This window comes from Priestia sp. Y58, assembly GCF_029522095.1.
In the GTDB taxonomy this organism is placed as follows: Bacteria; Bacillota; Bacilli; order Bacillales; family Bacillaceae_H; genus Priestia; species Priestia megaterium_E.
The window spans coordinates 169,463-400,148 of the sequence record NZ_JAKWFL010000001.1 but is presented as its reverse complement, the minus strand read 5'-3'; the positions used below and the strand labels follow the sequence as shown (position 1 = coordinate 400,148).

The 230,686-nt window shown below is 38.8% G+C and carries 229 protein-coding genes, 1 pseudogene and 3 riboswitches (2 of these 233 cut by a window edge); of the genes and pseudogenes, 190 read left to right on the top strand and 40 right to left on the bottom strand.

All coding sequences use genetic code 11. The annotated features are described in order from the left end of the window. The 72 genes and pseudogenes from flhA to spoVK form a co-directional block, all read left to right on the top strand. On the top strand, nt 1–1,724 hold the 3' portion of the coding sequence (gene flhA, locus MMB68_RS02115) for a flagellar biosynthesis protein FlhA (RefSeq protein WP_221784449.1). Its footprint begins 313 nt before the window's first position; the window shows 1,724 of its 2,037 coding nt (coding positions 314–2,037); its start codon lies beyond the left edge, outside the window; its stop codon occupies nt 1,722–1,724. Beyond that, nucleotides 1,724–2,821 carry a flagellar biosynthesis GTPase FlhF gene (flhF, locus tag MMB68_RS02110; protein ID WP_221784448.1) on the top strand — a complete coding sequence of 366 codons (1,098 nt, stop codon included), beginning with the start codon at nt 1,724–1,726 and terminating at the stop codon, nt 2,819–2,821. The genes flhA and flhF overlap by 1 nt, the downstream gene beginning before the upstream one ends. After that, the gene (locus MMB68_RS02105; RefSeq protein ID WP_221784447.1) at nt 2,814–3,683 is read left to right on the top strand and encodes a MinD/ParA family protein; all 870 of its coding nucleotides are present in this window, start codon (nt 2,814–2,816) and stop codon (nt 3,681–3,683) included. The genes flhF and MMB68_RS02105 overlap by 8 nt, the downstream gene beginning before the upstream one ends. 9 nt (nt 3,684–3,692) lie before the next feature. After that, nucleotides 3,693–4,736, top strand: coding sequence for a protein-glutamate methylesterase/protein-glutamine glutaminase (locus MMB68_RS02100; RefSeq protein ID WP_221784446.1), 1,044 nt, complete (start codon nt 3,693–3,695; stop codon nt 4,734–4,736). Between the two features lie 14 nt (nt 4,737–4,750). Next, a complete protein-coding gene (locus tag MMB68_RS02095; protein ID WP_221784445.1) occupies nt 4,751–6,730 on the top strand; it encodes a chemotaxis protein CheA in 1,980 nt (659 codons plus the stop codon). A gap of 30 nt (nt 6,731–6,760) precedes the next feature. Next, nucleotides 6,761–7,189, top strand: coding sequence for a chemotaxis protein CheW (locus tag MMB68_RS02090; protein ID WP_014458457.1), 429 nt, complete (start codon nt 6,761–6,763; stop codon nt 7,187–7,189). Between the two features lie 50 nt (nt 7,190–7,239). Beyond that, on the top strand, nt 7,240–7,734 hold the full coding sequence (locus MMB68_RS02085) for a chemotaxis protein CheD (protein WP_277447177.1): 495 nt from the start codon (nt 7,240–7,242) through the stop codon (nt 7,732–7,734). 55 nt (nt 7,735–7,789) lie between these two features. Next, complete coding sequence (locus tag MMB68_RS02080) at nt 7,790–8,551, top strand: FliA/WhiG family RNA polymerase sigma factor (RefSeq protein WP_221784444.1); 762 nt, start codon at nt 7,790–7,792, stop codon at nt 8,549–8,551. A 15-nt stretch (nt 8,552–8,566) separates the two neighbouring features. Continuing rightward, entirely contained in the window at nt 8,567–9,094 is a 528-nt protein-coding gene (locus MMB68_RS02075) for a hypothetical protein (RefSeq protein ID WP_140451697.1), read from the top strand. 158 nt (nt 9,095–9,252) lie between these two features. After that, entirely contained in the window at nt 9,253–9,972 is a 720-nt protein-coding gene (gene rpsB / locus MMB68_RS02070) for a 30S ribosomal protein S2 (protein WP_013058850.1), read from the top strand. Between the two features lie 107 nt (nt 9,973–10,079). Further along, complete coding sequence (gene tsf / locus MMB68_RS02065; protein WP_013058849.1) at nt 10,080–10,961, top strand: translation elongation factor Ts; 882 nt, start codon at nt 10,080–10,082, stop codon at nt 10,959–10,961. 76 nt (nt 10,962–11,037) lie between these two features. Then, on the top strand, nt 11,038–11,760 hold the full coding sequence (pyrH, locus tag MMB68_RS02060) for a UMP kinase (protein ID WP_013058848.1): 723 nt from the start codon (nt 11,038–11,040) through the stop codon (nt 11,758–11,760). A 2-nt stretch (nt 11,761–11,762) separates the two neighbouring features. Further along, nucleotides 11,763–12,320, top strand: a complete 558-nt coding sequence (gene frr / locus MMB68_RS02055; RefSeq protein ID WP_013058847.1) for a ribosome recycling factor — start codon at nt 11,763–11,765, stop codon at nt 12,318–12,320. 134 nt (nt 12,321–12,454) lie between these two features. After that, nucleotides 12,455–13,237, top strand: coding sequence for an isoprenyl transferase (locus MMB68_RS02050; RefSeq protein ID WP_025750295.1), 783 nt, complete (start codon nt 12,455–12,457; stop codon nt 13,235–13,237). An 18-nt stretch (nt 13,238–13,255) separates the two neighbouring features. Then, entirely contained in the window at nt 13,256–14,047 is a 792-nt protein-coding gene (locus MMB68_RS02045; RefSeq protein WP_277548117.1) for a phosphatidate cytidylyltransferase, read from the top strand. Nucleotides 14,048–14,082: 35 nt separating this feature from the next. After that, nucleotides 14,083–15,231 carry a 1-deoxy-D-xylulose-5-phosphate reductoisomerase gene (gene dxr, locus MMB68_RS02040; RefSeq protein WP_013058844.1) on the top strand — a complete coding sequence of 383 codons (1,149 nt, stop codon included), beginning with the start codon at nt 14,083–14,085 and terminating at the stop codon, nt 15,229–15,231. A 78-nt stretch (nt 15,232–15,309) separates the two neighbouring features. Beyond that, nucleotides 15,310–16,569 (top strand): RIP metalloprotease RseP, encoded by a 1,260-nt coding sequence (rseP, locus tag MMB68_RS02035; protein WP_277548114.1) that lies wholly within the window; start codon nt 15,310–15,312, stop codon nt 16,567–16,569. A 105-nt stretch (nt 16,570–16,674) separates the two neighbouring features. Beyond that, nucleotides 16,675–18,372, top strand: coding sequence for a proline--tRNA ligase (locus MMB68_RS02030; protein WP_050689625.1), 1,698 nt, complete (start codon nt 16,675–16,677; stop codon nt 18,370–18,372). Between the two features lie 118 nt (nt 18,373–18,490). Further along, nucleotides 18,491–22,801 carry a PolC-type DNA polymerase III gene (locus tag MMB68_RS02025; RefSeq protein ID WP_277548112.1) on the top strand — a complete coding sequence of 1,437 codons (4,311 nt, stop codon included), beginning with the start codon at nt 18,491–18,493 and terminating at the stop codon, nt 22,799–22,801. Nucleotides 22,802–23,165: 364 nt separating this feature from the next. Further along, entirely contained in the window at nt 23,166–23,636 is a 471-nt protein-coding gene (gene rimP / locus MMB68_RS02020) for a ribosome maturation factor RimP (protein ID WP_013084764.1), read from the top strand. Nucleotides 23,637–23,673: 37 nt separating this feature from the next. Next, a complete protein-coding gene (nusA, locus tag MMB68_RS02015; RefSeq protein WP_013058839.1) occupies nt 23,674–24,786 on the top strand; it encodes a transcription termination factor NusA in 1,113 nt (370 codons plus the stop codon). A 13-nt stretch (nt 24,787–24,799) separates the two neighbouring features. Further along, the gene (rnpM, locus tag MMB68_RS02010; RefSeq protein ID WP_013058838.1) at nt 24,800–25,081 is read left to right on the top strand and encodes an RNase P modulator RnpM; all 282 of its coding nucleotides are present in this window, start codon (nt 24,800–24,802) and stop codon (nt 25,079–25,081) included. Then, nucleotides 25,081–25,380, top strand: coding sequence for a YlxQ family RNA-binding protein (locus MMB68_RS02005; RefSeq protein WP_013058837.1), 300 nt, complete (start codon nt 25,081–25,083; stop codon nt 25,378–25,380). Before rnpM ends, MMB68_RS02005 begins: the two co-directional genes overlap by 1 nt. A 22-nt stretch (nt 25,381–25,402) precedes the next feature. Then, nucleotides 25,403–27,271: pseudogene (gene infB / locus MMB68_RS02000) on the top strand (translation initiation factor IF-2); the annotation flags it as partial. Further along, complete coding sequence (locus MMB68_RS01995; RefSeq protein ID WP_013058835.1) at nt 27,268–27,546, top strand: DUF503 domain-containing protein; 279 nt, start codon at nt 27,268–27,270, stop codon at nt 27,544–27,546. The pseudogene infB and the gene MMB68_RS01995, both read left to right, overlap by 4 nt. Before the next feature lie 14 nt (nt 27,547–27,560). After that, complete coding sequence (gene rbfA / locus MMB68_RS01990) at nt 27,561–27,926, top strand: 30S ribosome-binding factor RbfA (protein ID WP_013058834.1); 366 nt, start codon at nt 27,561–27,563, stop codon at nt 27,924–27,926. A gap of 92 nt (nt 27,927–28,018) precedes the next feature. After that, nucleotides 28,019–28,936, top strand: coding sequence for a tRNA pseudouridine(55) synthase TruB (gene truB / locus MMB68_RS01985; RefSeq protein WP_221784438.1), 918 nt, complete (start codon nt 28,019–28,021; stop codon nt 28,934–28,936). 28 nt (nt 28,937–28,964) lie between these two features. Next, the gene (gene ribF / locus MMB68_RS01980; protein ID WP_221784437.1) at nt 28,965–29,921 is read left to right on the top strand and encodes a bifunctional riboflavin kinase/FAD synthetase; all 957 of its coding nucleotides are present in this window, start codon (nt 28,965–28,967) and stop codon (nt 29,919–29,921) included. A 149-nt stretch (nt 29,922–30,070) separates the two neighbouring features. Next, a complete protein-coding gene (gene rpsO / locus MMB68_RS01975; protein ID WP_013058831.1) occupies nt 30,071–30,340 on the top strand; it encodes a 30S ribosomal protein S15 in 270 nt (89 codons plus the stop codon). 168 nt (nt 30,341–30,508) lie between these two features. After that, nucleotides 30,509–32,635 carry a polyribonucleotide nucleotidyltransferase gene (gene pnp / locus MMB68_RS01970; RefSeq protein ID WP_264408520.1) on the top strand — a complete coding sequence of 709 codons (2,127 nt, stop codon included), beginning with the start codon at nt 30,509–30,511 and terminating at the stop codon, nt 32,633–32,635. A gap of 142 nt (nt 32,636–32,777) precedes the next feature. Beyond that, a complete protein-coding gene (locus tag MMB68_RS01965; RefSeq protein WP_013058829.1) occupies nt 32,778–33,758 on the top strand; it encodes a polysaccharide deacetylase family protein in 981 nt (326 codons plus the stop codon). A gap of 28 nt (nt 33,759–33,786) precedes the next feature. Continuing rightward, nucleotides 33,787–35,031 carry a M16 family metallopeptidase gene (locus MMB68_RS01960; protein ID WP_277548109.1) on the top strand — a complete coding sequence of 415 codons (1,245 nt, stop codon included), beginning with the start codon at nt 33,787–33,789 and terminating at the stop codon, nt 35,029–35,031. A 98-nt stretch (nt 35,032–35,129) separates the two neighbouring features. Then, nucleotides 35,130–35,396 carry a YlmC/YmxH family sporulation protein gene (locus MMB68_RS01955; protein ID WP_016765372.1) on the top strand — a complete coding sequence of 89 codons (267 nt, stop codon included), beginning with the start codon at nt 35,130–35,132 and terminating at the stop codon, nt 35,394–35,396. A 188-nt stretch (nt 35,397–35,584) separates the two neighbouring features. Next, nucleotides 35,585–36,484 carry a dipicolinic acid synthetase subunit A gene (dpaA, locus tag MMB68_RS01950; protein WP_013058826.1) on the top strand — a complete coding sequence of 300 codons (900 nt, stop codon included), beginning with the start codon at nt 35,585–35,587 and terminating at the stop codon, nt 36,482–36,484. Next, nucleotides 36,484–37,089 carry a dipicolinate synthase subunit B gene (locus MMB68_RS01945; RefSeq protein WP_013058825.1) on the top strand — a complete coding sequence of 202 codons (606 nt, stop codon included), beginning with the start codon at nt 36,484–36,486 and terminating at the stop codon, nt 37,087–37,089. The genes dpaA and MMB68_RS01945 overlap by 1 nt, the downstream gene beginning before the upstream one ends. Before the next feature lie 191 nt (nt 37,090–37,280). Beyond that, nucleotides 37,281–38,324 (top strand): aspartate-semialdehyde dehydrogenase, encoded by a 1,044-nt coding sequence (asd, locus tag MMB68_RS01940; protein ID WP_013058824.1) that lies wholly within the window; start codon nt 37,281–37,283, stop codon nt 38,322–38,324. A 39-nt stretch (nt 38,325–38,363) separates the two neighbouring features. Beyond that, nucleotides 38,364–39,596: an aspartate kinase gene (gene dapG / locus MMB68_RS01935; RefSeq protein ID WP_221784434.1), complete on the top strand. Its 1,233-nt coding sequence runs from the start codon at nt 38,364–38,366 to the stop codon at nt 39,594–39,596. A 75-nt stretch (nt 39,597–39,671) separates the two neighbouring features. Then, nucleotides 39,672–40,544 (top strand): 4-hydroxy-tetrahydrodipicolinate synthase, encoded by an 873-nt coding sequence (gene dapA / locus MMB68_RS01930; protein ID WP_277548107.1) that lies wholly within the window; start codon nt 39,672–39,674, stop codon nt 40,542–40,544. Nucleotides 40,545–40,740: 196 nt separating this feature from the next. Beyond that, complete coding sequence (locus MMB68_RS01925; RefSeq protein ID WP_221784432.1) at nt 40,741–42,408, top strand: ribonuclease J; 1,668 nt, start codon at nt 40,741–40,743, stop codon at nt 42,406–42,408. A gap of 105 nt (nt 42,409–42,513) precedes the next feature. Beyond that, nucleotides 42,514–43,266 (top strand): ClpP family protease, encoded by a 753-nt coding sequence (locus MMB68_RS01920; RefSeq protein WP_277447180.1) that lies wholly within the window; start codon nt 42,514–42,516, stop codon nt 43,264–43,266. After that, nucleotides 43,263–43,472, top strand: coding sequence for a YlzJ-like family protein (locus MMB68_RS01915; protein WP_221784431.1), 210 nt, complete (start codon nt 43,263–43,265; stop codon nt 43,470–43,472). The genes MMB68_RS01920 and MMB68_RS01915 overlap by 4 nt, the downstream gene beginning before the upstream one ends. Nucleotides 43,473–43,610: 138 nt before the next feature. After that, nucleotides 43,611–45,968, top strand: a complete 2,358-nt coding sequence (locus tag MMB68_RS01910; RefSeq protein WP_264408518.1) for an FtsK/SpoIIIE family DNA translocase — start codon at nt 43,611–43,613, stop codon at nt 45,966–45,968. Between the two features lie 632 nt (nt 45,969–46,600). Then, nucleotides 46,601–47,326 (top strand): GntR family transcriptional regulator, encoded by a 726-nt coding sequence (locus MMB68_RS01905; RefSeq protein WP_028411389.1) that lies wholly within the window; start codon nt 46,601–46,603, stop codon nt 47,324–47,326. Between the two features lie 133 nt (nt 47,327–47,459). Continuing rightward, entirely contained in the window at nt 47,460–48,548 is a 1,089-nt protein-coding gene (locus MMB68_RS01900) for a BMP family lipoprotein (protein WP_221784429.1), read from the top strand. A gap of 119 nt (nt 48,549–48,667) precedes the next feature. Further along, nucleotides 48,668–50,197 carry an ABC transporter ATP-binding protein gene (locus MMB68_RS01895; RefSeq protein ID WP_277548105.1) on the top strand — a complete coding sequence of 510 codons (1,530 nt, stop codon included), beginning with the start codon at nt 48,668–48,670 and terminating at the stop codon, nt 50,195–50,197. Beyond that, a complete protein-coding gene (locus MMB68_RS01890; RefSeq protein WP_264408516.1) occupies nt 50,194–51,255 on the top strand; it encodes an ABC transporter permease in 1,062 nt (353 codons plus the stop codon). The genes MMB68_RS01895 and MMB68_RS01890 overlap by 4 nt, the downstream gene beginning before the upstream one ends. Next, on the top strand, nt 51,252–52,211 hold the full coding sequence (locus tag MMB68_RS01885) for an ABC transporter permease (RefSeq protein WP_013084750.1): 960 nt from the start codon (nt 51,252–51,254) through the stop codon (nt 52,209–52,211). The genes MMB68_RS01890 and MMB68_RS01885 overlap by 4 nt, the downstream gene beginning before the upstream one ends. Before the next feature lie 258 nt (nt 52,212–52,469). Beyond that, nucleotides 52,470–53,765, top strand: coding sequence for an EF-P 5-aminopentanol modification-associated protein YfmF (gene yfmF, locus MMB68_RS01880; RefSeq protein ID WP_221784427.1), 1,296 nt, complete (start codon nt 52,470–52,472; stop codon nt 53,763–53,765). Next, on the top strand, nt 53,752–55,035 hold the full coding sequence (gene yfmH / locus MMB68_RS01875; RefSeq protein WP_221784426.1) for an EF-P 5-aminopentanol modification-associated protein YfmH: 1,284 nt from the start codon (nt 53,752–53,754) through the stop codon (nt 55,033–55,035). Before yfmF ends, yfmH begins: the two co-directional genes overlap by 14 nt. Nucleotides 55,036–55,098: 63 nt before the next feature. After that, the gene (ymfI, locus tag MMB68_RS01870) at nt 55,099–55,824 is read left to right on the top strand and encodes an elongation factor P 5-aminopentanone reductase (RefSeq protein WP_221784425.1); all 726 of its coding nucleotides are present in this window, start codon (nt 55,099–55,101) and stop codon (nt 55,822–55,824) included. A gap of 65 nt (nt 55,825–55,889) precedes the next feature. After that, nucleotides 55,890–56,150, top strand: a complete 261-nt coding sequence (locus MMB68_RS01865) for a DUF3243 domain-containing protein (protein ID WP_013058809.1) — start codon at nt 55,890–55,892, stop codon at nt 56,148–56,150. Nucleotides 56,151–56,363: 213 nt separating this feature from the next. Continuing rightward, a complete protein-coding gene (locus MMB68_RS01860; protein WP_013058808.1) occupies nt 56,364–57,155 on the top strand; it encodes a DUF3388 domain-containing protein in 792 nt (263 codons plus the stop codon). Between the two features lie 12 nt (nt 57,156–57,167). After that, nucleotides 57,168–58,151, top strand: coding sequence for a helix-turn-helix domain-containing protein (locus tag MMB68_RS01855; RefSeq protein WP_277548101.1), 984 nt, complete (start codon nt 57,168–57,170; stop codon nt 58,149–58,151). Between the two features lie 144 nt (nt 58,152–58,295). After that, the gene (pgsA, locus tag MMB68_RS01850) at nt 58,296–58,880 is read left to right on the top strand and encodes a CDP-diacylglycerol--glycerol-3-phosphate 3-phosphatidyltransferase (RefSeq protein WP_013058806.1); all 585 of its coding nucleotides are present in this window, start codon (nt 58,296–58,298) and stop codon (nt 58,878–58,880) included. Nucleotides 58,881–58,896: 16 nt separating this feature from the next. After that, the gene (locus tag MMB68_RS01845) at nt 58,897–60,138 is read left to right on the top strand and encodes a competence/damage-inducible protein A (RefSeq protein WP_269870342.1); all 1,242 of its coding nucleotides are present in this window, start codon (nt 58,897–58,899) and stop codon (nt 60,136–60,138) included. A 200-nt stretch (nt 60,139–60,338) separates the two neighbouring features. Then, nucleotides 60,339–61,376, top strand: coding sequence for a recombinase RecA (recA, locus tag MMB68_RS01840; RefSeq protein WP_013058804.1), 1,038 nt, complete (start codon nt 60,339–60,341; stop codon nt 61,374–61,376). Nucleotides 61,377–61,656: 280 nt separating this feature from the next. Beyond that, nucleotides 61,657–63,216, top strand: coding sequence for a ribonuclease Y (gene rny, locus MMB68_RS01835; RefSeq protein WP_013058803.1), 1,560 nt, complete (start codon nt 61,657–61,659; stop codon nt 63,214–63,216). A gap of 81 nt (nt 63,217–63,297) precedes the next feature. After that, nucleotides 63,298–64,095 carry a TIGR00282 family metallophosphoesterase gene (locus MMB68_RS01830; protein ID WP_028411380.1) on the top strand — a complete coding sequence of 266 codons (798 nt, stop codon included), beginning with the start codon at nt 63,298–63,300 and terminating at the stop codon, nt 64,093–64,095. A 223-nt stretch (nt 64,096–64,318) separates the two neighbouring features. Beyond that, nucleotides 64,319–64,579, top strand: coding sequence for a stage V sporulation protein SpoVS (gene spoVS, locus MMB68_RS01825; RefSeq protein ID WP_003181955.1), 261 nt, complete (start codon nt 64,319–64,321; stop codon nt 64,577–64,579). A gap of 75 nt (nt 64,580–64,654) precedes the next feature. Continuing rightward, nucleotides 64,655–65,572 (top strand): dipeptidase, encoded by a 918-nt coding sequence (locus MMB68_RS01820; protein WP_269870341.1) that lies wholly within the window; start codon nt 64,655–64,657, stop codon nt 65,570–65,572. Between the two features lie 184 nt (nt 65,573–65,756). Further along, entirely contained in the window at nt 65,757–65,933 is a 177-nt protein-coding gene (locus tag MMB68_RS01815) for a hypothetical protein (protein ID WP_221784422.1), read from the top strand. Nucleotides 65,934–65,950: 17 nt separating this feature from the next. Further along, nucleotides 65,951–67,708, top strand: coding sequence for a 2-oxoacid:acceptor oxidoreductase subunit alpha (locus MMB68_RS01810; RefSeq protein WP_013058800.1), 1,758 nt, complete (start codon nt 65,951–65,953; stop codon nt 67,706–67,708). Next, nucleotides 67,695–68,561, top strand: coding sequence for a 2-oxoacid:ferredoxin oxidoreductase subunit beta (locus MMB68_RS01805; protein WP_013058799.1), 867 nt, complete (start codon nt 67,695–67,697; stop codon nt 68,559–68,561). Before MMB68_RS01810 ends, MMB68_RS01805 begins: the two co-directional genes overlap by 14 nt. A gap of 254 nt (nt 68,562–68,815) precedes the next feature. Then, a complete protein-coding gene (gene miaB / locus MMB68_RS01800) occupies nt 68,816–70,345 on the top strand; it encodes a tRNA (N6-isopentenyl adenosine(37)-C2)-methylthiotransferase MiaB (RefSeq protein WP_277548097.1) in 1,530 nt (509 codons plus the stop codon). 1 nt (nt 70,346) lies between these two features. Then, on the top strand, nt 70,347–70,778 hold the full coding sequence (locus tag MMB68_RS01795; protein ID WP_057273930.1) for a YlbF/YmcA family competence regulator: 432 nt from the start codon (nt 70,347–70,349) through the stop codon (nt 70,776–70,778). Nucleotides 70,779–71,003: 225 nt separating this feature from the next. Continuing rightward, nucleotides 71,004–71,549, top strand: coding sequence for an outer spore coat protein CotE (locus tag MMB68_RS01790; protein ID WP_013058796.1), 546 nt, complete (start codon nt 71,004–71,006; stop codon nt 71,547–71,549). A 175-nt stretch (nt 71,550–71,724) separates the two neighbouring features. Then, a complete protein-coding gene (gene bcaP, locus MMB68_RS01785) occupies nt 71,725–73,122 on the top strand; it encodes a branched-chain amino acid transporter BcaP (RefSeq protein ID WP_013084740.1) in 1,398 nt (465 codons plus the stop codon). Nucleotides 73,123–73,285: 163 nt separating this feature from the next. Beyond that, the gene (gene mutS, locus MMB68_RS01780) at nt 73,286–75,943 is read left to right on the top strand and encodes a DNA mismatch repair protein MutS (protein WP_025601389.1); all 2,658 of its coding nucleotides are present in this window, start codon (nt 73,286–73,288) and stop codon (nt 75,941–75,943) included. Nucleotides 75,944–75,961: 18 nt separating this feature from the next. Next, the gene (gene mutL, locus MMB68_RS01775; RefSeq protein WP_277548093.1) at nt 75,962–77,839 is read left to right on the top strand and encodes a DNA mismatch repair endonuclease MutL; all 1,878 of its coding nucleotides are present in this window, start codon (nt 75,962–75,964) and stop codon (nt 77,837–77,839) included. 100 nt (nt 77,840–77,939) lie between these two features. Then, a complete protein-coding gene (miaA, locus tag MMB68_RS01770; RefSeq protein WP_050689712.1) occupies nt 77,940–78,890 on the top strand; it encodes a tRNA (adenosine(37)-N6)-dimethylallyltransferase MiaA in 951 nt (316 codons plus the stop codon). A gap of 32 nt (nt 78,891–78,922) precedes the next feature. Continuing rightward, nucleotides 78,923–79,147 (top strand): RNA chaperone Hfq, encoded by a 225-nt coding sequence (gene hfq / locus MMB68_RS01765; protein ID WP_013058791.1) that lies wholly within the window; start codon nt 78,923–78,925, stop codon nt 79,145–79,147. Nucleotides 79,148–79,334: 187 nt separating this feature from the next. Then, nucleotides 79,335–80,291, top strand: coding sequence for a stage V sporulation protein K (spoVK, locus tag MMB68_RS01760; RefSeq protein WP_016765353.1), 957 nt, complete (start codon nt 79,335–79,337; stop codon nt 80,289–80,291). A 33-nt stretch (nt 80,292–80,324) separates the two neighbouring features. Here the strand turns inward: spoVK and MMB68_RS01755 are convergent, their stop codons facing one another. After that, a complete protein-coding gene (locus MMB68_RS01755; protein ID WP_013058789.1) occupies nt 80,325–80,936 on the bottom strand; it encodes a trimeric intracellular cation channel family protein in 612 nt (203 codons plus the stop codon). Between the two features lie 289 nt (nt 80,937–81,225). Between MMB68_RS01755 and hflX the strand changes: the two genes are divergently transcribed. From hflX to MMB68_RS01715, 8 genes are all read left to right on the top strand, one after another. Next, on the top strand, nt 81,226–82,476 hold the full coding sequence (gene hflX / locus MMB68_RS01750; protein ID WP_221784738.1) for a GTPase HflX: 1,251 nt from the start codon (nt 81,226–81,228) through the stop codon (nt 82,474–82,476). Nucleotides 82,477–82,490: 14 nt separating this feature from the next. Continuing rightward, nucleotides 82,491–83,753 (top strand): methionine gamma-lyase family protein, encoded by a 1,263-nt coding sequence (locus MMB68_RS01745; RefSeq protein ID WP_221784737.1) that lies wholly within the window; start codon nt 82,491–82,493, stop codon nt 83,751–83,753. A 191-nt stretch (nt 83,754–83,944) separates the two neighbouring features. Next, a complete protein-coding gene (locus MMB68_RS01740) occupies nt 83,945–84,352 on the top strand; it encodes a MerR family transcriptional regulator (protein ID WP_013058786.1) in 408 nt (135 codons plus the stop codon). An 83-nt stretch (nt 84,353–84,435) separates the two neighbouring features. Further along, nucleotides 84,436–85,770, top strand: a complete 1,335-nt coding sequence (gene glnA / locus MMB68_RS01735; RefSeq protein ID WP_013058785.1) for a type I glutamate--ammonia ligase — start codon at nt 84,436–84,438, stop codon at nt 85,768–85,770. A 565-nt stretch (nt 85,771–86,335) separates the two neighbouring features. Then, nucleotides 86,336–86,527: a hypothetical protein gene (locus MMB68_RS01730; protein WP_277548092.1), complete on the top strand. Its 192-nt coding sequence runs from the start codon at nt 86,336–86,338 to the stop codon at nt 86,525–86,527. Nucleotides 86,528–86,646: 119 nt separating this feature from the next. Then, nucleotides 86,647–87,681 (top strand): N-acetylmuramoyl-L-alanine amidase, encoded by a 1,035-nt coding sequence (locus MMB68_RS01725; RefSeq protein ID WP_221784419.1) that lies wholly within the window; start codon nt 86,647–86,649, stop codon nt 87,679–87,681. Nucleotides 87,682–87,872: 191 nt separating this feature from the next. Beyond that, a riboswitch (cyclic di-AMP (ydaO/yuaA leader) is annotated at nt 87,873–88,013 on the top strand. A gap of 162 nt (nt 88,014–88,175) precedes the next feature. Further along, entirely contained in the window at nt 88,176–90,002 is a 1,827-nt protein-coding gene (locus MMB68_RS01720; RefSeq protein ID WP_277548089.1) for an APC family permease, read from the top strand. A gap of 109 nt (nt 90,003–90,111) precedes the next feature. Beyond that, complete coding sequence (locus MMB68_RS01715) at nt 90,112–91,089, top strand: cation diffusion facilitator family transporter (RefSeq protein WP_277548086.1); 978 nt, start codon at nt 90,112–90,114, stop codon at nt 91,087–91,089. Nucleotides 91,090–91,127: 38 nt separating this feature from the next. Here MMB68_RS01715 and MMB68_RS01710 read toward each other — a convergent pair whose 3' ends face one another. The 3 genes from MMB68_RS01710 to MMB68_RS01700 are packed head-to-tail and all read right to left on the bottom strand — an operon-like array spanning nt 91,128 to nt 94,020. Next, nucleotides 91,128–92,105 carry a glycosyltransferase family 2 protein gene (locus MMB68_RS01710; RefSeq protein ID WP_221784416.1) on the bottom strand — a complete coding sequence of 326 codons (978 nt, stop codon included), beginning with the start codon at nt 92,103–92,105 and terminating at the stop codon, nt 91,128–91,130. Continuing rightward, complete coding sequence (locus MMB68_RS01705; RefSeq protein WP_050689602.1) at nt 92,102–92,494, bottom strand: GtrA family protein; 393 nt, start codon at nt 92,492–92,494, stop codon at nt 92,102–92,104. The genes MMB68_RS01710 and MMB68_RS01705 overlap by 4 nt, the downstream gene beginning before the upstream one ends. A 20-nt stretch (nt 92,495–92,514) precedes the next feature. Further along, nucleotides 92,515–94,020, bottom strand: coding sequence for an ArnT family glycosyltransferase (locus tag MMB68_RS01700; RefSeq protein WP_277447228.1), 1,506 nt, complete (start codon nt 94,018–94,020; stop codon nt 92,515–92,517). A 283-nt stretch (nt 94,021–94,303) separates the two neighbouring features. Between MMB68_RS01700 and MMB68_RS01695 the strand changes: the two genes are divergently transcribed. After that, nucleotides 94,304–94,504, top strand: a complete 201-nt coding sequence (locus MMB68_RS01695) for a hypothetical protein (protein ID WP_260506714.1) — start codon at nt 94,304–94,306, stop codon at nt 94,502–94,504. 67 nt (nt 94,505–94,571) lie between these two features. On the opposite strand, the gene MMB68_RS01690 is transcribed toward MMB68_RS01695, so the two are convergent. Both MMB68_RS01690 and lexA read right to left on the bottom strand, forming a co-directional pair. Beyond that, the gene (locus MMB68_RS01690; protein WP_221784414.1) at nt 94,572–96,017 is read right to left on the bottom strand and encodes a magnesium transporter CorA family protein; all 1,446 of its coding nucleotides are present in this window, start codon (nt 96,015–96,017) and stop codon (nt 94,572–94,574) included. A gap of 211 nt (nt 96,018–96,228) precedes the next feature. Then, entirely contained in the window at nt 96,229–96,846 is a 618-nt protein-coding gene (lexA, locus tag MMB68_RS01685; protein WP_013058778.1) for a transcriptional repressor LexA, read from the bottom strand. Between the two features lie 146 nt (nt 96,847–96,992). Here lexA and yneA point away from each other — a divergent pair, with 146 nt between their 5' ends. From yneA to MMB68_RS01645, 8 genes are all read left to right on the top strand, one after another. Beyond that, entirely contained in the window at nt 96,993–97,322 is a 330-nt protein-coding gene (gene yneA, locus MMB68_RS01680) for a cell division suppressor protein YneA (RefSeq protein WP_014458514.1), read from the top strand. Between the two features lie 53 nt (nt 97,323–97,375). Further along, entirely contained in the window at nt 97,376–98,044 is a 669-nt protein-coding gene (locus tag MMB68_RS01675; protein WP_221784413.1) for a YneB family resolvase-like protein, read from the top strand. A 69-nt stretch (nt 98,045–98,113) separates the two neighbouring features. Beyond that, nucleotides 98,114–98,344 carry a DUF896 domain-containing protein gene (locus MMB68_RS01670; RefSeq protein WP_013058775.1) on the top strand — a complete coding sequence of 77 codons (231 nt, stop codon included), beginning with the start codon at nt 98,114–98,116 and terminating at the stop codon, nt 98,342–98,344. Between the two features lie 167 nt (nt 98,345–98,511). Beyond that, a complete protein-coding gene (gene tkt, locus MMB68_RS01665; RefSeq protein WP_013058774.1) occupies nt 98,512–100,518 on the top strand; it encodes a transketolase in 2,007 nt (668 codons plus the stop codon). A gap of 148 nt (nt 100,519–100,666) precedes the next feature. After that, nucleotides 100,667–101,107: a sporulation inhibitor of replication protein SirA gene (gene sirA, locus MMB68_RS01660; protein ID WP_013084721.1), complete on the top strand. Its 441-nt coding sequence runs from the start codon at nt 100,667–100,669 to the stop codon at nt 101,105–101,107. Between the two features lie 90 nt (nt 101,108–101,197). Beyond that, entirely contained in the window at nt 101,198–101,410 is a 213-nt protein-coding gene (locus MMB68_RS01655) for a YneF family protein (RefSeq protein WP_013058772.1), read from the top strand. A gap of 90 nt (nt 101,411–101,500) precedes the next feature. Continuing rightward, on the top strand, nt 101,501–103,264 hold the full coding sequence (locus MMB68_RS01650; protein WP_221784411.1) for an ABC transporter transmembrane domain-containing protein: 1,764 nt from the start codon (nt 101,501–101,503) through the stop codon (nt 103,262–103,264). After that, on the top strand, nt 103,254–105,059 hold the full coding sequence (locus MMB68_RS01645; RefSeq protein WP_136789594.1) for an ABC transporter ATP-binding protein: 1,806 nt from the start codon (nt 103,254–103,256) through the stop codon (nt 105,057–105,059). The genes MMB68_RS01650 and MMB68_RS01645 overlap by 11 nt, the downstream gene beginning before the upstream one ends. 21 nt (nt 105,060–105,080) lie before the next feature. On the opposite strand, the gene MMB68_RS01640 is transcribed toward MMB68_RS01645, so the two are convergent. Continuing rightward, nucleotides 105,081–105,257, bottom strand: coding sequence for an aspartyl-phosphate phosphatase Spo0E family protein (locus MMB68_RS01640; protein WP_014458520.1), 177 nt, complete (start codon nt 105,255–105,257; stop codon nt 105,081–105,083). Nucleotides 105,258–105,396: 139 nt separating this feature from the next. On the opposite strand from MMB68_RS01640, the gene MMB68_RS01635 reads away from it, so the two are divergent. The 3 genes from MMB68_RS01635 (at nt 105,397) to MMB68_RS01625 (ending at nt 107,468) form a co-directional block, all read left to right on the top strand. Beyond that, a complete protein-coding gene (locus tag MMB68_RS01635; protein ID WP_028410875.1) occupies nt 105,397–106,104 on the top strand; it encodes a cytochrome c biogenesis CcdA family protein in 708 nt (235 codons plus the stop codon). Nucleotides 106,105–106,314: 210 nt separating this feature from the next. Beyond that, on the top strand, nt 106,315–106,872 hold the full coding sequence (locus MMB68_RS01630; RefSeq protein ID WP_013058767.1) for a DUF2179 domain-containing protein: 558 nt from the start codon (nt 106,315–106,317) through the stop codon (nt 106,870–106,872). Between the two features lie 104 nt (nt 106,873–106,976). Next, nucleotides 106,977–107,468, top strand: a complete 492-nt coding sequence (locus tag MMB68_RS01625; protein WP_013058766.1) for a CcdC family protein — start codon at nt 106,977–106,979, stop codon at nt 107,466–107,468. 31 nt (nt 107,469–107,499) lie between these two features. Here the strand turns inward: MMB68_RS01625 and MMB68_RS01620 are convergent, their stop codons facing one another. Continuing rightward, nucleotides 107,500–107,925 carry a DUF2621 domain-containing protein gene (locus MMB68_RS01620; RefSeq protein WP_013058765.1) on the bottom strand — a complete coding sequence of 142 codons (426 nt, stop codon included), beginning with the start codon at nt 107,923–107,925 and terminating at the stop codon, nt 107,500–107,502. Between the two features lie 276 nt (nt 107,926–108,201). Between MMB68_RS01620 and gabT the strand changes: the two genes are divergently transcribed. From gabT to MMB68_RS01605, 3 genes are all read left to right on the top strand, one after another. Beyond that, the gene (gene gabT / locus MMB68_RS01615) at nt 108,202–109,557 is read left to right on the top strand and encodes a 4-aminobutyrate--2-oxoglutarate transaminase (protein WP_221812610.1); all 1,356 of its coding nucleotides are present in this window, start codon (nt 108,202–108,204) and stop codon (nt 109,555–109,557) included. A 148-nt stretch (nt 109,558–109,705) separates the two neighbouring features. After that, nucleotides 109,706–111,076: a sigma-54 interaction domain-containing protein gene (locus MMB68_RS01610; RefSeq protein WP_277548084.1), complete on the top strand. Its 1,371-nt coding sequence runs from the start codon at nt 109,706–109,708 to the stop codon at nt 111,074–111,076. Between the two features lie 31 nt (nt 111,077–111,107). Further along, nucleotides 111,108–112,532 carry an NAD-dependent succinate-semialdehyde dehydrogenase gene (locus tag MMB68_RS01605; protein ID WP_047930751.1) on the top strand — a complete coding sequence of 475 codons (1,425 nt, stop codon included), beginning with the start codon at nt 111,108–111,110 and terminating at the stop codon, nt 112,530–112,532. A gap of 36 nt (nt 112,533–112,568) precedes the next feature. Here the strand turns inward: MMB68_RS01605 and MMB68_RS01600 are convergent, their stop codons facing one another. Continuing rightward, complete coding sequence (locus tag MMB68_RS01600) at nt 112,569–112,811, bottom strand: hypothetical protein (protein ID WP_221812608.1); 243 nt, start codon at nt 112,809–112,811, stop codon at nt 112,569–112,571. A gap of 123 nt (nt 112,812–112,934) precedes the next feature. Here MMB68_RS01600 and MMB68_RS01595 point away from each other — a divergent pair, with 123 nt between their 5' ends. The 3 genes from MMB68_RS01595 (at nt 112,935) to MMB68_RS01585 (ending at nt 114,011) form a co-directional block, all read left to right on the top strand. Continuing rightward, nucleotides 112,935–113,102 (top strand): hypothetical protein, encoded by a 168-nt coding sequence (locus MMB68_RS01595; RefSeq protein WP_014458527.1) that lies wholly within the window; start codon nt 112,935–112,937, stop codon nt 113,100–113,102. 116 nt (nt 113,103–113,218) lie between these two features. Then, nucleotides 113,219–113,704: a metal-dependent hydrolase gene (locus MMB68_RS01590; RefSeq protein WP_025750238.1), complete on the top strand. Its 486-nt coding sequence runs from the start codon at nt 113,219–113,221 to the stop codon at nt 113,702–113,704. Between the two features lie 133 nt (nt 113,705–113,837). Then, nucleotides 113,838–114,011, top strand: coding sequence for a hypothetical protein (locus MMB68_RS01585; RefSeq protein WP_221812673.1), 174 nt, complete (start codon nt 113,838–113,840; stop codon nt 114,009–114,011). Between the two features lie 34 nt (nt 114,012–114,045). Here MMB68_RS01585 and MMB68_RS01580 read toward each other — a convergent pair whose 3' ends face one another. After that, on the bottom strand, nt 114,046–115,251 hold the full coding sequence (locus MMB68_RS01580) for an ATP-binding protein (protein ID WP_251620966.1): 1,206 nt from the start codon (nt 115,249–115,251) through the stop codon (nt 114,046–114,048). A gap of 240 nt (nt 115,252–115,491) precedes the next feature. Then, nucleotides 115,492–116,919 carry a cryptochrome/photolyase family protein gene (locus tag MMB68_RS01575; protein ID WP_277548079.1) on the bottom strand — a complete coding sequence of 476 codons (1,428 nt, stop codon included), beginning with the start codon at nt 116,917–116,919 and terminating at the stop codon, nt 115,492–115,494. A gap of 165 nt (nt 116,920–117,084) precedes the next feature. Between MMB68_RS01575 and MMB68_RS01570 the strand changes: the two genes are divergently transcribed. The 12 genes from MMB68_RS01570 to MMB68_RS01515 all read left to right on the top strand — a co-directional run bounded on the left by MMB68_RS01570 (nt 117,085) and on the right by MMB68_RS01515 (nt 131,428). Next, on the top strand, nt 117,085–117,873 hold the full coding sequence (locus tag MMB68_RS01570; protein ID WP_277548077.1) for a polyadenylate binding domain-containing protein: 789 nt from the start codon (nt 117,085–117,087) through the stop codon (nt 117,871–117,873). Nucleotides 117,874–118,124: 251 nt separating this feature from the next. Then, nucleotides 118,125–118,817, top strand: coding sequence for a copper homeostasis protein CutC (locus MMB68_RS01565; RefSeq protein ID WP_014458532.1), 693 nt, complete (start codon nt 118,125–118,127; stop codon nt 118,815–118,817). 261 nt (nt 118,818–119,078) lie between these two features. Continuing rightward, nucleotides 119,079–120,443: an aspartate aminotransferase family protein gene (locus MMB68_RS01560; protein WP_269870327.1), complete on the top strand. Its 1,365-nt coding sequence runs from the start codon at nt 119,079–119,081 to the stop codon at nt 120,441–120,443. 1 nt (nt 120,444) lies between these two features. Continuing rightward, nucleotides 120,445–121,965, top strand: a complete 1,521-nt coding sequence (locus tag MMB68_RS01555; RefSeq protein ID WP_277548074.1) for a pyridoxal phosphate-dependent decarboxylase family protein — start codon at nt 120,445–120,447, stop codon at nt 121,963–121,965. Further along, nucleotides 121,943–123,697: an IucA/IucC family protein gene (locus MMB68_RS01550; RefSeq protein ID WP_277548071.1), complete on the top strand. Its 1,755-nt coding sequence runs from the start codon at nt 121,943–121,945 to the stop codon at nt 123,695–123,697. Before MMB68_RS01555 ends, MMB68_RS01550 begins: the two co-directional genes overlap by 23 nt. Continuing rightward, the gene (locus tag MMB68_RS01545; protein WP_277548069.1) at nt 123,694–124,287 is read left to right on the top strand and encodes a GNAT family N-acetyltransferase; all 594 of its coding nucleotides are present in this window, start codon (nt 123,694–123,696) and stop codon (nt 124,285–124,287) included. Before MMB68_RS01550 ends, MMB68_RS01545 begins: the two co-directional genes overlap by 4 nt. Further along, a complete protein-coding gene (locus MMB68_RS01540) occupies nt 124,266–125,555 on the top strand; it encodes a lysine N(6)-hydroxylase/L-ornithine N(5)-oxygenase family protein (RefSeq protein ID WP_221783444.1) in 1,290 nt (429 codons plus the stop codon). The genes MMB68_RS01545 and MMB68_RS01540 overlap by 22 nt, the downstream gene beginning before the upstream one ends. A gap of 3 nt (nt 125,556–125,558) precedes the next feature. Next, nucleotides 125,559–126,716: an MFS transporter gene (locus MMB68_RS01535; RefSeq protein WP_221783445.1), complete on the top strand. Its 1,158-nt coding sequence runs from the start codon at nt 125,559–125,561 to the stop codon at nt 126,714–126,716. After that, nucleotides 126,713–128,518 (top strand): IucA/IucC family protein, encoded by a 1,806-nt coding sequence (locus MMB68_RS01530; protein WP_221783446.1) that lies wholly within the window; start codon nt 126,713–126,715, stop codon nt 128,516–128,518. The genes MMB68_RS01535 and MMB68_RS01530 overlap by 4 nt, the downstream gene beginning before the upstream one ends. Nucleotides 128,519–128,805: 287 nt before the next feature. Beyond that, nucleotides 128,806–129,708 (top strand): formyltetrahydrofolate deformylase, encoded by a 903-nt coding sequence (gene purU, locus MMB68_RS01525; RefSeq protein WP_221783447.1) that lies wholly within the window; start codon nt 128,806–128,808, stop codon nt 129,706–129,708. A gap of 443 nt (nt 129,709–130,151) precedes the next feature. Next, nucleotides 130,152–130,946, top strand: coding sequence for a thymidylate synthase (locus tag MMB68_RS01520; RefSeq protein ID WP_013058746.1), 795 nt, complete (start codon nt 130,152–130,154; stop codon nt 130,944–130,946). Further along, nucleotides 130,943–131,428 (top strand): dihydrofolate reductase, encoded by a 486-nt coding sequence (locus MMB68_RS01515; RefSeq protein WP_016765324.1) that lies wholly within the window; start codon nt 130,943–130,945, stop codon nt 131,426–131,428. Before MMB68_RS01520 ends, MMB68_RS01515 begins: the two co-directional genes overlap by 4 nt. A 51-nt stretch (nt 131,429–131,479) precedes the next feature. Here the strand turns inward: MMB68_RS01515 and MMB68_RS01510 are convergent, their stop codons facing one another. Beyond that, complete coding sequence (locus tag MMB68_RS01510; protein ID WP_025750217.1) at nt 131,480–131,698, bottom strand: hypothetical protein; 219 nt, start codon at nt 131,696–131,698, stop codon at nt 131,480–131,482. A 231-nt stretch (nt 131,699–131,929) separates the two neighbouring features. Here MMB68_RS01510 and ilvA point away from each other — a divergent pair, with 231 nt between their 5' ends. From ilvA to MMB68_RS01475, 7 genes are all read left to right on the top strand, one after another. Beyond that, nucleotides 131,930–133,201, top strand: a complete 1,272-nt coding sequence (ilvA, locus tag MMB68_RS01505) for a threonine ammonia-lyase IlvA (protein WP_013084697.1) — start codon at nt 131,930–131,932, stop codon at nt 133,199–133,201. Nucleotides 133,202–133,362: 161 nt separating this feature from the next. Beyond that, nucleotides 133,363–133,614 (top strand): DUF2535 family protein, encoded by a 252-nt coding sequence (locus MMB68_RS01500; RefSeq protein WP_221783448.1) that lies wholly within the window; start codon nt 133,363–133,365, stop codon nt 133,612–133,614. 169 nt (nt 133,615–133,783) lie between these two features. Beyond that, nucleotides 133,784–134,626 (top strand): DegV family protein, encoded by an 843-nt coding sequence (locus MMB68_RS01495; RefSeq protein ID WP_153253184.1) that lies wholly within the window; start codon nt 133,784–133,786, stop codon nt 134,624–134,626. 150 nt (nt 134,627–134,776) lie between these two features. Next, nucleotides 134,777–136,393 (top strand): ATP-binding protein, encoded by a 1,617-nt coding sequence (locus MMB68_RS01490; protein ID WP_221783449.1) that lies wholly within the window; start codon nt 134,777–134,779, stop codon nt 136,391–136,393. 24 nt (nt 136,394–136,417) lie between these two features. After that, nucleotides 136,418–136,996 carry an SCO family protein gene (locus tag MMB68_RS01485; protein ID WP_277548065.1) on the top strand — a complete coding sequence of 193 codons (579 nt, stop codon included), beginning with the start codon at nt 136,418–136,420 and terminating at the stop codon, nt 136,994–136,996. A 233-nt stretch (nt 136,997–137,229) separates the two neighbouring features. Beyond that, on the top strand, nt 137,230–138,117 hold the full coding sequence (locus tag MMB68_RS01480) for an SGNH/GDSL hydrolase family protein (protein WP_277548063.1): 888 nt from the start codon (nt 137,230–137,232) through the stop codon (nt 138,115–138,117). A gap of 12 nt (nt 138,118–138,129) precedes the next feature. Beyond that, nucleotides 138,130–138,702, top strand: a complete 573-nt coding sequence (locus MMB68_RS01475) for a YpmS family protein (RefSeq protein ID WP_013058738.1) — start codon at nt 138,130–138,132, stop codon at nt 138,700–138,702. A 31-nt stretch (nt 138,703–138,733) separates the two neighbouring features. Here MMB68_RS01475 and MMB68_RS01470 read toward each other — a convergent pair whose 3' ends face one another. After that, a complete protein-coding gene (locus MMB68_RS01470) occupies nt 138,734–139,489 on the bottom strand; it encodes a DUF4397 domain-containing protein (RefSeq protein WP_014458542.1) in 756 nt (251 codons plus the stop codon). Nucleotides 139,490–139,703: 214 nt separating this feature from the next. Here MMB68_RS01470 and MMB68_RS01465 point away from each other — a divergent pair, with 214 nt between their 5' ends. From MMB68_RS01465 to MMB68_RS01405, 13 genes are all read left to right on the top strand, one after another. Next, nucleotides 139,704–139,865, top strand: coding sequence for a hypothetical protein (locus tag MMB68_RS01465; RefSeq protein WP_164796341.1), 162 nt, complete (start codon nt 139,704–139,706; stop codon nt 139,863–139,865). Beyond that, the gene (locus tag MMB68_RS01460; RefSeq protein ID WP_260506650.1) at nt 139,855–140,280 is read left to right on the top strand and encodes a hypothetical protein; all 426 of its coding nucleotides are present in this window, start codon (nt 139,855–139,857) and stop codon (nt 140,278–140,280) included. The genes MMB68_RS01465 and MMB68_RS01460 overlap by 11 nt, the downstream gene beginning before the upstream one ends. An 87-nt stretch (nt 140,281–140,367) precedes the next feature. After that, nucleotides 140,368–140,553: a YjcZ family sporulation protein gene (locus tag MMB68_RS01455; protein ID WP_075419415.1), complete on the top strand. Its 186-nt coding sequence runs from the start codon at nt 140,368–140,370 to the stop codon at nt 140,551–140,553. 153 nt (nt 140,554–140,706) lie between these two features. Next, on the top strand, nt 140,707–142,107 hold the full coding sequence (locus MMB68_RS01450; RefSeq protein WP_221783450.1) for an ATP-binding protein: 1,401 nt from the start codon (nt 140,707–140,709) through the stop codon (nt 142,105–142,107). A gap of 216 nt (nt 142,108–142,323) precedes the next feature. Next, a complete protein-coding gene (locus MMB68_RS01445) occupies nt 142,324–143,793 on the top strand; it encodes an NAD(P)/FAD-dependent oxidoreductase (protein WP_013084690.1) in 1,470 nt (489 codons plus the stop codon). Between the two features lie 608 nt (nt 143,794–144,401). Beyond that, nucleotides 144,402–144,556, top strand: a riboswitch (cyclic di-AMP (ydaO/yuaA leader). A gap of 179 nt (nt 144,557–144,735) precedes the next feature. Continuing rightward, nucleotides 144,736–145,971, top strand: coding sequence for a dicarboxylate/amino acid:cation symporter (locus MMB68_RS01440; RefSeq protein WP_277447237.1), 1,236 nt, complete (start codon nt 144,736–144,738; stop codon nt 145,969–145,971). 108 nt (nt 145,972–146,079) lie between these two features. Then, entirely contained in the window at nt 146,080–147,429 is a 1,350-nt protein-coding gene (locus MMB68_RS01435; RefSeq protein WP_221783454.1) for an aspartate aminotransferase family protein, read from the top strand. Further along, on the top strand, nt 147,430–148,131 hold the full coding sequence (locus MMB68_RS01430) for a CoA transferase subunit A (protein ID WP_014458548.1): 702 nt from the start codon (nt 147,430–147,432) through the stop codon (nt 148,129–148,131). Continuing rightward, a complete protein-coding gene (locus MMB68_RS01425; RefSeq protein WP_016765314.1) occupies nt 148,116–148,778 on the top strand; it encodes a 3-oxoacid CoA-transferase subunit B in 663 nt (220 codons plus the stop codon). The genes MMB68_RS01430 and MMB68_RS01425 overlap by 16 nt, the downstream gene beginning before the upstream one ends. Nucleotides 148,779–148,791: 13 nt before the next feature. After that, nucleotides 148,792–150,057: a peptidase gene (locus tag MMB68_RS01420; RefSeq protein ID WP_277548058.1), complete on the top strand. Its 1,266-nt coding sequence runs from the start codon at nt 148,792–148,794 to the stop codon at nt 150,055–150,057. A gap of 26 nt (nt 150,058–150,083) precedes the next feature. Beyond that, nucleotides 150,084–150,932: a putative beta-lysine N-acetyltransferase gene (gene ablB / locus MMB68_RS01415; protein ID WP_277548056.1), complete on the top strand. Its 849-nt coding sequence runs from the start codon at nt 150,084–150,086 to the stop codon at nt 150,930–150,932. A gap of 67 nt (nt 150,933–150,999) precedes the next feature. Next, nucleotides 151,000–152,412: a lysine 2,3-aminomutase gene (gene kamA / locus MMB68_RS01410; RefSeq protein WP_195696047.1), complete on the top strand. Its 1,413-nt coding sequence runs from the start codon at nt 151,000–151,002 to the stop codon at nt 152,410–152,412. A gap of 14 nt (nt 152,413–152,426) precedes the next feature. Beyond that, nucleotides 152,427–152,705, top strand: a complete 279-nt coding sequence (locus MMB68_RS01405) for a YokU family protein (protein WP_013058725.1) — start codon at nt 152,427–152,429, stop codon at nt 152,703–152,705. Nucleotides 152,706–152,740: 35 nt separating this feature from the next. Here MMB68_RS01405 and dat read toward each other — a convergent pair whose 3' ends face one another. Both dat and MMB68_RS01395 read right to left on the bottom strand, forming a co-directional pair. Beyond that, nucleotides 152,741–153,586 carry a D-amino-acid transaminase gene (gene dat / locus MMB68_RS01400; RefSeq protein ID WP_098622431.1) on the bottom strand — a complete coding sequence of 282 codons (846 nt, stop codon included), beginning with the start codon at nt 153,584–153,586 and terminating at the stop codon, nt 152,741–152,743. A gap of 121 nt (nt 153,587–153,707) precedes the next feature. Beyond that, on the bottom strand, nt 153,708–154,745 hold the full coding sequence (locus MMB68_RS01395) for an acyltransferase family protein (RefSeq protein WP_013058723.1): 1,038 nt from the start codon (nt 154,743–154,745) through the stop codon (nt 153,708–153,710). A 408-nt stretch (nt 154,746–155,153) separates the two neighbouring features. Between MMB68_RS01395 and MMB68_RS01390 the strand changes: the two genes are divergently transcribed. The 3 genes from MMB68_RS01390 to MMB68_RS01380 all read left to right on the top strand — a co-directional run bounded on the left by MMB68_RS01390 (nt 155,154) and on the right by MMB68_RS01380 (nt 156,694). Beyond that, nucleotides 155,154–155,369: a YozE family protein gene (locus MMB68_RS01390; RefSeq protein WP_013058722.1), complete on the top strand. Its 216-nt coding sequence runs from the start codon at nt 155,154–155,156 to the stop codon at nt 155,367–155,369. Between the two features lie 202 nt (nt 155,370–155,571). Continuing rightward, entirely contained in the window at nt 155,572–156,258 is a 687-nt protein-coding gene (locus MMB68_RS01385; protein ID WP_013058721.1) for a hypothetical protein, read from the top strand. Nucleotides 156,259–156,523: 265 nt separating this feature from the next. Next, nucleotides 156,524–156,694, top strand: a complete 171-nt coding sequence (locus MMB68_RS01380) for a YozD family protein (RefSeq protein WP_013058720.1) — start codon at nt 156,524–156,526, stop codon at nt 156,692–156,694. Between the two features lie 62 nt (nt 156,695–156,756). Here MMB68_RS01380 and MMB68_RS01375 read toward each other — a convergent pair whose 3' ends face one another. Beyond that, nucleotides 156,757–157,818: a DUF2515 family protein gene (locus MMB68_RS01375; RefSeq protein ID WP_221783463.1), complete on the bottom strand. Its 1,062-nt coding sequence runs from the start codon at nt 157,816–157,818 to the stop codon at nt 156,757–156,759. 117 nt (nt 157,819–157,935) lie between these two features. Here MMB68_RS01375 and MMB68_RS01370 point away from each other — a divergent pair, with 117 nt between their 5' ends. The 5 genes from MMB68_RS01370 (at nt 157,936) to MMB68_RS01350 (ending at nt 161,219) form a co-directional block, all read left to right on the top strand. Beyond that, entirely contained in the window at nt 157,936–158,190 is a 255-nt protein-coding gene (locus tag MMB68_RS01370) for a hypothetical protein (protein ID WP_074677094.1), read from the top strand. A gap of 3 nt (nt 158,191–158,193) precedes the next feature. Further along, nucleotides 158,194–159,030 carry a serine/threonine protein kinase gene (locus tag MMB68_RS01365; RefSeq protein WP_277548051.1) on the top strand — a complete coding sequence of 279 codons (837 nt, stop codon included), beginning with the start codon at nt 158,194–158,196 and terminating at the stop codon, nt 159,028–159,030. Next, nucleotides 159,017–159,787 (top strand): sporulation protein, encoded by a 771-nt coding sequence (locus tag MMB68_RS01360; protein WP_028410906.1) that lies wholly within the window; start codon nt 159,017–159,019, stop codon nt 159,785–159,787. The genes MMB68_RS01365 and MMB68_RS01360 overlap by 14 nt, the downstream gene beginning before the upstream one ends. A gap of 235 nt (nt 159,788–160,022) precedes the next feature. Next, a complete protein-coding gene (locus MMB68_RS01355) occupies nt 160,023–160,649 on the top strand; it encodes a phosphatase PAP2 family protein (protein WP_221783466.1) in 627 nt (208 codons plus the stop codon). A 246-nt stretch (nt 160,650–160,895) separates the two neighbouring features. After that, nucleotides 160,896–161,219 carry a hypothetical protein gene (locus tag MMB68_RS01350; protein WP_013058713.1) on the top strand — a complete coding sequence of 108 codons (324 nt, stop codon included), beginning with the start codon at nt 160,896–160,898 and terminating at the stop codon, nt 161,217–161,219. A gap of 51 nt (nt 161,220–161,270) precedes the next feature. On the opposite strand, the gene MMB68_RS01345 is transcribed toward MMB68_RS01350, so the two are convergent. Then, nucleotides 161,271–161,423 (bottom strand): hypothetical protein, encoded by a 153-nt coding sequence (locus MMB68_RS01345; RefSeq protein ID WP_221783468.1) that lies wholly within the window; start codon nt 161,421–161,423, stop codon nt 161,271–161,273. Between the two features lie 194 nt (nt 161,424–161,617). On the opposite strand from MMB68_RS01345, the gene deoD reads away from it, so the two are divergent. Both deoD and MMB68_RS01335 read left to right on the top strand, forming a co-directional pair. Further along, a complete protein-coding gene (deoD, locus tag MMB68_RS01340; protein WP_013058711.1) occupies nt 161,618–162,322 on the top strand; it encodes a purine-nucleoside phosphorylase in 705 nt (234 codons plus the stop codon). A 218-nt stretch (nt 162,323–162,540) separates the two neighbouring features. Next, nucleotides 162,541–163,989: a SulP family inorganic anion transporter gene (locus MMB68_RS01335; protein ID WP_221783471.1), complete on the top strand. Its 1,449-nt coding sequence runs from the start codon at nt 162,541–162,543 to the stop codon at nt 163,987–163,989. Nucleotides 163,990–164,233: 244 nt separating this feature from the next. Here the strand turns inward: MMB68_RS01335 and MMB68_RS01330 are convergent, their stop codons facing one another. Next, on the bottom strand, nt 164,234–165,400 hold the full coding sequence (locus MMB68_RS01330) for an FtsW/RodA/SpoVE family cell cycle protein (RefSeq protein WP_013084672.1): 1,167 nt from the start codon (nt 165,398–165,400) through the stop codon (nt 164,234–164,236). Nucleotides 165,401–166,088: 688 nt separating this feature from the next. Here MMB68_RS01330 and MMB68_RS01325 point away from each other — a divergent pair. The 12 genes from MMB68_RS01325 to MMB68_RS01270 all read left to right on the top strand — a co-directional run bounded on the left by MMB68_RS01325 (nt 166,089) and on the right by MMB68_RS01270 (nt 176,334). Beyond that, the gene (locus MMB68_RS01325) at nt 166,089–166,634 is read left to right on the top strand and encodes a hypothetical protein (protein ID WP_221812563.1); all 546 of its coding nucleotides are present in this window, start codon (nt 166,089–166,091) and stop codon (nt 166,632–166,634) included. Nucleotides 166,635–166,794: 160 nt separating this feature from the next. Beyond that, the gene (locus MMB68_RS01320) at nt 166,795–167,247 is read left to right on the top strand and encodes a transporter (RefSeq protein WP_277548049.1); all 453 of its coding nucleotides are present in this window, start codon (nt 166,795–166,797) and stop codon (nt 167,245–167,247) included. A 140-nt stretch (nt 167,248–167,387) separates the two neighbouring features. After that, on the top strand, nt 167,388–168,014 hold the full coding sequence (locus tag MMB68_RS01315; protein WP_277548046.1) for an FMN-dependent NADH-azoreductase: 627 nt from the start codon (nt 167,388–167,390) through the stop codon (nt 168,012–168,014). A gap of 138 nt (nt 168,015–168,152) precedes the next feature. Beyond that, nucleotides 168,153–168,404: a hypothetical protein gene (locus tag MMB68_RS01310; protein ID WP_221780933.1), complete on the top strand. Its 252-nt coding sequence runs from the start codon at nt 168,153–168,155 to the stop codon at nt 168,402–168,404. A 183-nt stretch (nt 168,405–168,587) separates the two neighbouring features. Then, a complete protein-coding gene (locus MMB68_RS01305) occupies nt 168,588–169,085 on the top strand; it encodes a PTS sugar transporter subunit IIA (RefSeq protein WP_277447243.1) in 498 nt (165 codons plus the stop codon). 37 nt (nt 169,086–169,122) lie between these two features. Further along, the gene (locus MMB68_RS01300) at nt 169,123–169,950 is read left to right on the top strand and encodes a PRD domain-containing protein (protein WP_221783477.1); all 828 of its coding nucleotides are present in this window, start codon (nt 169,123–169,125) and stop codon (nt 169,948–169,950) included. A 178-nt stretch (nt 169,951–170,128) separates the two neighbouring features. Continuing rightward, nucleotides 170,129–171,508 carry a sucrose-specific PTS transporter subunit IIBC gene (locus MMB68_RS01295; protein WP_277548044.1) on the top strand — a complete coding sequence of 460 codons (1,380 nt, stop codon included), beginning with the start codon at nt 170,129–170,131 and terminating at the stop codon, nt 171,506–171,508. Between the two features lie 505 nt (nt 171,509–172,013). Beyond that, nucleotides 172,014–172,832, top strand: a complete 819-nt coding sequence (gene yidC, locus MMB68_RS01290) for a membrane protein insertase YidC (RefSeq protein WP_013058701.1) — start codon at nt 172,014–172,016, stop codon at nt 172,830–172,832. 101 nt (nt 172,833–172,933) lie between these two features. Next, complete coding sequence (locus MMB68_RS01285; protein ID WP_277548043.1) at nt 172,934–174,139, top strand: TolB family protein; 1,206 nt, start codon at nt 172,934–172,936, stop codon at nt 174,137–174,139. Nucleotides 174,140–174,174: 35 nt separating this feature from the next. Further along, nucleotides 174,175–174,684, top strand: a complete 510-nt coding sequence (locus MMB68_RS01280) for a GNAT family N-acetyltransferase (protein ID WP_269870315.1) — start codon at nt 174,175–174,177, stop codon at nt 174,682–174,684. Nucleotides 174,685–174,803: 119 nt separating this feature from the next. Then, entirely contained in the window at nt 174,804–175,646 is an 843-nt protein-coding gene (locus tag MMB68_RS01275; protein ID WP_277447246.1) for an ATP-binding cassette domain-containing protein, read from the top strand. A 1-nt stretch (nt 175,647) separates the two neighbouring features. Then, complete coding sequence (locus MMB68_RS01270) at nt 175,648–176,334, top strand: hypothetical protein (RefSeq protein ID WP_043976646.1); 687 nt, start codon at nt 175,648–175,650, stop codon at nt 176,332–176,334. Nucleotides 176,335–176,361: 27 nt separating this feature from the next. Here the strand turns inward: MMB68_RS01270 and MMB68_RS01265 are convergent, their stop codons facing one another. From MMB68_RS01265 to MMB68_RS01255, 3 genes are all read right to left on the bottom strand, one after another. Beyond that, nucleotides 176,362–177,180, bottom strand: coding sequence for a glycerophosphodiester phosphodiesterase family protein (locus MMB68_RS01265; RefSeq protein ID WP_277548042.1), 819 nt, complete (start codon nt 177,178–177,180; stop codon nt 176,362–176,364). 128 nt (nt 177,181–177,308) lie between these two features. Further along, the gene (locus MMB68_RS01260) at nt 177,309–177,932 is read right to left on the bottom strand and encodes a class F sortase (RefSeq protein WP_153255348.1); all 624 of its coding nucleotides are present in this window, start codon (nt 177,930–177,932) and stop codon (nt 177,309–177,311) included. Next, nucleotides 177,929–178,738: a DUF4397 domain-containing protein gene (locus tag MMB68_RS01255; protein ID WP_014458575.1), complete on the bottom strand. Its 810-nt coding sequence runs from the start codon at nt 178,736–178,738 to the stop codon at nt 177,929–177,931. The genes MMB68_RS01260 and MMB68_RS01255 overlap by 4 nt, the downstream gene beginning before the upstream one ends. A gap of 258 nt (nt 178,739–178,996) precedes the next feature. On the opposite strand from MMB68_RS01255, the gene MMB68_RS01250 reads away from it, so the two are divergent. The 5 genes from MMB68_RS01250 (at nt 178,997) to MMB68_RS01230 (ending at nt 182,902) form a co-directional block, all read left to right on the top strand. Further along, a complete protein-coding gene (locus MMB68_RS01250) occupies nt 178,997–179,887 on the top strand; it encodes a YitT family protein (protein ID WP_013058693.1) in 891 nt (296 codons plus the stop codon). A gap of 224 nt (nt 179,888–180,111) precedes the next feature. Beyond that, nucleotides 180,112–180,867, top strand: coding sequence for an alpha/beta hydrolase (locus tag MMB68_RS01245; RefSeq protein WP_221783492.1), 756 nt, complete (start codon nt 180,112–180,114; stop codon nt 180,865–180,867). Nucleotides 180,868–180,972: 105 nt separating this feature from the next. Further along, entirely contained in the window at nt 180,973–181,341 is a 369-nt protein-coding gene (locus tag MMB68_RS01240) for a GntR family transcriptional regulator (RefSeq protein ID WP_013058691.1), read from the top strand. Beyond that, nucleotides 181,338–182,207, top strand: coding sequence for an ABC transporter ATP-binding protein (locus MMB68_RS01235; RefSeq protein WP_277447252.1), 870 nt, complete (start codon nt 181,338–181,340; stop codon nt 182,205–182,207). The genes MMB68_RS01240 and MMB68_RS01235 overlap by 4 nt, the downstream gene beginning before the upstream one ends. Next, a complete protein-coding gene (locus MMB68_RS01230) occupies nt 182,207–182,902 on the top strand; it encodes a hypothetical protein (protein WP_277548039.1) in 696 nt (231 codons plus the stop codon). The genes MMB68_RS01235 and MMB68_RS01230 overlap by 1 nt, the downstream gene beginning before the upstream one ends. Before the next feature lie 38 nt (nt 182,903–182,940). Here the strand turns inward: MMB68_RS01230 and MMB68_RS01225 are convergent, their stop codons facing one another. Further along, nucleotides 182,941–183,543, bottom strand: coding sequence for a DUF3885 domain-containing protein (locus MMB68_RS01225; protein WP_013058688.1), 603 nt, complete (start codon nt 183,541–183,543; stop codon nt 182,941–182,943). Nucleotides 183,544–183,773: 230 nt separating this feature from the next. Here MMB68_RS01225 and MMB68_RS01220 point away from each other — a divergent pair, with 230 nt between their 5' ends. After that, nucleotides 183,774–184,142: a hypothetical protein gene (locus tag MMB68_RS01220; protein WP_013084654.1), complete on the top strand. Its 369-nt coding sequence runs from the start codon at nt 183,774–183,776 to the stop codon at nt 184,140–184,142. Nucleotides 184,143–184,148: 6 nt separating this feature from the next. Here the strand turns inward: MMB68_RS01220 and MMB68_RS01215 are convergent, their stop codons facing one another. Genes MMB68_RS01215 through MMB68_RS01205 form a run of 3 tightly spaced genes read right to left on the bottom strand, consistent with a single transcriptional unit; the run spans nt 184,149 to nt 187,828 of the window. Then, a complete protein-coding gene (locus MMB68_RS01215; RefSeq protein WP_277548038.1) occupies nt 184,149–185,276 on the bottom strand; it encodes a Ger(x)C family spore germination protein in 1,128 nt (375 codons plus the stop codon). Next, nucleotides 185,273–186,376 (bottom strand): GerAB/ArcD/ProY family transporter, encoded by a 1,104-nt coding sequence (locus MMB68_RS01210; RefSeq protein ID WP_269870310.1) that lies wholly within the window; start codon nt 186,374–186,376, stop codon nt 185,273–185,275. Before MMB68_RS01210 ends, MMB68_RS01215 begins: the two co-directional genes overlap by 4 nt. 21 nt (nt 186,377–186,397) lie before the next feature. Beyond that, nucleotides 186,398–187,828, bottom strand: a complete 1,431-nt coding sequence (locus MMB68_RS01205) for a spore germination protein (protein ID WP_016765285.1) — start codon at nt 187,826–187,828, stop codon at nt 186,398–186,400. Between the two features lie 118 nt (nt 187,829–187,946). Here MMB68_RS01205 and MMB68_RS01200 point away from each other — a divergent pair, with 118 nt between their 5' ends. The 3 genes from MMB68_RS01200 (at nt 187,947) to MMB68_RS01190 (ending at nt 189,287) form a co-directional block, all read left to right on the top strand. After that, nucleotides 187,947–188,351: a secondary thiamine-phosphate synthase enzyme YjbQ gene (locus MMB68_RS01200; RefSeq protein WP_269870309.1), complete on the top strand. Its 405-nt coding sequence runs from the start codon at nt 187,947–187,949 to the stop codon at nt 188,349–188,351. Nucleotides 188,352–188,453: 102 nt separating this feature from the next. Continuing rightward, nucleotides 188,454–188,579, top strand: coding sequence for a hypothetical protein (locus MMB68_RS01195; RefSeq protein ID WP_016765283.1), 126 nt, complete (start codon nt 188,454–188,456; stop codon nt 188,577–188,579). 582 nt (nt 188,580–189,161) lie between these two features. Next, entirely contained in the window at nt 189,162–189,287 is a 126-nt protein-coding gene (locus MMB68_RS01190) for a hypothetical protein (RefSeq protein WP_013058681.1), read from the top strand. 130 nt (nt 189,288–189,417) lie between these two features. Here MMB68_RS01190 and MMB68_RS01185 read toward each other — a convergent pair whose 3' ends face one another. Both MMB68_RS01185 and MMB68_RS01180 read right to left on the bottom strand, forming a co-directional pair. Next, nucleotides 189,418–189,960 (bottom strand): 5' nucleotidase, NT5C type, encoded by a 543-nt coding sequence (locus MMB68_RS01185; protein ID WP_057242965.1) that lies wholly within the window; start codon nt 189,958–189,960, stop codon nt 189,418–189,420. 134 nt (nt 189,961–190,094) lie between these two features. Continuing rightward, nucleotides 190,095–190,772 (bottom strand): C40 family peptidase, encoded by a 678-nt coding sequence (locus MMB68_RS01180; protein ID WP_016765281.1) that lies wholly within the window; start codon nt 190,770–190,772, stop codon nt 190,095–190,097. Nucleotides 190,773–191,117: 345 nt separating this feature from the next. Between MMB68_RS01180 and pfkA the strand changes: the two genes are divergently transcribed. After that, nucleotides 191,118–192,077 (top strand): 6-phosphofructokinase, encoded by a 960-nt coding sequence (gene pfkA, locus MMB68_RS01175; protein ID WP_013058678.1) that lies wholly within the window; start codon nt 191,118–191,120, stop codon nt 192,075–192,077. A 26-nt stretch (nt 192,078–192,103) separates the two neighbouring features. On the opposite strand, the gene MMB68_RS01170 is transcribed toward pfkA, so the two are convergent. Continuing rightward, nucleotides 192,104–192,247 carry a hypothetical protein gene (locus MMB68_RS01170; RefSeq protein WP_277548034.1) on the bottom strand — a complete coding sequence of 48 codons (144 nt, stop codon included), beginning with the start codon at nt 192,245–192,247 and terminating at the stop codon, nt 192,104–192,106. Nucleotides 192,248–192,405: 158 nt separating this feature from the next. Between MMB68_RS01170 and MMB68_RS01165 the strand changes: the two genes are divergently transcribed. The 5 genes from MMB68_RS01165 to safA all read left to right on the top strand — a co-directional run bounded on the left by MMB68_RS01165 (nt 192,406) and on the right by safA (nt 196,619). Next, nucleotides 192,406–192,804 carry a universal stress protein gene (locus MMB68_RS01165; RefSeq protein ID WP_013058676.1) on the top strand — a complete coding sequence of 133 codons (399 nt, stop codon included), beginning with the start codon at nt 192,406–192,408 and terminating at the stop codon, nt 192,802–192,804. A 12-nt stretch (nt 192,805–192,816) separates the two neighbouring features. Next, complete coding sequence (locus MMB68_RS01160; RefSeq protein ID WP_047749958.1) at nt 192,817–193,536, top strand: NAD-dependent protein deacylase; 720 nt, start codon at nt 192,817–192,819, stop codon at nt 193,534–193,536. A gap of 114 nt (nt 193,537–193,650) precedes the next feature. Then, on the top strand, nt 193,651–193,881 hold the full coding sequence (locus MMB68_RS01155) for a YuzI family membrane protein (protein ID WP_140451039.1): 231 nt from the start codon (nt 193,651–193,653) through the stop codon (nt 193,879–193,881). A gap of 612 nt (nt 193,882–194,493) precedes the next feature. Continuing rightward, nucleotides 194,494–195,858: a hemolysin family protein gene (locus tag MMB68_RS01150; RefSeq protein WP_277548031.1), complete on the top strand. Its 1,365-nt coding sequence runs from the start codon at nt 194,494–194,496 to the stop codon at nt 195,856–195,858. 137 nt (nt 195,859–195,995) lie between these two features. Next, on the top strand, nt 195,996–196,619 hold the full coding sequence (gene safA / locus MMB68_RS01145; RefSeq protein ID WP_277548029.1) for a SafA/ExsA family spore coat assembly protein: 624 nt from the start codon (nt 195,996–195,998) through the stop codon (nt 196,617–196,619). Between the two features lie 40 nt (nt 196,620–196,659). On the opposite strand, the gene MMB68_RS01140 is transcribed toward safA, so the two are convergent. Further along, nucleotides 196,660–197,766 (bottom strand): mechanosensitive ion channel family protein, encoded by a 1,107-nt coding sequence (locus MMB68_RS01140; protein WP_025750169.1) that lies wholly within the window; start codon nt 197,764–197,766, stop codon nt 196,660–196,662. A 291-nt stretch (nt 197,767–198,057) separates the two neighbouring features. Here MMB68_RS01140 and MMB68_RS01135 point away from each other — a divergent pair, with 291 nt between their 5' ends. Further along, entirely contained in the window at nt 198,058–199,023 is a 966-nt protein-coding gene (locus MMB68_RS01135; RefSeq protein ID WP_221783831.1) for a bile acid:sodium symporter family protein, read from the top strand. Between the two features lie 157 nt (nt 199,024–199,180). After that, complete coding sequence (locus tag MMB68_RS01130) at nt 199,181–199,633, top strand: CBO0543 family protein (RefSeq protein WP_277548026.1); 453 nt, start codon at nt 199,181–199,183, stop codon at nt 199,631–199,633. A gap of 61 nt (nt 199,634–199,694) precedes the next feature. Here the strand turns inward: MMB68_RS01130 and MMB68_RS01125 are convergent, their stop codons facing one another. Further along, complete coding sequence (locus tag MMB68_RS01125) at nt 199,695–201,128, bottom strand: alanine/glycine:cation symporter family protein (protein WP_221783535.1); 1,434 nt, start codon at nt 201,126–201,128, stop codon at nt 199,695–199,697. A gap of 277 nt (nt 201,129–201,405) precedes the next feature. Continuing rightward, nucleotides 201,406–202,026 (bottom strand): LysE family translocator, encoded by a 621-nt coding sequence (locus tag MMB68_RS01120; protein ID WP_013058667.1) that lies wholly within the window; start codon nt 202,024–202,026, stop codon nt 201,406–201,408. 221 nt (nt 202,027–202,247) lie between these two features. Between MMB68_RS01120 and MMB68_RS01115 the strand changes: the two genes are divergently transcribed. From MMB68_RS01115 to MMB68_RS01100, 4 genes are all read left to right on the top strand, one after another. Continuing rightward, nucleotides 202,248–202,730 carry a GNAT family N-acetyltransferase gene (locus tag MMB68_RS01115; RefSeq protein WP_221783537.1) on the top strand — a complete coding sequence of 161 codons (483 nt, stop codon included), beginning with the start codon at nt 202,248–202,250 and terminating at the stop codon, nt 202,728–202,730. Further along, nucleotides 202,727–203,653, top strand: coding sequence for a DMT family transporter (locus MMB68_RS01110; RefSeq protein ID WP_221783539.1), 927 nt, complete (start codon nt 202,727–202,729; stop codon nt 203,651–203,653). The genes MMB68_RS01115 and MMB68_RS01110 overlap by 4 nt, the downstream gene beginning before the upstream one ends. A 24-nt stretch (nt 203,654–203,677) precedes the next feature. Continuing rightward, nucleotides 203,678–204,616 carry an MBL fold metallo-hydrolase gene (locus MMB68_RS01105; RefSeq protein WP_221783541.1) on the top strand — a complete coding sequence of 313 codons (939 nt, stop codon included), beginning with the start codon at nt 203,678–203,680 and terminating at the stop codon, nt 204,614–204,616. Between the two features lie 203 nt (nt 204,617–204,819). Beyond that, nucleotides 204,820–205,671 carry a VOC family protein gene (locus MMB68_RS01100; protein ID WP_221783543.1) on the top strand — a complete coding sequence of 284 codons (852 nt, stop codon included), beginning with the start codon at nt 204,820–204,822 and terminating at the stop codon, nt 205,669–205,671. Nucleotides 205,672–206,146: 475 nt separating this feature from the next. Here the strand turns inward: MMB68_RS01100 and MMB68_RS01095 are convergent, their stop codons facing one another. Continuing rightward, nucleotides 206,147–207,532 carry a protoporphyrinogen oxidase gene (locus MMB68_RS01095; protein ID WP_221783545.1) on the bottom strand — a complete coding sequence of 462 codons (1,386 nt, stop codon included), beginning with the start codon at nt 207,530–207,532 and terminating at the stop codon, nt 206,147–206,149. A gap of 221 nt (nt 207,533–207,753) precedes the next feature. Between MMB68_RS01095 and MMB68_RS01090 the strand changes: the two genes are divergently transcribed. The 6 genes from MMB68_RS01090 (at nt 207,754) to MMB68_RS01065 (ending at nt 213,460) form a co-directional block, all read left to right on the top strand. Continuing rightward, a complete protein-coding gene (locus MMB68_RS01090) occupies nt 207,754–209,079 on the top strand; it encodes a metallophosphoesterase (RefSeq protein WP_221783546.1) in 1,326 nt (441 codons plus the stop codon). 158 nt (nt 209,080–209,237) lie between these two features. Continuing rightward, nucleotides 209,238–209,660 (top strand): GtrA family protein, encoded by a 423-nt coding sequence (locus MMB68_RS01085; protein WP_277548022.1) that lies wholly within the window; start codon nt 209,238–209,240, stop codon nt 209,658–209,660. A 37-nt stretch (nt 209,661–209,697) separates the two neighbouring features. After that, the gene (locus MMB68_RS01080; RefSeq protein WP_277548021.1) at nt 209,698–211,383 is read left to right on the top strand and encodes a DUF6044 family protein; all 1,686 of its coding nucleotides are present in this window, start codon (nt 209,698–209,700) and stop codon (nt 211,381–211,383) included. A 12-nt stretch (nt 211,384–211,395) separates the two neighbouring features. Next, complete coding sequence (locus MMB68_RS01075; protein ID WP_264408503.1) at nt 211,396–212,385, top strand: glycosyltransferase family 2 protein; 990 nt, start codon at nt 211,396–211,398, stop codon at nt 212,383–212,385. 107 nt (nt 212,386–212,492) lie between these two features. Then, entirely contained in the window at nt 212,493–212,933 is a 441-nt protein-coding gene (locus MMB68_RS01070) for a hypothetical protein (protein WP_221783554.1), read from the top strand. 80 nt (nt 212,934–213,013) lie between these two features. Further along, the gene (locus MMB68_RS01065) at nt 213,014–213,460 is read left to right on the top strand and encodes a GNAT family N-acetyltransferase (protein WP_221783556.1); all 447 of its coding nucleotides are present in this window, start codon (nt 213,014–213,016) and stop codon (nt 213,458–213,460) included. Between the two features lie 12 nt (nt 213,461–213,472). On the opposite strand, the gene MMB68_RS01060 is transcribed toward MMB68_RS01065, so the two are convergent. Further along, entirely contained in the window at nt 213,473–213,769 is a 297-nt protein-coding gene (locus tag MMB68_RS01060) for a hypothetical protein (protein WP_221783558.1), read from the bottom strand. A 121-nt stretch (nt 213,770–213,890) separates the two neighbouring features. After that, a riboswitch (SAM riboswitch) is annotated at nt 213,891–213,992 on the top strand. A 69-nt stretch (nt 213,993–214,061) separates the two neighbouring features. Here MMB68_RS01060 and MMB68_RS01055 point away from each other — a divergent pair. The 3 genes from MMB68_RS01055 (at nt 214,062) to alaP (ending at nt 216,378) form a co-directional block, all read left to right on the top strand. After that, nucleotides 214,062–214,400, top strand: a complete 339-nt coding sequence (locus MMB68_RS01055) for a hypothetical protein (protein WP_277548020.1) — start codon at nt 214,062–214,064, stop codon at nt 214,398–214,400. Nucleotides 214,401–214,500: 100 nt separating this feature from the next. Then, nucleotides 214,501–214,659, top strand: a complete 159-nt coding sequence (locus MMB68_RS01050; RefSeq protein WP_221783561.1) for a DUF1540 domain-containing protein — start codon at nt 214,501–214,503, stop codon at nt 214,657–214,659. Nucleotides 214,660–214,974: 315 nt separating this feature from the next. Then, the gene (alaP, locus tag MMB68_RS01045) at nt 214,975–216,378 is read left to right on the top strand and encodes an alanine permease AlaP (protein ID WP_221783563.1); all 1,404 of its coding nucleotides are present in this window, start codon (nt 214,975–214,977) and stop codon (nt 216,376–216,378) included. Between the two features lie 66 nt (nt 216,379–216,444). Here the strand turns inward: alaP and MMB68_RS01040 are convergent, their stop codons facing one another. Continuing rightward, nucleotides 216,445–218,538 carry a TerD family protein gene (locus tag MMB68_RS01040; protein ID WP_277447264.1) on the bottom strand — a complete coding sequence of 698 codons (2,094 nt, stop codon included), beginning with the start codon at nt 218,536–218,538 and terminating at the stop codon, nt 216,445–216,447. A gap of 233 nt (nt 218,539–218,771) precedes the next feature. Further along, nucleotides 218,772–219,170, bottom strand: coding sequence for a GNAT family N-acetyltransferase (locus MMB68_RS01035; RefSeq protein ID WP_277447265.1), 399 nt, complete (start codon nt 219,168–219,170; stop codon nt 218,772–218,774). A gap of 112 nt (nt 219,171–219,282) precedes the next feature. Between MMB68_RS01035 and pdxR the strand changes: the two genes are divergently transcribed. Next, entirely contained in the window at nt 219,283–220,686 is a 1,404-nt protein-coding gene (gene pdxR, locus MMB68_RS01030; RefSeq protein ID WP_277447266.1) for a MocR-like pyridoxine biosynthesis transcription factor PdxR, read from the top strand. A 145-nt stretch (nt 220,687–220,831) separates the two neighbouring features. On the opposite strand, the gene MMB68_RS01025 is transcribed toward pdxR, so the two are convergent. Both MMB68_RS01025 and MMB68_RS01020 read right to left on the bottom strand, forming a co-directional pair. Next, nucleotides 220,832–221,551, bottom strand: a complete 720-nt coding sequence (locus MMB68_RS01025) for a poly-gamma-glutamate hydrolase family protein (RefSeq protein WP_277447267.1) — start codon at nt 221,549–221,551, stop codon at nt 220,832–220,834. Nucleotides 221,552–221,594: 43 nt separating this feature from the next. Next, nucleotides 221,595–222,404 carry a class I SAM-dependent methyltransferase gene (locus MMB68_RS01020; protein ID WP_277548018.1) on the bottom strand — a complete coding sequence of 270 codons (810 nt, stop codon included), beginning with the start codon at nt 222,402–222,404 and terminating at the stop codon, nt 221,595–221,597. 104 nt (nt 222,405–222,508) lie between these two features. Between MMB68_RS01020 and MMB68_RS01015 the strand changes: the two genes are divergently transcribed. From MMB68_RS01015 to MMB68_RS01005, 3 genes are all read left to right on the top strand, one after another. Continuing rightward, complete coding sequence (locus MMB68_RS01015) at nt 222,509–223,171, top strand: MgtC/SapB family protein (protein WP_277447269.1); 663 nt, start codon at nt 222,509–222,511, stop codon at nt 223,169–223,171. A gap of 378 nt (nt 223,172–223,549) precedes the next feature. Next, the gene (locus MMB68_RS01010; protein ID WP_098792038.1) at nt 223,550–224,191 is read left to right on the top strand and encodes an NAD(P)-dependent oxidoreductase; all 642 of its coding nucleotides are present in this window, start codon (nt 223,550–223,552) and stop codon (nt 224,189–224,191) included. Nucleotides 224,192–224,258: 67 nt separating this feature from the next. After that, nucleotides 224,259–224,753 (top strand): GNAT family N-acetyltransferase, encoded by a 495-nt coding sequence (locus tag MMB68_RS01005; RefSeq protein WP_221783578.1) that lies wholly within the window; start codon nt 224,259–224,261, stop codon nt 224,751–224,753. A 21-nt stretch (nt 224,754–224,774) separates the two neighbouring features. Here MMB68_RS01005 and MMB68_RS01000 read toward each other — a convergent pair whose 3' ends face one another. Further along, nucleotides 224,775–225,524 carry a sulfite exporter TauE/SafE family protein gene (locus tag MMB68_RS01000; RefSeq protein ID WP_013058643.1) on the bottom strand — a complete coding sequence of 250 codons (750 nt, stop codon included), beginning with the start codon at nt 225,522–225,524 and terminating at the stop codon, nt 224,775–224,777. 155 nt (nt 225,525–225,679) lie between these two features. Here MMB68_RS01000 and MMB68_RS00995 point away from each other — a divergent pair, with 155 nt between their 5' ends. From MMB68_RS00995 to MMB68_RS00985, 3 genes are all read left to right on the top strand, one after another. Next, the gene (locus MMB68_RS00995) at nt 225,680–226,579 is read left to right on the top strand and encodes a LysR family transcriptional regulator (RefSeq protein WP_277447270.1); all 900 of its coding nucleotides are present in this window, start codon (nt 225,680–225,682) and stop codon (nt 226,577–226,579) included. After that, nucleotides 226,576–227,214 carry a hypothetical protein gene (locus MMB68_RS00990; protein ID WP_277447271.1) on the top strand — a complete coding sequence of 213 codons (639 nt, stop codon included), beginning with the start codon at nt 226,576–226,578 and terminating at the stop codon, nt 227,212–227,214. Before MMB68_RS00995 ends, MMB68_RS00990 begins: the two co-directional genes overlap by 4 nt. 121 nt (nt 227,215–227,335) lie before the next feature. Beyond that, entirely contained in the window at nt 227,336–227,902 is a 567-nt protein-coding gene (locus MMB68_RS00985) for a TetR/AcrR family transcriptional regulator (protein WP_075419365.1), read from the top strand. 42 nt (nt 227,903–227,944) lie between these two features. Here the strand turns inward: MMB68_RS00985 and MMB68_RS00980 are convergent, their stop codons facing one another. After that, nucleotides 227,945–228,112, bottom strand: coding sequence for a hypothetical protein (locus MMB68_RS00980; protein WP_221783585.1), 168 nt, complete (start codon nt 228,110–228,112; stop codon nt 227,945–227,947). 222 nt (nt 228,113–228,334) lie between these two features. On the opposite strand from MMB68_RS00980, the gene MMB68_RS00975 reads away from it, so the two are divergent. Continuing rightward, the gene (locus tag MMB68_RS00975) at nt 228,335–229,561 is read left to right on the top strand and encodes a DUF819 family protein (RefSeq protein ID WP_264408491.1); all 1,227 of its coding nucleotides are present in this window, start codon (nt 228,335–228,337) and stop codon (nt 229,559–229,561) included. 42 nt (nt 229,562–229,603) lie between these two features. Here MMB68_RS00975 and MMB68_RS00970 read toward each other — a convergent pair whose 3' ends face one another. Beyond that, on the bottom strand, nt 229,604–230,686 hold the 3' portion of the coding sequence (locus tag MMB68_RS00970; protein WP_264408490.1) for an amino acid permease. The gene runs 288 nt beyond the window's last position; 1,083 of the gene's 1,371 nt are visible here — the last part of the coding sequence; the start codon falls outside the window, past its right edge; its stop codon occupies nt 229,604–229,606.

Below are 230,686 nucleotides of genomic sequence, written 5' to 3'. Positions count from 1 at the left end.
GCTTTGTTGTCTTCATTATTTTAATTATCATTCAGTTTCTCGTTATTACAAAAGGAGCGGAGCGTGTTTCTGAAGTAGCTGCCCGCTTTACCTTGGATGCGATGCCGGGTAAACAAATGAGTATTGATGCAGATTTAAATGCAGGTATGATTTCAGAAAAGCAAGCAATTGACCGCCGTGAAAAAATTCAGCGCGAAGCAGATTTTTACGGAGCAATGGATGGAGCTAGTAAATTCGTCAAAGGTGACGCCATTGCAGGGATTGTCATCACCCTTATTAATATCTTGTTTGGGATTGTTATCGGCATGCTGCAAATGGGAATGTCCATCACTGAAGCATCCCAAACCTTTACTTTGTTAACAGTAGGCGATGGGTTAGTGAGTCAAATTCCAGCCCTTATGATTTCAACAGCGACAGGTATTATCGTCACTAGAGCTGCTTCAACAGGCAATTTGAGCGAAGATATTACACAGCAGCTGTTTGCTTTTCCAGTTATGCTTTATGTCACTGGAGGAACGATTGCGGCTCTAGGTTTAATTACGCCAATTAATGATGTTATTACAATGCCTATTGCTATTTTGTTAGGAGTGGGAGGCTATTATTTGTCTCGGGCTAAGCATCAGGCGGTTCGTGAAGAAATGGCACCTACTGAAGAAGAGATGGAAGACAATGAAATGAAAAGTCCGGAGAGTGTTGTCAATTTATTAAGCGTTGATCCGATTGAATTTGAATTTGGTTATGCATTAATTCCGCTTGCTGATACGAATCAAGGAGGCGATTTGCTCGATCGGATTGTTATGATTAGACGTCAGCTGGCACTTGAGCTAGGATTAGTCATTCCAGTTGTTCGCATCAGGGATAACATCCAGCTTCAGCCCAACGAATACTGTCTTAAAATAAAGGGCAATGAAGTGGCAAAAGGGGAGATTCTGCTCGATCATTACTTAGCAATCAGTCCGGGAATGGATGATGATTTGATTGAAGGAATTGATACGTTAGAGCCAGCTTTTAAGATGCCTGCAAAATGGATTAGTGAGTCGGTGAAGGAGCAGGCTGAGATGTTCGGGTATACCGTTGTTGACCCACCGTCGGTTGTGTCTACGCATATAACAGAAGTTATAAAATCGTATGCGCATGAGCTGATTGGAAGGCAGGAGACAAAACAACTAATCGATCACACAAAAGAAACGTATCCTATTTTAATTGAGGAAGTAACGCCTAATCCTCTTTCCGTTGGAGACATTCAAAGGGTACTGGCAAAGCTTTTAAAAGAAAGCGTCTCAATTCGAAATTTACCCATTATTTTTGAGGTGCTGGCCGACTACGGAAAAATGACGTCAGACACCGATTTGTTAACTGAATATGTCCGGCAAGGGCTCGCAAGACAAATTACCAGTCAATATACGGTCCAAGAAGGTCTGCTTCGAGTTCTTACCCTTTCAGGAAAAGTTGAAAAAACGATGGCGGAATCTGTTCAACAAACGGAGCATGGGAATTATTTATCACTAGACCCTAACGTTTCACAAGCTATCGTAGAAAGTATAGCCAAGCAAACAGAAACACTTTCTTTTCAAGAACAGTCTCCAATTGTGTTATGTTCTCCTGCGGTGAGGATGTACGTGCGCCAAATCACTGAGCGGTATTTTCCCCATATGGCGGTTTTATCATATAACGAGCTAGAAGCAAATGTTGAAGTTCAAAGTGTTGGAGTGGTGGATATCTGATGAAAGTAAAAAAATACGTAGTAGCATCTATGCCGCAAGCTATGAAAGCCATTCGTTCAGATTTAGGTGAGGAAGCGGTTATTTTACATTCAAAACAAATTCGAACAGGAGGGTTTCTTGGCTTATTTACTAAGGCAAAAATAGAAGTATTGGCAGCTGTCGATTCCGTAGAAAAGCTGGGCGTAAAGAAGAACTCATTTCCGCCAGAATCCAGTATGGAAGATAATCAATCTTTTATGAAGCAGCAGCTCAGTGAGTTAAATACTCTTGTCTCACAAATGAATCAAATGCCAAAGGTTTCCTCAGGTTCATATCCAAAAGCAGTGGAGGATGTGCTTGCCTATTTGCGGTTGCAAGAAATAGACGAAGCTATTTTAAAAAGCGTAGAGGCTCCTATGCTAGAGTACTACTACTTACATCGCTCTAACTCAAACCAACTGATGGAGTGGACGAAGAGCTGGTTTGTCAATCAGTTTAAAGCAAGTGAATGGAGCGGTCCTTTCAAAAAATATGTAAGTGTAGTAGGACCAACAGGTGTCGGTAAAACAACAACTCTTGCTAAATTGGCCGCAAAGTGTGTCCTGGAACACAATCAAAAAATAGCATTTATTACAACTGACACGTATAGAATTTCAGCGATTGAGCAGCTCAAGACGTACGCTTCGATCTTGAATGCTCCTTTAACGATTTGTTATAACGGAGCAGATTTTAAAAAAGCTTTGCTAGAAACAGAAGCGTACGATGTGATTTTTATTGACACGGCAGGCCGTAACTTTTTAGAACCGCAATATGTACATGATTTAAAGAAAATTATTACGTTTCAAGAAGATTTGCAAACGTTTCTTGTTCTAGCACTAACGTCAAAAGCATCAGATATGAAAGTTATATATGAACGTTTTGCTAGTCTCCCTGTTGATCAACTGATTTTTACGAAGCGAGATGAAACAACTCACAAAGGCTCGCTTTTAAATATGTTGTATCGTTACGGCCAACGAGCTGCTTTTACAACAAACGGGCAGGATGTACCAGAAGATGTTTCGTCATTTAAAATAGAAGAGTTTATCGACGATGTGTTTGGAGATTGGAAAGATGAATGATCAAGCAGCAGTTTTAAGAGAAAAAGTGTTAAAGAAACATCAAAACTCTTTAAGGAATTGTAAAACGATAGCCGTGTTAAGCGGAAAAGGAGGAGTTGGAAAGTCGAATCTATCATTAAACTTATCTCTTGCGCTAACGAAGCAAAAGCAAAGAGTTCTTCTTTTTGACATGGATATAGGGATGGGAAATATTGATATTCTGATTGGTCAAACTGCTTCATATACGATGGTTGATTTGATGGAAAAAAAGCTTTCCATCCAGCAAATTATTAAAAAAGGTCCTCAAAATTTAGCTTATGTGGCTGGTGGAACAGGAATTTCCTCTGTATTTGAATGGTCTCCATCAGACCTTGCTCATTTAATAAAAGAATTGAATTCGTTAACAAATCAATATGATTATATGATTTTTGATATGGGAGCGGGCATGTCAGAGAGTGTGCTTAAGTTTTTAAAAGCTGTAGATGAAATGATCGTGGTCACAACACCAGAACCTACAGCTATAACAGATGCCTACGCTGCTATTAAACTAGCAGCTTCCTACTCTGTATCCGCACCGATTCGTCTTATTATTAACAAAACGCTTTCTGACAAAGAAGGAAATGAGACGTATGAACGATTTAATCGAGCTGTTCAGCAGTTTTTGAACGTATCTATTTCTCTATTAGGTATTGTCCCAGATGATCAAGCTGTCCAAAAGGCAGTTAATCGTCAAATCCCTTTTTTTCTTCAAGACCCAAAATCTAAAGCTAGTACATCACTGGTGGATATGGTAAATATTCTTGTTCCACAAGACGATAGGACAGCCACTAACACACAAGGAATGTTTATTCGGCGCCTCAAACGATTTTTTCTTGAAAGGTAGGAAAGTAGAGTGAATGAAATAAAGGTGCTTATTGTAGATGATTCTGCATTTATGCGAAAGCTGATTGGCGATTTTTTAGCAGGCGACAATCGGTTTCACGTTGTGGGTACAGCACGCAACGGTGAAGAAGGATTAAAAAAAGCAATCGAGCTATCCCCGGACATTGTGACACTTGATATTGAAATGCCCAAAATGAATGGCTTAGATATGTTAAAACAGCTCATGCGCGTGAAGCCTCTTCCTGTTGTCATGTTATCGAGTACAACAATAGAAGGCGCTGAAAATACGCTGACCGCTATGCAGTACGGCGCAGTTGATTTTGTTGCTAAACCTTCGGGAGCTATTTCGCTGGACTTACATAAAGTGAAAGATGAGCTTATCTCTAAACTATTGCTTGCTAGTAAAGCCAACATATCTTCAAGCAGTCATCAGCACGCGCAAAACAGCAGTGTATATAACCTCCCGACACAAGCGAAAGTGAACAAAATGATTTGTATTGGCACTTCTACTGGAGGACCGCGTGCACTGCAAGAAGTATTATCAACTGTTTCAAAAGACATAAACGCACCTATTTTTATTGTGCAGCATATGCCGCCAAATTTTACAAAATCATTAGCAGCTAGATTAAATCAGCTGTCTGATATTGAAGTGAAAGAAGCAAAAGACAATGAAATCGTTCGCTCAGGATGTGCGTATATTGCGCCTGGGGGTTTTCATATGACGGTTGTAGAGAACAAGGGGCAGCTCAGCATTTGTTTAGACACTTCTTCACCTGTAAAAGGACATCGCCCCTCAGTGGATCGTTTGTTTCAGTCGATTAGTAAAATTTCAGGTTATCAAAAACTTGCCATTGTGTTGACGGGAATGGGAGCGGATGGAACGGAAGGCGTTATTGATTTAAAGAAAAATAAAGACGCGCTTATATTAGCTGAATCTGAAGAAACAGCTGTCATTTATGGGATGCCCAAATCAGCCGTTTCTACAAAACTTGTTGATTATATTGAACCGCTGCGAAACGTTGGAAGCTTTATTTCTCGCTACGCACAGAAATAGGAGGGGAAGTTACGATGGATATGAATCAATATCTAGAAGTGTTTATTGAAGAAAGCAAAGAACATCTTCAAAACGTTAATGACCAGCTAATGCGTTTTGAAAAAAATACCGATGATCTTGGCTATGTAAATGAAATTTTTCGGTCTGCTCATACGTTAAAAGGTATGTCTGCAACAATGGGATTTGATGATTTAGCACAATTAACTCACAAAATGGAAAACGTGTTAGATGCTGTTCGAAATCACCAACTCGACGTTCATACGGAAGTTCTTGATGCTTTGTTTGAATCAGTCGATGCGCTAGAAATAATGGTTCAATCCATTTCACAAGGCGGTGATGGTCGGCTTGATGTCAAATTACTTGTTCAAAAGCTGCAGCGTATTGTAGCAGAGGAACCCGTAGAACAGCCTGCGACTTTTTCTATTGAATATGATGAGTTTGAACAAACATTGCTGAGTCAAACCGCAGACCAAGGGTTTAACGCGTTTGAAATAACCGTACAGCTTGAACGCACCTGTCTGTTAAAAGCTGCGCGTGCGTATATGATATTTGATGTGTTAGAGCAAGCAGGAGACGTCATTAAGTCAGCGCCAACTGTTCAAGATATCGAACAAGAAAAATTTGAATCATCTTTTATCGTTGTATTAGTAACAAACGAATCGCAAGAAAAGCTGCAAACAAGCATTATGGAAGTCTCTGAAGTAGAAAGCGTGAACATTGCTGCGGTCCCCGTAAAAAAGGAGACAAAAATGGAGGAGTTTGTTTCACCAGAAGTAGCAGCAGCCATACAGGAAGTTACTGTATCAGCACCTTCTAAATCGCCTGTTGAAGAGAAAAGACAGCCCTCAAATAACAAGACGATTCGAGTTAATATTGACCGTTTGGACAGCCTCATGAACTTGTTTGAAGAACTAGTTATTGATAGAGGCAGGTTAGAACAAATATCAAAAGAATTGAATAATAGCGAATTAGACGAAACGGTAGAGCGGATGTCTCGTATTTCTGGAGATTTGCAAACGATTATTTTAAATATGCGTATGGTGCCTGTAGAAACCGTTTTTAATCGTTTTCCCCGTATGGTGAGACAGCTTTCAAAAGATTTAGGGAAACAAATTGAACTTCAAATTGTCGGAGCTGATACAGAGCTGGACCGGACTGTCATTGATGAAATTGGAGATCCGCTTGTTCACTTATTAAGAAATGCCGTTGACCACGGAATTGAAATGCCTCAAGCACGCTTAGAGAGCGGAAAGAATGAAAAGGGAACGATTCGCCTTAAAGCTTATCATAGCGGAAATCATGTCTTTATTGATTTAGAAGATGACGGGGCGGGCATCAATCGTGAAAAGGTACTGCAAAAAGCGTTAGATCGAGGAATTATTGATGAGAAAACAGCTGAAACGCTGACGGATAAACAAGTGTACGAGCTCATTTTCGCTTCGGGCTTTTCGACGGCTGAACAAATTTCAGATGTTTCCGGACGAGGAGTAGGTCTAGATGTCGTGAAAAACACGATTGAATCGCTAGGGGGTTCTGTAACGATCGATTCTAACGAAGGATACGGTTCGCGTTTTTCTATTCAACTGCCGCTCACTCTGTCTATCATTTCTGCTTTACTCGTGCAAATGAGTGAAGAGCGCTATGCCTTACCGCTTTCTTCGATTATTGAAACAGCTATTGTTCAGCCGAAAGAGGTCATGCATGTACACGGTCAAAAGGTTATTGACTTTCGAGGAGCCATTATTCCTCTTATTGATTTAAAAGAACTATTTACTGTGCCTAACTCGGTACAAAGAGATCATTATTCCGTCGTTATTGTGAAAAAAGGAGAAAAGACCGCCGGGCTAATTGTTGATTCTTTTATCGGTCAGCAGGAAATCGTTTTAAAATCTTTAGGTCATTATCTGCCGGGTGTATTTGCTATTTCAGGAGCCACGATTTTAGGCGATGGACAAGTAGCACTTATCATTGATTGCAACGCTTTGATCAAATAACAAATGCTGTAAAAAGAAAGGGAGAAAGGCATGAAAATTATTGTGTTTCAATTGGGGGACGAGGAGTACGGAATTTCAGTAGAAGAAGTGCAATCGATTGAAAAGATTCAGCACATAACACGCGTTCCTGGAGTAAAAGAATATGTAAAAGGTGTTATTAATCTTCGCGGTGTTATTACACCGATTATTGATTTGCGCACTCGTTTTAACTTGCAAGAACAGCTTAACCATGAGCTGACACGTATTATTATGGTTCGTCTTAATGATGTAGAAGCAGGTTTGATTGTGGATGCGGCAAATGATGTAGTAGACATTGATGAAAAAACGATTGCTTCAGTGCCTGAAACAGTTGAAGGAACAGCTGTAGAATACTTGAACGGAGTTGTTAAAGTAGATAGCCGTTTAATTGTTCTTCTAAATTTACCTAAAGTTCTCTCTTTAGAAGACCACCTCCAGTGAGCCAAGCGAATAATGGATATCACGCTGAAGTTTCTAGGAGTTGAAGAATTGTGAGAGATGATAAACAAGTGATTAAGGTAGGAATTGCCGAGATGAATGTTACACATGCACCCGCAGTGCTTCGAACAGCGGGATTAGGATCATGTGTAGGAGTTGTCGTTTATGACTCTGTTCACTCGGTAGCTGGGCTCGCTCATGTAATGCTTCCGGATTCAAGCGGGTCCAAATGTCCTTTTAATAGAGCTAAATATGCAGATACAGCCATTTTTGATTTGATAAATATGTTGATTAAACAAGGCGCACATAGAAAATTGTTGAAAGCAAAAATAGCAGGAGGCGCGCAGATGTTTCAATTTGAACCAAGAAATGATGTCATGCGAATTGGCCTTCGAAATGTTCAAGCAGTAGAGAAAGAGCTGCATAGAAACAGTGTAGAAATTGCAGCAAAAGCTATAGGAGGACACAACGGACGCACAATTGAATTTGATCCTCAAACGGCTATTTTAAAGGTTCGCACGATTAACGAAGGGATAAAAACGATATAAAGCGTGCCCTGACCGTTACCGTTTAATAGCGCTATAAAAAGGAGTTGAAAGACCCTTGAAAAGTATACAAGAAGTTGAAGAACATAAAATTTGGCAGGAATGGATAGAGACGAGAGACTCACATGCGGGAAACATGCTTGTGAAAAAGTATATGCCGCTTGTTAACTATCATGTTCAGCGGATTAGTGTAGGGCTGCCTAAAAATATTCATAAAGAAGAGCTTCGTAGTTTAGGGTTAGTCGGCCTTTACGATGCGTTGGAAAAGTTTGATTACGGTAGAGACTTGAAGTTTGATACATATGCGTCTTTTCGAATTCGAGGGGCGATAATAGATGGACTTCGTAAAGAAGATTGGCTATCAAGAAGCGCAAGGGAAAAGACGAAAAGAATTGAGCAAGCAACGGAAGCACTTGAACAAAGATACTTGCGTAGAGTTGCACCAAGTGAAGTTGCAAAAGAAGTAGGCATGGCAGAAGCAGATGTCGTTCATACGATGAATGAAGGCTTCTTAGCTAACGTTTTGTCAATGGAAGAACAGCCAAAAGAGTATGAAGATGGAGAACAAAAATATACGATTAAAGATGAAAAAATGCTCTCTCCTGAAGAGGAGCTAATTAACGACGAACGATATCAAGAGCTTGCTGAAGTTATCGAGCAGCTAAATGAGAAAGAACAGCTCGTTGTTTCATTATTCTATAAAGAAGAGCTGACTTTCACAGAGATCGCACAGCTGTTAGGGCTATCTACTTCACGTATTTCTCAAATTCATTCGAAAGCGCTGTTTAAAATGCGTACGAGTTTAAGTAAAATAATTTAGCAAAGAGGTAAAAGAATGGGGTTTTTACTCACAGTTAGTTTTTTAATTCATGGTCTATCACTGTTTTGCATTATTCTTTTATATATGCAAGTGACCAAAGTGAAAAGAATTGAACGCTTGCACCAGCAAAATATCAATAAAATGGAAGCTGCGATGAGCTCCTATCTCGCTGAATTTCAGGAACAAAACGAGCAGTTTTTAAGTCAGCTTCGAGAGCGTTCCACTTCGCTTTCTTCGGAAGTAGAAAAAAGCAGCGTAAAATCACCTTTGGTAGATGAAGAAGACATGCTTGTTCAAAGGGTAGATCTAAAAAGTGAGCCTTCCCAGTCGCTGCATGAACTTCTTTCTATAGAAGAAAATCAGAAACATATACGCACATCTTTTGACGAATTAACTACAGACCAAATTCAAGATTTGTCAGGTGAAGAGATAAAAGAATTTTCCGTTTATTTAAAAAGAAAAGGTTTAACAATTGAAGAAATTGCAAAACATTTACACAGAGGGAAAACTGAAATCGAATTATTATTGAAATTTCATCAATAAACTTAATGAAACGCTTGCTTGTGAAAAAGGAGTGTGCTATATTTGTTTTTGGTGTTATTACACACGCTTGTTGATTCGGTTGATGGTGCTACTTTTTGTAGTTTCGGCTGAAGATGAAATAAGCGGAGGAGACTTAAAACCATTAGGAGGAAAAACACATGTCAGTAATTTCAATGAAACAATTACTAGAAGCTGGTGTACATTTCGGTCACCAAACTCGCCGTTGGAACCCAAAGATGAAGAAATACATCTTCACTGAGCGTAACGGCATCTACATTATCGATCTTCAAAAAACAGTTAAGAAAGTAGAAGAAGCGTACAAATTCGTTAAAGAATTAGCTGCAGACGGCGGTACTGTTTTATTCGTAGGTACGAAAAAACAAGCTCAAGATTCTGTTAAAGAAGAAGCAGCTCGCGCTGGTATGTACTTTGTTAACCAACGTTGGTTAGGTGGTACATTAACTAACTTCTCAACTATCCAAAAACGTATCAAACGTTTAAAAGATATCGAAAAAATGCAAGAAGACGGTACTTTTGAAGTACTACCTAAGAAAGAAGTAGTTCAACTTAAAAAAGAGTTAGAGCGTCTTGAAAAATTCTTAGGCGGCATTAAAGATATGAAACAACTTCCAGATGCATTATTCATCATTGACCCTCGTAAAGAGCGTATTGCAGTAGCGGAAGCTAAAAAATTACACATTCCAATCGTTGGTATCGTAGACACTAACTGTGATCCAGACGAAATTGATTATGTAATCCCTGCAAACGATGATGCAATTCGTGCTGTTAAACTTTTAACTTCTAAAGTTGCTGATGCTATTCTAGAAGCTAAACAAGGTGAAGAAACAGCAGTTGAAACTGAAACAACTACTGCTTAATTCCGTGAAAGGTGATAAGAGGGAATAGCCTTTTATCACCTTTTTTTGAAAAGATTTAACCCATTTATATACATTAATTACATACCCAAACAAGGAGGCTACACATTATGGCAATTACTGCTCAAATGGTAAAAGAATTACGTGAAAAAACTGGCGCTGGTATGATGGATTGTAAAAAAGCGTTAACTGAAACTAACGGTGATATGGAGCAAGCAATCGATTTCTTACGTGAAAAAGGTATTGCAAAAGCTGCTAAAAAATCAGACCGTATTGCTGCTGAAGGTCTAACTTACATCGAAACTCAAGGTAACGAAGCTGTTATCTTAGAAGTTAACTCTGAAACTGATTTCGTTGCGAAAAACGAAGGTTTCCAAAAGTTAACAAAAGAATTAGCTGCTCACATCTTAGCTAACAAACCAGCTGACGCTGCTGAAGCTGCTACTCAAAAAATGGAAAACGGTGCAACTGTTGAAGAACACATCAACTCTGCAATCGCTACAATCGGAGAAAAATTATCTCTACGTCGTTTCGCTGTAGCAACAAAAACTGATGCTGATGCATTCGGTGCTTACCTACATGCTGGCGGACGTATCGGTGTGTTAACAGTATTATCTGGTACAACTGAAGAAGCTGTTGCAAAAGACGTTGCTATGCACATTGCTGCAATCAACCCTAAATACATCTCTCGTGATCAAGTTTCTGCTGAAGAAACTGAGCGCGAGCGCGAAGTATTAACTCAACAAGCATTAAACGAAGGCAAACCAGAAAAAATCGTTGCAAAAATGGTTGAAGGTCGCCTTGGCAAATTCTTCGAAGATATTTGCTTACTAGATCAAACATTTGTTAAAAATCCTGATCAAAAAGTACGTCAGTTCGTTGAGAGCAAAGGCGCTACTGTTGAAAGCTTCGTTCGTTTTGAAGTAGGAGAAGGTATTGAGAAACGTCAAGACAACTTCGCTGAAGAAGTAATGAACCAAGTTAAAAAGTAAGGGTTTGACCGTATAGGGAACACTGTGTGTTCCCTTTTTTACAAAAGAGATCTCACCGTTAACGATGGAGGTAAGCATGAGTCAAGCAAAATATAATCGTATCGTATTAAAGTTAAGTGGAGAAGCATTAGCTGGTGAAGAGGGTTTTGGTATTAACCCATCCATCATCAAATCTGTTGCTGAACAAGTAAAAGCCGTTTATGAATTAGGTGTGGAAATTGCTGTAGTCGTTGGTGGTGGAAACATTTGGCGTGGTAAAATTGGCAGTGAAATGGGTATGGATCGTGCCGCTGCTGATTATATGGGAATGCTAGCAACAGTAATGAACTCTTTGGCTCTTCAAGATAGCTTAGAGAACATTGGTGTGCAAACACGAGTTCAGACTTCTATCGAGATGAGACAAGTAGCAGAGCCTTATATTAGAAGAAAAGCTGTTCGTCATCTTGAGAAAAAACGCGTTGTTATTTTCGCCGCGGGTACAGGAAACCCTTATTTCTCTACAGATACAACAGCAGCTTTGCGTGCAGCTGAAATCGAAGCTGACGTGATCTTAATGGCTAAAAACAACGTAGATGGCGTTTATAATGCAGATCCTAAGCTTGTACCTGATGCTGTAAAATACGAAACATTAACGTATATTGATGTTTTAAAAGATGGACTAGCTGTTATGGATTCTACAGCTTCTTCATTATGTATGGACAACGATATTCCGCTAATTGTTTTTTCAATTACGGAAGAAGGCAATATTAAACGTGCCGTTACAGGCGAAAACATTGGAACAATTGTAAAGGGGAAATAAACATGCCAAAACAAGTGTTGCAAAACGCAAAAGAAAGAATGGAAAAAGCAATTCAATCATTTAGCCGCGAACTAGCATCAATTCGTGCTGGACGTGCAAGCGCGTCACTTCTTGACCGCGTAACGGTAGAATACTACGGTGCACCAACACCAATTAACCAATTGGCGCAAGTAAGCGTGCCTGAAGCTCGTATGCTTGTTATTCAGCCTTATGACAAATCACAAATTGGTGAAGTTGAAAAAGCTATTTTAAAATCTGACTTAGGGTTAACACCTACAAGCGATGGAACGATTATCCGTTTATCGATTCCTGCTTTAACGGAAGAACGTCGTCGTGAGTTAGTGAAAATGGTGAAAAAATATGCTGAAGAAGCAAAAGTTGCGGTTCGTAACGTACGCCGTGATGCAAACGATGATTTCAAAAAGTTAGAGAAAAAAGGTGAAATTACTGAAGACGATTTACGCGGCTACAGTGATGACATTCAAAAACTAACAGATGATCATATCGTAAAAGTGGATAAAGTGGCGAAAGATAAAGAAGAAGAAATTATGGCGGTTTAAGTCATTTCAAGGTAAAATATATTGTAAAAGACCCTCTATTGTTTACAGGGGGTTTTTTTGTTAATAATGTGTAGTAAGAAAAAACTCACATAAGCCACACGTTTATGTGAGAGCGTACAACGGGGGACCTTTGCATGTTAAGAAAATTTCAAGCATGGAAGAAAAGTCAAGATTTAAATACACTGTCTTTGTCAGAACGAAAAGATCAAGTGAAACAGCACCCTGTTCCTGAACATATTGCAATTATTATGGATGGGAACGGTCGTTGGGCGCAAAAACGAGCTCTTCCTCGCATGATGGGCCATCATGAAGGAATGAAGGTAGTGCGTCATGTGACCAGATTGGCCAATGAATTAGGTGTTAAAGTATTAACTTTATATGCATTTTCCACTGAAAATTGGAAGCGCCCCAAAATTGAAGTCGAGTTTTTAATGAAACTGCCAGAGGAATTTTTAACAACCTTTCTGCCTGAGCTAATTGAAAAAAATGTGCAAGTTCGTATTATGGGGGATAAAAGTGAGCTCCCTGCCCATACGATTCGAGCCGTGGATAACGCAATTGAAAAAACAAAGCATAACACAGGGCTGATTTTAAACTTCGCGCTCAATTACGGTAGCCGTCACGAAATCATGGGTGCTATTCAGTCATTGGTGGAAGATGTAGAACAGGGAAAAGTAGCTTCCTCTTCTATTTCAGAAAATTTATTTTCTTCCTATTTAATGAGCAAAAGCCTTCCAGATCCGGATTTGCTTATTCGTACAAGCGGTGAGCTTCGCTTAAGTAATTTTATGCTTTGGCAGCTAGCTTACACAGAGTTTTGGTTTACAGAAGTATTATGGCCAGATTTTAAAGAAAATCATTTAATCGAAGCAGTCGAGGCGTTTCAAAAGCGTGGTCGCCGCTTTGGTGGTGTATAAGAAGGTGTGGAAAACAAGATGAAACAGCGCATTATCACCGCGATTGTAGCACTTGCGGTATTTGTGCCGATTGTTTTAATTGGAGGGTTACCTTTTACCCTTATCATGTATGTAATCGGAACAGTTGGTGTAATTGAGCTTTTAAAAATGAAACATTTGAAAGCAATGTCTTTTCCAAGTATCATTAGTTTATTGCTAACCTGGGTGTTTTTACTACCAAATGGAAGAGATGTTGCATTTCAATTCTTAAGTGAACATAAGATAGAAGTAGCGCTTGCTGCTGTCCTTCTTTTATTAATGTACACGGTTGTAGTTAAAAATAAATTTACCTTCGATGACGTTGGGTTTATTTTATTAACGACAGTATATGTTGGCTTTGGCTTTCATTATTTTATCGAGGTTCGTCAAGAGTTCGGATTAGCTTATTTGTTCTTTGCTTTTCTTATTATTTGGGCGACGGATTCGGGAGCTTATTTTATTGGACGAGCAATGGGGAAACGAAAGCTATGGCCGGAAATCAGTCCCAATAAAACAATTGAAGGTTTTGTTGGTGGCGTCGTATGCGCTATTGTAGTAGCCATTGTATTTAAGCTGTTAGCAAATATTGATCAAACTATGATTGAACTACTTGCAATTGGTATTATCGTATCGTTATTTGGACAGATGGGTGATCTTGTACAATCAGCGTTCAAACGCCACTATGGCGTAAAAGATTCAGGGAAGATTTTACCCGGTCATGGTGGGATTTTAGACCGTTTTGACAGTTTGATGTTCATCATGCCAATTTTAGCTTTTTTATTATCTCTATAAAAAAGATGTCTTTGTTTTAATAGGAGTGAATATACTTGAAGAAAATTTCCTTGTTAGGAGCTACAGGTTCAATCGGTACTCAAACCGTTGATATTGTTCGAGCGCATCCTGAGCATTTTGAGCTCTCAGCAATCTCTGTAGGTCGAAATATTAATGAAGCAAGAAAGATTATTCAGCAGTGTAAGCCAGCCCTTGTTTCTGTGATGAAGAAAGAAGATTGTCTGTCACTGCAAGCAGAATTCCCTTCTATTCGATTTGTTTATGGAGAAGAAGGACTTGTGGAAGTGGCAACTCATCCATCCACAGAAGTTTTAGTAAATGCTGTTCTTGGAAGTGTAGGGTTGACTCCTACGCTAGAAGCAATCAAAATGAGAAAAACGATTGCTATTGCAAATAAGGAGACACTTGTTACTGCTGGTCACCTTGTTATGGAAGCAGCCAAGGAATATGGCGCTGATATTTTACCGGTAGACAGTGAGCACTCAGCTATTTTTCAAAGTTTGCAAGGGCAAGATCAAAAAGCAATAGACCGTTTAATTTTAACGGCTTCTGGAGGAAGCTTTCGAGATAAAACGAGAGCAGAACTACAGGGAGTAACGGTTGAAGATGCATTAAATCATCCAAACTGGTCGATGGGAGCTAAAATTACAATTGATTCGGCAACGATGATGAATAAGGGATTAGAAGTGATTGAAGCACATTGGCTTTTTGATCTTCCCTATGAGAAAATTGATGTATTGTTACATAAGGAAAGCATCATTCATTCTATGGTAGAGTATTCGGATACAAGCGTTATTGCTCAGCTTGGAACGCCTGATATGCGCGTGCCAATCCAATACGCATTAACGTATCCAAAACGCATGTCTTTGCCTAACACCAAGCGTTTAAGTTTGGCGGATATTGGCCAGCTTCACTTCGCTAAAATGGATGAAGAGCGTTTTCGCTGTTTAGCTTTTGCATTTGAGGCTGGCAAAGCGGGTGGAACACTTCCGACTGTTTTAAACGCAGCTAATGAAGAAGCTGTTCAAGCCTTTTTAGATGGTCACATTACATTTTTACAAATTGAAGATGTGATTGAAAAAGCAATGAATGAACATACTGTAATACAGAAACCTTGTTTATCTACTATTAAAGAAGTAGATTTAGAAGCAAGAGAGTTTGTTAGATCCGCCATCTCTCGATAATGTGCGTGCGAGAGAAGCCACTCACTTATTTCAGGTGGGTGGAGATTTGACTCTATTACATGAAGGGGGTAATACCCATTGAACACAGTCATTGCGTTTGTCGTCATTTTTGGAGCTCTTGTATTCTTTCATGAGCTTGGTCATTTAGTTTTTGCAAAGCGTGCAGGCATCTTATGCCGTGAGTTTGCCATTGGGTTTGGTCCCAAAATCTTTTCATTTAAACGAGATGAAACAGTTTATACCATTCGCTTGCTTCCTCTAGGTGGATTTGTTCGAATGGCTGGAGAAGACCCAGAAATGATCGAAGTAAAGCCTGGTCAAATGGTGGGCCTCATGTTTGATAAGGAAGGCAAAGTAAATAAAGTCATTATTAATAACAAGGAACAGCATCCAAATGCAAAAGTTATTGAGGTAGAGCAAGCAGACTTAGAGCATAATCTATTTATTTCAGGTTATGAAGAAGGTGAAGATGAACGTCTGAAAAAATTTGATGTAGCAGAAGAATCTTACTTCGTTATGGACGGAGAAGAAATTCAAATTGCACCTTACAGCCGTCAGTTTGCTTCTAAAACTCTTGGTCAGCGTGCGCTAGCCATCTTCGCTGGTCCGCTAATGAACTTTATATTAGCCTTTGTTATTTTTATCGTTCTTGGGATTTCTCAAGGATATGTTGTTGACAAACCCGTGATGGGCAAATTAACATCAGATGGAGTAGCCGTTGATGCGGGACTCAAACAAGGAGATAAAGTTCAAGCAATTGATGGACAAAGTGTTTCAACGTGGGATGATGTCGTAAAAGTAATTCAAAAACATCCTGAACAGCAAATTACATTCACGGTTCAGCGCGGCGGCAAAACGCTAGATATTCCGATTACACCTGAAAGTCGCAAAGTTGGGGAACAGACAATTGGATTAATTGGCGTATATGCACCGGTTGAAAAGTCATTCATTGGTTCGATCACGCACGGAGCTACTGAGACATATACGTGGATGAAAGAAATCTTAACGGGTCTAGGGAAGCTTGTGACAGGACAGTTCAAACTGGATATGCTTTCTGGTCCTGTAGGTATTTACGCAGCAACCGATCAAGTAGCACAGTCAGGCATTTATTATCTAATGAAATGGGCAGCCGTTTTAAGTATTAACTTAGGGATTGTCAATTTGCTTCCACTTCCTGCTTTAGATGGAGGACGACTATTGTTCTTCGCTGTAGAAGGCATTCGCGGTAAGCCAATTGATCGTCAAAAAGAAGGCATTGTTCATTTTATCGGTTTTGCTTTATTAATGCTGCTGATGCTTGTTGTAACGTGGAACGATATTCAAAAGTTCTTTTTATAAGACATACGCTCAGCGAGGGATATTCCCTCGCTGATTATATGAAAATTGCGGCATGGTCCGCCTTAAAAAAATAAGATAGAGAAGTAAGCAAAGAGGTGCGAGGTTATGAGACAAAGTTCTACATTGATTCCTACATTAAGAGAAGTGCCAGCTGATGCGGATATAAAAAGCCATCAGCTTCTATTGCGCGCAGGTTATATGCGCCAAAATGCAAGCGGCGTGTACAGCTTTTTACCGCTTGGTAAGCGCGTATTGCAAAAAGTTGAACAAATTGTTCGTGAAGAGATGGACCGTGCAGGTTCTGTCGAATTATTAATGCCTGCTTTACAACAAGCTGAATTGTGGCAAGAGTCTGGCCGCTGGTATTCATACGGACCTGAGTTAATGCGTATGAAAGATCGTCACGGCCGCGAATTTGCTTTGGGAGCAACACACGAAGAAGTTATCACAAGCTTGCTTCGTGACGAAGTGAAGTCATACAAACGTTTACCGCTAAATTTATATCAAATTCAAACGAAGTTCCGCGATGAAAAACGTCCACGCTTTGGCTTATTACGCGGTCGTGAATTTATTATGAAAGATGCATATTCGTTTCATGCTTCTCAAGAAAGTTTAGATGAAGTATATGATAAAATGTTTGCTGCCTACAGCCGCATCTTTGAGCGCTGCGGATTAAATTTCCGTGCGGTTATCGCTGATTCAGGTGCAATGGGCGGAAAAGATACGCATGAATTTATGGTTCTTTCTGAAATCGGGGAAGATACAATCGCTTATTCAGATACATCTTCTTATGCAGCAAATGTTGAAATGGCACCGGTTGTAAATACGTATGAAAAATCAGGTGAAGCTGAAAAAGAATTAACAAAAGTGGAAACACCAAATCAGCATAGCATTGAAGACGTAGCTGCTTTCTTAAATGTTGAAGCGACTTCTTGTATCAAGTCTCTTTTATTTAAAGTAGATGATCGTTTTGTGCTTGTACTTGTTCGCGGGGATCACGAAGTAAACGATATTAAAGTGAAAAACTATTTTGAAGCTTCCGTTGTTGAACTGGCAACTCCAGAAGAAACAAAAGAAGTATTAAAATGCGCAGTTGGTTCAGTAGGACCGATTGGTGTAAGTGATTCAGTAGAAGTGGTAGCTGATCATGCGGTAAAAGCAATTGTTAACGGTGTATGCGGAGCAAATGAAGAAGGTTATCACTACACAAATGTAAATGAACGTAACTTTAATGCAACTTACGAAGATTTCCGCTTCATCCAAGAAGGGGATCAGTCACCGGATGGACAAGGCGTTATCAAGTTCGCTAAAGGTATTGAAGTGGGCCACGTCTTTAAACTAGGAACTCGCTACAGTGAAGCGATGGGGGCAACGTATCTAGATGAGAACGGACGCAGCCAGCCAATGATTATGGGCTGCTATGGTATCGGTGTTTCTCGTACAGTAGCTGCGATTGCAGAACAATTTAATGATGAGAACGGTCTTCTATGGCCAGAAGCTGTTACGCCTTATCAAGTGCACGTTATTCCAGTTAACGTGAAAAATGATGAACAGCGTGAACTAGGTGAGAAATTATATAATGAGTTATTAGATAATCGCTTTGAAGTGCTGTTAGATGACCGCCAAGAGCGTGCAGGAGTAAAATTTGCAGATTCAGATTTAATTGGTCTTCCTGTTCGAGTAACAGTTGGTAAACGTGCATCTGAAGGAATTGTAGAAGTAAAAGTACGTAAAACTGGGGAGTCATTAGAAGTGTCAGTTGACAATCTTGTTTCAACAGTGAAAGAACTGCTAGCGAAGTAATGAAGCAGCGGGGATTTGTATCCCTGCTGTTTTTATGTTTATAAACAGAACATATGACAGAATAGAAGTCATTTATGTTAAAATAGATTGCACTCATTTATAAAAGGAGGCAGAAAACTTGGAAGCACAAACGCTAGGAAAAAAAGAGCGTTTTAAGTTGCTGCTGCAGCAGTTAGAGCTGACGAGTGATCAAATTGTTCCTTACTTTGAAAACGCAGCGATTGAAAAGCTCGTCATTCAGAAAGAACAAAAAAAATGGCATTTCCATTTTTCTTTAGAAGGGTTATTACCTTTTGAGATTTATGAGTTATTCCATGCTCGCATGTCTTCAGCTTTTTCTCATATTGCGAGTGTTTCTTTTTCTATTCAAACCGTTAATAAAGAATGTAGGGAAGAGCATGTACAGTCATATTGGAAGCATTGTATTGGAGAAATGCAGGGCATATCTCCCCTTTTACAGTCGCTTTTACAAGATCAAATGCCGAGATTGAACGGTGCCAAATTGATTGTGAACGCACGACATGATGCAGAAGGAACGGCTTTACGTAAAAAGTATAGTCAGTTAATTGCTGATCAGTATGCGTCCTATGGGTTTCCAAACCTTCAGCTAATGACGGAAGTTGTACATTCAGAAGAAGCATTTCAGCAGTTTGTAGAGCAACGAAAACAAGAAGATACAGAAAAAGTATTACAAGCCATCACAGAAATGCAGAATAAAGAAAATGAAAAAAGTGATGGACCAGACCTACCAAAAGGTCCGCTTACAATTGGATATACGATTAAAGACGAGACGGTTCGCCTGGACTCCATTGTGGATGAAGAAAAGCGAATTGCCGTTGAAGGATACGTATTTGATGCAGAAACTAGAGAATTACGAAGCGGACGTACGCTTCTTATTTTTAAAGTGACAGATTATACAAACTCTATTATGGTTAAAATGTTTTCACGTGACAAAGAAGATATTCCTTTACTTCAAGCAATTAAAAAAGGAATGTGGGTAAAGGTTCGCGGAAGTGTACAAAACGATACATTTGTCCGTGATCTAGTTATGATTGGAAATGATGTCAACGAGATTACCGGTCCCGCTAGACAGGATACAGCGCCTGAAGATGAAAAGCGTGTGGAACTTCACTTGCATACGCCAATGAGTCAAATGGATGCCGTTTCATCTGTTGGAGCTTTAGTCGGACAAGCCAAAAAATGGGGACATCCGGCTGTAGCGATAACTGATCACGCGGTTGCACAGTCGTTTCCTGAAGCGTATGGAGCCGGGAAAAAGAACGGTATTAAAATACTGTACGGAGTGGAAGTCAATTTAGTAGACGACGGCGTTCCGATTGCCTATAATCCGCAGCATGTGGATTTGACAGAAGCAACTTACGTAGTATTTGACGTGGAAACAACCGGTTTGTCAGCCGTATACGATACGATTATTGAACTTGCTGCCGTGAAGATGAAAGAAGGCGAAATCATCGATCGATTTGAACGGTTTGCAAATCCTCATCATCCTCTGTCTGCAACAACAATTGAACTGACGGGTATTACAGATGATATGGTCCAAAATGCGCCTGAAATCTCAGAAGTACTTCGGGATTTTCACGAGTGGATGGGCGACAGTATTTTAGTCGCTCATAATGCAAGCTTTGATATGGGATTTTTAAATATGGGACTGCAAAAAATCGGATTAGAAAAAGCAGTCAACGGCGTTATTGATACGCTTGAACTCGGAAGATTTTTGTATCCGCATATGAAAAACCATCGTTTAAATACTCTTGCTAAAAAGTTTGATATTGAACTTGTGCAGCATCACCGCGCGATTTATGATGCGGAAACAACAGGCTATTTGTTAAATAAAATGCTGAAAGATGCATTTGAACGCGAAATTACGATGCACGATCGCTTAAATGATTATATGGGAGAAGGGAATGCATATCAGCGGGCCCGTCCTTATCATGCTACGCTTTTAGCACAAAACGACGTAGGTTTAAAAAATCTATTTAAACTCGTTTCGATTTCTCATTTAAATTACTTTTATCGAGTTCCGCGAATTCCAAGATCTCAGCTCGACAAATATCGAGAAGGCATCTTGATTGGAACCGCATGTGACCGGGGCGAAGTATTCGAAGGCATGATGCAAAAAGGAATCGATGAAGTAGAAGGAGCAGCTGAATTTTATGATTACATCGAAGTGCAGCCTCCTGACAACTACAAGCACTTAATTGAACTAGATTTAGTGCGAGATGAGAAAGCTTTAAAAGATATTATCAGCAATATTGTGAAGCTTGGTGAAAAGCTTGGAAAGCCGGTTGTAGCAACAGGAAATGTTCACTATCTCAATCCGGAAGACAAAATTTATCGAAAAATTTTAATTGGTTCACAAGGCGGGGCTAATCCGTTAAACCGTCATCAGCTGCCGGATGTTCACTTTAGATCAACGGATGAGATGCTGAATTGTTTTTCATTTTTAGATGGGGACAAAGCGAAAGAAATTGTTGTTCATAATACGCAAAAAATAGCGGATATGATTGACGATATTAAACCAATTAAAGATGATTTATATACGCCGAAAATTGAAGGTGCAGACGAAGAAATGCGTGAAATGAGCTATGCGATGGCACGCAGCATTTACGGTGAAGAGCTGCCTGAAGTAGTAGAAGCTCGTCTAGAGAAAGAGTTGAAAAGTATTATTGGCCACGGGTTTGCCGTTATTTACTTGATCTCGCATAAACTCGTTAAAAAATCCTTGAATGATGGTTACTTAGTTGGTTCACGTGGTTCCGTAGGGTCTTCATTCGTTGCGACGATGACGGAAATCACAGAAGTAAACCCACTGCCGCCGCATTATGTTTGTCCAAAATGTAAGAAATCCGAGTTTTTTAATGACGGTTCCGTTGGTTCCGGATTCGACTTGCCGGACAAAAGCTGCGACGATTGTGGCGTACCATTTATTAAAGATGGACACGATATTCCGTTTGAAACGTTCTTAGGATTCAAAGGTGACAAAGTTCCCGATATCGATTTGAATTTCTCCGGAGAGTATCAGCCGCGAGCTCATAACTATACAAAAGTATTGTTTGGAGAAGATAATGTATACCGCGCGGGAACAATCGGTACAGTAGCCGAAAAAACAGCTTATGGCTATGTAAAAGGCTATGCTGGTGACCGTGATTTACATTTACGAAACGCAGAAGTGGATCGTTTAGTAGCAGGATGTACGGGCGTAAAACGTACAACTGGTCAGCATCCAGGGGGGATTATCGTTGTGCCGGACTATATGGATATCTTCGATTTTTCACCGATCCAGTTTCCAGCTGACGACCGTAATTCCGAATGGAGAACAACTCATTTTGACTTCCATTCGATTCATGATAATTTATTAAAACTTGATATACTCGGACACGATGATCCGACCGTGATTCGCATGCTTCAAGATTTAAGTGGAATTGATCCAAAAACGATTCCGACGGATGATCCTGAAGTGATGAAAATTTTTAGCGGAACGGAATCACTTGGCGTAACAGAAGAGCAAATTATGTGTAAAACAGGAACGCTTGGCATACCTGAATTTGGAACGCGCTTTGTGCGTCAAATGTTAGAAGATACGAAACCAACGACGTTTTCAGAGCTTGTTCAAATCTCGGGACTGTCGCACGGGACGGACGTATGGCTTGGTAATGCGCAGGAGCTAATTCGCAATGATATTTGCAACTTAAGTGAAGTAATTGGCTGTCGTGATGACATCATGGTTTATCTAATTTATCAAGGTCTAGAACCTTCACTTGCCTTTAAAATTATGGAATCTGTGCGTAAAGGAAAAGGGCTAACACCTGAATTTGAAGAAGAAATGATCAAAAATGGTGTTCCGGACTGGTATATTGATTCTTGTAAAAAGATTAAGTATATGTTCCCTAAAGCCCATGCGGCTGCTTATGTATTGATGGCCGTGCGTATTGCTTATTTCAAAGTGCACCACGCGCTTCTTTATTACGCAGCATACTTTACGGTTCGTGCAGATGACTTTGATATTGATACGATGATCAAAGGCTCAACTGCCATTCGAGCGAAGATGGAAGAAATCAATGCCAAAGGTTTAGATGCATCTCCTAAAGAGAAAAACTTATTAACGGTGCTTGAGCTTTCTTTAGAAATGTGCGAACGAGGCTATTCATTTAAAAAAGTAGATTTATATGAATCGAGCGCGGACGAATTTTTAATTGACGGAACGTCTTTAGTTCCACCGTTTAATGCTATTCCCGGTCTTGGCACAAATGCAGCGCTGAACATTGTAAAAGCTCGTGAAACGGGAGAGTTTTTATCGAAAGAAGACTTGCAGCAGCGAGGCAAAGTATCGAAGACGATTTTAGAGTATCTAGACAACCATGGATGCCTTGAATCATTACCTGATCAGAACCAGCTTTCTCTTTTCTAACATTTGCATAAAATAAGCGGTTATGATATAGTAATTGTGGAAATGCTAAGGATACGGACGAGAAAGAGTGGGGAAACCCGCTCTTTCTTATTGATATGAACTTACTGACATAGTAAGTAGTATGGAGAACGAATCGGCTTCTAGCATGATTCGTTTTTTCTGTAGATTTTCAATCACCATGATTGATTTATTATGTGACGTTTAAAATCCTGCAACACAAATGACAACATTTCCACTCTAGTAGGTTAGACCTCTTATAGAGTGCAAAATAAAAATAGCAAATAAACCACTCTTTTTTGATATAAGAGACATAAAAAACGCGTAACCTAAACATACCATGCAATGTCTCGAAGGGAGGATTAGAATGAGTAAAAATGTAAAACAAACAGTGGAAGAAATGGTTTCCCCTATCTTGGAGGAAATGAATTTAGAGCTTGTTGAAATTGAATACGTAAAAGAAGGAAAAGATTGGTTTTTACGTGTGTTTATCGACTCTGATACCGGCGTGGATATCGAAGACTGCGGAGCAGTAAGTGAAAAATTGAGTGAGAAAATGGATGCAGTAGATCCAATCCCTCATAACTATTTCTTAGAAGTGTCATCGCCTGGTGCGGAACGCCCATTAAAAAAAGATAAAGATTTTGAACGTGCAATTGGTAAGCATGTATACATAAAAACATATGAACCAATTGAAGGTGCAAAAGAATTTGAAGGCGAATTACAATCATTTGACGGAGAAACTGTCACATTATCTATTCGTATCAAAACACGCACAAAAACGGTGGTTTTACCATATGACAAAGTCGCTTTTGCTCGATTAGCGATTGTATTTTAATGTGTAGGGGCCAATATTAAAGGGGGATTATCCAACGATGAGCAGTGAGTTATTTGATGCCTTAGTCATTCTTGAAAAAGAGAAAGGCATTAGCAAAGATGTAATTATTGAAGCAATTGAAGCAGCGCTAATTTCTGCTTACAAACGCAACTTTAACCAAGCGCAAAACGTACGCGTTGATTTAAATTTAGAAAGAGGTTCAATGCGCGTGTTTGCTCGCAAAGATGTGGTTGATGAAGTATATGATCCACGCCTGGAAATTTCGGTTGAAGAAGCACAAACAATCAACCCTAACTTTCAGCTAGACGATGTTGTAGAAATCGAAGTAACGCCAAAAGACTTTGGACGCATCGCGGCTCAAACAGCAAAACAAGTTGTTACACAGCGTGTTCGTGAGGCGGAACGAGGCGTTATCTATTCAGAGTTCAGCGATCGCGAAGAAGATATTATGACAGGTATTGTTCAGCGTCAAGATTCTCGCTTCATCTATGTGAGCCTTGGCAAAATTGAAGCATTGCTTCCTCAAAGCGAGCAAATGCCAAATGAGCAGTATAAACCTCATGATCGTATTAAAGTGTATATTACGAAAGTAGAAAAAACAACAAAAGGCCCACAAATCTATGTTTCACGTACGCACCCAGGTCTTTTAAAACGTCTTTTCGAAAAAGAAGTACCGGAAATCTATGACGGTACAGTTGAATTAAAATCAGTAGCTCGCGAAGCTGGAGACCGTTCAAAAATCTCTGTTCATTCTGAGTATGCTGAAGTAGATCCGGTCGGTTCTTGTGTTGGGCCAAAAGGTCAGCGCGTACAGGCTGTTGTAAATGAACTAAAAGGTGAAAAAATTGACATCGTTCGCTGGTCAAATGACCCAGTTGAATTTGTTGCCAATGCCCTAAGTCCATCTAAGGTAGTAGATGTGATTGTAGATGAAAATGAAAAAGCAACAACTGTTATCGTTCCTGACTATCAGCTGTCACTTGCAATTGGTAAACGTGGACAAAATGCACGTCTAGCTGCTAAGCTGACAGGCTGGAAAATTGATATTAAAAGTCAATCAGAAGCTGAACAAGAAGGTATGGTTGTAAAAAACAGCGATGATATGCTAGTAAGTCAACATGCATTTGATTCAGATGAAGATATGGAATAAGAGGTGAGCCAAGGTGAACAATCGTAAAAAAGTCCCGATGCGAAAATGTGTGGCCACTGGAGAAATGAAGCCTAAAAAAGAGCTAGTACGCGTTGTACGCTCAAAAGAAGGCGACGTTTCAGTTGATGTAACGGGTAAAAAGTCCGGGCGCGGAGCTTATGTAAGCAAGGATAAAGAAGCAATTTTATTGGCAAAAAAGAAAAATGTGCTTTCGACACATTTAGGCGCGTCAATAGATGAAGCGGTTTATGAAGAGTTGCTAGCGCTTGTAGAAAAGGAGAAACAGTCACGCTAATGAATGAACAATGGATCTCCTTTTTAGGGCTTGCAAACCGTGCACGCAAATTGATTTCTGGAGAAGAACTTGTGGTTAGAGAAGTTCGGAAACAAAAAGCAAAGTTAGTACTTTTAGCAAGCGATGCGTCTGAAAACACAAAGAAAAAAGTAACGGATAAATGTTCTTACTACAATGTTTCGGTTAAAATCGTTCCCGATCGCTACACGCTAGGTCAAGCGATTGGTAAGGATGCTCGAGTTGTGGTGGCCGTTATGGACGAGGGATTTGCTAAAAAGCTAGCAACGATGCTCGGTTAATTTTATGGGGGTGAAAGTATTGAATAAAAATACAAAATCAACAGCTAACAAAGGAAACAATAAAGGTAACAAAAAGCCACAGGCACAAAAGTCACAGGCACCAAAAGGTAGACCAGCTCCAGCAGCTGCAAAAGAGTTACCGGAAAAAGTAACGTTTGTCGGAAGCTTAACGGTTTCTGAGTTAGCAAAAGAATTAGGCAAAGAGCCTTCTGAAATTATTAAAAAACTATTTATGCTTGGTGTAATGGCAACAATTAACCAAGAGTTAGATAAAGATTCTATCGAACTAATTGCCGGAGAATACGGTGTAGAAGTTGAAGAAGAAGTAGTAGTAGATGACACTGCTTTTGAATCATTAGAAATCATTGATGACGAAAAAGACCTTCAAGTGCGTCCTCCAGTTGTTACAATCATGGGTCACGTTGACCACGGTAAAACGACGCTTCTTGATTCTATCCGTAACACAAAAGTAACGGCTGCAGAAGCAGGCGGTATCACGCAGCATATCGGTGCTTATCAAGTTGTGGTTGACGAAAAGAAAATTACATTCCTTGATACACCAGGGCATGCTGCATTTACAACGATGCGTGCTCGCGGTGCGCAAGTAACGGATATTACAATCCTTGTTGTTGCAGCAGACGATGGTGTAATGCCTCAAACAATTGAAGCGATTAACCATGCAAAAGCAGCAGAAGTGCCAATTATTGTTGCGGTTAACAAAATGGATAAAGAAGCAGCAAATCCAGATCGCGTGATGCAAGAACTAATGGAGCACGGCCTTGTAGCTGAAGAGTGGGGCGGAGAAACAATCTTCTGTAAGCTTTCAGCCATTTCAGGTGAAGGGATCGATCAATTGCTTGAAATGATTTTACTTGTAAGTGAAGTAGAAGAGTTAAAAGCAAATCCTAACCGTCGTGCAGCAGGTACAGTTGTAGAAGCACAGTTAGATAAAGGCCGTGGGTCTGTAGCAACGCTTCTTGTTCAAACTGGTACACTACGCGTAGGTGATCCAATCGTAGTCGGAAATACGTTTGGCCGCGTTCGCGCAATGGTAAATGATATCGGCCGCCGTGTGAAGGAAGTAGGACCATCTACTCCGGTTGAGATTACTGGCTTAAACGAAGTTCCGTTAGCTGGAGATCGTTTCTTAGTGTTTGAAGATGAGAAAACAGCTCGTCAAATTGGAGAAGCACGTGCTCAAAAGCAGCTTGAACAACAGCGCGGTGAAAAATCTCGCGTAAGCTTAGATGATTTATTTGAAAAAATTAAACAAGGTGAAATGAAAGACTTAAACCTTATCGTAAAAGCAGACGTACAAGGTTCTGTAGAAGCATTGGCTGCTGCTCTTCAAAAGATTGATGTAGAGGGTGTAAATGTTCGTATTATCCATACGGGTGTAGGTGCGATTACAGAATCTGATATCATTCTTGCAACTGCTTCTAACGCAATCGTTATCGGCTTTAACGTGCGTCCGGATGCTGGAGCAAAACGTACAGCTGACGTAGAAAACGTAGATATTCGTCTTCACCGCATTATTTATAAAGTAATTGAAGAAATTGAATCTGCGATGAAAGGAATGCTTGATCCTGAATTTGCTGAAAAAATCATCGGTCAGGTGGAAGTACGTCAAACATTCAAAGTATCAAAAGTTGGTACAATCGCAGGAAGTTACGTAACAGACGGTAAAATTACGCGTAACAGTGGAATTCGTTTAATCCGTGACGGAATTGTTATCTTTGAAGGTGAAGTAGATGTGCTAAAACGCTTTAAAGACGATGCAAAAGAAGTCGCTCAAGGATATGAGTGTGGTATTACAATTAAAAACTTCAATGATATTAAAGAAGGAGATATTATTGAAGCATATGTAATGGAGCAAATTGATCCTAAATGATTGGACTAGTGGAGTGTGAATGCTTAATTTACGACGCTGCTTCTCTTAAAGAAAAACGTGCCGTGCTTCAGCGCATCTTGATGCGCTTGAAGCAGCGGTTTAACGTATCAGTTTCAGAAACTGATTTTCAAGATGTGTGGCAACGAACAAAAATTAGCATTGTCGCAGTCTCATCTAGCCGTGTCACAACGGAACAAGAACTGCAAAAAGCGCTAAGCTTGATTGATTCTTTTCCAGAGATTGAACGTACCATTACAACTTTTGATTGGTTATAAAAGGGGTGACACAGATGAACATAAGAGCAACTAGAGTCGGAGAACAAATGAAAAAAGAGATGGGCGAGATTTTAAATCGTAAAATCAAGGATCCGCGCATTGGTTTTGTGACTGTAACAGATGTTCAAGTATCAGGGGATTTACAGCAAGCGAAAGTTTATATCTCTGTTTTAGGAGATGCTGAACAGCGTGAGAATACGTTAAAAGGCCTTGCGAAAGCAAAAGGATTTATCCGCTCAGAAATCGGTCAGCGCATTCGTTTACGTAAAACACCTGAAATTACGTTTGAGTTTGATGAATCAATTGATTATGGTAATCGAATTGAATCATTGCTTCATGAAATTAAAAAAGAAAGCGATGACCATCAAGAGAACGAATAAGATCAGTGAATGTAGAAACAAAAAAGGGTGTCTCAAAAGTGGTTTTTGCTTCTGAGACACCCTTTTTTAAATGAAAAGGAGATGAAGAATGAGTGGACGGTGTTTTAGTTTTACATAAACCAGCTGGCCTGACTTCGCACGACTGTGTGTTTAAAGTCCGAAAGCTGCTTCGCACTAAAAAAGTAGGGCATACAGGCACATTAGACCCAGACGTTACAGGGGTATTGCCTATTTGTATTGGTAGAGCTACCAAAATTGTAGAGTATCTAACAGGAGCTACTAAAACCTATGAGGGAGAAGTGACACTCGGATTTTCTACAACAACAGAAGATTCTTCCGGAGAGATTGTAGAAGAAAAGAAAGTAGTGGATTCTTTTTCACGTGCTCAAATCGAAGAAGTGCTGTCTTCGATGACAGGAGAACTTCAGCAAGTGCCTCCAATGTACTCCGCGGTAAAAGTCAAAGGTAAAAAGCTGTATGAATATGCAAGGCAAGGAATTGAAGTAGAGCGCCCTGTTAGAAATATTCATATTTATAGCTTTGAACTGCTGGATGATCGCGCTACATTTGAGGGAGAACAAATTTCCTTCAAATTCCGCGTAACGTGCAGCAAAGGTACATATGTGCGAACGCTTGCTGTGATGATTGGAGAAGCTCTTGGCTATCCGTCTCATATGTCTTATTTGCAGCGAACGGGTTCAGGGCAGTTTTCACTAGAAGATTGTGTGACATTTGAAGATATTGAACGGGCGGTAGAAGAAGAAACGATTAATGAGAAACTGCATTCGATCGAAGAAGCTCTTAATCATTTGCCGAAACTTCAAATTAGTGATACATTAGCAGAGAAAGTGAAAAATGGCGCGGTATTGCCGTGCACAGAAGATGAAGAGTTAAAAAAGGAACCATTCTTTTTAATGATAAATTCTGCAGGCAAGTGCTTAGCAATTTATGCTCAGCACCCAACGAAAAAACATTTAATGAAGCCGGTTAAAGTGTTGGCAATCGACTAGACCGGTTAGGGAAAAGGTGAACTGTGTTTTGGAAACGATTGAAATTCGACATCCACACCACTTTCAACGAGAAGCTGTTCAACAATCAGTGTTAGCGCTTGGTTATTTTGATGGTGTGCATTTAGGGCATCAGCAAGTGATAAATTCAGCAAAACAGTTAGCCGATGAAAAAGGCATAGCTAGTGCTGTGATGACGTTTACTCCTCACCCTTCTGTGGTGCTCGGGCGCAACGTGCAGCACATTGATATGATCACACCACTTCAAGAAAAAAAGAAACTCATTGAGGAAATGGGAATTGACTTTTTATATATCGTTCATTTTGATAAACAGTTTGCAGCACTATTGCCTCAAGAGTTTGTTGATCAGTATATTATTGGCTTGAATGTGCAGCATGTGGTAGCTGGATTTGACTATACGTATGGAAAGTTAGGTAAAGGAACAATGGAAATACTACCATTTCATTCTCGATCAAAATTCACTCAAACAACAATTGATAAGTTAACAAATGGCGAAGAAAAAATTAGTTCAACGCTTATTCGCGAAAATTTAGCAAATGGAGACATGCATCGAGTAAAAGAGCTGCTTGGGCGCTATTATGAAGTGTCAGGCACAGTAACTCATGGAGAAAAGCGAGGCAGGCAAATAGGTTTTCCAACTGCTAATATCGCCTTAGACGATGAGTATTTACTTCCGCGCATCGGCGTGTATGCTGTTGAGCTTCAGCTCCACGGCAAGTGGTATGCAGGAGTATGCAACGTGGGCTATAAGCCGACTTTTCACGATAATTTAGAAAAGCCAACAATCGAAGTCCACTTATTATCATTTGACGAACAAATCTACGATCAGCACGTAACGGTGAAATGGCACCGAATGATTCGGTCAGAAAAAAAGTTCAACGGCATCGAAGAGCTTGTCGGTCAGATCTCAAAGGACAAGGAAGAAGCCCTTGCTTATTTTGAAGGAATTCAAAAGCATAAGAAATAAAAAAATATATATAAATAGCTGCTACGACTTGCTTTTTGCTTCAATAAGTAGTAACATAACACTTGTATGTAAAACAACCATTGCTTGGCATTACGATTCACCAACGTTTTGCTCGGTAACTGGGGTTTAATAATAAGGAGGTGAATAGGATGGCTATCACACAAGAGCGTAAAAATGAAATCATTAGTGAGTACAAAACTCATGCGAACGACACTGGTTCTCCAGAAGTTCAAATCGCTGTCCTAACAGAGCAAATTAACAATCTAAACGGTCACTTACGTACTCATAAAAAGGATCACCATTCACGTCGTGGTCTTTTAAAAATGGTAGGTCGACGTCGTAACTTACTTAACTACCTACGTAACAAAGACGTTACTCGTTATCGTGAGTTAATCAACAAACTTGGTTTACGTCGATAATAAGAAGAAAGCGGGAGCATTCCCGCTTTTTTAGTATGTACATTTAAGAAACATTAAAGATGCTACATAATGTGAAAAAAGCTATTGTTTTTGGATATTTCGTTTATAATAAAACTATCACATTTGATTACATACATATTTTATATGTAGAGAGGGGTACTCGTCGATATGGAACAAGAAAAACGAGTGTTCTCCGTAGATCTAGCTGGACGAAAGCTAGAAGTTGAAGTTGGCCAGTTGGCAAAACAAGCAAATGGCGCAGCATTAATCCGCTATGGAGACACAGTTGTATTAAGTACAGCAACGGCTTCAAAAGAGCCTAAAAATGTAGATTTCTTCCCGTTAACAGTAAACTATGAAGAGCGTTTATATGCAGTCGGTAAAATCCCAGGTGGATTCATTAAGCGTGAAGGCAGACCAAGTGAAAAAGCAATCTTGGCTAGCCGTTTAATCGACCGTCCGATTCGTCCTTTATTCGCAGATGGTTTCCGAAACGAAGTTCAAGTTGTCAGCGTTGTAATGAGCGTAGATCAAAACTGTTCTTCAGAAATCGCGGCAATGTTCGGCTCTTCATTAGCATTATCAGTATCTGATATTCCATTTGAAGGTCCTATTGCAGGCGTAATCGTAGGCCGTGTAGACAACGAATTTGTTGTAAACCCAACGGTAGATGAGCTTGAAAAAAGCGATATTCATCTGACGGTTGCTGGTACAAAAGACGCGATCAACATGGTTGAAGCAGGCGCGGATGAAGTACCGGAAGAAGTAATGCTAGAAGCAATTATGTTTGGACACGAGCAAATTAAAAAATTAATTGCGTTCCAAGAAGAAATTGTAGCAGCAGTAGGCAAAGAAAAAGTAGAAGTTGAGCTTTACACTGTTGATGCTGACCTTGAGCGTCAAGTTCGCGAAATTGCAGAAGGTGACATGAACCGTGCCGTTCAAGTTCAAGAAAAGCATGCGCGCGAAAATGCGATTAAAGAAGTGAAAAGCGCAGTAGCTGCAAAATTTGAAGAGCAAGCTGTAGAAGAAGAAGTACTAAATCAAGTGAATGAAATTTTATCGAAGCTTGTTAAAAGTGAAGTGCGTCGCTTGATCACAGAAGAAAAAGTGCGTCCTGATGGCCGTAGTATTGACGAAATTCGTCCACTTTCTTCTGAAACAAACTTGCTTCCTCGTACACACGGATCTGGATTATTTACGCGTGGACAAACTCAAGCGCTTAGCATCTGTACATTAGGTGCACTTGGCGATGTACAAATTTTAGATGGTTTAAGTGTAGAAGAATCTAAACGCTTCATGCATCACTATAACTTCCCTTCATTTAGTGTTGGTGAAACTAGACCGATGCGCGGACCAGGTCGTCGTGAAATTGGACATGGTGCGCTAGGTGAACGTGCACTTGAGCCGGTTATTCCAAATGAAAAAGATTTCCCTTATACAATTCGTCTTGTATCTGAAGTATTAGAGTCAAACGGTTCTACTTCACAAGCAAGTATTTGTGCAAGTACGCTTGCAATGATGGATGCTGGGGTTCCAATTAAAGCACCTGTAGCAGGGATTGCCATGGGTCTGATCAAATCAGGTGAACACTACTCGATTCTAACGGACATTCAAGGAATGGAAGATCACCTAGGAGATATGGACTTTAAAGTAGCAGGCACAGAAAATGGCGTAACTGCGCTTCAAATGGATATTAAAATTGACGGGTTATCTCGTGAAATTTTAGACGAAGCCCTTCAACAAGCAAAAAAAGGCCGTATGCAGATCTTAAATCATATGATGTCAACGATTGCTACGCCTCGTCAAGAGCTTTCTCAGTATGCGCCTAAGATCCTTACAATGGCGATTAACCCTGATAAAATTCGTGATGTTATTGGACCAAGCGGTAAGCAAATTAATAAAATCATCGAAGAAACAGGCGTTAAAATTGATATCGAACAAGATGGTACAATCTTCATTTCTTCTATTGATCAGCCAATGAATGAAAAAGCGAAGAAAATCATTGAAGATCTTGTACGTGAAGTTGAAGTCGGCCAAATGTACTTAGGAAAAGTAAAACGAATTGAAAAATTCGGTGCATTTGTAGAAATCTTCAGCGGAAAAGATGGGCTTGTTCACATTTCAGAGCTTGCAGAAGAGCGTATTGGAAAAGTAGAAGACGTTGTATCGATTGGCGACGAGATTTTAGTTAAGGTTATGGAAATTGATAAACAAGGCCGCGTTAACTTATCTCGTAAAGCAATTTTAAAAGAACAAAAAGAAAAAGAAGAAAAAGCAAAAGAAACAAAATAATCTTCTTTTACTACTATATAGATATTGTGAAATCGTCCATACATGAAGAAAATCCATGTGTAGGGCGATTTTATCGTTTGTAGATGTTTGTTCTACCTTGTCCTCTTTATACATATTTTAAATGGTAAAGGGGGAAGGATAAGTGAAGAGAACCATTGTGCAATTTACAGCATTTCTATTTTTACTGGCAATTACATATAAATCTATTTATAATCCTTTTGCTGAAGCATATATAGAAGCACTTAAATCCGATGTACAACTTGTATCTGCTCAGCATGATGCGTTATATCAAAAGATTGAAGAAAAAGCAAAAGATTATGAAAAGCCAGCAGCGAATGCACGAATCGATCCCGTTTGGAAACGGGTTCCTGGCTATAACGGCATAAAAGTTGATCTTGCTGCTTCTTATAAAAATATGAAACCTGCGGGTAAATTTGATGAAAAAAAACTAGTGTACAAACAGGTTAGACCAAAGGTTCACTTGAGTGATTTACCACAGGAACCTATCTACCGTGGACACGATGAAAAGCCTATGGTATCGTTTACAGTGAACGTAGCATGGGGGAACGAGTATTTGCCTAAAATGTTAGAAGTGCTAAAAAAGCACCATGCTAAAGCAACCTTCTTTTTAGAAGGAAAATGGGTTAAAAATAATCCAGATATGGCAAAAATGATTGTAGACGCAGGGCATGAAGTAGGAAACCACTCTTATTCTCATCCTGATATGGCCACTTTATCGGCTAGTCAAATCAATCAGCAGCTTAAAAAAACGAATGATATTATTACATCTACTACGGGACAAAAAGTAAAATGGTTTGCTCCGCCGAGCGGCAGTTTTCGCCCCGAAGTAGTAACGCTTGCTTCTCAGTTAAAAATGAGTACCATCATGTGGACAGTTGATACAATCGATTGGCAAAAGCCAAGTTCAGAAGTGTTAATTAATCGAGTAATGAAAAAGATTCACCCAGGGGCTATTGTACTGATGCACCCGACTGAATCAACGGCCGAATCGCTTGACCAATTGTTAACCGATATTGAACGCAAAGGCCTGAAAGTTAGCGATGTGTCAACAATGCTAGATGAAGAACGAATGATGAAAATACCTTCTTCTACTAAGAAGTAAGTGAGATAAGCAAAAGGGAGGCACTAGCTTGATAAAACGATATACGTGCAAAAATGGTGTAAGAATTGTATTGGAAAATATCCCAACTGTTCGATCTGTGGCCATTGGGGTTTGGATCGGAACGGGTTCTCGAAGTGAACACCCTGAAATTAATGGTGTATCACATTTTCTTGAACATATGTTTTTTAAAGGAACAAAAACAAGATCTGCTCGTGAAATTGCAGAAAGCTTCGACCGCATTGGCGGACAAGTAAATGCATTCACTTCTAAAGAATACACGTGCTACTATGCAAAAGTATTAGACGAACACGCAGATCAAGCGCTAGATGTGCTGGCGGATATGTTCTTTAATTCTTCATTTGATGAAGAGGAATTAGCTCGTGAAAAAAATGTGGTATACGAAGAAATTAAAATGTATGAAGATACACCTGATGACATCGTACACGATTTATTAGGAAAAGCCGTATATGGAAACCATCCATTAGGCTATCCAATTTTAGGAACGGAAGAGACGTTAAAAACATTTAACGGTGATTCGCTTCGTCAGTATATGGAGCAAATGTATATTCCCGAAAACATCGTTATTTCAGTAGCTGGAAACATTGATGAAAGTTTTATTCAACAGGTGGAAAACTATTTTGGTACATATACGTCAAGTCATTCCGCTCATCAATATGTTCAGCCAGAGTTCCATACAAATCATATTGCGCGCAAAAAGGAAACAGAACAAGCTCATCTTTGCCTTGGCTTTAAAGGTTTGCCAATCGGCGGAGAAGATGTATACAGCTTAATTGTATTAAATAACGTGCTTGGCGGAAGCATGAGCAGTCGTTTGTTCCAAGAAGTCCGCGAACAGCGCGGCTTGGCTTATTCTGTTTTCTCTTATCATTCTTCTTATCGAGACAGCGGTCTTGTAACGATTTATGGGGGGACGGGAAGCCATCAGCTCGACGTATTATATGATACGGTTCAAGAAACGCTTTATGACCTGAAAGACAAAGGTATTACGGATAAAGAACTTGCTAACAGCAAAGAGCAGCTGAAAGGAAACTTAATGCTGAGTCTTGAAAGTACAAATAGCCGTATGAGCAGAAACGGAAAAAATGAGTTAATGCTAGGCTATCACCGTTCATTAGATGAGATTTTAGACCTTGCTAATGCCGTGACTAAAGATAGTGTAAATGGTCTTGCGCGAGATATTTTCAAAGATGAATTTGCTCTTTCATTAATAAGCCCAAGTGGAGATTTACCTAAAGGTTTTAAAGGAAAGTAAACAGTAACAGTAAGGTTGGCTAAAATAATTGAGCCAGCCTTATTTTTTTGTCATTTTTTGTATGGTTGTTCAATAAATTAGATGAAAGGAGGGATACTATGAGATTAAGCGAACTGAGTGGAAAAGAAATTGTAGATGTTAAGCGAGCAGAACGTTTGGGTATTTTAGGGCAAACAGATCTTGAAATCAATGAACATACGGGACAAATTAATGCGCTTATTATTCCATCTGTGAAGTGGTTTGGGTTTCGAAAGCAAGGAGATGAAGTGCGAGTGCCGTGGGGGAATATCGAAAAAATTGGTACAGATATGGTGATTGTAAATGTCCAGCAGCTAGAAGACATAAACAATCAGTCAACAAAATAAGAAACGAGATGCTTCCTGCATCTCGTTTCTTTTATTTTCCGGGATAAAGATTCACCGATTCCTGTGTGTTTACATAGTATGTTGGAGAAAAGCAATAGGCATTCTAGGGCGTAATGATAGCACTTTACATCTCGATGGTTTAAGCGAAAGATACATCTATTTAATGTTAAAGAAGGTGAAAATGAAACATGTTAACGGATTTGCACATAGCTGTAATTGGCGGTGATGCTAGGCAGCTTGAAGTCATTCGAAAATTAATTCAATTAGATGCAAAAACCTCTCTTATTGGTTTTGATCAGCTAGATCATGGTTTTACAGGTGCGACGAAATATCAGATAGAGGAGCTGGATTTTTCAGATGTTGACGCCATCATCCTTCCAGTGCCTGGAACAAATCACGAAGGGCAAGTAGATACTATTTTTTCAAATGAAAAAGTAGTGCTGACTGAAGAAATACTTAAAAAAACGCCTGAGCACTGCATTATTTATTCGGGTATTAGCAATGGGTATTTAAACGAATTAGTCAAAACGACAAACCGTAAACTCGTTCAGCTATTTGAGCGTGATGATGTAGCAATTTATAACTCTATTCCTACTGTTGAAGGTACCATCATGCTTGTTATTCAACATACGGATTTTACTATTCACGGTTCAAATATTTCTGTCCTAGGTTTAGGGAGAGTAGGAATGAGTGTGGCGAGGTCCTTTGCTGCACTCGGTGCCAATGTAAAAGTAGGAGCTAGAAAATCTGAACATTTAGCACGTATTGCTGAAATGGGTTTGCAACCTTTTTATCTTTCTGAACTCGATAAAGAAATTGCTGATAGTGATATATGTATTAACACCATTCCATACCCCATTTTAACGGCTAAGACATTATCTAATGTCCCGACCCATGCGCTCATTATTGATTTAGCTTCAAAGCCTGGAGGAACCGATTTCCGCTATGCAGAAAAACGGGGAATTAAAGCTATTTTAGCACCTGGTCTTCCAGGAATTGTGGCTCCAAAAACAGCAGGTCAGATTGTCGCTAATGTATTAGTGAATTTATTAAAAGACGCTGCGGATGCGAGAGAGGAGAAAAAATAATGTCATTAAAAGGTAAAAGAATAGGATTCGGCTTGACAGGATCTCACTGTACGTATGATGCGGTTATGCCAGAAATTGAAAAGCTTGTTAATTTGGGAGCAGAAGTGTTACCGGTTGTTTCTTACACTGTACAATCCACAAATACTCGTTTTGGAGATGGAGAAGACTGGGTGAAGAAAATTGAGGAATTAACAGGTCACGCCGTCATCAATACAATTGTAAAAGCAGAGCCTTTAGGACCAAAAATTCCGCTTGATTGTATGGTGGTTGCCCCAATTACTGGGAATACGATGAGTAAGTTTGCAAATGCAATGACTGAATCTCCGGTACTCATGGCAGCTAAAGCAACGCTTCGTAATAATAAGCCGGTGGTACTGGGAATTTCGACTAATGACGCACTAGGGCTAAATGGTGTAAACTTAATGAGGCTAATGGCGACTAAAAATATTTATTTTATTCCATTTGGTCAAGATGACCCGGTGCTTAAGCCGAATTCAATGGTAGCGCGTATGACGATGTTATCAGACACGGTGTACGCAGCGCTTGAAGATAAACAGATTCAGCCTGTTATTGTCGAAAGGTTCCGCGACGGTCAAGAGTCATAGGACATATATGCCTCTTGCTGTTGCATGAATCTATTCAATACTGCGGCTGTAAGAGAACTCTCAATCTCAAAGAAGAGAAGATTTTAAAAATCTTCTCTTCTTTGACGCAATGAAGCATAATAATATGTTAAAATAGTCAGTATATGCAGATAAATGTTGAGTAGTTGAAAATTGTTGGAGGCGGTATTAAAATGACAAGAGAATTACATGTAGCAGTAGTAGGAGCAACAGGTGCAGTAGGACAACAAATGATTAAAACCCTACAGGAGCGTAATTTTCCAGTTGGTAAATTAACGTTATTATCTTCAGCTCGTTCAGCTGGTAAAAAAGTGTTGTTTAACGGAGAAGAAGTTGTTGTGCAAGAAGCAACTCCTGATAGCTTTGAAGGCGTAGACATTGCTTTATTCAGTGCAGGCGGGAGCATTTCAAAAGCACTTGCACCAGAGGCAGTAAAACGCGGAGCAATCGTTGTAGACAACACAAGCGCTTATCGAATGGATGAAAATGTCCCGTTAGTTGTGCCGGAAGTGAATGAAGACGCATTACACGCACATAACGGAATCATTGCTAATCCAAACTGCTCTACAATTCAAATGGTTGCAGCATTACAGCCGTTGCGCGAAACATACGGCTTATCTAAAGTGCTAGTATCAACGTATCAAGCCGTTTCTGGAGCAGGCGCTGCTGCAATTAATGAATTAAAAGAACAAGCCAAAGCTATTTTAGAAGAAAAAGAGTTTACACCGGAAATTTTACCGGTTGGTGGAGATAAAAAACATTATCAAATTGCTTTTAATGCTATTCCGCAAATTGATAAATTTCAAGATAACGGTTTTACATTTGAAGAAATGAAAATGATTAATGAAACGAAGAAAATTATGAGCATGCCTGAATTGCCAGTAGCTGCTACTTGTGTTCGTCTACCGGTTGTAACAGGTCATTCAGAGTCAGTGTACATTGAAATTGAAAAAGACGGTGTAACGGTAGCTGATGTGAAAAATTTATTGGCTGATGCACCTGGTATCGTATTGCAAGATGATCCAGAAAATCAAGTATATCCAATGCCAGCAGATTGTGTAGGTAAACGAGATGTGTTTGTCGGCCGTATTCGTAAAGACTTAGATCGCGATAACGGTTTCCATATGTGGATCGTTTCTGATAACTTGTTAAAAGGTGCAGCTTGGAATTCTGTACAAATTGCAGAATCACTTATTAAGCTTAGCTTAGTAAAATAAGCGCAACCAGAGTGTCTCGGAACATGATGAGGTGTAAGTATGAAAATAATCGTCCAAAAATTTGGAGGAACTTCCGTTCGTAACGAAGAAGGAAGAGCGAGAGCAATCTATCATTTAAATAATGCGTTAAGTGAGGGTTACAAAGTAGTCGTTGTTGTATCGGCAATGGGACGAAAAGGTGAGCCGTATGCAACGGATACATTGCTTTCACTTGTTGATGGAAATAAAGCGTCTCTTAATAAACGTGAGCTTGATATGCTTATGGCATGTGGAGAATTGATTTCATCGGTTGTGTTTACGAATTTATTAAACGAAAATGGTATTAAAGCTACAGCGTTAAACGGCGCACAGGCCGGGTTTGTGACGAATGATGATTTTACCAATGCCAAGATACTAGAGATGAAATGCGACCGTTTGTTAAAAGAATTAGAAGAATATGATGTCGTTGTTGTAACAGGCTTTCAAGGGGCAACTACTGAAGGTGATACAACAACGCTTGGACGCGGAGGCAGCGATACATCTGCTTCAGCTTTAGGTGCAGCCCTTATGGCTGATTATATTGACATTTTCACAGATGTAGAAGGTGTGATGACAGCGGACCCGCGTATTGTAGAAGATGCAAGACCGCTATCCGTTGTCACATATAACGAAATATGCAACATGGCTTATCAAGGTGCAAAAGTGGTTCACCCACGTGCCGTAGAGATCGCCATGCAAGCAAAAGTGCCGATGCGCGTCCGTTCCACGTATGCTGATTCAGCAGGTACGCTCGTTACATCTCAAGGTGAAGCACAGCAGCGTGGAAGCGATGTGCAAGAACGCCTTGTAACAGGCATCGCGCACGTATCCAACGTCACTCAAATTAAAGTTTTTAGTAAAGAAGGCCATTATGATACGCAAGCAGAAGTATTCAAAGCAATGGCACAAGAAAAAATCAGCGTAGATTTTATCAATATATCACCGAAGGGTGTTGTATATACGGTAACAGATGAAGCAACTGACAAAGCGATTGATGTGCTTCATGGGCTGGGGTATGAGCCGGCTGTTATTCGCAACTGTGCCAAAGTGTCAACGGTTGGAGCAGGAATTGCAGGGGTGCCTGGTGTTACATCTAAAATTGTTACAGCCCTTTCTGGCGAAGGTATTCAGATTTTACAATCTGCTGACAGCCATACGACGATTTGGGTGCTTGTAAAAGAAGAGGATTTAAAGAAAGCCGTTAATGCTCTTCATGGTGCCTTTGACTTGTCAAAAGCACCGCAAAAGAGATAAACTACATGTTCCGTTAGCTATAAGCTAACGGTTCATTACATGAATAGGGATAATGCAATTTCAAGGAGTGAAAACATGATTGATTTTGGGAAAGTCGCAACAGCGATGGTAACGCCTTTTGATCATAAAGGAAATATTGATTTTGAAAAAACAACGCAGCTTATTAACTATTTAATCAGCAACGGTTCGGACGCGTTGGTTATTGCAGGAACAACGGGTGAATCTCCTACGCTTTCAACGGAAGAAAAGCTGGCGCTGTTCCGCCACTCAGTAAAGGTAGTAGACGGCCGTGTACCTGTTGTTGCTGGTACGGGAAGCAACAATACGTATGCATCAATTGAATTAACAAAAAAGGCAGAAGAAATCGGCGTAGATGCGATTATGATTGTAGCACCTTATTACAACAAGCCGAATCAGGAAGGCTTATATCAGCACTTTAAAACAATTGCTGAAAGTACAGAGCTGCCTGTCATGTTATACAATATTCCAGGGCGATCTGTGATCAATATGTCTATTGATACAATTGTACGCCTAGCTGAACTGCCAAATGTTGTAGCGTTAAAAGATGCAAGCGGAGACCTTGACGCAATGACAGCTATTATCGCACAAACAAGCGATGATTTTGCTTTATACAGCGGTGATGATGGCTTAACACTACCGGTATTAGCAATTGGAGGAACTGGCATTATTTCTGTTGCCTCTCACGTTATTGGAAATGAAATGCAAGAGATGGTTAAGCTGTATGAGTCAGGAAATCCGAAAGAAGCAGCAAAAATTCATCAGCGTATTTTACCCGTTATGAAATCTCTTTTTGCGGCTCCAAGTCCAACGCCTGTTAAAACGGCTTTACAGCTAAAAGGGTTAGACGTAGGATCGGTACGATTACCTTTAGTTCCGTTAACGGAAGAAGAACGCCAAACGTTAGTCAGCACATTAAATACGATATAAGCTCTATAAGTATGTTTTTTAAACGTCTCTTCATTGACCGTATATACGAGTCGATGAAGAGACGTTTTTTTCTTATAAGATAATAGAAGAGCAGATGACGGAAATAGACGAATGAAATCTCTTGTATTCCAATTCTTACTTCAGTTATAATGTAAGCAAATGAAATTGTACGGGTGAAAGTAAGTAGGAGGAGCTTATGGTACTAGAAAAGACAGAAAATATTAAAATTTCAGCCTTGGGTGGAGTCGGAGAGCTTGGAAAAAACATGTATGTGGTGGAAATCAATGAAAACATATATGTGTTAGATGCAGGGTCAAAGTTTCCGGGAGGAGAAATGTTGGGAATTGATATTGTCATTCCGGACATTACATATTTAGTAGAAAATCAGCAGAACGTAAAAGGCATATTTGTTACTCATGGACACGAAGAGCAAATTGGCGCTATTCCCTTTATACTTCAAAAATTGGATGTGCCTGTATATGGTACAGAATTAACGCTAGCACTCATCAAAGAAAAGTTAAAAGAGTATGGAATTAAAAAATATGAAGCTTTACATCCTATCACTTCGTCAACGGTTTTATCGTTTGAAGGAGTGGATATTTCATTTTTCAGAACGCAGCACAGCATACAAGATTCAGTCGGCATTTGTTTACAAACAAATCAAGGTGCGATTGTATATACAGGTGATTTTAAATTTGATCAAAATTCAGTCAGCATTCAAAGCGCTGATATTGGAAAAATGGCTGCCATTGGGGAAAAAGGCGTGCTGTGTTTGCTTTCAGACAGTACAAATGCGGATAAGCCGGGCTATACAGTTTCCGAAGCGGTTATCGGACAAAATATTACCGACGCTTTTTATAAAAGCAAAGGTCGAATCATTGTTGCTGCATACAGTTCCAATCTCCACCGTATTCAGCAAATCATTCATGCCGCATATCAGCACGGCCGTAACCTGATCGTTATGGAAAAAAGTATGCTGAAAATCATTGATATTGCAGCAAAACTTGGACATTTGCAGCTGCCTGAGGATTTAATTGTTCCTGCGCAAAAGCTAAAAGATCTTCCAGAACATGAAACGGTTATTTTAACAACAGGTCATCACGGAGAGCCGATTTTAGGTCTTACTCGAATGGCTAAACAGTCCCATAAATTTATTCAAATCAAACAAGATGATACGGTCCTGCTGGCTGCTACACCTGTAGCGGGGCACGAAACGACCTTTTCAAAAACAATTGACGTCATCTTTCGTTTAGGAGCAAGCGTAGTGTTTGCTCAGAAGAAAGTGCAGGCTTCCGGACACGGCAGTCAAGAAGAATTAAAATTTATGATTAACTTAACAAAGCCGAAATATGTCATGCCTGTGAATGGAGAGTATCGAAAACAAAAAGCTTATGCAAAGCTGGCCGGTCAATTAGGAATATCAGAAGATCATATTTGTTTGCTTGAAAAAGGTGAGCGAGTTGAGTTTAAAGATGCTTGCATGTACCCTAGCGGTTCTATTCAAGCAGGAAATACGCTCATTGATGGACTAGGCGTCGGTGATATTGGAAATATCGTTCTGAGAGACCGCAGGCTGCTTTCACAGGACGGAATCTTAACGGTAGTAGTTACGATTAATAAACGCCAAAAAACGGTAGTAGCGGGGCCAGAAATCATCTCGCGCGGATTCGTCTATGTAAGAGAATCAGAAAAGCTTTTAGAAGAAGCAACTAAGATTGTTCAGCAAATTTTAGAAAAGTGTATGGAAGACAAAGTGATCGAGTGGTCCTCATTAAAATTAAAAATGAGAGAAAGTTTAAATCAATTTTTATATGAAAAAACCCGTCGTAAACCGATGATTTTACCGATTATCATGGAAATCTAATGTGAAGCCTTCCCGCTGGGAAGGCTTTTTATTTGCAGCTGATGCGGATGTAATAACTATGAGAAGTTCATACTACTACTATCAATAAGTGAAAGGAGCTAGAATATGTTTGAAAATAACGAAAGATTACATTCTGATGAAGCGCCCCAGCAGCCTAATAAAAATGAAGAAAGCAAGGGCGGAATATTAGATAAAATTCAACAATTAGGACAGACCAACGTGGCTCAGCCTCCTCAGGATTCTAATATTCACTGTTTAACGATTGTAGGACAAATCGAAGGGCACATGCAGCTGCCTCCTCAAAACAAAACGACAAAATATGAGCATGTCATCCCGCAAATTGTGGCGATTGAACAAAATCCAAAAATTGAAGGATTGCTTATCATCTTGAATACAGTAGGTGGAGATGTAGAAGCGGGTCTTGCAATTGCTGAAATGATTGCTTCGTTATCCAAGCCTTCTGTGTCCATTGTGTTAGGAGGCGGACATTCAATCGGTGTTCCAATTGCGGTTTCAACTGATTATTCGTATATTGCCGGTACAGCGACCATGACCATTCATCCTATTCGCTTAACAGGTCTTGTTATTGGTGTACCGCAAACATTTGAATACTTGGATAAAATGCAAGAGCGCGTGATTAACTTTGTGAGAGAACATTCTCATATTTCAGAAGAAAAGTTTAAAGAACTTATGTTTTCAAAAGGGAACTTAACGCGTGATATCGGGACAAATGTAGTTGGCGGAGATGCTGTTTCATACGGGTTAATTAACGAAGTAGGCGGAGTTGCTCAAGCGATCAAAAAATTGAATGAACTGATTGAACAAGGACGTCAGAATGAGGAGCAGCTGCTGCAATGATTTTGTATACAATGATGCCGCAAGAACTGATCTTTGAGCAGTCTTATCATCAAGAACAATCTCAGCCAAAGCTTATTAACCATAATGGAATCCCGGTTATTGTTGAAGAAAATGAACAAAAGCAACAGCAAATTGTGAGGATTTTAAGCACGAATCCTCAAGATTATTTGAATGAAAATTATTATCCTGGTCAAATTTTGTCGTAAGGATTTCAGTATAATTATGGTGAATATGGTATAATGAATATGACGAAGAAGGCAGCCGCTGTATTGGCTGCTTTTTTATTCAACTGATAAAAGAAACAAAATCAACATAGAGTGTTGGACGTTGATTGGAGTGGAAAAATGGCAAAGAAAAAACGAAGAGGTCAAATAAAAAAGGATGAATGGAAACGCATATTGCGCTTTGAGCTTATTGGCTTATTTTTATTAGCATTAACGTTAATTGCCATGGCAGGACTTGGTGCTGTAGGACAGGCCCTTGTACTAGTGGTCCGCTTATTTATTGGCGAATGGTATATGCTGTGTTTAATCGGAATGGCTATTCTATCTGTTTATATTATTTGGAAAAGGGAAATGCCTCCTTTAGTGACGCGGCAGCTTATCGGTACATATCTCATTATTTTATCTATTTTACTGTTTAGTCATGTTACGTTATTTGAAAATCTATCAAAAAACGGAACGTTTACAGATCCGTCTGTCATTATGAACACGTGGGATTTGTATATGCTCGAAGCAACGGGCCAATCAAATCACAGCGATTTAGGCGGAGGGATGATGGGAGCTATTATGTTTGCCATGTTCTACTATCTATTTGATAGCTTAGGAACAGAACTTATCGCTGCCTTGCTTATTGTGATTGGTGTACTGCTTATTACCGGACGTTCGCTTCACGAAACGGTATTAAAACTTCTGTCACCTCTAGTGAATTTTTTAACAACGGAGTTAAAAGAAGGCTGGCAAGATATTCAGACGTGGAAACATAAAAAGAAAAAAGCCCCTAAAACAACAAAAAAGAGACGCCAAGAAAAAGCTGTTCAAGAACCTGAAGAAAGTATGGAAATAGAAGTAGAAGCACCTTCGCCTCCAATTATTGAACACTTTGACTACGGAGAGGAAGAGTCTAGTCAACCTCCTGCTGCTCCTATAGCTCCGGTGCCGCCGGTTATGGAATCGAAGCCTGTAGCTGCTGCACCGCAACAGCCAAGGCCGCAAAAGGAACAGGAAGAAGAAAAAGCTCCTATGATTACATTTACTGAAACGGAAAATAAAGAGTATGAGCTTCCTCCTATCAAGCTATTAACGATGCCAAAGAAAAGCAACCAGGCAAAAGAGCATAAAAACATTTATAAAAATGCCGAAAAACTTGAAAAAACGTTTCAAAGTTTCGGCGTAAAAGCAAAAGTGGCAAAAGTTCACCTTGGACCAGCTGTTACAAAATATGAAGTATATCCTGATGTAGGAGTAAAAGTAAGTAAGATTGTCAATTTAAGTGATGATCTAGCACTTGCATTAGCTGCCAAAGATATTCGGATTGAAGCTCCAATTCCCGGGAAATCAGCGGTAGGAATTGAAGTGCCGAACGAAGAAGTAGCGATGGTTTCACTTAGAGAAGTACTTGAAGCAACTGAAAATAACCGACCGGATAAAAAGCTATTAGTTGGTTTAGGAAGAGATATTTCAGGCGAAGCTGTGCTAGCAGAGCTTAATAAAATGCCTCATATGCTTGTAGCAGGGGCAACAGGAAGCGGAAAAAGTGTGTGTATCAATGGTATTATTATTAGTATTTTAATGAGGACAAAGCCTCATGAAGTAAAATTAATGATGATTGACCCTAAAATGGTTGAGCTCAATATGTACAATGGTATTCCACATTTATTGGCTCCTGTTGTAACGGATCCGAAAAAAGCTTCTCAAGCCTTAAAGAAAGTTGTAAATGAAATGGAGCGACGTTATGAGCTGTTTTCACACAGCGGAACGAGAAACATTGAAGGATATAACGATTTAGTAAAACGTATGAATGATGATGGAGACGCCGATGCAAAACAGCCGACTCTTCCTTATATTGTGGTGATTGTCGATGAGTTGGCTGACTTGATGATGGTTGCTTCATCTGACGTCGAAGATTCGATCACGCGTCTTGCTCAAATGGCTCGTGCTGCCGGCATTCATTTGATTATTGCTACGCAGCGACCATCAGTAGATGTTATTACGGGAGTTATTAAAGCAAATATTCCTTCCCGAATTGCTTTTAGTGTGTCTTCACAAACTGACTCTCGTACAATCTTAGATATGGGAGGAGCTGAGAAGCTTCTAGGAAGAGGAGATATGCTGTTCATGCCTGTTGGAGCTTCAAAACCTGTGCGTGTGCAAGGTGCCTTTTTATCAGATGAAGAAGTAGAAGAGATTGTTGATTTTGTAATTGCACAGCAAAAAGCGCAGTATCAAGAAGAAATGATTCCAACCGATGCTCCTGAACAAGTTGATGATTTTGCAGATGAGCTATATGACGAAGCGGTACAGCTTGTAGCAGAAATGCAAACAGCTTCTGTTTCTATGCTGCAGCGACGCTTTCGAATTGGCTATAACCGGGCTGCGCGCTTAATCGATGCGATGGAAGAGCGTGGAGTGGTAGGACCCTATGAAGGAAGTAAGCCGCGTTCCGTGCTGATTTCTCAGCAAAATGAGGATGTTGGATCTTAATAATGTTACTAGAAAAGATGAGGCTGGGACAAAAGTATTTTAGCTCAAGTGAAAAACGAACCATTAATCAACATGTTTGATTAGCGGTTCGTTTTTTTTGTTATGGTGAACATAGGTTTCATCTGTCTCGTTCCTTCTAGCAGTTGATTGAAGGTCAAGGCGAAGATCCTGCAGGAAAAGCGCAAGCGACGAGGAGGCTCATCGCCCGTCGAAACCGGAGGCTTGCACGGAAATTAACTGCGGTGTCACAAGATGTTCAGCTCATGTATTCCATTTGTTCATCTTTAGATTGATTCATTTCGTTATGTCTCAACCTCATTTTTATGGAATAAGAGACGGTAAGAATAGTATCATACAAAAATATGTCATGCTAAATAAATGAAATAAAAACGAATATTAAAAAATTTAATGACTAAAATGTTTGGTTTTTATCTAATATTAGAAGAAAAGCAGGTTGTTAGGTATGCTGACATTAAAAAATAACAAAAATTCATTTTTTTAAAAAAATATTAAAAATTTTAATAAAAAATTAATATAACCTATTTATTTATCTGTCGAAAAATGATATATTATTTTCGATTAAGTAGTCGAACATCAGAGGTCTGATGACTTTTTAATATGGAGGAAGAGTGATGTCTATACGTGCGGATAATCGGCACTTGTATTTACAAGTGATTGATAAAATTAAACAAAATATAGAAAAAGGAATTTTTAAAGAAAAGGAAAGACTCCCTTCAGAGTTTGATTTATCAAAGCAACTAGGGGTTAGCCGCGCAACGCTACGTGAGGCACTTCGCATATTAGAAGAAGAGAATATTATTGTTCGCAGACACGGCGTGGGAACATTTGTCAACACGAAGCCTACTTTTTTGTCAGGAATTGAGCAATTAAATAGTATAACACATATGATTGAACAAGCCGGTATGAAGGCTGGAACAATCTTCTTATCTTCTCAAATACAAGAGTTGTCTGAAAATGATTTAACACGTTTTGCTTGCGGGGAAGATGAACAGATTTTATTTGTTGAACGGGTGAGAACGGCAAACGGAGAGCCGGTGGTATATTGCATGGACAAGGTTCCTCAAAAAATATTGCCTGAAAATTTTGAATATAAACAAGAGTCTTTGCTAGAAATCCTTGAAAAACAAGCAGGAAAGCACATTTCATACGCCGTGGCAAACATTGAGCCTCTAGGCTATCATGAAAAAGTTTCTCCTATTTTACAATGCGAACCAGAAACCGCTTTGCTTGTACTGAAACAAATGCATTATGACCAGTATGATGAACCTATTTTATATTCCATCAATTATTTTAAGGCTGATCAATTCAGTTTCCAAGTACTGCGTAAGCGCGTCTAGTTTTTTTGTGTTTAAATGTCAGAAAATTTACAACTGTTTAACATTGTCCTTTTAAGGAGGTGTCAAATGTAGGTCACAAGGACGAAATAGAAAATTGGCTTTATACTTTTAAAACTATTCAGGGGGTTAAAACATGTTAAAACGTAAAACGGGACTTGCATTATCATTAGTATTAGCGGCAGGAACACTTTTAAGCGCGTGTGGCTCAGACGACGCAGGTAAGAGCGGCGGAGATAAAAAAGCGGCGGATTTTAAAGTGGGAATGGTAACAGATACGGGCGGGGTAGATGATAAATCGTTTAACCAATCTGCTTGGGAAGGTCTGACAAAGTTCGGGAAAGATAACGGACTTGATGAAGGGACTGGATATAAGTATTTGCAGTCTACAAAAGCATCTGAATACGAGAGCAATCTTTCTAAATTTGCTGAGAGTGGCTACAACTTGACGTATGGAATTGGCTTTTTATTAAAAGAAGATATTAAAAAAGCAGCAAAGCAGTATCCTGATGCTAACTTTGCATTAGTAGACGATACGCTAAAGTCAGAGAACTTAGATAACGTGGCAAGCATTCTATTTAAAGAAGAGCAAGGCTCCTTCTTAGTAGGGGTAGTGGCGGCTAAACAAACAAAAACGAACAAAATCGGCTTTATCGGAGGCGTTGAATCTCCATTAATCAAGAAGTTTGAAAACGGATTTAAAGCAGGTGTTAAATCTGTAAACCCAGATGCTGAAGTTATCTCTCAATACGCAGAAAGTTTTAACTCTCCAGAAAAAGGTTCGGCTATTGCTTCTACGATTTACAGCAAAGGCGCTGATATTATTTATCAAGCGGCTGGCGGTACTGGAAACGGCGTATTTACAGAAGCTAAAAACCGTTCAAAAGGCGGGAAAGAAAAAAAGGTTTGGGTAATTGGAGTTGACCGCGATCAGCATGAAGAAGGTATGCCTGAAAACGTAACGTTAACGTCGATGGTTAAACGCGTTGACTTGGCTGTAGAAGATGTTGCCAAAAAAGCAATGGACGACAAATTTCCTGGTGGTAAAGAAGTTGTGTTTGGCTTAAAAGAAGACGGAGTAGGAATTGCTCCATCACAAGATAATGTAAGTAAAGATGCGTTAAAAGCAGTTGATGAGTATAAGCAAAAAATTCTAGACGGTGACATTACAGTGCCTCAAACGGATAAAGAATTTAAAGAGTTTGAAAAAACGCTAAAAAAATAAGCTGACGTCTGTTAAGCAATGATTATATGAGTATAAAAGGCTAGTGAAAACTAGCCTTTTTCATAGCCAAAAAACCGAAGACAGAATCCTGTAGCAGGCAGGAATAGGGAGTGAAAGCAGTGGAATATGTTATTGAAATGCTAGATATTCGCAAAGAATTTCCCGGTATTGTCGCTAATGACAATATTACACTCCAAGTGAAAAAGGGAGAAATTCATGCTTTGTTAGGAGAAAATGGTGCCGGTAAGTCAACGCTGATGAACGTTTTATTTGGACTTTATCAGCCTGAAAAAGGGCAGATTCGTGTAAACGGTCAAGAAGTCAAAATCACGGACCCTAACGTAGCGAACGACTTAGGGATTGGGATGGTTCATCAGCACTTTATGCTTGTTCAAAACTTTACAGTAACAGAAAATATTATTCTTGGAAACGAACCGACGCGAACGGGGAAAATCAACATCAAAAAAGCAGCTCAAGATATTCAAGAGCTTTCAAATCAATATGGATTATCGGTAGATCCATATGCGAAGATTCAAGATATCTCAGTTGGCATGCAGCAGCGAGTGGAAATTTTAAAAACGCTTTACAGAGGAGCCGATATTCTTATTTTTGATGAACCTACTGCCGCCTTAACACCTCAGGAAATTACGGAATTAATTCAAATTATGAAAAAGTTAATTCAAGAAGGAAAGTCAATTATTTTAATTACGCATAAATTAAAAGAAATTATGTCAGTGTGCGACCGCTGTACAATTATTCGAAAAGGTGTGGGAGTTGGCACGGTAAATGTGCAAGAGACGAACCCTGATGAACTTGCTGCTTTAATGGTAGGAAGAGAAGTTCATTTTAAAACTGAAAAGAAAACAGCGACTCCAAAAGAAGCTGTGTTAACAATAAAAGAATTAGTAGTAGAAGACAGCCGAGGAGTAGAGGCTGTAAGTTCACTTAATCTAAGCGTTCGAGCAGGCGAAATTGTAGGCATCGCGGGTGTAGATGGAAATGGTCAAACAGAGCTGATTGAGGCAATTACGGGTCTGAGAAAAATAAAGTCGGGTTCGATCACATTAAAAAATCAAGAACTGTCTACGTTATCGACTCGTAAAATTACGGAGTCAGGAGTAGGACATATTCCGCAGGATCGCCATAAGCACGGACTGGTATTAGATTATACAATTGGTGAAAATATCGGTCTTCAAACGTATTATCAAAAGCCGATGTCTAAATCAGGTATTTTGAATTATAAAGAGCTGTATAAAAAAGCAAAAGAGTTAATTGCAGAATATGATGTGCGAACGCCTAGTGAATTTACACAAGCGCGATCGCTATCGGGCGGAAATCAGCAAAAAGCCATTATTGCCCGTGAAGTAGACCGTAGTCCGGAACTATTAATTGCAGCTCAGCCAACGAGGGGGCTGGACGTAGGAGCCATTGAATTTATTCATAAAAAGCTGATTGAAGAACGAGATAAAGGACGAGCAGTGCTGCTCGTTTCGCTAGAACTAGATGAAGTAATAAATTTAAGCGATCGCATTGCGGTTATTTACGAAGGGAAAATAGTCGACATTGTAGATCCAAAAGAAACGAATGAACAAGAGTTAGGCTTATTAATGGCAGGCGGTACGCGTGAGAAAGCGGGTGGAACAGCATGAATAAACTTGTGAAAAATGAACGTGTAATGACGATTTTGATCCCTGTTGTATCGGCCATATTAGGACTCATTGCCGGAGCGGTTATTATGTTACTAGGCGGCTATGATCCAATGCTTGGCTATCAATCTCTTTTTGACGGGATGTTTGGAACGCCAAAAGCCATTGGAGAAACGATTCGTGCCATGACTCCTCTTGCTCTGGCTGGTATCGCGGTTGCGTTTGCTTATAAAACCGGTCTCTTTAACATTGGAGTAGAAGGACAGCTTTTAGTTGGCTGGTTGGCTTCAGTATGGGTTGGATATGCGTTTGATTTACCAGCAGTCATTCATATTCCTTTAGCTGTATTAGCAGCAGCTGCAGCTGGAGCAGTTTGGGCGTTTATTCCAGGATTTTTAAAAGCAAAATTTCATGTTCATGAAGTAATTGTTTCCATAATGATGAACTATATTGCCCTTTATACAACGAGCAGCTTAATCCGTACGTATTTATATGCGGGTAATGAAAAATCGTATGATATTAAAGAATCGGCATCTTTAGCATCAAGCTTTTTAGCACAGTTAACCAATAACTCTCGCCTTCATTACGGCATTCTTATTACCATCGCTGCAGCCGTTGTAATGTGGTTTATTTTGAATAAAACAGCTAAGGGCTTCGAGCTAAGAGCTGTTGGTTTTAATCAGCATGCTTCACAGTATGCAGGAATGAATGTAGGCCGAAACATTGTGTTATCCATGGCGATTTCAGGCGCTTTTGCCGGGCTTGCCGGGGCAATGGAAGGGCTTGGAACATTTCAGTATATGGGCACATTCACTGCGTTTACAGGTACGGGGTTTGACGGTATCGCCGTAGCCCTTTTAGGAGCTAACAGCGCAATTGGAATTTTATTAGCTTCATTCTTTTTCGGAGGATTGCAAACGGCGGCTCCTCAAATGAACTTTATGACAGGGGTACCGTCTGAATTAATTCAAATTGTCATTGCGCTTATTATCTTTTTTGTTGCATCTAGTTATTTAATTCGCTGGGTGCTTGGCCGTGCAGGCAAGGGGGGAGCAAAATGAACTTCTTAGAGGTGTTAGCCATTATTATTCCAGCGGCGCTTTATTCAGCTGCACCGCTTATCTTTACCGCGCTCGGAGGGATATTTAGTGAACGTTCCGGGGTCGTGAACATCGGATTAGAAGGGCTGATGATGTTTGGCGCGTTCACAGGTATTGTCTCAACCCTTTTACTTCAGGATTCATTAGGTGCTTGGGCCCCGTGGGTAGCGATAGTAATTGCGGCTGTTGTTTGCGCTGTGTTCTCGCTGATTCATGCTGTTGCAAGTATTACATTAAAAGCAGATCAAACGGTAAGTGGTGTAGCGCTGAATTTTCTAGCTGCGGGTCTTTCGATCTTTTTAATCAAAAAGATTTTTGGGAAAGGACAAACAGATTTTATCCAATTCCGTATCGATAAAGTAAGTATTCCAGGTCTATCAGATATTCCAGTAATCGGTAAAATTCTGTTTTCGAATGTTCCTATTACGTCTTATATTGCAATTGCGCTAGCTTTTGCTGTATGGTACATCATTTATAAAACACCATTTGGTCTTCGTCTTCGTTCAGTTGGTGAACACCCAATGGCAGCAGACACGATGGGGATCAAAGTTGTGAGAATGCGTTATGTTGGCGTTATGATTTCCGGCATGTTCGCTGGAATCGGCGGAGCGGTGTATGCTACGTCTATCGCTACAAACTTTGCAGCGGGAACGATTGCTGGACAAGGGTTCCTTGCTATTGCAGCTATGATTTTTGGAAAATGGCATCCTATTGGTGCTTTAGGTGCAGCCATGTTTTTCGGATTAGCACAGTCTTTGAGTATCACGGGAGCTCAGATTCCGGTTATTCAAGATATCCCATCCGTCCTTTTAACTATTGCACCGTACGTATTAACAATCTTAGCACTTACTGGTTTTGTAGGACGTGCTGAGGCTCCTAAAGCGCTGGGCGTTCCTTATGAAAAAGGCCGCCGCTAATAAATCCGCTATATAAGGTCTAACAATGACTAAAGTTGGATAAATATAGAAGGTGGAGACAAAGAAATCATATTCTTTTCTCCGCCTTTTTTTCATTGAGAGAAAGAATATGAAAAGAAATGAGGAAGCGCGCGGCAAGTTACTTGAAAATGTTTCCTTGAATTCGATATAGTGGTTATAAGACTAAAATTAGCGTTAAAGATTCAAAATAGAAGTATTGTCTAGTTAATACATCAAAATTTAAAAGGAGGTTTATATATGAAATTATTGACTGAACAAAAACATGAACTAGAAGGATTGACTGTTCATACCATTCAAACAGCTAAGTACAAAACAAACACGTTCATTTTAAAACTAAATGCCCCTTTAGATAAGAAAACGGTGACAATGCGTGCCCTTTTACCTTATGTGCTTCAAAGCGCTACCGAGTCGCTGCCGTCTACGACAAAGCTTCGTACATATTTAGATGAGCTTTATGGTGCTACTTTACAAGTAGACTTAACAAAAAAAGGTGATAACCACGATATTACGATTCGCATTGATATAGCAAATGAAAAATATTTGAAAGATTCAACTCCGCTTTTGCAAAAAGCGTTAGCGCTTCTTGGCGATATTTTATTAAAGCCAGCAGTTGAAGGGGACTCTTTTTTAAAGGATATTATGACAAAAGAAAAGCGTTCGCTTCGTCAGAGAATTCAAGCCGTATTTGATGATAAAATGCGCTATGCTAATTTAAGACTAGTTGAAGAAATGTGTAAAGAAGAACCTTACTCTTTACATGTAAACGGTCAAATTGACGACGTGGAAGAAATTACAGGTGAAAGTTTGTACGCCTATTATCAGAAGGTGTTAAAAGAAGATGCCATTCACCTTTATGCTATTGGAGATTTGCAAGTCGAAGAGGTTTTACAAACAGTAAAAGAAACATTTACGTTACCAAAGCGCGAGCAAAAAGATATTGAAGATTCTATTACGTCTAAAGATATCTCAAAAGTAAATGAAGTAGTGGAAAAACAAGAAGTAAAACAAGGGAAATTAAATATTGGCTACCGCACAAATGTTGTATATGGAGATAGACAGTATTTTGCTCTGCAAGTATTTAACGGTATATTCGGAGGTTTCTCACATTCTAAGCTATTTATCAATGTGCGTGAAAAAGCAAGCTTAGCCTATTATGCCGCTTCAAGGGTAGAAAGTCATAAGGGATTACTGATGGTTATGTCGGGTATTGATGCTAAAAATTACGACCAAGCCGTTACCATTATTAAAGAACAAATGCAGGAGATGAAGCAAGGGTCGTTTACAGACGGCGAAATCGCTCAAACAAAAGCCGTCATTCACAATCAGCTGCTTGAAACGGTGGATACTCCACGAGGACTAGTAGAGGTTATGTATCATAATGAATTAACAGGTAAAGATATTTCAATTGACGAATACTTAAAGCATATTGATGCGGTATCTAAGCAGGAAATTATTAAAGTGGCTGAGAAAATTGAGATGGATACAATTTATTTCTTAACAGGAACGGGCGGTGAAGAAAATGGAGAAAATTGAATTTTCGCAGCTTCAGGAACAGCTGTATCATGAAAAAATGGATAACGGGCTGCAAGTATATATTTTGCCAAAGCCGGAGTTTAACAAAACGTTTGCTACCTTTACAACGAACTATGGATCGATTGACAATCAATTTGTACCACTAAATGAAAATGAAATGACAAAAGTTCCGGACGGAATCGCACACTTTTTAGAGCATAAATTATTTGAAAAAGAAGACGGGGATGTTTTTCAGCAGTTTAGTAAACAAGGCGCTTCGGCCAATGCGTTTACTTCTTTTACCCGCACAGCTTACTTATTCAGCTGTACGTCAAATTTTGAAGAAAACCTTGAAACATTAGTGGATTTTGTACAAGAGCCGTACTTCTCAGAAAAAACGGTCGAAAAAGAAAAAGGCATTATCGGTCAAGAAATTACAATGTATGACGACAATCCGGACTGGCGCTTGTATTTTGGTACCATTCAAAATATGTACAAAAACCACCCTGTTAAAATTGATATTGCAGGCACGATCGAATCGATTTCACATATCAATAAAGATTTGCTGTATACATGCTATGAAACGTTCTACCATCCAAGCAACATGCTGTTGTTCATTGTAGGTCCTGTTGATGCAGAAAAGGTAATGAAGCAAGTTCGAGAAAATCAGCAGAAAAAAGATTATAAAGAAATATCTGACATACAGCGTCATTTTGACGAAGAGCCTGAAACGGTGGATCAAGAAAAACAAGTACTAAAAATGCCGGTGCAGTCTTCTAAATGTATGGTGGGTCTAAAAGCGAAAAATCCGCAGCGTTCAGGTGGAGAAATGCTTAAATATGAGTTAGCAATGAATATTATCTTAGATTACGCATTTGGCAAAAGCTCTTCGTACTATGAGGAGTTATATGCAGACGGGCTTATTGATGAAACATTTGCTTATGATTATACGGAGGAAAGAGGATTTGGTTTTGCTCTTATTGGAGGAGATACGGACCAACCGGAGCAGCTGTATGATCGAGTTAAACAAATTTTACTTGAAATGAAAACAAAATCACTAACTGAAGAAGAACTTGAGCGTATCCGTAAAAAGAAAATCGGCGGATTTTTACGTTCATTAAACTCACCTGAGTTTATCGCTAATCAGTTTACACGCTATGCATTTAATGATATGAATTTATTTGATATTGTTGAAACGCTGGAAAAATTGAAGGTGAACGAAATAAAAGATGTGCTAAACGAGATTATTGATGAAAAGAACTTTACGGTTTGTGAAGTAGTACCTAAATGAAGATGATTGTTGCCAAAAAAGCTGATGTTCATCAGCTTTTTTGCATGTAAAGGAGAGAAGGTTATGGAGAAATTTGCCCTTGTGACAGGTGCAAGCGGAGGAATTGGCACAGCAATTGCTAAGCAATTGGCTGAGGAAGGATATTCGCTTATTTTGCATTACCACCAACGAAGAGACAGAATAGAGGAGCTTGCACATGAGCTTGCTGAAAAGGTAAAAACCGTGTTTACGGTACAAGCGGATTTATCATGTAAAGAGGGAGTGGAGAAGTTTTTAGAGGAAATTATTGTTCCCGTAGAAGTGATTATTCATAACAGCGGACGAAGTGTTAGCGGGTTAATGACAGATACTCAGGCAAGAGAAACCGAAGAAATGATCTATCTTCACATCACGGCTCCCTTTGTTATTACCAAAGCTTTATTACCTAAAATGATTAGTGCTAAAAGCGGACAAATCATCATGATTTCTTCCATTTGGGGACTTACAGGAGCTTCGTTTGAAGTCCTTTATTCCATGGTAAAAGGTGCACAAAATACGTTTGTAAAAGCTTTGGCAAAAGAGGTTGCACTAAGTGGGATTCGAGTAAATGGAGTTGCGCCTGGAGCGATTGAAACGGATATGATGGCCAGCTATTCAAAAGAAGAGGTCAAGGAGCTGGCTGAAGAGATCCCTTTAGGAAGAATAGGATATCCAAAAGAAGTGGCAGATGCTGTTTCATATTTAATATCTTCACGAGCTTCCTACATAACGGGACAAATATTATCGGTTAATGGTGGTTGGTACATATAAAGTGTGCATAAAATCAAAAACACGGTACAAACTATGATATGAATAAACCTTAAGGAGGGCTACTCATGTCAGTATTAGAAAACTGGGATAGCTGGAAAGATTTTTTAGGCGACCGTTTACATCATGCGCAAAACGAAGGAATGCAAGAAGAAGTTATTCATGATCTTGCTTATCAAATTGGTGGATATTTAGCAAACCAAGTTGATGCAAAAAATGATCAAGAGCGAATTTTAGCAGACCTTTGGAGCGTTGCTTCTAAAGAAGAGCAGCATGCGATTGCGAGCAGCATGGTGAAATTAGTTCAAAATAACGGATCAGTAAAATAATTTATCGTTTCTAAAAAGGAGCTAATTCACCGCGTGTGAAAGCTCCTTTTTTCTTAGAATTAAATAGTACAAATAAATAAGCGCTTACATACATAACAAATGTAGAACTACTTGTCTTTAGGGTTTATAATATAATGGAAATCATTTATAGTTAAACTAGGTGAAAAAAAGGGGGCACCTCTCGAAGGCCAGCCAAGAAATGGGAGGGGTTTGATGGAGAAAATTGAGTGGTATTTAGAATATCAAATACAAAAAAATCGTCCGGGTCTTTTAGGTGATATTTCATCGCTTCTTGGAATGTTGTCAATTAATATTGTCACAATCAATGGAGTGGATGATATTCGCCGTGGATTATTGCTGCGCTGTGATTCACATGAGCAAATAGACAGGCTTGAATCTATTTTGAAAACAATGGATAATATCATTGTGACAAAAATGAGACCGCCTAAATTGCGTGATAAGTTAGCAGTGCGTCACGGTCGCTATATTCAGCGGGACGCAGATGATAAAAAGACGTTCCGTTTCGTAAGAGATGAATTAGGTTTGCTCGTAGATTTTATGGCGGAACTGTTTAAACAAGACGGTCATAAGCTTATCGGCATTCGGGGGATGCCGCGCGTAGGCAAAACCGAATCCATTGTAGCAGCTAGCGTATGTGCGAACAAAAGGTGGCTTTTTGTGTCTTCTACACTCTTAAAACAAACGATTCGCAGTCAGCTTATTGCTGACGAATACAACGCTGATAATATTTTTATTATTGACGGGATTGTATCGACAAAACGAGCGAATGAAAAGCACTGGCAGCTTGTTCGAGAAGTAATGAATGTACCCGCGACAAAAATTGTGGAGCATCCGGATGTATTTGTACAAAATACCGAGTATTCGTTAGATGATTTTGCCTACATTATTGAAATAAGAAACGACCCCAATGAGAAAATTACATATGAAATAATGGAAGGTCCTCAAATGTTTCAAGACGGTGGATTATCGATGTTTGATTTTTAGCATAATTGGTAGGTGTTAGCATTGACAGAGTTAGGACAAAGGTTAAGACAAGAACGAGAAAGCAAAGGATTGTCGTTAGAGGATTTACAAAAACTAACGAAAATTCAAAAACGCTATTTACTTGGCATTGAAGAAGGCAATTATGAGGTTATGCCGGGGAAATTTTACGTACGAGCGTTTATTAAGCAATACTGCGAAGCAATTGGGTTGGACACAGATGCTATTTTTGAAGAATACAAATCAGACATTCCTTCAACTCAAACAGAAGACATGCCGCAGCAGCTTTCGCGCGTTCGCAGCCGCAAAGAAATTCCTCAGCATACAAAAGGAGTTTCAAAAGCATATGACTACCTTCCAACTGTTCTAGTGGTGGCGGGAGTTGTAGTTGTTGGGATTATTATTTGGGTAATCGCTCAAAATATCGTCTCGGATAAAAACAAGGAGCAGGCTAACCAAGAAGCTCCAAACAGCGAAGTTCAGCAGTCTAACACGCAGGAAGAAACGAATGAAACTACTGCAAAAAATGACAATAGCAAGTCAGAAGATGAACAAAGTGCTGCTGATAAGAAAGAACAAGAAAAAGAAAAAGCTGAAAAAGAAAAAGCCGCAAAAGAAAAAGCTGAGAAAGAAAAAGCTGAAAAAGAAAAGAAAGACAGCAGTAAACAAGAATACAAGGAAGTTCAAAAAACAGGCAGAAGTGCTACGTATGCTCTTTCCGGTACAGATGCATTTAATCTAGAAGTAACATCCACTCAAGCAGATACTTGGTTAGATGTGAAAAATGGAAAAGGAAATGCCTTCTTTAGCTCCATTCTAAAAAAAGGTGAAACAAAACAATTTGATTTGACGAAAGAAACTGAAGCTCGTGTCAACATCGGTTATTCACCTGGAGTAGAGTTAAAAGTAAATGGAAAAGCGGTTGACTTGCCGTTTGATTCATCCAAGCAAGTTCGACAAGTTGTAACGATTCAATATCAGCCGGCAGAAGCACAGTAAACACCCTGTTTTAAAAAGTGATCAGGGTGTAAATAAAGATAATATGTGAATTAATCATTCATTCACGCTATAATAAAACCAAAGCCGTGCAAACAACTTCGTTTGCACGCTTTCAGTTTGTAACAGTAATTGGAGGCAGAAGAAGTGAATTTACCAAACAAGATTACCATTTCGCGGATTTTTCTAATTCCCGTATTCCTCATTTTTATGATGGTGCCGCTACCATTTGGCACAGTGGAGGCGGCAGGAAAAGAGATTCCGATCGCTCACCTATTAGGGGCAGCATTATTTATTATTGCATCTACAACAGACTGGATAGACGGATACTATGCTCGAAAGTACGATTTAGTCACGAACTTGGGTAAATTTTTAGATCCACTAGCAGACAAGCTATTGGTTTCAGCTGCGCTTGTAGCTATTGTTGACTTAGATTTAATTGCAGGTGCAGGATGGGCTGCTATCATCATTATTAGCCGTGAATTTGCTATCACTGGTTTAAGACTTGTACTAGCAGGGGAAGGGGAAGTTGTAGCAGCAAATATGTTAGGTAAAATTAAAACATGGACTCAAATTTTAGCTATTTCAGCTATTCTGTTGTATAACTTGCCTTTTGAATGGGTTTCCATTCCATTTGCTAGCGTAATGCTTTGGATCTCAGTGATTTTTACGGTTATTTCAGGCTGGGACTACTTTGCTAAAAACAAACAGGCTTTTGTTAACTCAAAATAAGCAAGATGGAGATGATATGATGAACGCTGAAATTATTGGAGTCGGCTCTGAGCTGCTGCTTGGACAAATTGCCAATACAAACGCTCAGTATTTATCGAAAAAATTAGCCGAACTTGGAATTAATGTTTACTATCATACGGTAGTAGGAGATAATGCACAGCGCTTAAAAGAAGTGATTGCTACAGCTCAAACGCGTGCAGAGTTAATTATTTTCACAGGCGGGCTTGGTCCTACAAAAGATGACTTAACAAAAGAAACAATTGCGAGTGTGCTAGGAGTAGAGCTGACAACAAATGCAGAAGCACTTGAAAGCATTGAAGCCTATTTCAAACAGTCAAATCGTGTCATGACACCTAACAATAAAAAACAGGCAATTGTGCTAGAAGGTTCAGCAGTGCTCCCTAACGATTACGGAATGGCTCCAGGTATGGGGCTTACGGTAGAGGGAAAACACTATATGCTATTTCCAGGGCCACCAAAAGAGCTTTATCCAATGTATGAATCGTATGGTCAAGAATTTCTAGCTCAAAAGCTTGAATTAAAAGAAAGTATTGAATCACGCGTTCTTCGCTTTTTCGGAATAGGAGAATCACAGCTTGAGACGGAAATTGAAGATTTGCTTGATGCGCAAACCAACCCGACGATTGCGCCGCTAGCAGGAGATGGAGAAGTGACGCTTCGCTTAACTGCTAAGCACGCTGATACTGCTGAAGCACAGCGCATGTTAGACGAAGTGGAAAAAACCATTTCAGAGCGCGTAGGCGATTATTTATATGGGTATGAAACAACTTCTTTACATAATGAATTGGTAAAAGAATTAACGGCACAAGGATTAACGATTGCTTCAGCCGAGAGTTTAACCGGCGGTTTATTCAGCGAACGTTTAACAACTGTTTCAGGTGCTGGAGAAGCAGTAAAAGGCAGCCTGGTCGCCTATCATTATGAAATCAAGCAAAATATTCTCGGAGTGAGCGAACACACGCTGAATCAGTACGGAGCCGTTAGCGAGCAGTGCGCGGCTGAAATGGCTCAGCGTATTCAACAGTTATGTAAAACAGATATTGGCATCGGGTTTACAGGTGTAGCTGGACCCTCCAAACAAGAAGGACATCCTGTAGGAACAGTATATATAGGAGTAGCCTATAAAGATCAAGCTCCTCAAGTTTACAGCCTGCAGCTATCTGGAAGCCGCCAGGGGATTCGTTCACGAACGGTTAATTATGGCTGTCATTACGTATTAAAGATGATAAAAAAATAAAGAAAAAAAGGCTGTTTAGTTTTTCCAAAACAGCCTTTTTTTTATAAAATAATAAACGAACATTTATTCGCTTTTTGCTTGTCAAACGACTCAAAAACTAGTATAGTAAGTTATAGAAAGTTGTTAATTCGACATTGCTACTACATCGTAGTAAGTTTGCAGTTTATAGATGATTTTAAAGAGATAGAGGAGGAAATTGAGTGAACGATCGTCAAGCAGCCCTTGATATGGCTTTAAAACAAATTGAAAAGCAATTTGGTAAAGGTTCAATTATGAAATTAGGTGAACAAACGGAAAAAAGAATTTCTACAATTCCAAGTGGTTCATTAGCGTTAGATATAGCTTTAGGTGTAGGTGGATATCCACGTGGACGTGTAGTTGAAGTATATGGTCCCGAAAGCTCAGGTAAAACAACAGTCGCTCTTCATGCGATTGCAGAAGTTCAACAGCAGGGCGGACAGGCTGCATTTATCGATGCGGAGCACGCGTTAGATCCTGTATATGCTCAAAAATTAGGTGTGAATATTGATGAGCTATTATTATCTCAGCCTGATACGGGAGAACAAGCTTTAGAAATCGCTGAAGCTTTAGTTCGAAGCGGTGCAGTAGATATTATCGTTGTTGACTCAGTAGCAGCATTAGTGCCAAAAGCGGAAATTGAAGGGGAAATGGGAGACTCTCACGTGGGTCTACAAGCTCGTTTAATGTCTCAAGCGTTGCGTAAACTATCTGGAGCTATCAACAAGTCTAAAACAATCGCTATCTTTATTAACCAAATTCGTGAAAAAGTCGGCGTTATGTTTGGTAACCCTGAAACAACTCCTGGTGGACGTGCGCTTAAATTCTATTCTTCAGTGCGTCTAGAAGTGCGTCGTGCAGAGCAGTTAAAGCAAGGAAACGATATTGTAGGTAACAAAACAAGAATTAAAGTTGTGAAAAACAAAGTAGCTCCGCCTTTCCGTGCTGCTGAAGTAGATATTATGTACGGAGAAGGTATTTCAAAAGAGGGTGAAATTTTGGATATCGCTTCTGAACTAGATATTGTTCAAAAAAGTGGATCTTGGTATTCATATAATGACGAGCGTCTAGGTCAAGGTCGCGAAAATGCAAAACAATTCTTAAAAGAAAATACTGATATTCGTCAGGAAATTGCGGGACAAGTGCGTGAACATCATGGTTTAGACCAAGATGGAGAGCCAGCTCCTGAGGATGACGATCAAGGCGATTTAAATATTTAATTTGCTGCGAGATAAAAAAAGACTCCTCTATTTCAAAGAAGGGGTCTTTTTTTTGTAAAAATTGTTAATGCTAGAAAAGTAACATACGAAATTTCAATATATACTGTAGAGGCAGGCTTGACAATAAAAATGCACAGATTTACAATTAAGATGTATATTTTCCCTTTTTAAAACATTTTAGCGTTTAAAAGCCTTTGTGTGTATATTGAAAGGTGAATACGATGTACATGCCGACATGAAATTTAAAACTTACAAGTTTATAGCAAGGGGAGGTGAAATGATGGATACTAATACAATCATCTTCGCTTTGCTTGGCCTAATCGTCGGTGCAGTTGTTGGCTTTTTTGTTTGTAAATCGATTGCTGAAGCTAAAATTGCGGGAGCAAAGTCTAGTGCAGAACAAATTATTGATGAAGGAACCCGCGAGGCGGAAGCTTTGAAAAAAGAAGCTTTACTAGAAGCGAAGGATGAAATCCATCAGCTTCGTACAGAGGCAGAACAAGATATTCGTGATCGTCGAGCAGAACTTCAAAAACAAGAAAATCGATTAATGCAAAAAGAGGAAAATCTTGATCGTAAAGACGAATCACTTGATAAACGTGAAGCGTTACTTGAAAAGAAAGATGATTCTCTTACTGTTAAACAACAGCATATTGAAGAGATGGAAAGCAAAGTTGAAGAAGTAGTACGTGCACAGCAAACAGAGCTAGAGCGCATTTCAAGCTTAACAAGAGAAGATGCAAGAGCGATTATTTTAGATCGTGTTGAAAATGAACTTTCCCACGACATTGCAATAATGGTAAAAGAAACAGAAAACCGTGCAAAAGAAGACGCCGATAAAAAGGCGAAAGAAATTCTTTCACTTGCTATTCAGCGTTGCGCAGCAGATCATGTTGCTGAAACGACTGTCTCAGTTGTTAACTTGCCAAATGACGAAATGAAAGGCCGAATTATCGGTCGAGAAGGTCGAAACATCCGTACGCTTGAAACTTTGACAGGAATTGATCTTATTATTGATGATACGCCAGAAGCAGTTATTTTATCAGGGTTTGACCCAATTCGTCGTGAGACAGCAAGAATTGCACTTGATAAACTCGTTCAAGATGGTCGTATCCATCCCGCACGTATTGAAGAAATGGTTGAAAAATCTCGCCGTGAAGTGGACGAATATATTCGTGAAGTTGGTGAACAAACGACGTTTGAAGTCGGTGTTCACGGGTTGCACCCAGACTTGATGAAAATTCTTGGTCGCTTAAAATTCAGAACAAGCTATGGTCAAAATGTGCTGAAACATTCAATGGAAGTAGCTCATTTATCAGGACTTATGGCTGCTGAATTAGGTGAAGATGAAACGTTAGCCAAACGAGCAGGATTGTTACATGATATTGGTAAAGCAATTGATCATGAGGTAGAAGGAAGTCACGTAGAAATCGGTGTGGAATTAGCTACCAAGTATAAAGAACATCCGGTTGTTATTAACGCGATTGCTTCTCACCATGGAGATACAGAACCAACATCAATCATTGCTGTACTAGTCGCAGCAGCGGATGCATTATCTGCTGCAAGACCAGGTGCTCGCAGTGAGACGTTAGAAAACTACATTCGTCGTCTTGAAAAGTTAGAAGAAATTTCAGAGTCTTATGAAGGCGTTGAAAAATCATTTGCAATTCAAGCAGGGCGTGAAGTTCGTATTATGGTGAAACCAGATACGATTGGTGATCTAGAAGCGCATCGACTTGCTCGAGATATCCGAAAACGAATTGAAGATGAGCTGGATTATCCTGGCCACATCAAAGTAACCGTTATTCGTGAAACAAGAGCAGTAGAGTATGCAAAATAAAAATGAAGTGGCGTTTCGCCACTTTATTTTTTTTCGTAGAGATGAAGATGCAGATTAAGAATGAAGTATAGGAGCTTTTACATGAGAATTTTATTTATTGGAGACGTAGTTGGTTCTCCAGGCCGTGAAATGGTTGAAGAATATTTACCAAGATTAAAAAGAAAATACTCTCCGGGACTTACAATTGTGAATGGAGAAAATGCAGCTTCGGGCAAAGGCATTACTGAAAAGATTTATCGTCAGTTCTTACAAGCAGGGGCTAACATTATTACCCTTGGTAACCACGCGTGGGACAAGCGTGAAATTTTTGATTTTATTGACGATGCAAAAAATCTTGTTCGTCCGGCTAATTTTCCTGAAGGTACACCGGGCAAGGGAATTACGTATTTTACGTATAATCAGCTTGAGGTAGCCGTGATTAATTTACAAGGGCGCACGTTTATGGCCCCGCTTGATTGTCCATTTCAAAAAGCAGATGAACTGATTGAAGAAGCACGTCAGCGCACTCCGCTTATTTTTATTGATTTTCATGCTGAAACAACAAGTGAAAAGCAAGCGATTAGCTGGTATGTGGACGGCCGTGTCAGCGCTGTTGTCGGCACTCATACGCACGTTCAAACAGCTGACAATCGTATATTGCCAAAAGGAACAGCTTACATCTCTGACGTAGGAATGACGGGACCGTATGACGGCATTTTAGGGATGGAGCGAGAAGCTGTTATTAAGCGTTTTTTAACGTCTCTTCCTGTTCGATTTGAAGTGCCCAAAGAAGGAAGAACGCAGCTTAGTGGAATCGTTATTGATATTGATCAAAAGACGGGGAAAGCAACAAAAACAGAGCGGATTTTAATTAACGAAGACCATCCGTTTTTTGAATAAAGGGAAAAAGTCAATGTGTCGAAAGACGATACATTGGCTTTTTTATTTTGTCAAAAACGTAAAAAGAAAAAAGAAAGGTGTAGAAATATAAGTTTTTGAATATTTAGGAAAAACAAGCAGGAATACGTTTGACATATCGTGAATATAGTAACATTGAAATCAATTAAGTCATTGGTCTAATGATCTCTCATCATACATTGTAAAGAATAAGGAGGAGCTAGATATGGAAATATTAAAAGTTTCAGCAAAGTCTAATCCAAATTCAGTTGCTGGTGCCTTAGCAGGCGTGCTGCGCGAACGCGGCGCAGCAGAAATTCAAGCCATTGGGGCCGGGGCGCTTAACCAAGCAGTAAAAGCTGTAGCAATCGCAAGAGGGTTCGTTGCACCAAGTGGGGTTGATTTAATCTGCATCCCAGCTTTTACAGATATTCAAATTGATGGAGAAGAGCGAACAGCCATTAAATTAATTGTAGAGCCGCGATAATTATAAAAACCACGGACCTGTAAAGCATAGAAGCCAAACAGGTCCTTTTTGTATAGAGTTAAAGGGGTGTGGGTTGTGATATTTGATGCTCATTGTGATGTATTGATGAAGCTCTGGTTAAATAAACGTTTATCTTTTACATATGATTCAGCGCTGCATGTTACGTTAGAAGGAATAAAGAAAGCAAAAGGGAAAGTTCAGCTATTTGCTATTTATATTCCAGAAGCGGTTCCGGCAGCTCAGCGCTTTGATGTTGCGTTAGAAATGATCCAGCTGTTTCAGAGTCATATTTTATCGCTTCCCGGTGTAAAATGGGTTTGTTCAAAGCGCGATATAGATAGCTTGAAAAAAGGTGAAATAGGAGCAATGCTGACGCTTGAAGGGTGCGATGCCATTGATACAAGTTTAGTACGCTTAAAGACGCTTTTTTCATTGGGTGTACGTTCAGTAGGTTTGACATGGAATTACAGCAATGCTGTGTGTGACGGTATTTTAGAATCTCGAGGCGCGGGGTTATCTTCTTTTGGAAGAGAAGTTGTTGAATTGAATAATGAACATAAAGTGTGGACGGATGTCTCTCATTTATCGGTAAGAGGTTTTTGGGATGTGATTGAGCTAGCGCAATATGTAGTGGCTACTCATTCCAATTCACACGTATTGTGTTCTCATCCCCGGAATTTAAGAGACGATCAAATTCAAGCTTTAATAAAGCGAAACGGCGTGATTGGCATTACGTTTGTCCCTGAATTTTTAACGAGTTCTGCCAAAGCACAAATAGCGGATGTGATTCGTCATCTTGATTACATGTGTGAAAGAGGAGGCGAATACTCCGTTGGTTTTGGCTCTGACTTTGACGGCATTGACAAAACGGTTCATCGTCTCGGAAGATATGAACAGTATACGAATTTAATCGAAGAACTCCTTAAGCATTACACTGAGGAGCAGGTAAAACGTTTTCTGTTTCAAAACTTTGCTGATCGTGTATGCAGCTAATAAAAAAAGAGCTTTTTCTTCTTGGAAAAGCTCTTTTTTATAGAAGTTATTTATATAATAATGCCTCATGTGAAAGCAGAAAAGATCATTAAAAAACTTCATCTTATTCATTAAATATAAATATAATTAAAACGATTGAGAATTCAATGGAAAGGGTTGCATTTTTCTGGCAATCGGAATAAAATTGAAAACGGATTATGGAGCTGCTCAAGCAGAAACGTATCCTGCACAGCGACAAGGTGCTGTGGGGGTTTTGCGAATGATTTTGGTTCGTGAAATGCAGAAGCAAATGAAATCGTTTGCTAATTTACCTTTTTCAGTTTTTATCAATAAAATAGATTTCTATATTAAGAGCAATTAAAGGAGTGGCGTTGATTTATGGTACAGCAACTTTCATGGAAAGTTGGCGGACAGCAGGGTGAGGGAATCGAAAGTACGGGAGAAATCTTTTCAACCGCTTTAAATCGATTAGGTTATTACTTATACGGCTATCGTCATTTTTCTTCTCGCATCAAAGGTGGACATACAAATAATAAGATCCGAGTGAGTACAACTCAGGTTCGATCTGTGTCAGATGATTTGGATATTTTAGTTGCGTTCGATCAGGAAACAATCGATGTAAACGTCCATGAGCTGCGCGTAGGTGGCGTTGTAATTGCAGATGCGAAATTCAACCCAAGTCTGCCCGAAACATGTACAACTGCTACGCTATATGCTGTTCCGTTTACGGAAATTGCAACAGAACTAGGAACGTCTCTAATGAAGAACATGGTTGCTGTTGGCGCTTCAAGTGCTGTGCTTCATATTGACACAGAAGTATTTGAAGAAGTAGTGCTTGAAATCTTCGGTAAAAAGGGCCAAAAAGTTGTACAAAAAAACATGGAAGCTATTAAAAAAGGTGCAGATTACATTCGTGAACAGCTAGGCGAACAATTAGAAACAATGAAACTAGATCCAGCGGATGGTAAAAAACGTATGTTTATGATTGGAAACGATGCGATTGCGCTAGGTGCTTTAGCCGGTGGGGCTCGTTTTATGCCAGCATATCCAATTACCCCTGCTTCAGAAATCATGGAATACTTAATTAAAAAGCTTCCTCAATTTGGTGGAACCGTTATTCAAACAGAAGATGAAATCGCAGCATGTACGATGGCTATCGGAGCTAACTATGCAGGCGTACGTGCGCTGACAGCATCAGCTGGACCTGGTCTATCATTAATGATGGAGTCGATTGGATTAGCGGGAATCACTGAGCAACCTGTTGTGATTATCGATACGCAGCGCGGCGGTCCAAGTACAGGGCTTCCAACTAAGCAAGAACAGTCTGATTTAATGGCCATGATTTACGGTACGCATGGTGAAATTCCGAAGATCGTCATGGCGCCAAGTACGGTTGAAGAAGCATTCTACGATACGATTGAAGCGTTTAACTTAGCAGAAGAATATCAGTGTCCAGTTATTATGCTAACGGATTTACAGCTTTCACTTGGGAAGCAATCAGTAGAACCGCTTGACTATAACCGCGTTGAAATCCGCCGCGGTAAGCTTCAGCAAGGAGAGCTAGAAGAGCTGGAAGAAAAACAGTACTACAAGCGCTACCGCGTAACAGAAGACGGCGTATCACCACGCGTCATTCCTGGAATGAAGCATGGCATTCATCACGTGACGGGAGTAGAACATGATGAGACAGGAAAGCCATCTGAATCTCCGGTGAACCGCGATGATCAAATGAATAAGCGTCTTCGTAAAACAAAAGGAATTCGTTTTAATACGCCAATTCATGTTCACTCTCATGAAAAAGAGTCTGATATTTTATTTGTTGGATTTAATTCGACGCGTGGAGTTATTGAAGAGGCAATGGAACGTTTGGAACAGGACGGTATAAAAGTAAATCACGCTCATATTCGTTTAATTCATCCTTTCCCAGCTGACGAACTGCTTCCTTACGTGCAAGGAGCTAAAAAAGTAGTCGTCGTTGAAAACAATGCTACTGGACAGCTTGCTAATATTTTAAAAATGAATATTGCAAGTCATGATAAAATTCAAAGCGTATTGAAGTATGATGGAAATCCATTTCTTCCGCAAGAAGTATACGCAAAAAGTAAGGAGATGTTTGTGTTAAATGGCAACGTTTAAAGATTTTCGTAACAGTGTAAAACCTAACTGGTGTCCGGGGTGTGGAGATTTCTCCGTACAAGCAGCCATTCAACGCGCATCTGCTAACGTAGGTTTAGAACCTCATGAGCTTGCTGTTATTTCAGGTATTGGATGTTCTGGACGTATCTCTGGTTATATTAATTCATATGGTTTTCACGGTATTCACGGACGTGCGCTTCCAATCGCTCAAGGTGTAAAAATGGCTAATCGTGACTTAACCGTTATCGCATCTGGGGGCGATGGAGATGGGTTTGCTATCGGTATGGGACACACGGTACATGCGATTCGCCGAAACATCGATGTAACGTATATCGTAATGGATAACCAAATCTATGGTTTAACAAAAGGACAAACATCTCCTCGCAGTGAAGTAGGATTCAAGACAAAAAGTACGCCTGAAGGATCAATCGAGTCGTCTTTATCTGTCATGGAGCTGGCGTTAACTTCTGGAGCAACGTTTGTGGCACAAAGCTTTTCAACGAATTTAAAAGAGTTAACAAGCTTAATTGAACAAGGCATTCAGCATAAAGGTTTTTCTTTAATTAACGTATTTAGCCCGTGCGTAACGTATAATAAAGTGAACACGTATGATTGGTTTAAAGAAAATCTAACTAGTCTTAGCACAATTGAAGGTTATGATGCAAACAATCGTATGCAAGCTATGCAGACGTTAATGGAGCATAACGGCTTAGTAACAGGGCTTATTTATCAAAATGCGCATCAGCCGTCGTATCAGCAGCTTGTTCACGGTTATAGTGAAGAGCCGCTGTCAAAAGCAGACTTAGGTATGACTGAGGAAAAGTTTGATGAGCTAGTAGCTGAATTTATGTAAAAGAGGCTGCAATAAAAGCAGTTTAGTAGAGGGAAAATCCGAACGGTGAACTAAGATTCTTAATGGAGAATCCAGCTCGTTCGGATTTTTTCATAGTGATAGGTATAGAAAATAGGTATATGATTGTGTTCGCTACTTGAAAGTTATATACTATGTTAATGTGATGAGTTTTATGCATAAGCATAAAGTTGTCACATTTTTTTGCGATTTACAGGTGCAACGTGACAATTGTCATGGCGAAAGGAGATTTTTTTATGAATGAAAAACAACGTTTAGAAAGCAACCAAGTTAATCCAGCGGACAAAAAATCCGAAAAGGATTACAGCAAATATTTTCAAACAGTATACATGCCACCTTCTTTAAAAGATGCGAAAAAACGAGGAAAAGAAGAAGTTTCCTATCACAATGATTTTGCAATCGATGAACAGTTTCACGGAATGGGACAGGGACGCAAGTTTTATATCCGTACGTACGGCTGTCAAATGAATGAGCACGATACAGAAGTAATGGCTGGTATTTTTCTAGGCCTTGGCTACGAGCCAACTGACTCTGTTGAAGATGCTCATGTTATTTTATTGAATACGTGTGCAATCCGTGAAAATGCGGAAAATAAAGTGTTTGGTGAATTAGGACACTTGAAGGCCTTGAAGCGCGAGCGCCCTGAATTATTAATCGGCGTCTGCGGATGTATGTCTCAAGAAGAGTCAGTTGTAAATAAAATTTTACAAAAACATCAGCACGTGGATATGATTTTTGGTACACATAACATTCACCGTTTGCCTCACATTCTAAATGAAGCATACTTAGCAAAAGAAATGGTAATTGAAGTATGGTCTAAAGAAGGGGATGTTATTGAAAACCTTCCAAGAGCACGTAAAGGCAGCGTCAAAGCATGGGTTAACATCATGTACGGCTGTGACAAGTTCTGTACGTACTGTATCGTTCCGTATACGCGAGGAAAAGAACGAAGCCGCCGTCCAGAAGACATTATCCAAGAAGTACGTCATTTAGCTGCTCAAGGCTATAAAGAAATTACGCTTTTAGGCCAAAACGTTAATGCATACGGAAAAGATTTTGAAGACATGACGTACGGCTTAGGGGATTTAATGGATGAAATCCGTAAAATTGATGTTGCCCGTATTCGTTTTACAACAAGTCACCCTCGCGACTTTGATGACCGTTTAATTGAAGTTCTAGCTAAAGGCGGAAATCTTGTCGACCACATTCACTTACCTGTGCAATCAGGAAGCAGCGACATCTTAAAAATTATGGCACGAAAATATTCTCGTGAACATTATTTAGATCTTGTTCGTAAAATTAAAGAAGCCATTCCAACGGCATCATTAACAACTGATATTATTGTTGGTTTCCCAAATGAAACGGATGAGCAGTTTGAAGAAACAATGTCACTATATCGTGAGGTTGAATTTGATAGTGCGTACACGTTTATTTACTCACCTCGTGAAGGTACTCCGGCTGCTAAGATGCAAGACAATGTACCAATGGAAGTGAAAAAAGAGCGTCTTCAGCGCTTAAATGCTCTTGTAAATGAAATTTCTGCAAAGAAATTGAAGGAATATGAAGGTAAAGTTGTCGAAGTATTAGTAGAAGGTGAAAGTAAAAATAATCCGGAAGTATTAGCAGGCTACACGGAAAAAAGTAAGCTTGTAAACTTCAAAGCACCTAAGTCAGTGATTGGGCAACTTGTAAAAGTAAAAGTTACAAAAGCCAAAACATGGACATTAAACGGGGAAATGGTAGAAGAAACAGCAGAGGTGAAGTAATATGGCGCAGTATAACAAGAGTGACGTAATTAAACGTGCTCAAGAGCTGGCAAAAATGATTGCTGAAACGGAAGAAGTAGATTTCTTCAAGCGTGCCGAAGCTCAGCTTAACGAAAATCAAAAAGTGCGTGAAACCATTGCAAGCATTAAAAGTTTGCAAAAACAAGCTGTTAATTTCCAACATTATGGTAAGACAGAAGCGTTAAAACAAGTGGAGGCAAAAATCGATCGTTTACAGGAAGAGCTGGATGAACTGCCGATTATTCAGCAGTTTCAAGAGTCTCAAATAAACGTGAATGATTTGCTTCAACTTGTTGCTAACACTATTTCAACCACAGTAACTGATGAAATTATTGTGTCAACAGATGGTGATTTACTGCGCGGTGAAACAGGTTCACAGGTGCGAAACAGCCCTGGATCTAGCTGCTCATAAAGAAAAAATGTCTCAGCAATTTGCTGAGGCATTTTTTTGTGCATCTCATGGCATGAAAATTGGGCAGATTTTCTCTCTAATAATTGTCACGTTTTTCTATATCCTTGCATACAATGGAACATAGGTTTTTTATGCCTTAAACCTAGTTTCTTAAAAATAATGTGCAAACAAGTGAATGAGCCTGCATAGGATGAAATGAAGATAGTTTGAGGAGGGTATGCTCACATGTCACAACACTATAGAGAAATTATTACAAAAGCAGTCGTAGGTAAAGGTCGCAAGTTTACACAATCGTCTCATACGCTTGCACCGAAAAATCGACCAACAAGCATCTTAGGGTGCTGGGTGATTAACCATGAGTACAAAGCAAAGAAAAGCGGCAGCAATGTAGAAGTTGACGGCAGATATGATATTAACATCTGGTATTCGTACAATAATAATACAAAAACCGAAGTTTGGACGGAAACCGTATCATACAAAGATAATATTAAGCTGCGCTATAAAGACGAAGATTCGATTGGAGACGATTACGAAGTAATTGTTCGCGTGCTGCAGCAGCCAAATTGCCTAGAGTGCACAATTTCACCAAATGGCAATAAAACGATTGTTCAAGTAGAGAGAGAATTGTTGGCGGAAGTGATTGGCGAAACCAAGGTTTGTGTTGCCGTAAATCCGAAAGGCTGCGATGATGAAGACGAGTTTGATTTAGACGTAGATGACGATGAATTTGAAGATTTGGATCCTGATTTTATATTAGGAGACGATGAGTAACTAGGAAGAAGTTCTTCCTAGTTTTTTTATTTTTATTATTTTAAGAAAATTCTTATAAAATTAAAAAAATATATTGCTTTTTGTCGAATGCGCAGTGTATAGTAAATCTAAAGAAATTAATGCATTAATTTTCAGAAAATTTAGTTATATCAGATAAGTATTTTGGGGGTTTACTATGAGCTTATTTCGTAAAAAATCAATTCAAACGTTAATTAGTGAAACCAACTCTAAAGGTGTTAAATTAAAAAAGGATTTAGGCGCTTTCGATTTAACGATGTTAGGAATTGGTGCCATTATCGGAACCGGAATTTTTGTATTGACGGGCGTAGCCGCCGCTGAACATGCCGGTCCAGCTTTAGTTATATCTTTCATTATGTCAGGACTTGCGTGTGTATTTGCAGCTCTTTGTTATGCAGAATTTGCCTCAACAGTTCCCGTTTCAGGAAGTGCATACACTTACAGTTATGCAACATTTGGTGAATTAATCGCTTGGATTTTAGGATGGGATCTTATCTTGGAATACGGTCTTGCTTCTTCTGCTGTAGCCAGCGGATGGTCGGGATATTTCCAAGGATTGTTAGCAGGGTTTGGCATACATTTTCCAAAAGCTTTAACAAGTGCATATAATCCTGCAAACGGCACATATATTGATATTCCAGCAATTATGATTGTTTTCTTAATCACATTACTTTTAACGCAAGGAGTAAAAAAATCTTCACGTTTTAATGCTATCATGGTTATTATTAAACTGGCTGTTGTACTTCTATTTATCGGGGTAGGAGTTAGCTATGTTAAACCAGAAAACTGGACGCCTTTTATGCCGTTTGGTTTCTCGGGAGTAGCGACAGGAGCAGCAACTGTATTCTTCGCCTACATTGGGTTTGATGCTGTAGCAACAGCGGCCGAGGAAGTACGTAAGCCTCAGCGGGATATGCCAATCGGAATCATCGCATCACTTGCGATTTGTACAGTCCTTTATATCGTCGTATCGCTTATCTTAACAGGAATCGTACCTTATACAGAATTAAATGTTAAAAACCCTGTAGCATTTGCTTTAAGCTACATTAACCAAGACTGGGTAGCAGGTTTTATTTCATTAGGCGCAATTGTTGGTATTACAACGGTATTACTCGTTATGATGTATGGACAAACTCGTTTATTTTATGCGATTAGTCGAGATGGTCTATTGCCGAAGCCTTTTTCAAAAATCAGTGAGAAAAAACAAACGCCAGTAGTAAATACGTGGATTACATGTTTACTAGTATCCATCTTCTCTGGTTTAGTACCATTAGGAAGATTAGCAGAGTTAACAAACATCGGTACTCTTTTTGCTTTCATGACCGTATCAATTGGAATTTTATATTTACGTAAATCAAAACAAACTTCAGAATCGACTGGTTTCCGCGTACCGTTCGTGCCGGTGATTCCAATTTTAGCTTTTGTGTTCTGTTTATACTTAGCACTTCAGCTTCCAAAGTTAACATGGATTAGTTTCGTAATTTGGCTTGTACTAGGGCTAGTGGTTTACTTCTTATACGGACGTAAGCATAGTCATTTGAACAGCAGTAAATAATGAAAAGCTTCGGACAAGCTTCTTCCTTCGTCCGAAGCTTTTTTATTTGTTTTATGAAAAGAAATTGAAGATTGTTCTATTTGAATAAATTAAGTTTAAGAAAGACTTATGTTATAATACGTGTAGCAAAAACGCACAACTAGATGTGGTATGGAGGAATAGTATGGCAGCGTATACGCCAATGATACAGCAATATTTGAGAATTAAGGCAGAGTATCAAGATGCCTTTTTATTTTTTAGATTAGGTGATTTTTATGAAATGTTCTTTGAAGATGCTACGACAGCTTCTCAAGAACTTGAAATAACATTAACAAGTCGAGACGGAGGAGGACAAGAGAGAATTCCGATGTGCGGGGTTCCGTATCACTCTGCTCCTACGTATATCGAGCGTTTAATTGAAAAGGGATTTAAAGTAGCTATTTGTGAGCAAGTAGAAGACCCTAAGCATGCAAAAGGTGTTGTAAAGCGAGAAGTGGTACAGGTGATTTCACCCGGAACACTGATGAACGAACGCGGACTGCATGAAAAGGAAAATAACTATATTTGTTCTGTTACTGGGTTCGAGGATCAAACGTTTGGTCTTGCTCTTTCTGATTTGTCTACAGGAGAAAACAGCGTAACGCTTGTTAGTTCGTTTCATGATATCGTCTCAGAGATTTATGCAAAAGAAGCAAAAGAAGTCGTTGTAAGCTCTGAGTTTCCTGCTGACTTATTACAAACACTAAAAGAGCGCATGACGATTACCATTTCTTATGAGAATAGTACAGAGCAAGTAGAAGGACTAGATTATTTAGTAGAGTCGCTTCAGCAGCAAAAGCTTATTACAACGTTTGCTCGTATTCTTCAGTATTTAACTCGCACGCAGAAGCGTTCGCTTGAACACTTACAGCCCGTGCAGTTTTATCAAATCAATGAATATATGAAAATTGATTTGTTCTCTAAGCGAAACTTAGAGTTAACCGAAACGATTCGTTCAAAAGGAAAGAAAGGCTCGCTTCTATGGTTATTAGACCAGACCGTTACGGCAATGGGCGGCCGTTTATTAAAAAATTGGATTGACCGTCCGCTTTTAAAACAAGCGGATATTGATAATCGTTTGAATATGGTAGATGTCTTAATGAAACAGTTTTTTGAACGAGAAGAACTGCGGGAGTTGCTAAAAGACGTATATGATTTAGAACGCTTAGCTGGTCGAGTAGCTTTTGGTAATGTAAATGCTCGTGATTTAATTCAATTAAAAAAATCATTGCAAAATGTGCCTCATATCCAAGAGGTTGTGAATCGTTTGAATCACCCTTATGCCACAAAGCTTGTTGAAGACATTGATCCTTGTGAGCGATTAGCTAATCTTCTTGAAAGAGGATTAAAAGAGCACCCTCCTTTGTCAATTAAAGAAGGAGACATTATTAATGACGGCTATCATGAACAGCTTGATCAATACCGAGATGCAAGCCGAAACGGAAAAACGTGGATTGCGTCACTTGAACAGCAAGAGCGTGAGAAAACAGGGATTCGCTCACTGAAAATTGGTTATAATCGCGTGTTCGGCTATTATATAGAAGTAACGCGGGCAAATCTCCATCTTTTGCCTGAAGGAATGTATGAACGAAAACAGACGTTAACCAATGCAGAACGTTTTATTACCCCTGAGCTGAAAGAAAAAGAAGCGCTGATTTTAGAAGCGGAAGAGAAAATTGTAGAGCTGGAATATGAATTGTTTTTACAAATTCGTGAAGAAGTAAAAGCATATATTCCAAGGCTGCAAGAACTCGCTAAAAAAGTAAGTGAGCTTGACGTACTGCAGTGCTTTGCAAAAATCAGTGAAGAACGTCATTACACGAAGCCTATTTTTTCAAGTGAAGATATTTCGATTCAAAATGGACGCCATCCAGTGGTAGAAAAAGTAATGAATTCGCAGGAATACGTGCCAAACGACTGTCAAATGACGGATGATAGTTCAATTTTACTGATTACAGGACCGAATATGTCTGGTAAAAGTACGTACATGCGTCAGGTCGCTTTAACGGCGATATTAGCTCAAATTGGCTGTTTTGTGCCAGCAGACGAAGCGGTTCTGCCGATTTTTGATCAAGTGTTTACACGTATCGGAGCAGCCGATGACTTAATTTCAGGTCAAAGTACGTTTATGGTCGAGATGCTAGAAACGAAAAATGCAGTGACAAATGCCACTCAGTCGAGTCTAATTCTGTTAGATGAAATTGGACGCGGCACGTCTACGTATGACGGAATGGCTCTTGCTCAAGCAATTATTGAATACGTTCATGAACATATTGGCTGTAAGACCCTATTTTCTACTCATTATCATGAATTAACCGTACTCGATGAGTCGCTTCCTGCGCTTAAAAATGTTCATGTAAGCGCGGTTGAAAAAAATGGGAAAGTCGTCTTTTTACACAAAATCAAAGATGGTGCCGCAGATAAAAGTTATGGTATTCACGTAGCGGAACTAGCGGAACTTCCAGATCCGCTTCTAGAGCGAGCTCGCGTCATCTTACACGATTTAGAACAATCTTCTGAGCGTGAACCTGTACATCAGGCTCCAAAAAGAGAAGAGATGACACAACAAGTTCCACAAGAAGGTGCTTCTTTGGTTCAAGAAGAACGTGCAGATAATAAAAAAGCAGATGAAGCCAATCAGCTTTCGTTCTTTGAAATAGAAGAGAAAAAAGAAAAGCCTGCGCTTTCGAAACGGGAAAAAGCAATTATAGATCGTTTAAAAGAGCTGGATATTTTAGAAATGACGCCTTTAGACGCAATGAATGCGATGTATGAACTGCAAAAATCATTAAAGAAGAAATAGAGTGAGAGGAGTGAGTCTGTGGGTAAAATTGTGCAGCTTTCAGACGAACTTTCAAATAAAATTGCTGCCGGAGAGGTTGTTGAACGACCTGCTTCGGTGGTGAAAGAACTAGTCGAAAATGCTATTGATGCAAACAGTACAGTTATTGAAATTGAGCTAGAAGAAGCTGGGCTTTCAAAAATTCGTATATTGGATAATGGAGACGGCATTGCTTCTGAAGACTGCTTGACCGCTTTTAAAAGACATGCGACAAGTAAAATCAAAACAGAGCAAGATTTATTTCGAATTCGAACGTTAGGATTTCGCGGTGAAGCTTTGCCAAGTATTGCTTCGGTTTCAATGCTTGAACTCAAAACGAGTACGGGAGAAGAAGCCGGCACTCATCTTAAACTTAGAGGCGGAGAAATCGTTCATCACGAATTAACGTCAAGTCGAAAAGGTACCGAACTTGTTATTGAAAACTTATTTTTTAACACACCTGCACGTTTAAAATATATGAAGACGGTAAATACGGAGCTTGGTAACGTAACGGATGTCGTCAATCGTCTTGCGATGTCTCATCCTGAAGTTTCAATTAGGCTGATGCATCAAGGAAGACAGCTTCTGTATACGAACGGGAGCGGAGATGTGCGCCAAGTGCTTGCCGCTATTTATGGAATGGCAGTAGCCAAAAAAATGATTCCGATTAATGTTCAGTCACTTGATTATGAAGTGAATGGTTACGTCGCTCTTCCTGAAATCACAAGGGCTTCTCGCAACTATATGTCCACCATTATTAACGGTCGGTTTGTTAAAAACTACGGGTTGTTAAAAGCAGTGCAGCAGGGCTATCATACCCTTTTACCTATCGGTCGTTTTCCGATTGTGTTTTTAACCATTACAATGGACCCTTTATTAGTGGACGTGAATGTTCATCCAGCAAAATTAGAAGTACGCTTAAGTAAAGAAGCGGAGCTGTTTGAGCTTATTGAACAAGGAGTGAAAGCTGCTTTTAAAAAGCAGCAGTTAATTCCAGATGCTGTAGTGCCAACTAAGTCAAAAGCAGTTGTGCAGCCAACTGAGCAGCAGACCTTTACATTTGATCATCAGTCTAAATCGTCTGGCTATCAGCCGTCTAATACGGTTCGCGAGCCTAGCTTTAAGGAGGCTCCTGCTCGTGTAGACGAGATCATGCCGCCTGTTAAAACAGAGGTCATACGTCAAGATGAAGAACTTGAACCAACGTTTCGAGAAATAGAACAATATGAAGAATCGGTGGGAGAAAACGCCCCTATTCCAGAGCCAAACCATTCAGCCAAAGAGCAGCCAGAACCGCGTGTTCCTGCGATGTACCCAATTGGCCAAATGCACGGAACGTATATTTTGGCACAAAATGAAAAAGGATTATTTATTATTGATCAGCACGCGGCACAGGAGAGAATTAAGTACGAATATTTTAAGCGAAAGCTTGGAGAAGTAGATTCAGAAGTTCAAGAACTGCTTATGCCGCTTACGCTAGAGTTCTCGGGAAATGAAGCCTTGGTTTTAGAAGAATACAAAGACATGCTTGCTGAAGTAGGAGTCTTTTTAGAACCGTTTGGACAAAACTCCTATATAGTTCGTTCGCATCCGCAGTGGTTTCCAAAAGGAGAGGAACAGGAAACTATTGAAGAAATGATTCAGCAAATCTTTACGATGAAACGTGTCAATATCGAAAAGTTACGAGAAGAAGCGGCTATTATGATGAGCTGTAAAGGATCGATTAAAGCGAATCATCATTTGCGAAACGATGAGATTTTTGCTTTACTTGAAACGTTGAGAAAAACAACGGATCCATTTACGTGTCCGCACGGACGACCAATTATTATTCATCATTCGACGTATGAAATGGAAAAGATGTTTAAGCGAGTGATGTAGGCAATGCGGCTAGCTGCAGCTAGCCGTTTTGTTGAATAAATCATGGCCATTTGGATAAAATGGAATGATGTGAATGCCTATAGATGAAAGTAGTGTTGTTATGACGGGAGAGAAACCAAAACTTATTGTCATTATTGGACCAACTGCGGTTGGTAAAACAAAATTGAGTATTGAACTTGCCAAACAGTTAGATGGAGAGATTATTTCAGGTGATTCCATGCAAATTTATAAAGGGATGGATATCGGAACAGCAAAGGTGTCAGAAGAAGAGATGCAGGGTATTCCCCATTACCTGATCGATATTAAGGAGCCGGATGAATCGTTTTCTGTGGCAGAATTTCAAGAGATTGTAAGAAAACAAATCGATGATATTCACGCTAGAGGAAAAATGCCGATGATTGTTGGAGGGACGGGTCTTTATATTCAATCCGTTATTTATGATTATCAGTTCACAGAAACTCCTAGTGATGAAAAAGTTCGTGAACGAATGGAAGTATTTATTAAAGCTCATGGTATTGATCCCCTGTATGAAAAGCTAAAAGAAATTGACCCAGACAGTGCAGCTGCTATCCATAAAAATAACCATCGCCGTGTAATCAGAGCGCTTGAAGTTTATGAAGTAACCGGCAAAAAATTCAGTGACTATACAAAAGAACAGTCACAAGAGTTATTATATGACGTAAGCATTATTGGACTTACAATGGATAGAGACGTATTATATGAGAGAATTAATCACCGAGTCGATATGATGATGCAGGCTGGACTGCTTGATGAAGTCAAATCATTGTACGAAAGTGGTCTGCATGATGTACAATCAATTCAAGCTATCGGCTATAAAGAGCTGTATGCTTATTTTGAAGGACGCTGCACGCTCGAAGAAGCCGTTGAACAGTTGAAACAAAATTCACGAAGATATGCAAAGCGTCAGTTAACATGGTTTCGAAATAAAATGCCTGTAAAATGGATAGAGATGGAAGTTGACAAATTTCCCGAAAAGTTTGCTGAAATTTTTACATATATTGCAGGAAAGCTGAAAAAAGAAGCGAATTAAGTAAACAGATAGAGAAACGAGGAGGCCGAATAATGAAACAATCAGTTAATATTCAAGACCAATTTTTAAATCAATTACGTAAAGAAAATATCTATGTGACGGTATTTCTTTTAAATGGTTTTCAATTAAGAGGACTAATTAAAGGATTTGATAACTTTACTGTGTTAATTGAATCTGAAGGAAAACAGCAGCTGATTTATAAACATGCTATTTCGACATTTGTACCAAATAAAAATATTACAGTAGAACTTGAATAGAGATTAAAGAGAAGCATCCGCATATTCGGATGCTTTTTTTATGCAAATAAAGGCTTAGAAAAGTTTCTTAACATTGTTTTTACTCATTGAACATAAACCTTATAATAGACGATTATTTCTTCGGTAATAAGAGATCATTGTCTTCGTATCGTTCATCGCATGCAGCTATGCGATACAGAGAAGTGGGATGAAACGAGAGGTGAACATGGTGGAACAGCCGATAACTCTTAAAAATAATGGGCAAATTAATATCATTTTAAATAATGAAACAAAAAAGGAAAAATCGTATACGACATCAATTCCGCGTCCTGCCAAAAAAGCTGTCATAAATCATGAGCCGCTTCGGGAAATTGAACGAGAAATGAGCGGACTGGTTGGAATGGAAGAATTGAAAAAAATGATAAAAGAAATATATGCGTGGTTATATATTAACAAAAAAAGAGAGGAACAGGGCTTAAAAGCGGGAAAGCAGGCGCTGCATATGATGTTTAAAGGAAATCCAGGAACAGGGAAAACGACGGTAGCCCGCCTGCTAGGTAAATTATTTTTGAATATGAACATCTTGTCTAAAGGGCATTTAATTGAAGCAGAGCGGGCAGATTTAGTTGGAGAATACATTGGTCATACAGCTCAGAAAACGAGAGATCTGGTAAAAAAAGCGCTTGGAGGTATTTTATTTATCGATGAGGCTTATTCTCTTGCAAGAGGGGGAGAAAAAGATTTTGGAAAAGAAGCGATTGATACATTGGTTAAACATATGGAAGATTCAAATGATAAGTTTGTATTGATTTTAGCTGGTTATCCAAGAGAAATGGAAAATTTCTTAAGTCTTAATCCAGGGCTGCGCTCTAGGTTCCCGTTTATTTTTGATTTTCCGGATTATGATGTAAATGAACTGATGGACATTGCGGGTCACATGATGAATGACAGGCAGTATCAGTTTAGTACAGAAGCCTATAAAAAGCTAAAAGATCATTTCATGGACGTGAAGTACAATCAGACGCCCAGGGATTTTAGTAACGGTCGATATGTGCGAAACATTATCGAACGTTCCATACGCACTCAATCCATGAGGCTTTTAGAAGAAGAAAGCTTTGAGCGCAACGAGCTTTTAACTTTAACGTCAAGCGATATTCAGCTGTGAAAAAAAGCCTTTCGTTATGAAAGGCTTTTTTTTCTACATATTTGGCTGTCGAATCGTTTTGATTGGCAGGCGCCATTTGTAAATATATGAACACATCCGAAGACCTACAAGTAAGATAAATAACGTATAAAGTTCTACAGGCGTGTTTGTAATATGCAGCCCTACGCTAAATCCTGCGATAATCGCCCATACCGCATAAATTTCATCTTTAAGAACAGTAGGCTTTCGGCGTGCTAATAAATCTCGGATAATCCCGCCGCCGCTTCCTGTTAAGACCGCAGCTACAATAACCGCGCTAAGCGGATGGTTCATATGAGTGGCATAAAGCGCTCCTTGAATCGCGAATGCTGCAAGGCCAATGGCATCCGAAAAGTTTCCCCATCGCTTCCAATGCTTTAAGATATTGTTTGGAAATAAAAAAGTGGCAGTGATAGATAATAAAGCAATCTGAAAAAAGAGTCCTTGTTCCCAAAGGGCAGACACCGGTACACCGATAAGCAGGTTTCGAATGGCTCCTCCGCCAAAAGCCGTTACGATTCCCAGTATGTAAACGCCTAAAATATCATATTCCTCTTCCATGGCAATGAAAGCCCCGCTGATTGCAAAAGCAATCGTTCCAATAATGCTAAGTACGTCCCAAGTCATGATGCTATCCCCTTTATTCTGTTTTCACCAAGTAGCGACTATTATTTTAAAATCAGGCAGCCTGATTCAAATTTCGATAAGTAAACCAACTCAAATTGTATACAGAATTTCGTGATATTTCAATGTTTTTTTAATCATCGTTTTATAGATTTTAAAAAGGGTGTTAAACTAGTAAAAGACAATGTATTCTGTCTCTTTTGCAAAGATGGAGAAATGGACATTTTTTTGATATGATATGAATGATTTGTCAATTTAATAGTAAGGGAAGGAAAAATCTTTGACAGCAGAAATGAATACTGAACTTGAACGCGTAATTTTAGTCGGATGTCAGCTCCATGACGATGACGAACGTTTTGAATATTCAATGGATGAGCTAGCATCTTTAACTGAGACTGCAAAAGGCGAAGTGCTGGTAAGGTTAACGCAAAAGCGCGATCGTATTCATCCAGCTACTTATATTGGAAAAGGGAAAGTAGAAGAACTTGTGGCTCTTGAAGAAGAGTTAGAGCCTGATTTAATTGTATTTAATGATGAATTGTCACCGAGTCAAATCCGCAATTTGTCAGCAGGGTTATCTGCGCGTGTTATTGATCGCACGCAGCTGATTTTGGATATCTTTGCACAGCGTGCTCAAACGCGAGAAGGAAAAATGCAGGTGGAACTTGCTCAATTAAATTATCTGCTACCTAGGTTAGTAGGACAAGGTACCGCTTTGTCGCGTCTTGGAGGCGGAATTGGAACAAGAGGTCCTGGTGAAACGAAACTTGAAAGTGACCGCAGACATATTCGCCGTAAAATTGATGAAATTAAGCGTCAGCTAAAGACAGTGGTAAGTCACCGCGAACGTTATCGAGAAAGACGTAAGCGTAATCATGTCTATCAAATTGCAATTGTAGGCTATACGAACGCTGGTAAATCGACGATCTTTAACCGCTTAACAGAAGCTGGTATTTTTGAAGAAAATCAGCTGTTCGCAACTCTTGATCCAACGACAAGACAGTATACGCTTCCGTCAGGATTAACGGCTCTGTTAACGGATACGGTTGGATTTATTCAAGATCTTCCAACAACGTTAGTAGCCGCGTTCCGTTCAACACTTGAAGAAGTAACCGAAGCTGACCTTGTTCTGCACGTGGTAGATTCATCTAATCCAGATTACAACAACCACGAAAAAACAGTGCATCGCTTACTAGAAGAGCTGAACGTAACGGACATTCCGATGCTGACAGTTTACAATAAAGAAGATATGCAGCATGAACTATTTGTCCCATCCGCTTCGACATCGTTATCAATGAGCGCTTTTAAATCCGCTGATTTAGTGAAGCTTGGAGAAAGAATTCAAGAAGAAATGAAAAAAGAAATGGCGTTCTTTCATGTGCTGCTGCCGGCTTATGAAGGGAAAATGCTCGCTGAACTCAAAACGGTCTCTATTGTTGAGTCGTTAAAATTCAATGAAGAAACTGAGAAGTATCAGTGCAAAGGGTATATTGCAAAAGAGCATCCCCTTTACAAAAAGCTACAAACGCTTGAAGAAAGTTGAGGAACAAAGAAATGATGTTTGATCAGTTAAAAAACGGGGCACGCATTCGGGAACTTGCTACAAAAGTAGAAAAACAAATTAAGCCTGTGCATGAGAAAATTGACGAGCGCATTGAAGCAAATCAATTTCGGGTGCTGCAAAGCTTTCAGCAAAATCGAGTGAGTGATTCACATTTTAATCCGACAACGGGGTATGGATATGACGATCTAGGCCGCGATACTTTGGAGAAAGTATACGCGGATGTTTTTGGAACAGAAGCTTGCCTGGTCCGTCCGCAAATTATTTCAGGTACGCACGCAATTGGCATATCGCTGTTTGGTGTACTGCGTCCTGGAGATGAACTATTATATATAACTGGAAAGCCTTATGACACCCTTGAAGAAATTGTTGGTATACGAGGAAGCGGCGTAGGCTCTTTAAAAGAATATAATATTAGCTATAAATCAGTAGATTTAACAGCGCAAGGTCAAGTGGATTTTGAAGAAGTGAAAGCGTCTATTCATGAGCATACAAAGATGATAGGCATTCAGCGCTCAAAAGGTTATGGCATTCGTCCTTCTTTTACAGTCGCGCAAATAAAAGAAATGATTTCGTTTGTAAAGAGTATCAAGCCTGACGTTATAGTATTTGTCGATAACTGCTACGGTGAATTTGTAGAAACAATCGAGCCAACGCATGTAGGAGCAGATTTGATGGCGGGGTCGCTTATTAAGAACCCTGGTGGAGGTCTTGCTAAAATCGGCGGCTATATTGCAGGACGAAAAGATCTAGTGGAAGCTTGTTCATACCGAATGACAACTCCTGGAATCGGTGCAGAAGCTGGAGCGACGCTGTATAGCTTGCAAGAAATGTATCAAGGGTTTTTCTTGGCGCCGCACGTAGTCGGTCAAGCCTTAAAAGGAGCGGTTTTCTCATCCGCTATGTTCGAAGAGCTAGGGATGCAAAGTGAACCGAAGTGGAACAGTGAACGAACGGATTTAATTCAATCCGTGCAGTTCGATGACCGCGATAAAATGATTTCTTTTTGTCAGGCTATTCAATTCGCTTCACCAATTAATTCACACGTAACGGCCTATCCTGCTTATATGCCAGGGTACGAAGATGATGTAATTATGGCAGCTGGAACGTTTATACAAGGAGCAAGCCTCGAGCTGACGGCAGATGGGCCTATCAGGCCTCCATATGTCGCTTACGTGCAGGGCGGGTTAACGTATGCTCACGTAAAAGTAGCAATATGTATGGCAGTAGATCAAATGCTGACGAAAGAACTTTTATAAAATATAAGATAGAAAGACTATTTTTCTCCCCGCTAAGAAAGAAAAGATAGGCTTACAAAAATAAACGAAGTGCTATTTATTTGTATAGAAGAAATGTTCAGAAAAATTTATGTTAGAATTACTAACATTCGGTTGACAGGTGAACTAACATAGCATACAATGTAAATAGTTAATCCAAAGGAGGAACTGAAATGAGTGACAACATTCGAAGAAATACGCCACTTTTCCCAATTGGAATTGTGATGCAGTTAACTGAGTTGTCGGCTCGCCAAATTCGCTACTATGAAGAACATGAATTGGTTGCACCAGTAAGAACAGAGGGAAATCGACGATTATTCTCATTTAACGATGTTGATAAGCTGCTTGAAATCCGTGATCTTATTGAACAAGGTGTAAACTTAGCAGGTGTAAAACAGCTGTTTCATCTTCAAAAGGAGCAAAAAGGGCATAAGCAAGAAGAAAAAGTTGTGGCAGCAACAGCAAAGCCAGAATTAACGGACGATGAATTGCGAAAAATGCTTCGTGCAGAACTTATGCAAGCAGGCCGTTTTAATCGAGCAACTTTAAATCAAGGAGATATGTCCAGGTTCTTTCATTAATAAAGTTATCAATATTTATGCCGTTCGTATATGAGGGGTATAGATTATAAATATTATATAGAGATTTAGGGGAGGATCACACGATGGCAAAGTACACAAAAGAAGATATTTTCCGCAAAGTTCAAGAAGAGAATGTAAAGTATATTCGTCTTCAGTTCACTGACATTTTAGGAACAATTAAAAACGTTGAAATTCCAGTAAGTCAATTAGAAAAAGCGTTAGACAACAAGATGATGTTTGACGGTTCTTCTATTGAAGGATTTGTACGTATTGAAGAATCAGATATGTACCTATTCCCAGATATTGATACGTTTGTTATTTTCCCTTGGACATCTGAAAAAGGTAAAGTAGCACGTTTTATTTGTGACATCTACAATGCAGATAGAACTCCGTTTGATGGCGATCCACGTAATAACTTAAAACGTGTGTTAAAAGAGATGGAAGAGTTAGGATTTACTGATTTTAACCTTGGACCTGAGCCAGAGTTCTTCTTATTCAAATTAGACGAAAAAGGCGAACCTACATTAGAATTAAATGATAAAGGTGGCTACTTCGACTTAGCACCAACTGACCTTGGTGAAAACTGCCGTCGTGACATCGTATTAGAGCTTGAAGAAATGGGCTTTGAAATTGAAGCATCTCACCATGAGGTAGCTCCTGGACAACACGAGATTGACTTCAAATATGCTGCTGCATTAAAAGCTTGTGATGATATCCAAACGTTCAAACTTGTTGTAAAAACAATTGCACGTAAACATGGCTTACATGCTACATTTATGCCAAAACCATTATTTGGTGTGAATGGTTCAGGTATGCACTGTAACGTTTCATTATTTAAAGATGGTCAAAACGCATTTTATGATGAAAACGGTAATCTAGAGCTAAGTGATACGGCTCGTCAATTTATCGCAGGTATCATCAAGCACGCACACAGCTTTACAGCAGTAACAAATCCTACTGTAAACTCTTATAAGCGTCTAGTGCCTGGATATGAGGCTCCTTGTTATGTTGCTTGGTCTGCTCGCAACCGTAGCCCATTAATCCGTATCCCAGCTTCTCGCGGCGTAGGAACTCGTGTTGAAGTACGTAGCGTAGACCCAGCTGCTAACCCATATTTAGCAATGGCTGTTCTATTAAAAGCTGGTTTAGATGGAATCAAGAACAACCTTGAAGCTCCAAAACCTATCGATCGTAATATCTATGTAATGACAAAAGAAGAGCGTATTGAAGAAGGTATCGTAGATTTACCTGCAACATTAGCTCAAGCTTTAGATAGCTTCCAATCAAACGAAGTTATGGTTTCTGCATTAGGTGAACACTTAGCAGAGCACTTCGTTGAAGCGAAAGAAATCGAATGGGATATGTTCCGTACACAAGTTCATCCTTGGGAACGTGACCAATACATGAGCCAATATTAATTCCTAAAAGTCCGAGAGATCGTTTATACGTTCTCTTGGACTTTTTTGTTTTTCAAAATGAATAACATTCTGCATGCGTATATTAAATATCGAACTAAGCTGTTCATAAAACAAGTATAGCTGCCTGTCGTACAATTTACGGGAGGCTTTTTATTGTTTTGTTAGATACAGGAAAGAATTTGGTTATATAAATTAAAAAGGATAAGCTTTTTGTCTCATTGAATCTATATGTAAAAGTAGTGTATAACAGATAGAGAGATTGTTTATGCGTTCACTCTGCACTTCAGTATAACTTCAGAGAATTTTCAGCCAGGCGTAGTGTTATTAGAAAATACTGTTGGAGAGGAATGGAATGAAAATGCAAGAAGGAAATTTTTTCAAAGGTTTAGTAATAGGCATATTAATAAGCATTCCAATTTGGATTATTCTCATTGTTATAGGCGTTCTGCTTTTTAAATAGGTCCTAACGTTATAAAGATCAAAAGTGTTAGGTCGAAGAAGATCCGCACGATGAATCGTGCGGATTTTTTTATTGGTAACGTGAACGTAGATTTCATCTATTTAGTTGCTTCTACCTGTTGATTGGAGGGCAGGCGAAGACTCCTGCGGGAAAAGCGGAATAGGTGAGACCCCGCAGGAGCGTAAGCGACGAGGAGGCTCACCAGCCGCCCGCGGAAAGCGAAGTCTTGCACGGAAATCAACAGCGGTGTCACAAGCAATCCCTACTAGAGCACTTGTCCCATTTGTTCGTTTTTAGATTGGAGTGGTTTCGTTATGGCACAATCTCCTTTTTTAGTGATTTTTCACTAAGTAGGCTAGTAACTGTAGCACTTTTTTCCCTCATGCATATGTTAGCAATAAGGAGGGACAAGTAATATGAAAAAAATTTATCTCGATGCAGGACATGGTGGGGCAGACGTAGGAGCAGTTGGAGCGAATGGATTGTATGAAAAAAACCTAGTTTTGAAAATTCAACAATATTTAATAAGCTATTTAAATAGCACGTACAGTGATTTTACGATTAAAACCACTCGTACCACAGATGTTTTTTTATCGTTATCTCAGCGCGCTTCTCAAGCTAATTCGTGGGGCGCAGACGCATTTATGTCTATTCACGTAAATGCCGGTGGAGGAACAGGGTACGAAGATTATGTTTATAGAAGCGCTAGCAATGCCAGTAAAACGTTTCAATCGATTGTACACGGCCAAGTACAGCCAGCGCTGCTGTCGTATAATCATCCGAATCGCGGTCGAAAATCAGCCAATTATGCGGTGCTTCGCTTAACAAATATGCCCGCAGTACTCACTGAAATAGCTTTTATTGATAACAGTACAGATGCAGCACTTCTTCAAAATGAAGCTTTTTTAAAAAGCATGGGTGAATCGTATGCAAAAGGAATTGCCGTATATTTAAATTTACCGCGTCGTGCAGTTCCAAATCCATCCCCATCTCCAACACCAAATCCTTCACCTTCTGAACCGGGTACAAAAACGTATACGATCAAGCAAGGAGATACGCTTTACAGTATTGCACAGAAGTACAACATAACAGTACAGGCGCTTCAAGAAGCGAATACAGGGCTTTCTGATCCTTTAACACTACAGGTTGGAAAAACAATTGTTATTCCTTCAGGAACTTCATCAACACCATCTCCAACACCACCTTCTGAACAATATCCACTTCCCAATGGAATTTTAAAACAAGGCGATTCTGGAGAAGCTGTGAAACAGCTTCAAAGAGCATTAAACGCGGTTAATTTTAAAGTAGGGTCAGTAGACGGAATATATGGAGTTCAAACGAAAGATGCAGTCAGACGTTTTCAGCTTATGTATCTTCCTTATGATGTAGATGGCATTTATGGTCCTCAAACGAAAAACAAGCTAGCAGCCGTTTTAAAAGCAAAAAGTTAAAGCAAGAAGGTCTTCTGTAAGCAGGCAGAAGGCCTTTTGTTTTCCCATTAAAAGCGTCTTAAGCACTATTTTATAATTTACGTAAAATAATGCTTTACAAACCATTTGTACGGGAGTATATTATCTAAGAACAAAGGATAGTTATGAAAGAAACATGTTATCAATCATACTCTTTAACCGAAAATTATATTGACCTGTTATCGCTTAATTCGTCAGGAGTGGGGGACCCAAATTTGTGCATTGTCACTTGGGGTGAATCCTTTTTTAAAGGTAGGGCTACTCTCATAGCCCGAATCCGACAGCTAACCCCATAAGCGTTTTGGAGAGGAGGTTTAAGCTGTGTAAAAACGCTGAGAACCCTTAGTGTTTTTTTTGTGCGCTTTTTTAACATAAAAAAGTATTTTTTAGGAATAATATCACTTATTCGTGAACTTGTAACGGAGCTTAGCAATGAACAGTAAATAGTAGCTAGGCAATCATCGGAGGGAAATTACGTGAACTATTCAGTTCTCAAAAGATTATTGATTGGAAAGCCGCTTAAAACAAAAGAGTTAGGCGATCAAAAGCTTAGTAAGCTTAAAGCACTGGCTATTTTATCATCAGATGCCTTATCTTCAGTGGCTTATGGAACAGAACAAATTTTGATTGTACTTGCAACAGTAGGCGTCCTTGCCTATTGGTATTCAATTCCAATTGCGATTGGGGTATTGGTGCTACTGACGGCTTTAATTCTTTCATACCGTCAAATTATTTATGCGTATCCGCAAGGCGGAGGAGCTTATATTGTTTCCAAAACCAATTTAGGAGAAAATCCCGGGCTTATCGCTGGGGGATCACTGTTGGTAGATTATATTTTAACAGTTGCTGTGAGTGTTTCAGCAGGAACCGATGCTTTAACTTCGGCTTTTCCAACGCTGCATCATTACAATGTAGTAATTGCGTGTTTGCTAGTGATTTTTATTACCGTCTTAAATTTACGTGGTGTAACAGAATCCGCTTCTGTATTAGCTTATCCGGTTTATTTATTTGTTATTGCTCTTATTTTGTTAATAGCGGTAGGCTTGTTTAAAATAGCGACAGGTCAAGTTTCACCTGAGCTTCATCCCTCTCTCGGTACAGTAGTGCCAGGTATTAGTTTGTTTTTATTATTAAAAGCTTTTTCATCAGGGTGTTCGGCATTGACAGGTGTAGAAGCCATTTCAAATGCAGTGCCTAACTTTAAAGAGCCAGGTGCAAAAAATGCTGTTCATACATTAATGCTGATGGGCGGTATTTTAGCCGTTTTATTTTCTGGCATCACGTTTTTAGCTTATTGGCTTGGCATTTCTCCAAAAGCAGATGAAACGGTTGTATCACAAATTGCATCAAGTGTGTTTGGACGAAATGGATTTTATTATTTTATTCAAGGCACAACAGCTCTAATTCTAGTGCTAGCGGCGAATACGGGCTTTTCTGCTTTCCCTTTGCTTGCTGTCAACCTATCGTCTGATAAATACATGCCGAGAATGTTTCAAATTCGTGGCGATCGATTAGGCTATTCGAATGGAATTGTGACCCTTGGAATTGCTTCTATTGTCTTAATTGTATCTTTTAAAGGAGCGACTGAACAATTAATTCCTCTTTATGCAGTCGGGGTGTTTATTCCATTTACGCTTTCTCAAACAGGCATGATTGTCAAATGGCTTAGAGAAAAGCCGGCCGGCTGGCAAGGGAAGCTAACTATTAACTTAATTGGGGCCCTCATAACCTTAACGGTGCTAATTATTTTGTTTACAACGAAGTTTTCACAAGTATGGTCCGTGCTCATTTTCTTACCGGTTATCGTTTATATTTTTCATCGCATTCATACGCATTATGAAGCGGTAGGAGAGCAGCTTCGCATTAAGCAAGGAGAAAAGATTGGAAAGCTTGAAGGAAGTGTAGTCATTGTTCCTGTAGCAGGAATGACAAAGGTAGTAGAAAATTCATTAAATTATGCACGAACGATTGGTGATACCGTTATTGCAGTGCATGTGGCCTTTGATCGAGAAAGCGAAAAGAAAATGGAAGAGAAGTGGGAGAAGTGGCAGCCTGATATTCGTATTGTTACGTTTCATTCTCAATACCGCAGCTTAGTGCGGCCGCTGTTTCGATTCATCGATATGGCTGAGGAAAAAGCGCGAGAAAATAACATGGCCATTACGGTCGTTATTCCGCAATTCATTACGAAAAAAAGTTGGCAAAATATTCTTCACAATCAGTCCAGTCTGCTGTTAAAAGCACATTTGCTTTACCGCAAAAATGTAATTGTTACAACTGTACCGTACCGTTTTAAAAAATAATGAAACATGACTAAAAACCTCCAACTTGTATGTTGGAGGTTTTTAATTTTTAAATTCACATACACTAACCGTAATCGAATCTCATCAAAGGTGCAAACGGAGGGATTACATGAGTGAATTAATTAAATTGTTGCGAAAAGGAAATAAATCGGCCATGATGGCCGCTATAGTGAATACCATTATTTCCATTATTAAAGGAATTGCTTTCGCCTTAACAGGGAATGTAGCGATGTTTGCTGAAACGATGCACAGCTTAGGAGATGCAGCTAATCAGTTTTTTGTTTTTATAGGTTCGGCATTAAGTAAAAAAGCCCCGACCAAACGATTTCCAAACGGTTTCGGCCGATTGGTTAATCTTGTTCTATTAGGAGCGGTTCTTGTAGTAGGGATTATGGCGTTTGAAACGATTAAAGAAGGATATCACCACATTCTTCATCCGACGAAGTCTTCAGGCTTTATTTTAAATATTGCAGTACTTGGCATCTCGGTATTGCTTGAGATGTTTGTCTTATTTAAGGCAATGAAAGAAATTTTGCACGATGTCGGAATGAATACCGCACAGGTCAATGTTTTTACCCAAAGCTTTGTTCATTTAAAGAAAGCAAAGCCAGCAACCAAGCTGGTCTTTATGGAAGATCTGGTAGCTACTGGAGGAGGCGTATTGGCATTAATCGCTGTTTTCATTTCACGGTTTACACCTTTTCACCAAGCTGAAGGAATTGCTTCTATTTTAATTGGGCTTATGATGTTTTTTGTAGTAGGACGAGTATTTTTAGACAACGCTGCGGGAGCCCTTGGTGAAGCAGATAAAGAAATGGAAATAAAAATTGGCGCGATTGTCATGCAAGATGTGCAAGTGCGTGATATTCAAACATTAATGGTGATGAAAGAAGGAGAAGAGCTTCACGTTGAATTAAAAGTAGAAATTGATCCTTCTTTAACAGTGGCCGAAGCTGATGATATTAAAGATCGTCTGGAAAATCGTATTTTACAGGAAAAAGGAGTAACGGATGTCATTATTGAATTTGATGAAGATGATGGAATTCCGGACTGGGAGCCAAGTGATTTACAGCTTCAAAAAGAATAAAAACAAGGAAGAAAACAGTTGTTTTCTTCCTTGTTTTTTTAGCTATATACTTTTTCACGGACGTTTGGAGAATCTGTTGAAGCTTTTGAGAAGTTAATGGTTTCACGTACAACGTAAATAGGTCTATTTTTACTTTCGTCGTAAATTCTTGCGATGTATTGTCCGACTAGACCTAATCCAAGTAGCTGAATGCCGCTAAAGAAGGTGATAGCTACCATAATGGAAGTCCAGCCAGGCTGAATGTTTTTACCTATCAGCCAAACAACAATCGAATAACTTAAAACTAAAAGTGATACAAAAACCGATATTAAGCCAATAACCATTACTAAACGCAAAGGCTTCGTTGAAAACCCAATAATTCCATCTGAAGCAAACTTGATCATCTTTTTTAAAGGATATTTTGTTTCACCAGCAAAGCGTTCATCGCGCTCATATTCTACATATGTTTGCCTGAAGCCAATCCAAGACATCATTCCTCGTACAAAACGATTACGTTCAGTCATTTTTTTGAATACATCCGCTACTTTTCGGTCGATAATACGAAAATCTCCCGTGTCTTTAGGGATTTCGATATCGGACATATAATTTAAAAAGCGATAAAAATACTTAGCCGTGGCTAATTTAAAAAAGGTCTCTCCGCTTCGTTTCTTGCGCTTTGCATATACAATTTCATAGCCTTGCTGCCATTTAGCAATTAATTCGGGAATCATTTCAGGCGGATCTTGTAAGTCCGCATCAATAATAACGATAGCATCACCTTGAGCATAATCAATGCCTGCTGTTACGGCAGTTTGGTGCCCAAAATTACGAGCAAAATCAATAACTTTCACATTAGAATCCATAGCCGCTACGTCTTTCAAGATTTCAATTGTTCGGTCGGTGCTGCCGTCATTGACGAAAATGAATTCATAGTTAATGTGGTTTTTATGCATGACGGAAAGCAAGCGATTGTAGCATTCATTGGCTACTTCTTCTTCAAAATACATAGGTACCACAATTGAAATTAGTTCTCTCATGCTTTACCTCCTATCGAGTGATGGTTTGTGTGCTTAAACGTCCATATTTTATTAAGGAAAAAATTGATAAACATTCCTATACAAGTAGACAACAGTTGTCCAATTATTGGATTAGCAGGTGTATAGTGTACAAGAAGGAATAAGCAGCTTGTATTAATTGCTAAAGTAATAAGGTTTACGATGAAAAATTGAGCTAGCATCCATTTATGTACAGTTGCTTGAAACACCCACGATTTGTTCCAATAGTAGCTGTTTATGACGCCAATAAAATAAGATAGTACGTTAGCCAATATATAATTCATATCAAAATGAATGAGTGCTAAGTAACTGATAATAGTGAGCAGGGTATTCATTATACCTACAAATCCGAATTTCAGGAATTTTATCACGGTTGCATAATCCCTTCCATTTAATTTATCTCTTCATATTTTGTCTGGGGCTTATTTTTAGTAAATCGTGCTATTAAATAGGATAGAATCACTGAAATACCAAACCCTTCGAGCAGCATAAAACTTGGAAAAATAAAGAATCGATAGCGAGTTTGAATTTCAATAAGCAAGTGAATAAGAACGTATCCTATGATTAGTAATAAAAACAGTGTATACGGATATTTATCCTGCTTCTTCAGGAATAAACATATAAGTCCAATAATGGAAAGAATAGTAGTTGAAACATAAATAATTCTTTCATAACTTTGAGCAGCACTAATTAATTTTTCTTTATTAAAAGGTACATCTTCTTGAGGAGTTAATGAAATGCTCCAAAATGTAGATGCATCCGTTCCTCCCCACATATTTAGGAATTTAATGTGAAAGAGATCTAAAAGCTGCTCTTTATCTGCTACCCGCTCTTTAATTACCTTTTTTTCTGCTTCAGCTCGTTTTTCTCCAATTGGCATACCCATAAAACGACTAGCATCCTCTGAAGAATAAGAACCGCTTGTTTCGTAATTAAAGCCAATGACGAATTTCCATAAAGGATCTCTGTTACTTAAAGGATATTTAGAAATACCGCTAGCAACAAAAGAATAGTTGATCAGCGCATTTGCAATAAAAAAAGTAGCCAGTATGCCTACGAGGTTTTTTCCTATTTGTTTTCGGCGAACTTTTAACTCAGCAGCATCCTTCGTTTTAATGTAAGGTTGAAGAATTTGCAAGATGAAATAAATGAAAACAGCAACGATAATAATGGGTCCTAGAGGGCGCATTAAATTTCCTAACGACAATAGAAGGCCAATATAAAGCCAGCTAAACTTGCTATGAGCAAATCTTTTTATAATAAGGTAAAAAGCTGCATAAAATAAAAAAGTAGCCAAATGCTGGTTAGTTAACACTGAGCTATAGAGAATGTTCGGAATGTAGAACGCGTATAGAAAAGCTGCCATTCTCCCAGCAAGTTCGTTAAATACTTTCGCGCCAATTAAATAAATAAAAATAACGGTTCCAGTGGAATAAAAAATATTTAACAATTTTAATATAAAAATATTATCTCCAAAACAGCGAATAATAACAGATTCATAGAATGAAAAGCCTAGCTGATATACCCATGTAGTGAAATAAACGCTTTGGTTAAATTCATAATTTCCTTTTGCGATATTACGCGCGGCATCTAGCATGACAAGAAAGTCAGATTTTACAGGCGTTTGAACAGAAAGCATCCATGCTAGTCGAATACCTAAGGTCAAAACGATCAGTGAAATAAAAAAAACAGTTTTGTTCATGTATCTACTTGCAATAGCTATTAGAAAAATGACAAGGAAAGTGATAAATATTCCTTCAATGATAAATGAATTACTTAAAGCCAAGCCTTTTAATTCCAATGAATTTGTCATCGCACTGTAACTGCCCCATAGAGACCATGTGAGAATAATGACACATAAAAGAATCAGGCTTTTGGATAAAAATGAGTTAAGCATATTACCTCCTGCAAATTATTTCAAAGATAAGGTACAAAATTCCTACCCTATGATACCATATTTTATTATTTTGTATATATTTTTCTTATAGAGTATAATGTTAGATTGTTCTGATATTACAACAGCGGCACAACGTTTGATAAAAGGTTCAGCGGAGTAGGCAGTGATTTAGTAATAGATAAAAGAGGTTGGGAAAAAAGAATTTTAGTCGAAGTGAAAAACGAACCATTGATCAACATGTTTGATTAGTGGTTCGTTTTTTTATGGTAAACGTAGGTTTTATTTGTTTAGTTCTTTCCAGCAGTTGATTGGAGGGCAAGACGAAGACTCCTGCGGGAAAAGCGGAACAGGTGAGACCCCGCAGGAGCGTAAGCGACGAGGAGGCTCACCGGCCGCCCGCGGAAAGCGAAGTCTTGCACGGAAATCAACCGCGGTGTCACAAGCAATCCCTGCTAGCTTATTTATTCCATTTGTTCTCCTTTAGACTCGCTTGATTTAGTTATGTCTCAATCTCTTCTTTTTTATCATGTGTTTTCTGATGCGAACAGCTTTTATGTTTTAAATCGATCTTTTAATAAATTCCATAGGGAACTCACTCCGAGACTAATGCTGATCAGAATTCCTGATAGAGCTACTATTAAAGCGATATATTCAAAGATAGAAAACTGCTTCATACTATCCCAATTGATGTTTCCCTTTAGTTTGCTAATAACTAAATTCATTCCGTAAATACCGGAAAGAACCGTATAAATCGTTAAAATCAATAATAAGTAATTGTGACGTTTGGCTGCGATTTTCTCTTGATTTTGGTACAAAGTACCAAGGGTTTCTTTGACTTCTTGATAAAGAGAATTGATGTGGAAGATTTTTTTAAAGAGCTCAGAAAACTCTTGACCTTCTGTGCGAGAGCTAATTTCTAAAAATAAATATTTACCTGAAAATACGGTAATAGAGCGGATTAGTCGTTCAATGCCCTCTGAATTTTTATGAAACGTGAGCTGAGAATACTCATAAGATAGTTTTAGCAACACGATTTTATAGAAAAAATGTAAAAATAAATTATAGTAATGCTGGCCAAATAGATGATTCATCAAAAGCTGATCCGTTTTAGAGTCTGCCGATTTAGAAATACATGAAAACACATGGTCTGTTATGACGTAATAAGTTTCAGGAGCCCACCTTTCATACACATGTTTAGTATTATACGTTTTAATATACTCATGATTGTGTGCAGAAATAAACGCTTTCCCGTCAGGCGTATAGCTATTTAGCTGCCCAGTACGAAATAAAGTTGTGGAATTAATCTCTTGCTCTTTATTTACCGTTACATAACTTAACACAAACATCCGTTCATCGATAAAATAAGGAAGGCTCCCAACGTGCTGTTCACGCGTGGCTTCTTTCTTGATGTGTTCGTTCAAAAATGGCGCAAGCTGTGAAAAAATATAATCTTGTACTTTGCTATAGCGATGATGTTCATAGGTAATGGTGGATCCATGCTCTTCAGCAAGCTTCGGTTCTAATACACGAAAATGATTCATGAATTCTAAAATATCATCATAGGTATAATGATCATGGCTCATCTCAGTGCGAATGGTCATGACGCCAATTTCAAAAGGACATAAAAAAACATCCACAGACAGCACGTTGCTAGACACGGTGGTGGAGGAAGTGTGTAACGTAATGGTATGGTCTATTTTTTTGGAAAATCGAAGCAACCCTTCTTTTTCGCACGAGTCAGGGAATAGAATACATTCAATGTAAGGAAGAAAATATTGATCCAGGCTATCATGAGATACGTAATACTGTTCTCCGTAGTATTCTTTTTCTAAATGTTTGTTTTGAATGGAAAAAAACTCGAACAAATTTTCTTTCAGTGCATGAACAAGCTGCTCTTTATTTTTTCGATCAAAAGAAAAAGGAAAAAGAAACATGTTCATTGCTTTGGTAGGTACAATGGTTTGAAATGATTCTGTTTTCCTTGGTGTATTGGTCATAAACTACATCCTTCTTATGGTCGGTTGTATTTCCTTGTAAGAGTCGCGGAAATGCAGATAGAAAGTAAAAAGTGAAACAAGCTTTACAAAAACCGTTCTACCTGCTTGCGATGATTCAACGTATCATTTATAATATGCCAATTTTTTTAGAAAACAAACGTAAAAAAACCAACTAACATCATGATTAGTTGGCTTTACATACAGTGTCTGATTAGTGAATCGTGCGATATACACCAGTTACTTTTCCTAAAATCGTTACGTGGCGAAGAATAATAGGCGCCATCGTTGAATTTTCAGGCTGTAAACGAACGAAATTTTCTTCTTTGAAGAAACGTTTTACCGTTGCTTCGTTATCCTCGGTCATAGCGACCACAATATCTCCATTATTAGCCGTTTGCTGCTGACGTACGATTACCATATCGCCATCTAGAATACCTGCTTCAATCATACTTTCTCCCATAATTTCAAGCATAAATACATGATCATCTGGAGAAACGAATTTATCTGGAAGAGGGAAATATTCTTCCACATTTTCAACGGCTGTTATAGGAAGACCCGCTGTTACTTTACCGATAACAGGAACATTAATGACATTGCTTTTAGGGATGTTTACTTCATCTAGTTGAAGAACTTCGATTGCTCTTGGTTTTGTTGGATCTCTGCGAATTAACCCTTTGCTTTCTAAACGAGCTAAATGCCCGTGTACAGTGGAGCTAGAGGCTAATCCTACCGCTTCCCCAATCTCGCGAACAGAAGGCGGATAACCTTTTAATTTTACTTCGTGCTTAATAAAATCTAGTATGTCTTGTTGACGTTTTGATAGCTTCATATTTTTCACCTCGATTTTAGCTATTCTTTAGGTGAATTATACCACGTGATGTGTCAATATACAAACATAAGTTCGAAGAATTCCATTGACAGAAACAAATGTTCTCAATAAAATAAGAACATATATTCTGATAGGGGGATCATAATATGCAACAATTCTTACATTCTATGAAACATTACGCTATTTTTTTTGCAGTTATCGCTGCACTTACATATGTATTGACGCTGGTTTTAGGAGCGGATAAAGTAGATTTAGACAAATATTCAACGGTTACTATTACAAAAGGAGATACGCTTTGGGACTTGTCCAACAAGTATCATAATCACCATCATTTGACCACCAATGAATTTGTCAAATGGGTTGAAGACGTCAATGATTTAAACTCAGATACTGCCCAGTCTTTATCACCTGGAGATAAATTATATATTCCTGTTTTAAAAAAAGAGTTACATAATCAAGTGGCAATTGAACAGTAGTGTGTAACGGCCGTTCCTGAATATTGTTAGAAGCCGAAAAGGTCGTGATAAAAGTGGACGCCATTATTTATTGCCGTGTCAGTACGGATAAAAAAACCCAAGAAACATCTTTACAGCGCCAGCAAGAAGAATTAAAAAAGCTTGCTGATCTTCACCATCTAGAGGTGAAAAAAGTCGTGATGGAAAAAGCAAGCGGATATGATGTAGACAGAGAGGGTATTTTGGATGTTCTTCATACAATGAAAGAAGAGAAAATATCCGTGCTGCTCATTCAAGACGAAACACGATTAGGCAGAGGAAATGCCCGAATTGCGCTGCTTCATGCTTTTCATAAAGAAAATGCTACCATCTATACGATTAGTCATCAAGGTCAGCTTCAGCTTTCAGAATCTGATTCAATGGTGTTAGATATTATTAGCTTAGTGGAAGAGCATCAGCGGAAATTACATAATGCTAAAATTAAAAGAGGAATGAAAAGAGCCGTAGAAAACGGTTATCGTCCGCAGAAAAATTTAAAAAATCAAGGAGTTAACTCGGGAAGGGAAAAAAAAGAAGCGCCGATTGAAGAAATTGTCCGCCTTCGTCATAACGGCTTAACCTTTGCTGAAATTTCAGTTACGCTAAAAGGTTTTGGTCATAATATTTCAAAAGCGACGGTACATCGCCGCTATCAAGAGTACCAAGAGAGTGCTCAATCTCTTGATAAAACGAAAGAGATTTAGTAAGATGACTACATGTTGCCGGAGCGGTTCGGTAATTTTAATTATTGATTATAAGGAGATAGGTTTTATATGCTATCAAAAGATAAACTTGCTCGTATTAATGCTCTTTCAAAAAAGGCAAAGGCTGAAGGGCTGACAGAATCTGAAGCGAAAGAACAGCAAGAGCTACGTCAGGAATATTTAAAAGTTTTCCGACAATCTATGACAAATCACCTTCACACGATTAAAGTTGTGGACGAAGAAGGTAAAGATGTTACGCCTAAGAAGTTAAAAGAGAGTAAAAAGAAGCGTCTTCACTAAGATGTTCTAGTAAAACTAGAGGGAGTGTTCCCTCTAGTTTTTTGTATATTTTTAATAAGGGGCACAAAAACTGTAAAAGTGGAAATTTTTTTGGTTCAAGTATTGTACAAATAAGCAAATCATTAGTATGATAACATATGTACATAGTTTTGAAAGGAATGAAGAGTATGACACAACGTATTGAAGATCTTTCGATTGCAACAATTCGTACTTTATCAATCGATGCGATTGAAAAAGCAAATTCAGGTCACCCAGGTATGCCAATGGGAGCTGCTCCAATGGCATATACATTGTGGACAAAATTCATGAACATCAATCCAAAGAATCCAAACTGGTTCAACCGTGACCGCTTTGTATTATCAGCAGGACACGGATCGGCACTATTATACAGCTTGCTTCATTTAGCTGGATATGACTTATCAATTGAAGACCTTAAAAACTTCCGTCAATGGGGAAGTAAAACACCAGGTCATCCAGAGTTCGGTCATACAGCAGGTGTTGATGCAACAACTGGTCCACTAGGACAAGGTATTGCAATGGCTGTTGGTAAAGCAATGGCAGAACGTCATTTAGCTGAAACATACAACAAAGAAGGTTTAGAAATTGTAGACCACTTTACGTATGGTATTTGTGGTGACGGAGACTTAATGGAAGGTGTATCTGCTGAAGCAGCTTCATTAGCGGCACACTTAAAATTAGGACGTTTAGTTGTTTTATACGATTCAAATGATATTTCTTTAGACGGAGATTTAGATCGCTCGTTCTCTGAGAACGTAGAAGATCGTTTCAAAGCTTACGGATGGCAAGTAATCCGCGTTGAAGACGGCAATGACTTGACAGCGATTGCAAACGCAATTGAAGAAGCAAAAGGCGATTTAACACGCCCAACGCTAATTGAAGTAAAAACAACAATCGGATTTGGTTCTCCAAACCACGCGGGTACTTCTGGCGTGCACGGTTCTCCATTAGGTTCCGATGAAACAAAATTAACAAAAGAAGCTTATGCATGGACATTTGAAGAAGATTTCTATGTGCCGGAAGAAGTGTATGCTCACTTCAAAGCTACAATTGCTGAAGATGGCCAAAAGAAAGAAAACGAATGGAACGATGTATTTGCACAGTATAAAGAAAAATATCCTGAACTAGGTCGTCAATTTGAACTAGCAGTAGAAGGAAAGTTACCGGAAGGCTGGGAAGAAACGCTTCCAGCATACGAAACGGGTTCAAGCTTAGCTAGCCGTGCTTCTTCTGGAGAAGTATTAAACGCAGTAGCACAAGCTGTACCTCAATTCTTCGGCGGTTCAGCTGACTTAGCTGGCTCAAATAAAACAATGATTAAAGGTTCAGAAGACTTCACTGCAGCTGATTACAGCGGACGTAATATCTGGTTCGGTGTACGTGAATTTGCAATGGGAGCTGCATTAAACGGTATGGCTCTACACGGCGGTGTAAAAGTATTCGGAGGAACATTCTTTGTATTTTCTGATTATCTTCGCCCAGCAATTCGCTTAGCAGCTTTAATGAAGCTTCCTGTAACATATGTATTCACACATGACAGTATCGCAGTTGGAGAAGACGGCCCAACACATGAGCCAATTGAACAATTGCCATCACTTCGTGCAATGCCAGGTCTTTCAGTGGTTCGTCCTGCAGATGCAAATGAAACAGCTGCTGCATGGCGCTTAGCATTAGAGTCAACTGACCGCCCAACGGCGCTTGTATTGACTCGTCAAAACTTGCCAACACTTGAAGGTACAAAAGAAAATGCATACGAAGGCGTGTCTAAAGGCGCGTACGTTGTATCTAAAGCTGGTAAAGACCAAGCGGATGCATTAATACTTGCAACAGGCTCTGAAGTAAGCCTAGCAGTAGAAGCACAAAAAGCATTAGCTGCAGAAGGCATTGATGTATCTGTAGTAAGCATGCCTGCATGGGATCGTTTCGAAGAGCAATCTGCTGAGTACAAAGAAAGTGTTATCCCTAAATCAGTGAAAAAACGTTTAGGTATTGAAATGGCTTCTACACTTGGCTGGGAACGCTATGTTGGAGACGAAGGACAAGTTCTTGGTATTAATCACTTTGGTGCATCTGCTCCTGGTGAAACAATCATGAAAGAATTTGGTTTTACAGTTGAAAATGTAGTAGCAAAAGTGAAAAGCTTGCTTAATGCATAATTCTTTTTCATAAGAAAGAGCAGACTCCTGTGGTCTGCTCTTTTTTTCGACAAAAAAACAAAGGAATTTTTTCATCGATAGACAAGCATTGCGTACACCATTCGGTATAATGGTACAAAAAAGAACGAGCCGAAAGGGAGGATGAATCGTGAGAACGTATGAAGTATATTTAATGGAGGAAGAAGTTGCATCATCCTATTTTCGAAGAGAAAAGCTCATTTATCAGCTGCTGATTGAATATAGAATGAAACGTCACTTGCAGGAAACGCACTTACAAAAACAAGTTCATTACATTACTCGCCAACTGCCCATTTCATTTATTCAACGAGAATTGCTTCAGGCGTTTTCTCATTATCCTCATTTTTTTACTCATCAAGAGACGTTTGTGCTGGAATATCCTCATAAAAAAAGTCGAGCATCTATAAAATTAACGAATCGCTGTATAACAATTGAAGGAGATGGCAATGTTGATGCTGAGACAGCTTTTTTTGAAGTATTACGCAAGCTAGATCCTTGTTTTTTAGCAGTGAATTATGGAACGGATGAATACGGCTGGCTGAGGCCTGTGAAAACAAGAAAATTTGTGTAATTATTTAAGGAAATTGGAACGGAAATATTGTATAATAGCGTATGGTCTAGTACACTGTAAGTTAGACAACACGAAGGAGGAAGTAATACCATGGGAATGTATATTCTAGTTGGTGTTCTAGCATTAATTGTTGGGATAGCGCTAGGATTTTTCATTGCTCGTAAGTATATGATGAGCTATCTGAAGAAAAATCCACCAATTAATGAACAAATGTTAAAAATGATGATGATGCAAATGGGCATGAAACCATCGCAGAAAAAAATTAACCAAATGATGAAAGCAATGAACGGCCAAATTAAATAATGGTTAATTGGACAGACACTCTCTATTCAGAAGGGTGTCTTTTGTTTTATGATAGAGATAAGAAAATGGTTGTGGGGCTAGGGGGATACGATGAAAATTTTTCGAGAGTTATGGTGGTTTTTCAAACAGGAAAAAAAGTCTTACATAACGGGGATAGCGCTGCTCATTATTGTGGCAGCATTAGAACTTCTCCCGCCTAAAATTATTGGTTTAACGGTAGATGGCATTAAAGAAGGGACGCTGAATGGAAAGCGCTTAATGCAGATGGTTGGCATTTTGCTAGGAGCTGCTGTTGTGGCCTATTTCACAAGATACATATGGCGTATTATGATATTTGGTTCATCTGTTAAACTAGCCAAGCAGCTGAGAAATACCCTCTACACTCATTTTACCAAGATGAATCAGGCCTTTTATCAGCGGCGGCGAATTGGGGATTTGATGGCCCATGCAACGAATGATATTCAAGCTATTCAACAAACTGCAGGTTCGGGCGTTTTGACGCTCGTGGATTCGATTGTCACAGGAGGGCTTGTTCTATGCACAATGGCCCTCACAATCAGCTGGAAATTAACGCTTATTTGCCTTATTCCTATGCCGCTTATGGCCGTTTTAACAAGTTACTATGGTACATTGCTTCATGCGCGGTTTCATCACGCACAAGCAGCATTTTCTACTTTAAATGATAAGGTTCAAGAAAGCATTAGCGGAATTAAAGTCATTAAGACGTTTGGGGAAGAAGCAGCTGATGTCGAAGAATTTCGTATTAAGTCTGCAGATGTTGTTCAAAAGAACATGAAAGTAGCACGAGTAGATGCATTGTTTGATCCGACCATTTCGATTATTGTAGCACTTTCTTTTTTACTTGCTCTTATTTTTGGCAGCAAGATGGTGATTAGTGAAGAGTTAACACTGGGACAGCTTGTTACCTTTACAACTTATTTGGGCCTTCTTATTTGGCCGATGCTCGCGTTTGGCTGGTTATTTAACATTGTAGAACGAGGAAGAGCATCATATGACAGGGTATTTTCTTTATTAAAAGAAGAAAATTCGATTGAAGAAGCAGCGCACCCTAGTGTTAAAATGCCAACAGGAAATATTGAAGCTGTTATTCATAGGTTTTCGTATGGTAAAGCAGATGAATATACGTTAAACGAAATTTACTTTACACTTTCTCGCGGTCAAACGTTAGGGATTGTCGGAAAGACGGGTGCTGGGAAAACCACGCTTTTAAAGCTGCTGCTTCGTGAATTTGATGTAAGAGACGGAGCTGTTTTATGGGGAGGAAAAGACATTAAAGACTATGCTTTTGATTCACTGTACAAAAGCATTGGATATGTTCCTCAAGATCACTTTTTGTTTTCAACAACAGTCGCTGCTAATATCGCGTTCGGAAAAGAAGACGCAAGCAATCAAGAAATCCAAGAAGCAGCTAAAGTGGCAAATGTACATAGAGACATCCTCGATTTTACAGATGGCTATCAAACAATAGTAGGTGAAAAAGGCGTTTCGTTATCTGGTGGACAAAAACAGCGTATCTCGATTGCAAGAGCTCTTCTATTAGATCCTGAGCTTTTAATTTTAGACGACTCGCTATCAGCGGTAGATGGAAAAACGGAAGCGGGTATTTTACAAGCGTTGAAGCAAAAACGTCAAAATCGAACAACGATTATTACAGCGCATCGGCTGAGCTCGGTTACTCATGCAGACCTGATTCTTGTCCTTGATAAAGGGAAAATTATTCAGCGAGGAACTCATGAGGAACTGCTTAGCGTGAGCGGCTGGTATCAGGATATGTACGATAGACAGCAGCTTGAACGTGCGGTAGAAGAAGGAGAGACGAAAAATGAAAATTGAGCATTCTTCGGTACATAAACGTCTGTTTCGCTATACAATTCCGCATAAAAAATCATTTTTTTTAGCGTTCACACTATTATTAATTGCTACGGCTGCTGATTTATTAGGACCCATTTTGATTAAAATTTTCATTGACGATTATTTAACTCCTAAGTATTTGCCTCTTCAGCCTCTGGTGTGGCTTGCAAGCAGTTATTTGCTTTTACAGCTTTTAAAAATTGTCGTTCAATACTTTCAGCTTCTGCAGTTCCAAAAAATTGCGCTTCAAATTATTCAGCAGATTCGAATTGACGTTTTTTCTCATGTTCATCGCCTGGCTCTTCGCTTTTTTGACAACACGCCAACAGGAAGCCTGGTATCTCGAATTACAAATGACACGGAAGCCATGAAAGAAATGTTTGTGGAAGTCATCGCGGTTTTTATTCAAAATGGGGTATTTTTGGTCGGTATTTTTATAGCCATGTTTATGCTAGATGTGAAGCTGGCTTTTTATTGTTTAGTTCTTCTCCCGTTCATTTGGGGACTTATGAAGCTTTATCAGCATTACAGCGCTATTTACTACGGGCAGCTTCGAGAAAAGCTAAGCCAGTTAAATGCCAAGCTTCATGAGTCTTTGCAAGGCATGTCTATTATTCAGTTATTTCGTCAAGAAAAGCGGCTGCGCTCGGAATTTGAAGAAATCAATGATGAACATTACAAAGCGGGGATGCGCAATATTAAGTTGGATGGTTTGCTACTAAGACCGGCAGTCGAAATTCTTTACATTTTAGCCGTTATTCTTGTGCTCAGTTATTTTGGTATTTCCGTAGCTGACAGTCCTGTTAAAATTGGTGTTCTTTACGCGTTTATCAACTATTTGGATCGTTTTTTTGAACCTGTTAATGAAATGATGCAGCGTCTTTCTATGTATCAGCAAGCGATGGTATCAGCCTCTCGGGTATTTGACTTGATGGATGAAAAAGAAAAAAATCCAGTCATGACAGGAGAACAAAAGCAGGGGGTACAAAAAGGAACGGTAGAATTCAGAAATGTAACGTTTTCCTATGATGGTGTTCGAGATGTACTTTCTGATATATCGTTTACGGTAAACGAAGGAGAAACAGTGGCTTTAGTAGGCCATACGGGAAGCGGGAAAAGCTCCATCATTAATTTATTAATGCGTTTTTATGAGCAGCAAAAAGGAGACATTTTGATCGATAATAAACCGCTATCGTCTTTTTCAAATAAACAGCTTCGAGATGAGGTAGGGCTGGTGCTTCAAGATGCCTTTTTATTTGCAGATACCGTAAAACGAAATATTACGCTGCACGAAGACCATTTTTCTGATGAACAAGTAAAAGCAGCTGCGGAATTTGTTCAAGCTCACGCATTTATCGAAGCTCTTCCTAATAAGTATAATGAAGTGCTAGTCGAAAGAGGTTCCACTTTATCAAGCGGCCAGCGTCAGCTCTTAGCATTTGCAAGAACGGTCATCCGGAATCCTAAAATCCTTATTCTTGATGAAGCAACAGCACATATTGATACAGAAACAGAAGAAGCGATTCAAGAAGTGTTAAGAGATATGGGAAAAGGCCGTACAACAATTGCGATTGCCCATCGTTTATCCACTATTCAACACGCCGACTGTATTTTAGTACTGCATAAAGGAAAAATCGTCGAAAAAGGCACACATACTGAACTGCTAAACAAAGGCGGTTTGTACTATAATATGTATCAGCTTCAGCACAGTGAAAAAGAGGAGAATTTCAGCAAAGAAACAGGAGTAAAAGAGACTTATACAGAATTGATAGAGTGAAGGCAAAAAAAGAAACAACCTTCATGGAGAGGTTGTTTCTGTCGTTTGAGCAGGGAATTCATTGTAAACGTTTAATAAATGATCTAATTCTTGACTATGTTTAATAGCAGGTGGAGAATTTAATCCACTTACTCGGACTATGCGGATGAGTTCTTCTCGTTTCTTTTCAATCGCTAATAGAATATCTTTTTTGGCCAATGCTATGTATCCCTTCTAACAAGTCGTTTACCTAATTATACAAGATAATGGTACTATTTGAAAGAAGTGAGATAAGACAATTTGGTTACAAAATGGTAACGAAAAAGAACAAAAAGAACAAAAAAGGGAAGTGGGAAATGTGGGAGATTTAAATTTGTTTTTGGCATTTGGTGCAGGTTTTTTATCGTTTATTTCACCTTGCTGTTTGCCCTTGTACCCAGCTTTTTTATCGTACATAACGGGAGTATCAGTTAGCGAGCTAAAGGAAGGCGCTAAGTCACATCAGCGAAAAGCTTTTATTCACACAGCTTTCTTTTTGCTTGGGTTTTCTGTCATTTTTATTATGATTGGTTTTGCGACGTCCTTTATTGGTCAGTGGTTTTTTAACTATAAGGATTTAATTCGGCAGATTGGCGCTATTCTTATTATTTTCTTTGGTCTAGTTGTACTAGGGATTTTTAAGCCTCGAATTCTTATGCAAGAGCATAAGCTTAGATTCGCAAATAAGCCTGCTGGTCTCTTAGGTTCTTCTTTCATAGGCATGGCTTTTGCTGCGGGCTGGACTCCTTGCACGGGCCCTATTTTAGTGTCGGTTATGGCGCTTGCAGCGACAAACCCAGGCTCTGGCCTTTTGTATATGATAGCTTATTCACTTGGATTTTCTATTCCATTTTTTATTATGACGTTTTTTATTGGGAAAATGAACTGGTTAAAAAAACATATGAATTCCATGATGAAAGTTGGCGGATATGCAATGATTGGCATGGGATTTATTTTGTATTTTGACTGGATGACAAAAATTATTATTTATACAACGAGCGTATTTGGAGGGTTTACGGGCTTTTAAAAAGGGAAAATGATACAAAAAAGAATCTGAGAATTGGCAGATTCTTTTTATTTTTCAAAAGACAAAATAGTTACTTTCGCTCTTAGGAAACATACAAGAATATGGTGTGAAAAAATATATAGAAAAAATTTATTTTACTATATCTTCTATAAATACGGAGTGATACAATGAAATCGTCATATTTTTAATTGTTAAAAAGAGGTGTATAAATTGAAAGATATTTTGTTAATCTTGCTTTTGCAACTGATCTATGTACCGATCTTGACGCTGCGCACAATTTTTTTAGTCAAAGGTATGAGTATGTATGCCTCGGTTTTTGGATTTGTTGAAGCGTTAATTTATGTATTCGGCTTATCCCTTGTATTTTCAGGAGATCAAAGCACGCTTGCTATGGTTGTATATGCAGTTGGGTTTGGAGTGGGAATTATCCTTGGAAGTTATATCGAATCTAGGCTTGCTATCGGATATACAACATTCTTAGTTAACCTTATGACCAAAAATGAAGAGTTGATTAACCGCCTTCGACAGGAAGGTTTTGGTGTTACTGTTTACCAAGGAGAAGGAAGAGACAGTGCACGCTATAGATTAGACATTTTAACAAAAAGAAGTAGAGAAGAAGAGCTATTAGCATTCATTGAAGAATATGAGCCTCGTGCTTTCATTATTTCATACGAGCCGCGTAAATTTAAAGGCGGATTCTTACTAAAAGCAATGAAAAAGCAAAAACAAAAGCAAAAAGCAAAAGCAGATATCACCTCTACTAAATAAAAACAGAAGAGATCCTCTTCTGTTTTTTTGTTGCACTTTTACTTCTGATGTTTTTTGGATTATAATATAAGTAAACACTAAACTATAGTAAAGGAAGGATTTCATTGGTTATTGCTTCAACACTTGTCGCAATTTTTATGGCTTCTTTCATATTAGTTGTTCGAATGAAAGCTGCTGATAAACCAACGAATGCAAAAAAAATTATACTTCCGCCTTTTTTTATGAGTACGGGAGCTTTAATGTTTATTTTTCCAATGTTTCGAGTAACGGGTGCAGAACTGCTTGAGGCGTTAATAGCAGGCATGATTTTCTCAATCCTGTTAATTAAAACGTCTAAATTTGAAATTCGTGACGATCATATTTACTTGAAGCGTTCAAAAGCTTTTGCATTCATTATTATTGGTTTGCTTATTATTCGAATTGCAATGAAAATATATTTAAGTTCTTCAATTGATGTTGGTCAGCTTGGCGGTATGTTCTGGATTTTAGCATTTGGTATGATTGTACCTTGGCGCATTGCGATGTACACATCGTACAAAAAGCTCGAACGAAAGCTGCATAATGATCGTCTTGCTAATACAACGATATTAAACTAAAAAAGGTGGCTACGCAGCCACCTTTTTTGATTTAAAATAAATGCTGATAGGGGACGGCATCTATTTTTTGCTTTTTTAATGTTTTTAATAAAAATTTATGATCACGTTTAGGCGTAGCTAAAATGTATCCACGTACGATTAAGTCTTCCGTTATAGAGGCTGCTTGTTCCTCAATTGCAAGTTCCCCAATTTTTCCCGCGATTTTTTGTTTGGCTACATCGCGAAATAGTTCAGGTACTGGTTCAACAAGAACGTTTAATAGCTGCTTTTGATCCGCTGACCAAAGGTGGACGGTTTTGGAAAGATAGTGATCTTGCCAATCAAGCTCAGACATGCCGTCTTCTTTTGGTAAGCGCTTTAAAAATTTCCTGAACATAAAAAATCCGCCGATAGCAAACATGCTCATTAAAAAGACCACCCAAAATAAAATAACCCATAAAAACCAGCCCTCTAGCATATTTTTCACTCCCTTATAAAGAGGTTAAACATAACATTACTATATTTATACATTTATTATAAAAGCCTTGTTCCTTTTATGGCAATATAAAATTCCTGTACTGTGTGCGAGGAACGAGTCTTTTTTAACTTATAAGCAAGTTTATATAGACTCATTGATAAGTGAATTATCGTTAGAATTATCTAAAAATGCTTATTTTTCAGCTTTCTAAAAGTTGGCACGTTTTTTGCATATAAACTAATTGAAGAATTATTTAATATGAGAGGAAGATAAAAAATGAGTCAAACTTTTAGCAAAGTAGCAACAAATTTACCGGGAGAAAATGCAAAGCAATTATTAGATAGAAGACACCGTGCCATTCCGAAAGGTGTAAGTTATGGCATTCCGACATTTGCTGATACGGCTGAAGGGGCGATCGTTAAAGATGTCGATGGCAATACGTTTATTGATTTCGTAGGCGCAATTGGCACAATCAATGTAGGACACAGTCATCCAAAAGTAAAAGAAGCGCTTCACAAACAAGTAGACCGTTTTATTCACACAGGATTTAACGTAATGATGTATGAGTCATATGTAGAGCTTGCAGAAAGATTGGCAGCAATTGCACCTGGTGAATTTGACAAGAAAGTATTACTTTTAAATAGCGGAGCAGAAGCTGTAGAAAACGCAGTGAAAATTGCTCGTAAATATACAAAGCGTCAAGGAATTATTTCCTTTAACCGCGGTTTCCACGGCCGTACATTAATGACAATGACAATGACAAGTAAAGTAAAACCATATAAATATGAATTTGGACCGTTTGCTCCTGAAGTATACAAAGCTCCATATCCTTACGAGTATCGCCGTCCACAAGGTTTATCAGTTGATGCATACGAAGATTTCATGATTACAGAATTCAAAAACTTCTTAAATACAGAAGTAGCACCAGAAACGATTGCAGCTGTTGTAATGGAGCCGATTCAAGGTGAAGGTGGCTTCATCGTACCAGGTAAACGTTTTGTGCAAGAAGTGTATCAATTATGTAAAGAGCATGGAATTTTATTTGTATCAGATGAAATTCAAGCAGGATTTGCACGTACGGGCCGCTACTTCGGTATTGAACATTTTGACGTTGAGCCTGATTTAATTACGGTATCAAAATCACTAGGAGCTGGCGTACCGATCAGCGGTGTCATTGGCCGTGCTGAAATTATGGATGAATCTAATCCTGGTGAGCTTGGCGGAACGTACTGCGGAAGTCCTCTTGGATGTGAAGCAGCTTTAGCTGTACTTGATATCATTGAAGAAGAAAAGCTAAACGAACGCGGTGAGTACCTTGGAAAAGTGGTAACATCACGATTTGAAAAACTAGCAGAGAAATATGACTGTATCGGTGATATTCGCGGATTAGGTGCTATGTCTGCTATCGAGCTTGTAAAAGATCGTGAAACAAAAGAAGCGGACAAGGAGCTTACACAGCGTATCGTAAAAGAAGCAAACAAACGTGGATTATTATTGCTTAGCGCAGGAGTATTTGGAAACGTTCTTCGTATCTTAATGCCAATTGTTATTACGGATGAGCAGCTAGAAGAAGGCTTAGCTATTTTTGAAGCAGCGCTAGAAGCAAGCGTGCAGCAAACGGTTGAAGTATAAGAGAGATTGAGGCATGAGTGAAGAGAGAACTCTTCACTCATTCTTCATGAATCACAAAGAATGGGTATGTTTGGACACTCTATTTATAGATTTTTCATTTTCTGATAAAATAAAATAATAATTATTTTTTGACGAAAAGGTGATTCAAATGACCATTCATAAAAAGCATATTCAGCAAATTAACGACGAACTTTACGATATATTTGAGTCATCATTTGATGAAATCTTTGTAACTGATGCAAATGGGTATGTATTAGTTGTAAATTCAGAGTGTGAAAAAAACTATGCTTTGAAAGTGGAAGATTTTATTGGAAAGCACGTAAAAGAACTTCAGGAAATGGGGATCTTTTATCCTTCGGCCACGTTAAAGGTGATTGAATCCAATCAAGCAATTGAATTGGTTCAAAAAACAAACTCAGGCCGATATCTTCATGTGCGGACAAGGCCGGTATTTACCAATGAGGGGCAATTGAAAAGTGTTATTAGCTATTCTCGAGATCTCACAGACTTAATGGAATTAAAACGAAAAGTAGAAGAGATGGAAGAACAGCTTGAAAACTATAAAAAAGAGTTAAATGAATCCGTAGACTTAGAAGGCATTGTGACAAAAAGCGAAGCGATGAAAAAGGTTTTTTCAACCATTCAACGAGTTGCTTCTGTAAATACAACCGTTCTTTTACTTGGAGAAACAGGGGTAGGAAAAAGCAGAGTAGCAAAACTGCTTCACCAGCTTAGTACAAGAAAACAGCAGCCGTATCATGAGCTTAATTGTGCAGCGCTACCTGAACAGCTTATTGAATCAGAGCTATTTGGCTATGAAGGCGGTACGTTCACTGGAGCATTTCGAGAAGGGAAAAAAGGGATCATTGAGCTTTCGAACGAAGGCACGCTTTTTCTAGATGAGATTGGTGAACTTTCTCTTTCCGCACAAAGTAAGTTGCTCCACGTACTGCAAGACCGTACCATTCGTCCCGTGGGCTCAACAAGAGCAGTATCAATAGACGTACGAATTATTGCTGCTACGAATCAAAATCTAGAACAAATGGTGGAAGAAGGAAAGTTTAGACGTGATTTGTACTATCGGCTAAACGTAGTGCCGATTACCATTCCTCCTCTACGAGAACGAAAAGAAGATATTCTGCCTCTTGTCTATCAGTTTCTTCACCATTTTAATACGGTATACGAACGTAATGTACGTTTATCACCAAAGGCGTTAGATGCGTTTTTAGGACAAGAATGGAAAGGAAACGTTCGTGAAGTGGAAAATATCATTGAGCGTCTGGTTGTTACAGGGGAAGAAATAATTACGCTTAAAGATTTGCCTTTTGCAAAAGAGTTTGCTATCGATCCACCTGTCCATACGCTTCCTGAAATGATTGAACATGTGGAAAAAGAGATGGTCATAAAGACGTTTGAACAGCATAGGTCGTCTTATAAAGTAGCAGAACAGCTTGGTATTAGCCAATCACAAGCGAGTCGTAAAATTCGAAAGTACGTTTCGGACAGCACAGAACATTGAGTAGATAAATTTAAGCAGGGAGTGAAGAAATATGAAGCAAGCAAACTTATATATTAACGGAGAATTTGTTTCAGCAAATGATACATACGAAGTGGTAAATCCAGCAACAAATGAAGTAGTGGCTACTGTTGCAAAAGGTGGAGAAAAAGAAGCGAAGCTAGCAGCAGATGCTGCTTATGAAGCGTTTCAAACATGGTCTAAAAAAACAGCAGAAGAGCGCGGTAAATTATTATTTAAATGGCATCAGCTGATTGAAGAACATACCGATGAACTTGCTGAAATAATGACAGTCGAACAAGGCAAGCCTCTTAAAGAAGCAAAAGGTGAAATTGGCTATGCCAACGGATTCGTTTCATGGTACGCAGAAGAAGGAAAGCGCATCTACGGAGAAACAATTCCAGCTTCTTCTCCTAATAAACGATTATTTGCTCATAAGCAGCCTGTGGGAGTCATGGCAGCTATTACACCTTGGAACTTCCCGGCAGCTATGATTACACGTAAAGTAGCGCCAGCTTTAGCAGCTGGATGTACAGCGGTTATTAAACCGGCAGAACAAACGCCACTAACGGCTCTTCGACTAGCAGAGCTGGCACAGGAAGCGGGTATTCCAAAAGGCGTAATTAATGTAGTTACGGGAGATGCAAAAGCAATTGGAGAAGCGTGGCTTCAAGATGGACGCGTACGTAAACTATCGTTTACGGGCTCTACAGAAGTAGGTAAGCTGCTAATGCGGGGAGCCGCTGATACGGTTAAAAAAGTGTCTTTAGAATTAGGCGGACACGCTCCGTTTATCGTAACAGCAAATGCTGATTTAGATAAAGCAGTAACAAATGCAATTGCTTCTAAATTCCGTAACGCTGGTCAAACATGCGTATGTACAAACCGCATCTACGTGCACGAGTCTATTGCTAAACCGTTCGCAGAGCAGTTTGCAGCGGCTGTTAGTCAGCTGAAAGTCGGAAACGGCTTAGAAGAAGGTACGGATATCGGACCTCTGATCGATGAAAAAGCGTTAGAAAAAGTAAAGCGCCACTTAGATGATGTTGTAGCAAAAGGCGGAAACGTCTTAACTGGAGGGGCTGTACGCGAAGAGGGAAGCGGACTGTTTGTTGAACCTACGGTTGTAGATGGTGCAACGGACGATATGCTTTGTATGTACGAGGAAACATTCGGACCAATTGCTCCAATTGCGACGTATCAAACAGAAGAAGAAGTTATTCGCCGTGCAAATAACTCGCCTTACGGATTAGCAGCCTATGTGTTCACTGAAAATATTTCAGAAGCTATTCGTATTGCTGAAGCTTTAGAATATGGTATTGTAGGACTAAATGATGGACTACCTTCTACACCACAAGCGCCGTTTGGCGGCTTTAAAGAAAGTGGACTTGGACGTGAAGGCGGACATTACGGAATTGAAGAATATTTAGAAGTAAAATATATTTCTTTAGGCTTTTAACAAAAAGTGATTTCGCTTTCCTGCGAAATCACTTTTTTAGTAATAGTACACGTGGGGAATTTGTGCATGGATTGATTGAAAATTCATGAATAAAAAACAAAATTCTTCTAAAGTACAGCATTCAAGATCTTCGCAATCGTGAGAGTTAAAAAAATCTTCAAGTACAGTTGGCTCGGCGTCTTTAAATAACCAGTGGTGTTCAACATCCTCAAATTTGCCTCGATAAACCTCGCTCAGTCCATAAAAGTCGAATATATCTTCCAACTGCTTTTGGTGCATAGCCATCCCTCCTCTTCTTAGTATAAGAAAAAGAAAGAGATATTAAACAAGTCGTCATACTACTTTGTTTTTTTTATAAAATCTCGTATAGTTAATAGTAATGACAAGCAAAGGAGTTTCGGTATGTTTACATATATCACGTTATTTGGTTTTCTTGGATTCGCTGTGTATTCGAGTACGTGGATTTATTCTATTGTCAAAAAAGATGGAAGAGCCAAGAAAAATGGAAAGGGTACTCTTATTAGTTTTCTTGTGATGCTTATCGGGTTAGTCGGTCTGCAGCTTACGTAATCATAGATTATTTTGACATTTTTACCACCTTCACTTATAGTTAACGTTGGGCGAACGTATGTGTGATTTTGTTCACAGTGCTTGCCTTAAGTTGAAAAAGAAAGAAGGTGGCATATTTGAGATATCACACACATATTGCAACATCGATTGCTGCCGGTGCCGGCGTGGCTATAACAGGAGACGCTTCGTTTACATTTCCTTATGTTGTAGGCATCGCGATTGGAGCACTGCTTCCAGATATTGATGAACCAAATTCATATATTGGTAGAAGATCTCTTGGTCTCGCAAAAATAATTAAATCTATTTTTGGACACCGAGGTATTACGCATTCTATTCTTGCAAGCGGACTTATTTTTTATTTACATACGATGTATGACAACGACTTTACATTAGGAATAGCCTATGGATACGCTTTTCATATTCTTGGAGATTTCTTTTCTAAACGGGGGGTACCTTTTTTCTCACCTCTTAGCAAGAAGAAGTTTAAGCCTCCTTTAACATATGAAACAGGTAGCGGAGCAGAGACGCTCATCTTTTACTTGGCAGTAATAGGAAGTTTCTATATGCTTTATAAGTATCAGCTGTACACCCAGCTGTTTTAAAGGAAGAAGAGGCTGGGACAACAGTATGTTAGCTGAGGTGAATGACGAACCATTGATCAAAATATTTGATCGGTGGTTCGTTTTTTATTGGAATGGTGAACGTAGGTGTTATCTGTTTAGTTGCTTCTAGCGGTTGACTGGAGGGCAAGGCGAAGACTCCTGCGGGAAAAGCAGACTAGATGCGACCCCGCAGGAGCCTAGCGACGAGAAGGCTCATCGGCCGCCCGCGGAAAGCGAAGCCTTGTACGGATATCAACAGCAGTGTCATAAGCGAGCGATTCGTGCGATCTCATTTGTTCGTCTTTAAATGGAAGTGATTTAGTTATGTCTCAATCTCTCTTTTAGGCTTCCACTACGTAAAGTTCAGTCGTTTTCATAGGAAGGGTAATGGTAATACTTGTGCCGTCATTTTTTTCACTGGCTACATGAAAAAAACCATTATGTTCGTTAATAATTTTGTTGCAAATTGTTAGTCCTAGGCCTATTCCTCGTTCTTTTGTTGTATAAAAAGGCTCTCCTATATGAGGGATACGCTTTGAATCAATTCCACATCCATTGTCTTTTATCACAATGCACAGCGTTTCTCTAGCTGATTTTTCAATCGATACTGCCAGCTTTCCGCCGCTTTCCATCGAATCAATGGCATTTTGTATAACATGAATAAATACTTGGGTTAGCTGTGTTTTTTGTCCACTAACGAGCAGGGGATGTTCTTTTGGATAATGGCGAATAATGTGGATGTTTTTGACTCCAGTAGCCGGTTCAAATTGCTTTAATACCTCATCTAACAAGTCGGTAATAATAAGGTTGTCTGTATATACGTACTCTTGTTTAGCTAAACTCATAAACTCTGTGATGATATGTTCAATTTGTGAAAGTTCATGCTGAATGAGATCTCGATAAATCATTGTTTTTTTCGGCTGCTGTGTCTCACTGAACAGTTGTATAAACCCTTTAATGGTTGTTAAAGGATTTCTAACCTCGTGTGCGATACTTGCAGCAAGGTGACCAATGACAGAAAGTTTTTCTGAATTCTGGATCTTTTTCTCTGCTTGTCTTTTTTCTGTTACGTCTCGTGAGACAAATACAAACCCTTCAATTTCTCCGGTGGATGTAATAATTGGAGCGCCTTTACATTCTAATAAAACGATGGTGCCGTTCACGTGAAACTTTCGATATTCAAATGTGGAAGCATCTTTTGTTTTGCTCATGTTAGCTAAAATAGTCGAGATTATGTGTTTATCTTCGGGATACGCATTTATAAGCACATGTTGTCCAATAAGCTCATCAGGATAAACGCCTAACGTTTTAGCGTAAGAAGGAGAAGCGTATTCATAAATGCCATCTTCAGTAATAGCACATACTAAATCATGGGTATGAGATAAAATAGCTTGATGCTTTGGTTCATTGTCATCAGTAATGATTCGATCTTTTAATGGATAAAAAAGCTGATCTTCTTGGTTCGTGAAGGTGTGCCGAACTTGAGTGCCGCACATTCTGCAAAAATTATAATCTTCCTTATAGTTACAAGAAGGACAAACGGGCATCGAATCACTCCAATCAGATCTATGCAATGAGAGAGTTCTCAAGCATATATAATCATTATTATATATTCAAATTATAGGAAAAAATATGAAAAATCAAATGTGCTATAGGGAGGGGAATAGGGCTTGAAAACCCTATAAAAAGATTTCAAATACATGTTTTTAGTTGCAAATAGATGAGAAAGGGAATTTTTTACACGTTTAAAAAATTCAGCACATCAAATAAGAGGCGTGATTTACCTCTTATTTGATGTGCTGATAATGTTCTAGCGCTCGCTCTCTAGCTGCTTTATGATCGACAATTGGAGTCGGGTATGTTTTATTAAGTGTAACGTTTGCTTTTTCTAATACGTCTGCTGGGGCCTCCCAAGGTTTATGAATATAAGAAGAAGGAATATCCTTAAGCTCTGGAAGCCACTTTTTAATATATTCTCCTTCTTTATCAAATTTTTCTGATTGAGTAATTGGATTAAAAATACGAAAATATGGCGCGGCGTCTGCTCCCGAACCTGCAACCCACTGCCAGCCCATTGTGTTATTAGCTAAATCTGCGTCTACTAAGGTATCAAAAAACCAATTTGCTCCGTGCTTCCAATGAATTAAAAGATGCTTTACTAAAAAGGAAGCAGCTACCATTCGAACTCGATTGTGCATAAATCCTGTTGCCCACAGCTCTCGCATTCCGGCATCAACAAGAGGATAGCCGGTTTTTCCATTTTTCCAAGCGTGAAGCTCTTCATTGCCGTCAGCCCACTGAAATTGCTTGAATTTTTCATTAAGTGGTTCACTTGCAGTGTGCGGAAAATGATAAAGCAGCTGATAAGCAAAATCTCTCCATACAAGTTGGCGAATAAACATTTCAGCTTGCTGTTCAAAAGCATTAGAGCTTACTTTTTCTGCTTTATTTCTTAAATAATGATAAAGAACGCGAGCTGAGAGCTGTCCTGAAGCGAAATAAGGAGAAAGGAATGAATTGAATGCTTCAGCAGGAAAATCTCGTCCTTTTTCATAATGCAGCAGCTTATTCTTTAAAAACGTTTTGAAGCTATTAATAGCGCCTTGTTCCGTAGCGTCCCACGTAGACTTAATTGTTTCATCCCACGGTATGCTTGGAAGCAAATCCAGATCTGAGACTGAAAGAGATTCAATCGATGAAGAAAAGGCGTGGATGGAATTCACTTTTTTTACAGTAGAAGATACGGCATGTTTTTGAAAAGCTTTATAGTAAGCTGTGAATACTTTATAAGGCTCTCCATTTTCTTTTGTGATTTTCCAAGGTTCATGAAGGAGAAATCCTTCAAATGTGCGAATATTTATGTGTTGCTTTGAAAAAAAAGCCTGTAGCTCTTTATCTCTTTTTAGCGCATGTGGTTCGTAGCGAGTGTTCCAATAAATATCTTGCGCATTCGTTTCATGGATTAACTTTTGCAACACATCTTTAGGGTTTCCTTTTCGTACAATCAGCGTTCCTTCTATTTTTTCGATCGAGGTTTTAAAGTCATTCAGCGCATGGTGAAGCCACCATTTACTTGCACTTCCCATTGAGCTTTCTTCATCGTCATCATGAATATAAACAGGTACAACCATTCCTTCTTTCGCTGCGTGAAATAGAGCTGGGTTATCTACTAACCGAAAATCTTTTCGAATCCATACGATAATGGTTTTCTTCATCATGTGCCACCTTTCTATTTGCAATTTGCCTCGATTATAGCTTTTTTCTTATACGTTCTACAATTTTGAATGTGTAGAAAGCCTATTTTCGTATGGACGAATTTCAGATTGATTGTAAAAAGAATAACGTAAACAGAGTAAGAGAATGGGAAGGAGCCCTTAAAAATGAGAAATTCGTATGGAATGAAACAAACCGGACAACCGATATCCAATCCATATATGCAAGCAGCACCTAAACCTGCTAAAATGCCGCCAATGCCTTCTGCAAAAGAAATGCAGGCAATGCCGGTGCAAGAAGGCGCAAATCAAATGCCAATGTACGGAGAAATGCCCCCTATGAAAGATGGAATGCCATCGATGCATGGGGGAATGAGTCAAATGCCAACTATGCAAAAAGACATGAATCAAATGCCAATGTACGGAGAGCTACCTCAAATGCACGGAGGAATGGACCAGATGCCGATGCAAGGAGGAATGCCGCCAATGCAAGGAGGAATGGATCAAATGCCGATGCAAGGAGGAATGCCGCCAATGCAAGGAGGAATGGGCCAAATGCCGATGCAAGGAGGAATGCCTCCAATGTACGGAGGAATGGGTCAGATGCCGATGCAAGGAGGAATGCCGCCAATGTACGGAGGAATGGGTCAGATGCCGATGCAAGGAGGAATGCCGCCAATGTACGGAGGAATGGGTCAGATGCCGATGCAAGGAGGAATGCCGCCAATGCACGGGGGAATGGGTCAGATGCCGATGCAAGGAGGAACGCCGCCAATGTACGGAGGAATGGGTCAGATGCCGATGCAAGGAGGAATGCCGCCAATGCAAGGAGGAATGGGTCAAATGCCGATGCATGATTGCGGATGCCGCGATTTCTCAGCACCAGTTGGTCATCAGCAGCCTCATTCTTTAAATGATTGGATGTTCATGCAACAAACAAATCCACGTTCTTTTTAATAAACCCTTTACCCTAGATAAAAGGGATGTATTTTTGAATCTTTAGTATAAATATAGAATTTTATTAATTGAAACGTCATGAGAAAAAGAATAGTTCTTACTCTTTTTCCATGACATTCAATTTTTTGAAAATATTAATCACATCTTTTGGGTGTTTTCTTACATAAGAGAGTTTGGTAGAGTTTTTTAAGTATAAATACAGGGAAAAGAAGGCAAAAGCTCTATATTAAAGGGGAAAGGGTGTTTTTAGAATGATATTAGAAGTCACAGCTGCAACCTTACATGATGCTAAAGTTGCCCAGGAACATGGTGCCGATCGTATAAGCCTTGTAACTGGAATCGGTGAAGGCGGCTTAACCCCAAGCTACGGTTTGATGAAAAAAGTGAAAGAAACGATACATATCCCAATATTTGTGATGATTCGTCCACATAATCAATCTTTTCAATATGATGAAGATGATTTGCAAACAATGATTGAAGATATTCACTATGCAAGAGAAATTGGCATTGATGGAATTGAAATTGGCTGTTTAACAGAAGACAAAATTATTGATGAGCAAGCTTTAAAGCGACTGCTGGATGCGGCAGGAGAAATGAATGTAACGTTCCACTTAGCATTTGATGAAATCAGTGATCAAGAAAAGGCGCTTGAAACGCTTTTAAGCTATAAGCAAATTCAGCGTGTCATGACTTCAGGAGCGGATAAAAGTGCACTAAACGGTATTCCTCATATTAAAAAACTGTTAAGAAGAATGAAAGATAAAGATATTATTTTAATCGGGACAAAAGGGCTGAAACCTGAAAATCTTCAAGCGTTCTTATCCGTTACTCCCGTGAAAGAAATTCGTATTGGTTCAGGAGTTCGAGTGAATTGTCAATATACGAAACCGCTTGACCCAAGGAGTGTAAAAGCTGCAAAAGAGACGATGAATAAACAAAAGTAACAGAAGTGCTACAAGAAATTGTAGCACTTTTTTATTTGCAAATAAAAAAGGACTTATGACATAGTTTTCCCTAATTGGAAAACATCACAAACCCTATCAAACCCTTGATACGTATGAGAATGCTATATTTTTAAGCGCCTAGAGTGGAATAGGAATAATTTCATATTTTCAGAATAATCATTGACAGTGATAATCATTATCATTTATTGTTGTAGTTGTTAATGAAAATCATTATCAATTGAATAAACAGGAGGATATGATATGTCAACGTCAACGAAACAACTTACATCAAATAAAATGCTGCTTGCTATACAAAATGAACGAGAATCCAATGCAAGGTCTTACCCGAGACGCCTTCCTATTGCGATTAAGCAAGCAAAGGGCGCCGTGATCACGGATATGGATGGAAAAGAGTATATTGATTGTTTAGCCGGAGCCGGTACGCTTGCTCTAGGTCATAACCATCCCGTAGTTCATGAAGCAATTCAAGACGTTTTAGCAAAATCTATTCCTTTACATACATTAGATTTAACAACGCCTGTGAAAGAAGCTTTTGTTGATGAAGTATTCGCTAGTTTACCAGAAAACTTTGCAAATAAAGCGAAAATCCAATTCTGCGGTCCAACTGGAGGAGACGCGATTGAAGCGGCTTTGAAGCTTGTAAAAACAGCAACAGGCAACCGAACGATTTTATCTTTTCAAGGGGGATATCACGGCTCCACGCACGGAACGTTAAGCATCAGCGGTACAACCAGTCCCAAAAAGCACATTCATGCGCTAGTACCTGATACACATTTTTTACCTTATCCATATGAATACCGCTGCCCGTTTGGCGTAGGTTCTGAAGGTCACACGTACATTAGTACATATATTGAAAATATGCTGGATGACCCGGAAAGCGGAATTGTGACTCCAGCGGGTGTTGTAGTAGAAATCGTACAAGGAGAAGGAGGTTCTGTTCCAGCGCCGATTCCATGGTTAAAAGAGCTTCGCCGAATTACAAAAGAACGAAATATTCCGCTTATTGTCGATGAAGTTCAGACTGGAATCGGGCGAACAGGGAAGCTTTATGCATTCGAACACGCTGATATCGAACCGGATGTATTAGTACTATCTAAAGCGATTGGAGGAAGCCTGCCTTTATCCGTTGTTCTATATGATAAAAAGCTTGATCAATGGGAAGCAGGTGCACATATCGGCACATTTAGAGGAAATCAGCTTGCGATGGCTACAGGACGAGCTACTCTGCAATTTATAAAACAAGAAAACTTACCTGCACATGCTCATGAATTAGGAGCTTATATTCAGAGTCAGCTAAAACATATTCAAAAGCAAGTATTCTCAATTGGTGATGTACGCGGAAGAGGTTTAATGCTGGGCGTTGAAATCATCGACGCAACAAAGCCGGCTAATAAAATCGGCAGTCATCCTGCAAACGGTGAGTTAGCTAAGCTGATTCAAAAAGAATGTTTCGACAGAGGCGTCATTTTAGAAGTGGGTGGAAGACATGGTGCTGTTATTCGTCTGCTTCCTCCATTAATTTTAACGAAACAACAAACCGATGAAGTGTTAACAAGATTTGAAGAAGCGATAAAAGCAGCAGAAGAGAAGTGGGTGAATAAATAAAATGGCGCCGTTTGAAAAGTGGTTTTTATCATCATCCAAAGAAAGCCTCGAGAATTATGAAGCGATGATAGGCGGAATGACTGAGATGATTAAACGTCACTACCATACACTAAAAGCCCCTTATACTCACATAGACATTCACGAACTATCGAACTTAGTCAATCGCTCGGTCTATTTTAACGAGCATGAACAGCCGCTAGAAGATCTGTTTGATGACGTACAAGCCGTAGTGATGGATCATTCGCTTCATATTTCGCATCCCGGGGCAATGGCGCACTTGCATTGTCCTCCGATTATACCGGCCCTTGCTGCAGAAGTGATGATTTCTGCTTTAAATCAATCTATGGACTCGTGGGATCAAAGTCCGGCAGCTACGTATATAGAAGATCAAGTGATTGATGAGTTAACACAACAAATTGGTTATCCAAGCTCTTCTTCCGGCGTTTTTACAAGCGGAGGGACTCAGTCGAATTATATGGGACTTCTGCTTGCTCGTAATGAGTATTGTCATGCTGCATTTTCCATTGATGTTAGTGAAGAAGGCTTACCGTTTGAAGCTAAAAAACTGCGAATTTTCTGCTCTGAAAAAGCCCACTTTACGGTACAGCAATCTGCAGCTCAGCTTGGACTGGGCATGAATGCTGTGGTGAGTGTAAAGTGCAATGAAAGGCACGAGATGGATATAGAAAATTTAGAAGAAGCAATACGGGAAGTCAAAGCCCAGGGAAACCTTCCTTTTGCTGTTGTAGCAACGGCAGGCACGACGGATTTTGGAAGCGTGGATCCTCTTTTTGAAATAAGTGAGCTGGCTAAAAAAGAAGGGCTTTGGCTTCATGCTGACGCCGCTTATGGAGGAGCGCTGCTGTTTTCACATAAATATCGTGAACGCTTAAAAGCTCTTGAACGAGCAGATTCTATTACGATGGATTTTCATAAGTGGTTTTATCAGCCGGTAAGCTGCGGGGCATTTTTACTGAAGAATTCAGCTATGTTCAAACACATTCAGCTTCATGCAGATTATCTAAATCCTGAAGAAGATGAGCATGTACATTTGGTAGATCGCAGTATTCAAACGACCAAACGATTTGACGCCTTGAAGCTATGGCTGACTTTCCGTGCAGTAGGTACAAATGAGTATGGAAAAATGGTTGATCATACGATTGAAACGGCTAAGCAAACAGCTGAACATTTACGAAAGCAAAGGAATATTGCGGTGTTAAATGATCCTTATCTGAACGCGGTTGTATTTCGCTATGTGCCAGATACTTTATATGGTGATTGTCAAAAACAGCAGCATTATGAAAATAAGTTGAATCAGCGTATTCAGCGGCACTTATACGAAAAAGGCACTTTTATCATGGCAAAAACAAAGCATAAAGAGCAGGCATATTTAAAGCTAACGATGTTAAATCCTATGATTACAGTTGCTTCTGTTGCCACTCAGTTAGAGGAAGTCGTGGCTTTAGGAAAAGAGTTGGAGAAAAAGGAGGAGCGATTACGTGAACGCTCAGTTATCGGCTAATTTTATTACAATGCAAAATATTATTAATTGCTATATTCGAGAAACAGGTAAGGGAGTATGGCAGTCCGTTTCAGAAATGAAAAGCGAGGAAACGCTCGTTCTTAGGCTAGAAAAACAGCCGGTAACTCTTTACTTTCCAGTAAAGTACCGCTCAGCTACCGGACGTCACTTGTTCTTTCCGGTCTTTTATTATCGCATTCGGAAAGATGAGCTCAAGGAGTTAGATGTCGTCACTCTTTTAGCCTTTCTTTTAAAAGAAGTAACAGATCATTTACTGCAGGTGAATGAGTTAATTGTACGTGTGCTACTAAGCTATGAAAATATGAAATTGTTCATTGAAAAAAGACAGAAAGAGTTAGAAACGTGTTATAAATGGGACAAAACCTTCTTAGAATCTGAGCAGTCATTGCTTATTGGCCACCAGCTTCATCCAACACCTAAAAGCCGTCAAGGGATATTACCTGAAGAAGAAGAGGTATTTGGGCCTGAAGTGAACGGCAAATTTCAGCTTCATTATTTTAAAGCACATAAATCGCTTGTTGAAGAACAGTCCGCCGGGAGTCAAACCGCTTCACAGCTTATTAAAGAGCAGTTGAAAAAAGATAAGAAGGTTTCTGAAGAATTCATACAGTCGTATTGCCAAGCGGACGACTATTCACTTATACCTATGCATCCGCTGCAAGCTCGTTATCTTTTAGGAAAAGAAGAAGTGTGTGAATGGATTCAAAAAGGCAGGCTTGCTTATCTAGGGCCACACGGTCAGCCGTTTTATCCGACTTCGTCTGTTAGAACTGTATACAGTGAAGATGCAGATGTAATGTACAAATTTTCTATTCCGGTGAAGATTACTAATTCACTGAGAGTGAATAAACGTAAAGAATTAAACAGAGGTGTAGAAGTGAGTCGTTTATTGCAAAAGGGATTACAGGCGGAGCTTCAAGAAAATCATCCGGCTTTTCAAGTAATCGAAGACCCTGCTTACATCACGCTTGGAACAAAGGAGCTTGGGTTTGAAGTCATGGTTCGAAGCAACCCTTTTCAAGGTGAGCATGGGAACCGTACAACGCTCTTAGCAAGTTTGTGTCAAGATCATGTGTTTGGGAAAGCTTCTCAAATTGAAAATATTATTAATCATATTGTTTCAAGTGAAAATAGCACGAATGAAGACATATGCAAGCGCTGGTTTAAACGCTATTTAGATGTTTCTTTTCATCCTATGATGTGGCTTTACACTCAAAAAGGAATTGCGCTGGAAGCTCATCAGCAAAATTCCGTTATTAAACTTGATGAAAACGGATATCCATCGGTGTTTTACTACCGTGACAACCAAGGCTATTACTTTATGAAATCAAAGGAACAAGAGCTTCGCAAGCTGCTTCCTTCCTTAAACGGAGAAAGCGATACGGTATGTGATGACGCTGTAGCAGAAGAAAGATTTCGTTATTACGTATTTTTTAATCATATTTTAGGATTAGTTAACGCTTTTGGTGCAGCTGGCCTCGTTCAAGAGTCAGATCTGCTATTGATTCTGCGACAAGAAATAGAGATGTACAAAGAAAAAGATCATACGGAGCTTGTTTCATCGATGTTAGAAGAGAAAGTGCTTCCTTGCAAAGCCAATTTCTTAACGCGCGTTCATGATATGGATGAGCTGGTAGGCTCTCTTGAAACGCAGTCTGTTTATGTAAATGTTGAAAATCCTCTGTACGAATCTGCAGGTGCACGGGTATGAAATCGGCATTACAAACGCAGTATCCATTTATGATTCAGCAAAAGGAGCAGAGCATCACCTTTCGCTCTGTTTCTTTTGCAAAAGATTTCGAACGGCTGTACAAGTGGATGCATGAACCGCATGTTATTCCGTATTGGAATTTAAATATTTCAAAACAGGCGTATGAGCAGCATTTAAAAACATTTCTCGCTGATTCCCATCAAAAACTGCTAATTGGAGAAATTGACGGTGTACCTATGAGCTATTGGGAATCTTATACGGTTGACGGCGATATTATCAGTAACTATTACCCTTATGAAAAAGGAGATCAAGGGATTCATTTATTAATTGGAGAACCTGATTTTTTAGGAAAAGGCTATATTTATCCGCTCCTTCTTAGTTTACTAAAGCACAAGTTCGAGGTAGCAGATACTGCTAAAGTAATAGCGGAACCAGATATACGAAATGAAAAGATGATTGCAGTATTTAAAAAATGCGGCTTTCAATTTATGAAAGAAGTGTCGCTGCCTGATAAAACAGGTGTATTGCTGAAATGTGAAAGAAAAGTATTTGAAAGAAGGTGGAGCGAATGGAACAACGGGACATTTTAGACGTAATTGGAGTAGGAGTTGGTCCATTTAATTTAGGATTAGCAGCTTTAATTGATAAAACAGATTGTACATATAAATGTTTTGAACAAAAAAATGAGTTTAATTGGCATCCAGGAATGCTTTTAGAAGGGACCACTCTTCAAGTTCCGTTTATGGCAGATGTGGTCACGATGGTGGATCCGAAAAGTCCATACACGTTCTTAAATTATTTGCATGAGCATGAGCGCTTGTATCAGTTTTATTTCTTTGAGAAGTTTCATATCCCAAGAAACGAATACAATCATTATTGCCGCTGGGTAGCAAGCCAGCTGAGCGGGCTTGAATTTAACAGCACAGTAAAAGAAGTAAAAATGCATGAAGATGCTAAACCTTACTACGAAGTAATAGTTGAAAAAGAAGGAAAACTTCATACCTATTACAGCTATCATCTTGTAACCGGAGTAGGTACTCAGCCTGTGGTGCCAAGAGACTTTCAAACAGTGGCAAGCGATACATTTTATCACTCCGCTCATTATAAAATGAAGCGTGAGCAAACGCTGAAGGCTAAAAGTATAACCGTAATTGGCTCTGGTCAAAGCGCAGCTGAAATTGTCTATGACTTACTTCAACAGCAGCCTGAATTTGATTACAAGCTAAATTGGTATACGCGCTCAAAAGGGTTTTATCCGATGGAGTATTCAAAGCTTGGCCTTGAACATTTTTCACCGGATTATACCCGCTATTTTTACAGATTGCCCCAAGAGAAAAAAGAGAGCGTTTTACGAAATCAAGCTCTTTTATACAAAGGAATAAGCTTTGAAACGATTGGTGATATTTATGAGTTGATTTACGAACGAACGATTGGTGGGAAAGAAGTGCCGCTAACAATGCGCGCGCTTACGGAACTTGCAGGCGTTGAAAAGACAAACGATACACATCTTCTTACTCTTCACCAATACGAGCAGGACTCGTTTGAAAAAGAAGAAAGTGAAATTGTCATTATGGCTACGGGCTATCATGCAAAAGAGCCTGCTTTTATGGAAGGTTTAAAAGAACATTTGCTGTTTGATGAAAAAGGACAGCTGAAAATTAGCGAACTTTATCAAGTTGAGATGAAGAAAAAAGGCGCTCCGCTATTTGTTCAAAACGGAGAGCTTCATACACACGGGGTTGGAGCCCCAGACTTAGGTTTAGGCGCTTATCGAAATGCTGTTTTGATTAATCAAATTGCAGGTAAAAACGTGTACAAAATATATGAAAATACTGTCTTCCAAAAGTTTGGATTTTAAGAAATGATTTCTCCGCGCTTTGTTTTTATCTGTTTGTTTATGACCATGACGTCAGAGGTATTATTATCACCATTTTATCCACAGTATTTTACAAATGCTTTCCATGTAGATGGAGTCGCAATGACGTCTTTTTTTATTATTTGCTGCCGGATTGTGGTCATTGTTATGACTCCTTTATGGGGAATGCTGCTTAAGAAGTGGAAAGTACAACATATAATCGCAGCGTCCCTTCTAATGACAGCCTTAATTAAAGTCATTCTGAGCGAAGTTTCTACTTTTTATGGATTTTTAGTCACTTCGTTAGTATTACTTGTGTTTCAAAGCAGTTTATATCTTTTGTACCCATATTTAGTAGGCGGCATGAAAAATGGACAGAAAAAGGCAAGTGCCGCAACAACCTATGTATTTATTGTTCATACGGCTATTATTGTCGCTAGCTTGTTTGGAAGTACGATTATTGCATGGGAAATGCCGCTTAAAGTATATCAGTACTTTGCTTTAGCTGATATGGTACTGGCCGTATGGCTCATAACAAGAAAAGCTTCATCTTTAAAAAAAGAAAAAACACCATCATACATTCAAAGTATAAACGAGCCTATTTTTTTCTATTTGCTGGTTATTTTCTTTTTTCACCTTGGACACAATGTCATTCGCCCTTATTTTACATTGTTTACAAGTGACACATATGGTATGAGCAGTCAAGGCAGCGCTTTGTTATATGTGATGCCGAGCATTATGGCGATCATCTTAAAGCTTATGGTACCTACAAAGCTATTTAATGGCAAAGTTATACCGCTTTTTTATGGCGTAACGGGTGCTAGTGCTTTACTGCTATGTTTGCAAGCATATGCCGATCATCTCAGCATGTTTATTATAAGTCGAATTTTATATGGAGCTGGGTTTTATCTCAGCATGGTTATACTTGATATCTATTTATTTCAAAAAAGCAAAAAAGGAGCTGCTTACTATTACAGCTGGCTTATTGCTGTTCAAAATCTTGCCCTGCTGATTGCACCGCTTTTAGCACTAGAAATCAGCAAAGTAAATTTAGCGCTTCCTTTAGCAGCTGGTGCCGCTGCTTTGCTAGCTGCTAGCGCTGTAATGCCGTTGCGTAATAAAACAATCCCTATCCTAAGACAAGTAAAGGAGAATGAAGGATGAAAATCAAAGAAACGAATCTTTCCGTATTTAATAAGCAATCATGGGAAAAAGCAAATCGACAGCTTTTAGCTAAAATGCTGCAGGAATTTATGTATGAACATATTATTACACCGAAGGAACTGCAAAAGCAGGGTGAGATTTCCACCTACCAGTGGGAAGACCACCGGGGCGTTACGTATACATATCAAGCGAAACAGCGAATGTTTGATAGTTTTTCTGTACTGCCAGAAAGTATTAAGCTGACATCTAAAACGTCAATCCCTACATTTTCTGAGGCCTTGCAGATGTTAATTAGCCTATCTGAAGACAAAGGAATGTCTAGCTCAACCGCAGGTCACTTAGCCAAAGAATATTTTCATACGTTAATAGCAGACGTGCATTTGCAAAATCGAAAATCAGCTGATGAATTAGCAGATATGGATTATGCGGAGCTAGAAGGTGAAATGACGGGACATCCTTGGATTACATACAACAAAGGCCGCATCGGATTTGGCTATGATGATTATCTGCGGTTTGCACCTGAGCAAAAACAAAAAATTCAGCTTTCATGGATTGCTGTAGCGAAGCAAATTGCTTCTTTTCATTCATTAGATACCCTCGGCTTTGATGATGTTATGAAACAGGAGCTAAGCGGTGAGAGGCTAGCTGAATTTGAAAAAGAATTAACAAGCCAAGACCTTTTAGCAGCGGACTATTATTATATTCCCGTTCACGAATGGCAGTGGATGAACGTGATTGTTCCTTTATTCGCTGAATACATTGCAAATGATTTAATTGTTCCGTTAGGAGAAGGTGAAGATCAATACTTGCCTCAGCAGTCGATTCGTACATTTGTGAATACAACAAATCGAGATAAATATCATGTAAAGCTTCCCATGAGTATACTAAATACGCTTGTGTACAGAGGCCTTCCAAGTGAGCGAACGGTAATTGCTCCTCAAGTAACTCAGCACATAAAAGGCATACGAGATCGCGATGCGTTTTTAAAAGATACGTGCAAAGTAGGACTTTTAGGTGAAGTGGCTACGTTAAACGTAACTCAGCCGACGTTTGCTTCTATTAAAAACGCGCCTTATCAGTATTTAGAAATGCTGGGAGTCGTTTGGCGTGAAAGCATTTATCAAGAGTTAGAAGAAGGAGAGCATGCGATTACGCTGGCTGCGCTTTTACATGTTGACAGTAAAGGGAAAGCTTTAGTTTCGTCGTATATAGAAAAGTCAGGTTTAACTCCTAACCAGTGGATTGATGCGTTAACCAGCGCTGTGTTGCCGCCGCTTCTTCATTACTTATATCAATACGGTACTGTATTTTCCCCGCACGGTCAAAATACGGTATTAGTGCTCAAACATAACAAGCCTGTTCGAATTATTATGAAGGATTTTGTAGACGACGTGAATATTAGTGATCAGCCGTTTGAAGAACTGCAGCAGCTATCTTTTGAATTAAAAGAAGTGCTGCGCAGCGAAGAGCCGGAAGGACTGACGCAGTTTATTTTAACAGGGTTATTTGTTTGTCACTTCCGCTATTTAGCAACTATTTTAGAAGAGTATGAAGGCGTAGAAGAAGCGGACTTTTGGAAAAGTGTACGAGCAGAAATTTTACATTATCAAGCATCATTTCCACATTTGAAAAAACGATTTGAACTGTTTGATTTATTACGTCCAACCATTACGAAATTAACGTTAAATCGAAATCGAATGTTTGATTACGGATACGAAGATGACGGAGATCGTCCTCACGCAAGCGAATATGGCAAGGTACGAAATGCTTTGCATGAAGTGAGTGAAAAAGCTGTGCAATAATAAGGAAAAGCCGCTGGTGTTGTGCTAGCGGCTTTTTTATGGTTAATTCAAAAGCAGGAAGCGAAGGGGATGAGCTGCAGCACTTTAGGAAACACTCATTTTATGTATGTGTAGAATGTAAAGGTGAGTGAATGAACGATTTGATGTAATAGATATGCTAGAACAACAAATAAACAAGCCGAAGCAAACGTCTCGGTTTTCTTTTATGAAAGCACTATTTCAATGTCGCATCGCTACAAGGATAATGGTACAATTGTCTGTATATTTAAAAAAAGAGAGGGAATTACATGAAATCGCATATTCAAAAACATTTAACTTCATATAAAGAGAAATATAAAAATCGCGGTCGGCTGCTAATTAGCTGTCCGGACAAACCGGGTATTGTAGCCGCTGTGTCTACGTTTTTACATGAGCACGGTGCAAATATTGTAGAATCAAGTCAACATTCAACGAACCACGAAGGGGGTATGTTTTTTATCCGTTTCGAATTTGAATGTGAGGATTTATTAGCTAAAGAAGCAAAACTAGAAGAAAGCTTCAAAAAAATTGCCAATACATTTTCAATGAACTGGCAGTTTACATATGCTCATAATTTGAAAAAAACAGCTATTTTTGTGTCAAAAGAGCCTCATTGTCTACTAGAGCTGCTGTGGGCATGGGAAAGCGGAGATTTGATGACAGACATCGCTATCGTTGTGAGCAATCACGAAGATGCGCGCGAAGTGGTTGAATCATTCGGTATACCGTTTAAGCATATACCGGCGACAAAAGACATTCGCCAAGAAGCAGAAGCCAAACAGCTGCAGGTATTAAAAGATTATAATATTGACGTGATTATCTTGGCGCGTTATATGCAAATTTTAACGCCGACTTTTGTGGCTGAAAATCCGTATCGTATCATTAATATTCACCATTCATTCTTACCGGCATTCATTGGAGCACGTCCATATGAACGCGCATATCAACGAGGTGTAAAGTTAATTGGTGCTACGTCTCACTATGTAACGGACGACTTGGATGAAGGACCAATTATTGAACAAGATATTGAACGCGTGAACCACCGTGATGATGCGGATGACTTAAAGAAAAAAGGCCGCTTAATTGAACGTACGGTGCTCGCACGTGCTGTAAAATGGCATTTAGAAGACCGCATTTTAGTGCATGAAAACCGCACAATTGTATTTAATTAACAAAGACTAAGCTATTAAAAAGTAGTTTAGCCGAAGGAAGATCCGAACGATGAATCGAGATTCTTGAGAGAGAATGAAATTCGTTCGGATTTTTTTAATGGTGATAGTAAGCGTAGATTTCATCTGTTTAGTTGCTTCTAGCGGTTGATTGGAGGGAAAGGCGAAGACTCCTGCGGGAAAAGCGGAACAGATGAGACCCCTCAAGTGTAAGCGACGAGGAGGCTCATCTGCCAAGCCTTGCACGGAGGTCAACCGCGGTGTCATAAGCGATTCATACTCGATTATTTAATTGATTTTGTTAGGTCTCATTCTCGTTTTTTCCGGGGGAATCGCGTATCTAAATGATAAAAAACTTTTCTACATGAGCTGAGATTTAGTTGTTTACTTAGCTCGTGAACACTTATACAATAGAAAAGGACTTTTTAATAAAGGAAGTGTCGGAAGTGAAACAATATCTTGAACTTTGCGAGCATGTGTTAGCAAATGGAACAAAAAAAGAAGATCGGACAGGAACAGGTACAATTAGCACATTTGGCTATCAAATGCGTTTTAATTTACAAGAAGGTTTCCCGGTATTAACGACAAAAAAACTTCATTTAAAATCAATTATTCATGAACTGCTTTGGTTTTTACAAGGAGATACAAACGTTAAGTATTTACAAGATAACGGCGTGCGCATTTGGAATGAATGGGCGGATGAAAACGGCGAGCTTGGCCCTGTGTATGGGCATCAGTGGCGTTCATGGCCAACGCCGGACGGAGAAAAAATTGATCAAATTACCAATGTTATCAATCAAATTAAAAACAACCCTGATTCTCGCCGCTTAATGGTAAGCGCCTGGAATGTGTCTGATGTAGACAATATGGCTTTACCGCCGTGTCACTGCTTATTTCAGTTTTATGTAGCGGACGGCAAATTGTCTTGTCAATTGTATCAGCGCTCAGCTGATATTTTCCTAGGCGTACCGTTTAATATTGCTTCATATGCGCTGCTTACAATGATGGTGGCACAAGTGTGTGATTTAGAGCCAGGTGATTTTGTTCATACGTTTGGCGATGCGCATATTTACAGCAATCACATTGAACAAGTAAACCTGCAGTTAACGCGTGAGCCTCATGCTTTGCCAAAAATGAAAATCAATCCAGACGTAAAATCAATTTTTGACTTTAAATTTGAAGACTTTGAGTTAGTAGACTATAATGCGCATCCTCACATCAAAGGAGCTGTGAGCGTATGATTTCCCTCATTGTCGCAATGGATCAAAACAGGCTGATCGGTAAAGAGAATGATTTGCCATGGCGCCTTCCGGAAGATTTAAAGTATTTCAAGCGCATCACAACGAGTCATACGATTGTAATGGGAAGAAAAACATTTGAATCAATTGGACGACCGCTTCCTAATCGCGAAAATGTGGTTCTTACACGTCAAAAAGATTATCAACAAGAAGGAGCAACCGTTATTCATTCAGTTGAGGAACTAGAAGCATTAGATGCTGAAAAAGAAGACGAGCTCTTCGTGATTGGCGGAGCTACTCTGTATGAGCAAACATTAGACGTTGCAAACCGACTTTATATTACGCATATTGAAGAATCGTTTGAAGGAGATACACATTTTCCTGCAATTGATTTGAGCGAATGGAAAGTTATTTCGAAGCAGCAAGGAATTAAAGATGAAAAAAATCCCTACACGTATTATTTTACCGTATACGAACGAAGCTAATTTTTCTTGTTAATAAAAAACGCACCCTGCCCTACAAAAAGGCAGGGTGTTTTATATTGATTTTAATTGCTTCATCATTTCGTGAAAAGCCGCTGGGCTCACAAACTGTTCAGGGCTCCAGTTAGCTTCAATCCATTCAATCAGCTCGCTTGGTGTATTAAAAACTTCTCCGCTCGTATCTGCTTTGCGAAGCATGTATCTACCGTTTTCTTCATCTGCAACTATTTCGCATGGAACGGCACTTTCGTGACTTTGAAGCGAAAACTCCATTTACTCCACAACCTTTCTTAGTTTATACCTGTTATCGCATCAGCTGCATGCAGAAAGTATGGGCAATTTTGTAAGTCTATTTAGCGTTTGCTAAACATATGTAAAGTATGTGGACAGTAAAATAGTTGGAAAAGTTTTTTTAGTTATTATTAATGAAAAATAATGATTTTTCTAAATTTTTTGTGATATAATGTACAAATTAATAATGGTAGAAGAGGAAGGAAGTTGGTTATGAAACAACAAGTAGATAATCGAACAAAACACGTACATTTAGAGGACATCATGATTGCAAATCAATTGATTAAAGATGTTGTTGTGCATACACCACTACAGCGTAATGACGTTTTGTCTGAACGATATGAATGTAATATCTATTTAAAACGGGAGGATTTACAGGTGGTACGCTCATTTAAAATTCGCGGTGCGTACAATCGAATCAAAAAATTATCCCCAGAAGAATTAGAAAATGGAATTGCCTGTGCAAGTGCAGGAAACCACGCACAAGGTGTAGCATATGCGTGCCGTCATTTAAATATCGATGGTAAAATCTTTATGCCGAGCACAACACCGCGCCAAAAAATTAATCAAGTGAAATTTTTAGGCAAAGATAACGTAAAGGTCGTACTAATCGGAGATACGTTTGATGATTCTTATGAACAAGCTATTGCATGCAGTGAAGAGGAACATCGAACATTTATTCACCCATTTAATGATGTGGACGTTATTGCAGGACAGGGTACAGTAGCCGTTGAAATGTTCAATGACTGTGAAGATGAAATTGACTACGTATTTGCGGGTATCGGCGGGGGCGGATTAATTTCCGGTGTCGGCACATACGTAAAAAGCATCTCGCCTCAAACAGCTGTGATTGGGGTAGAACCAGCAGGCGCGCCTGGCATGCAGACATCTTTAGCAAATGGAAATGTAGTGACGCTACCGGCAATCGATCCATTTGTAGACGGAGCAGCTGTTAAAACAGTTGGAACGCTTCCGTATGACATCAGTAAAGAGCTTGTGGACGATATTGTAGTTGTTCCTGAAGGCAAGGTTTGTACAACCATTTTATCTTTATACAATGAAAATGCGATTGTAGCAGAACCAGCAGGAGCTCTTTCGATTGCTGCTCTTGACTCATACCGTGAGCAAATTAAAGGGAAAACGGTTGTTTGCGTCATCAGCGGAGGAAACAATGACATTGGACGTATGCAAGAAATCAAAGAACGTTCGATGATTTATGAAGGATTACAGCATTATTTTATCGTTAATTTTCCTCAGCGCGCAGGAGCTCTTCGTGAATTTCTAGACGAAGTGCTTGGACCGACGGACGATATTTCGCGCTTTGAGTATACGAAAAAGAATAACAAAGACAGCGGACCAGCACTTGTGGGAATCGAGCTTAAGCATAAAGAAGATTACTATCCACTGATTAATCGTATGGATAAAAAAGGATTCCCTTACACAGAAATTAATAAAGAAAGCAACTTGTTTCACTTATTTATTTAAATAGAAGGTCATTTTAAAAAGGAATGCTTCATCAACTGTCGAATAAGTTGATGAAGCATTTTTATTTTTTAAAAAATTTGTGTTTTCTTTTTATTTTATCAAGACAGAAAGTGCCTCAAGCATTATAATAAAATAAACGGGTAAAAAGAGGGTTGATCGCCTTGCTATTAAAAAGCCTTGAATTTAAACATGTCAGTGGTCAAAAAGTAAAAATTACTGAAATTCCAGTTTTAGAGGAAAATAGCACGTTTCGGTTCATGTTATCTGCAAAACTTGATTTATTTATTAAACAAATCACGAACGAATCAGTTCCGAAGCAAACCTACTCGTTTAAAGAATATTTAAAACGCGTGTTGAAATGGAAAGATTACGAACAGCTCTTTAAGTCTCATGTATTAAAACATAATGCATAAACGTAAAAGTTGACTTTTCTGAATATTTCAGCAGAGTCAACTTTTTTTGTTTATATAAAAGGTTGAACATGCGTTTTACGAATTAGCAAAACTTGCATTCTATTATAACTATATTGTTGTAAGTGTTCATGTTATACTAGTCTGCAATGCATCTTATAGGGGTGAACACATGGCGAAAATTAAAGTGGTAACGGATTCAACAATTGATTTAACGTTGGAAGAAGCTGAAAAGTACGGTATTGAGATGATACCTTTATGTATTAACATTGATAATGAAACGTATTTAGATCGCGTGGAATTAACGCCGACAGATTTTATTGAAAAAATGAAAAATTCAAAAGAATTACCAAAAAGCTCTCAGCCGGCTATTGGTTCTTTTGTTGAAGTATATGAACGATTAGTTAGTGAAGGGTATGACGTCATTTCGATTCATATGACTGGGGGAATGAGCGGAACTGTTCGAGCAGCTGAAAGCGCGGCTCAAATGGTAGAAGGGAACATTACCGTTGTAGATTCTATGTATATTACAAAAGCTCTTTCGTTTCAAGTCTTTGAAGCGGTGAAAATGATTGAAAAGGGGCATACTGTAGAAGAAATTGTAGCGCGTTTGGAAGAGGTGCGACAAAATACAAACCTTTTTGTTGTGGTCGATACGCTTGAAAATTTGGTTAAAGGTGGACGTATTGGACGTGGAAAAGGGTTAATCGGTTCTCTTTTAAATATTAAGCCGATTGCTTCCCTAGCTGACGGAGTATATACTCCTGTTGCTAAAGTGCGCAGCCATTCTCAAATTGTTAAGTTTTTAACGAAGCAGTTCGAAGAGCATACAGAAGGAAAAAGTATTAAAGGAGTAGGGCTTGTACATGCAGATGGACTTGGGCTCGCTTCTAAGTTAAAAGAATCAATCGTGAAGGCAAGAGGCTATACGCAATTTTCGATTGAAGATACGACGCCTATTATCTCGACGCATACGGGTATTGGTGCAATTGGTTTTATGTATTTTGCTGAATAAAGTGAGTTGCTTTTTGCAAGTCACTTTTTTGGCTTTCTCTTTTTTGGAAAAAGGAGAAAGAGAAGTGGACGAACGTGTGATATAATAGAATCAACTTTCTACCAGCGAATGCTGTGCTGGTTACTATTCTTTTGAATCCGGAGTATACCGATGAAAAAATATATTCGAAATTTGAGTGTGTTTAACAAAACGGTTTTATTTTCTACTTTAATTGTAGTTGCCCTTGGAGTCATTTCTTTAGCCATTAGCTATCAAGTTCAAAAAAAAATGGCAAAAGAGACGTTAACGCAGCATGTGTTAATTATGGCCGATTTATGGAGGGAGTCTTTATCTAAACAAGACGTAATAGCAGCAGTGGATTCAAGGAACGGGCCGATTCCTGAAAAAGACGATCTAGAAAAGCAGTTCAGAAAGATTTATGAATTGCATCCGTCGTACTTGCAGGGATATATTATGACGACCGAAAAATTCAAGTCGCATGGAAATAAGATTATCGTAACAGCGAATAAGAAAATTAAGCAATCGCTAGAGCCGTCCATGATTTATTATGGGGGAGAAGAATTTTACAAATCATTTAAGGAAGCAGAACAAGAAAAGAAGAATATCGTAACATCTACATACAAAGACGAATTCGGGACGTGGATCACCGTTTTATCGCCTATTACAAACAGCTCTGGAAAAGTTGTGGCTATTCTTGGTGTAGATATAGATGCAAGCGCTATCTATATCTATCAAAAACGTTTAATTGTGTCTTTGGTCGTTGCGTTTACGCTTCTGTTTACCTTCATTATTGTGATTCAAGATTGGGGACTAAGGCGATTAATGTCGCCCCTTGGGGAATTAATAGAAGGAATTCAAGCGGTGAGTCAAGGGAAATTCGATGTGAAGCTGACACACGAAGATGATTCTGAGTTAGGGAATGTACACACAAGATTTAATGAAATGACCGAGCGGCTTCAGCAGCTTTTTCAACAAGTGTCAGCAACAAAAGAACAGCTGAACGTAGAAACGAATTTCAGTCATTCAAAAGATGGAATTGCTAAAGCGATTGATGAATTAGAAGTTATTATGGAAAAAACGAGGATGCAAAAGGAATTGCAGCGAGCAGAGAAAATGAATGCAATTGGTCAATTAGCTGCTTCTGTAGCGCATGAAATTCGAAATCCTATGACGGTGGTAAAAGGGTTTTTGCAGCTGTTTCAAGATAATACAAAGCTTTCAAACACTGAATTAAGTTACATTCATCTTATGATTAACGAAATGGACAGAGCGGAAGCGATTATTCATGATTATTTATCTTTAGCCAAGCCGGATGTTCATCAGCATCGTTTTATTAACTGCTTGGAGTGTATTACAAGCTTGGTAGACTTATTATCTTCTTATGCTTTGTTAACAAACAATATACTCATAGAATTAGACGCAAAAGAAGAGATGTATGTTCGCGGCAGCCGAAACGAATTGAATCAAGTTCTGCTTAATATTATGAAAAATGGAATTGAAGCCATGAGAAATGGTGGAACGCTTCGAGTAGGGCTTTACAAGCGAGAAGGGCATGTACATATTCAAATTGAAGATACTGGTATAGGCATGACCAGTGAACAAGTGAACCGGCTGGGAACAGCGTTTTATTCTTTAAAAGAAAAAGGAACAGGGATTGGTCTGATGGTGTCTTATCAACTGGTCGAACAAATGAATGGAAGAATTGAAGTGGAAAGCATACCAGGAAAAGGTTCAACGTTTACCTTGATTTTCCCTAGCTATGACTAAACTTTAACCGTGCAGGAGGAACATATGAAAAGCTGGTCTTATAAATTGTTTTTTTTACTGCTCATTAGTTGTATGATGTTAACAGCCTGTGGTTCCAAAATAGAAAATCCGCTTAATTGGAAGATGGACTCTTTTTCTTATGTTAACGAAGATCAAAAGAAAGTAGGGCTAAGTCAGCTGAAAGGGAACGTTTGGGTAGCTAACTTTATCTTCACAAGCTGCGAAACCGTATGTCCCCCAATGACGGCTCATATGGCTAAATTACAAAAAATGGCCAAGGATGAAGGGCTGGACGTTCGCTTTGTGTCATTTAGCGTAGACCCTGAAGTGGATACTCCGCAGAAAATGAAGGGCTATGCGACTAAATTTGGCGCTGATTTTTCGAATTGGGATTTCTTAACGGGTTATAAACAAGCGGAAATTGAAAAGTTTGCGCTAGACCAATTTAAAACGATTGTGAAAAAGCCGCAAGAAAATCCGCAGGTTATTCACGGTACGGATTTTTTTCTAATTGACAAAGATGGAGTCGTTCAAAAATCTTATCAGGGAGTGACTGATCCTCCTTATGAAGATATGTTAAAAGATATCAAAACCCTTCAGTAAGAGCTATAAATCCGTCAAATCTATCCGCCAAACACAGCTATCTTTACAGGGATGTGTTAGCGGATATTTTTATGAAAGAAACATGCTTATCCTTTTTTTTACATATACTATATATAAGAAACGTAGTAAAATATCAACTTGACATAGTATGATAAGATATAAAGATATAGTTATTCAGAGCGGTAAGCAGTATTGCTTGTGACAGCGAGAATACAGCATAGTTAGTAGGTGTTATGATGAGAAAATGGAAAAGTATAGTGATAAGCAGTATGAGTGCGGTGGTGTTAGCGAGCTGTTCGACGACGACTTTTTTGCCAACGGACAATAAAGAAGAAGCCGTTCAGAAAGAAGTGGATTTAACACCTAAAAAGCATATTCCGAAAGGCTTTTTTCCTGTAGATTTAGATATTGTAGCCATTGGCGACTCATTAACAGAAGGAGTAGGAGATGAGTCTAAAAAAGGCGGTTATGTACCATACTTAACTAAATACCTTTCTAAACAAAATGAAGTGCAAAATGTACGAACAGAGAATTTAGGTAAAAGAGGAAACCGGACGGATCAGCTATTAGCGAGGTTAAATCAGCCGGGAGTAGCAGCTGAAGTATCAAGAGCAGACATCGTTTTCTTGACGATTGGCGGCAATGACGTGATGAAAGTGGTAAGAGATTACTTTTACAATATCTCAATTAAGACGTTTGAATCACAGCAGTCAAAATATGAAAAACGTCTAAATGACGTGTTTTCACGTATACGTAAGCTTAATCCTAATGCTCATATTTATTTAATTGGTTTTTATAATCCATTCTTTAAATCGTTAAGTGATGTGAAAGAGATTAATGTTGTTATTAATGAATGGAATGCGGCAAGCGAGAAAATTGCTTCTCAATATGATAATGTAAGTTATGTAAAAATTGATGATATTTTTTATGATTCTGACGTAAATTTATTAGGGAAAGACGAGTTTCACCCTAATAAAAAAGGGTACAAACTAATGGCTGAGCGCATTAGTAAATCAATGGAGGAAGAAGATCCTCTCGTTGGAGACCAGAAAAGGGAAACAGCAGAAAAAGTTACATCTGATGAAAAAGAGAAAAACACGAAAGAGAGTGGGAACGAGTAAGGAGATTGTTATATGAAGAAGTGGAAAACCCTATTTATCGCGTTATTAGGGATTAATGTTCTAGGGGCTATCCTTATTATTGCGTTTATTTTTCAACCGGTTGACAAGGCCAATCCAACTCCCTCTGAAAAAGTAGAAGGAGACGCAGAATTAACTATTTTGGCTAAAAAAGCGGACTTAAATGTACTGATTGATAAATATTTAAAAAAAGAATTTAAGAATCAGCCGCTTAACTACAAAATTACTCTTACCGATGTAGTAAGAGTAGACGGTACGATTCAAGTATTCGGCGATGATATTAATATTCGAATGACATTTGATCCAATCGTACAAAAAAATGGAGATATTGTGCTTGAACAGCAGTCGCTTTCTGTTGGAAAGCTGCAGCTTCCTGTCCGCACAGTGCTTCGATACGTAAATAATAACTTTGCGCTACCAGAATGGGTAACGATCGATCCAAAGAATGAATCAGTATACGTAGCGTTACAGCAGATGAAGTTAGAGAGTGATTTTGCTGTAAAAGTACAAAAGTTTGATTTGAAAAATGATGATATTCGCGTACGTTTAATTTCGCGCAGTGAATAAAAAAACCTTCCAATTTGGAAGGTTTTTTTTGTTAACGATCTTGGGAAATCAGCGCTTCTAATGCAGGACGGTTCTTAGCAAATCCGACGGCATATACCGTATATGTTCGATTCGGACGAAGGTTCAGTGCCGGGATTTCGAGTACTACATTTTTGGTTCCTGCTATGCGTACGCTAAGTTGAACATGCATGGGGGACAAAGGCAAATATTTTGTGACTTCTTTAAACTGCACTCCAGAAAAAATGACGTCTCCGCCTCTAGCGGCAATATCCACAGCAGGAGCATCAGGAGAAAGGTGCACAAACCGAAGTTTTGTTTCTCCACTTGGTACATCCGTATTGTCATAGATAAATAATAAATCAAGCTTGTTTAGCTCATCTACCGCCGCTACCGTGTAATTTTGGTTTCCTTCAAATGTAAATGATTCCGTTAAAACAGGTCTTCCCGTTTCTCCAGCGGGATAAATAGAAATTGTATATCTTCCAGGTTCTTGTAATTCAATATAATCTGTTTCTTGTTTATAAGTTAAGTTGCGAATCACTCGTTTGTTGTTAATATAAATATCTACAGATGGAGAATCTGGAGAAGCATGAAGTATACGAATTTGCGGCGGATTTACGCGTAAATTCGTATTTTCAGAAGAAGTTAAGATGGCCTGCTGGATATAGTACAAATGCTTTTGATAATAATGAATATGCTTAGATGGATCACTATACTTATAGTAGTTAGCTAGAAAATCGTATTTCATTGCTTTTTTAATATATTGATCAAAGGAATAATTAGCCATATGTTCAGCTCCCTTATTGTCGGAGTATAAAAACATTTCCATACGTAACCAAACATATGCTAAAACTCATAATTTATGCCGATCACTGATCACTCCCGAGACCTCCAAGGAGAAACAATGAGCCAAATGCCCTCTATGTGCATATACTGAATTAAATTATTGACTGAAGGCTTATTGTACGACCGAATTTAGTATAGAAAAAAGGAGTGAGAGCATGCGCGATTTTTATGCTCGGATGCTACGGTTAATTATGTTAAGTTTTTTACTGCTGCTACTTTTAATTCAATTTACAGAGCGCTCTACTTCATTTATTCACATTACCCCCGCGCTAAATAAAGTAACCGAGCGAATTGAGCTGATTACCTATGATCAATAAATGTATGTTTTCTGCGTTTCGATATGTACTTGTTCTTTATGCAATTTGCTTTACATTTTTATTTGTTAGTACAGTTCCAAGCCTATTTGGTTTCACCGTGACCGTTCAAGAAACGGATTATCACCACCTGCATCGCGGAGATATAGTTGTCTTTGGAGACGAATCATCTTCTTCAAAGAATGAACTTGTACTGGCCCATAATCAAGAGCTTGATGTACTGGTTACAGCTCAAAGAGATTCTTTGCCTGCTTCTTCTAAAGTAATTGGAAGCTACGCATACCATCTCCCGTATATAGGGTTCATTATTGAGTTTATGAAAGATTTTACTACGTTACTGGTGATGGGAAGTATTTTACTTTTATTGTTTTCGTATACGTTGCAGCCCAAAAGGCGAATATGGCGTAAGAGAAAGTAAAAAATAGGCAAATGCACATACAGGACAATCAACTAACGCATATAAAGTACAGTGTACGAAATGAAAAAAACAAGAGGAGAGATTGCTATGTATAACTACGATTGTTACGACCCATGCCATCACGGAGGCTATCACCACCTATATGATACTTGCCACTATCCAATTAGCTATCCAATTGGCGGTTATCATCATTGTGGAACGGGCCAGTCATTTGCATTAATTGTTGTGCTATTTATTTTATTAATCATCATTGGCTGTACTTGTTTTTGCTGATTAGCCCTCATTTGCTCGCATGTGCGAGCTTTTTATAACAGATGGAAAAGGACAAACTTACATATAAATTGTTTAAATAATAAAAAAATTTTGCCAAATCAACATTTACCATATTATACTATAGCTAGTAACTCAATAAGCGAAGGTGAATATATGGAAAAGGAAAAAGTATTTCAACAGCTATTTTCAATGTCATTTACACCAATGCTCGTAATGAATATGGATGGAGATATCCAAATTTTAAATGAAGCGTGCTGCCACCTTTTTAAAACGACGGAGGAACGACTTCTTTCCTGTAATGTATTTGAAGAGCCAAATCGCTTTTTTATTGAAAAGCATGAAGTGGAAGCGTTAAGAAAGCAAGAGGAAGAAGTTGTTTTACTTAAGAAAAAAGTAGATCAGCAGTTTCCGATGCACATCCATATTCAGCGCACGGAAGGGGATATTCCGCTCTTAGTTGTTCAGTGGAAAGAGTTTTCCTCAAGTATTCAAAAGCAAGAGGAAGTCATTCGGAAAATGAAGCAATATAAGCAGTTTGTCCAGCAAAGCCAAGATGCATTTATTGTAACAAGAGAAGGCAGAATTCAATATTTGAATCCCGCTGGTGTTAAACTTCTTGGCGGCGAGAAAAAAGAAGAGTATATCGGGCGTCCTTGGCTTCATTTTATTCATCCCGAACATTTAGAAATCGTAAAAGAACGAATGGTTCAGCTGATGAATGGAATGTCCGTGAGGCCGCGTGTTGATGTGAAACTATTGACTAAAAAAGGAGTCGTCATCATTGAATCTTCGGCAACCAAAATTAAGTTTGAAGGACAGGATGCCATTCAGTATATTATTCGCGACGTAACGGATCGAAAAAAATATGATGAAATGGCAAGCAAATCTGAAAAGCTTACAATGGTGAGCAAGTTAGCAGCAGGAGTAGCACATGAAATCCGTAATCCAATGACGGCGATTAAAGGGTTTATTCAGCTGTTAAAAGCATCAAAACAGTATAACGAAGAATATAATGATATTATGCTTGAAGAATTGAATCGCGTCGAATCCATTATTCAAGAATTTTTAACGCTGGCCAAGCCTAAAATTGAAAATTCATACCACCCAAAAAGTCTCAATCAAATCATCCGTCACGTGACATTACTATTAGATACACACGCCAATTATAAAAACTGTCGTATTATTAATGAAATTAGTGATGAGATTACAATCTTTTGTGAAGAAAATGCGCTTAAACAAGTTTTTATTAATTTAATTCAAAATGCGCTTGAGTCAATGAGCAAAGGTACAGTTAAAGTCACCGTTGAGAAAAGAAATGAATACGGCATGGTCATTATCGAGGATGAAGGCTGTGGAATTGATGAGCAATCTTTAGCCCGGCTAGGTGAACCGTTTTATTCTACTAAACAAACAGGAACGGGGCTAGGCTTAATGATTAGCTACCGAATAATCGAACAGCATCAAGGGCATATTTCATTTGCGAGTAAAGTAGGAGTAGGAACAAAAGTAGAAATTGCTCTTCCGTATATTAAAGAACCAGTGAACATTTCATAGCGCTTGCTATTCGTTCACTGGTTTTTATTTGACTGGAATAAAAACGAATGTTTTTTTATTTTTTTATTTTAATGTTCGTGTATATTGTTGACTAAAGGTTTTGTTTTTGATATATTATCAAATGGCTAGAAAATAACCGAATGATAATAAAAAAGAAAATTCGGTCAATGACTTTTATCTTTTACCCAAAGAAAAAAGATGATGGGAGAATGTACAATGAACTCAAATTATGATGTTATTGTGGTAGGGGCAGGACCCGCTGGGATTTTTACTTGCTATGAGTTAACGTTAAAATTACCGGAAGCAACTATTTTATTAATCGATAAAGGACACGATATCTATCGACGTAATTGTCCGATTCTTCAGAAAAAAATTGAAAAATGTCCGCCTGCGGTTGGCAAAAAAGAGTTTGCTGGCTGTTTGCCTGCTTGTTCTATCACAAATGGTTTCGGTGGAGCCGGCGCATATTCAGACGGGAAATTTAATATCACAAGTGAATTTGGAGGCTGGATGACGGATTATCTGTCTGAATCACAGGTGGTAGATTTAATTAAATATGTGGATGAAATTAATTTAAAACACGGAGCAACCGATACGATTACGGATCCGTTAACTGATAAAGTTCGTGAAATTGAAAAACGCGGATACGCAGCAGGTTTAAAGCTATTGCGTGCCCAGGTGCGTCATTTAGGAACAGAGCAAAATTTAGAAATTTTAAAAAGCATTTATGAATACTTAAAAGAAAAAATTGATATGCAGTATAAAACGGAAGTAGCCGATTTAATAACAGAAAAAGAAGATGGTCAGCATATCGTGCGCGGTATTGAATTGAAAAACGGTGAAAGAATTACGGCTGATAAAGTGGTTGTTTCACCAGGTCGAGACGGCTCGAAGTGGATGAGCGACTTACTAAAAAAACGCCGTTTAAAAATGATTAACAACCAAGTGGACATCGGCGTTCGAGTAGAAACATCCAACGTTGTTATGGAAGAAATCAACAAGCACTTGTACGAAGGGAAATTCATTTACAATACGTCTGTAGGTACAAGAGTCAGAACGTTCTGCAGCAATCCTTCAGGACATGTGGTAGTAGAGAATCATTCAGGTATTATGTTAGCAAATGGACACGCATACAAAGATCCGAAGCTTGGAAGTCAAAATACGAACTTTGCGCTGCTTGTTTCTCATAAATTTTCGGATCCATTTGATCAGCCAAACGAATATGCGCACGAAGTATCAAGGTTAGCTAATATGCTGTCAAACGGGGGCTTAGTTGTTCAAAAGTATGGGGATATTTTAAAGGGCCGTCGTTCAACAGCGACTCGAATTAAAGAAGGCTTTTTAGAACCAACGTTAAAAGAAGCTGTCCCTGGTGACTTGGGCTTAGTGCTTCCTTACAATACGATGAAAAGCTTAATTGAAATGACAGAAGCACTGGATCATGTAACGCCTGGTTTAGCTTCTGAACATACGCTGTTTTACGGTGTGGAAGCGAAATTTTATTCAGCTCGTCCAAAGCTAAACGATAAGTTTGAAACAGAAATCTCCGGTTTATACGTGGGAGGAGACGGAGCTGGTATTACGCGAGGACTCGCGCAGGCAAGTGCGTGCGGTGTGTGGGTAGCGCGTGACATTGTTGAAAAATTAAAGAATCGCAAAGCAAGTTCTGAACCTGTCACTGTATAAGAAAAAGAGGCCGTCACGGCCTCTTTTTTTATATGTGTTAAATAATGAGAGCGAATAAGTAAAAAGCAAAGAACTTGTACCGCTCAAACTCCGATAGTTTTATATGATAATTACCCGCTCTTTTTTTAAAAAGTATTACGGAATCCGTACGTCTATCGTGAGCAGAATTAAATAGAATAAGGCGAATTGATAATGTCCATTTCTTTCTATCAATAAAGTCAGTGAAATTTTAGGGAGTTTATATCAAGCAGTACAATAAGGATAAAATCAACAGTTGGAAAGAGTTGTTTTTTTGATGAATAAAATATTTATGGAAGCAGCAAAGTACGCGTACGTTAGAATAATTATGCAAATTTATGAATGGGATTTAATGAGAAGAAAGTTCACTTCACAAACTATTTTTTGAGTTAATTTTTTATCTATTAGATTGTAAGTCTTGTTAAATAAGTGTTTGTGTTTTATTAGAATATGATGTGAATATTTTAAAATACAACAATTCTCAACTTTTTATGATAAAATCCTGCATTATTTTTGAATAAAAACTTGACAGGATCATATAAAATGAATTTTAATTAAAGTAACAATTATTATCATGCAAAAACATTAAAGAAAATTATTTGCTTAATCTCTTTTGTTTTATAAGAGAACGGGGGACCCATATTTGTGCGTAATGTACTTGGGGTGAATCTTGAATGAATCAAGTGGAGTAACTCACGTACCCGAATCCGACAGCTAACTCCGTAAGCATTCAGTGAGGGAATAACAGGTCTATGAAACCATGATATTCTCATGGTTTTTTGTATAGCTAAAATATTCCTAAACTATTAATCTGAAAATTTTTAATATATTGTATATTTTGAGTGTTATCGTTCTCAATGCATGGTAAAATAAGTATGGTAGTTAGAATCATTCTAATATAATTTATTTACGGGAGGTAAATCTATGAAGCTATCGACAAAGATTATTATCGCGCTAATTGCTGGTGCTGTTGTAGGAGTGTTGATTAATGCTTTTGCTCCAAGTGCTTTTGCTCCGCTGGACAAGTACTTGTTTACACCGCTTGGCCAAATTTTCTTAAGCTTAATTAAAATGCTTGTTGTACCAATTGTGTTTTTCTCGATCACTTTAGGTGTAGCAGGTTTAGGAGATCCTAAAAAACTAGGAAGAATCGGGGCTAAAACAGTTTCCTACTTCCTAGTTACAACAACCGTTGCGATTATTATCGGTTTAATTTTAGCTTATGCAATTAAACCGGGTACGTTTGGATCTTTTGATACAAAAAACGCTTCTTTTGAAGCCGAAAAAGCACCGCCGGTTGGAGAGACATTCTTAAATATGATTCCAGTCAATCCAATTCAAGCGATGGCTGAAGGGAATATGCTTCAACTTATCGTTTTCTCTATCTTTATCGGCTTTGGTATTACGATGCTTGGAAGTAAAACAAAAGGGCTTTACAATTTACTAGAGCAAGGCAATGAATTAATGATGTACCTTGTAAATCTAGTGATGAAGTTTGCTCCTTACGGAACATTTGGTCTTCTTGCAACAGCGGTTGGAAGTCAAGGCTGGGAGGCAATTAAAGCGATGGGTCTATACATGATTGTAGTCGTGCTCGCGCTGTTCATCCATTCAATCGTAACGTATGGTGGAACTGTCGCTCTTATGGCCAGACGCAACCCAATTGAATTTTTTAAAGGTTTTGCTCCTGCGATGACAGTTGGCTTCAGTACATCAAGCAGTAATGCAACGCTTCCGATTTCAATGAATGTGGCACAGAAAAATCTTCGTGTCCCGGAGTCCATCAGCAGTTTTGTTCAGCCGTTAGGTGCTACCATTAACATGGATGGAACGGCAATTATGCAAGGTGTAGCGACTATTTTTATTGCACAAGTATACGGCGTTGACCTATCGCTGGGGGCTCTTGTGACGGTTGTATTGACAGCGGTGCTTGCTAGTATTGGTACAGCAGGTGTGCCGGGAGTTGGTCTCATTATGCTAGCAATGGTACTGAGTTCGGTTGGCCTGCCTGTAGCAGGTATCGGATTGATTATCGGAATTGATCGCTTGCTTGATATGCTTCGTACATCTGTAAATATTACGGGAGACGCTGCGTGTGCCGTTATTGTGGCTGAGTCAGAAGCAAAGCGTATGGATAAATCTGTAACGCAATCGGCTTAATAAGCGCAAAAGCTCTAGCTATATGCTAGGGCTTTTTTTATTGGCAAGAAACTCTTCTTTTCAGCATACAGTTTAATAAGAGTATGTGTTTGAAAGGAGAGTGCGGAAATGAATAAGACCCATGTGATAAAGCCGCTGCTCGACGATGACTACCCAGTTATTTCATATGGAAAAGGAATTTATTTGTACGACCAAGATGGAAAAAGGTACATAGATGCTTCGTCAGGGGCAGTTACAGCAAGTATCGGACACGGCGTAAAAGAAATTATTGATGCGATGACCGATCAGGCACAGAAAGTTGCGTTTGTATATCGGTCGCAGTTTACAAGTGATCCAACAGAAGCCTTAGCTAAGAAACTATGTGAATTAAGCAGCAATCATTTCCAGTGGAGTTTTTTTGTTAACAGCGGGACAGAAGCGACTGAAACGGCTATGAAAACGGCAATTCAGCATTTTCAAGAGCAAGGAAAGCCAACCAAAACGAAGGTTTTGTCACGCTGGATGAGCTATCACGGTATTACCATAGGAGCTCTGTCTATGTCAGGGCACGTTGGAAGACGAAAACGCTTCTCGTCTTTGCTTGAAGATTATCCTTCGGTTTCACCTCCTTATTGCTATCGATGTCCGTTTCAGCAAACCTATCCATCCTGTAATCTTGCTTGTGCACACGAATTGGAAACAGTTATCAAACGAACCGGCCCTGAACATATTGCTGCTTTTATTACAGAGCCCATTGTAGGAGCAGCCGGAGCAGCCCTTACACCTCCTCCCGGCTATTATGAAGTGATAAGAGAAATTTGCGATAAATATGATGTGTTATGGATTGCGGATGAAGTCATGACGGGAGTTGGGCGTACAGGCGTGATGTTTGCGTATGAGCACTGGGGAGTTAAACCAGACATCATGACGCTTGGAAAAGGAGTGGGAGCAGGATATACACCAATAGCCGTTACGTTGGCTAGCAGCAAAACGATTGAACCTATTATGAACGGATCCAAATTAATTATGAGCGGACATACGCTAAGCGCTAATCCGTTGTCATCAGCTGTAGGGATAGCTGTTTTAACCTATATTGAAAAGCATGATCTTGTTCAAGAAGCAGCGGTGAAAGGAGACTACTTAGTAGGGAAATTGAAGAAGCTTCAACTTCTTTACCCTATCATTGGTGATATACGTGGCAAAGGCTTATTAGTTGGTCTTGAGCTTGTGCAAAATCCAAAAACGAAGGAGCCTTTTTCATCCTCGGAAAATATGACGGCACGCGTAATAAGTAAAGCCCAAAAAAATGGTCTTCTCCTTTATCCTTCGCAAGCAGGAACAGACGGAGTCGAAGGAGACGGTATTATTATTGCGCCACCGTTTACGATTACTCATCGTCAACTTGATGAAGCGGTCGATCTGCTTTCGAAAACATTACATGAAGTGCAAAATGAAAAACAGGGAAATGAGGTGAAATAAGTGACAAAGGTCGAAAACTCATTTCAAAAGATTACAACTGTGGAACAAGCGATTGAATACGTGGATCATGCTGCTACGCTGATGATAGGAGGGTTTGGAGGAGTAGGCAGTCCGCCTTCTCTTATTGACGGCCTTATCGAAAGCGGAAAATCAAATTTTACATTGATTTGTAATGATTCAGGCTTTCCCCATATTGGTGCGGGAAAATTGGTAAGCCAAGGAAGAATTCAAAAACTGATCGCTTCTCACATTGGATCGAACCCAGTAGCTGGAACGCTGATGACAGAAGAGAAGCTGAAAGTTGAGTTTTCTCCTCAAGGAACGCTTGCTGAACGGATTCGAGCGGGAGGAGTTGGACTCGGAGGAGTACTGATTGATGTAGGAATTGAAAATGACATTATTCAATTTGGAAAAGAAAAAGTGGAAGTAGACGGCAAGACATTTTTAGTTGAAAAACCACTCACAGCCGATGTGGCTTTTGTATATGCAAAAAAAGCAGATCCATTCGGCAACTTGCTTTATGATAAAAGCGCTCGAAACACTAATCCATTAATGGCTATGGCAGGTCGTATCACTATTGCTGAAGTGGATGAAATCGTTCCTCTTGGCGACATTGACCCAGAGAACGTGATGACGTCAGGTGTATTTGTGGATTATATTGTCCCTTCAAAAGGAGTGAATTGGAAATGGGTTTGGGAATAGATATTCGTCATCGTATTGCAAAACGTGCTGCGGCTGAAATCAAAAACGGCATGATTGTTAATTTAGGGATTGGCATTCCTTCTCTTATTCCTAATTATGTACCAAGCGCTGTTCATGTGATGTTTCATGCTGAAAACGGAATTTTAGGTTTAGGATCTTCGCCTCCTTTAGGTGAAGAAGATGAGAATGTCTGCAATGCAGCAGGCTATCCAACAACTACCGTTCAAGGGGCTTCATACTGTGATAGTGCTACAGCCTTCGCGATGATTCGAAAAGGATACGTCGATATGACCATTCTTGGTGCGTTAGAAGTGAGTGAAAAAGGGGATTTAGCTAATTGGATTGTGCCAGGTAAGCGAGTTCCTGGTATGGGAGGAGCGATGGAATTAGCTCAAAAAGCGAAAAAAGTCATTGTGCTAATGAATCATACGAGCAAGACAGGAGAACCGAAGCTGGTTAAGACGTGCTCTTTACCTTTGACTGCCTCGGGCTGCGTGGGATTAGTTATTACAGATCGGGCGGTTTTTAAAGTAGAAAAAGATGCGCTTCTTCTAACAGAGTTAATGTCTCCTTATACCGTAGAGGATATTTTGAGTTCAACAGAAGCGACAGTTCGCCTGAGTGATCAATTGATTACGATACCATAAGGAGGACCATTACATGAACCTACAGCAATCTATTCATAACTGGATGACAGAGCATCGTCAAAGTGCAGTGCGTTTACTCAAGCGTTTCGTAGAAGAAGCAAGCGTACAGGGTTCTGAAAAGCATGCGCAGGCAATTGTCATTGAACGCCTTCGACAGCTGCAGTTAGATATTGATATATGGGAACCGGACGAAAAAATACTTCGTAGCCATGAAGCTTTTGCCTCCAACCGTTCTACTTTTCGAGACAGTCCGAATGTGGTAGGCGTGTTAAAAGGGAAAGGCGGAGGCAAATCCATCATTTTGAATGGGCACATTGATGTAGTGCCACCCGGAGATCTTTCACAGTGGACGGGAGACCCTTATACGGCTGTTGTAAAAGATGGAAACTTATATGGGCGCGGAGCAACGGATATGAAAGGAGGGAATGTGTCGTTACTTTTAGCTATTCAAGCGTTGAAAGAGCTAGATATTTCACTAAAAGGAGATGTTATTTTTCAAAGCGTAGTAGAAGAGGAAAGCGGAGGTGCAGGAACACTTTCCTGCGTACTTAGAGGGTACAAAGCAGATGGTGCCATTATTCCAGAACCAACCAACATGAAGATCTTCCCTAAACAGCAAGGCTCCATGTGGTTTCGAGTGACCGTGCATGGAGTAGCGGCACATGGAGGGACTCGGTATGAAGGCGTGAGTGCGATTGAAAAAGCAGCTGTTGTGCTTAAACATATTGAGGGTCTTGAAAAAGAGAGAAACAGCCGAATTACCGATCCGCTCTATAATAAAATTCCCATTCCCGTGCCGATTAATATCGGAAATATACAAGGAGGAACGTGGCCTTCTTCAGTCGCTGACCAAGTAATATTAGAAGGCAGGATAGGAGTTGCTCCGCATGAAAAAATGAAAAATGTCAGAGCAGAAATGAAATCCTGGCTTGAACTTCTGCCTCAGTCTGATGAGTGGTTTGCTGAGCATCCTGTCGACTTGGAATGGTTTGGGGCCCACTGGCTTCCCGGTGAAATTGAATTAGAGCATCCGCTTATGACCTCTCTTTCGTCCTCTTTTTATCAAGTGAAACAGAATCAGCCGATCATTGAAGCATCTCCTTGGGGAACCGACGGAGGGATACTGTCACAAGTAGGGGATATTCCAACAGTTGTGTTTGGACCGGGAGTAACAGAAGTGGCCCACTTTCCGAATGAGTATATTTGTATTCAAACGATGCTTGACGCAGCCGAAATTATTGCTCTCACGGTAGCAGACTGGTGCAGTATTGCGGACTAAGCTAAAAAGGGAAAGGATACAAACAAATGGCGAAACAAGAAAAAATTTGTCAACCAACCTTTGCTATGACTCTTTTTTTAGATGAATGCAACAAGCGTCTGAGAATAGATGATTACCGGGGAAATGTGAACGATATTTACAGCTATATATATAAAGAAATTGATAAGGCAACGTACGAGAAGTGGATTATAAAAGCACGTGCTGAACGTCTGTTGGACTGGATAAGCTTGGGATTTTCTTTAGAAGCAACTGTTCCCTACTATTTTAACGGAAGCGACGCGTATCTTTTATGCTATTATACGTCTCAATCCCGCCGAGACAGCGGGGAGACGTTAAAAGAAACAGAGCTGCTTCAAGATGTTTTGAAGTTGCCGACATCTGATTATTCTCCTTTATCGAATCAACTGATCATGCGCCGAGCCATTTCATCTGACGCTAAACAACTTTCTCAGCTCTACCGTCAAATCTTCACAGTGTATCCTACTCCCCTCTACGAAGAAGAGTATCTCTCTAGTTTGCTTCAAGAAGATAGTTTGTTTTATATCATAGTTGACAAGAACGATATCGTTAGCGCTGCTTCTGCTGAAATTGACTATGTCTATCACAATGCTGAACTAACGGATTGTGCGACTCTCCCTGCTTACCGAAAGTATGGATTCATGAAGCATTTATTAAGCGCACTAGAGGAGGAGCTAAAACAGCGACATATTTTTTGTGCATACACAATAGCGAGAGCGCTTTCATTTGGAATGAATGCAGCTTTTCATCAGCTTGGGTATATCTATACGGGACGATTAACGAATAATTGTTACATTTATAAATCGTTAGAAGATATGAACGTATGGGTGAAGGATTTATCAAAAAGTAAAGGGTGAGAAATAATTAACCAATTTATGGGCTGTAACATATAACAATAGTAAATCTTCATAAAGGAGCGATTGTATGTTATATGATTTATATAAGCCGTCCCGACATTGGAAAGACATTGAGTTATGGAAAGATGTTCCTGAAGAAAAATGGAATGACTGGATTTGGCAATTAACAAACACAATTCGAACGTTAGATGATTTAAAAAAGGTCATTAACTTGACTCCTGAAGAAGAAGAAGGAGTGCGCATTTCAACCAAAACAATTCCGCTCAATATTACGCCTTACTATGCATCTTTAATGAATCCAGATGATCCTCGCTGCCCCGTCCGTATGCAGTCTGTCCCGGTTGGCAAAGAACTTCATAAAACAAAATACGATCTAGAAGATCCCCTAGATGAAGACGAAGATTCTCCAGTGCCAGGGTTGACTCATCGCTATCCTGATCGCGTTTTGTTCTTAGTTACCAATCAATGCTCGATGTACTGCAGATACTGTACTCGAAGAAGGTTTTCAGGACAAATCGGAATGGGCGTTCCAAAAAAGCAGTTAGATGCTGCGATTGCTTATATCGCCAAAACACCTGAAGTAAGAGATGTACTCATTTCAGGCGGTGATGGCTTGCTGATTAATGACAATATTTTAGAATATATTTTGAAGAATTTAAGAGCTATTCCCCATGTGGAAATTATTCGAATTGGCACAAGAGCACCCGTTGTGTTTCCGCAGCGAATAACGGAAAATTTATGTGCCATTTTAAGAAAATATCATCCAGTGTGGTTAAATACTCACTTTAATACATCGATTGAAATTACGGAAGAGACAAAAAAAGCATGTGAAATGCTTGTTGATGCAGGCGTTCCAGTTGGCAATCAAGCGGTTATTTTAGCTGGAATTAATGACAGCGTAGCTATCATGAAAAAGCTTATGCACGATTTAGTGAAAATACGCGTTCGTCCTTACTATATTTATCAATGTGATTTATCAGAAGGAATTGGGCATTTCCGTGCACCTGTTTCCAAAGGGCTTGAAATTATGGAAGGGCTGCGAGGTCATACGTCTGGCTATGCTGTTCCAACGTTTGTTATTGATGCGCCAGGAGGAGGAGGAAAGATTGCGGTTCAGCCAAACTATATTATTAGTCAAAGCGCAAGTAAAGTTGTTCTGCGAAACTTTGAAGGAGTGATTACGACATATCCGGAGCCAGAAAGCTATGTGCCTGGGCGGGCGGATGATTATTTTCGAGCTGTTTATCCAGCATCGGATGCTAAAGATTCTTCCATCGGCATCTCGGGTCTTATGAATGATACTCAATTCAACCTTGTACCGGAAGGGTTAGGGAGAGTAAAAAGACGTAAAACATATGAAAGTGACAGTGCTCACGAAAGCCTAAAAGACAAACGTGAAAAAAGAGATGAATTAAAAGATAAAAAGTTTAAAGCTCAATTGAAAAAAGACGGTAAAAGCGACGATGCTCCATCATCTTAAGGAGGTCCTGTAATATGACTGTTCAATGCGCATGGTGCGAAGAAGAAAAAGCGGTAGAAACAACCAATACCGCATACTGGGAATTGCCAGACGGAACGAGAAGTATTGAAATTACTCATATGCCATGTATCAGCTGTTCAGGTTGCGGGATGTCATATCAAGAAGAAGAGATCATAGAAGAAGTGGAAACACAGCTGCTTCTTGTCGATACAAAAAAACTTGATGAATCCATTCGGTATGATGAGCTATTAAAAGTGCCAAGATTATTAAAGCGCAACTACTTTAAATTCTAAAAAGCCGCCCCTTATTTTGTAAGGGGCGGCTTTGCTTATTGATAAGCCTTTGTTCCAGCAGTGCGCAGGCTATAGGCATGTTTTAAAGCTACTGTAACAGGACGGAAAGTTGGAAGTTCGACTTCGTCTATTTTCGAAACGGGCAAGAGACCAACAGATGTGCTCGTAATAAAAACTTCATCAGCGTCTTTTAAAAAGGAAGGAGTCATGTTTTGTTCTCGGATTTGAATGGCTTGTTCCTGCGCACATTCCAGTACGTTAGCGCGCGTAATACCGGATAGAATTTTTCTTGTGGCAGGAGTGGTGAACAAGACGTTGTCTTTTATCGCAAATACATTGCTGCTCGACCCTTCGGTTATGTATCCGTCTTTTACTAAAATAGCTTCTTTACATCCTTTAGAAGCCGCAGCTTGTTTGGCCAGAAGGTTAGGAAGTAGGTTCAATGATTTGATATAGCAATTAGCCCATCGTTCGTCTTCCAAAAGAAGCGTGGAAATGCCTTTTTCATAGGCTTCTTCAGGTGTTTGGCGAGGATGGCGTATTGTGAGTGCTAATTGTGCAGGTACATCGGGAAATAAATGATTTCGAGGAGCAATCCCGCGCGTAACTTGAATATAAATATCGGCGTCTTTTAACGTTGATTTTTCCATTGCTTGATGAATGATGTCCTTTAGCTCTTGTCTTGAAACCGGCAGTTCGATAAAGATTGCCTTTGCACTTCTTTCTAAGCGGTCTAAGTGACGTTCAATTGAAAACGGAATCCCTTTGTATACGCGAATAAATTCATAAACACCGTCTCCGAACTGGTGACCGCGTTCATCAATTGGAATAACAGCCTCATTAATATCTCTAAACTCTCCAGCATAATATGCTAATTCCATCTTGAAAAACTCCCTTCCTTTAGATATTAAAACGTTAACATAAAATTCAGCAAAATGAAATTATTTACTTGGTTTCTTCGAAGAAAATGAAAAAAGTCATACTCCTTTAGGAGTATGACTTTTATGAAAACGTACGTTTGAATGCTAATGAAAATTTCTGAATGGCTTTTTTAGGTGTAACAAACTGAACGATGAGCTTGGTACCGGTGATGAACCAATCGACAATACGGCTGCCGAGAAGCATCGTTACTAAAATGGACAGGGCGATTAAGACGATGATACCCCATGACGTTGGCTCTAGACTTTTTGAGAAGTCAGTTGTAAAGAACCATTTTAAAATGAAGCCGTGCAATAAATACACGTATAGCGATCGCTGTCCAATGCTTGTTAAAGCAAAACCGCGCGTTGGAATTAAAGCCATAAAGGCAAAAGATACAAGAAAAGCAATTCCATAGTGAGAAACGCGCATTAAAAATTCGGCCACATTGTCGTACGTATTCGTTCCATACAGCATATCTGTGTAAGCCGTGTCGTCTAAGAAAGAATAGCTTCCAATTAATGTAACTAGTAATACGATGGATGCAATGATTCGATTTCGCGCTGTCAAAAGATTTGTAAAAGGCTCTTGTCGCTGTGACAAATAGTAGCCTAAAAGGAAAAACGGGAAAAAGACAAACATTCGGCTAATGCTTAGAATTTTATCAAATCCGTCAATATCAATGAAGCCCATTGCAAGTCCAAGCGAAATAGAGACAGTTAAGCTAATCCACATCGGGAACTTCGCAAAGAAAGGAAGCATTAATTTCCAAAAAATTAAGCTCAGTAGAAACCACATTGCCCATCTAGGAACCAAATATTGAAGCGTGTACGTTTCATCTGTATAAAGCACACTATAATAAAGGGTATAGATAGTTTGGAAAGCTAAATAAGGAAGAGCCACCTTTGTAAATATTTTTTTGTAATAGCCTTTTTTATGAAAATTTTTTGAGAAATAACCTGCTAGTAAAATAAAGACAGGCATATGGAAAATAAAGATAAAGTGATAAATGGACAGCATTCCGCTGCTATCTGTTCGGTACGGAGAAATCATGTGTCCAAATACAACTAAAAAAATTAATACGAATTTAGCATTATCAAAGTAAGCATTTCGAGTATTCATAGTATTATTTTTCCTCAACATATGCTGATGTAAACCTCCCACCAACAAGATTTATTTAAATGGCGATTATTGTTAGAATAACCTTTCACTACGGAATTAAAACATGAATTCTTCTTTTTTGCAATTACATAAAGGCTTGAGAAACCTGTCGAATCAATGCTTTTGTTATAAAAACGATGTGTTTTTGTTACAAATGTCTTTTGGGAAAAAGAAAAATATTGATATAACAATATTTATTCGTTACGCTAATAGTGAAATTTGTTTTGCAACTGTAACATGAATTTAATATTTTTTGTCGGGTAAAACACTTATATTGCAGTGTTCGACATCTACATATCACAGAGGAAAGTTGTAGATTTCTTAAAAAAATGATAGAAAAGATACACATACCGCTGGAGGGGGAGTACGATGAAATCCTTTTATCACTATATAATGAAATTCCGATCAAATAAAAAACATGATCGAATGGGAGAGTTTGCGCGAAGTGCTTATGATGATCACAGCTTCCCGAAATCTTCAACAGATTATGACGAACTGAGTTCTTATTTAGAGCTTAACGGACATTATTTATCAAGTATGACCGTATTTGATGAAGCATGGGAGCTTTATCAAAATAATGCGTGAGAAATAAAAAAGCAGGCTGATGGATATCCATCAGCCTGCTTTTTTATTTTCTTTAGCTCATGCACTAAGCAGGAGGAAAAATGATAGAAGGCAATAGATAATAAAGGCTTGGTTCTAAAGATGTTATACTTCCCCTTTTTTAGTTACTGCATATAATATTGTAACTTTTCAGTAGGTGTATGTTTACTAAGGAGGTGCGACGATGGCAGGGAAGAAAAAACCTAAATACGGAATTGGTGAAACAGTCGTTGTAACAATATACGGGACCGTTGGCACTATTACCGATATAAAAGTGATGGATGGGATTTTTGTATACGAAATCAACCATAGTGAAGGTCTTTTTTTAGAAGATACAATTGAGCTTCTAGAAGAATATGAAGGTCAAATATTAGTACAGGAAAGAGTAGAGCTTGAATATAAATTTTTCTTCGGCGATATCGTCCAGGTTTTTAATTATGGAAAAGAGTTATTTAAAATCATTGGTATTCGAACAGAAATATGGCGTTATAAAGAGGATTCATGGGAAGATATTGTCTATGAATTGTCACGTGTAACAGATGGAGAATGGCTTGAGGCTAGTGAAGAAGAACTCATTCTCGTAACTCCTCATGAGGAAACAGAAAATTACGCTCAAAGTGTTGATATGTTGTATTTAGGTAAAGAAATTAAAAAGACGGAGTTGCTACCAAAGATGAAAAAACAAAACGGTTCTGAAAAAGAAGAAGTGAGGTTAACTAAAGAAAAGCATGAGATTATAAACGGTCTTTTAGATGTGTACAATGATTATAAATTTTTGTATGAGCTTTTTGAAGATGAAGAATACGCTGAAGTCATGAACTTAGTGCTGAAACATTTAAAAAAGATAGCAAAATCCGAACAAGGAAAATAGCAGGTAGATGCCTAATAAATAAAAGATAGCCGAGATAGATCATCACATCTCTCTTAGCTATCTTTTATTGTGTATACGGCGATGATAATGAAAAAAGAATGGGTATAATTACCTTTCTATTTAAACTGCTGAAATTTTAGACATACTATTGCCGAATTGTTCATAAATGTGTATAAGGTAAAACTTCAAGAAGAAGATGGAGTGAACCTATTTTTAAGAAAAATAAGGTACGCTAATCCGTTCAAACGGGATAAGGAGTGATATTGTGAAAGAAATCGAAGTGGTCATTGATACGGAAGAAATTGCGGAGTTCTTTTACAATGAACTAGTCAAGCGAGGCTATGTTCCCGCTGAAGAAGAGCTAGGCGAATTAGCGGATATAACTTTTGATTATCTCATTGATAAATGTATTATTGATGAGCAAGATGAAGAATAAAAAGATAGATACATCTGTAACGACGGGGAAACTCGTCGTTTTGTTTATGAGACAGACAGCGGCTATGAAAAAGGGTTAGCAGCTTTAATAGCAGATTGTACTTTTATATGATGCTGAATGGGAATTTTTTTAACTGAAGAAGCGGGAATAGACTCAAGGAGAGAAAATATGCTTTCGTCTTCAAACCACTCATCTTTTCTTAAAAAAAGGTGTACGCGGTCTCCCCAGCTCATATTTAAAGTCGGGCTATACAGCTTTTTGGAATGAGTTCTGTCATTTGTAAATATATCTGAATTATAATCGCTTCGAGACCCTGTGTGGGGGTGTTTAAGGCTAAATGTATAGATAGAATCATGCAAGTTTGAATAAAAAAGAAGAACGTATAAAGTTTTTCCCACTTCAATCCGTTTTAAGACAGAGTCGAAATGATACACTTTTGTTCCACATAGATCAATGTTATTACCTGAATAATAAGGAAAGACGATTTGAGTCATACCGAGAAAGTTTTGAGTGTGAAACTGCCAAGAGTGAAGAACATCCCGCTGAAACTCTTTTTTAAACAGAACATTTTTTTCGATATGATACTGTTCGTTCACAATCAGGGCTATTGATAAGAGCGTTTTGTTTCTATGCTGCCAAAAGTCATTCCAAACAGTTTTCATAAAAAAAGATATGTGAAAAGCGGGTAGTAAATGAAACAGATTGCTGTTTTGCTCTTTGCTTTTTTCATAGAGTAACAGCTGAGCGTAAGCATCATGAAAAATGGCGGAATTGGAATGTTCTAAAAACAAGAAGTACGCGTGCTGTTTTTCTGGAGAAAGCAGGGATTTTATTAAGGTAGTGGAGAGATCTGTCATGTAATAGCCGCCGTTCCGTGAAACTAAGTGTGCTAAAAAAGCCCATTGAATTTCGGGATGTTTTTGATAATAATCTAAATAAGCTTGGGTACGTGTAACATTGTTTTGATTAGCTTTTTTTACTTTTTTTCGAATCTCTTTAATCAATTTTACGTCTTCTCCGATAAAAGACAGCGGGAGGGTAGCAGGAGGTTTGAGCTGCATCATCTGCTGCAGGCGAAGAACATCCTCCAATCTAATGAGGGGATTTGTGTCAGTAGAAGTCATGTTAAGCCTCCTTTGAAACGTTTAACTATATAAAAAAAGGGTAAGGGATTTTTTGAAACCTTTATAACATTTCGTACGTATAAAGGGTAACAAATGTTAAGAAAAGAGGTTTTCTTTATGTTCAGAAAAATTTTTGAATCATTAACTGGATCTAAACATCGACGCTACAGCAGCAGCGATCGACACTATCGACGTCCACGTCACTACAGCAGCAGTGATCATCATTACAAACGTCCACGCCATCATAGCAGCAGTAGCGATTATAAGCGAAGCAAATATTATGACAGCCACAGTCATTCAAAATATGGACACCACCACTATAAGCGCAAACGTAAAAGCGGAAGTTTCTTCTCAAGCTTTTTCTCAAGTTGATTTATGGTGAAAAATCGAATGTTCAAACACCTTCATCGCTGGCTAGTTGACCGTCCTTTTAAAAAAGGAAAAGTTATTTGCGGGCGCTATGAAATCATAGATGTACTGGGAATGGGAAGCTATGGTATAACATATGTGACTAACGACATTGTGCAACAAAAAAAGGTAGTCGTAAAGCAGCTCCGTAAAACGAAGCAGCGCACGTCCCAAGGGCTGAAGTCTTATCATTATGAAGCAAAATTGCTGTCTCAATTAAATCACCCTCAAATTCCTTCACTGTATGAAGCTATCGAAACAGATGAAGGCTGTTTCTTAGTGATGGAGTTGATTCAAGGGAAAACGTTTGAAGATTTAATTTTTGAAGAGAAGTGCGTGTATACGGAAGAACAAGCGCTTGACATTTTACTTGATATTCTAAAAGTAGTTTCTGCCATTCATGAGCAAGGAATCGTTCACCGTGATCTTCGTATTCCAAATATTATTGATGTTACCGGAACCATCTATGTTATTGACTTTGGTCTTGCTAGATTTTTAGGGGGCCATGAAGAAACAAGCACCCTTATAGAAGAACAGCAGTTTATGAGACAAACATCCGCTGCAAGCGATATCTATGCACTTGGTCATTTTCTTTTATTTTTATTATACTCTGGTTATGAGCCGGCGGAAAAACAAGAAAGAAGCTGGGAACAAGAGCTAAGTTTGTCGGCACCTATTAAGACCATCATTCAAAAAATGCTGAGGGCAGATGAATCGTATGAAAGCATTAAAAGTTTACAAAAAGATATTTATGACTATATAAATAGTAAGAACTCAGGGAGGGGAAAGTATGGCGCTATTTAATAAAGCGTTAGCCCGCATTGGAATTGGTGCAGCGCGAGTGGACGCTAAGCTTGTCAATGATGAATTTCGTGCTGGTGAAAAGATTGAAGGGATTGTTGAAGTGTACGGAGGCAATGTTGAGCAGAAAATTGACAGCATCTATCTGCGTCTATTCACAACGTATGTAAAAGAAAGGGATGATAAAAAATACAAGCAGGATATTGAGCTCAATACGTTTAAGATTAACGACCCGTTCACGATTCAACCATCTGAAACGAAATCTATTCCTTTTACCTTTCAGCTGCCTGATGATACGCCTGTTACATTAGGGAGAACCAGGGTTTGGGTGGCGACGAGCCTCGATATTAAAGATGCCGTTGATCCGTCAGATATTGATCATGTAAAAGTGCTTCCTAACCTTATGGTAACAAGCGCAATTGAAGCTATGGAACAGCTTGGCTTTCGCTTGCGCCAAGTTGAGTGCGAAGAAGCCCCTCGCCGGATGAGAAAAAGACTTCCTTTTGTTCAAGAATTTGAATTTGTTCCAAGCGGTGGAGTGTACGCTGGGAAAGTAGATGAAATTGAAATCATCGTGCAGCCGAGCGGCTTACATGACTACGATTTATTTATAGAAGTAGATCGACGTGCCAGAGGGTTTGGCGGCTTTCTATCTGAAATGCTGGATGCAGATGAGTCGCTCGTTCATGTTCATGTTTCTGAAAAAGAAATTCCTCAGTTAAAAAATATATTAACCAATATTATTTCACGCTATAGCTAACGTGCATAGCTCTCCTTTATTTTTCGTATATTAAAGACAGTAAAAAGAAAGGAGAGAGGTATATGCCGCAATCAAAGCAAACGAAAAAAATAAATGCAAAAGAGGAATTTTCGGCTGAATTTGTCGTTCATCAAGCTCCTAAGCCAGAAGACTATATTCAGCCAAAACGTGTGAATAAGTAAAGCATGTAGAACGCTACATGCTTTTTCTTTTAATAGGTTGGAGGAAATAAAAAATGGTAAATCGCACTACAAAATATTCTCTATTTATTGTATCGCTTTTAGCTTTCTTTTTACTCATTTTATTTACGTTTAATACACCTTGGGTGAAACAGCTTGACTTTAATGTACTTCATACCATTGAAGGATGGAGGACGGACACGTTAACACCCATCATCATATTTATAACAACCGTAGGATCTTGGTATGTCACTGCGCCAATATGGTTTGCAATTATAGTATTTCTTCTTTATAAACGAAAAGGATTGCTCGCTTTATATATCACGCTCGTTTTTTGGGGAGTTCGCGCTTTAAATTGGGGATTGAAGGAGATTTTTGCAAGACCAAGACCTGATTGGAGTCAAGTCGTTCCCGCCTCTCACTATAGTTTTCCGAGCGGACATGCCATGAACTCGATGGCTTTTTACAGCGGTGTACTTTTGTTAATATGGATGTATACAAGAAGCAGAGCCGTTAAAACGGCAGCTGCAAGCGTAATAGCTATTGTTATTTTATTAATTGGATTTAGCCGTTTGTATTTAGGCGTACACTTTTTAACGGATATACTAGCAGGATATTGTTTAGGACTTGCTTGGTCCTTAGGAGTCTATCTCCTTTCTAAACGCCTATATAACCAAAAATAGGAGCAATGGTTACATTTTTTTCGTTAATATTTCATTTTGTTTAAGTAGGCCTATTGATTCATCCATTCAAAAACAACTAATGATAAAATGGGAAACAAATATTTTATGTACATGTTTAATAAGGAAAAACTAGTAATTTCGACAAAAAACGTTTTGATTCGATAAAGGATTTTCGGATTTTATCACTAATTATATAAGAATACATGACGTAAAAGAGTAAATACTTGCTTTTGGGTGGAGGGAAGAATGTTGAGTGTGTGGACCACAATAAAAAAACAATTTAATATTAGCACAGAATATGATGTAACCATTATGCAAACAGAAGAAAAAGGCGAAAAGCGCGGATATAAGCCTGTCCATCGTCTAACGATTACAGCATTCGATCATCAAGACGCAGCAACACAAGTATTTCAGATGTTTAATATTGCTGATAATTTGCCAAAAGATTGTGATGCGAGGTTTATCAGCACAGGCGATATTTTATTAATTGATGAAGGTACTCGAGGAAAGTATTACTACAAGCTATGGACAGACGGCTGGCAAAAAGTGAACCGCCTGCACGTACGTTAAACATAAGGTAAAAGCGACCTATCTGGCCGCTTTTTATTTATATGTTGACCCTTAGTAATCACGAGTATGATGGCCAGGGCCACTTTTTCGGTTTGTTGCTGAATATTCATCTCCATGGGCTTCATGTTCTGCTATAATTGCTTCTTTTGGAATATGATTATTCTTTTTAGGCGAATTAATTCGATTGCGATGTTTTTTCCCCATACATATCACCTCAGCTAACGTTAGTAAATCCCTTGCGCTATTAGCGTACCCTTATATAAAAAGACATACTACGCCATTTTTTGGGCCGTATGTCTTTTTATTTTTGACGCATAATGTTAGAAGTAAATAGACAAGCAAGGGATACAATATGGTATAGTGAAAGCGTAAGATTTTTTACATATAGGAGGTACGAAATGAGCGTACATATTGGGGCAAAACAAGGTGATATTGCAGAAACGATTTTACTTCCAGGTGATCCACTTCGTGCAAAATACATTGCAGAAACGTTTTTAGAAGATGTAACTTGCTATAACGAAGTGCGCGGTATGCTTGGATTCACAGGAACATATAAAGGAAAGCGCGTTTCTGTTCAAGGAACAGGAATGGGTGTACCATCAATTGCTATTTATGTAAATGAACTAATGAATGAATATGGTGTTCAAAACCTAATTCGCGTTGGTACATGCGGAGCAATTCAAAAAGATGTAAAAGTACGTGACGTTATTTTAGCCATGTCTTCGTCAAGTGATTCACAAATGAACCGCGTTAAATTTGGTCCTATTGACTATGCACCGACCGCTAACTTTGATTTATTAAAGCGCGCTTACGATGCAGGTGTTGAAAAAGGCCTTCAGTTAAAAGTAGGAAGTGTATTTACATCTGATCAATTTTACAATGAAGACGGCCAGCTAGAAAAATTGGCAGCTCACGGCGTATTGGCAGTTGAAATGGAAACAACGGCTTTGTATACGCTAGCCGCTAAATACGGCCGTAATGCTTTATCGGTTTTAACAGTAAGTGATCACATTTTCACTGGTGAAGAAACAACGTCAGAAGAGCGTCAAACGACGTTTAACGATATGATTGTTGTTGCGCTTGAAGCAGCAATTAATGAATGAACATAATTTCATTTCGTTTATTTGCTGAATGGCAGCGAAAAGCTGCGGCGTAACAAATAAAAAGACGAGAAGCAATCAAGCTTCTCGTCTTTTTATTTGTGAAATTAATTGTTTCCAAACGGGAAATTGTATGGTACGATTTGATACGTTAAAAACGGCTTTGATTTTCGTGAAAGTCGAAAATCGTATAAAAAATTCATAAGAGGTGATAAACCATCATGATGGCAAGTATTAAACAGCAGTGGTTTTCAAACGTTCGAGCAGATATTTTGTCTGGGATGACAGTTGCTCTTGCGCTTATTCCAGAAGCCCTTGCTTTTTCCATTATCGCCGGTGTTGATCCCATGGTTGGCCTGTATGCCTCTTTTTGTATGGCAATTGTGATTGCTTTTACAGGCGGAAGACCAGCTATGATTTCAGCTGCAACAGGAGCAATGTCTTTATTGATGATTAACTTAGTCAAAGATCACGGCATTGAGTATTTATTTGCAGCTACTGTTTTAACCGGAATTATTCAAATTTTACTTGGTGTTTTGAAAGTAGGGAGGTTTTTATCATTTCTTCCTCAAACAGTTATGATTGGCTTTGTAAATGCGCTAGGTATTTTAATTTTTACAGCACAGCTTCCCCATTTTCAAGGAGCAAATTGGATGATGTACGCAATGGTAGCCGGAACGCTGCTCATCGTCTATTTGTTTCCGCTCATGACCAAAGCAATACCATCTCCGCTTGTTGCCATTGTCTTGATGACGATTGTAGCGATTGTCTTTCATTTAGATTTAAAAACGGTAGGAGATATGGGGAATATTACGCGTTCGCTGCCGGTTCTTCACTTTCCAAAGGTTGATTTATCAGTGGAGACACTGCTTATCATTTTACCTTATTCGCTTCCTTTAGCGATTGTAGGCCTACTTGAATCTATGCTAACGGCAACGGTGCTGGACGAAATTACAGATACGTCTTCGAATAAAAATAAAGAAGCGCGCGGTCAAGGCATCGCTAATATTGTAACAGGTTTCTTCGGAGGAATGGCTGGCTGTGCCATGATTGGACAATCTATGATTAATGTAAAATCAGGGGGACGTGGAAGGTTATCTACCTTAGTCGCCGGAGTCTTTTTGTTGTTCTTAATTATGGTGCTTGGCGATGTTGTTAAACAAATTCCAATGGCTGCTCTTGTAGGCGTTATGTTTATGGTAGCTGCCGGTACATTTGATTGGCAGTCCCTTAAAGACTTAACGAAATATCCACTATCGGATGCCATTGTAATGGTTGTTACGGTGGTTATCGTATTGTTTACACATAACTTAGCACTAGGAGTAATGATAGGTATTGTTTTAAGTACGATTGTATTTGGCTGGAAGATGGCTAAAATCAAAACAACTTCACAAACAGAAGGTAATATGAAGCAATATAGGGTTTCAGGGCAATTATTTTTTGCCACCATCAGCTTCTTCATGGATGAATTTCAGTATGAAAAAGACCCGGATACCATCATTATTGATTTTAGTTCTTCTCATATATGGGATCAATCGGCCGTGATCGGCATCTCAAAAATTATCGATAAGTATGAGCGATTGAATAAAAAGGTTATTGTAAAAGGATTAAATGAAGACAGTAAAAAAATCGTAAGGCAAATTGGTATAACGTCGCTGTCGAACAAATAAAAGGTGTGCAGTAGCACACCTTTTTTACTTGTTTCGTTTTAGTAGCTGTATGAGCCAGGTGGAAAAAGAAGCTGTAGATGAAGGTACGGATGTCTGTTTTAACAAAATAGCATAGGCTTTACGCCGATATTGGTAATCAAGCATGCATATCTACTCCTTTTAAAACAGTATTTGGAAGCGTTTTCTTTATTGTAGCATGCTTAATAGGGAGATAAAAGAAAAAAAGAGAGACCATCGTCTCTCTTTAATCATTTCCAAACATATAGCGTTTGTGGTGCCATGAGATTCCAAACATCAGACCCATTGCAAACATGTTCCCCATCAGTGAACTACCTCCATATGAAATAAAAGGAAGTGGAATTCCGGTAATAGGCAAGACTTGAATGGTCATACCGATATTTTGAAATACGTGGAACGTAAGCATTGAAATAACGCCTACACATAAGTAAGAATTGAATTCATTTTTTGTTTCAAGGCCTAGCTTGATCAAGTAATAAACGAGTACGAAGAAAAGACTAATAACAATGCTGGCGCCTATAAAGCCAAACTCTTCTCCAATAACCGCAAAAATAAAGTCGGTCTGTCCCTCTGGTAAATAGACAACTCCATTACCGATTCCTTTACCGTTTACCATTCCTGATCCAATTGCATCTAACGATTTCTTTAAATGATAGCCCTCTCCCGAACTATATGACTCAGGATCAAGCCAAGAATAAATACGTCCAAATTGGTATTGCTTAACCCCTAGATACTTTTCTAATAGGCTAGGTGCATAAACAACAAGTCCCAAAATGACAGAACCAACCGCTGTAATACCTAAAAATGCAGGCGCGATGATTTTCCAGCTTACGCCTGAAACAAATACAAGTCCAACCGTGATTGCTAAGAATACAAGTGCGGTACCTAAGTCAGGCTGCTGCATGATTAATAATAAAGGTAAAGCAAGTACAGCACCCAGTTTACCAAGCAGTAAAAAGTCTTCTCTTACTGTTCGGATACGATATTTTTCATTGTGCTTCACAATGACCGTACTCAGTGTGATAATCAAAAACACTTTCATAAACTCTGATGGCTGTAACGAAAAGCCGGGAAGTGTGAACCAACTTTTTGCCCCGTTAATTTCTCTGGCAATGCTTGACGGAGCCACTAGTAAAAGAAGTAATAAAAAGTTCCCAAATCCATAAAAAACCCACGTTAGCTTTTGAAGCTGATCGGAGTCAAAACGCATGACAAACCCTATAATCACCATTCCGATTATATAAAAAACAACTTGTTGCGCTACGAAGTTCTTATCATACTGCCCAATTTTTTCAGCACTATGGATTGCCACAACGCTTACGCAAAACAATAGGAAGATTAGGAAAGCCAAGTTCCAGTCAAATCTACTAACATTTCTTTGATTTTCACCCATATTATTCACCTGTCACTATTAAATCTCATTCTTTCTTTATGATAAAAGAAAAATGCTGGTTTTTAATGCAAAGTCGATTAATGAAGAGTCGCACTAACCCCACTTTGCAGTTTTTGCTTTGAATATAGACTTGCTAAAAGTAAGAAAAGATATGTCGCAAGCTGCGTTACCATACAGCCTTTTATTATACATGAATTATTCTATAACATAAATAGGAGAAATGATAACAATTTCTTTTTTCTAAAAACTCTATTTGCAGGGATTTATTCAATTCATCTTCTTTATCTCCTTAAAGGTTAATATGAAAACATATTATAGGAATTTATCTTTTTTTGCACGTGAAAAGATAAAGAAACGTGTATATATATAACGAAAGAAAAGGCAAATAGTTTCATATGAACGACTGAAAAATTCTAAACTGCAAGGACTAAATCTAGCAAGCTATACATATGAATAATAGTAAAGATAAGAGAAAGTGTTCTACACTATCTTTCTCTACATGCAGACATTCAACTTCTTAGCACTCCCCCAAGTAAACAGTTGAGACAAGAATATAGTTATATTCTACTTTCTTGCTGATGAACGAACGTATGGAAGGTATATGGATGGATTACCGGATAAGAGACACAGGATATTAGGAAAATAATAGATAGAGATTAATAGAATCATAACGTAGAGAGGTGTGTTTATGATTATAGGGGCAAGTGTGACAGCATTTTTATTATTATGGTGGACAATTTTTTATAGCGGGCGCTACTATCATTATGTTTCAGAGCCTGTTGGCAAAAGAATTTCCCTTCACGTAGGAATACATGTCACCTTAGTGGTTGGAGTGAATGCATGTCTCTGGCTTGAGCAGCCGCTGCTTTTTTCTAGCATTTTAGCTGGATGTGCAGGACTAGGAGCCGGATGGTTTGTAGGAATTCCTTTTTCGATAAAAAGTATTTTAAGCGGAATAATGGGAGGCATAGGAACAGGTGTTAGTTTTTATATCTCTATGAGCATGTGGATGGATCAATTTAACTGGCTATCTTTTTTATTGATAGGAACGAGCGTTATTTTTAGCGGAAGCTCGCTGTTTCAAGTGTTAAAATCGATTCCGTCATTTGAAAAGGTACTGGTAAAAATGTGGGTTCAACATCCTTTTCTAATAGCTCCTATTTTGATTACCGTATTTTGGCTGTATAATTTTATTGAAAAATATTTCCCGCAAGCAGATCCAACACGCAAGTAGTTTCCGTGTTGGATTTATTATTTCCTCTGATAAGGCTCCCCTTTAAGTTTACTAAGTTTGACATCGTTCAATTAGTCTGTAGAAGGTAAAAGTAGACATTCACCTATCTTCATTTTGATGCATATTGTAGCGTAGCAAGCATTATAAAGGGGGAGTGCGTATGTATCCATATCAATACGATCCACGTTTTCAAAATTTGTTTCCACCTGGAGGAGGGCAAGGGTTTCCATCGTTTCCACCTGGAGGAGGGCAAGGATTTCCACCACCGCCACCTGGAGGAGGAGGTCAAGGGTTTCCACCGCCACCACCTGGAGGAGGGGGCCAAGGGTTTCCCCCGCAGGGAGGAGCGCAGCCGCCTTCAAGTCCACCGCCAGCTTTTACACCTGCACCAAAGCTAGGTTCAGGAGGTCCATCACTTTATGCTGTTGATCCAGGCGCTATTTCAGGATGCTTATATCGATATACCTATATATGGCCGAGAAATGGTCGACCTTACTGGTTTTACCCAACCTTTGTAGGCAGACGCTCAGTTGCAGGATATCGCTGGACAGGATCTTTCTGGGTGTACGCTGGGGTAGATGTAAATCAAATTCGAGAATTTCAATGTGTATAAAACTCCGCTTACGGAGTTTTTTTGTGCGAAAAGGTTGACGCATAAAAAATGACGTTATATAATAAATCTCGAATTAAAGATAATTTGTTTAGTAATATCTCGAATTAATAATAATATACACTTTTTAGGAGATGACATTTATGGCAAATGTATTATATGTAAAAGTAAATCCGCAGGTTGATGAAGCATCATTTTCAACTCGTTTAGCACAGGTTTTCTTAGATGAGTATAAAACAGCAAACCCGATTGATACAGTGACAACGCTTGATCTATATAAAGAAACAGTTCCGTTCATTGATGGAGATGTTTTAGCAGCATGGGGAAAAGCTGGAGCTGGTGAAGAATTATCAGCTGTTGAATTAGAAAAAGTAACGCGTATGGGTGAATTAGTAGAGCAGTTTTTACAAGCTGACAAAGTTATTTTCTCAGCTCCAATGTGGAACTTAAGCTTTCCTCCACTAATGAAAGCATATATTGATAACATTTTAATTGCAGGAAAAACGTTTAAATATACTGAAAATGGTCCAGTAGGATTAGCTTCAGATAAAAAAGTAGTATTGCTAGAAGCTCGTGGAGGCGTTTATTCAGAAGGCCCTGCAGCAGAGCTAGAATTTACTCAAAGCTATTTACGTACAGTGATGGGCTTCATTGGTGTTCAAGATTTCCAACTGGTTGTTGCAGAAGGCATGGCTTACACACCAGCAGAAGCAGACAATATTCTAGCAAAAGCATCTGAAAAAGCAAAAGAAGTTGCGTCAACGTTCTAATTTCAAGAGGCTTGGACAAAAAGATTTTAGACTAAGTGAAAAACGAACCACTGATCAAGATGTTTGATTAGTGGTTCGTTTTTTTTTTTTTTTTGTTACGGTAAACGTAGGTTTCATGTTTGTAAGTCTTTCTAGCAGTTGATTGGAGGACAAGCCGAAGACTCCTGCGGGAAAAGCGGAATAGGTGAGACCCCACAGGAGCGTATGCGACGAGGAGGCTCAGCGGCCGCCCGCGGAAAGCGAAGTCTTGCACGGAAATCAACTGCGGTGTCAAAAGCGTTTCAGCTCATGTATCCTAGTTGTTCGTCTTTAGATTGGATTCATTTTTTTTATGTCTCAACCTCTTTTTTAGGGTTGAAATTCAATATCCACCCTTCAGAAGATGTATAAAGGGTTACATGAAGTGCGGCATAGAGAACGCACTTCTTATGAAAACGCGCATACATTTTTATTTACAAGACAAAAAAAGCATGGTTAAATAATGACCATGTTAACGTAACACGGGATAGGGGAAGTTTTTCTGCAGAATCATTGGGGTATGCTACAAGTACAATCTAAAAAAGGGTGATTGAGATGTTTAAAAAATTATTTGGTAGTAAGACAAAATCAAAAGAAACAACCGTTCTAGCTCCGCTTTCAGGGAATATTCTGCCAATCAGCGAAGTGCCAGATCCGGTGTTTGCACAGAAGATGATGGGAGACGGTTTTGCAATTGAACCTTCAGAGGGACAAGTTGTTTCACCTGTTGCTGGGGAAGTCGTTCAGCTTTTCCATACAAAACACGCAGTAGGCTTAAAAACAGAAGCCGGTACGGAAGTATTAATACATATCGGCCTTGAAACAGTGGCAATGGAAGGCGAAGGGTTCGAAGCTCACGTGGCACAAGGTGACAAAGTAAGTGTAGGAACACCTCTTATCACATTTGATTTAGCGCTTATTCAAGAAAAAGCGAAAAGCATTATCACACCAATCGTTATTACAAACAGTGATGCAAGTGAAAGTTTCGAAATTTTGGCTCAAGGGACGGTTCAAAAAGGCGAAACGGCTTGTGCAAAAGTAACGATGAAGTAATAAGCAAGGCCTTTTCCTTTAAGAAAGGAGAGCGCATTTGAAGATTTTAAAAGTATTAAATAACAATGCCGTTGTCTTTAAAGAAGGCGGAGTTGAAAAAATTGCGATGGGTCCCGGTATCGCTTTTCAAAAAGGTAAAAATGATCTTATTAATGCTGCGAAAGTGGAGAAAGTCTTTGTCATGAAAGAAGAGCAGGAAAAGTTTCAGGAACTATTAAAAAACCTTCCTGAAGAGCATATTCAAGTGGCGGAAGAAATCATTTCTTATGCTGAGCAGCAGCTTTCTGCTACGCTGAGTCATCATGTTCATATTGCTTTGAGCGATCATTTGTCTTTTGCTGTTGAAAGGATAGCTCGCGGTATTTCCATCCAAAATAAATTACTTAACGAAATTAAATCTCTCTATCAGCCTGAGTATGCAATAGGAGTATGGGCTCTTCAGCATATCAAAAAGAGACTAGATATCACGATGCCGATTGACGAAGCGGGATATATTGCGCTTCATATTCATACGGCGAAACTGAATTCACCGGGCATGCAGCAGCTAATGATGCATACAACGATTATTAATGAAATGGTTACGATTATAAAAAAAGAGCTGAATACGGAGATTGATGAAAACAGCATGTCCTATCAGCGTCTGCTGACTCACTTGCGCTTTGCGTTAAATCGTTTAGCGCAAAATGAACCCTTTCATGAGATGGATGAAGAGATGCTCGACGTATTAAAAGTCAAATATAAAAAATCGTATCAGTGTGCTGAAACAATAAAGCAATTTGTCAAAGATGAGTACGAAATTAATTTTCCAGAAGCGGAGTTAGGATATATTACGCTTCACATTTGCCGAATAGAGCAAAGAATATAGAAAAAAACATTGACGAATATTGTTGCTTTGAGTACAATGAAAGCGTATTAATTGAATAATCGGGATTGTGACTGGTAAAGCAGGCAAGACCTAGAATGCGCATGAAGGACAACTATGTCTTTTATAAGCGTATTTTAGGTCTTGCTTTTTTTATGACATACAATAAGGAGGAAGTAAGATGGATGTAAAAGAAATTGCTAAAAAGCTTGTTCCGCTTTTAGGAGGAAAAGAAAATATTGCTAGTGCGCAGCACTGTGCTACGCGTTTGCGCCTCGTTATTCGAGATGAAAGCAAAATCGATCAAAAAGGTTTAGATGAAATAGAAGATGTAAAAGGGGCTTTTTCAAATTCAGGACAGTTTCAAATCATTTTTGGAACCGGTCTCGTTAATAAAATCCACGCTGCTTTTATGAAAGAACTAGGCGCTGAAGAGGCTGCTGCCCCAGTGGATCATCAAGAAGAAATGAAAAAGAAAATGAACCCACTTGCCCGTTTTGCCCGCATGCTTTCCAACATTTTTGTTCCGATTATTCCAGCCATTGTAGCCAGTGGTTTACTAATGGGGCTGCTCGGGATGATGAAAGCGTTCCACTGGGTCTCAGAAGATAGCGCGTTGTTTGTGTTGTTGGATATGTTCTCAGGCGCAGCATTTATTATTTTACCGATTTTAATCGGGTTTTCAGCTGCAAAAGAATTTGGTTCAAATCCTTATCTTGGAGCGGTTATCGGAGGGATTTTGACGCATCCGATGTTATTAAATCCATGGACATTAGCAGATGCTAAGCCAGAATATATGGATTTGTTTGGCTTAAGTATTCCGCTGATTGGCTATCAAGGTACGGTCGTTCCAATTTTATTAGCTATTTACGTGATGAGTAAAATTGAAAAGGGCCTGCGGAAAATTGTGCCGAATTCGGTTGATTTACTTGTTACGCCTTTTTTAACTGTTATTATCACAGGCTTTGTGTCACTTGTGTTTATTGGTCCTTTCGGTCGCTATATTGGAGATTTAATTTCGATCAGCCTTCAGTCTCTATACGATGTAGCCGGAGTGTTTGCAGGAATTTTGTTTGGTGGCTTATATTCGACCATTGTATTAACAGGCTTGCAGCATAGTTTTCATGCTATTGAAGCAGGACTGCTTGCTAATCCGAAGATTGGCGTTAACTTCTTACTTCCTATTTGGGCCTGCGCGAACGTGGCGCAAGGAGGAGCAGGGCTGGCTGTTTACTTTAAGACGAAAAATGCCAAAACGAAAAAAATTGCGATTCCAGCGGCTATTTCTTCCTTTTTGGGAATTACAGAACCGATTATTTTCGGCGTCAACTTAAGACTTCGCAAGCCATTTATTGCTGCGGCTATAGGCGGAGCAGCCGGAGGCGGCTACGTGGTACTTATGCACGTAGTAGCCAACGCATACGGACTCACAGGCATTCCAATGATGGCCATTGCTGCACCGCTTGGTATGAGCAATTTAATTCACTATATCATCGGTATGATTATTTCTGTAGGTGTTGCATTCGGCGTTACGTGGTTCATGAAACTAAAAGAAGACTGAGAACTAGCGGCAAGCATATGAGAATAGAGAATGGTATTAGATTTGCTCATCATATTTTATGGTGAGCAAATTTTGTGTCGTAAATATGAAACTTTTTAAAAAGTAATACGTAGAACAGTCAAAGAGATAAGTTGATGTTGTGTAACAGGAACGTAAATGCTACACTACATATATTGGATTGTACTATTATAGTCAGAAAGAGAGCTGGCACATGGAATTTTATCACGATCTTTTTCTATATGCGCCGTATTTATCTGCTTTCGTTTTATACATCCTTTGTTATTATATGCTTCGTGAAGCTAGGTTTACGGCTTTTCATGCGGAACCTGTCACCGACCATGTGAATGCAGGGATTGATCCTTCAGTATTAACAATATGGAAAAGACGAAATGTATTTATACACGTTTATAGAAAAACACCAGTTAAAGAGAAGAATAATGATGAAGAAGATCCTTTCCTTCTGAAAAACACTTCATACATTTAGTCATTATTAGGAGGAAAGAATATGAAAAGAAATAAAAAATTATTATTGCTTGGTTTAATGGGAGCGCTTCTTTTAGCTCTAGCCGGCTGTAGCAGCACAAAAACACCAGTAACCGCAACAAGCGGTGGATTCTGGGATCATTATTTTGTTTACCCTTTATCTATGGCATTAACGAAAATTGCTGAATGGGCAGGCGGAAGCTATGGTCTTTCTATTATCATTGCGACGGTTATCATTCGTTTAGTTCTATTGCCGCTTATTTTAAAACAGCAAAAGAGCACGATGGCTATGCAAGCACTTCGTCCAGAAATGGAAAAGATTCAAAAGAAATATGCTGGTAAAAAAGATCCAGAAACACAGCAAAAGCAGCAAAAAGAAATGATGCAGCTTTACCAAACGCATAAAATTAATCCGGTTGGTGGATGTTTGCCAATCTTTATTCAAATGCCTATTATTATCGCATTTTATAATGCCATTGCACGAACGCATGAAATTGCTCAGCATTCATTCTTATGGGTAAGTTTAGGAAAACCCGATCCTTACTTCATTTTACCGGTAGTTGCAGCGATTACGACATTCTTACAAATTCGTGTAAGTATGACGGATGAAATTCAACCTCCAATGAAAATGATGATGAACATTATGCCAATCTTCATTTTAGTAGCAGGGATTTCACTTCCATCTGCTCTTGCATTATATTGGGTAATTGGTAACTTATTCGGAATTGGACAAGGTTACTACTTGAAAAAACGTATGAGTTTATTAAAAGAAAAAGATGCGGCTAATAATACAGCACAAGCTAAAACAAAGCCATCACCAAAATCTAAGTCAAAATCATAATATACAAAAAGCGCAGCTATTCGCTGCGCTTTTTTATTTTTTCAAAAATGTGATGAGATGAGGAGATTTGTGTAACGCTATAAAAAAAGACAGGAGTGAACATGGTGAAAAAAATAGCGTTATGTCTGCTTTTTCTTATGTTGTTCCCTATGCAAATAAATGCTGCCAATACAGTGAAGGTCAGTTTTATACGGCATGGAAACCTATGGGTATATGATAACGGTACCGAAAGGCAGTTATCCTATGCACGTCATGCCTCTATGCCTCAATGGTCATCACATGGAGATATAGTTGCTTATGCAGAAAATGATTCTTTAATGATTGCACCGTTAAAAGGAAAACCGCTACTTGTTGAACATGATGTGACTCATTATCAATGGTCACCGGTTGCTGAGGAACTTGCGTATATTTCGAATGGAATCTTAGTATATTACAACGTTAAAACGCATGAAAAGAAGCGTGTAGCCGTAGGAGTTGATCAGTTTTCATGGTTTCCAGAAGGAGATCGATTTTTAATTACGTCAGCTGCTGCGCTAGCGCCCACGGGATGGGGACCGGTAAAGCTATATACAGTGAGCAAATATGCAGGGTTAGATGTAAAAAAAGTGGAGGCTTTTACGACGCTCCCAGCGGAAAATGATTCGTTTTTTGCGTATACAACAAGCAGCTTTAAATGGTCTCCTAACGGTCAATGGATTAGTTTTATCGCTATTCCAACGGCTTCGATGTCTGCAGATGCAAACAAGCTGTGCATCATTACGAAAGAAGGGAAAGCTTTTCAAGTAGTGGGAGATATGCTTAATGTACCTAATTGGTTTAAGTGGAGTAATGAAGAGCAAGTGCTGGCATTCATTAATGGAGAAGGAAGGTTTGCCACTGAAAATAAAAAGTTCACTTTAAAAGAGATGCCGGTTTTTAAAGAGCATGTGTTTACGCCAAAAGGCTTCGCAGATTGGGATTTTACTTGGGCAGAAAGAGATAACATCATCATTTCACGTGTGCCCGAAGCAGGATGGTCGAATGATGAAAAAAAGAGGCCACTGCCTTTTTTGTATAGCATGAACGTAAAGACCAATAAGCAAAGTCAGTTCACATTTCCGCAAAAAGGCTTAGGCGATTACGCGCCTTTTTATCATAAAGCAACGAATCAAACGATGTGGATTCGTACAAATCGAAAACAAGCAAATCTTTTAACACGCGTAAAAGATACGAAAAATGATAAAGTACTTATTTCAAGCTTAGACCTGCCGGGAAATTATTATGAGCTGTATCGGTGGAATGAAGTATTTAGCGTGTACAGCCCTTAATAGCTAATTAAAACATAAGAAACTAAGGTGAAAAAATGAATATACGATTGTTGGTAAAAGAAGACGCTGACGTGTACTTTGAACTCCGTCTTCGTGCTTTAAAAGATCATCCCGAAAGTTTTATTTTAAGTTATGAAGAAGAATATGAAAAAGAAATTGCTGATATCCGAAATTATTTTCCAAGCAGCCAATCAGAATTTGTAGTAGGAGCTTTTATGGAAAAACAGCTTGTGGGGATCGTGGGGTTTCAACAGCAAAAGCCTTTAAAAGTTCAGCATAAAGGAGATATTTGGGGGATGTACGTAGCCCCTGAAGCAAGGGGGAAAGGTCTTGGAAAGAAGCTGTTAAAAACCGCTGTTGAACAAGCTTTTTTCCAAACAGAGGTATTGCAAATCTACCTGGCCGTTGCTGCTGAAAATAAAGGAGCAAAAGCCCTATACAAAAGCCTCGGTTTTACTTCTTATGCGTATGAAAAAAGAGCTCTTCAAGTAGATGGTGAATTTATCGATGAAGAGCATATGGTATTGTCTATAAAAAGCCTTTGATTAGATCAAAGGCTTTTTTGTACGGGAAAAATTTAGCTGAAACGTATAGAGATGGAAGCACATTCCCCATAAATATGCTATGATTTAACATATAGGATTATGGAGAGGCGAGGCAGCAGATGGAAAAACTGATTGAATTAAAAAATGTTGCAAAATTATACAAAAAACACACCGTATTAGAAAACATTCATACGACCCTTTATAAAGGAGAGACTGTCGCGATTGTTGGAAAAAACGGTGCGGGAAAAAGTACGTTTTTAAAGCTAATTGGCGGATTATCGAAACCGACTAAAGGGACAATTCACCTTCATAAAGAAACTGGTACGCCTGGATTTGTGGTGGAACAATTTCCTCAGGAGCTCCGTTTTACGCTAGCCGGTTATTTGCAGCACATGGGACGAATTCAAGGATTGTCTAAGAAAAAGCGCACCTCTAGAATTGAAGAGCTGCTCGAAACTTTTGAAATGGTAGAGTTTAGACATGAAGAAATCATTTCTTTTTCAAAAGGAATGAAGCAAAAAGTCAACATGATGCAAGCGCTGCTGAGTTCTTCTAAGCTGCTATTGCTTGATGAACCTCTATCAGGATTAGATGCTCGTGCTCAGCTAGAAGTAGAACGAATTTTTACAAAGCTTAAAGAACGAGGGATGACCATTGTATTTACGTGTCATGAAGAAAGGCTTATTCATGCTGTAGCGGATCGTGTGATCACCATTGGCTCACAGCGCATTTTAAAAAATGAGCGCGTTCAACTCATTGAGCATTTAACGGTTATTGAGGCAAATGTCATTCTCAATAAGCCGCTTCGTTTATTAAAAGAAAAGTGCACGAAAATTGAACAGCACGGAAACTACTGGATTTTTTATATAGATAAAAAATATGTAAACGAGTTTCTTGCAGAATTACTTGCTGTTCAAGGTGAAGTTGTAAAGCTATATCATATGGAAAGGGAAGAAATTTAAGATGGGTGCATTGATTCGCTATCATTTTATTACATACATTAAATCGTATCGATATATTCCGCCGCTTGCACTTTATATTATTTCGCTGTGTATGAACTATACATATAGACCGAACCCGGTGCTTGATAGCTTTTTTAATACGGCACTTTTCCTCTTTTTTCTAACCACTTGGTTTACGATGTCGCTGTTTCACGCGGAAGATTCTAGTCAAGAAGTTATTACAAAACTTCATGTAGGGAAAAAGAACAAGTACTTTATGAGCAAGCTTATTAGCTGTATGCTGCTGTTTACGTTTTTATCAGCGGTTTCCATTGCTTATCCCGTGCTGCTTGATATGTTTGAAGTGGATATATCCACTAAGCAAATGGTGTTTGGGTTTATTATTCACTGGACGTTTAGTTTGCTTGGTATGAGCATAGGCCTTGTTTTCACAAGAGATGTTGTAAGAGAAGGCAGCTTATCGTGGTTTGGACCTCTATTTATTTTAATCGTTACGCTTGCAGCGGCAGGCGTTTCATTTCCGTATCAAGGAGGGGGACTGCTGCTGTATGTATTGCCGCCCGTATCTGCAATCATTCAATTTATTAACGAAGGATTAAACAAATTTTTGGTGTTTGGCTGGGCTTTGCTTTATGCCATAGCATTAATTAGCCTGTACTTATGGAGAGCGAATAGAAGAGATGTATAAAGAATAAACACTTGCCGCGGCAAGTGTTTATTTATTATGAAGCACGTTATAAAGACGATCCGGGTAATTAGTAAACATGCCGGTTACGCCCCACTCGATAAGCGTTCTCATTTGTTTTTCATCATTTACTGTATAAGGATGAACGTCTAAATCATATGAGCGAGCTTTTTGTACATATGACTTTGTCAGCGTGTTTGCATTAGGACCAATGCCGTTTGCGTACTTTTTGATTTGTCTGAACTGCTGATCTGTTAACATATTGGTTTGCTTAGAACGAATCAGTTGAATTAGTTTCATAGTAGGTCGGTATCGATGGACAGTTTTTAAGCTTTCAGGACTAAATGATTGTACGATGACGTGATTGGTATGAATGTTGTACTTAGCCATCAACGTTAATAATTCCTTTTCCATACCGGGATATTCATGAGGAGATTTTGTTTCAATATAATAGTTTGTTCGATTGCCAAACGTACGGAATATTTCTTCTAAAGTTGGAATGACGGCTTTTTTATTACCTTTTCCTGCGTTCAAACGCTGAAGCTGCTTCACTGTATACTGTTTTACATATCCTGTTCCATTTGTCGTTCGGTCAACTTTGTAGTCATGAATTGCTACAAGCTGCTGATCTTTAGACATGTGAAGATCAAGTTCAATGTAATCCGCTTTTTGCTGGACGGCCGCGAGATAAGATTGCATCGTATGCTCTGGCTCGTACCCTGATGCGCCTCGATGAGCAATAATGGCTACGTTTTCTGCTTGAGTAGAAGCTGCCTGCGTATGTATAAACATAAAAATGCCGCATAAACAAAGAGTGAGTGAGCTTACAAACCACCATTTTCGTCTCATATCAAAACTCCTTTTTATTGAGGGATCGTGCATTAGTTTACTAGTGAGATGTTGTGTTCATATTAAGGCTGTGTAAATATTTAAATAAAACGACCCAGTATGTAATTAAAAGTAATAAACGCCGATGTTTAGTGAGAAACATCGGCTGTTTTTTCCGGGCGGAGGCTTGTATAAATAACGAGCCTGCGCTCATGAGTTTTCTGTTTATGATCAAACGTTCCTGTACAGGTGATTAAATTAAGCTGGTGTTGAAAAGTTGGACCGAAAATCTCTCTGATAGGAGCAGAATCTCGGGGATAAGAAGCTTTATTGGTAACAACGAAGGTCAGCTGATCCCCTTGCTGATCGGTTACAAAAATTTCGTCTCCTTTTGTGAGCTTGTCGAGATGATAGAAGATAGCGGGTCCTTTTTGATCATCAACATGTCCTGCAATGACCGCATTTCCTTCCTCTCCGGGTCTTGCTCCAAGCTTGAACCAAGCTACATCATGACCATTATCAGGAACGCTCATTTCACCTTGGTTAGTAAGGCCCATTCCTTTTATAAAAGCCTTAATATGAAGCTTCGGAATAATAAGCTGAGATGGAAGAGGCGTAGAAGCAGTTCCTGAAGATTTCAAGGATTGAGCCGATTTTGTTTCAGCCATCTTCACAACAAAATTCGTCGAGCCGTTTGCAATTGCTGATTGGGCAAACCAGCTGCTCATGAATAGTATCAAAGAAAAGGTGAAAACCCCTCCTATCCACTTCATTCGCTTTCGTATCCTCTGTGACGACGAACAACAAATATAGCGACTGCTCCAATTCCTAATAAAGTAAGAACTGGCACAATTGAATTATAATTATCCTGTGAAGCACCGCCCATACCTGTTTTTGGCATTTCGGAAGGCATAGCCGTATTATCTTTTAATAAAAGCGTTTCAAGACTGTCGGCTTTGTTAATAGCGAGCACTGTGTAGACCGTGTTGGCTTCTAAATTAAGGTTTGGAATGTCCAGTACTTTTTTATTGTCTTGACTAGTTGCGATGGTTAAATCATAGGTTCCGGCATCTACTTCCGAATAATTTGTCATTTGTTTAAAAGCAGTGTCTTTAAACAAAGTAGGGCCGTGATTAATACCTACATTAACAGCGGGAGCATCTGGAGAAAAGTGAGCAATTCGAATTTTACTCTTTCCTTTAGCTACGTTCATATCATCTTGAGCTACTTTTAATTCTAAGTGTGCAACTTGGTTAATAGCAGCAAGAGTATAGGCCTTGTTTGCTTCGACGGTTATATTAGTGGAAATGACAGGTTTTTCTTTTCCTTTTGTACCTATGGCATATACCTCTACTTTATGAGACCCCGCAGGTACTTTAAGGTAATCTGTCACATCTTTAAATGATGCGCCGACTACGATGCTTTGATTGTCCACATATATATCTACTTCAGGCGCATCAGGTGACGCATGCACAACTCGTATCATCGCCTCCTGCACAGCTGCAGAAGTGAAATTATCTGAAAAAGCTAGCAATAAAACTGCGAGTAAAGAAGCAGCAATAATCTTTACACGGTTCATAACGTTTTACTCTCCTTTTAATCTAAGTTTGTCCTGTTAGTCCCGTATGAAAAGTGGTGGGCATTCATTCACTTTTGAACGTACTCGGGCATTTATTCACTTGTTATCATCTACAATTTTATCCAATATATGCATAATTTATTTCATTGAATGAAATTTTTGTAAAAGTTCAGGTAAATAGTTTGAATTTTGTGATAATATTAAAATAAGGGTTTGGTTAGTAGTTGATGTCTCTATCACAAAAGGAGGGGAAGTTATGTGCTGCAAACGAATCATGAAATAAAAAAAGTTGTTCATCGTTCGCTATCAGCTAAAATGATTGTAAAGCGCATGCTGTTTATTTTAGTGGGAGCCCTTTTAATGGCCGTCGGGCTAGAATTTTTTCTTGTCCCTAATGAGGTTATTGACGGTGGAATTGTAGGTATATCTATTATTTTATCCCACTTAACGGATGTTCAAATCGGCTTTTATATCTTCGTATTAAATCTTCCATTCTTTTTTATTGGCTACAAGCAAATTGGAAAAACATTTGCGCTATCTACGCTTTTAGGTGTTATCATTCTATCCATTGCTACCTCTATTTTTCACGACTTGCCGGTCTTAACAGGTGACCCTCTTTTAGCCACTGTGTTTGGCGGAATTGTTCTCGGTGTGGGAGTAGGAATTGTTATTCGGTACGGAGGTTCGCTAGACGGCACCGAGATATTAGCTATTTTATTTAATAAGCGTACGCCTTTCTCCGTAGGTGAGACGATTATGTTTTTTAATTTATTTATTTTGGGAAGTGCCGGTTTTGTATTTGGCTGGGATCGCGCTATGTATTCTTTAATGGCTTACTTCATTGCTTTTAAAACGATTGATATTGTAATTCAAGGGTTAGATGAGTCTAAGTCAGCTTGGATTATCAGCGAACAATATGAACAAATTGGCGAAGCAATTCTTGCTCGTTTAGGGAGAGGCGTCACGTATTTAAATGGGGAAGGGGCGTATACGGGAGATGATAAAAAAGTCATTTTTTGTGTGATTACCAGGCTTGAAGAAGCAAAGCTAAAAGCGATTATCGATGAGATAGATCCATCTGCTTTTTTTGCTGTAGCAGCTATTGCTGAAGTTAGAGGAGGGAGGTTTAAGAAACGAGATATTCATTAGTGAAGGTTGTCTGCTAATGAGGCTGTCCCGTTATTACTTGCAGCAGCCTTTTTAATTTTCTCTCTTTGTTTCGAGTATATGGAATAGTTTATGTCACTTCTGCTGCGCGCTGCTTTGGGTATATCGAACCTCTCTTTTTTCTTGTATATCTTTAAAACAAACATGTAAAATGTCTAAAAGGTATAAAAAGAGTACATAGTAAAAAAACAGAAAGAGGGAGTGACATGAAAAAAACGTTAAAAATACTAGGAGTCGGTGTAGTAGTTCTTGTTGCAGTAACCGTGGCTTTTTTTGTTATATGGTCAGGCTTTGATTACGAACCTTCAAAGCAGCTTCATTCACTAGTAGATGAGAAAAAAGTAGTGAAGAAAGACGATTATTACGTATTCAAGCCTCAAACGAACAAAGAGATAAAAGCCGGCTATATTATTTATCAAGGTGCTAAAGTAGAGCCGTTAGCATATGGCTATTATGCTCAGCAAATTGCAAATGAAGGATATTTTGTTGCTGTGGTAGATTCTCCGTTTAATATGAGTTTTTTTAGTCAAAACAAAGCGACGGATATTGTGAAGAGCTATCCGAAGATTTCCGCATGGTTTATCGGAGGTCATTCCCTTGGAGGAGTGAGTGCAGCCTCTTATGCGTATGATCATCAAAACTCAATAAAAGGCTTAGTTCTTTTAGCATCGTATCCGATGAATAAAAATAATTTTTCAACTTCCACTTATCCTATTTTGTCTTTAACCGGTGAGAAAGATGGTTTGTCGACGCCTGAAAAAATTAAAGAAACCAAGCATTTACTTTCAAAAAATACGGAGCTGGTCCAAGTAAAAGGAGCTAATCACGCACAGTTTGGAATGTATGGGAAACAAAAAGGCGATAACAAAGCCAGTATTTCCCCTAAAGAGCAGCAGGATGAGCTAGTAAAAAAAACGGTCAAGTGGTTAAACAGTCAAATGAAAAAGTCCGTCAGTAACTAAATGACGGACTTTTTTTCTTTTTTTGGAAATAACGTTTGAAAAAATAACCAGTTAGTTATATAGTTAGTTACATGAGTAATGAACCACTTAAGTGAGGTAGTCAAAATGAAACAATCATTAGATCATCAGCGACCAATTTTTCAACAAATCAAAGAAACCATCGAAGAGAATATTTTGAATGATGCTTTTCCAGAAGAAGAAAGAGTACCGTCTACGAATGAATTTGCCAAAATGTATCGCATTAACCCTGCAACGGCAGCTAAAGGAATTAATCAGCTAGTTGACCACGGAATATTGTATAAAAAGAGAGGGATAGGGATGTTTGTATGTGCGGGCGCCAAAGAAGTATTGCTTACACAAAGAAAAGAAGAATTTTATAACCGTTTTATCGTTCCCCTGAAAAAAGAAGCACAACATTTGGGGATTACGGTAAACGAGTTAAAAGAACTGTTAGACAAGGGGGAAATAAAATGAATATAGAAGCGCAGCTATTAAATAAATGCTATGGATCCAAACAAGTGCTAAAGGACATTTCACTTACGCTAGAAAAAAATAAAATATACGGATTGCTAGGGAGAAACGGAGCGGGGAAAACGACTCTTATGCAAATTGTAGCCGGACATACTCCAGCTACGACAGGAGAGGTAAAGGTGGGACATCAATCTCCGTTTGAAAACCGCTCTGTTTTGCAAAACATCTGCTTAATTAACGAAAGCGGAAATTTCAAAAAAACATTAAAAGTCAAAGACGTACTAAAAATCGCGTCACTTTTTTATCCTCATTGGAGCCAAGAAACGGCTGAAAGGCTTATGGGAGAGTTCGATTTAGATTCCAATACGAAAGTTAAGGCATTATCTAAAGGAATGGAATCAGGACTAGGGATTATTGTGGGGCTATCTTCTCGCACGAGCATCACAATTTTTGATGAACCTTATATTGGACTTGATGCTGCGACGCGAGCGCGTTTTTATGAGCTTTTATTAGATGAATATGAAGATTATCCACGCACCATTATTATTTCAACGCACTTAATTGATGAAGTGAGTAATTTATTTGAAGAAGTTCTGATCATGCAAAAAGGAAAGCTGATTCTTCAGGATACGGCAGAAAATTTGCAGCAGCGCTGTGTAAGTGTAAAAGGACCTAAAAGTCAAATTGAAGAATATGAAAAAGGAAAGCAAGTAATCCATGAACAAGTATTCGGAGGAGAGAAAAAAATAGTGCTCTTTAATGAAGATATTTATGCTGAAGAACTTGTCGACCGTTCATTTCATGTAGAAGCTGTTCATATCCAGGATATTATGATTTATCTTACATCAAATCGTGGAGGTGTAGCGTAATGAACGGACAGTTTGCCGCCATTAGTTATTCGCTTTACGTTGAACTGAAGTATTTAATGATTCGCTTTTGGACCATACTGTTAGCTTTTGTTGTAGTAGATATTTTAGTGTTCAGCCAGGTGAACGAGCATCTTCTATTAGTAACAAGTATGCCGCAGTACATCTTTTCAGGTATTGTAAGTTTTATTATCATTCGAAAAAGCTTCTCCTTTTGCTTAAAGTTAGGAGCTACTCGTAAAGCATATCTTTTAACGATGACCTGTGTTTTTGCTTTATTTGCAATTGTGATGTCCCTTATCAATGTTGTCATCATGAGCATTTCAATAAAGGTGATTAATAGTTTGAATTTAATGAATGTTCAGCTTTATTATGCAAGTGATTTTATCTTTCATGACCCTACTGTCGCTATTCACTTTTTAACGGACGCTGTATTTATCTTTTTTATTACAGCAGCAGCATGTTTGCTCGGCAGCATCGTTTACAAATTCGGGCAAACAGGAGGGATGATCACCGGTGCTGTTTTAATTTTACTATTTACCATTCCAGTGACAAAAGAACCGGTTATTCATTTTATAAAAAGCTTTTCGAACGAGTCGCTGTTACTTACATTCGGAACAATGGTTATCGTAAGTTTTCTACTCTTTCTTATCAACTGGCTGTTTTTAAAAAAAGCGTCGCCTGCTCATCAAGCCTAATAAAAAAGCAATCATTCCTTTGCTGAATGATTGCTTTTTTACTGTACTTTTTTTGAACAAGCTGCATCAATATCTAGAATCCAGTCGTGAAACTTTTGCTGAAGAAGTTGAAGAGAAGACTGATTGTTCGATACAATGTCCAGTCCGCGCTCGTCGTATAGGTGGAAGATGGTTTCTTTATTCAAATTCACAATGTAACACTCTTCTTCAATAGCCGGATGAATATGAAGATCACGGTTGGCAATTGATTGCAAAAGAAGCTTTTCTTTCACATCATTTGTTTTACAGGCAATAATATACTCAGCGTTATTTAATAATGCTACGGATTGAACTTCTTGTTTCTTCAGGCGAGAGCGAATGAATTTTTTAATAGCTGTTTCTTTTTTCTTTTTTAAAAGTAAATCATCCTGTGCAGCATTCGCTTTGAAAACAAGTAACAGCTCATCATTTTTTTCATGGAGTGTTTCAAAAATTTCATAAGCGCGTGCGTACACATTTTTCATGTATTCTCGTTCCCATACGCCTTTTTGATTGGTAAGCGTAAAGCGGATACCTGCGGGCGCGTTATAAAAAAGAGGTCTTTTCATTTGAACATTTGGAAACATTGTTGTTAAGTATGATTGAAGCCGCATTGTAGTCATACGCAACACCTCATTTAGTTTAGTCCTGACTTAATATGTTGAGTTTAGTCTATCACGTGATTAGCTAAATTTGTAAAGAAGTAATGTTATTTAATCAAAAGGTAACCAAACTGTTATATTTTGTTGATTTTGCATTATTTCTTTACACAACCTTTGCGGATGAACAGGTTTTTTCATACGCCTGTCGTATTACTTAACGTAGTAACGACGTGAAGAAAGGATGATATAAGGTGAAAAAACAGCTTGTTCTTATTTCAATTATTACAGCTGCTTTCTTTGTGCTCATTTTTCACAAAACGATCTTTCAAGAAGGTAATCCTCTTCCCATTGCATGGAGTATTGTAAAATTAAAGTCTTCAGGCGAAGACGTTGTGCAAATATCGGATAAGCCTAAAAGGTATCTCATTCATTCAGATGACTACTTAACGTTTATTAAACAAATGAAAAAGAAAAAAGTGAATTTTCAATATCAAGATGATAAAAAATTTTATTTTAATAACGACAATGAACGCCAGCTGTTTGTGAGCAAAAACTATACCGATAAGTTCACGATTATGGAACTAAAGAAAAAAGAGCTGACTGAAGCTGGCGTTGAGTAATAAGAGCTAATCCCTGCCCTGTGTCCCAAAATCTTTAATTTGAACATGAACATGATAGTCGATGGTCGACTGGCTAAATATTTCATCCCATTCATGCTGATGTTTTTTCCAAAAATGAGGATAATGAATCCGTACGTAATCATGCAGGTCAATCACATCAGCTTTGTAATTATTTTGTAATAAGCGAAGTGTTTTTTCTGCGTCTTTTCGAATGATTTTTTCTATTTTTTTTTCGGTGTTCTTTACATTAGAGGCGGCAAGAGCCTGTTTTGAAGTCTCCCAATCTTCTGATAGCCTGCCGCTCGTTTGAACGTTGATGTCAAAATGAACGGAGTGATTTGAATCAATCCGGGCCTTCACATCTTGCTGAACATCTCCAATTTCATAGGAAAAGGGGTATGACCCGTGTTTGCCGTAAATAATTCCGCCTTTAATATTCCCCGTTAACCACGTTAAACCCTCCACTTGGTGCTGAGTTAAGGTGAATTTTGCTTTTTTATCTTTTATGATTGCCGCACCGTCTAGTTCAACGCTATTTTTAATTTTAGAAAGCCGCTGTATTAAAAAGCTTTGATCGGTTTTTAACTTGGCCGATAGCTCTCCCATTGTTAGGGGATTTAAAATTTTATTCGTTTTGAATTTATTGTAAACAAGCTCGTAAATTAAGTTTACAGGGGGTACAGACATTCCTTGAATCGTTAAAACGTTTTTAGCATCGCCTTTTGTAACAAACGCAAGGCTGCTGCGCCGTATTTCATTATCACGGACAAACTGATTGATAAGCGCATCCAGAGGGATGGTCTTGCTCGCTTTTTCTCCTATTAAAAGTGCTCGCTGGTGCTGACTGTATATAGGATCAGATTTCAGCGAAATATTTCGCGTGATTTCATGAATAGTAGGACCAGCTGTTGTAATGTTCTTGTATGGAATGGAAGAAGACATATTTCCGGATTCAGTCTCGGTTAACGTTTGATGAGTCAGAACAAGCTGATTTTTTCCTGTTTTTGGTTCGATTTTAGGTGTGATATCCATTGCCACTCCTATAACAAGAGCAAGTTGTTCAATATTTCGATGGCTCATACAGCCGCATAATAAAAAAATGGTCATCATGACAGGAAGACATTTTTTCGTCATTTGAACACAACCTTTTTTATTTTCATTAACATGCTGAAAAAAAGAGGGATAACTAAAAATGTCACTAAAAATGCCCAGCCTAGTACCGTTGAAAAATTTGACACGTCGCTTGCTGTTTTGGGCGCTAAAGCGCTCATAAATAGAACGGGCACAAGAAAGATAATATTAGTAGTTGATCGGTTTTTGAAAATTTTTTTAAATCCTGAAACAGCTAAAAAGAAATACATTACAAAGGTTAAAAAAAACTGAAGAAGCCAGACAATAAGTAAAAATAATTCAAGCCTCTCAAAGAAAATTCCTTTTACTTCATGCGTCTGAACAAATTCAATTGTAGGCCAAACGGTCGTTTTTACCTCCGGAACGGATAACGCGCCGACAACTAATACGTAAGTGACAATATATAAAAGTAAAGGAATGGAAAATCCGATGATAGAAACTTTTCGTAAATGATTTTTGTTTTTCATATGCTTTGGAAGAAATACAATTGTTTCAATTCCTAAAAAAGAAACAGAGACGGTTGTAAAAGCAGAAAGAAGCGGGCTGAATCCATCGGCTAACACGGGCTGTAAGTTTTTTAAATCGACCATTCCGATACTAAGAAGATATAAAATAAGAAGAATGATGACCGTTACAGGAAAACATAGGGCCATTACTTTTCCAATAGAATTAATACCGCCAGTGATTAAATAGACGCCTGTCAAAATAAACGAAAGGATAATTAATTCAATGGGCATCGTTTCCAGTAAATAAAAATGAATCATTTCTGCCATAGCTCTTACTTCGAAACTTGCTACAGATGTGAAATAAACGACTATGGCGAAGTTGAAGATATTCCCAATCAGCTTGCCGGTTACTTCTTGCGTGAAGTCAAACATACAGCTAATCGTAAAATATTTAACCATCCAGACTAAAAAAAGAACAATTCCAATAAACAAAAGGCCGTCCATAATCAGTACAATCCATCCGTCTGCATTATTTGTCTGATTTGTAATGCTGCTTGGCAGTGTTAACAAACCGACGCCCAGCATGGTTGAAGAGATAATTGAAATGGCATAAAAGTCTGAAAGAAGCTTGCTTGATTGTGACTGTGATTGTTCCATATGGTCCTCCTTTTGTCAGTTTTATTTGGCTTTATTTTTAGACTGTTTTAGACTTTTGTTTGGCAGACGAATATAAGAGTCTTTCCACGCTTTTTTATTTAACGCAAAAAACGGTTTGAAGTAAGCCATACCAAAACTTTCGAGCTTGGTTAGATGAATGACGAGAACAAGAAAAAACATGGTAACTCCGTATAATCCAAAGATTGCTGCAATCATCATAGATACGAAACGCAAAATTCGAAACGAAAGGCCAATTCCGTACTGAGGAACTGTGAAGGACGCAATTGCCGATACGGATACAACAATAATCATAACGGAGCTAACGATATGGGCTTCCACCGCTGCTTGACCAATCACAACCCCGCCTACAAGTCCAACTGTTTGTCCGACAGGAGTAGGGAGACGCAGCCCGGCTTCGCGCAATAATTCAAGCGTCACTTCCATGACCACTGCTTCGATAAAAGGAGAAAAAGGAACGTTTTCTCGTGTGGCCGCAATCGTAATAGCTAGCTCAGTCGGAAGCAGGCCTTGGTTAAACGAAACGAGTGAAATATAAATAGCTGAAAAGAATAGGGTAATAAAAATAGACAAGTACCTTAGTAATCTTAGCAATGAACCAGCTATCCATCTTTCGTAATAATCATCGGGTGATTTCATAATCATATCGAAAGTTGTAGGCACTAAAAGAGCAAAAGGAGAGCCATCTACTAAAATGGCTACTCGCCCTTCATTCACCGCAGCGAGAACACGATCCGGTCTTTCTGTATTTTGTACTTGAGGGAACGGTGAGTAAGGTGCTTCTTCTAAAAATTCTTCAATCATTCCTGAGTCTTGAATGTTATCTAAAGGAATGTCTAATAATTTCTCTCGGACTTGATTCACGATGTGAGTTTGACAGTGTTTATTATGAAAAACGATACTTGTTCGATGTTCCTTTGTATTTCCAATATAAATGTCTTCAATAACCATTTCTTCTTCGGTAGAACGCTGCCTTAAAAGACCAAGGTTTTCATCTAAGTTTTCGATAAGAGCAATTTTAGGGCCACGCACTACTTTTTCTGTTGTAGGTTCACTTAAAGAGCGCTGTTTGGTCATAGACATATTCAGCGAGTATGCCGTGGTGCTTTCGCTAATAAACAGCAAGGGCTGACCTTTAAAAAAACACGAGATCGCTTGCTTGTATGTATAAACTTCTTTGTCTTTAATGACAGAAATAAACGAATCGATGTCATCAAGTGTTTGCGTTTCACTTTTTGCTTTTGTCTCAACAACATGCTGAGTAAGATTATCAAGTTTTTCTCCGTCGACTAATCCTTGGAGATAAATAATGCATATATATTTTGTGGGAGACAGCCATAATTTTTTGGAACCAACATCTGTATTTTGACCCACCAAATCTAGAAATGTTTGAACGGTGTAGTCTGCATTGGGCTGAAATTTTGAATCGAGCATAAATAAACTCACCGCCTGTTGTGTTAATGAGCTTAGTGTTTACGATGTAAAAACGAGTTATGCGAAAAATGTGGAAGAATAGAAAAGATATGTTATGGTAAAGAAAAGAGGTGATGGTATGCTACATTCATTTACGTTAAAAACGAATAAGCGTGACGAAATGATTGACGTTACGAGTCAGGTGCAGGCAGTACTAAGAACAGAAGGGTTAAAAGAAGGGGCTGTAGTTGTTTACTGTCCTCATACAACCGCTGGTATAACAATTAATGAAAATGCGGATCCTGATGTAAAAACGGATATGATCCGACGCTTCGATGAAGTATATCCTTGGGAACATAAGTTAGATCTTCATATGGAAGGAAATACGGCGGCGCATCTCAAAGCGAGCACGGTCGGCTCCTCTCAGCATATAATCATTCACGATGGGCAGCTGCTGCTAGGAACGTGGCAAGGAATTTATTTTTGCGAGTTTGATGGACCAAGGACTCGTACGTATTATGTGAAAATTTTATCCCTGCAATAACTTTTTTTCATACTCATTGTCCAACTTTCTTTTTAAAGTTGTTATAAAACAAAGTTTAGTTAATATAAATGTTATATAACAGTTAAAGGGAGAGATTGAACAATGGAAAAGATCGGTGCAGAACAAGAAACAGTAAAAAAAGAAAACGAAAAAACAAATTTTACATGGGTGGAAGAATACCCAACTATTTTAGATATTGTTAACGAGTATTACAGTACGTGTCGATAAAGTGAAGAGATAAAATTATTTTAATTGAAAGAAGATCCGAATGAGTTTGATTCTTGCTTGAGAATTTAACGCGTTCGGATTTTTTTATTGGTAGGGTGGACGTAGGTTTCATGTATGTAGACGAGGAGGCTCATCGGCCGGCCGCAGAAAACGAAGTCTTACTCGGGAATCAACAGCGATGCAACAAGCAGTCGAGATCATTTATCTCACTTGTTCGTCTTTAAGTTGGATTGATTTAGTTATGTCTTAATATCTTTTTTTATAAAAAAAGATATAATAGTAGCAATTTTCCTAAAAGGTTTAATATAATAAATATTAGGGTACTGAATTGTATGAAATAAAGATAAAACGCATCGTTTCATACTATTTCCTTTTTTACCGCTAGTATAGCCTTGAAGAAAAAGTTTCATTTGATATACTAACTATACGCTTAGTCTTTAAGATAAAGATGAAGATTCATTGTCATTGTTACACGCAGTGAATGAGCTGCCTTTGCTTGGCGAAAACGTCGTACAAACAAAGACAGATAGCGAATTGTTTTGGGTGCGTTCATTTAGTTCAAAACAGGGAGGCGATTAGTCTATGTTACTTGTACGTATGGCCATGATTGGTTTCTTTTCATTAACAGCCATATCATTGTTTTCTTTTCAGTCCGTTGAGATTATCCATGCTATTATGGACTTTTTCTCATCAGCTGATAAATATTAAAAACTCATATATTTCTTAAATAAAAAGCGGATAGCCCTTAGTGGGCTATCCGTCAAAAACCGCCCCGCAAGGCGGTTTTTTTATGCCTGTATTTGTTTTCTGATGACGAATTCTACATGTTTTTTTGAGCTCAACATTCGTTGAAATAAGTGTTCACGTACTGTTCAAACTGAAGCCAATCGTCCACGCGAGGGACATTTACTTCTTCGTTATACGGGTAGCTCATGGCAACAGCATGGCGACCTGTAGCTTGAAAAGCCTTCAAATTATGCGGTGCATCATCAAATAGCAAGTCTCCGTATATTTTATCTTTTTGGTGTGTAAACACGATATTGTACTTTCCGATAAACGGAAGGTGTTTTTCAACCCACTGCTCTTTTTCAGTATAAGCATAGGTACGACTGCTTGTGACAATTAAAATGGAAAACCTTTCATAAAGACGTTTAAGAACCTCAACAGCATGAGGCAGAGGTTTTAAATGTAAAAAAAGCCCCGGCTGATCGAGGTAGTCATAAATTTTTGTGCCGCACTCCGGCTTTACATACTTTTCTGATTCCCAGCATTTTAACTTTTCAACCGATAAGCTGTCGCAATAATCTTTGTTATATTGGTTATGCCAATCCGTCATAAGATCACAAATGACAGAATCCATGTCAATTAAAAGGGTGTGCATTTATTCAACTTCCTTTACAGTATTCATCTACACGCTTGGTTTTGCAATGCGCTGCTTCCACTATACCAAATCTTTTACATGCAGAAAAAGAGCAAGCCGTATCAAAATCGCACAGCTTGCCCTTTTTATCGAAACTACATTCTTTTAGCACCTAAATAGCGTTTGCTCCAATAGCTCTCTTTTAGAGAAGAGATGCTCACACCTTTAGAGGAAGAGCAGTGAAGAAACTGGTTATTCCCTAAATAAATTCCTGCATGAGAAGGTCCTTTTGTATAAGTTTGAAAGAATACAATGTCTCCAGCTTTTGGACTTGAGACGCGCGTTCCTTTTTGATAAATTTGCGCTACTGTTCGAGGAAGCTGAACTCCACCGCCATGTTTGAACGCATAGCCAATAAAACCGCTGCAGTCAAAGCCGCTTGGCGTTGTTCCGCCCCAGCGATATCGAACGCCCATATACTGTTTTCCTTTGTTAATCACTGCGTTAGGGTTATAGCGCGCTGAGCTAGAAGGCGATTTGCCCTTTGCTGAAACGCCTAGTTTAGCATACGTTCCTTTTCCGACAATACCATCCGCTGCTAGTCCATTTTTGCGCTGAAATGATTTTACAGCAGAAGTTGTAACAGTTCCAAAGTATGTAGTCGTATTCCCTTTAAAATAACCTTTATTTTTCAACGTTTGTTGTAGTTGTTTAACATCTTGGTGATTCATGCCTTGGCGAAGCGTTTGGTCGCCTAGAGCCGCTTGGCTGACAATCGGGCTAGTAGAAACAATAACGCCAGCAAGCGTAAGAGCTGCTATTACTTTTTTCATAAAACTAGTACCCCCTGAAAATTTTTCCTGATTTGAGTAAATTCATCATATCATCTTTCGACAGTGTTCTACGTTACAATTTCATTACATATATGAAAAAAATGAAATATAAAGGTGAATATAGTCTTATAAAAGCTGTAACTAAAAGGGTTCTTTAGATGTGCAATATTGCTAGAAAAACTTTGAATATTTGACGGTAAATAACTAAAAGATATGAAAAAGTATGTACATTTAAAATTTAACAAAGAAATATGTTGTGAATTACTACACAAAAAGTTCGAACTCGGGTAAAATGTAGAACTATAATATAGTAGTCATGTATGTGACTTTGATGAGGTGAAAGTAATGAAAAGAATAGGTGTATTAACAAGCGGCGGAGATTCTCCAGGTATGAATCCTGCGGTTCGTGCTGTTGTGCGTAAAGCAATTCATGAAGGTATGGAAGTTTACGGTATCTATCAAGGATATCAAGGGTTAATAGAAGGAAATATTAAAAAGCTAGAAGTTGGAGATGTTGGTGACATCATTCAACGCGGTGGAACTATGCTTTATTCTGCAAGATGTCCAGAATTCAAAACAGAAGAAGGGCGTTTAAAAGGTATTGAAAACCTTAAGAAGCACGGTATTGAAGGCTTAGTAGTTATTGGTGGAGACGGATCATATATGGGAGCTGTAAAACTAACAGAGCTTGGTTTCCCTTGTATCGGTATCCCAGGAACAATTGATAACGACATTCCAGGAACAGATTTTACATTAGGATTTGATACGGCTCTTCATACGGTTATCGATGCAATTGATAAAATCCGTGATACGGCGACTTCTCACGAGCGTACGTTCATTATTGAAGTTATGGGGCGTAATGCAGGAGACATTGCTCTTTGGTCAGGTCTTGCTGGCGGTGCAGAAACAATCCTTATCCCAGAAGCAAAAGATGAGTTCCAAGAAATGGTTGATCGTTTGAGAAAAGGACAAGAGCGCGGTAAAAAGCACAGCATTATCGTAGTAGCCGAAGGTGTAGCTAATGGTAATGAAGTAGCGAAACAGCTTCATGAAGCTGCAGGTATTGAAACGCGTGTAACAGTATTAGGACACATTCAGCGCGGTGGTTCCCCAACTGCTCAAGATCGTGTGCTAGGAAGCCGTTTCGGCGGTCGCGCAGTCGAACTTCTGCTAGAAGGTAAAGGCGGCCGTGCAATCGGTATCCGTAAAAATGAAATTGTAGATTATGATATTATGGAAATTTTAGGTGAACCTCACCATATCAATGCTGATATGTACCGTTTATCTAAAGAACTTTCAATCTAATCCCAGTGTTTCTGAGGCGAAACTTCTTATATAGAAGGAGTTTCGTCTTTTTTTGATTGCATGCCTGTCCCTTCGCAGTGTTTGCATGTTTTCATGTAACCGATACCAGGAATAACGACTAGCTTTCCGAGCCCTTTGCAAAAAGTACAAATTAATTCAAAACCAAACATTGGTTCATCCCCTCTGTACACGTTTTCTTTCAGTTTATCATAAAAGTAGACAAATAATTTTAAAAATTATAGAAATAATCAAAAAAATGATTACATTTGAACAGCGAGTGATATAGTAAAGAGAGAAGACCATTTTATAAAAGAGGAGAGGAAGCGTGATGTTTAAACGAATTTTACTTGCCTCAGATGGCTCAGAGCATGCAGCTAAAGCAACAGAAAAAGCCGTTCAGCTGGCTCAGCTGACGGAAAACAGTTTTATTCAAGTTATTTATGCAGTAGAGGGTGATTCAAGGTTAAAATCACTTAGCCGCGACGAGGAACGGGAAAGTCGGATACATACAACGGATGAAATTTTAAAGCAAGGAAATGTGGAGTATGAGATTACCTTTATGCACGGAGACGCGGCTAAAACAGTGATTCAATTTGCTAATCAAAATTCATTTGACCTTGTAGTAATAGGAAGCAGAGGGTTAAATCCTGTAAAAGGAATGCTGCTTGGAAGCGTTAGTTCTAAGATTGCACAGCAAGTAACGATTCCTGTGCTAATTGTTAAATAGGAGAGAAATGCAATGTCAAAACAGTATAAAGAATTAAAACAGCTCATTGATGATGCTAAACACATTTGTTTTTTTACAGGAGCTGGAATGAGCACAGAGTCGGGCATACCTGACTTTCGCTCTCAAAATGGCTTATATCGCCAAAACAAAAGCTTTGTGGACATAGTAGCTGCTGACTTCTATGAACAGTATCCTCATGAATTTTGGCCGCTGTTTAAAGAAATTTTTCATATTAAAATGCTGCATCAGTACAAAGCAAATACGGGTCATCGCTTTATTGCTGAACTAGAAGAAGCCAAAACTGTGCATGTGATTACGCAAAATATTGATGGCTTGCACCAAGATGCAGGAAGCACGAACGTTTTTGAAATTCATGGGTCCATTAAGAGAGCTCATTGTCCGAGCTGTAAAAAAGAGTATGACTTAGCGTATTTAAATCAGTCAGCCCTCCCACAATGTACAGCGTGTGAGCGCCTTTTAAAGCCAAATGTTGTTCTCTTTGGAGATGCCATTCATCAGTTCGATGAAGCAGTTACAGCAGCGCTGTCATCTGATTTATTCATCGTGCTTGGTTCATCGCTTGAAGTAGCACCGATTAATCAGATTCCGCTGCTTGTGAGCCGGTACAATCTTACAAATATGGTGATGATTAATAAAGAACCTACGCATTACGATTATTTGTTTGATTTGGTTATCTACGATTCCATTGGACAAGTGGTCGCAAATTTATAAGCGTCTATGTATGAACATAGCGCTTTTTTAGCATTTAGTGATAAAGTGTAGGGATGTATCATATGGTGTAGTACATCATCCATTCGCTAATGGATAGAAGGGATGTTTTTGCATATGAGTGTAGGCTTGAGAGTTTGTCTCTTCATTGTTGGTATTGCACTCAAAGTGACAGCTGTTTTGACTTTGATTTTTGAAATGAATCTTGTCCCTATTCACGGAAGGAGTCTTACTTATTATGCTGAAGCGATAGGTATGAAACTCCCCATTATCTGTTTTATCCTTGGTTTTTTTTGTGTAGCAGCAAGCTTTTATTTACCTGCTAAAAATCGCCGCACCAGTAAATAGCAAGGGCAGGAGACTAACTAAAACGTTTGACTGCAAAGTTTTTAACATTTAAAATAAAGTCAATAAGTTTAAAAAGAAATAGGATAATTATTCCTTAATCTTTTTAGATATACGGAAATAGAGGTGATTGGATGGGGCAGTGTACCACGTTGGCGAAGTAGCATTATATGCACCAGTGTCAAAGCGTACAATACAGTATTATACAAACCAACATTTGCTTCACGCATATCGCTCTTTATCACATGATCGCTCTTTTAAGACGTTAACAGACTTTAACTTTATAAAGATTGGAAACTACTAAATTTTTTATAAATGAATGGAAGAGAGAATCAGCGCTGAAGCAACATCATGAAATGAAGCGATGTGAGCCATTGCTTCACATCTAGAACAGCTGAATAAAGAATGACCTGCTACATTAACGAGTGAAACGTGAGATAAGGAAGAGAGACTGGCAGTTTTGCTCCATATAAAAATGTTTATACATTTATCATGTGATTCCTCCTTATATGCACTTTTCCAAGTGATCAGTACAGGGATAGAGTTCTTTATCCAAATTTTTTATTTTTTAGGAGGTGAGTCCTTACTCGTTTTTCAACGAGCTAAGGAACTTGATTGGACATATTTAACTTGATTTTACTAGCGGTACTGATTGCATTAACTGCTTTTTTCGTTGCTACCGAGTTTGCGATTATTCGCGTGAGGAGTTCCAAAGTGGATCAGCTTATAGCAGAAGGGAGCAGCAATGCAAAAGCTGCGAAGCAAGTTATTTCAAATTTAGATGAATACTTATCTGCGTGTCAGCTTGGTATTACGATTACTGCGCTGGGAATTGGTTGGTTAGGAGAGCCTACACTTTCGCATCTCCTGTCACCATTACTTGATCAACTAGGGATAAGCGGAGCTTTAACAAAAGTATTATCTGTTGCGATTTCTTTTGCGATTGTTACATTTATAAACGTTGTGGTCGGAGAGCTTGCTCCGAAAACATTTGCAATTCAAAAAGCAGAGAAAGTCACTTTATTATTTGTTCGTCCGCTTATACTCTTTTACAAAGTAACCTATCCGTTCATTTGGTTATTAAACAGTTCTTCTCGTTTAATAACAGGGCTATTTGGTCTAAAGCCTGCTTCAGAAAATGAGCTTGCACACAGTGAAGAAGAGCTTCGCATCTTGTTATCAGAAAGCTATAAAAGCGGTGAAATCAATCAATCGGAGTTTAAATATGTAAGTAAAATTTTTGACTTTGATGATCGTGTTGCCAAGGAGATTATGGTGCCGCGTACGGAAGTCGTTTCGATTGACCAGGAAGATACGGTCGAATACATCCTTGATATGGTGCAAGAAGAACGGTTTACCCGCTATCCGGTCATCGATGGAGATAAAGACCATATTATTGGAATGGTCAATATGAAAGAGATTTTAACCGAGATTGTCATGAACAACAGCAAGGAAAAAATAGATTTAAAACAGTATATCCGTCCTGTTATTGAAGTAATTGAATCGATTCCTATTCATGATTTATTGCTTAAGATGCAGCGTGAACGCATCCATATGGCTATTTTAATTGATGAATACGGTGGAACAGCAGGGATTGTAACAGTAGAGGATATTTTAGAAGAAATTGTCGGTGAAATTCGTGATGAATTTGATGCGGATGAACTTCCATTAATTCAGAAAGTCAAACCCGATCATTATATTGTAGATGGAAAATTATTAGTAAGTGAGCTTAACGAGCTGCTTGGCACGACAATTGATGATACGGATGTTGATACAATTGGAGGCTGGGTCTTAACGGAAAAATATGACGTCAAACAAGGAGAAAGCCTTAGCTTTGATCAGTATGATTTTACCGTTACGAAAATGGAAGGCCATCACATTCAATATATTGATGTGATTAAAAAACGTCAGGTACATCAAAGTACGGATGAAGCGGTTAATGTGTCGGACATGAACCAGTCACAGGCTTTATCTTCATAATAAGAAGGCGCATTGCGAAAGAGCAGTGCGTCTTTTTTTAAAAGAAAGTGTGGAGGGAAGATGACAAAGTCATATGATGGAACTATGGGATAATATTACCGCTATGAATCTTGAAATCAATTTGCTTTAATAAAAGTATGAAAACTCTATCAAAACTTTTATTAGTAACATTGTTGTCTGTCACTCTAGCTTTTGGTCTTAATAACACTGCGCAAGCAGCAACCGTACATACCGTTCAATCGGGAGATACGATGTGGAAAATAGCAGTAAAATATCAGGTGGGCGTTTCCGAGCTGATTGAAGCGAATTCTGCTATTAAAAATCCTAATTCGATCTATCCGGGACAAAAAATTACCATACCAACAGATAAAGCGGGAAGTTCATACGAAGAGAAAGTGGTTCAGCTAGTGAATCAAGAACGTGCTAAAGTAGGGCTTAAGCCTTTAAAGTCTAATTGGGAAGTAGCTCGCGTGGCTCGCTATAAATCGCAGGATATGATTGATAAAAATTATTTCAGTCATACATCGCCTACGTATGGAAGTCCGTTCGACATGATGAAAAAATTTGGCATTACATACAGTACAGCAGGTGAAAATATCGCTGCTGGACAAGCAACTCCAAAAGAAGTGGTTAACGCATGGATGAATAGCGAAGGTCACCGTAAAAACATACTATCAAGTCAATTTACCGAAATCGGAGTAGGTTACGCTAAAGGCGGAAGCTACGGTCATTACTGGACTCAAATGTTCATTTCAAACTAAAGAAGAAAGGAAAAAAAGCTGACTACTAAGTCAGCTTTTTTTAGCTTCGAGCACTTTCTAGAAATTCTTTTGGATTGCCAGAAAGCTTTCCGTCCTGCTCAACGATGAGTGTGCGCGTAGGGAAAGCAAATTCTACGCCTTCTTCTTCAAGAATGTCCATAATTTCGAAGTTTATATTTTCTTTTACATCTAAGTAATCAGCAAAAACGGTTGTATTTGTAAAGAAATACAGATAGATATTTAAACTAGATTCATAGAAACCGTCAAAATTTACAAGAATCGTTTCATTGTGAATTTCTTCGTGCTCAGTCAGCATCTTTTTAATTCTTGCCACTACGGTTTCTAACTTTTCTTTTGGTGTATTATAATTCAAGTTTAAATGAAAGGCAATTTGACGTTTCCCCATTTTAGCCCAGTTAATAATAGGTTCATTAGAAAGAGTAGCATTTGGAACCGTTACGACTGCTTGAGCGAACGTTCGAACTTTGGTGCTTCGAAACGTAATATCTTCTACAACGCCTTCAACACTTGGTGTTTTAATCCAATCTCCAATGGTAAAAGGCTTTTCAGTAATAATTACGATTCCGCCGAATAAATTACTAACGGTGTCTTTTGCGGCTAGGGCAAAAGCAAGACCACCTAAGCCAAGCCCCGCTACAAAGCCGTTTACGTTAAAACCCCATTCTTCTGCGATGATGGAGATAGAAAGCATAACAACAACGATGCGGATGAACTTTTCAATAAAAGGAATAATGATTCGATCCACTTGGATATCAAAATTTTTGGCAAACGTTGCAAAAAATAAATTGGTAGAAGCAGCTAAATTATACAAGCCCCATCCTGCAAGGCCAACAGAAGCTGAACGAACTAAATGTCTTTCCGTGTCGGCTGTTAAAACATCAAAGGGAAGATAGGGAAGAGCAAGCTTGAAACCAATAATCACAAAAATCCAGCGCAGCGGCTTTTCAAAAGCTTCTAAAACGCTCGTAATTAAATTGATTTTTTTATTTTTGACAAAACCAATAATAAACTTAAACAAATAAGTCGTGAAAAGCTTGCGAAGAATTAAAAAGATCAAAAAGATCCCAATCGCAATCACGATTTTTTTCCAATCATCTAATGATGATAGAGATTTCAAAAAATCCATACAATCCTCCTAGTTACCAAAACTGTGCTACAGTCCATTTATATCCGTCAATTGAAAGCATTTCTATGTAGAGTGTTCTTTACCCTAAATTCATGCTTTTTAAAAGCTTCTTCCCTATTAAAATAGCACAAAAATACCTGTAAATCTATTTAAGTGATAATTATGAATATATCTCTTTTTAGTAAAAGAGACAGACAATAGTCTGAAAATAAGTTGTATAATAAATAGGTGATATTATAAACGTTAATTTATCTTATTATTTATTTAAAACGTGCGTTGGAGGGAGAAGCTTTGTTAAGTCAATTAAATAGAATGCTAGAAAAATTGATGCCGTTTATTACGCCTGTCAGCTTGCTCATAGGAGTTCTTATCGGTTCGTCATTAAGTCAGTATACCTTCTTAATTCCATGGCTTTTTGCATTAATGACGTTTGCCGGAAGTTTGAATTCAAACTTTCACCAGTTAAATGCCACGATACATCGTCCATTTCCAATCATTATGGCCCTGTTTGTTTTACATATTTTTATGCCAGCGTGGGCTTGGAGCGTTGGCCAAGTGATTTTTCCACATGATGTATTTACAAGCACGGGTCTTTTGCTAGCAGCAATTATTCCAACAGGAGTGACTAGTTTTATATGGGTCTCGATTTACAAAGGAAGCATTCCTCTTGCACTATCCATTATTTTAATTGATACTCTTTTAGCACCGCTTATCGTTCCTTATACGCTTTTATTGGTGGTTGGAGACACCGTGCATTTGGAAGCGCTAAAGTTAGTCAAAGATTTATGTTTTATGATTGTCCTTCCATCTTTGTTAGGCATGTGCTTAAATCAATATACAAAAGGAACAATTAAGCAGACCTTAGGACCAAAGCTGGCACCTGTTTCGAAAATAGGGTTAAGTGTGATGGTTATGGTAAACGGGGGAGTGATTGCACCTTATTTAAAACATATTGATAAAAAACTGCTGTTTATTATCGTGATCGTCTTTTTAATGAGTTCAGCTGGTTATTTCTTCAGCTGGATGATTGGCAAATGGCTAAGATGGGACCGAGCAAAAGTTGTGACGCTTACGTTTTGCGGAGGCATGAGAAATATTAGCGCCGGAGCCGTGTTAGCCGTATCTTATTTTCCAGCTCCCGTTGCTGTACCGGTCGTATTAGGGATGTTATTTCAGCAGGTATTAGCTGCTTTATCAGGGCGTTTAGTTCAAAACTATTACGAGAAAAAAGACGCTGAATTTGCTTCATTGAAATAAATGGAAAAAGTAAGGGACGAACCATAGTAATCATAAAGTAAGCACTCTGTTTTAATAAGGAGAGATAAGGGGCTTGTACGCTTGCTGTGTTCAAGGTAACGAGATGATTAGAAATAGGTACGGTGTGGCATACTAGAAAGAAAAAGGTCGGATATTCTTGCTTATCAATATAGCGCTGGCGTTTGTTTTACCTTGGGTTTTCGGCACCCTCTATTTACATCCTAAAAATCGTCGTTTACTGCCTTTAGTAGGAACTGCTTTTTGCATTTTAGCAATCGTTATCAATGAATTAGGGAGCTATTATGGCTTTTGGAAACTCCGGACTTCTTTAGAAAATGAAGCATTAGAAGCGCTGCCTTTTAATTTAGGTGTTTATCCTGTATTGGCCAGCTATATGATTTTTTTAATCCAGCGAATCGGAAAGCCTCATTTTTTTATTTTTCTTATTGCGCTGTTTACAACATTTTTAGAAGGAACGTATATGTATATAGAAAGAGTTATATACGGAAACGGATGGAATCTCGGCTGGACATTTTTTTCCTACTGGATTCCGTACAGCGTAATTTATTTATACTATAGGTATTTGGTTAGCCTTAGACTGCTTCACTAGAAGAAAAAAAGAAGTAAATTTGCACAATAAAAAAAGCCGTGAATATTCACGGCTTTTTTTATTAGATCGCTTCTTTCGAGCTAGATTTATCTTTTGAATGATCCCATGCATCAATATTATCAAGTCCAGAAATGCTGTCTTGATAGAAGACAGGGTCTTTTCCAGCTTTCTTTTGGGCAAGATAATCTTTGAGTGCGGCAAAGGCTACTTTCGAGAGCAAGAGAATGGCGATTAAGTTGACTACTACCATAAAGCCCATAAACAGGTCTGCTAAGTCCCATACAAGCTGAATTTGAGAAATAGAACCGAACACGATCATTGCAAGCACAGCAATACGATAAGTCATCAGCCAAGCTTTATTTGTGTTCAAGAACTCAATATTTGTTTCTCCGTAGTAGTAGTTACCAATTAATGTACTAAACGCAAATAGGAAAATCATAATCGCAAGAGCGCCTGCTGCCCAAGAACCAATATGAGTGCTTAAAGCAGCTTGTGTTAATTCAATACCGCTTAAATTTTTATTTGTGTAAGCACCTGAAAGTAAAATGATAAAGGCAGTACTACTACAAATGATAAGAGTATCTGTTAATACACCAAATGCTTGAATTAATCCTTGTTTTACCGGGTGGCTTGTTGTTGCAGCGGCTGCTGCATTTGGAGCACTACCCATACCAGCTTCGTTTGAGAATAATCCGCGTTTAATTCCTTGCATAAGAGCTGCTCCAAGAGAACCACCGGCAATTTGCTCGAAACCAAATGCATTTTTTACGATTAACGCAATAAGAGAAGGCATCTCTTGAATGTTCATAATAATAATAAAGAGTGCTACGCCAATGTAGGCAACAGCCAGTACTACCACAATATATTCTGACATTTTTGCAATACGCTTAACTCCGCCAAAAATAATGGCAGCGAAAGCCACTGTCATAATAATTCCTAACACTAAACGATTTGTTCCGAACGCATTTTCAAACGCAAGGGTAATCGTGTTCGATTGTACAGCATTAAAAATTAAGCCGAATGATAAAGTGATTAAGACAGCAAACAGTCCGCCCATCCAGCGCTTTTTTAAACCTTTTTCCATATAGTAAGCCGGTCCGCCTCGGAAGCCGCCGTCTTTGTCTTTTACTTTGTATATTTGTGCTAATGTACTTTCGATAAATGCTGAAGCTGAACCGATAACGGCAAGCACCCACATCCAAAATACAGCACCAGGTCCCCCTAAAGCGATCGCAATCGCAATACCTGTAATGTTCCCCGTACCAACGCGGGCTGCCATACTGATGCAAAACGCTTGGAATGGCGAAATTCCGTCTTTAGAAGAACTATCCGCACCTTCTTTTAATACACGAATCATTTCTCTTAATAACCGAATTTGTAAAAACTTTGACCTGAATGTAAAAAACAAACCAAATGCAATCAGCATCGCAATCAGTAAGTAGGACCAAAGAAATTCGTTGATTGAACTAACAAAACCTTGAACTACTTCTTGCATAGTTTCACCTCTTCATAAATTATAGTAGAATAATAATAAAAAACGTGAATTTATAGAATTTTCCCTCTATTTAGATAGATCTCCCTATTTCCCCGCTGTTTTTCTTCATTATCCTTGTCAAATCTTGTTGCTAAATCAGAACCTTATATATATATAAAATAATAATTTTGGTCTTTTGTCAACTAACCTCACATGGAAAAATAGGGTGATATGACAAATGAAGTGGGTTTGAAAAGGCGATAACAGCAGGGATGAAAGAATTTTCATTTTGTTTTACTTAATTGTTGCTAGAAAATAAAAGTTTTAGGCCAAGTACGCCAAAAACCGTTCCTTTTACATATTTTAATGTGTGCTGAAAGATACGGCTTTTTTTGACTTTTTTCCCAAGGCCTGAAGCAAATAGCGCAATAAGTGAAAAGATGATGAGCGTTTCGGCGATAAAGATGATACCAAACAAAATCATCTGCAAACTTACATGTCCAAGAGACGAATTAACAAACTGCGGTAAGAACGTAATGAAGAAAATAGCTACTTTTGGATTGGTTAAGTTGCTAACAAATCCTTTTCTAAAGTGATGGTGCTGCTGAACGTTTTCTGTTAGTTCCAACGGACCGCTTTTCTCGCGAAACGATTGGTATGCTAAAAACAGCAGGTACAGAACGCCTACAACCTTTAGAATCGTAAAGGCAATAATTGATTTTTGAAAGATAATAGATAGCCCCACTGCGGCTAAAAGAGTATGTACAAATGTTCCCGTAATAGATCCTAATACGGTTTTGATGCCTGCTTTGACGCCTGAAGCAATACTTTGTGTCATTACGAAAATCATGTCTTGTCCTGGTATTAAGACAATGATAAGTGACACGGCTATGTAAGGTATAAGCCAAGAAAATGTCATGATGATTCCCTCCCAACAGAATTTTAACCATTTCGACAAAAAGTTCTCAAGAGTGTGTGCTAATGAATTAATAGATTAATGGAGTAAAGTTAAGAAGGTGTAAAAGCGTAAAAAGAGGTTATTCTCCTTAATAAAAATCAATAAAAGGTGTAGGAGAAAAATAGGTGGTGTTGTATAATAATTCGATATAATTAATTTTTATAGAAAGAGGGTAAAAATTTATGAAGTACTGTTTAGCACAGCCGGAGGACGCTGTTACAGTTCACGATCTTATGCAGCAAGCCTTCTCCGTCTATCGCGATTCTGTCCCACCATCCAGTGCTCTTGATGAAACAATAGAATCTATTATGCAATCGTTAAAGTACGAAAAAGAAGCTGTCATTTTATACGTCGAAAATAAGCCAGTAGCGATGGCGCGTTTTACGCTAGAAGAAACGAGCTTATATTTTTACCGTCTGTCTGTTATTCCTGCTTTTCAAGGAAAAGGACTAGCTAAACGGCTTATTCAATGGTTAGAAACGTACGCCAAAGAGTGTGGTAAGGAAAGTTTATCATGCAAGGTGAGAATGAGCGTTTCTCGTAATATAGCTTTGTATGAATCAATCGGCTTTTACATAGAGGAAAAAGAAATCGTACATAGAGACGGAGTGGATATTCCTGTAGTAAATATGAAAAAAGAGATTCTAAAAGGAGTAATGGCATGAATAAATCAACTCTTCCTTTACCGCCTTCTGTCTTTCTTTTAATCGGTGTATTAGCCGTTTCTTTTTCTTCTATTTTAATTAAATGGTCGGACGCACCTGCTTCTATTTTAGGAATGTATAGACTGCTGTTTACGGTCCTTTTATTTTTACCGTTTTTACCATGGAGGAAAATGAAAATTCTTTTTAAACACAGCACGGTAAAAGAATGGCTAATGCTAGCTGTATCAGGCGTGTTTTTAGGGCTTCACTTTCTGTTTTGGATGGAGTCTTTTTCACATACAACAGTTGCTAGCGCTATGATTTTGACTGCGCTTGAGCCGGTTTTCGTAGTGATAGGAGCTTATTTTTTATTTAAAGAAAAAACAAGCAAAGTGGGAATCATCAGCATTCTAATTGCTGTTAGCGGCTCGGTAATTATCGCATCGGGAGATATCGGAGTATCTAAAACGGCTCTTTACGGAGACTTACTTTCTGTTTTAGGTACAGTGGCCGTTTCTGTTCATATGCTGGCAGGGCAAGATCTGTGCCGGAAAATGCCTCCTGTCATCTATAGCTTCGCCGTTTTTTTAATCGGTGGACTGGTGCTATTTTTCTACAATGTTTGGACACATGTATCGCTCACTCAGTATGACTCAAAAGACTGGTGGATCTTTTTACTTTTAGCACTTATTCCTAATATTTTTGGTCATGCCTTATTTAACTGGCTGTTAAAGTACGTAGGTGCTACAACGATTTCAATGGCTATTTTGGGGGAGCCAATTGGTGCCATCATTCTCGCTTATTTCTTGCTTGGAGAAATGACAACTGTTTCTCAGCTAGTGGGAGGAATGATTGTGATGATTAGTGTGATGATCTTCTTAAAGTACAAAGCAGCAGAGCCGGAAAAAGTCATGTCTCTTCAAGAAAAGTCCAATATCAGCTAATCGGATAGGCAAGCAGCACCGAGTATGATACAGTTTATTTATCATTATTTACCATTTGGTAAAGAGGCTTTTATTAAACTACATAAAGCGGGTGTAAATATGCTGAAAAAACTAACGGACCATGTTTATTACTTTCCTCATTCTGAAGAAACGGATCGGCCGGTGCTCGGGCTTATATGCGGGGAGAAGTATAGTTTCATCGTAGATGCCGGGAATTCTCCTGCGCATGCATCATTATTTTTAGAAGAAGTTGAAAAAATGGGCGTCCCTCCAATCAAAGGAGTAGCTATTACGCATTGGCACTGGGATCATACATTTGGCATTCATGCCATGAACAAGTATACAATCAGCCATCATCTAACGAAGAAAAAGCTGGCTTATTTAAAGACACTGCGCTGGGATGATGATGCCTTGGATAAACGTGTTCGGGAAGGTGAAGAAATTGAATTTTGCCGGGACATGATAAAGAAAGAAATGCCGAGTCGAGAGACGCTAATTTTACAGGAGCCGGACGTAACGTTTCATCATCATATGGAAGTTAACCTAGGTGGAATAACTTGTTGCATTCAGCATATTGGAGGAGTACACGCGCAGGACTCGTCCGTTGTCTACATACCCCAAGAAAAAGTCCTGTTTTTAGGTGATTGTCTATGCCCAGATCTTTATAGCGGTGACTGGAGCTATGATAAAGAAGACTTTGAGCGGATTCAAAGAGAACTTAAAAAATATGATGCGTATTATTATCTCTCATCTCATTTTGACCCTGAAACTTCTGAGGAACTTTGGCGAGATTTAAACCAATTGAGTGCGATTGGAGAAATTGTAGGAAATGAAGTGGATTTAGAAAAAGCATGTTTTCAGTTTGAATGTGAAACGTATAAGAAGCCAACAAATGAGCAAAAAGAGAGAATACAGTATTTTGTTAATGGAAACGCCAAACGCAAAAGCAGAGAACTGTTTTGATAGTTTATGCATAATGATAAATAAGCCCGCCTTGTTCATACTATGTTATGAGCAGGCGGGCTTATTCAATTGGTTGTGCAGTGATATAAGCTTTAAGTTATGATAGTAAAATAAATAACTTGACGAAATTAAGTTATAAAAATATAATAAGTTACATAAAGTAAGTTAATTAAAAAATGATATATTCAAAAGGAGAAATAATCATGAACTTTCACCGTGCCCCTCATGTATTTGTTGGGAAAGTAAATTTAAAAGTAGAAAATGTAGAGCGTTCACTTGCTTTTTACCAGCAAATAATCGGGTTTCAACTTTTAGGTAGAACAGAGAATAAAGCCTTGTTAACAGCTGATGGACGCACGGCGCTGTTATCGATTGAACAGCCGGAAAACGTTACAGCAAAACAGCCTCGTACAACAGGCTTATATCATTTCGCTCTATTGTTGCCGACTCGTTCTGATTTGGGAAGTATTCTGCAGCATTTGTTAAATAGCGGTTATCCGCTTCAAGGGGCGTCTGATCATCTAGTGAGCGAAGCGCTGTACTTGGCAGATCCAGATGGAAACGGCATAGAGATTTATCGAGATCGTCCGTCGAGTAAATGGGAATGGAATGACAGTGAAGTAGTAATGGCTACAAAACCTTTAGATGCAGAAGCGATATTAGCTGAAGGAAACGGTAAACCGTGGACAGGATTACCTTCATCTACCTTAATGGGACATATTCATCTTCACGTTTCTGAATTAGGGCAAACGGAAAACTTTTATCGAAATGGATTAGGTTTTGAGGTTGTGAGCAATTACCATAATCAAGCACTGTTTATTTCAACTGGGCGCTATCATCATCACATCGGACTAAACGTTTGGAATGGAATTGGAGCGCCTAGTCCTCTTGAAAGCAGCGTTGGTTTAGAGTCATTTACACTTGTTTTTCCAGCTGAAGAAGCAAGGGAACAGGTAATAAATAAGCTTCGTGAAATCGGAGCAGCTGTGTCCAAAGAAAACCAAGATTTCATCACAAAAGATCCATCAGGCAATATAATTAGATTAGTCCTTTAAAATAAAAGCTGCCGCAATTGGCAGCTTTTATTTATCGCAATGTTCGTCAAAATAGGAAAGAAATGTACACTTTTTTCTCAAATGGTAAGATGATAATGGCGAAAAGGGTGTTATTTTCAGGGAAATAAACGAAGAGTCTTACGTTTAAAAAAGTTTGTAAATAAGCGGGCGTGGGAATAAAATACATATCAAGCATCATTTCTTATCGTTATTGAATCTTTATATAAAGTCTTTTCATATAAAACCTTGAAGGAAGGGAGCGGAAACCTGTGAGATATAAAGTGAAACATTGGCTTAGATTAACTTCAGACGAGCGCTATCTTGTATTGTTTGCTACTGCTGCTTTGCAAAAAGAAAAGCGATAAAAGAGTTGTTAATAGTAAGGAAAGTAGCTTTATATGCTAACGAAAAGGTAATAAAAGGCCTGAAAATAAATATATTTATTTTCAGGCCTTTTATTGTTTTCAAACCTTTGTTAAGTCAACTGTTGAGAGATAGCTTCAGCCGTTTGTTTGCCGTTTGTTATACACGCTGCAATGCCTACTCCATAGTAAGAACAGCCGGCTAATGTAATAGCGGGGTGCTTGTCATGCAATTTTTGGGTCAAGCTGCGTACAAGTTCACCGTGTTTAAGGTGATAGGTAGGCATCAATTTATCCCAATTGGTTACGTCGCTTTCAATGGGCTGCTCTTTAATTCCTAAGCTGTTTTCAATGTCCTTTTGTGCCACTGCTAGCAGCTCTGCTTTTGACATCGTCCGTAGGCTGTCAAAGTGGTGACTCGTGCTTTTATAAAATAAGCGAACTAACAAATTCCCTCGCTTAGAGGTGTGAGCCCATTTTTTGCTCGTCCACGTGCAGGCATTGGCGATTAAGTTGCTTGATTGAGAGGCAATAAACCCGGTGCCTTCAGCGGGAAGGTATTCGTCTGGAACGTCATAGCCGATGTACACGCTAATCAGAGAAGAATCTTTTAACTGCTCAAAGTCTTCGTTTAATTCGGGATCGTTCAACAGGTGCTGAGCAGCCGTATGCGGTGTAGCTAACACCACGTAATCCGCTGAAAGGGCTTGCCCCGGCGTACTGATTTGGTAACGTTCACCGTTCCGTTTTATGCTGGTGGTTGGCGTATCTTTTAAAATCGTTACATCAGAAAGCTCTTCTTCTAAGCGGTGAATAATCGTTGATAAACCTTGTTTAAACGAAATGAATTTTTTATTTCCTGCCGTTTTAAATTTTTTTTCATTGGCTCCCATTCCTTTGATGATGCTGCCGTACGTGTTTTTGTAGTCGAGCAGATACGGGAGAGTCGAAGAAATCGTAAGTTTGTCTAAATCGCCAGAGTAGACGCCGGATAAAATAGGTGCAATTTGCTTTTCTACTAGCTCTTCTCCTAAAAAATGTTTTAAAAAGAGTCCAATTGAGCTGTCTTTCGTAAACGTTGTATTTTTAGTAATTAAGTCTTTTAAAGCTGTAATTTTAGCTTTTGAAGAAATCAGCTCGCTTTTAAAAAGAGATTCCACGCTTGTTGGAATACCGAACATGGTATCTTCAGGAATTGGAAGCAGCTCATTAGCAGAGTAAATAAACGATTTGCCCGTTTCGTTATAGACTAAATCGTTTGTTAAGTACAGCTCTTCTAGCAGGGGCATCACGTTTTCTTTTCGAGCTACGATAGAATCTGCCCCTGTTTCCATAATAAATTCCCCAGCTTCACGCGTATTGATTTTCCCTCCTAAATAGGCATGTTTCTCTAGTAATAATAATTTAAGCGGGAGATTACGTTCTCGTTTTAGTTTCTGCAAATAGTACAGAGTGGTTAAGCCCGTAATTCCTCCTCCAATAACAGCGACCGTTTTCAAAATATTCACTCCTACATTTTCAACAATTAGTCTGTAATATACGAAAATCATACCACTATGACTAGGAAAAGTGTAATGAATTGATTGTGAACATAGTGTGTGCAAACACGAAAAGAAATATTGAAACTATACGATTAGATATTTTGAAATTACATAAAATAAAAGCTCATACACGTAGAGAAAATGACTGAGACGCAGCAGTGAAGAAAGGAGGAAGCATCATGCTCGGCGGTTTTATGGAAACGCTGAAAAAAGACTGGCTCGCTTTAGTATTAATAAGTGTTCTTATATGCGGTATTACCTTAAACGTACGAGCTGAAGAGAAGAGCGGACGAAGCGGATACATCGAACCAAAGCTAGTTTTTCCTGTGATCAGTGATGTTCATATTAAGGAAGCAGGAACGCTTGATTTGCGTACTTTTCAACATGCATTAACGCAATTAAATGAACAGGCACCGAAACAAGATGCCTTTGTAGTGGTAGGAGATTTGGCTGATACCGGCGCGTTAAAAGAATACGACCGCTTTTTTTCTATTTATAATCAAAATAAACAGCCGCAGGCCGTATCTCTTTTTACGATTGGTAATCATGAATACCGGGACAGCGTAACTAATCAGCAAGCGCAGCAGCGTTTTTTATCTAAAACTAAAATGAAAGCTCTTTATTTTCACCAAGTGATAAAAGGATATCATTTTATCATGCTTGGAACAGAAAGCCGTCTGACCACCGGTGATTATTCAATCAAACAAATTAACTGGCTTGCTGAACAGCTGAAAATAGCAAAGCGAGATGATCCTAAAAGACCGATTTTTGTCTTTATTCATCAGCCTATTAACAATACACTGTACGGGAAAAACAGATGGGGGATAGAAGTGAATGAACAGCTTCTTTACAATACGTTAAAACCTTATCCGCAAGTCATTACATTTTCTGGCCATACCCACCATCCGTTGGACGATCCTCGTACTATTTTTCAGAGAGATTTTACATCTCTTGCAACGTCTTCTGTTCGGTATATATGGCCTGGTGCGGGATATTTACAAGGTGAACTTCCTCCTGGCTACCGAGATGTGAGTCAAGGTCTTCTCGTAGAGGTTTATAATCGAAAAGTAGTCGTTAAAAGGCGGGATTTTCACGCAAATAAGTGGACGGGAGAAGCGTGGGAAATTGACATACCTGCAGATGCAAAAAAGTTTCACTACACGAATGAACGAGATTTAGTAAAACCGATTTTTCTTCCAAGCTCTACTATTTCTGTTATACAAGAAAAAGCTTCAGCAAATCAGCTTTATATTCAGTTTACGCAGGCTGTGGATAATCTGATGGTTCACTCTTATCGCATTACCGTCAAAAATAAAGAAACTGGAGAAGTGGTCAAAACATATAATGCATTTTCTCAATATTACAGCGATCCTGTTCCAGATGTTCTAAGTCTTCCATTATCCGGTTTGCAGCCTCATACTGCGTATCAAATAGAAGTAGCGGCAGTGGATGCGTTTGACAATCAAAGCGACCAAAAATTAATCATTGAAGGCTCTACTAAATAGCTAAAAGAATCCTGATTTTTATGGATTCTTTTAGCTTTTTTTCATCTGTTTTTAATGTTATTTTCATTAGATTTTTAAGTGGAGTTGCTACACTGAAACTGTATTTAAAGTCATAATATGTAATTTTTATGGAAGTATCAAAATCAAAAGGAGTTTATATGAAAGGATCTTTTGTACGTTTTTTAATAGTAGGGCTGGTCAATACAGCAGTAGGTCTTTCCATTATGTATGTACTGCTTCATATGTTTCATCAATACTGGGCAGCAACGTTTATCGGAAACGCAGCGGGAGCAGTCGTCAGCTACGTGTTAAATCGAATATTTACGTTTAAAAGCGGAGTTCATTTATCCAAAAGCATACTGCGGTTTATTTTGGTTATTGGCATTTGCTACGGATTGTCTTACTATATTGGACTGCAGTTCTCCAGCTGGTTATTGCATCAACTTCCTGCTGCTGTGCGTCCGTTCAAAAAAGACGTCGGTATATTAATTGGAACAGGTCTGTATACGCTTTTAAATTATACGGGTCAAAAATACTTTGTATTTAATGCAAAAAAAGAAGCGGTCGTCGTACACGATTAGCTTTTAGCAATTATGAAATGGAAATAGGTGTTAACAGATGAAGAAAGAAACAGCTATGAATAAAGAAAAAACATTGCTTATTATCGCTTTCCTTTTGCTGCTTGCGTATGTATCCCCTATGTTTTTGCTCGGGGAAGATTCGCATATACGCGTGCATGATAATTTAGACTCAAATATTACGTGGTATAAAGTTCTGCATCGAAGCGGAGAGCTGTTTGGCTCCAGTCATGCCGTATTACCTCAAATTATTAACGGATTGCCGAGGAATACGTTTGGAACAGAATTTAGCGGTATTCAGTGGCTGTATGGTTTGTTTCCCACCATGCTTGCGTACAGCCTCAGCCAAACGATTACGCGCGTATTTGCTTTAATTGGAATGTATTTATTATTAAAAAAGCATTTTATTAAAAGCGAGGATGCTTATGCGATTCGAGTGCTTGTATCGCTTGCTTTTGCACTTACCCCATTTTGGCCTTCGGGCATGCTGAGTACACTAGGACAGCCGCTGGCGCTGTGGGCGTTTTTAACCATTCGAAACCGCGAAGGAACATGGAAGGAATGGCTTACACTTTTACTGCTTCCGTTTTACGCGAGCTTTGTGCTCGGATTTTTCTTCTTTTTAACGGCGATGGGAATGCTGTGGCTAAGAGATGCAGTTAAAAAACGAGCGTGGAACATTCCTTTTTTAAGCAGTATTGCAGCGATGACCGCTGTCTTTCTGCTCATTGAATACCGGCTTGTTGATTCGCTTTTATTTCCTGAGGCCCCGACGAGTCGAAATGAATTTTTAAGCTCTACTCTAGGCTTTGCACATTCCATTCGCCTTGCTTTTAAGAACTATACGCTTGGGCATACACATGTAATGACGCTTCATACCTTTGTCATTTTACCGCTTTCTTTTATTGTACTTTGGATTGTTGCTCGGAATCAGAAGGGAAAGCTTGAAAAAACGTTTTTGCAGTTATTTATTCTTAATCTACTACTGTCGATTTGGTATGCGTTTTGGTTTTATAAAGGATGGGAGCCGCTAAAAGAAAAGTTTCAGCTTTTAAATACGTTTAACTTTGCTAGATTTCATTTTTTACGCCCGCTCATTATTTATATGATGTTTGCCGTTGGCAGCTATGTTTTGTGGAAAAGGGGCAAGGCGTGGAAAAAGTTTGTGTGGGTGTGTTTGATTTTACAGCTGCTTGTGTTGTTTATAGCGAATCCTGAACTTTACTATCGCTACAATCATGAGCCGTCAGTCAAAGAATTTTATGCTGTTCATCAATTTGATGAAATCAGCAGGTATATTGGAAAACCTAAATCATCTTATCGCGTAGCAAGCATAGGGCTTCATCCATCTATTGCTCAGTATAACGGCTTTTATACGCTAGATACGTATAATAACTTCTATCCGTTAACATATAAACGTGAGTTTCGCAAAATCATTGCCAAAGAGCTTGATAAAAATAAAAAGTTAGAAAGCTACTATGATCACTGGGGGAACCGCTGCTATGTGTTTGTTAGCGAGCTAGGGAAAAAATATGATTACCGAAAAGACTCAACGAAAAAAATCCGTCATTTGCAGCTTAATATCAGCCAATTTAAGAAAATGGGCGGTCGCTATATCTTTTCAGCCGTTCCAATCGAAAATGCTGAAAGTGATGGTTTGCACTTTTTAAAAGCATTTAACGATAAACAGTCTGCTTGGAAAGTGTATGTATATGAAGCAAAGTAAGGGGGCAATAACATGAACAGACCTATTTTAACGATTGTTGTTCCATGTTACAACGAAGAAGAAGTATTCACAGAGACATCTTTTCAATTAACTACTGTAGTAAAAGAACTGATAAATGAACGTCTTGTATCAAGTGAAAGTACCATTTTATTTGTAGACGATGGAAGCAAAGACAGCACGTGGTCGCTTATTGAAAAAGAAAGCTGCAGTAATTTATTTGTAAAAGGGTTGAAGCTAGCGCGAAATGTAGGACATCAAAATGCTTTGCTCGCAGGACTAGAAGCAGCCCATAAGCAATCTGACTGTGTCATTTCGATTGACGCAGATTTGCAAGATGATATCAGCGTCATTCGTACTTTTGTAGAGAAATATTGGCTCGGGTATGAAGTCGTATATGGTGTTCGAGACAGCAGAGAAACCGATACATTTTTTAAACGAACCACGGCAGTAGGGTTTTACCGTTTTATGAATAAGCTAGGAATTCAGCTCGTTCAAAATCACGCTGATTTTCGTCTCATGAGCAAACGTGCTCTTGGTGAACTTATGAAATATAAAGAAGGAAACGTCTTTTTGCGAGGTCTTGTACCATTAGTAGGATTTCGCTCCACGGAAGTCACATATGACCGCAAAGAACGGACAGCGGGCGAATCAAAATATCCGCTAAAGAAAATGCTCGCTTTTGCATTCGACGGGATTACATCTTTTAGCGTAGCGCCAATACGCTTATTAACGCTGCTTGGAGGAGCTTCTTTTCTCTTTAGTATTGCGTTTGGTATTTATGCGCTGATTCAAAAATATTTAGATCATACGCAAATTGGCTGGACGTCTCTTATTTTATCGATTTGGCTTGTAGGCGGCTTGCAGCTAATGGGAATGGGTCTTGTCGGAGAATATATCGGCAAAATTTTTAACGAAGTGAAACAGCGTCCCAAATATGCGGTTGAAAGAGATTTATATACAAAACACTCATTAGACAAACAAAAAGATTTGCTTATGCATTAATAAGAAGCTTCTCCTAAATGGAGAGGCTTTTTTTGTTAAAGCGTTTATCATAATTTTTAGCGTAACGGGAGATGCTACTACTAAAATTTCTAAGGAGATTAAAATCTATGAAAAGACTATTTTATACAGTCAGCACTTTTTGTTTTGTTTGGCTTGCTTGTGCAACTATTCACGTCAGTGCTCTTTCCATTGAAAAGCTTCCAATGAAGAAATCATCTGAACAATGGGCCGTTGAGCTGACAAAAGCGAGCATGACCGGAGATAATCAGTTAAAGTGGAAAAATAACGTCTATCATACATATGGATTAACCGTTGAAAACATTGGAAAAGATGTAGAGCGCGTACAGGTCCAAGCTTTTCGGCATGAAGGAAAAAACAAGGCAAAATACAGCTTGTTTTCTCCCATTGAAAGGTCTAACTTAAGCAAAAGCGGTCAGCGTTTTCGCTATGCGAATTTTGCTGTTCCTGGAAAAGCGGCAGGTTTAGACATTATGATTAACTGGACGGACGAACAAGGCAATCATCAAGAACATTTTGAATTTAAATAAAAGTCTTCGCTTAGGCGAAGACTTTTTTTGCAGGAATTTATCCTCGCATGTGGAAAACGAACACGAAAGGAGAGATCGTAATGATTGCAAAAGCTACTGAAGAAGAAATACAGGAAATTCGGACAAAATCTGCTGATGCGCTGTTTGAAGGAACAATGAAGCAGTTTCATCCGTCAGCTGAACGCGTAAATGAACTAGTTGGTAGTGCCCTTAAAAAAGGCTGTTATTATTTAGTTTCGAGACAAGAAAATAAACTCGCAGGCTGGGTTCTTATCGGCCCGTCTGCCGACTTCTTTTCAAAAGAAGAAATTGGCTTTATCTATGAATTATATGTTGTACCGGAATACCGCGGGCAAGGTCTAGCCAAGCCGTTAATGCAAAAAGCAATCAATGAATTGTCTATCAAAGGATATCCTGAAATCAGACTCAGCGTTCATGCTGGGAATTTTGCACAGCATGTGTATCGTGACCTTGGATTTGTAGATAAACAAATATCAATGACCTTACAGATGGTAAAACGTCCGTAACGTTGGTGAATGTCAGCGAGTCCATAAAACATAAGATGTTATACATGCGATGAGGTTCGGTAATGAAAGTAAAAGTAAATAAGTAGCCCAAACAGCGCCTTTATCTAGTACTTCAACGGCTCCGCCACCTGTATTGTCTGAGGAGGGGGGATCTTCAAGCACGTTCATAATCAGAGCCGCCGCTGCTAAAATAATCCCTCCAATGCTTCCGGTTGTTTTGACAATTGCAACGTGGAAAGTAGATGAAAAGGCAATGCTAAGAAGCAGCAGCAAGCTTCCCAAAAAAGCAGATAACATATATCGTTTCATGTGCTCACCATCCTTTATAAAATCATACCATATTTTACTTCTTTTTTCTTTTTATTGAAAAGCTATTGACGTAACCTATAAAACATATTAGAATAGTCAGAAATAATTTAAAAGCGAAATATTCTTATCTAGAGAGGTGGAGGGACTGGCCCTTTGAAGCCTCAGCAACCACAATTATTGAATGGTGCTAATTCCAGCATAGCCTAGCTCTGACAGATAAGAAGAGGAATCTTTTTCTATGATGAAACCCTCTTCTTAGGAAGAAACATTTCGTATAGAAAAGGTGATGACATTGAATAATAAACAAACGGCTTTATGCATTGACGATTATTTAGATATATACTTATTAGCAAAAGAAATAAAAGACGAAACGTGGCAGCAGGAAATCTTAGCCGCGCTAAAAACGCAGCAAAGTCGTTCATTTGAAGAAAAACAATGCGCCCTCGTTCAAGAGATATGGGAAGATTTTAAACAGTTAAATGAAGATATTTCTTTTACGTATCGCTTGATTCAAGAAGAGCCAACTAACGAACAATTTCAGGCTAAATTAAGGAAATTAAGAGAACGGCGGATCACGCTGAGCCGTGAGTTATATTTAGCTAAAAAACAGTATGTTGAACACACGCAATAAAAAGATCCGCTTGATAAACAAGCGGTTTTTTTGCGTGAAAATGTTAGAATCGTTATATTTCGGGTAGTGAATAGATAAGAAAAGCAAAGGAGGGATAACAGTGGCACAAGGTGTATTATGTGAAGTGAATGAGTGTATGTATTGGAAGTCCGGAAATAAATGCAGTGCAGAGTCCATTTACGTTGTGAGTCCTGAAAGTAGTCACCATGTTTCTGAAATGGAAGAACCTGGATGTAAAACTTTTGAACCCGCGAGATAAATGCTAGTTTTTATAAAAAAGCATAAAATGAACGATGCGCTGACGGAGTTGAGTCGGCGTTTTTCTATTTTTAAAAAATACTATTACTTAGGTGCAATAATAAATACATAGTAAAAAAGCAGTGTCTGCATCTAATTGTGCGTTTAAACAAAATGATAAGATAATTTTTTCGTTTTTCGACAAAAGAAAAGTGAGAGAAAGGTGATAGAATACAAATATATAGCCTAGCTGACTTTTAGCACAAACTTATATGAAAGCGCTAACAAAAGGCTGTATTCATCTCGTTTTGACAGATTGGAAAAAGGGGAGACGTTTATGCAGGGGAAAACTCAGGGGAAAGAATTGAAACGCGGGTTAGAAGAAAGACATGTGACGCTGATGTCCTTAGGAGCAGCCATAGGGGTAGGGCTGTTTCTTGGATCTGCATCTGCTATTAAATTAGCAGGACCAGGAATATTATTGGCGTACGGATTTAGCGGAATGATTATGTTTTTTATTATGAGAGCACTTGGAGAAATGGCTATTCAAAAACCTGTTGCAGGTTCATTCAGCAAGTACGCACGCGACTATTTAGGGCCGCTTGCTGGTTATTTAACAGGTTGGAACTACTGGTTTTTATGGGTTGTAACATGTATGGCTGAAATTACAGCCGTTGGTATTTATATGGGGTATTGGTATCCGGATGTACCAAACTGGATTTGGGCGTTATCCGCGCTTGTCATCATGACAACGGTTAACTTCTTAGCTGTTAAGGCATATGGTGAACTGGAATTTTGGTTTGCACTTATTAAAATTTTAGCGATTGTGTTAATGATTGCCGTTGGATTATTAATGATTGTGTTTGGAATAGGCAACGGCGGCGTTGCGACTGGTATCAAAAACTTGTGGGACAACGGCGGACTGTTCCCGAACGGATTCAAAGGTATTTTGCTGTCGCTGCAAATGGTTATGTTTGCGTATTTAGGAATTGAAATGATCGGCGTTACCGCAGGAGAAGTGAAAAATCCGGAAAAATCTTTAGCAAGAGCGATTGATTCTGTCTTTTGGCGTATTCTTATTTTCTACGTCGGTGCATTATTTGTTATTATGTCGATTTATCCTTGGCAAGAAATTGGTTCACAGGGAAGTCCGTTTGTATTAACATTTGAAAAAATCGGCATTCCAGCGGCTGCTGGCATTATTAACTTTGTCGTGTTAACAGCAGCTCTTTCTTCTTGTAACAGCGGTATTTTTAGTACAGGCCGTATGCTGTTTAACTTAGCAGAGCACGGAGAAGCGCCAAAAGGATACGGCCAGCTTACAAAAGGCGGCGTGCCGGGAAAAGCAGTTTTAGCATCAGCGGGTGCTTTATTAGTGGGAGTAGCGTTAAACTACATTGTGCCTGCCAAAGTATTTACGTGGGTAACAAGCATTGCAACATTCGGTGCGATTTGGACATGGGGAATTATTTTGCTTTCTCAAATTAAGTATCGCAAAACGTTAAAAACAGGTGAAGAGGCAAAGCTGAAATATAAAATGCCTTTATTTCCGTTAACATCTTATGTGTCACTTGCGTTCCTAGCGCTTGTTGTTGTTCTTATGGCATATAATCCAGATACAAGAATTGCAGTTGTCATCGGACCATTATGGTTTATCGGTCTTATTATCGCGTACTATGCAAAAGGATTCCACAAACGAAGTCAGAGTTCAGCTGGGACTGAGCAAAAGCTAGTGAAATAAACGAAAAGACCTCTTTCTTGGAAAGAGGTCTTTTCGTTTATTTATTCTTAATTTCCTGTAAATTAATTAGTTTAGGTAGGTTTCAATAATTGTTTCAATATCATAAGGGGTAACACCTTCATCAAGAGAATAAATAGTGTCAGCTTTTTGTTTATCGTGGATAAGTGTTCCTCTAGCTTGTGCGTGAAATGAAAAAAGGTCATAAAGCGTTGGCTTCAACAGCTTTGTCATGGCTTTTCCCATAAGAGAGACAGATCCATTGTTTTGTTCGAGATTATTTTCAAATTCAACATGATGATGTAGCGAAATATCCGTCCAAATTAATTTTCGCTCTTGTAAATCAAAAATTAAGGGGATGGAAATCGTGGAATCACTAGCAAGATCTACTTTATTTTGTACGGTAGAAGGTTCGAATATCTCGCCGGACTCTACGTGCTGTCTCACCATCCATCCTCCAAAACATTCGGGAAGCATAACAAAAGGGTGGATAGAAAATGAATAAACGCTCATCAATATATAACGGCCGCCTTTTTTTAGAATCGTAGGGATATGCAAGTCAATAAATTCACATGCCCCGTTAGGAGCAGATGTAATATCTCCGCTGTGAAAAGCTTTGAAGCTTTTTGAAGATAAGTTTGTATAAGAAATATGCTCTTTATACTGCCAGTTTTCATCGTAAATTCCGGCAGATAAATCAATATCTACATTACCGGTGTGTTCACCATTTACAAAGCCTTCTTTCCACCAAATGAAAAAACGAAGTGTATCGCCTTCAGGAATTGTTAATTTACTGCCCCTACTAATCGTTTTTAACGTTTTGCTGCTTGAACGCTGTGAAAATGGTATAGTTTGTTCACGCAAACGTTCATCAATCCATACATTTCCAAGAGGTGGCAACTTAGCAAAACGTTCATGTAAAGCATCTTTGCATGCATTTATTACATCATCACAAAAATTTTTACGAAGAGAAGGTAAGGGATTATCAAGCGCCATTACTTTGGACACATTCCCTTTTGGAAACACTACGCGCATATCTTGTCTATGATGTCGATGCTTCATATGAGAATAAAGCTGAAGCAGTACTGGCGTAGAGACATGATGAGTGACCGTTGCAAATGCTGTAATAATAGAAGCTGCTTCTTGTTCCCCAGTAGATAAGCGCAGTAAATGGTCAATTCGTCTAGCAAAGTCACCTGGACGTTTTTCTAAAAGTGAAACTGCTTTTGAGACGTCTTTTTGCTCGAGTGCTTTCTCTACTTTACTATAGAAGGTCAATGGTTTTTTATGGTTTCGAACAGCATCGAATCCTTTAGCAGCGTTAGGAAATCGATGTTTGTATTCTCCAGGATGTAAAATTTCACCTAAACGAATCCACTTTACTTTATAACGAAACATATCTTCTTCTACGTTTGAAGTTCTTTCTAGCAGCTGCAACAAGCTTCGGCGTTCAAAACGACTAAACTTCTTAAATAAAGTGGGTGATGAAAGGCTAATATCGCCATCAGATAAAGCGGTTGCCAAACGTAAAACATCTGTTGCTGTTTTTAAATAAGAAGACAAGACATCAATAGGTAATTTTTTTGTTTTAATTAAAACAGAGCTAACAAATGCAGCATTTTCTTTTTGAGGAATGACTGCTGGAAGTAGGTCTAATACATGTAAATTGACAAGAGACCATTCAATGTCTGATCGATCCATTTGCGATAATGAGGTATTGGCGCAAATTAATTGGCGCATCATAAGGCCGAATTCTTCATCCGTTCCGAGGTCAATAATCCGTAAATCTGTAGTATCTAACAGTGGAAAAACATCTTGTTTTTCACTGTTTGGTAAAACCCCAGTCAGATAGTGAACCACGGCATTTATGTATAGTTCTGCTTCGGAAGCTTGCATGACTTCGTTTGGAAAGTTAGGATACATCGGTTTATATTTGACATGAGCGCCAAAAAGTCTTTTTAAAGATAAGAGAAGCTGCTCATAAAAAGACATAAATTCGTAGAACGAAAGAGTGAGTAACCGATCAATTAAAGAAGCTGAAGCTGTAAATCCTAATGCCTCAATGTTTTTTAACATGGAAGCTACATAAGCTGGGGCTAATATATCTGATCCTTGTTTTACAATTACTTTAGACTGTCTTCTTAAAAAAATATCGTTTTTCATTCAAACACCACCATGTATGATTTGCACAGAAAAAGCCAGGCGCTGTGCTTCCTGACTTTGAATATATGTATAGTTAAGTTAATGGATTAAGGAAAGGGATACCTCTAAATTCTAAGAGTTGGATGAGAAGGAAGAAGTATCATAGCCTTAATCTTTGAATATTGTACCATCATATTGAAAAGATGTAAAATAATAATAGTTTAGTAAGAAAGGGACTTTTTTATCTTTTTTACCTATCGAATTCTTTCAATCTTAAACCCATTATCAATTTGATGAAAACCGACTTTTGGATAGTAGTTCATAGCAGAAGGAGCGGAAAGTAATATCAGCGCGGTTTCTTCACCGATTTCTGATTGAACGTGTTTGAGGAGCTGTGTGCCGATTCCTTGATTTTGATAATCTTTTACGACAGCTAAATCCGATAAATAGCAGCAGTAGCTAAAATCTGTTAACGCTCTGGCTATGCCAATGAGTTCGCTGTCGCTCCAAGCGGTAACAGTAAGAGAAGCGTGATCAAGCATTCTTTGAATCCGATCAAGATCTTGTGCAGGACGTTTAATACCTGAATGTACAAACACTTTAGCGACTTGTTCCGCACGGATTGAAACGTTGGTTTTATACGTGATAGTCATTGCGTCATCTCCTTGATTTATAAGATATAGTCCAGTATATGAAGAACCTGAACTGAGAGTAAGTGTCAGAAACAGCGAATTTAATAGTATCAGTTAGAAAGGAAAGAATACCATGTTAGAGTTAATGCCCTTGCTCAATAAAAGAAAAGCAGATCCCATATACATGCAGCTTTATACTTACATAAAGAAACAAATTCAAAAAGGTACCATTCCACCTTATGAAAAACTGCCTTCTAAACGAAAGCTAGCTCTTCATTTAAGCATTAGCCAAAATACGGTTGAAGCAGCTTATATACAGTTAGAAGCAGAGGGCTATATTGAGATACTAGCCAGGAAAGGAGCATTTGTAAAAGAGATAAAAAATGAAGTCGTGCTTCAAGAACTGTCTCCCACCTATGTCTCTTTACCGCAAGAAGAACGGAAATCGACTGCTATTGATTTTAGCCACGGAAAGATAGATGTGGAAAAATTTCCGTATAATACGTGGAAAAAGCTAACGGTGCAAACTATTTATCATGATGAAAGCCAGCTTTTTTACAGCGGACATCCGCAGGGCGAACTGCTTCTTCGCCAAGAAATTGCAGCCTACCTTTACCACTCAAGAGGAGTGCGCTGCACAGCGGAGCAAATTGTGATAGGTGCAGGTACGCAGTATCTTATGTGGCTGCTTTCTGTTACATTGGGGAAAGAAAAAATAATTGGATTCGAAAATCCAGGTTTTCACCGAACGAGGAACGTTTTTCAAAGGCAAGGTATGTCAGTGCTCCCTGTTTCTCTTGATGATTCTGGCTTGAAAGTCAAGGAACTGAAAGAAAGCGGAGCGGATGCGGTATACATTACGCCGTCTCATCAATTTCCCATTGGTATGGTCATGCCGATAGCAAGAAGACTTGAACTACTAGAGTGGGCGGAAGAAACGAATGGCTATATTATAGAAGATGACTATGACGGGGAATTTCGCTATAAAGGAAAACCGATTCCCGCACTTCAAGGATTAGATCAAGACGATCGCGTTATTTATACGGGAACGTTTTCAAAGTCTTTGATGCCTTCTCTTCGAATAAGCTATGCCGTGCTGCCACACCGGCTTCTTCCAAGCTATGTAAAGCACTGTGGACTTTTTAAACAGCCTGTTTCAAGGCTTCATCAGCATACGCTTTTTCTGTTTATGAAAGAAGGGCACTGGGAACGTCACTTGAATAAAATGAGAACAGCATACCGCAAGAAACAAGCGCTGCTGCTAGATTGCTTGACTGCTATTATGGGAGAACGTGTAGATGTTATTGGAGAACATTCTGGATTGCATATTCTTCTTAAGGTAAAAAACGGAATGAGTGAACAAAAACTAATTGAAGCAGCTGCCAAGCAAGGGGTAACGATTTATCCAGCGTCTATTTATTATCATAGTGCCGATGACAACAACACGCCTTATGTATTGCTTGGATTTGCAGGACTGTCTGATGAAGAAATAAAAACGGGCATAGATTCGCTGTTTAAAGCTTGGTTCGTCCAATAAGAAGTGAAATTAAAGAGTTCTTTAAACAAAAAGACTTTAAACGGTCTATTTCAGCGAGAGAAATAGATAAGAACCAGCGCGTTTGATTACACAGACTGCGCCGGTTTTTTGTCTGGAAATCAAGGAACAGGCAAGAGTTGATAAGTTAGTGAACTTGAAAGTAAAGGAAAGTTTGATAGGAAGAAGATGCTTCTTGTAAGGAAGTGATAAATGTATGGAAAAGCGGCGTTACATTCATGCGGTTGTTTCTCGACCAGTCATAGTTTGCGAAAAATGATTTTCTTAGTTCGGCCGTCAGTTCAAGCTGTACTCCGGCTTTTAGCAAATTATCATTCACAATATTTTGTTCGCTTGTTCCGGCAATGTCAGAAGGAGCGTCACGGACTGTAAAGCCGTGTTTGCGCAGCGCTTGCTTTACCAGCTCTTTATAAAGCTGATTTTTTCCGCCTACATATACGATAGGCTGACTCCCGCTATAGCCGTGAATCGTCATGACGGACATACTTTGCTGAGCCATTCCTCTAGCAATCGGTTCGTCAAAGTTTTCTGAGGTTATGTGCAGAACTCCGTTGTTATTGGACTTGATGCCTTCGAATAAATAATAAGAAGCGGAAAAGCGATCGGCGAGTTCTTTGGCGACTTCTGATGTACCCGGTTCAATTCCTCCGCCGTGAATGGCCATAATGGATAGGTAGCTAGAGCGCTGTTCGTAGCGAATATCGTAGTCTTGATGGAGAATCTCGTGCTGCTGCAGTTCTGCATAAGAGGAATAATAGTCACCGCTTGCATAAGAAGGAAGGGGAATTAAAAAGCAGTACATCAAACATAGCAAAGTGCTCGTACTCCATTTGAATAAACGGTTCATTAATAATCACCTCTATTTATTCTATGATAAATAGAGGTGATTATTAATTTTTTCGCCCGATGTAAAGTAAGTGAGAAGACAGGCCAAGGTGATAAGGGTTCGATGCTTGTTGAATAAGGAGCTGAACGATGCTGTTCATTTCTTCAGAAGAAGTTTCCTGCCAGTACTTCCATTCCTTTGAATTAACTGACGAAGCAACGTTAGAGGCAATTAGCTCAACACATTGGAATCCATGGTTCGCTAAAAAAGGAATAATATCCTCAATTTTAGTGTAATAAGCGTGAGTAAATCGGCCTTCTTCTGCATGATCAAAGCAGCCTGATTCATAAAAATCATGAAGCGCTTCTGCCGTGTTGTTTGGTTTTAAACGTTCCGGTGATGTTAAAGAAGAAATCACGTGCTGAACACGCGGCATAAATGAAATAAAAACAGTTCCGCCTGGCTTTGTTACCCGATACAGCTCTCGAACGGCTTGAATACGATCTTGCTTCTTCTGTAAATGATACATTGGTCCAAGCATTAATGCCGCATGAAATTGTTCATCTGAACAATAGCGAAGGTTTCGTGCATCTGCCACATAAAAATTACGAAATACATTAAATACTTGCTGTTCTAAAGCTTTTTCTTTGGCTTTTTCAACTAACTGGGGCGTCAAATCAGTCAAAGTTACTTCATAGCCGTTTTCTGCTAGTTTCAAGGCATATCTTCCCGGTCCGGCACCGTTATCTAAAATATGACCGCTAGGAGGAAGGTGTTTTTTTATAAAATGCCAGTTTACTTGAAACTCAATAGGTTCTCGTTCTAACCGTCCCCATTCATCAAATCTGCTGTAATAATCGATGACTTTATCCATTTTAAAGAGCCTCCTATTCAAAAAAAGTTATAGTAAATTATAACAAAAATAGAAATAGTTAATAGGTGTATTTATGAAAAATTGAAGAGAAAGGAGGAAAAAAAGTGACTGCAGCTTTTATTAGTCGTCTCGCGCTATCAGGTCTGCTAGGAGCTTTGGTTGGATTAGAAAGAGAATTTAGAGCAAAAGAAGCGGGCTTTCGCACTCATTTTTTAGTTGCTGTCGGTAGCACGCTGATTATGTTAATTTCGAAATATGGCTTTTCAGATGTGCTTCATCAAGATCATATGGCTCTTGATCCGAGCCGGGTTGCCGCACAAGTAGTAAGCGGTATTGGTTTTTTAGGAGCAGGTATGATTATTATTCAAAAGCAGCATATTAGAGGGCTCACAACAGCCGCAGGCGTATGGGCAACGTCGGGAATTGGTTTAACCATTGGGGCGGGTATGTATACAGTCGGCATTAGCGCAACTATATTGGTGCTGATTGGCTTAGAAATATTGAACGTAATGTTTACATCTCTTTCTACTCATTCCATTTTAATTAAGTTTCGTGCAGCGAATCAAGAGGATATTTATGAGCTCCTTGATAAGATTGAAAGGGAAAGTATTATGATTTCATCCTATGAAATTCACCAGGATCATCATCAAGGTGAACTGCTTTATTTTGTTGAAATAAAAGGAAAAGCAAAAAAGAAAGGGAATAAAGTAGAATTGATTAAATCGATTCACTCTATGGCTCACGTGTTATTTATTGAAATTGAATAAGCACTTATTTATTTTTTCAAAAGAAACTGGAAGAAACGTATTTTAGTTGAAGGAAGAGCAGGGCCGAACGATGAATGGAGGACGTAGATTTCGTGTATGTAGGTGCTTCTAGCGGTTGATTGGAGGGTAAGGCGAAGACTCCTGCGGGAAAAGCGGAACAGGTGAGACCCCGCAGGAGCGTAAGCGACGAGGAGGCTCAGCGGCCGCCCGCGGAAAGCGAAGCCTTGCACGGAAATCAACCGCGGTGTTAAAAGTAATCCATACTAACTTATTTATCCAATTTGTTCTCTCTATCTTGCTTAAACCGTTTCGCAGTGTTTTATCACAGCAAAAAAAGGCTATTACCTAAATATAGAGAATTTTACTGGAGGTTTTAAAATGAAAATTGGAGTCGTAGGTGCTACAGGAAAAGCAGGAAGTTTTATCGTGAAAGAAGCTTTAAATCGCGGGCATGATGTAACGGCAATCGTACGTGATGCGAGCAAAGTAGATGAACGAGATGTTCGTACACTGGAAAAAGACATTTTTGATATCACGGCAAAAGATATCGAAGGCTTGGATGCAGTAGTGAATGCGTTTGGAGCTCCTGAAGGAAAAGAACATCTGCATGTAGAAGCGGGGCAGTCGTTAATTCATGTATTTAAACAAGCTCCGGACGTTCGTCTTCTTGTTGTAGGAGGAGCAGGCAGTTTGTTTGTTGATGAGGAGAAAACGACGCGTCTAGCGGATACGCCTGATTTTCCAAAAGAGTACAAAGCGACAGCTGACAATCAAGCTCAAAATTTAAAAGATTTAGAAAGTACAAGCGATATTAATTGGACGTTTATTAGCCCAGCAGCATTTTTTAATCCTTCAGGAAAACGAACGGATGCTTATAAAACTGGGAAAGATCATGTTATTTTAAACTCAGAAGGAAACAGCCATGTCAGCTATGCTGATTATGCCATTGCTGTTATTGATGAGATTGAGCGAGGAGAGCATGTAAACGAACGCTTTACCGTTGTATCCGACGCTAGATAAAGGAAAAGTCGCTTTATGCGGCTTTTTTTGTGCATGTTATACTATGGAAAAAGGAGTAAGGTATAGAATGGATAATACAATAAACGTAGCACTAACATTTTATAGTGAAGCCTACGAGTCATCTATACATAGCTATACGCTGCCTGAAGAACAGCTCATTTATACGGCACTTCCCGCTGAAGCCTTAGCTAAGTGTGAGCAGGAAAGAGACAGAACGCCTGTTTTGATTTTGGCAGAAAACAAACTAGCCGGCTTTTTCGTGCTCGACGCAGGGGAAGCCGTTAAAGAATATATTAAAAGATCCGGCGCACTTTTAATACGATCGTATTCCATTCATCCTGATTATCAAGGAAATGGGATTGGGAAAAAGTCATTAAAGCTTCTTCCTTCTTTTATCAAAAAGCACTTTCCGACTAAAAATGAAGTGGTGCTAGGGGTGAACCATAAAAACACGGCGGCGCAGCACCTGTATAAACGAAGCGGCTTTGTGGATACAAACCGGCATATTGTTGGAAGCCAAGGAAAGCAGTTTGTTTATCAGATGGACATAAAAAAAGCTTGAACAAGAGTTCAAGCTTTTTTCTTATATAACAAGTAGGAAGCTAGAGAAAATAGGCAGCGCTACAAGGGACGTTTTTAATACGGGAGCAGGTACACGATTTGTAAATTTTGCTCCAATATATGAACCGACCATTGTGCCGACTACTACTTGGATCAACAGTGGAATATCTAAAAAGCCCTGCTGATAATAGCCCATTCCTCCGCCGATGGCAATCGGAATAATAACGAGCATTGTCGTTCCGGCCGACTGACGAATAGACAAGCCTAACACCATCATAAGGCCAAGCTGGATAAATGGAGTTGATCCAATTCCAAACATTCCGGACAGAGCGCCGGTAATTAAGCCAATTAGTAAAGAGTAGACGACAAATTTAGCTCCTGTTGGAATCGTACGTTCTTTTTGCTGACGGGAAAATAAAAACATTCGCAGCCAAAGTAGAACACCAGATAATAAAAGCATACCGGCTGTTAGCCATTTTAGCTCGCCTTCTGGGATAAAGGATGAAAGGTTAGACCCAATCCAAGCGCCTAATGCGCCGAGGATACCAACAGAGATACCGGATTTTAAAGATACGTTACCTTCGCGGTAATGACTGACTGCGCCAGATAAAGAAGAGAAAATCATTGCGGTAAGAGCTGTTGCGAGTGCAACGTGTACAGATACGCCGTACAGCAGCGTTAAAATTGAAATAATAAAACCTGATCCGCCTGCTCCGACAAATCCTAAGATCAGTCCGACGGCTAACATTGTTAAAACAATTGAAACATCCATAAACTAATTCCTTCTTTCAACACTTATTCTATGCAGACACATAACATTTTTAGCAAGTGCTACGTTCTTCATTTAAACATGAATTTTTTATGACGTCCAATGTATAATTTATATGAAATTAATAGTATTATGTAATAAGTAAAGGATGTGAAAAAATGGAATGGCAGCAGCTCGAATATTTTAATGTTGTAGCTCAAACGGAACATTTCACAAAGGCCGCAGAAAAATTATCAATCGCACAGCCTACGCTCAGCCGCTCAATTTCTAAATTAGAATCAGAGCTTGGCGTGCCGCTATTTGAACGAAAAGGAAGGCAAGTTATTTTAAATCGATACGGACGGCTTTTTTACGAACGAACGGCTAAAGTATTAAACGAAATGGAAGAAGCTAAACGTGAGCTTTCAGATTTAATCCACCCTCATCGCGGCAGTATTTCGTTTGCTTTTTTAAAATCATTAGGCGCTTCGTCGGTCCCAAAACTAGTTCATGCTTTTTTACAAGAGTATCCGAACGTTCAATTTCAAATTTTTGAGAACGCCACGAACATCATGCTCGATCAGCTTCAAACGGGGGAAATTGATTTTTGTATGTCTTCCGTAACGGAATCTAGGGCAGGAATTCAGTGGGAATATTTATGGAAGGACGAGCTGTACGCGTATGTCCCTGATACGCATTCTTTTGCCTCAAGGCAAGTGCTTTCGATTTCAGAGTTGGCTCATGAATCGTTTATCGCGTTAAAAAAAGGATATGGAAGCCGAACAATTTTTGATCAGCTGTTTGAAGAAGCCGAAATGGTCCCAAATATTACGTTTGAAGGAGAAGAATTTTTAACGGTGATTGGCTTTGTAGCAGCACATTTAGGGGTCGCCTTGCTTCCTGAAATAAAGGGAGTAGACTTGCGAGGTATAAAAAAAATAAAACTCAAAGAAGACACAGCTTCAAGGGTAATTGGGATTGCGTGGAACAAGGATAAATATTTAACTCCTGTTGCGAAAAAGTTCCAGGAATTTTTAATTCAGTATTTTAAAGACCATCATACAGGAGGAAAACGATGAAGAAAATTGCTTGCCTGCACGCTCATCATTCGAACATCTCTTATATAGAAAAAGCGCTGCCGTTTGCGAACTGTATGCATTTCGTAGACCCCGGCCTTGTACATCGGGTAACAACCGACCCTAAGTTTGCAGCGGAGGCAGCAGCTGCAAAAGTAGAAAAGCAGTTAAAGTGGATGGAAGAATGTTCAGCGGATGCCATTTTACTTACGTGTACGAATTACATTGCTCTTTTACCAGAAGCATTTACAAGCGATATTCCAATTATTAAAATCGATGAGCCTTATTTTCGCCGAATATGTGAAATAGAAGAACCGCAGCTTATCGTGTTTACAAATCCGGAGACCGTAGAAGGAACAATGAAGCGCCTAGACAAATTTGCATTTTATCAAAATGTAAAGATAAAGGTTCGTCCTGTTGTAATAGAAGGTGCTTTTGAACTAGTAATGACTGGAAACCTAAAGAAGTATAAACAGAAGGTAAAACATGTCTTACATGAGCTAATAAAAGAGCATAACACTGTTGTTTCAGTGGCGCAGCTCTCAATGGTAGAAGCGGCGGCGGAGGTAAGCGACCGTATTATTACGCCTCTTCAACCGTTAGCGGAAGAAGTAAGAAAAACAATTATTAGGTCATAAGAAATGAAAAAAAGAAAAAATAAATGGTAAAATATTCACTTTATTTTGACAAAAATTTCATTTCCTTATATGATAAGTAGTGTTATAGAAACCACTTATTATATAGGGGAGGCATCGTTTTGTGAAGAAAGCAAATGCACGCGATAAGATTTTAGAAACAGCATCGCGGCTTTTTCAGCTGCAAGGCTATCATGCAACAGGATTAAATCAAATTATTAAAGAGAGTGGGTCGCCAAAAGGGTCTCTTTATTATTATTTTCCAAAAGGGAAAGAAGAACTGGCGATTCACGCTGTTCAATATACGAATAAATACGTACAAGTTCAAATTAAAGAAAGTCTAAATAAATCTTCTGACGCAGCGCAGGCTATTCAGTATTTTATTGAAGAATTGTCCAAGCAGTTTGAACACGAAGAAAGTATTGCTGGTATGCCTGTTGGACTGCTGGCTGGAGAAACGGCCCTTATTAATGAACCGCTGCGCGAAGTCTGCTACGCAGCGTTTCAAGATTGGGAAAAACTTTTTAGAGAAAAAATGATAGAGAGCGGATTTCAAGAGAAGCAGGCAGGAGAGCTTGCAGTTGTGATTAACTGTATGATCGAAGGAGGAATCTTGCGTTCGTTAACAGAGAAAACAAGCGCTCCTTTGCAGCAGATTCAGCAGCAGATTCCAGTTCTTGTTCGTAAATAAAAAGTGAGGCTGGGACATCACAAAATGAATCTAATCTAAAGACTAACAATCGGGATACATGAGCTGGACTGCTTGTGACACTGCTGTTGATTTCCGTGCAAGGCTTCGCTTTCCGCGGGAGGCCGCTGAGCCTCCTCGTCGCTTGTGCTCTTGCGGCATCTCATCTGTGCCGTTTTTCCCGCAGGAGTCTTCGCCTTGTCCTCCAATCAACAGCTAGAAGTAGCTACCTACATAAAACCTACGTTCACCATAATCATAAAAAAACACGAACTATTCATCCTTTGTGATAGATAGTTCGTGTTTCACTTTAACTAGACTACTTTGTCCCCGACTCTTTTTTATAGATTGACTGAATTTGGCATATATTGATAAAATTTAAAGTATATTTTCTGAAAATTCTATTTCTTAAAAAGAGAAAGAAAGGAGTAGCTTGTGATTTTTACTATTATTCAAGCTGATGATACGTGGGCACTATGGGGAATTCTAGCGATTTGGGCTTCTGTTAGTATTTTTCTCGAACAAAAGTATAAGTGGGCTTCTTTTCTGTCAGGAGCTATTATTGCGCTAGCAGGAGCGCTTATCCTATCAAATTTAAAAATCATTCCAACAGAGTCTCCGGTTTATGATGCGGTTTGGGCGTATCTAGTACCGCTTGCCATTCCATTATTGTTATTTCAAGTCAATATGAAAGAATTATTTCAAGAAAGCCGGAAGCTGCTTTTTATTTTCTTAATCTGTGCAGTAGGAACGGTTATAGGGAGCACGGCAGGCTTCTTGTTATTAAAAGATTATATTCCTGAACTAGCAAAAATTGCAGCTGCTATCGGCGCTTCTTATGTAGGCGGAGGGGTTAACTTTGCTACCGTTACGGCTAAATTTGAACCATCAAGTCAAATGGTTTCCGCGACGGTGGTTGCTGATAATATGGTCATGGCTTTGCTGTTTGCCGTGTATATGTTTGTTCCTTCTATGAAGTTTTTTAGAAAACATTTTAAGACGCCTCATATTCAAGAAGTAGAGGCTGGGCAATATGGAGAAAATGATCGTCATACGCTTGCAGAAAAATATTGGGCAAAAAAAGAAATTTCGTTAAAAGACGTGGCGGCTTCAATTGGTACATCATTTTTTCTAGTGGTTGCATCGTTTAAATTAGCCGAATGGTTTGGAACAATCATTCCAACCGGTCCAAATGTTTCGGTAGTTCAAACATTATTACATACTATTTTGAGCGAAAAATACTTATTGCTTTCCACACTTACGTTTCTTGTCATTTATCTGTTTCCTTCTTATTTTAAAAACATTAGCGGAAGCCAAGAAATCGGCACGTACTTCATTTATATTTTCTTTGTTGTCATTGGAGTGCCGGCGTCCATTCCGTTAATTGTTGAAAAAGCACCTCTTTTGATTCTGTTTGTGCTCATTGTGGGACTAAGTAATTTAATAATGGGGCTGCTTTTAGGAAAAGTATTTAAAATTGATTTAGAACATATTTTACTGGCGAGCAATGCAACGGTAGGGGGACCTACGACAGCAAGTGCAATGGCGATTGCTAAAGGATGGGGAAGTTTGGTTGGTCCTATCTTGGTAGTAGGAACGCTTGGCTATATTATTGGTAACTATATCGGTTTTGCACTTGGCTATTGGTACTTAACATTTTAAATAAAAAAACGCCTCCTCTGATGACTCAAAGGAGGCGTTTTTTTATTTAGCGTGCTTGACCGCTGATGATCGATAAAAGCGGCCTTTAAAGATATACGTAGCTGTAATAAATAAATAGATAGCTAGTGTAATAGTCGTAATAACAACGGAGGTTGTGCAGATAACACCAATTAAAATAGCGCTTAGTGCAATTAGGGCAGCCCACGTCGTATAAGGAAACCATTTAACAGAGTAGCTGCTCGATGCTTCTGGCTGAACTTTGCGGGACTTTAAGTGTGCGATCGCAATAATCAACCAAATAAACAACACGGTATATCCTAAGGATCCCATCAAATAATCAAATGTTTTACTTCCTGCAAATAAGGAAATCAACACGCCCATATAAAGGGATGATGTACACATTAAGATTGCATAGACAGGAACTTTGTTAACAGAAAGTTTCGAAAATATCTTTGGCACTCGACCGTCTACTGCTTGCGTATATAAAATACGTGATGAGCCGTAAAGTCCTGAGTTCATTGAAGAAATAACGGCTAACAAGATAACGGCATTCATAATATGATCTGCTCCGGGAATTCCAATCATTTTAAATACTATCACAAAAGGGCTTTGAGAAACGCCGTTTACTTCATTCCAAGGAATTAAGCTCACGATGATAAAAAACGGGAACAGATAAAAAGCAATGATGCGCGTTAATGTGCTGCGCACGGCTTTTGGTACTACTTTCTCAGGATTTTTTGTTTCAGCTAGCGTCACTCCGATGATTTCAGTTCCACCGTAAGAGTAGATGACCACTAACATCGCCGTAATTAACCCAGTTGGTCCTTTAGGGAAGAAACCGCCGTGATCGCTCAAGTTTGAAAAACCCGCTGCGGTATGGTGACCAAATGATACAAATAGTAACAGAAGTCCAGCAATGATAAAGATCACAATGACCGTAATTTTAATTAATGCTAACCAGTATTCTGTTTCAGCAAATGCTTTAACCGAAAGCAAGTTAATAACTGTGACAATAACGGATACGCCTAAAGCAAGCATCCAAATTGGATAATCAGGAAGCCAGTACTGAATAAAAATAGCTGCTACAACGGCTTCAGCTGCAATGTTTAACACCCACATTTTCCA

What these genes read in the sequence shown, in the direction of transcription:
- flhF (WP_221784448.1), top strand. Translation starts at nt 1,724, where the DNA reads ATGAAAGTAAAAAAATACGTAGTAGCATCTATGCCGCAAGCTATGAAA.
- MMB68_RS02105 (WP_221784447.1), top strand. Translation starts at nt 2,814, where the DNA reads ATGAATGATCAAGCAGCAGTTTTAAGAGAAAAAGTGTTAAAGAAACAT.
- MMB68_RS02095 (WP_221784445.1), top strand. Translation starts at nt 4,751, where the DNA reads ATGGATATGAATCAATATCTAGAAGTGTTTATTGAAGAAAGCAAAGAA.
- MMB68_RS02090 (WP_014458457.1), top strand. Translation starts at nt 6,761, where the DNA reads ATGAAAATTATTGTGTTTCAATTGGGGGACGAGGAGTACGGAATTTCA.
- MMB68_RS02075 (WP_140451697.1), top strand. Translation starts at nt 8,567, where the DNA reads ATGGGGTTTTTACTCACAGTTAGTTTTTTAATTCATGGTCTATCACTG.
- rpsB (WP_013058850.1), top strand. Translation starts at nt 9,253, where the DNA reads ATGTCAGTAATTTCAATGAAACAATTACTAGAAGCTGGTGTACATTTC.
- tsf (WP_013058849.1), top strand. Translation starts at nt 10,080, where the DNA reads ATGGCAATTACTGCTCAAATGGTAAAAGAATTACGTGAAAAAACTGGC.
- pyrH (WP_013058848.1), top strand. Translation starts at nt 11,038, where the DNA reads ATGAGTCAAGCAAAATATAATCGTATCGTATTAAAGTTAAGTGGAGAA.
- frr (WP_013058847.1), top strand. Translation starts at nt 11,763, where the DNA reads ATGCCAAAACAAGTGTTGCAAAACGCAAAAGAAAGAATGGAAAAAGCA.
- MMB68_RS02050 (WP_025750295.1), top strand. Translation starts at nt 12,455, where the DNA reads ATGTTAAGAAAATTTCAAGCATGGAAGAAAAGTCAAGATTTAAATACA.
- MMB68_RS02045 (WP_277548117.1), top strand. Translation starts at nt 13,256, where the DNA reads ATGAAACAGCGCATTATCACCGCGATTGTAGCACTTGCGGTATTTGTG.
- MMB68_RS02030 (WP_050689625.1), top strand. Translation starts at nt 16,675, where the DNA reads ATGAGACAAAGTTCTACATTGATTCCTACATTAAGAGAAGTGCCAGCT.
- rimP (WP_013084764.1), top strand. Translation starts at nt 23,166, where the DNA reads ATGAGTAAAAATGTAAAACAAACAGTGGAAGAAATGGTTTCCCCTATC.
- nusA (WP_013058839.1), top strand. Translation starts at nt 23,674, where the DNA reads ATGAGCAGTGAGTTATTTGATGCCTTAGTCATTCTTGAAAAAGAGAAA.
- MMB68_RS02005 (WP_013058837.1), top strand. Translation starts at nt 25,081, where the DNA reads ATGAATGAACAATGGATCTCCTTTTTAGGGCTTGCAAACCGTGCACGC.
- MMB68_RS01995 (WP_013058835.1), top strand. Translation starts at nt 27,268, where the DNA reads ATGATTGGACTAGTGGAGTGTGAATGCTTAATTTACGACGCTGCTTCT.
- rbfA (WP_013058834.1), top strand. Translation starts at nt 27,561, where the DNA reads ATGAACATAAGAGCAACTAGAGTCGGAGAACAAATGAAAAAAGAGATG.
- rpsO (WP_013058831.1), top strand. Translation starts at nt 30,071, where the DNA reads ATGGCTATCACACAAGAGCGTAAAAATGAAATCATTAGTGAGTACAAA.
- pnp (WP_264408520.1), top strand. Translation starts at nt 30,509, where the DNA reads ATGGAACAAGAAAAACGAGTGTTCTCCGTAGATCTAGCTGGACGAAAG.
- MMB68_RS01955 (WP_016765372.1), top strand. Translation starts at nt 35,130, where the DNA reads ATGAGATTAAGCGAACTGAGTGGAAAAGAAATTGTAGATGTTAAGCGA.
- dpaA (WP_013058826.1), top strand. Translation starts at nt 35,585, where the DNA reads ATGTTAACGGATTTGCACATAGCTGTAATTGGCGGTGATGCTAGGCAG.
- MMB68_RS01945 (WP_013058825.1), top strand. Translation starts at nt 36,484, where the DNA reads ATGTCATTAAAAGGTAAAAGAATAGGATTCGGCTTGACAGGATCTCAC.
- asd (WP_013058824.1), top strand. Translation starts at nt 37,281, where the DNA reads ATGACAAGAGAATTACATGTAGCAGTAGTAGGAGCAACAGGTGCAGTA.
- dapG (WP_221784434.1), top strand. Translation starts at nt 38,364, where the DNA reads ATGAAAATAATCGTCCAAAAATTTGGAGGAACTTCCGTTCGTAACGAA.
- dapA (WP_277548107.1), top strand. Translation starts at nt 39,672, where the DNA reads ATGATTGATTTTGGGAAAGTCGCAACAGCGATGGTAACGCCTTTTGAT.
- MMB68_RS01925 (WP_221784432.1), top strand. Translation starts at nt 40,741, where the DNA reads ATGGTACTAGAAAAGACAGAAAATATTAAAATTTCAGCCTTGGGTGGA.
- MMB68_RS01920 (WP_277447180.1), top strand. Translation starts at nt 42,514, where the DNA reads ATGTTTGAAAATAACGAAAGATTACATTCTGATGAAGCGCCCCAGCAG.
- MMB68_RS01915 (WP_221784431.1), top strand. Translation starts at nt 43,263, where the DNA reads ATGATTTTGTATACAATGATGCCGCAAGAACTGATCTTTGAGCAGTCT.
- MMB68_RS01910 (WP_264408518.1), top strand. Translation starts at nt 43,611, where the DNA reads ATGGCAAAGAAAAAACGAAGAGGTCAAATAAAAAAGGATGAATGGAAA.
- MMB68_RS01905 (WP_028411389.1), top strand. Translation starts at nt 46,601, where the DNA reads ATGTCTATACGTGCGGATAATCGGCACTTGTATTTACAAGTGATTGAT.
- MMB68_RS01900 (WP_221784429.1), top strand. Translation starts at nt 47,460, where the DNA reads ATGTTAAAACGTAAAACGGGACTTGCATTATCATTAGTATTAGCGGCA.
- MMB68_RS01890 (WP_264408516.1), top strand. Translation starts at nt 50,194, where the DNA reads ATGAATAAACTTGTGAAAAATGAACGTGTAATGACGATTTTGATCCCT.
- MMB68_RS01885 (WP_013084750.1), top strand. Translation starts at nt 51,252, where the DNA reads ATGAACTTCTTAGAGGTGTTAGCCATTATTATTCCAGCGGCGCTTTAT.
- yfmF (WP_221784427.1), top strand. Translation starts at nt 52,470, where the DNA reads ATGAAATTATTGACTGAACAAAAACATGAACTAGAAGGATTGACTGTT.
- yfmH (WP_221784426.1), top strand. Translation starts at nt 53,752, where the DNA reads ATGGAGAAAATTGAATTTTCGCAGCTTCAGGAACAGCTGTATCATGAA.
- ymfI (WP_221784425.1), top strand. Translation starts at nt 55,099, where the DNA reads ATGGAGAAATTTGCCCTTGTGACAGGTGCAAGCGGAGGAATTGGCACA.
- MMB68_RS01865 (WP_013058809.1), top strand. Translation starts at nt 55,890, where the DNA reads ATGTCAGTATTAGAAAACTGGGATAGCTGGAAAGATTTTTTAGGCGAC.
- MMB68_RS01860 (WP_013058808.1), top strand. Translation starts at nt 56,364, where the DNA reads ATGGAGAAAATTGAGTGGTATTTAGAATATCAAATACAAAAAAATCGT.
- MMB68_RS01845 (WP_269870342.1), top strand. Translation starts at nt 58,897, where the DNA reads ATGATGAACGCTGAAATTATTGGAGTCGGCTCTGAGCTGCTGCTTGGA.
- rny (WP_013058803.1), top strand. Translation starts at nt 61,657, where the DNA reads ATGGATACTAATACAATCATCTTCGCTTTGCTTGGCCTAATCGTCGGT.
- MMB68_RS01830 (WP_028411380.1), top strand. Translation starts at nt 63,298, where the DNA reads ATGAGAATTTTATTTATTGGAGACGTAGTTGGTTCTCCAGGCCGTGAA.
- spoVS (WP_003181955.1), top strand. Translation starts at nt 64,319, where the DNA reads ATGGAAATATTAAAAGTTTCAGCAAAGTCTAATCCAAATTCAGTTGCT.
- MMB68_RS01810 (WP_013058800.1), top strand. Translation starts at nt 65,951, where the DNA reads ATGGTACAGCAACTTTCATGGAAAGTTGGCGGACAGCAGGGTGAGGGA.
- MMB68_RS01805 (WP_013058799.1), top strand. Translation starts at nt 67,695, where the DNA reads ATGGCAACGTTTAAAGATTTTCGTAACAGTGTAAAACCTAACTGGTGT.
- miaB (WP_277548097.1), top strand. Translation starts at nt 68,816, where the DNA reads ATGAATGAAAAACAACGTTTAGAAAGCAACCAAGTTAATCCAGCGGAC.
- MMB68_RS01795 (WP_057273930.1), top strand. Translation starts at nt 70,347, where the DNA reads ATGGCGCAGTATAACAAGAGTGACGTAATTAAACGTGCTCAAGAGCTG.
- MMB68_RS01790 (WP_013058796.1), top strand. Translation starts at nt 71,004, where the DNA reads ATGTCACAACACTATAGAGAAATTATTACAAAAGCAGTCGTAGGTAAA.
- bcaP (WP_013084740.1), top strand. Translation starts at nt 71,725, where the DNA reads ATGAGCTTATTTCGTAAAAAATCAATTCAAACGTTAATTAGTGAAACC.
- mutS (WP_025601389.1), top strand. Translation starts at nt 73,286, where the DNA reads ATGGCAGCGTATACGCCAATGATACAGCAATATTTGAGAATTAAGGCA.
- miaA (WP_050689712.1), top strand. Translation starts at nt 77,940, where the DNA reads ATGACGGGAGAGAAACCAAAACTTATTGTCATTATTGGACCAACTGCG.
- hfq (WP_013058791.1), top strand. Translation starts at nt 78,923, where the DNA reads ATGAAACAATCAGTTAATATTCAAGACCAATTTTTAAATCAATTACGT.
- spoVK (WP_016765353.1), top strand. Translation starts at nt 79,335, where the DNA reads ATGAAACGAGAGGTGAACATGGTGGAACAGCCGATAACTCTTAAAAAT.
- MMB68_RS01755 (WP_013058789.1), bottom strand. Translation starts at nt 80,936, where the DNA reads ATGACTTGGGACGTACTTAGCATTATTGGAACGATTGCTTTTGCAATC.
- hflX (WP_221784738.1), top strand. Translation starts at nt 81,226, where the DNA reads ATGAATACTGAACTTGAACGCGTAATTTTAGTCGGATGTCAGCTCCAT.
- MMB68_RS01745 (WP_221784737.1), top strand. Translation starts at nt 82,491, where the DNA reads ATGTTTGATCAGTTAAAAAACGGGGCACGCATTCGGGAACTTGCTACA.
- MMB68_RS01740 (WP_013058786.1), top strand. Translation starts at nt 83,945, where the DNA reads ATGAGTGACAACATTCGAAGAAATACGCCACTTTTCCCAATTGGAATT.
- glnA (WP_013058785.1), top strand. Translation starts at nt 84,436, where the DNA reads ATGGCAAAGTACACAAAAGAAGATATTTTCCGCAAAGTTCAAGAAGAG.
- MMB68_RS01725 (WP_221784419.1), top strand. Translation starts at nt 86,647, where the DNA reads ATGAAAAAAATTTATCTCGATGCAGGACATGGTGGGGCAGACGTAGGA.
- MMB68_RS01715 (WP_277548086.1), top strand. Translation starts at nt 90,112, where the DNA reads ATGAGTGAATTAATTAAATTGTTGCGAAAAGGAAATAAATCGGCCATG.
- MMB68_RS01710 (WP_221784416.1), bottom strand. Translation starts at nt 92,105, where the DNA reads ATGAGAGAACTAATTTCAATTGTGGTACCTATGTATTTTGAAGAAGAA.
- MMB68_RS01700 (WP_277447228.1), bottom strand. Translation starts at nt 94,020, where the DNA reads ATGCTTAACTCATTTTTATCCAAAAGCCTGATTCTTTTATGTGTCATT.
- MMB68_RS01690 (WP_221784414.1), bottom strand. Translation starts at nt 96,017, where the DNA reads ATGACCAATACACCAAGGAAAACAGAATCATTTCAAACCATTGTACCT.
- lexA (WP_013058778.1), bottom strand. Translation starts at nt 96,846, where the DNA reads ATGAAGCTATCAAAACGTCAACAAGACATACTAGATTTTATTAAGCAC.
- yneA (WP_014458514.1), top strand. Translation starts at nt 96,993, where the DNA reads ATGCAACAATTCTTACATTCTATGAAACATTACGCTATTTTTTTTGCA.
- MMB68_RS01670 (WP_013058775.1), top strand. Translation starts at nt 98,114, where the DNA reads ATGCTATCAAAAGATAAACTTGCTCGTATTAATGCTCTTTCAAAAAAG.
- tkt (WP_013058774.1), top strand. Translation starts at nt 98,512, where the DNA reads ATGACACAACGTATTGAAGATCTTTCGATTGCAACAATTCGTACTTTA.
- MMB68_RS01655 (WP_013058772.1), top strand. Translation starts at nt 101,198, where the DNA reads ATGGGAATGTATATTCTAGTTGGTGTTCTAGCATTAATTGTTGGGATA.
- MMB68_RS01650 (WP_221784411.1), top strand. Translation starts at nt 101,501, where the DNA reads ATGAAAATTTTTCGAGAGTTATGGTGGTTTTTCAAACAGGAAAAAAAG.
- MMB68_RS01645 (WP_136789594.1), top strand. Translation starts at nt 103,254, where the DNA reads ATGAAAATTGAGCATTCTTCGGTACATAAACGTCTGTTTCGCTATACA.
- MMB68_RS01620 (WP_013058765.1), bottom strand. Translation starts at nt 107,925, where the DNA reads ATGCTAGAGGGCTGGTTTTTATGGGTTATTTTATTTTGGGTGGTCTTT.
- gabT (WP_221812610.1), top strand. Translation starts at nt 108,202, where the DNA reads ATGAGTCAAACTTTTAGCAAAGTAGCAACAAATTTACCGGGAGAAAAT.
- MMB68_RS01610 (WP_277548084.1), top strand. Translation starts at nt 109,706, where the DNA reads ATGACCATTCATAAAAAGCATATTCAGCAAATTAACGACGAACTTTAC.
- MMB68_RS01605 (WP_047930751.1), top strand. Translation starts at nt 111,108, where the DNA reads ATGAAGCAAGCAAACTTATATATTAACGGAGAATTTGTTTCAGCAAAT.
- MMB68_RS01600 (WP_221812608.1), bottom strand. Translation starts at nt 112,811, where the DNA reads ATGCACCAAAAGCAGTTGGAAGATATATTCGACTTTTATGGACTGAGC.
- MMB68_RS01595 (WP_014458527.1), top strand. Translation starts at nt 112,935, where the DNA reads ATGTTTACATATATCACGTTATTTGGTTTTCTTGGATTCGCTGTGTAT.
- MMB68_RS01580 (WP_251620966.1), bottom strand. Translation starts at nt 115,251, where the DNA reads ATGCCCGTTTGTCCTTCTTGTAACTATAAGGAAGATTATAATTTTTGC.
- MMB68_RS01575 (WP_277548079.1), bottom strand. Translation starts at nt 116,919, where the DNA reads ATGAAGAAAACCATTATCGTATGGATTCGAAAAGATTTTCGGTTAGTA.
- MMB68_RS01570 (WP_277548077.1), top strand. Translation starts at nt 117,085, where the DNA reads ATGAGAAATTCGTATGGAATGAAACAAACCGGACAACCGATATCCAAT.
- MMB68_RS01565 (WP_014458532.1), top strand. Translation starts at nt 118,125, where the DNA reads ATGATATTAGAAGTCACAGCTGCAACCTTACATGATGCTAAAGTTGCC.
- MMB68_RS01560 (WP_269870327.1), top strand. Translation starts at nt 119,079, where the DNA reads ATGTCAACGTCAACGAAACAACTTACATCAAATAAAATGCTGCTTGCT.
- MMB68_RS01555 (WP_277548074.1), top strand. Translation starts at nt 120,445, where the DNA reads ATGGCGCCGTTTGAAAAGTGGTTTTTATCATCATCCAAAGAAAGCCTC.
- MMB68_RS01545 (WP_277548069.1), top strand. Translation starts at nt 123,694, where the DNA reads ATGAAATCGGCATTACAAACGCAGTATCCATTTATGATTCAGCAAAAG.
- MMB68_RS01540 (WP_221783444.1), top strand. Translation starts at nt 124,266, where the DNA reads ATGGAACAACGGGACATTTTAGACGTAATTGGAGTAGGAGTTGGTCCA.
- MMB68_RS01535 (WP_221783445.1), top strand. Translation starts at nt 125,559, where the DNA reads ATGATTTCTCCGCGCTTTGTTTTTATCTGTTTGTTTATGACCATGACG.
- MMB68_RS01530 (WP_221783446.1), top strand. Translation starts at nt 126,713, where the DNA reads ATGAAAATCAAAGAAACGAATCTTTCCGTATTTAATAAGCAATCATGG.
- purU (WP_221783447.1), top strand. Translation starts at nt 128,806, where the DNA reads ATGAAATCGCATATTCAAAAACATTTAACTTCATATAAAGAGAAATAT.
- MMB68_RS01515 (WP_016765324.1), top strand. Translation starts at nt 130,943, where the DNA reads ATGATTTCCCTCATTGTCGCAATGGATCAAAACAGGCTGATCGGTAAA.
- MMB68_RS01510 (WP_025750217.1), bottom strand. Translation starts at nt 131,698, where the DNA reads ATGGAGTTTTCGCTTCAAAGTCACGAAAGTGCCGTTCCATGCGAAATA.
- ilvA (WP_013084697.1), top strand. Translation starts at nt 131,930, where the DNA reads ATGAAACAACAAGTAGATAATCGAACAAAACACGTACATTTAGAGGAC.
- MMB68_RS01495 (WP_153253184.1), top strand. Translation starts at nt 133,784, where the DNA reads ATGGCGAAAATTAAAGTGGTAACGGATTCAACAATTGATTTAACGTTG.
- MMB68_RS01490 (WP_221783449.1), top strand. Translation starts at nt 134,777, where the DNA reads ATGAAAAAATATATTCGAAATTTGAGTGTGTTTAACAAAACGGTTTTA.
- MMB68_RS01485 (WP_277548065.1), top strand. Translation starts at nt 136,418, where the DNA reads ATGAAAAGCTGGTCTTATAAATTGTTTTTTTTACTGCTCATTAGTTGT.
- MMB68_RS01480 (WP_277548063.1), top strand. Translation starts at nt 137,230, where the DNA reads ATGATGAGAAAATGGAAAAGTATAGTGATAAGCAGTATGAGTGCGGTG.
- MMB68_RS01475 (WP_013058738.1), top strand. Translation starts at nt 138,130, where the DNA reads ATGAAGAAGTGGAAAACCCTATTTATCGCGTTATTAGGGATTAATGTT.
- MMB68_RS01470 (WP_014458542.1), bottom strand. Translation starts at nt 139,489, where the DNA reads ATGGCTAATTATTCCTTTGATCAATATATTAAAAAAGCAATGAAATAC.
- MMB68_RS01465 (WP_164796341.1), top strand. Translation starts at nt 139,704, where the DNA reads ATGCGCGATTTTTATGCTCGGATGCTACGGTTAATTATGTTAAGTTTT.
- MMB68_RS01460 (WP_260506650.1), top strand. Translation starts at nt 139,855, where the DNA reads ATGATCAATAAATGTATGTTTTCTGCGTTTCGATATGTACTTGTTCTT.
- MMB68_RS01455 (WP_075419415.1), top strand. Translation starts at nt 140,368, where the DNA reads ATGTATAACTACGATTGTTACGACCCATGCCATCACGGAGGCTATCAC.
- MMB68_RS01450 (WP_221783450.1), top strand. Translation starts at nt 140,707, where the DNA reads ATGGAAAAGGAAAAAGTATTTCAACAGCTATTTTCAATGTCATTTACA.
- MMB68_RS01445 (WP_013084690.1), top strand. Translation starts at nt 142,324, where the DNA reads ATGAACTCAAATTATGATGTTATTGTGGTAGGGGCAGGACCCGCTGGG.
- MMB68_RS01440 (WP_277447237.1), top strand. Translation starts at nt 144,736, where the DNA reads ATGAAGCTATCGACAAAGATTATTATCGCGCTAATTGCTGGTGCTGTT.
- MMB68_RS01435 (WP_221783454.1), top strand. Translation starts at nt 146,080, where the DNA reads ATGAATAAGACCCATGTGATAAAGCCGCTGCTCGACGATGACTACCCA.
- MMB68_RS01425 (WP_016765314.1), top strand. Translation starts at nt 148,116, where the DNA reads ATGGGTTTGGGAATAGATATTCGTCATCGTATTGCAAAACGTGCTGCG.
- MMB68_RS01420 (WP_277548058.1), top strand. Translation starts at nt 148,792, where the DNA reads ATGAACCTACAGCAATCTATTCATAACTGGATGACAGAGCATCGTCAA.
- ablB (WP_277548056.1), top strand. Translation starts at nt 150,084, where the DNA reads ATGGCGAAACAAGAAAAAATTTGTCAACCAACCTTTGCTATGACTCTT.
- kamA (WP_195696047.1), top strand. Translation starts at nt 151,000, where the DNA reads ATGTTATATGATTTATATAAGCCGTCCCGACATTGGAAAGACATTGAG.
- MMB68_RS01405 (WP_013058725.1), top strand. Translation starts at nt 152,427, where the DNA reads ATGACTGTTCAATGCGCATGGTGCGAAGAAGAAAAAGCGGTAGAAACA.
- dat (WP_098622431.1), bottom strand. Translation starts at nt 153,586, where the DNA reads ATGGAATTAGCATATTATGCTGGAGAGTTTAGAGATATTAATGAGGCT.
- MMB68_RS01395 (WP_013058723.1), bottom strand. Translation starts at nt 154,745, where the DNA reads ATGAATACTCGAAATGCTTACTTTGATAATGCTAAATTCGTATTAATT.
- MMB68_RS01390 (WP_013058722.1), top strand. Translation starts at nt 155,154, where the DNA reads ATGAAATCCTTTTATCACTATATAATGAAATTCCGATCAAATAAAAAA.
- MMB68_RS01385 (WP_013058721.1), top strand. Translation starts at nt 155,572, where the DNA reads ATGGCAGGGAAGAAAAAACCTAAATACGGAATTGGTGAAACAGTCGTT.
- MMB68_RS01375 (WP_221783463.1), bottom strand. Translation starts at nt 157,818, where the DNA reads ATGACTTCTACTGACACAAATCCCCTCATTAGATTGGAGGATGTTCTT.
- MMB68_RS01370 (WP_074677094.1), top strand. Translation starts at nt 157,936, where the DNA reads ATGTTCAGAAAAATTTTTGAATCATTAACTGGATCTAAACATCGACGC.
- MMB68_RS01365 (WP_277548051.1), top strand. Translation starts at nt 158,194, where the DNA reads ATGGTGAAAAATCGAATGTTCAAACACCTTCATCGCTGGCTAGTTGAC.
- MMB68_RS01360 (WP_028410906.1), top strand. Translation starts at nt 159,017, where the DNA reads ATGGCGCTATTTAATAAAGCGTTAGCCCGCATTGGAATTGGTGCAGCG.
- MMB68_RS01355 (WP_221783466.1), top strand. Translation starts at nt 160,023, where the DNA reads ATGGTAAATCGCACTACAAAATATTCTCTATTTATTGTATCGCTTTTA.
- MMB68_RS01350 (WP_013058713.1), top strand. Translation starts at nt 160,896, where the DNA reads ATGTTGAGTGTGTGGACCACAATAAAAAAACAATTTAATATTAGCACA.
- MMB68_RS01345 (WP_221783468.1), bottom strand. Translation starts at nt 161,423, where the DNA reads ATGGGGAAAAAACATCGCAATCGAATTAATTCGCCTAAAAAGAATAAT.
- deoD (WP_013058711.1), top strand. Translation starts at nt 161,618, where the DNA reads ATGAGCGTACATATTGGGGCAAAACAAGGTGATATTGCAGAAACGATT.
- MMB68_RS01335 (WP_221783471.1), top strand. Translation starts at nt 162,541, where the DNA reads ATGATGGCAAGTATTAAACAGCAGTGGTTTTCAAACGTTCGAGCAGAT.
- MMB68_RS01330 (WP_013084672.1), bottom strand. Translation starts at nt 165,400, where the DNA reads ATGGGTGAAAATCAAAGAAATGTTAGTAGATTTGACTGGAACTTGGCT.
- MMB68_RS01325 (WP_221812563.1), top strand. Translation starts at nt 166,089, where the DNA reads ATGATTATAGGGGCAAGTGTGACAGCATTTTTATTATTATGGTGGACA.
- MMB68_RS01320 (WP_277548049.1), top strand. Translation starts at nt 166,795, where the DNA reads ATGTATCCATATCAATACGATCCACGTTTTCAAAATTTGTTTCCACCT.
- MMB68_RS01315 (WP_277548046.1), top strand. Translation starts at nt 167,388, where the DNA reads ATGGCAAATGTATTATATGTAAAAGTAAATCCGCAGGTTGATGAAGCA.
- MMB68_RS01305 (WP_277447243.1), top strand. Translation starts at nt 168,588, where the DNA reads ATGTTTAAAAAATTATTTGGTAGTAAGACAAAATCAAAAGAAACAACC.
- MMB68_RS01295 (WP_277548044.1), top strand. Translation starts at nt 170,129, where the DNA reads ATGGATGTAAAAGAAATTGCTAAAAAGCTTGTTCCGCTTTTAGGAGGA.
- yidC (WP_013058701.1), top strand. Translation starts at nt 172,014, where the DNA reads ATGAAAAGAAATAAAAAATTATTATTGCTTGGTTTAATGGGAGCGCTT.
- MMB68_RS01285 (WP_277548043.1), top strand. Translation starts at nt 172,934, where the DNA reads ATGGTGAAAAAAATAGCGTTATGTCTGCTTTTTCTTATGTTGTTCCCT.
- MMB68_RS01280 (WP_269870315.1), top strand. Translation starts at nt 174,175, where the DNA reads ATGAATATACGATTGTTGGTAAAAGAAGACGCTGACGTGTACTTTGAA.
- MMB68_RS01275 (WP_277447246.1), top strand. Translation starts at nt 174,804, where the DNA reads ATGGAAAAACTGATTGAATTAAAAAATGTTGCAAAATTATACAAAAAA.
- MMB68_RS01270 (WP_043976646.1), top strand. Translation starts at nt 175,648, where the DNA reads ATGGGTGCATTGATTCGCTATCATTTTATTACATACATTAAATCGTAT.
- MMB68_RS01265 (WP_277548042.1), bottom strand. Translation starts at nt 177,180, where the DNA reads ATGAGACGAAAATGGTGGTTTGTAAGCTCACTCACTCTTTGTTTATGC.
- MMB68_RS01260 (WP_153255348.1), bottom strand. Translation starts at nt 177,932, where the DNA reads ATGAAGTGGATAGGAGGGGTTTTCACCTTTTCTTTGATACTATTCATG.
- MMB68_RS01255 (WP_014458575.1), bottom strand. Translation starts at nt 178,738, where the DNA reads ATGAACCGTGTAAAGATTATTGCTGCTTCTTTACTCGCAGTTTTATTG.
- MMB68_RS01245 (WP_221783492.1), top strand. Translation starts at nt 180,112, where the DNA reads ATGAAAAAAACGTTAAAAATACTAGGAGTCGGTGTAGTAGTTCTTGTT.
- MMB68_RS01240 (WP_013058691.1), top strand. Translation starts at nt 180,973, where the DNA reads ATGAAACAATCATTAGATCATCAGCGACCAATTTTTCAACAAATCAAA.
- MMB68_RS01235 (WP_277447252.1), top strand. Translation starts at nt 181,338, where the DNA reads ATGAATATAGAAGCGCAGCTATTAAATAAATGCTATGGATCCAAACAA.
- MMB68_RS01230 (WP_277548039.1), top strand. Translation starts at nt 182,207, where the DNA reads ATGAACGGACAGTTTGCCGCCATTAGTTATTCGCTTTACGTTGAACTG.
- MMB68_RS01225 (WP_013058688.1), bottom strand. Translation starts at nt 183,543, where the DNA reads ATGACTACAATGCGGCTTCAATCATACTTAACAACAATGTTTCCAAAT.
- MMB68_RS01215 (WP_277548038.1), bottom strand. Translation starts at nt 185,276, where the DNA reads ATGACGAAAAAATGTCTTCCTGTCATGATGACCATTTTTTTATTATGC.
- MMB68_RS01210 (WP_269870310.1), bottom strand. Translation starts at nt 186,376, where the DNA reads ATGGAACAATCACAGTCACAATCAAGCAAGCTTCTTTCAGACTTTTAT.
- MMB68_RS01205 (WP_016765285.1), bottom strand. Translation starts at nt 187,828, where the DNA reads ATGCTCGATTCAAAATTTCAGCCCAATGCAGACTACACCGTTCAAACA.
- MMB68_RS01200 (WP_269870309.1), top strand. Translation starts at nt 187,947, where the DNA reads ATGCTACATTCATTTACGTTAAAAACGAATAAGCGTGACGAAATGATT.
- MMB68_RS01195 (WP_016765283.1), top strand. Translation starts at nt 188,454, where the DNA reads ATGGAAAAGATCGGTGCAGAACAAGAAACAGTAAAAAAAGAAAACGAA.
- MMB68_RS01190 (WP_013058681.1), top strand. Translation starts at nt 189,162, where the DNA reads ATGTTACTTGTACGTATGGCCATGATTGGTTTCTTTTCATTAACAGCC.
- MMB68_RS01185 (WP_057242965.1), bottom strand. Translation starts at nt 189,960, where the DNA reads ATGCACACCCTTTTAATTGACATGGATTCTGTCATTTGTGATCTTATG.
- MMB68_RS01180 (WP_016765281.1), bottom strand. Translation starts at nt 190,772, where the DNA reads ATGAAAAAAGTAATAGCAGCTCTTACGCTTGCTGGCGTTATTGTTTCT.
- pfkA (WP_013058678.1), top strand. Translation starts at nt 191,118, where the DNA reads ATGAAAAGAATAGGTGTATTAACAAGCGGCGGAGATTCTCCAGGTATG.
- MMB68_RS01170 (WP_277548034.1), bottom strand. Translation starts at nt 192,247, where the DNA reads ATGTTTGGTTTTGAATTAATTTGTACTTTTTGCAAAGGGCTCGGAAAG.
- MMB68_RS01165 (WP_013058676.1), top strand. Translation starts at nt 192,406, where the DNA reads ATGTTTAAACGAATTTTACTTGCCTCAGATGGCTCAGAGCATGCAGCT.
- MMB68_RS01160 (WP_047749958.1), top strand. Translation starts at nt 192,817, where the DNA reads ATGTCAAAACAGTATAAAGAATTAAAACAGCTCATTGATGATGCTAAA.
- MMB68_RS01155 (WP_140451039.1), top strand. Translation starts at nt 193,651, where the DNA reads ATGAGTGTAGGCTTGAGAGTTTGTCTCTTCATTGTTGGTATTGCACTC.
- safA (WP_277548029.1), top strand. Translation starts at nt 195,996, where the DNA reads ATGAAAACTCTATCAAAACTTTTATTAGTAACATTGTTGTCTGTCACT.
- MMB68_RS01140 (WP_025750169.1), bottom strand. Translation starts at nt 197,766, where the DNA reads ATGGATTTTTTGAAATCTCTATCATCATTAGATGATTGGAAAAAAATC.
- MMB68_RS01125 (WP_221783535.1), bottom strand. Translation starts at nt 201,128, where the DNA reads ATGCAAGAAGTAGTTCAAGGTTTTGTTAGTTCAATCAACGAATTTCTT.
- MMB68_RS01120 (WP_013058667.1), bottom strand. Translation starts at nt 202,026, where the DNA reads ATGACATTTTCTTGGCTTATACCTTACATAGCCGTGTCACTTATCATT.
- MMB68_RS01115 (WP_221783537.1), top strand. Translation starts at nt 202,248, where the DNA reads ATGAAGTACTGTTTAGCACAGCCGGAGGACGCTGTTACAGTTCACGAT.
- MMB68_RS01110 (WP_221783539.1), top strand. Translation starts at nt 202,727, where the DNA reads ATGAATAAATCAACTCTTCCTTTACCGCCTTCTGTCTTTCTTTTAATC.
- MMB68_RS01105 (WP_221783541.1), top strand. Translation starts at nt 203,678, where the DNA reads ATGATACAGTTTATTTATCATTATTTACCATTTGGTAAAGAGGCTTTT.
- MMB68_RS01100 (WP_221783543.1), top strand. Translation starts at nt 204,820, where the DNA reads ATGAACTTTCACCGTGCCCCTCATGTATTTGTTGGGAAAGTAAATTTA.
- MMB68_RS01090 (WP_221783546.1), top strand. Translation starts at nt 207,754, where the DNA reads ATGCTCGGCGGTTTTATGGAAACGCTGAAAAAAGACTGGCTCGCTTTA.
- MMB68_RS01085 (WP_277548022.1), top strand. Translation starts at nt 209,238, where the DNA reads ATGAAAGGATCTTTTGTACGTTTTTTAATAGTAGGGCTGGTCAATACA.
- MMB68_RS01080 (WP_277548021.1), top strand. Translation starts at nt 209,698, where the DNA reads ATGAAGAAAGAAACAGCTATGAATAAAGAAAAAACATTGCTTATTATC.
- MMB68_RS01075 (WP_264408503.1), top strand. Translation starts at nt 211,396, where the DNA reads ATGAACAGACCTATTTTAACGATTGTTGTTCCATGTTACAACGAAGAA.
- MMB68_RS01070 (WP_221783554.1), top strand. Translation starts at nt 212,493, where the DNA reads ATGAAAAGACTATTTTATACAGTCAGCACTTTTTGTTTTGTTTGGCTT.
- MMB68_RS01065 (WP_221783556.1), top strand. Translation starts at nt 213,014, where the DNA reads ATGATTGCAAAAGCTACTGAAGAAGAAATACAGGAAATTCGGACAAAA.
- MMB68_RS01060 (WP_221783558.1), bottom strand. Translation starts at nt 213,769, where the DNA reads ATGAAACGATATATGTTATCTGCTTTTTTGGGAAGCTTGCTGCTGCTT.
- alaP (WP_221783563.1), top strand. Translation starts at nt 214,975, where the DNA reads ATGCAGGGGAAAACTCAGGGGAAAGAATTGAAACGCGGGTTAGAAGAA.
- MMB68_RS01040 (WP_277447264.1), bottom strand. Translation starts at nt 218,538, where the DNA reads ATGAAAAACGATATTTTTTTAAGAAGACAGTCTAAAGTAATTGTAAAA.
- MMB68_RS01035 (WP_277447265.1), bottom strand. Translation starts at nt 219,170, where the DNA reads ATGACTATCACGTATAAAACCAACGTTTCAATCCGTGCGGAACAAGTC.
- pdxR (WP_277447266.1), top strand. Translation starts at nt 219,283, where the DNA reads ATGTTAGAGTTAATGCCCTTGCTCAATAAAAGAAAAGCAGATCCCATA.
- MMB68_RS01025 (WP_277447267.1), bottom strand. Translation starts at nt 221,551, where the DNA reads ATGAACCGTTTATTCAAATGGAGTACGAGCACTTTGCTATGTTTGATG.
- MMB68_RS01020 (WP_277548018.1), bottom strand. Translation starts at nt 222,404, where the DNA reads ATGGATAAAGTCATCGATTATTACAGCAGATTTGATGAATGGGGACGG.
- MMB68_RS01010 (WP_098792038.1), top strand. Translation starts at nt 223,550, where the DNA reads ATGAAAATTGGAGTCGTAGGTGCTACAGGAAAAGCAGGAAGTTTTATC.
- MMB68_RS01005 (WP_221783578.1), top strand. Translation starts at nt 224,259, where the DNA reads ATGGATAATACAATAAACGTAGCACTAACATTTTATAGTGAAGCCTAC.
- MMB68_RS01000 (WP_013058643.1), bottom strand. Translation starts at nt 225,524, where the DNA reads ATGGATGTTTCAATTGTTTTAACAATGTTAGCCGTCGGACTGATCTTA.
- MMB68_RS00995 (WP_277447270.1), top strand. Translation starts at nt 225,680, where the DNA reads ATGGAATGGCAGCAGCTCGAATATTTTAATGTTGTAGCTCAAACGGAA.
- MMB68_RS00990 (WP_277447271.1), top strand. Translation starts at nt 226,576, where the DNA reads ATGAAGAAAATTGCTTGCCTGCACGCTCATCATTCGAACATCTCTTAT.